At 55.0% G+C, this 230,686-nt stretch carries 206 protein-coding genes, 3 tRNA genes, 1 riboswitch and 1 other annotated feature (2 of these 211 running past the window's edge); of the genes, 118 read left to right on the forward strand and 91 right to left on the reverse strand.

All coding sequences use genetic code 11. The annotated features are described in order from the left end of the window. Together ACG0Z5_RS02205 and ACG0Z5_RS02210 are read right to left on the reverse strand one after the other, a co-directional pair. Positions 1-155, reverse strand: the 5' end (the start) of a protein-coding gene (locus ACG0Z5_RS02205) for a threonine/serine exporter (RefSeq protein ID WP_319628306.1). It extends 319 nt beyond the left edge of the window; 155 of the gene's 474 nt are visible here — the first part of the coding sequence; the start codon lies at positions 153-155; the stop codon falls past the left edge of the window. After that, entirely contained in the window at positions 146-922 is a 777-nt protein-coding gene (locus tag ACG0Z5_RS02210) for a threonine/serine exporter ThrE family protein (protein ID WP_394445115.1), read from the reverse strand. Before ACG0Z5_RS02210 ends, ACG0Z5_RS02205 begins: the two co-directional genes overlap by 10 nt. Positions 923-1,195: 273 nt before the next feature. On the opposite strand from ACG0Z5_RS02210, the gene pobA reads away from it, so the two are divergent. The 4 genes from pobA to bglJ all read left to right on the forward strand — a co-directional run bounded on the left by pobA (position 1,196) and on the right by bglJ (position 4,892). Further along, on the forward strand, positions 1,196-2,380 hold the full coding sequence (gene pobA / locus ACG0Z5_RS02215; RefSeq protein WP_394445116.1) for a 4-hydroxybenzoate 3-monooxygenase: 1,185 nt from the start codon (positions 1,196-1,198) through the stop codon (positions 2,378-2,380). 22 nt (positions 2,381-2,402) lie between these two features. Further along, the gene (locus ACG0Z5_RS02220) at positions 2,403-3,287 is read left to right on the forward strand and encodes a helix-turn-helix domain-containing protein (RefSeq protein WP_394445117.1); all 885 of its coding nucleotides are present in this window, start codon (positions 2,403-2,405) and stop codon (positions 3,285-3,287) included. Positions 3,288-3,540: 253 nt separating this feature from the next. After that, positions 3,541-4,275, forward strand: coding sequence for a LuxR C-terminal-related transcriptional regulator (locus ACG0Z5_RS02225; RefSeq protein ID WP_394445118.1), 735 nt, complete (start codon positions 3,541-3,543; stop codon positions 4,273-4,275). Next, positions 4,275-4,892: a DNA-binding transcriptional activator BglJ gene (bglJ, locus tag ACG0Z5_RS02230; protein ID WP_394445119.1), complete on the forward strand. Its 618-nt coding sequence runs from the start codon at positions 4,275-4,277 to the stop codon at positions 4,890-4,892. The genes ACG0Z5_RS02225 and bglJ overlap by 1 nt, the downstream gene beginning before the upstream one ends. A gap of 20 nt (positions 4,893-4,912) precedes the next feature. Here bglJ and ACG0Z5_RS02235 read toward each other — a convergent pair whose 3' ends face one another. Next, positions 4,913-5,371: a YbaK/EbsC family protein gene (locus tag ACG0Z5_RS02235; RefSeq protein WP_394445120.1), complete on the reverse strand. Its 459-nt coding sequence runs from the start codon at positions 5,369-5,371 to the stop codon at positions 4,913-4,915. A gap of 341 nt (positions 5,372-5,712) precedes the next feature. Here ACG0Z5_RS02235 and ACG0Z5_RS02240 point away from each other — a divergent pair, with 341 nt between their 5' ends. Next, entirely contained in the window at positions 5,713-7,056 is a 1,344-nt protein-coding gene (locus ACG0Z5_RS02240) for a PTS sugar transporter subunit IIC (protein ID WP_394445121.1), read from the forward strand. 81 nt (positions 7,057-7,137) lie between these two features. Here ACG0Z5_RS02240 and fhuF read toward each other — a convergent pair whose 3' ends face one another. Both fhuF and ACG0Z5_RS02250 read right to left on the reverse strand, forming a co-directional pair. Beyond that, on the reverse strand, positions 7,138-7,926 hold the full coding sequence (gene fhuF / locus ACG0Z5_RS02245) for a siderophore-iron reductase FhuF (RefSeq protein WP_394445122.1): 789 nt from the start codon (positions 7,924-7,926) through the stop codon (positions 7,138-7,140). Between the two features lie 105 nt (positions 7,927-8,031). Beyond that, complete coding sequence (locus tag ACG0Z5_RS02250; protein ID WP_394445123.1) at positions 8,032-9,096, reverse strand: GGDEF domain-containing protein; 1,065 nt, start codon at positions 9,094-9,096, stop codon at positions 8,032-8,034. 253 nt (positions 9,097-9,349) lie between these two features. On the opposite strand from ACG0Z5_RS02250, the gene ACG0Z5_RS02255 reads away from it, so the two are divergent. Beyond that, positions 9,350-9,589, forward strand: coding sequence for a DUF1435 domain-containing protein (locus tag ACG0Z5_RS02255; protein ID WP_394445124.1), 240 nt, complete (start codon positions 9,350-9,352; stop codon positions 9,587-9,589). A gap of 37 nt (positions 9,590-9,626) precedes the next feature. On the opposite strand, the gene ACG0Z5_RS02260 is transcribed toward ACG0Z5_RS02255, so the two are convergent. From ACG0Z5_RS02260 to rsmC, 4 genes are all read right to left on the reverse strand, one after another. Next, positions 9,627-9,713: transfer RNA gene (locus tag ACG0Z5_RS02260), tRNA-Leu, on the reverse strand. Between the two features lie 28 nt (positions 9,714-9,741). Beyond that, positions 9,742-9,828: transfer RNA gene (locus ACG0Z5_RS02265), tRNA-Leu, on the reverse strand. Between the two features lie 29 nt (positions 9,829-9,857). Continuing rightward, positions 9,858-9,944 (reverse strand) — tRNA-Leu (locus ACG0Z5_RS02270). Positions 9,945-10,124: 180 nt separating this feature from the next. After that, complete coding sequence (gene rsmC / locus ACG0Z5_RS02275; protein ID WP_394445125.1) at positions 10,125-11,153, reverse strand: 16S rRNA (guanine(1207)-N(2))-methyltransferase RsmC; 1,029 nt, start codon at positions 11,151-11,153, stop codon at positions 10,125-10,127. Positions 11,154-11,292: 139 nt separating this feature from the next. Between rsmC and ACG0Z5_RS02280 the strand changes: the two genes are divergently transcribed. The 9 genes from ACG0Z5_RS02280 to ACG0Z5_RS02320 all read left to right on the forward strand — a co-directional run bounded on the left by ACG0Z5_RS02280 (position 11,293) and on the right by ACG0Z5_RS02320 (position 19,142). Beyond that, positions 11,293-11,706 (forward strand): DNA polymerase III subunit psi, encoded by a 414-nt coding sequence (locus ACG0Z5_RS02280; RefSeq protein ID WP_394445126.1) that lies wholly within the window; start codon positions 11,293-11,295, stop codon positions 11,704-11,706. Then, positions 11,675-12,121 carry a ribosomal protein S18-alanine N-acetyltransferase gene (rimI, locus tag ACG0Z5_RS02285; protein WP_319628293.1) on the forward strand — a complete coding sequence of 149 codons (447 nt, stop codon included), beginning with the start codon at positions 11,675-11,677 and terminating at the stop codon, positions 12,119-12,121. Before ACG0Z5_RS02280 ends, rimI begins: the two co-directional genes overlap by 32 nt. Positions 12,122-12,141: 20 nt before the next feature. Then, complete coding sequence (gene yjjG / locus ACG0Z5_RS02290) at positions 12,142-12,816, forward strand: pyrimidine 5'-nucleotidase (RefSeq protein ID WP_394445321.1); 675 nt, start codon at positions 12,142-12,144, stop codon at positions 12,814-12,816. 91 nt (positions 12,817-12,907) lie between these two features. Further along, on the forward strand, positions 12,908-14,497 hold the full coding sequence (gene prfC, locus ACG0Z5_RS02295; protein WP_319628291.1) for a peptide chain release factor 3: 1,590 nt from the start codon (positions 12,908-12,910) through the stop codon (positions 14,495-14,497). 335 nt (positions 14,498-14,832) lie between these two features. Further along, positions 14,833-15,444, forward strand: coding sequence for a molecular chaperone OsmY (osmY, locus tag ACG0Z5_RS02300; RefSeq protein WP_394445127.1), 612 nt, complete (start codon positions 14,833-14,835; stop codon positions 15,442-15,444). A gap of 109 nt (positions 15,445-15,553) precedes the next feature. Beyond that, positions 15,554-15,715: a DUF1328 domain-containing protein gene (locus ACG0Z5_RS02305; RefSeq protein ID WP_394445128.1), complete on the forward strand. Its 162-nt coding sequence runs from the start codon at positions 15,554-15,556 to the stop codon at positions 15,713-15,715. A 129-nt stretch (positions 15,716-15,844) separates the two neighbouring features. After that, positions 15,845-16,918, forward strand: a complete 1,074-nt coding sequence (locus ACG0Z5_RS02310) for a patatin family protein (protein ID WP_394445129.1) — start codon at positions 15,845-15,847, stop codon at positions 16,916-16,918. Further along, positions 16,915-17,694 carry a TatD family hydrolase gene (locus tag ACG0Z5_RS02315; protein WP_394445130.1) on the forward strand — a complete coding sequence of 260 codons (780 nt, stop codon included), beginning with the start codon at positions 16,915-16,917 and terminating at the stop codon, positions 17,692-17,694. The genes ACG0Z5_RS02310 and ACG0Z5_RS02315 overlap by 4 nt, the downstream gene beginning before the upstream one ends. 170 nt (positions 17,695-17,864) lie before the next feature. Continuing rightward, entirely contained in the window at positions 17,865-19,142 is a 1,278-nt protein-coding gene (locus ACG0Z5_RS02320) for a NupC/NupG family nucleoside CNT transporter (protein WP_394445131.1), read from the forward strand. Between the two features lies 1 nt (position 19,143). On the opposite strand, the gene ACG0Z5_RS02325 is transcribed toward ACG0Z5_RS02320, so the two are convergent. Both ACG0Z5_RS02325 and ACG0Z5_RS02330 read right to left on the reverse strand, forming a co-directional pair. After that, entirely contained in the window at positions 19,144-20,007 is an 864-nt protein-coding gene (locus tag ACG0Z5_RS02325; protein WP_394445132.1) for a YjjW family glycine radical enzyme activase, read from the reverse strand. Further along, positions 19,979-21,517: a YjjI family glycine radical enzyme gene (locus ACG0Z5_RS02330; protein WP_394445133.1), complete on the reverse strand. Its 1,539-nt coding sequence runs from the start codon at positions 21,515-21,517 to the stop codon at positions 19,979-19,981. The genes ACG0Z5_RS02325 and ACG0Z5_RS02330 overlap by 29 nt, the downstream gene beginning before the upstream one ends. A gap of 228 nt (positions 21,518-21,745) precedes the next feature. Between ACG0Z5_RS02330 and deoC the strand changes: the two genes are divergently transcribed. The 4 genes from deoC (at position 21,746) to deoD (ending at position 26,046) form a co-directional block, all read left to right on the forward strand. Continuing rightward, positions 21,746-22,525 (forward strand): deoxyribose-phosphate aldolase, encoded by a 780-nt coding sequence (gene deoC, locus ACG0Z5_RS02335; protein WP_394445134.1) that lies wholly within the window; start codon positions 21,746-21,748, stop codon positions 22,523-22,525. 107 nt (positions 22,526-22,632) lie between these two features. Next, a complete protein-coding gene (gene deoA / locus ACG0Z5_RS02340) occupies positions 22,633-23,955 on the forward strand; it encodes a thymidine phosphorylase (protein ID WP_394445135.1) in 1,323 nt (440 codons plus the stop codon). Positions 23,956-24,006: 51 nt separating this feature from the next. Further along, complete coding sequence (gene deoB / locus ACG0Z5_RS02345) at positions 24,007-25,230, forward strand: phosphopentomutase (protein ID WP_394445136.1); 1,224 nt, start codon at positions 24,007-24,009, stop codon at positions 25,228-25,230. Between the two features lie 93 nt (positions 25,231-25,323). Continuing rightward, positions 25,324-26,046, forward strand: a complete 723-nt coding sequence (gene deoD / locus ACG0Z5_RS02350; RefSeq protein ID WP_095280675.1) for a purine-nucleoside phosphorylase — start codon at positions 25,324-25,326, stop codon at positions 26,044-26,046. A 49-nt stretch (positions 26,047-26,095) separates the two neighbouring features. Here the strand turns inward: deoD and lplA are convergent, their stop codons facing one another. Continuing rightward, positions 26,096-27,112: a lipoate--protein ligase LplA gene (gene lplA, locus ACG0Z5_RS02355; protein ID WP_394445137.1), complete on the reverse strand. Its 1,017-nt coding sequence runs from the start codon at positions 27,110-27,112 to the stop codon at positions 26,096-26,098. A 16-nt stretch (positions 27,113-27,128) separates the two neighbouring features. Then, a complete protein-coding gene (locus ACG0Z5_RS02360; protein ID WP_319628280.1) occupies positions 27,129-27,779 on the reverse strand; it encodes a YtjB family periplasmic protein in 651 nt (216 codons plus the stop codon). 104 nt (positions 27,780-27,883) lie between these two features. On the opposite strand from ACG0Z5_RS02360, the gene serB reads away from it, so the two are divergent. From serB to nadR, 3 genes are read left to right on the forward strand one after another with little or no spacing between them, the layout of a single operon-like run. After that, positions 27,884-28,855 carry a phosphoserine phosphatase gene (serB, locus tag ACG0Z5_RS02365; protein ID WP_394445138.1) on the forward strand — a complete coding sequence of 324 codons (972 nt, stop codon included), beginning with the start codon at positions 27,884-27,886 and terminating at the stop codon, positions 28,853-28,855. Positions 28,856-28,864: 9 nt separating this feature from the next. Beyond that, positions 28,865-30,247, forward strand: coding sequence for a DNA repair protein RadA (radA, locus tag ACG0Z5_RS02370; protein WP_394445139.1), 1,383 nt, complete (start codon positions 28,865-28,867; stop codon positions 30,245-30,247). A gap of 32 nt (positions 30,248-30,279) precedes the next feature. Next, entirely contained in the window at positions 30,280-31,512 is a 1,233-nt protein-coding gene (gene nadR / locus ACG0Z5_RS02375) for a multifunctional transcriptional regulator/nicotinamide-nucleotide adenylyltransferase/ribosylnicotinamide kinase NadR (RefSeq protein WP_394445140.1), read from the forward strand. Positions 31,513-31,580: 68 nt separating this feature from the next. Here nadR and ettA read toward each other — a convergent pair whose 3' ends face one another. After that, positions 31,581-33,248: an energy-dependent translational throttle protein EttA gene (gene ettA / locus ACG0Z5_RS02380; RefSeq protein WP_394445141.1), complete on the reverse strand. Its 1,668-nt coding sequence runs from the start codon at positions 33,246-33,248 to the stop codon at positions 31,581-31,583. A gap of 200 nt (positions 33,249-33,448) precedes the next feature. On the opposite strand from ettA, the gene sltY reads away from it, so the two are divergent. Together sltY and trpR are read left to right on the forward strand one after the other, a co-directional pair. Continuing rightward, positions 33,449-35,386 carry a murein transglycosylase gene (sltY, locus tag ACG0Z5_RS02385; RefSeq protein WP_394445142.1) on the forward strand — a complete coding sequence of 646 codons (1,938 nt, stop codon included), beginning with the start codon at positions 33,449-33,451 and terminating at the stop codon, positions 35,384-35,386. 88 nt (positions 35,387-35,474) lie between these two features. Further along, complete coding sequence (gene trpR, locus ACG0Z5_RS02390; protein WP_319628274.1) at positions 35,475-35,804, forward strand: trp operon repressor; 330 nt, start codon at positions 35,475-35,477, stop codon at positions 35,802-35,804. On the opposite strand, the gene yjjX is transcribed toward trpR, so the two are convergent. Beyond that, the gene (yjjX, locus tag ACG0Z5_RS02395) at positions 35,795-36,310 is read right to left on the reverse strand and encodes an inosine/xanthosine triphosphatase (RefSeq protein WP_394445143.1); all 516 of its coding nucleotides are present in this window, start codon (positions 36,308-36,310) and stop codon (positions 35,795-35,797) included. The two genes, trpR and yjjX, sit on opposite strands and share 10 nt — an antisense overlap. Before the next feature lie 52 nt (positions 36,311-36,362). On the opposite strand from yjjX, the gene gpmB reads away from it, so the two are divergent. Continuing rightward, entirely contained in the window at positions 36,363-37,010 is a 648-nt protein-coding gene (gene gpmB / locus ACG0Z5_RS02400) for a 2,3-diphosphoglycerate-dependent phosphoglycerate mutase GpmB (protein WP_394445144.1), read from the forward strand. Here the strand turns inward: gpmB and robA are convergent. Next, complete coding sequence (robA, locus tag ACG0Z5_RS02405; RefSeq protein WP_394445145.1) at positions 37,007-37,876, reverse strand: MDR efflux pump AcrAB transcriptional activator RobA; 870 nt, start codon at positions 37,874-37,876, stop codon at positions 37,007-37,009. The two genes, gpmB and robA, sit on opposite strands and share 4 nt — an antisense overlap. Positions 37,877-38,083: 207 nt before the next feature. Between robA and creA the strand changes: the two genes are divergently transcribed. Next, positions 38,084-38,557, forward strand: coding sequence for a protein CreA (gene creA / locus ACG0Z5_RS02410; protein WP_394445146.1), 474 nt, complete (start codon positions 38,084-38,086; stop codon positions 38,555-38,557). Between the two features lie 53 nt (positions 38,558-38,610). On the opposite strand, the gene arcA is transcribed toward creA, so the two are convergent. Continuing rightward, on the reverse strand, positions 38,611-39,327 hold the full coding sequence (arcA, locus tag ACG0Z5_RS02415) for a two-component system response regulator ArcA (RefSeq protein ID WP_097162790.1): 717 nt from the start codon (positions 39,325-39,327) through the stop codon (positions 38,611-38,613). Positions 39,328-39,423: 96 nt separating this feature from the next. Here arcA and yjjY point away from each other — a divergent pair, with 96 nt between their 5' ends. The 7 genes from yjjY to ACG0Z5_RS02450 all read left to right on the forward strand — a co-directional run bounded on the left by yjjY (position 39,424) and on the right by ACG0Z5_RS02450 (position 46,237). Beyond that, the gene (yjjY, locus tag ACG0Z5_RS02420; RefSeq protein ID WP_001541509.1) at positions 39,424-39,564 is read left to right on the forward strand and encodes a protein YjjY; all 141 of its coding nucleotides are present in this window, start codon (positions 39,424-39,426) and stop codon (positions 39,562-39,564) included. A gap of 399 nt (positions 39,565-39,963) precedes the next feature. Continuing rightward, positions 39,964-40,650, forward strand: coding sequence for a tRNA/rRNA methyltransferase (locus ACG0Z5_RS02425; RefSeq protein WP_394445147.1), 687 nt, complete (start codon positions 39,964-39,966; stop codon positions 40,648-40,650). Positions 40,651-40,859: 209 nt separating this feature from the next. Beyond that, a complete protein-coding gene (locus ACG0Z5_RS02430) occupies positions 40,860-40,928 on the forward strand; it encodes a thr operon leader peptide (protein WP_110510873.1) in 69 nt (22 codons plus the stop codon). After that, positions 40,867-40,984 (forward strand) — a sequence feature (Thr leader region). It overlaps the preceding gene by 62 nt. 25 nt (positions 40,985-41,009) lie before the next feature. Continuing rightward, a complete protein-coding gene (gene thrA / locus ACG0Z5_RS02435) occupies positions 41,010-43,472 on the forward strand; it encodes a bifunctional aspartate kinase/homoserine dehydrogenase I (protein ID WP_394445148.1) in 2,463 nt (820 codons plus the stop codon). A 1-nt stretch (position 43,473) separates the two neighbouring features. Continuing rightward, positions 43,474-44,403 (forward strand): homoserine kinase, encoded by a 930-nt coding sequence (thrB, locus tag ACG0Z5_RS02440; RefSeq protein ID WP_394445149.1) that lies wholly within the window; start codon positions 43,474-43,476, stop codon positions 44,401-44,403. A gap of 3 nt (positions 44,404-44,406) precedes the next feature. After that, positions 44,407-45,693 carry a threonine synthase gene (gene thrC, locus ACG0Z5_RS02445; protein WP_394445150.1) on the forward strand — a complete coding sequence of 429 codons (1,287 nt, stop codon included), beginning with the start codon at positions 44,407-44,409 and terminating at the stop codon, positions 45,691-45,693. Positions 45,694-45,916: 223 nt separating this feature from the next. Beyond that, a complete protein-coding gene (locus ACG0Z5_RS02450; protein WP_394445151.1) occupies positions 45,917-46,237 on the forward strand; it encodes a DUF2502 domain-containing protein in 321 nt (106 codons plus the stop codon). A gap of 32 nt (positions 46,238-46,269) precedes the next feature. Here the strand turns inward: ACG0Z5_RS02450 and yaaA are convergent, their stop codons facing one another. Continuing rightward, positions 46,270-47,043: a peroxide stress protein YaaA gene (gene yaaA, locus ACG0Z5_RS02455; protein WP_394445152.1), complete on the reverse strand. Its 774-nt coding sequence runs from the start codon at positions 47,041-47,043 to the stop codon at positions 46,270-46,272. A 66-nt stretch (positions 47,044-47,109) separates the two neighbouring features. Further along, complete coding sequence (locus ACG0Z5_RS02460; protein ID WP_394445153.1) at positions 47,110-48,540, reverse strand: alanine/glycine:cation symporter family protein; 1,431 nt, start codon at positions 48,538-48,540, stop codon at positions 47,110-47,112. A 202-nt stretch (positions 48,541-48,742) separates the two neighbouring features. Here ACG0Z5_RS02460 and tal point away from each other — a divergent pair, with 202 nt between their 5' ends. The 3 genes from tal (at position 48,743) to ACG0Z5_RS02475 (ending at position 51,803) form a co-directional block, all read left to right on the forward strand. Then, positions 48,743-49,696 carry a transaldolase gene (gene tal / locus ACG0Z5_RS02465; protein WP_319628262.1) on the forward strand — a complete coding sequence of 318 codons (954 nt, stop codon included), beginning with the start codon at positions 48,743-48,745 and terminating at the stop codon, positions 49,694-49,696. Positions 49,697-49,804: 108 nt separating this feature from the next. Next, the gene (gene mog / locus ACG0Z5_RS02470) at positions 49,805-50,392 is read left to right on the forward strand and encodes a molybdopterin adenylyltransferase (RefSeq protein WP_394445155.1); all 588 of its coding nucleotides are present in this window, start codon (positions 49,805-49,807) and stop codon (positions 50,390-50,392) included. Positions 50,393-50,504: 112 nt separating this feature from the next. Further along, complete coding sequence (locus ACG0Z5_RS02475; protein ID WP_394445156.1) at positions 50,505-51,803, forward strand: MFS transporter; 1,299 nt, start codon at positions 50,505-50,507, stop codon at positions 51,801-51,803. Between the two features lie 43 nt (positions 51,804-51,846). Here ACG0Z5_RS02475 and satP read toward each other — a convergent pair whose 3' ends face one another. After that, positions 51,847-52,413 carry an acetate uptake transporter gene (gene satP / locus ACG0Z5_RS02480; RefSeq protein ID WP_394445157.1) on the reverse strand — a complete coding sequence of 189 codons (567 nt, stop codon included), beginning with the start codon at positions 52,411-52,413 and terminating at the stop codon, positions 51,847-51,849. A gap of 295 nt (positions 52,414-52,708) precedes the next feature. Here satP and dnaK point away from each other — a divergent pair, with 295 nt between their 5' ends. The 3 genes from dnaK (at position 52,709) to ACG0Z5_RS02495 (ending at position 57,045) form a co-directional block, all read left to right on the forward strand. Further along, a complete protein-coding gene (gene dnaK / locus ACG0Z5_RS02485) occupies positions 52,709-54,625 on the forward strand; it encodes a molecular chaperone DnaK (protein ID WP_319628258.1) in 1,917 nt (638 codons plus the stop codon). 87 nt (positions 54,626-54,712) lie between these two features. Beyond that, a complete protein-coding gene (gene dnaJ, locus ACG0Z5_RS02490; RefSeq protein WP_394445158.1) occupies positions 54,713-55,852 on the forward strand; it encodes a molecular chaperone DnaJ in 1,140 nt (379 codons plus the stop codon). 254 nt (positions 55,853-56,106) lie between these two features. Next, entirely contained in the window at positions 56,107-57,045 is a 939-nt protein-coding gene (locus ACG0Z5_RS02495; RefSeq protein ID WP_394445159.1) for a LysR family transcriptional regulator, read from the forward strand. Positions 57,046-57,169: 124 nt separating this feature from the next. Here ACG0Z5_RS02495 and ACG0Z5_RS02500 read toward each other — a convergent pair whose 3' ends face one another. Together ACG0Z5_RS02500 and ACG0Z5_RS02505 are read right to left on the reverse strand one after the other, a co-directional pair. Next, positions 57,170-57,709, reverse strand: a complete 540-nt coding sequence (locus ACG0Z5_RS02500; protein ID WP_394445160.1) for a glycoside hydrolase family 108 protein — start codon at positions 57,707-57,709, stop codon at positions 57,170-57,172. A 20-nt stretch (positions 57,710-57,729) separates the two neighbouring features. Further along, a complete protein-coding gene (locus ACG0Z5_RS02505) occupies positions 57,730-58,185 on the reverse strand; it encodes a transcriptional regulator (RefSeq protein WP_394445161.1) in 456 nt (151 codons plus the stop codon). Positions 58,186-58,546: 361 nt separating this feature from the next. Here ACG0Z5_RS02505 and ACG0Z5_RS02510 point away from each other — a divergent pair, with 361 nt between their 5' ends. The 3 genes from ACG0Z5_RS02510 (at position 58,547) to nhaR (ending at position 62,949) form a co-directional block, all read left to right on the forward strand. Next, positions 58,547-60,619 carry a glycosyl hydrolase family 18 protein gene (locus ACG0Z5_RS02510; protein WP_394445162.1) on the forward strand — a complete coding sequence of 691 codons (2,073 nt, stop codon included), beginning with the start codon at positions 58,547-58,549 and terminating at the stop codon, positions 60,617-60,619. 196 nt (positions 60,620-60,815) lie between these two features. Continuing rightward, positions 60,816-61,994 (forward strand): Na+/H+ antiporter NhaA, encoded by a 1,179-nt coding sequence (gene nhaA / locus ACG0Z5_RS02515; protein ID WP_394445163.1) that lies wholly within the window; start codon positions 60,816-60,818, stop codon positions 61,992-61,994. A 58-nt stretch (positions 61,995-62,052) separates the two neighbouring features. After that, positions 62,053-62,949 carry a transcriptional activator NhaR gene (gene nhaR, locus ACG0Z5_RS02520; RefSeq protein WP_258987425.1) on the forward strand — a complete coding sequence of 299 codons (897 nt, stop codon included), beginning with the start codon at positions 62,053-62,055 and terminating at the stop codon, positions 62,947-62,949. A gap of 75 nt (positions 62,950-63,024) precedes the next feature. On the opposite strand, the gene rpsT is transcribed toward nhaR, so the two are convergent. Then, positions 63,025-63,288, reverse strand: coding sequence for a 30S ribosomal protein S20 (gene rpsT / locus ACG0Z5_RS02525; protein WP_110510708.1), 264 nt, complete (start codon positions 63,286-63,288; stop codon positions 63,025-63,027). Positions 63,289-63,616: 328 nt separating this feature from the next. On the opposite strand from rpsT, the gene ribF reads away from it, so the two are divergent. The 6 genes from ribF (at position 63,617) to rihC (ending at position 70,382) form a co-directional block, all read left to right on the forward strand. Next, positions 63,617-64,555 (forward strand): bifunctional riboflavin kinase/FAD synthetase, encoded by a 939-nt coding sequence (gene ribF, locus ACG0Z5_RS02530; protein WP_394445165.1) that lies wholly within the window; start codon positions 63,617-63,619, stop codon positions 64,553-64,555. 32 nt (positions 64,556-64,587) lie between these two features. After that, positions 64,588-67,404: an isoleucine--tRNA ligase gene (gene ileS / locus ACG0Z5_RS02535; RefSeq protein ID WP_394445166.1), complete on the forward strand. Its 2,817-nt coding sequence runs from the start codon at positions 64,588-64,590 to the stop codon at positions 67,402-67,404. Next, positions 67,404-67,904: a signal peptidase II gene (lspA, locus tag ACG0Z5_RS02540; RefSeq protein ID WP_319628249.1), complete on the forward strand. Its 501-nt coding sequence runs from the start codon at positions 67,404-67,406 to the stop codon at positions 67,902-67,904. Before ileS ends, lspA begins: the two co-directional genes overlap by 1 nt. A 96-nt stretch (positions 67,905-68,000) precedes the next feature. Continuing rightward, on the forward strand, positions 68,001-68,450 hold the full coding sequence (fkpB, locus tag ACG0Z5_RS02545) for an FKBP-type peptidyl-prolyl cis-trans isomerase (RefSeq protein ID WP_319628248.1): 450 nt from the start codon (positions 68,001-68,003) through the stop codon (positions 68,448-68,450). Between the two features lies 1 nt (position 68,451). Beyond that, on the forward strand, positions 68,452-69,402 hold the full coding sequence (gene ispH, locus ACG0Z5_RS02550) for a 4-hydroxy-3-methylbut-2-enyl diphosphate reductase (RefSeq protein WP_394445167.1): 951 nt from the start codon (positions 68,452-68,454) through the stop codon (positions 69,400-69,402). 65 nt (positions 69,403-69,467) lie between these two features. Further along, positions 69,468-70,382: a ribonucleoside hydrolase RihC gene (gene rihC / locus ACG0Z5_RS02555; protein WP_394445168.1), complete on the forward strand. Its 915-nt coding sequence runs from the start codon at positions 69,468-69,470 to the stop codon at positions 70,380-70,382. A 6-nt stretch (positions 70,383-70,388) separates the two neighbouring features. Here rihC and ACG0Z5_RS02560 read toward each other — a convergent pair whose 3' ends face one another. Further along, the gene (locus ACG0Z5_RS02560; protein WP_394445169.1) at positions 70,389-71,282 is read right to left on the reverse strand and encodes a LysR family transcriptional regulator; all 894 of its coding nucleotides are present in this window, start codon (positions 71,280-71,282) and stop codon (positions 70,389-70,391) included. Positions 71,283-71,374: 92 nt separating this feature from the next. Here ACG0Z5_RS02560 and ACG0Z5_RS02565 point away from each other — a divergent pair, with 92 nt between their 5' ends. The 3 genes from ACG0Z5_RS02565 (at position 71,375) to ACG0Z5_RS02575 (ending at position 73,431) form a co-directional block, all read left to right on the forward strand. Next, positions 71,375-72,004, forward strand: a complete 630-nt coding sequence (locus ACG0Z5_RS02565; protein WP_394445170.1) for an alanyl-tRNA editing protein — start codon at positions 71,375-71,377, stop codon at positions 72,002-72,004. An 88-nt stretch (positions 72,005-72,092) separates the two neighbouring features. Next, the gene (locus ACG0Z5_RS02570) at positions 72,093-72,656 is read left to right on the forward strand and encodes a glucose-6-phosphate isomerase family protein (RefSeq protein WP_394445171.1); all 564 of its coding nucleotides are present in this window, start codon (positions 72,093-72,095) and stop codon (positions 72,654-72,656) included. Further along, a complete protein-coding gene (locus ACG0Z5_RS02575) occupies positions 72,649-73,431 on the forward strand; it encodes a glucose-6-phosphate isomerase family protein (RefSeq protein WP_394445172.1) in 783 nt (260 codons plus the stop codon). The genes ACG0Z5_RS02570 and ACG0Z5_RS02575 overlap by 8 nt, the downstream gene beginning before the upstream one ends. Before the next feature lie 65 nt (positions 73,432-73,496). On the opposite strand, the gene ACG0Z5_RS02580 is transcribed toward ACG0Z5_RS02575, so the two are convergent. From ACG0Z5_RS02580 to ACG0Z5_RS02600, 5 genes are read right to left on the reverse strand one after another with little or no spacing between them, the layout of a single operon-like run. Then, the gene (locus ACG0Z5_RS02580) at positions 73,497-74,312 is read right to left on the reverse strand and encodes a PTS system mannose/fructose/sorbose family transporter subunit IID (protein ID WP_394445173.1); all 816 of its coding nucleotides are present in this window, start codon (positions 74,310-74,312) and stop codon (positions 73,497-73,499) included. Then, the gene (locus tag ACG0Z5_RS02585) at positions 74,312-75,109 is read right to left on the reverse strand and encodes a PTS mannose/fructose/sorbose/N-acetylgalactosamine transporter subunit IIC (RefSeq protein WP_394445174.1); all 798 of its coding nucleotides are present in this window, start codon (positions 75,107-75,109) and stop codon (positions 74,312-74,314) included. Before ACG0Z5_RS02585 ends, ACG0Z5_RS02580 begins: the two co-directional genes overlap by 1 nt. A 10-nt stretch (positions 75,110-75,119) precedes the next feature. Continuing rightward, positions 75,120-75,614, reverse strand: coding sequence for a PTS system mannose/fructose/N-acetylgalactosamine-transporter subunit IIB (locus tag ACG0Z5_RS02590; RefSeq protein ID WP_319628239.1), 495 nt, complete (start codon positions 75,612-75,614; stop codon positions 75,120-75,122). 11 nt (positions 75,615-75,625) lie between these two features. After that, positions 75,626-76,054 carry a PTS sugar transporter subunit IIA gene (locus ACG0Z5_RS02595; RefSeq protein ID WP_394445175.1) on the reverse strand — a complete coding sequence of 143 codons (429 nt, stop codon included), beginning with the start codon at positions 76,052-76,054 and terminating at the stop codon, positions 75,626-75,628. 2 nt (positions 76,055-76,056) lie between these two features. Continuing rightward, positions 76,057-77,802 carry a class I mannose-6-phosphate isomerase gene (locus ACG0Z5_RS02600; protein WP_394445176.1) on the reverse strand — a complete coding sequence of 582 codons (1,746 nt, stop codon included), beginning with the start codon at positions 77,800-77,802 and terminating at the stop codon, positions 76,057-76,059. A 188-nt stretch (positions 77,803-77,990) separates the two neighbouring features. Between ACG0Z5_RS02600 and ACG0Z5_RS02605 the strand changes: the two genes are divergently transcribed. The 13 genes from ACG0Z5_RS02605 to ACG0Z5_RS02665 all read left to right on the forward strand — a co-directional run bounded on the left by ACG0Z5_RS02605 (position 77,991) and on the right by ACG0Z5_RS02665 (position 94,255). Beyond that, complete coding sequence (locus ACG0Z5_RS02605) at positions 77,991-78,998, forward strand: LacI family DNA-binding transcriptional regulator (RefSeq protein WP_394445177.1); 1,008 nt, start codon at positions 77,991-77,993, stop codon at positions 78,996-78,998. A gap of 128 nt (positions 78,999-79,126) precedes the next feature. Beyond that, a complete protein-coding gene (dapB, locus tag ACG0Z5_RS02610; protein ID WP_394445178.1) occupies positions 79,127-79,948 on the forward strand; it encodes a 4-hydroxy-tetrahydrodipicolinate reductase in 822 nt (273 codons plus the stop codon). Positions 79,949-80,403: 455 nt separating this feature from the next. After that, positions 80,404-81,564 (forward strand): glutamine-hydrolyzing carbamoyl-phosphate synthase small subunit, encoded by a 1,161-nt coding sequence (gene carA, locus ACG0Z5_RS02615; protein ID WP_394445180.1) that lies wholly within the window; start codon positions 80,404-80,406, stop codon positions 81,562-81,564. A gap of 21 nt (positions 81,565-81,585) precedes the next feature. Then, positions 81,586-84,810 (forward strand): carbamoyl-phosphate synthase large subunit, encoded by a 3,225-nt coding sequence (gene carB, locus ACG0Z5_RS02620; RefSeq protein ID WP_394445181.1) that lies wholly within the window; start codon positions 81,586-81,588, stop codon positions 84,808-84,810. A gap of 190 nt (positions 84,811-85,000) precedes the next feature. Further along, positions 85,001-85,234, forward strand: a complete 234-nt coding sequence (locus tag ACG0Z5_RS02625; RefSeq protein ID WP_394445183.1) for a YgdI/YgdR family lipoprotein — start codon at positions 85,001-85,003, stop codon at positions 85,232-85,234. Between the two features lie 128 nt (positions 85,235-85,362). Continuing rightward, the gene (locus ACG0Z5_RS02630; protein ID WP_394445185.1) at positions 85,363-87,756 is read left to right on the forward strand and encodes a DMSO/selenate family reductase complex A subunit; all 2,394 of its coding nucleotides are present in this window, start codon (positions 85,363-85,365) and stop codon (positions 87,754-87,756) included. Next, positions 87,743-88,372: a DMSO/selenate family reductase complex B subunit gene (locus ACG0Z5_RS02635; protein WP_394445187.1), complete on the forward strand. Its 630-nt coding sequence runs from the start codon at positions 87,743-87,745 to the stop codon at positions 88,370-88,372. The genes ACG0Z5_RS02630 and ACG0Z5_RS02635 overlap by 14 nt, the downstream gene beginning before the upstream one ends. Then, on the forward strand, positions 88,365-89,177 hold the full coding sequence (locus ACG0Z5_RS02640) for a dimethyl sulfoxide reductase anchor subunit family protein (RefSeq protein ID WP_394445189.1): 813 nt from the start codon (positions 88,365-88,367) through the stop codon (positions 89,175-89,177). Before ACG0Z5_RS02635 ends, ACG0Z5_RS02640 begins: the two co-directional genes overlap by 8 nt. Next, positions 89,177-90,037 (forward strand): ATP-binding protein, encoded by an 861-nt coding sequence (locus tag ACG0Z5_RS02645; RefSeq protein ID WP_394445190.1) that lies wholly within the window; start codon positions 89,177-89,179, stop codon positions 90,035-90,037. The genes ACG0Z5_RS02640 and ACG0Z5_RS02645 overlap by 1 nt, the downstream gene beginning before the upstream one ends. 96 nt (positions 90,038-90,133) lie before the next feature. Further along, positions 90,134-90,664, forward strand: coding sequence for a glutathione-regulated potassium-efflux system oxidoreductase KefF (gene kefF, locus ACG0Z5_RS02650; RefSeq protein ID WP_394445192.1), 531 nt, complete (start codon positions 90,134-90,136; stop codon positions 90,662-90,664). Continuing rightward, positions 90,657-92,522, forward strand: a complete 1,866-nt coding sequence (gene kefC, locus ACG0Z5_RS02655) for a glutathione-regulated potassium-efflux system protein KefC (RefSeq protein WP_394445194.1) — start codon at positions 90,657-90,659, stop codon at positions 92,520-92,522. Before kefF ends, kefC begins: the two co-directional genes overlap by 8 nt. A gap of 113 nt (positions 92,523-92,635) precedes the next feature. Then, on the forward strand, positions 92,636-93,115 hold the full coding sequence (gene folA / locus ACG0Z5_RS02660; RefSeq protein ID WP_319628225.1) for a type 3 dihydrofolate reductase: 480 nt from the start codon (positions 92,636-92,638) through the stop codon (positions 93,113-93,115). Positions 93,116-93,319: 204 nt separating this feature from the next. Then, a complete protein-coding gene (locus ACG0Z5_RS02665) occupies positions 93,320-94,255 on the forward strand; it encodes a LysR substrate-binding domain-containing protein (RefSeq protein WP_394445196.1) in 936 nt (311 codons plus the stop codon). A gap of 67 nt (positions 94,256-94,322) precedes the next feature. Here ACG0Z5_RS02665 and ACG0Z5_RS02670 read toward each other — a convergent pair whose 3' ends face one another. The 5 genes from ACG0Z5_RS02670 to ACG0Z5_RS02690 form a co-directional block, all read right to left on the reverse strand. Continuing rightward, a complete protein-coding gene (locus ACG0Z5_RS02670; protein ID WP_394445198.1) occupies positions 94,323-95,291 on the reverse strand; it encodes a fimbrial protein in 969 nt (322 codons plus the stop codon). Between the two features lie 16 nt (positions 95,292-95,307). Continuing rightward, the gene (locus tag ACG0Z5_RS02675) at positions 95,308-97,962 is read right to left on the reverse strand and encodes a fimbria/pilus outer membrane usher protein (RefSeq protein ID WP_394445200.1); all 2,655 of its coding nucleotides are present in this window, start codon (positions 97,960-97,962) and stop codon (positions 95,308-95,310) included. A gap of 36 nt (positions 97,963-97,998) precedes the next feature. Further along, positions 97,999-98,673 carry a molecular chaperone gene (locus ACG0Z5_RS02680; RefSeq protein WP_394445202.1) on the reverse strand — a complete coding sequence of 225 codons (675 nt, stop codon included), beginning with the start codon at positions 98,671-98,673 and terminating at the stop codon, positions 97,999-98,001. A gap of 114 nt (positions 98,674-98,787) precedes the next feature. Beyond that, positions 98,788-99,324, reverse strand: a complete 537-nt coding sequence (locus ACG0Z5_RS02685) for a fimbrial protein (RefSeq protein WP_394445203.1) — start codon at positions 99,322-99,324, stop codon at positions 98,788-98,790. A 73-nt stretch (positions 99,325-99,397) separates the two neighbouring features. Then, entirely contained in the window at positions 99,398-99,925 is a 528-nt protein-coding gene (locus tag ACG0Z5_RS02690; protein ID WP_394445204.1) for a fimbrial protein, read from the reverse strand. A gap of 525 nt (positions 99,926-100,450) precedes the next feature. Between ACG0Z5_RS02690 and ACG0Z5_RS02695 the strand changes: the two genes are divergently transcribed. Beyond that, a complete protein-coding gene (locus ACG0Z5_RS02695) occupies positions 100,451-101,482 on the forward strand; it encodes a LysR family transcriptional regulator (protein ID WP_394445206.1) in 1,032 nt (343 codons plus the stop codon). A gap of 82 nt (positions 101,483-101,564) precedes the next feature. Here ACG0Z5_RS02695 and apaH read toward each other — a convergent pair whose 3' ends face one another. From apaH to lptD, 6 genes are read right to left on the reverse strand one after another with little or no spacing between them, the layout of a single operon-like run. Beyond that, positions 101,565-102,416 (reverse strand): bis(5'-nucleosyl)-tetraphosphatase (symmetrical) ApaH, encoded by an 852-nt coding sequence (gene apaH / locus ACG0Z5_RS02700; protein ID WP_319628217.1) that lies wholly within the window; start codon positions 102,414-102,416, stop codon positions 101,565-101,567. A 4-nt stretch (positions 102,417-102,420) separates the two neighbouring features. After that, a complete protein-coding gene (apaG, locus tag ACG0Z5_RS02705; protein ID WP_394445208.1) occupies positions 102,421-102,798 on the reverse strand; it encodes a Co2+/Mg2+ efflux protein ApaG in 378 nt (125 codons plus the stop codon). Positions 102,799-102,801: 3 nt separating this feature from the next. Then, positions 102,802-103,623 (reverse strand): 16S rRNA (adenine(1518)-N(6)/adenine(1519)-N(6))-dimethyltransferase RsmA, encoded by an 822-nt coding sequence (gene rsmA / locus ACG0Z5_RS02710; RefSeq protein WP_394445210.1) that lies wholly within the window; start codon positions 103,621-103,623, stop codon positions 102,802-102,804. After that, positions 103,620-104,609: a 4-hydroxythreonine-4-phosphate dehydrogenase PdxA gene (gene pdxA, locus ACG0Z5_RS02715; protein WP_394445211.1), complete on the reverse strand. Its 990-nt coding sequence runs from the start codon at positions 104,607-104,609 to the stop codon at positions 103,620-103,622. Before pdxA ends, rsmA begins: the two co-directional genes overlap by 4 nt. After that, entirely contained in the window at positions 104,609-105,895 is a 1,287-nt protein-coding gene (gene surA, locus ACG0Z5_RS02720) for a peptidylprolyl isomerase SurA (protein WP_394445212.1), read from the reverse strand. The genes pdxA and surA overlap by 1 nt, the downstream gene beginning before the upstream one ends. Before the next feature lie 54 nt (positions 105,896-105,949). After that, the gene (gene lptD / locus ACG0Z5_RS02725) at positions 105,950-108,298 is read right to left on the reverse strand and encodes an LPS assembly protein LptD (protein WP_394445322.1); all 2,349 of its coding nucleotides are present in this window, start codon (positions 108,296-108,298) and stop codon (positions 105,950-105,952) included. Positions 108,299-108,558: 260 nt separating this feature from the next. Here lptD and djlA point away from each other — a divergent pair, with 260 nt between their 5' ends. Next, positions 108,559-109,377 carry a co-chaperone DjlA gene (gene djlA, locus ACG0Z5_RS02730; protein ID WP_394445213.1) on the forward strand — a complete coding sequence of 273 codons (819 nt, stop codon included), beginning with the start codon at positions 108,559-108,561 and terminating at the stop codon, positions 109,375-109,377. Positions 109,378-109,415: 38 nt separating this feature from the next. Here djlA and rluA read toward each other — a convergent pair whose 3' ends face one another. The 6 genes from rluA to araB form a co-directional block, all read right to left on the reverse strand. After that, positions 109,416-110,075, reverse strand: coding sequence for a bifunctional tRNA pseudouridine(32) synthase/23S rRNA pseudouridine(746) synthase RluA (gene rluA / locus ACG0Z5_RS02735; protein ID WP_394445214.1), 660 nt, complete (start codon positions 110,073-110,075; stop codon positions 109,416-109,418). A gap of 10 nt (positions 110,076-110,085) precedes the next feature. Further along, complete coding sequence (gene rapA / locus ACG0Z5_RS02740; protein ID WP_394445215.1) at positions 110,086-112,992, reverse strand: RNA polymerase-associated protein RapA; 2,907 nt, start codon at positions 112,990-112,992, stop codon at positions 110,086-110,088. 131 nt (positions 112,993-113,123) lie between these two features. Next, entirely contained in the window at positions 113,124-115,481 is a 2,358-nt protein-coding gene (gene polB / locus ACG0Z5_RS02745) for a DNA polymerase II (protein ID WP_394445216.1), read from the reverse strand. A 75-nt stretch (positions 115,482-115,556) separates the two neighbouring features. Continuing rightward, positions 115,557-116,252, reverse strand: a complete 696-nt coding sequence (gene araD, locus ACG0Z5_RS02750; protein ID WP_394445217.1) for an L-ribulose-5-phosphate 4-epimerase — start codon at positions 116,250-116,252, stop codon at positions 115,557-115,559. Positions 116,253-116,336: 84 nt separating this feature from the next. Then, a complete protein-coding gene (araA, locus tag ACG0Z5_RS02755) occupies positions 116,337-117,839 on the reverse strand; it encodes an L-arabinose isomerase (protein ID WP_394445218.1) in 1,503 nt (500 codons plus the stop codon). 10 nt (positions 117,840-117,849) lie between these two features. After that, complete coding sequence (araB, locus tag ACG0Z5_RS02760) at positions 117,850-119,556, reverse strand: ribulokinase (protein ID WP_394445220.1); 1,707 nt, start codon at positions 119,554-119,556, stop codon at positions 117,850-117,852. A 216-nt stretch (positions 119,557-119,772) separates the two neighbouring features. Here araB and araC point away from each other — a divergent pair, with 216 nt between their 5' ends. Then, positions 119,773-120,624 (forward strand): arabinose operon transcriptional regulator AraC, encoded by an 852-nt coding sequence (gene araC, locus ACG0Z5_RS02765; protein ID WP_394445221.1) that lies wholly within the window; start codon positions 119,773-119,775, stop codon positions 120,622-120,624. A gap of 121 nt (positions 120,625-120,745) precedes the next feature. After that, positions 120,746-121,513, forward strand: a complete 768-nt coding sequence (locus ACG0Z5_RS02770) for a DedA family protein (protein ID WP_394445222.1) — start codon at positions 120,746-120,748, stop codon at positions 121,511-121,513. Here the strand turns inward: ACG0Z5_RS02770 and thiQ are convergent. The 4 genes from thiQ to sgrR all read right to left on the reverse strand — a co-directional run bounded on the left by thiQ (position 121,455) and on the right by sgrR (position 126,623). After that, positions 121,455-122,201: a thiamine ABC transporter ATP-binding protein ThiQ gene (gene thiQ / locus ACG0Z5_RS02775; protein WP_394445223.1), complete on the reverse strand. Its 747-nt coding sequence runs from the start codon at positions 122,199-122,201 to the stop codon at positions 121,455-121,457. The genes ACG0Z5_RS02770 and thiQ overlap by 59 nt on opposite strands. Further along, positions 122,185-123,795, reverse strand: coding sequence for a thiamine/thiamine pyrophosphate ABC transporter permease ThiP (gene thiP, locus ACG0Z5_RS02780; protein WP_394445224.1), 1,611 nt, complete (start codon positions 123,793-123,795; stop codon positions 122,185-122,187). The genes thiQ and thiP overlap by 17 nt, the downstream gene beginning before the upstream one ends. Next, complete coding sequence (gene thiB / locus ACG0Z5_RS02785; protein WP_394445225.1) at positions 123,771-124,754, reverse strand: thiamine ABC transporter substrate binding subunit; 984 nt, start codon at positions 124,752-124,754, stop codon at positions 123,771-123,773. Before thiB ends, thiP begins: the two co-directional genes overlap by 25 nt. A gap of 30 nt (positions 124,755-124,784) precedes the next feature. Beyond that, a riboswitch (TPP riboswitch) is annotated at positions 124,785-124,931 on the reverse strand. A 36-nt stretch (positions 124,932-124,967) separates the two neighbouring features. Beyond that, complete coding sequence (sgrR, locus tag ACG0Z5_RS02790; RefSeq protein ID WP_394445227.1) at positions 124,968-126,623, reverse strand: HTH-type transcriptional regulator SgrR; 1,656 nt, start codon at positions 126,621-126,623, stop codon at positions 124,968-124,970. Between the two features lie 87 nt (positions 126,624-126,710). On the opposite strand from sgrR, the gene sgrT reads away from it, so the two are divergent. Continuing rightward, entirely contained in the window at positions 126,711-126,866 is a 156-nt protein-coding gene (gene sgrT / locus ACG0Z5_RS02795) for a glucose uptake inhibitor SgrT (protein WP_319628199.1), read from the forward strand. Positions 126,867-126,983: 117 nt separating this feature from the next. Continuing rightward, on the forward strand, positions 126,984-128,162 hold the full coding sequence (locus ACG0Z5_RS02800) for a sugar efflux transporter (protein ID WP_394445228.1): 1,179 nt from the start codon (positions 126,984-126,986) through the stop codon (positions 128,160-128,162). Between the two features lie 54 nt (positions 128,163-128,216). Here ACG0Z5_RS02800 and leuD read toward each other — a convergent pair whose 3' ends face one another. The 5 genes from leuD to leuL all read right to left on the reverse strand — a co-directional run bounded on the left by leuD (position 128,217) and on the right by leuL (position 133,078). After that, on the reverse strand, positions 128,217-128,822 hold the full coding sequence (gene leuD / locus ACG0Z5_RS02805) for a 3-isopropylmalate dehydratase small subunit (protein WP_394445229.1): 606 nt from the start codon (positions 128,820-128,822) through the stop codon (positions 128,217-128,219). A 10-nt stretch (positions 128,823-128,832) separates the two neighbouring features. Further along, positions 128,833-130,233, reverse strand: coding sequence for a 3-isopropylmalate dehydratase large subunit (gene leuC / locus ACG0Z5_RS02810; RefSeq protein WP_394445230.1), 1,401 nt, complete (start codon positions 130,231-130,233; stop codon positions 128,833-128,835). 2 nt (positions 130,234-130,235) lie between these two features. Next, a complete protein-coding gene (gene leuB, locus ACG0Z5_RS02815) occupies positions 130,236-131,327 on the reverse strand; it encodes a 3-isopropylmalate dehydrogenase (RefSeq protein WP_394445231.1) in 1,092 nt (363 codons plus the stop codon). Then, the gene (gene leuA / locus ACG0Z5_RS02820; protein ID WP_394445232.1) at positions 131,327-132,898 is read right to left on the reverse strand and encodes a 2-isopropylmalate synthase; all 1,572 of its coding nucleotides are present in this window, start codon (positions 132,896-132,898) and stop codon (positions 131,327-131,329) included. Before leuA ends, leuB begins: the two co-directional genes overlap by 1 nt. 93 nt (positions 132,899-132,991) lie before the next feature. Next, positions 132,992-133,078 (reverse strand): leu operon leader peptide, encoded by an 87-nt coding sequence (gene leuL, locus ACG0Z5_RS02825; RefSeq protein ID WP_110510754.1) that lies wholly within the window; start codon positions 133,076-133,078, stop codon positions 132,992-132,994. Positions 133,079-133,718: 640 nt separating this feature from the next. On the opposite strand from leuL, the gene leuO reads away from it, so the two are divergent. From leuO to mutT, 23 genes are all read left to right on the forward strand, one after another. Further along, the gene (gene leuO, locus ACG0Z5_RS02830; protein ID WP_394445233.1) at positions 133,719-134,669 is read left to right on the forward strand and encodes a transcriptional regulator LeuO; all 951 of its coding nucleotides are present in this window, start codon (positions 133,719-133,721) and stop codon (positions 134,667-134,669) included. 386 nt (positions 134,670-135,055) lie between these two features. Beyond that, on the forward strand, positions 135,056-136,780 hold the full coding sequence (gene ilvI, locus ACG0Z5_RS02835; RefSeq protein WP_394445234.1) for an acetolactate synthase 3 large subunit: 1,725 nt from the start codon (positions 135,056-135,058) through the stop codon (positions 136,778-136,780). Positions 136,781-136,782: 2 nt separating this feature from the next. Then, entirely contained in the window at positions 136,783-137,274 is a 492-nt protein-coding gene (ilvN, locus tag ACG0Z5_RS02840; protein WP_097162857.1) for an acetolactate synthase small subunit, read from the forward strand. 180 nt (positions 137,275-137,454) lie between these two features. Next, complete coding sequence (cra, locus tag ACG0Z5_RS02845) at positions 137,455-138,459, forward strand: catabolite repressor/activator (RefSeq protein WP_319628191.1); 1,005 nt, start codon at positions 137,455-137,457, stop codon at positions 138,457-138,459. A 604-nt stretch (positions 138,460-139,063) separates the two neighbouring features. Beyond that, complete coding sequence (gene mraZ / locus ACG0Z5_RS02850; RefSeq protein ID WP_394445235.1) at positions 139,064-139,522, forward strand: division/cell wall cluster transcriptional repressor MraZ; 459 nt, start codon at positions 139,064-139,066, stop codon at positions 139,520-139,522. Position 139,523: 1 nt separating this feature from the next. Continuing rightward, positions 139,524-140,465 (forward strand): 16S rRNA (cytosine(1402)-N(4))-methyltransferase RsmH, encoded by a 942-nt coding sequence (gene rsmH / locus ACG0Z5_RS02855; protein ID WP_394445236.1) that lies wholly within the window; start codon positions 139,524-139,526, stop codon positions 140,463-140,465. Next, a complete protein-coding gene (gene ftsL, locus ACG0Z5_RS02860; RefSeq protein ID WP_110510760.1) occupies positions 140,462-140,827 on the forward strand; it encodes a cell division protein FtsL in 366 nt (121 codons plus the stop codon). The genes rsmH and ftsL overlap by 4 nt, the downstream gene beginning before the upstream one ends. Positions 140,828-140,842: 15 nt before the next feature. Beyond that, a complete protein-coding gene (locus ACG0Z5_RS02865) occupies positions 140,843-142,609 on the forward strand; it encodes a peptidoglycan glycosyltransferase FtsI (RefSeq protein ID WP_394445237.1) in 1,767 nt (588 codons plus the stop codon). Then, a complete protein-coding gene (gene murE, locus ACG0Z5_RS02870; protein WP_394445238.1) occupies positions 142,596-144,083 on the forward strand; it encodes a UDP-N-acetylmuramoyl-L-alanyl-D-glutamate--2,6-diaminopimelate ligase in 1,488 nt (495 codons plus the stop codon). The genes ACG0Z5_RS02865 and murE overlap by 14 nt, the downstream gene beginning before the upstream one ends. Then, positions 144,080-145,438, forward strand: coding sequence for a UDP-N-acetylmuramoyl-tripeptide--D-alanyl-D-alanine ligase (murF, locus tag ACG0Z5_RS02875; RefSeq protein WP_394445239.1), 1,359 nt, complete (start codon positions 144,080-144,082; stop codon positions 145,436-145,438). The genes murE and murF overlap by 4 nt, the downstream gene beginning before the upstream one ends. Next, the gene (mraY, locus tag ACG0Z5_RS02880; RefSeq protein ID WP_319628185.1) at positions 145,432-146,514 is read left to right on the forward strand and encodes a phospho-N-acetylmuramoyl-pentapeptide-transferase; all 1,083 of its coding nucleotides are present in this window, start codon (positions 145,432-145,434) and stop codon (positions 146,512-146,514) included. The genes murF and mraY overlap by 7 nt, the downstream gene beginning before the upstream one ends. A gap of 2 nt (positions 146,515-146,516) precedes the next feature. Continuing rightward, positions 146,517-147,833, forward strand: a complete 1,317-nt coding sequence (gene murD, locus ACG0Z5_RS02885; RefSeq protein WP_394445323.1) for a UDP-N-acetylmuramoyl-L-alanine--D-glutamate ligase — start codon at positions 146,517-146,519, stop codon at positions 147,831-147,833. Beyond that, positions 147,833-149,077 carry a cell division protein FtsW gene (gene ftsW / locus ACG0Z5_RS02890; protein ID WP_319628184.1) on the forward strand — a complete coding sequence of 415 codons (1,245 nt, stop codon included), beginning with the start codon at positions 147,833-147,835 and terminating at the stop codon, positions 149,075-149,077. Before murD ends, ftsW begins: the two co-directional genes overlap by 1 nt. After that, positions 149,074-150,141 carry an undecaprenyldiphospho-muramoylpentapeptide beta-N-acetylglucosaminyltransferase gene (murG, locus tag ACG0Z5_RS02895; protein WP_394445240.1) on the forward strand — a complete coding sequence of 356 codons (1,068 nt, stop codon included), beginning with the start codon at positions 149,074-149,076 and terminating at the stop codon, positions 150,139-150,141. The genes ftsW and murG overlap by 4 nt, the downstream gene beginning before the upstream one ends. Positions 150,142-150,199: 58 nt before the next feature. Beyond that, positions 150,200-151,675: a UDP-N-acetylmuramate--L-alanine ligase gene (gene murC / locus ACG0Z5_RS02900; protein WP_319628182.1), complete on the forward strand. Its 1,476-nt coding sequence runs from the start codon at positions 150,200-150,202 to the stop codon at positions 151,673-151,675. Continuing rightward, complete coding sequence (locus tag ACG0Z5_RS02905; RefSeq protein WP_394445241.1) at positions 151,668-152,588, forward strand: D-alanine--D-alanine ligase; 921 nt, start codon at positions 151,668-151,670, stop codon at positions 152,586-152,588. Before murC ends, ACG0Z5_RS02905 begins: the two co-directional genes overlap by 8 nt. A 1-nt stretch (position 152,589) precedes the next feature. Then, complete coding sequence (gene ftsQ / locus ACG0Z5_RS02910) at positions 152,590-153,426, forward strand: cell division protein FtsQ (RefSeq protein ID WP_394445242.1); 837 nt, start codon at positions 152,590-152,592, stop codon at positions 153,424-153,426. Then, a complete protein-coding gene (ftsA, locus tag ACG0Z5_RS02915) occupies positions 153,423-154,679 on the forward strand; it encodes a cell division protein FtsA (RefSeq protein WP_097162871.1) in 1,257 nt (418 codons plus the stop codon). Before ftsQ ends, ftsA begins: the two co-directional genes overlap by 4 nt. A 62-nt stretch (positions 154,680-154,741) precedes the next feature. Continuing rightward, positions 154,742-155,893, forward strand: a complete 1,152-nt coding sequence (gene ftsZ, locus ACG0Z5_RS02920) for a cell division protein FtsZ (RefSeq protein WP_319628179.1) — start codon at positions 154,742-154,744, stop codon at positions 155,891-155,893. A gap of 100 nt (positions 155,894-155,993) precedes the next feature. Continuing rightward, positions 155,994-156,911, forward strand: a complete 918-nt coding sequence (lpxC, locus tag ACG0Z5_RS02925; protein ID WP_394445244.1) for a UDP-3-O-acyl-N-acetylglucosamine deacetylase — start codon at positions 155,994-155,996, stop codon at positions 156,909-156,911. 262 nt (positions 156,912-157,173) lie between these two features. Further along, positions 157,174-157,677 (forward strand): secA translation cis-regulator SecM, encoded by a 504-nt coding sequence (gene secM, locus ACG0Z5_RS02930; RefSeq protein WP_394445245.1) that lies wholly within the window; start codon positions 157,174-157,176, stop codon positions 157,675-157,677. A gap of 59 nt (positions 157,678-157,736) precedes the next feature. After that, on the forward strand, positions 157,737-160,442 hold the full coding sequence (gene secA / locus ACG0Z5_RS02935; RefSeq protein WP_394445324.1) for a preprotein translocase subunit SecA: 2,706 nt from the start codon (positions 157,737-157,739) through the stop codon (positions 160,440-160,442). A 71-nt stretch (positions 160,443-160,513) separates the two neighbouring features. Further along, positions 160,514-160,906, forward strand: coding sequence for an 8-oxo-dGTP diphosphatase MutT (gene mutT, locus ACG0Z5_RS02940; RefSeq protein WP_394445246.1), 393 nt, complete (start codon positions 160,514-160,516; stop codon positions 160,904-160,906). Here mutT and yacG read toward each other — a convergent pair. From yacG to coaE, 3 genes are read right to left on the reverse strand one after another with little or no spacing between them, the layout of a single operon-like run. Beyond that, positions 160,903-161,100 (reverse strand): DNA gyrase inhibitor YacG, encoded by a 198-nt coding sequence (gene yacG / locus ACG0Z5_RS02945; protein WP_319785236.1) that lies wholly within the window; start codon positions 161,098-161,100, stop codon positions 160,903-160,905. The genes mutT and yacG overlap by 4 nt on opposite strands. A 9-nt stretch (positions 161,101-161,109) precedes the next feature. Then, complete coding sequence (zapD, locus tag ACG0Z5_RS02950; RefSeq protein WP_394445247.1) at positions 161,110-161,853, reverse strand: cell division protein ZapD; 744 nt, start codon at positions 161,851-161,853, stop codon at positions 161,110-161,112. Next, positions 161,853-162,473, reverse strand: a complete 621-nt coding sequence (gene coaE / locus ACG0Z5_RS02955; protein WP_394445248.1) for a dephospho-CoA kinase — start codon at positions 162,471-162,473, stop codon at positions 161,853-161,855. Before coaE ends, zapD begins: the two co-directional genes overlap by 1 nt. 228 nt (positions 162,474-162,701) lie before the next feature. Between coaE and ACG0Z5_RS02960 the strand changes: the two genes are divergently transcribed. After that, entirely contained in the window at positions 162,702-163,745 is a 1,044-nt protein-coding gene (locus tag ACG0Z5_RS02960) for a GMP reductase (protein WP_319628172.1), read from the forward strand. A 36-nt stretch (positions 163,746-163,781) separates the two neighbouring features. On the opposite strand, the gene hofC is transcribed toward ACG0Z5_RS02960, so the two are convergent. The 4 genes from hofC to nadC all read right to left on the reverse strand — a co-directional run bounded on the left by hofC (position 163,782) and on the right by nadC (position 167,857). After that, positions 163,782-164,981, reverse strand: coding sequence for a protein transport protein HofC (gene hofC / locus ACG0Z5_RS02965; protein ID WP_394445249.1), 1,200 nt, complete (start codon positions 164,979-164,981; stop codon positions 163,782-163,784). After that, positions 164,971-166,356, reverse strand: a complete 1,386-nt coding sequence (gene gspE / locus ACG0Z5_RS02970) for a type II secretion system protein GspE (RefSeq protein ID WP_394445325.1) — start codon at positions 166,354-166,356, stop codon at positions 164,971-164,973. Before gspE ends, hofC begins: the two co-directional genes overlap by 11 nt. Before the next feature lie 10 nt (positions 166,357-166,366). After that, on the reverse strand, positions 166,367-166,804 hold the full coding sequence (gene ppdD, locus ACG0Z5_RS02975; protein WP_319628170.1) for a prepilin peptidase-dependent pilin: 438 nt from the start codon (positions 166,802-166,804) through the stop codon (positions 166,367-166,369). Between the two features lie 159 nt (positions 166,805-166,963). Then, positions 166,964-167,857, reverse strand: a complete 894-nt coding sequence (gene nadC, locus ACG0Z5_RS02980; RefSeq protein WP_394445251.1) for a carboxylating nicotinate-nucleotide diphosphorylase — start codon at positions 167,855-167,857, stop codon at positions 166,964-166,966. Between the two features lie 92 nt (positions 167,858-167,949). Between nadC and ampD the strand changes: the two genes are divergently transcribed. Together ampD and ampE are read left to right on the forward strand one after the other, a co-directional pair. After that, complete coding sequence (gene ampD, locus ACG0Z5_RS02985) at positions 167,950-168,513, forward strand: 1,6-anhydro-N-acetylmuramyl-L-alanine amidase AmpD (RefSeq protein ID WP_319628168.1); 564 nt, start codon at positions 167,950-167,952, stop codon at positions 168,511-168,513. Beyond that, positions 168,510-169,364 (forward strand): beta-lactamase regulator AmpE, encoded by an 855-nt coding sequence (ampE, locus tag ACG0Z5_RS02990; protein ID WP_394445253.1) that lies wholly within the window; start codon positions 168,510-168,512, stop codon positions 169,362-169,364. Before ampD ends, ampE begins: the two co-directional genes overlap by 4 nt. A 74-nt stretch (positions 169,365-169,438) precedes the next feature. On the opposite strand, the gene ACG0Z5_RS02995 is transcribed toward ampE, so the two are convergent. The 6 genes from ACG0Z5_RS02995 to aroP form a co-directional block, all read right to left on the reverse strand. Then, positions 169,439-170,701 (reverse strand): hypothetical protein, encoded by a 1,263-nt coding sequence (locus ACG0Z5_RS02995; protein WP_394445254.1) that lies wholly within the window; start codon positions 170,699-170,701, stop codon positions 169,439-169,441. Positions 170,702-170,981: 280 nt separating this feature from the next. After that, entirely contained in the window at positions 170,982-172,529 is a 1,548-nt protein-coding gene (locus tag ACG0Z5_RS03000; RefSeq protein ID WP_394445255.1) for a glycoside hydrolase 43 family protein, read from the reverse strand. Beyond that, the gene (locus tag ACG0Z5_RS03005) at positions 172,522-173,979 is read right to left on the reverse strand and encodes a glycoside-pentoside-hexuronide (GPH):cation symporter (protein WP_394445256.1); all 1,458 of its coding nucleotides are present in this window, start codon (positions 173,977-173,979) and stop codon (positions 172,522-172,524) included. The genes ACG0Z5_RS03000 and ACG0Z5_RS03005 overlap by 8 nt, the downstream gene beginning before the upstream one ends. 199 nt (positions 173,980-174,178) lie before the next feature. After that, complete coding sequence (locus ACG0Z5_RS03010; protein WP_394445257.1) at positions 174,179-175,129, reverse strand: family 43 glycosylhydrolase; 951 nt, start codon at positions 175,127-175,129, stop codon at positions 174,179-174,181. Then, entirely contained in the window at positions 175,126-176,529 is a 1,404-nt protein-coding gene (locus ACG0Z5_RS03015) for a glycoside-pentoside-hexuronide (GPH):cation symporter (RefSeq protein WP_394445258.1), read from the reverse strand. The genes ACG0Z5_RS03010 and ACG0Z5_RS03015 overlap by 4 nt, the downstream gene beginning before the upstream one ends. Positions 176,530-176,718: 189 nt before the next feature. Then, complete coding sequence (aroP, locus tag ACG0Z5_RS03020) at positions 176,719-178,086, reverse strand: aromatic amino acid transporter AroP (protein ID WP_394445259.1); 1,368 nt, start codon at positions 178,084-178,086, stop codon at positions 176,719-176,721. A gap of 474 nt (positions 178,087-178,560) precedes the next feature. Here aroP and pdhR point away from each other — a divergent pair, with 474 nt between their 5' ends. From pdhR to ACG0Z5_RS03045, 5 genes are all read left to right on the forward strand, one after another. Then, complete coding sequence (gene pdhR / locus ACG0Z5_RS03025; RefSeq protein ID WP_319628160.1) at positions 178,561-179,325, forward strand: pyruvate dehydrogenase complex transcriptional repressor PdhR; 765 nt, start codon at positions 178,561-178,563, stop codon at positions 179,323-179,325. A 253-nt stretch (positions 179,326-179,578) separates the two neighbouring features. After that, positions 179,579-182,242, forward strand: coding sequence for a pyruvate dehydrogenase (acetyl-transferring), homodimeric type (gene aceE, locus ACG0Z5_RS03030; protein WP_394445260.1), 2,664 nt, complete (start codon positions 179,579-179,581; stop codon positions 182,240-182,242). Positions 182,243-182,256: 14 nt separating this feature from the next. Beyond that, the gene (aceF, locus tag ACG0Z5_RS03035) at positions 182,257-184,122 is read left to right on the forward strand and encodes a pyruvate dehydrogenase complex dihydrolipoyllysine-residue acetyltransferase (protein WP_394445261.1); all 1,866 of its coding nucleotides are present in this window, start codon (positions 182,257-182,259) and stop codon (positions 184,120-184,122) included. A gap of 201 nt (positions 184,123-184,323) precedes the next feature. Then, a complete protein-coding gene (lpdA, locus tag ACG0Z5_RS03040) occupies positions 184,324-185,748 on the forward strand; it encodes a dihydrolipoyl dehydrogenase (protein ID WP_110510792.1) in 1,425 nt (474 codons plus the stop codon). Positions 185,749-185,939: 191 nt separating this feature from the next. Beyond that, a complete protein-coding gene (locus tag ACG0Z5_RS03045; RefSeq protein WP_394445262.1) occupies positions 185,940-186,224 on the forward strand; it encodes a hypothetical protein in 285 nt (94 codons plus the stop codon). 85 nt (positions 186,225-186,309) lie between these two features. Here ACG0Z5_RS03045 and ACG0Z5_RS03050 read toward each other — a convergent pair whose 3' ends face one another. The 3 genes from ACG0Z5_RS03050 to ACG0Z5_RS03060 form a co-directional block, all read right to left on the reverse strand. Continuing rightward, complete coding sequence (locus tag ACG0Z5_RS03050) at positions 186,310-186,789, reverse strand: GlcG/HbpS family heme-binding protein (RefSeq protein WP_394445263.1); 480 nt, start codon at positions 186,787-186,789, stop codon at positions 186,310-186,312. Positions 186,790-186,876: 87 nt separating this feature from the next. After that, positions 186,877-187,488 (reverse strand): response regulator transcription factor, encoded by a 612-nt coding sequence (locus ACG0Z5_RS03055; RefSeq protein WP_394445264.1) that lies wholly within the window; start codon positions 187,486-187,488, stop codon positions 186,877-186,879. Between the two features lie 6 nt (positions 187,489-187,494). Then, positions 187,495-188,805, reverse strand: a complete 1,311-nt coding sequence (locus ACG0Z5_RS03060; protein ID WP_394445266.1) for a sensor histidine kinase — start codon at positions 188,803-188,805, stop codon at positions 187,495-187,497. Between the two features lie 340 nt (positions 188,806-189,145). On the opposite strand from ACG0Z5_RS03060, the gene ACG0Z5_RS03065 reads away from it, so the two are divergent. Then, entirely contained in the window at positions 189,146-189,676 is a 531-nt protein-coding gene (locus ACG0Z5_RS03065) for a hypothetical protein (RefSeq protein ID WP_394445267.1), read from the forward strand. Positions 189,677-189,884: 208 nt separating this feature from the next. Here the strand turns inward: ACG0Z5_RS03065 and ACG0Z5_RS03070 are convergent, their stop codons facing one another. Continuing rightward, positions 189,885-190,676: a DUF2950 family protein gene (locus ACG0Z5_RS03070; RefSeq protein WP_394445269.1), complete on the reverse strand. Its 792-nt coding sequence runs from the start codon at positions 190,674-190,676 to the stop codon at positions 189,885-189,887. 9 nt (positions 190,677-190,685) lie between these two features. Further along, a complete protein-coding gene (locus tag ACG0Z5_RS03075; protein WP_394445270.1) occupies positions 190,686-192,359 on the reverse strand; it encodes a DUF3300 domain-containing protein in 1,674 nt (557 codons plus the stop codon). A gap of 382 nt (positions 192,360-192,741) precedes the next feature. Between ACG0Z5_RS03075 and acnB the strand changes: the two genes are divergently transcribed. Both acnB and yacL read left to right on the forward strand, forming a co-directional pair. Beyond that, on the forward strand, positions 192,742-195,339 hold the full coding sequence (acnB, locus tag ACG0Z5_RS03080) for a bifunctional aconitate hydratase 2/2-methylisocitrate dehydratase (RefSeq protein WP_394445271.1): 2,598 nt from the start codon (positions 192,742-192,744) through the stop codon (positions 195,337-195,339). Positions 195,340-195,478: 139 nt separating this feature from the next. After that, positions 195,479-195,841: a protein YacL gene (yacL, locus tag ACG0Z5_RS03085; RefSeq protein WP_319628149.1), complete on the forward strand. Its 363-nt coding sequence runs from the start codon at positions 195,479-195,481 to the stop codon at positions 195,839-195,841. 39 nt (positions 195,842-195,880) lie between these two features. On the opposite strand, the gene speD is transcribed toward yacL, so the two are convergent. From speD to ACG0Z5_RS03100, 3 genes are read right to left on the reverse strand one after another with little or no spacing between them, the layout of a single operon-like run. Further along, the gene (speD, locus tag ACG0Z5_RS03090) at positions 195,881-196,675 is read right to left on the reverse strand and encodes an adenosylmethionine decarboxylase (protein ID WP_319628148.1); all 795 of its coding nucleotides are present in this window, start codon (positions 196,673-196,675) and stop codon (positions 195,881-195,883) included. After that, on the reverse strand, positions 196,662-197,549 hold the full coding sequence (gene speE / locus ACG0Z5_RS03095; protein WP_394445272.1) for a polyamine aminopropyltransferase: 888 nt from the start codon (positions 197,547-197,549) through the stop codon (positions 196,662-196,664). Before speE ends, speD begins: the two co-directional genes overlap by 14 nt. 57 nt (positions 197,550-197,606) lie before the next feature. After that, positions 197,607-197,954, reverse strand: a complete 348-nt coding sequence (locus tag ACG0Z5_RS03100) for a YacC family pilotin-like protein (RefSeq protein WP_394445273.1) — start codon at positions 197,952-197,954, stop codon at positions 197,607-197,609. A 145-nt stretch (positions 197,955-198,099) separates the two neighbouring features. Here ACG0Z5_RS03100 and cueO point away from each other — a divergent pair, with 145 nt between their 5' ends. Then, positions 198,100-199,686 (forward strand): multicopper oxidase CueO, encoded by a 1,587-nt coding sequence (gene cueO, locus ACG0Z5_RS03105; protein ID WP_394445274.1) that lies wholly within the window; start codon positions 198,100-198,102, stop codon positions 199,684-199,686. Between the two features lie 92 nt (positions 199,687-199,778). Here cueO and ACG0Z5_RS03110 read toward each other — a convergent pair whose 3' ends face one another. After that, complete coding sequence (locus ACG0Z5_RS03110) at positions 199,779-202,169, reverse strand: glucose/quinate/shikimate family membrane-bound PQQ-dependent dehydrogenase (RefSeq protein WP_394445275.1); 2,391 nt, start codon at positions 202,167-202,169, stop codon at positions 199,779-199,781. A 205-nt stretch (positions 202,170-202,374) separates the two neighbouring features. Between ACG0Z5_RS03110 and hpt the strand changes: the two genes are divergently transcribed. Further along, entirely contained in the window at positions 202,375-202,911 is a 537-nt protein-coding gene (gene hpt / locus ACG0Z5_RS03115) for a hypoxanthine phosphoribosyltransferase (RefSeq protein ID WP_394445276.1), read from the forward strand. A 36-nt stretch (positions 202,912-202,947) separates the two neighbouring features. Here the strand turns inward: hpt and can are convergent, their stop codons facing one another. Continuing rightward, positions 202,948-203,610, reverse strand: coding sequence for a carbonate dehydratase (gene can / locus ACG0Z5_RS03120; protein ID WP_394445277.1), 663 nt, complete (start codon positions 203,608-203,610; stop codon positions 202,948-202,950). 105 nt (positions 203,611-203,715) lie between these two features. Between can and ACG0Z5_RS03125 the strand changes: the two genes are divergently transcribed. The 4 genes from ACG0Z5_RS03125 (at position 203,716) to ACG0Z5_RS03140 (ending at position 207,272) form a co-directional block, all read left to right on the forward strand. After that, positions 203,716-204,642, forward strand: coding sequence for an ABC transporter ATP-binding protein (locus tag ACG0Z5_RS03125; RefSeq protein WP_394445278.1), 927 nt, complete (start codon positions 203,716-203,718; stop codon positions 204,640-204,642). Next, positions 204,639-205,409 (forward strand): ABC transporter permease, encoded by a 771-nt coding sequence (locus ACG0Z5_RS03130; RefSeq protein WP_394445280.1) that lies wholly within the window; start codon positions 204,639-204,641, stop codon positions 205,407-205,409. Before ACG0Z5_RS03125 ends, ACG0Z5_RS03130 begins: the two co-directional genes overlap by 4 nt. A 112-nt stretch (positions 205,410-205,521) precedes the next feature. After that, positions 205,522-205,962, forward strand: coding sequence for a PTS sugar transporter subunit IIA (locus ACG0Z5_RS03135; RefSeq protein ID WP_394445281.1), 441 nt, complete (start codon positions 205,522-205,524; stop codon positions 205,960-205,962). A 62-nt stretch (positions 205,963-206,024) separates the two neighbouring features. Continuing rightward, positions 206,025-207,272 (forward strand): polysaccharide deacetylase family protein, encoded by a 1,248-nt coding sequence (locus ACG0Z5_RS03140; protein ID WP_394445282.1) that lies wholly within the window; start codon positions 206,025-206,027, stop codon positions 207,270-207,272. Positions 207,273-207,275: 3 nt separating this feature from the next. Here ACG0Z5_RS03140 and panD read toward each other — a convergent pair whose 3' ends face one another. The 9 genes from panD to thpR all read right to left on the reverse strand — a co-directional run bounded on the left by panD (position 207,276) and on the right by thpR (position 214,259). Then, on the reverse strand, positions 207,276-207,656 hold the full coding sequence (panD, locus tag ACG0Z5_RS03145; RefSeq protein ID WP_159770969.1) for an aspartate 1-decarboxylase: 381 nt from the start codon (positions 207,654-207,656) through the stop codon (positions 207,276-207,278). Positions 207,657-207,764: 108 nt separating this feature from the next. After that, positions 207,765-208,619, reverse strand: a complete 855-nt coding sequence (panC, locus tag ACG0Z5_RS03150) for a pantoate--beta-alanine ligase (RefSeq protein ID WP_394445284.1) — start codon at positions 208,617-208,619, stop codon at positions 207,765-207,767. 10 nt (positions 208,620-208,629) lie between these two features. After that, complete coding sequence (gene panB, locus ACG0Z5_RS03155; protein ID WP_394445286.1) at positions 208,630-209,421, reverse strand: 3-methyl-2-oxobutanoate hydroxymethyltransferase; 792 nt, start codon at positions 209,419-209,421, stop codon at positions 208,630-208,632. Positions 209,422-209,496: 75 nt separating this feature from the next. Beyond that, on the reverse strand, positions 209,497-209,976 hold the full coding sequence (gene folK, locus ACG0Z5_RS03160; RefSeq protein ID WP_394445288.1) for a 2-amino-4-hydroxy-6-hydroxymethyldihydropteridine diphosphokinase: 480 nt from the start codon (positions 209,974-209,976) through the stop codon (positions 209,497-209,499). Next, entirely contained in the window at positions 209,973-211,370 is a 1,398-nt protein-coding gene (gene pcnB, locus ACG0Z5_RS03165; RefSeq protein ID WP_319785287.1) for a polynucleotide adenylyltransferase PcnB, read from the reverse strand. Before pcnB ends, folK begins: the two co-directional genes overlap by 4 nt. Positions 211,371-211,427: 57 nt before the next feature. Then, entirely contained in the window at positions 211,428-212,318 is an 891-nt protein-coding gene (gluQRS, locus tag ACG0Z5_RS03170; RefSeq protein ID WP_394445290.1) for a tRNA glutamyl-Q(34) synthetase GluQRS, read from the reverse strand. A 64-nt stretch (positions 212,319-212,382) separates the two neighbouring features. Further along, on the reverse strand, positions 212,383-212,838 hold the full coding sequence (dksA, locus tag ACG0Z5_RS03175; RefSeq protein WP_097162920.1) for an RNA polymerase-binding protein DksA: 456 nt from the start codon (positions 212,836-212,838) through the stop codon (positions 212,383-212,385). A gap of 155 nt (positions 212,839-212,993) precedes the next feature. After that, the gene (gene sfsA, locus ACG0Z5_RS03180; RefSeq protein WP_394445293.1) at positions 212,994-213,719 is read right to left on the reverse strand and encodes a DNA/RNA nuclease SfsA; all 726 of its coding nucleotides are present in this window, start codon (positions 213,717-213,719) and stop codon (positions 212,994-212,996) included. Between the two features lie 9 nt (positions 213,720-213,728). After that, positions 213,729-214,259 (reverse strand): RNA 2',3'-cyclic phosphodiesterase, encoded by a 531-nt coding sequence (gene thpR / locus ACG0Z5_RS03185; RefSeq protein ID WP_394445295.1) that lies wholly within the window; start codon positions 214,257-214,259, stop codon positions 213,729-213,731. 73 nt (positions 214,260-214,332) lie between these two features. Between thpR and hrpB the strand changes: the two genes are divergently transcribed. From hrpB to fhuB, 6 genes are all read left to right on the forward strand, one after another. Next, positions 214,333-216,762, forward strand: coding sequence for an ATP-dependent helicase HrpB (gene hrpB, locus ACG0Z5_RS03190; RefSeq protein ID WP_394445297.1), 2,430 nt, complete (start codon positions 214,333-214,335; stop codon positions 216,760-216,762). Between the two features lie 114 nt (positions 216,763-216,876). Then, entirely contained in the window at positions 216,877-219,417 is a 2,541-nt protein-coding gene (gene mrcB / locus ACG0Z5_RS03195; RefSeq protein ID WP_394445299.1) for a bifunctional glycosyl transferase/transpeptidase, read from the forward strand. A gap of 432 nt (positions 219,418-219,849) precedes the next feature. Then, entirely contained in the window at positions 219,850-222,057 is a 2,208-nt protein-coding gene (gene fhuA / locus ACG0Z5_RS03200; RefSeq protein WP_394445300.1) for a ferrichrome porin FhuA, read from the forward strand. Between the two features lie 47 nt (positions 222,058-222,104). Next, positions 222,105-222,902, forward strand: coding sequence for a Fe3+-hydroxamate ABC transporter ATP-binding protein FhuC (gene fhuC / locus ACG0Z5_RS03205; RefSeq protein WP_394445301.1), 798 nt, complete (start codon positions 222,105-222,107; stop codon positions 222,900-222,902). Further along, positions 222,902-223,792, forward strand: a complete 891-nt coding sequence (gene fhuD, locus ACG0Z5_RS03210) for a Fe(3+)-hydroxamate ABC transporter substrate-binding protein FhuD (protein ID WP_394445302.1) — start codon at positions 222,902-222,904, stop codon at positions 223,790-223,792. Before fhuC ends, fhuD begins: the two co-directional genes overlap by 1 nt. After that, positions 223,789-225,771 carry a Fe(3+)-hydroxamate ABC transporter permease FhuB gene (gene fhuB / locus ACG0Z5_RS03215; RefSeq protein ID WP_394445303.1) on the forward strand — a complete coding sequence of 661 codons (1,983 nt, stop codon included), beginning with the start codon at positions 223,789-223,791 and terminating at the stop codon, positions 225,769-225,771. The genes fhuD and fhuB overlap by 4 nt, the downstream gene beginning before the upstream one ends. A 75-nt stretch (positions 225,772-225,846) precedes the next feature. On the opposite strand, the gene hemL is transcribed toward fhuB, so the two are convergent. Then, the gene (gene hemL, locus ACG0Z5_RS03220) at positions 225,847-227,127 is read right to left on the reverse strand and encodes a glutamate-1-semialdehyde 2,1-aminomutase (protein ID WP_394445304.1); all 1,281 of its coding nucleotides are present in this window, start codon (positions 227,125-227,127) and stop codon (positions 225,847-225,849) included. A 179-nt stretch (positions 227,128-227,306) separates the two neighbouring features. On the opposite strand from hemL, the gene clcA reads away from it, so the two are divergent. Both clcA and erpA read left to right on the forward strand, forming a co-directional pair. After that, on the forward strand, positions 227,307-228,725 hold the full coding sequence (gene clcA, locus ACG0Z5_RS03225; protein WP_394445305.1) for a H(+)/Cl(-) exchange transporter ClcA: 1,419 nt from the start codon (positions 227,307-227,309) through the stop codon (positions 228,723-228,725). A gap of 77 nt (positions 228,726-228,802) precedes the next feature. Further along, a complete protein-coding gene (gene erpA, locus ACG0Z5_RS03230; RefSeq protein WP_097162931.1) occupies positions 228,803-229,147 on the forward strand; it encodes an iron-sulfur cluster insertion protein ErpA in 345 nt (114 codons plus the stop codon). A gap of 47 nt (positions 229,148-229,194) precedes the next feature. Here the strand turns inward: erpA and ACG0Z5_RS03235 are convergent, their stop codons facing one another. The 3 genes in view from ACG0Z5_RS03235 to mtnN are tightly spaced (at most 14 nt apart) and all read right to left on the reverse strand, a layout consistent with a single transcriptional unit that may run on beyond the window. After that, complete coding sequence (locus ACG0Z5_RS03235; protein ID WP_394445307.1) at positions 229,195-229,818, reverse strand: TRIC cation channel family protein; 624 nt, start codon at positions 229,816-229,818, stop codon at positions 229,195-229,197. Between the two features lie 14 nt (positions 229,819-229,832). After that, a complete protein-coding gene (btuF, locus tag ACG0Z5_RS03240; protein ID WP_394445308.1) occupies positions 229,833-230,633 on the reverse strand; it encodes a vitamin B12 ABC transporter substrate-binding protein BtuF in 801 nt (266 codons plus the stop codon). Then, positions 230,626-230,686: the final stretch of a 5'-methylthioadenosine/S-adenosylhomocysteine nucleosidase gene (mtnN, locus tag ACG0Z5_RS03245; protein ID WP_394445310.1), read on the reverse strand. It continues 638 nt past the right edge of the window; 61 of the gene's 699 nt are visible here — the last part of the coding sequence; its start codon lies off the right edge, out of view — the gene reads right to left on this strand; the stop codon is at positions 230,626-230,628. Before mtnN ends, btuF begins: the two co-directional genes overlap by 8 nt.

Here is a 230,686-nt window from a genome sequence, read left to right on the forward strand (position 1 = left end):
ATCACCATCCGCGAGCTGTGGCCGACGGCCCCGAGCAGCGCACACCAGCGAAGCGCCCGTTGCGGGACATTAAACACCATGGCAAAGCCGACGGCGGGGATTGCCGACAGTATAAGGTCCTGGAGCAACGCCTGCAGGAAATCGATTATGCCCATCCGCGCAGCCCCCATAACGTCATCGCCATTACCACACCAATGCAGGTCGCCAGGGTTAACAGGCTGGCGATGGCCCAGCGGGCGAGCCCGGTATTGATATGACCTTTGAACATATCGGCGACGGCGTTAATCAGCGGAAAGCCCGGCACCAGCAGCAGGACGCTGGCGGCCATCGCGACCGTTGAGGTTTGTTGGAAGGCGGGCAGGCGCAGCATCAGCCCGGAGACGGTGGTGGCGACAAAGGCGGTGATGCAGAAATTGATTTGTGGGTGCAGCGAACGATGGGTGAGTAACTGGCGAATGTACATGGCAATCGTACTGGCGCACAGCGTCACAAATGCGCCATCCCACCCGCCTTTATTGAGCTTACAAAAACAGGCGCAGGAGAGCCCCACCATGGTCACCACCAGCCAGCGCGGATAGCGCAGCGGTTTTATTTGCGTAAAACGTTTCTCGGCGTCTTTCGCATCCAGCAATTTGTGTTCAGCCATGATGACGATGTGCTGCACCTCGGTCACCACGTGCATGTTGATCCCGCGATCGTTGTTCTTGCGGGTCGTGGTCAGGCATTGACCCTCTTTTAGGGTGGTTAACACAATGGCGTTGGAGGAAATGGCGCTCTCCACGCCGTCCATCCCAAGCGCTAAGCCCAGACGGGTGGAGAGCTCGTCCACCAGCGCGCTTTCGGCTCCGTGTTGCAGCAGCAGCAGGGCGCACTGAATGCATAACCGCGTGACGGTTCGTTGCTCTGCTTGATTTGCGTCCATATCCATCCGGTCTTCACACATCAATACCCTTACCCATGCCCTGTTTTACCTGAAGCCCTTGCCTGGCATGGCCTGACGAGATCAAACATTGCGCACAAGGTGGCCTGACAACGTGCATTTTTTGAACTGTGCCACAGTTTTGCAAGATCGTTCAAAAGTGCAGGTTTTGCACGATTTATGCCCTTCTTTTTCCGCGCCGGGTTATCAAAAATGCAATAAGACACTTTATAGATACAAAAAATAAACAAATAATTAACCATCGGGAGCGAAACCATGAAAACGCAGGTCGCTATTATTGGCGCAGGGCCGTCAGGGCTGTTGCTGGGTCAGCTGTTACACAACGCCGGAATCGCCACGGTAGTTCTCGAGCGCCAGACGCCGGAATACGTTCTGGGCCGTATTCGGGCGGGGATCCTGGAAAGCGGCACCGTCAGCCTGCTGCGCGAGGCGGGCGTCTCCCGGCGTATGGATGCCGAAGGCCTGGTGCATCACGGGGTGGAGTTTCTGTTTGATGGGGTGCGTATTCCGGTTCCGCTCAGCGAACTGACGGAAGGTAAAAGCGTGATGGTATACGGCCAGACCGAAGTGACCCGGGACCTGATGGAAGCCCGTGCCAGCAGCGGGGCAACGATTATCTACGGCGTGAGCAACGTGCAGCTCCATGACATGAAGACGGATAAACCCGCGGTGACCTTTGAGAAAGACGGAGAAGCATGTCGGCTTCAGTGCGATTTCATTGCCGGGTGCGATGGTTTTCACGGGGTTTCGCGTCAGGCCATCCCGAAATCGGTCCTGCGGGAATATGAAAGCGTCTGGCCTTTTGGCTGGCTGGGGCTGTTGGCCGATACCCCGCCGGTCAATCCGGAGCTTATCTACGCGCATCATGAACGCGGATTTGTTTTGTGTAGTCAGCGCTCACTAACCAGAAGCCGCTACTATTTGCAGGTGCCGCTTACCGATAACGTTGAGGCGTGGAGCGACGAACGCTTCTGGCAGGAGCTGAAATGCCGCCTACCGTCAGAATTGGCGAATAAGTTAGTGACTGGTCACTCACTGGAAAAGAGCATCGCCCCACTGCGCAGTTATGTGGTCGAGCCGATGCAGTATGGCAGGCTGTTTTTAGTCGGGGACGCGGCGCATATCGTTCCCCCTACCGGGGCCAAAGGGCTCAATCTTGCCGCCTCCGATGTGAACTATCTCTGGAAGGTACTCTGTCAGTTTTACCACCACGGGCGTGAAGACTTGCTTGCCAGCTACTCGTCGTTTGCCCTGAATCGGGTGTGGAAGGGCGAACGTTTTAGCTGGTTTATGACCCATCTGCTGCACGATTTTCAGGATAAGAGCCCGTTCGACCGGAAAATGCAGGAGGCCGATCGCCGCTACTATTTAGGTTCACGGGCAGGGCTTACGACCATCGCCGAAAACTACGTGGGCCTGCCCTACGAAACCGTCCGTTAATTTACCCTTTGCAGGAGAGGTTATGGTGCAGCACAGTTCAATTCCCGTGTTTAAACTGTACGGCGAGCAGCGCGACTGGCCGACGCCGGAGCTGCTGCACTGTGAGTCCATTCATCAGCGCAGCAGCCTGTATGAGTGGCATATTCGTGTGCATCAGCATGTGGAATTGGTGCAGCTGTTGTATCTGCACAAAGGGGAGGCCTGGATCGAAATCGAAGGTGAAACGCGGGTGGTGAAAGAGGCCTCTATTCAGGTGGTGCCCTCGCTGTGCGTACACGGCTTTCGGTTTTCACCCGGTACTCAGGGGTATGTGTTGTCGCTCGCACTCCCGCTGCTCAGCCGCTTCGAAAATCAGTTTGGTCGTCAGCTTGCGGTACTCAACCAACCGCATTGCGTCAGCGTCAAGGGGTCCCGGGCGCATATCCGTACCTTGTTTTCCACGCTGCTGGAGGAGTACCAGCAGAACAATGATGCCCGAGAATTGATGCTGCATGCCATGCTCAGCGCATTGTTGGTATGGATCAATCGTCAATGTCAGTACGTGACGCCAGCAGAAGGCCGGACTGAGCGACGCCGGGCGGTGATGCAGCAGTTTGCCAGACTGATCGAAAGCCACTATCGTGAGCATCTTCAGATGTCCGAATATGCACACGCCGTAGGGCTGTCGGTGACGCATTTAAATTATTTATGCCGGGAGTTTCACAACTGTAGTGCGCTGAATGTGTTACATCAACGCTTAATGCTTGAGGCAAAACGCAGCCTGCAATACACCAGTATATCGATAACACAACTCTCTGATTATTTAGGTTTTAGCGATGCGACCTATTTTTCGCGTTTTTTTCGTCGCTACGCTGGCCTTCCGCCAAAATTATTCAGACAAAAAATGAATGATATTAAACATATCTAACTTATATATTAAGCTGTATTAATTAACAAGGATATATCCCGACGAGCACTTGGCGTATTTATTTTGATTATGTTATTCTGAAAAGGTTATTTTATGCGTTAATTGCCCCTCATCGATAATTGCGAACACTCCTCTCGCGGTTTAAATGAAAGGAAAAGGGCTCGGAATAATTCAAATCATGAATTGTTAAATGATATATATAACATACATGAATGATTCTGCAATATAATCTGCATCATAAAAGGGACGTGTTATGCTCGCGGGATTAAAAAAGTGTGGCGTGATAATCAGTAGTATCCCCATTGTTCGCGCTGGTCTGATGGCTGTCATGACGGATAATTTTCCAGACTATGAGATAAGCTGTCATCAAAGTGTCGATGAACTCACGCTTCTGGAGTTGCGCCGTGCCAATCTGATTGTTTGCGATCTCTTTGGCGAGCGTTCGCACGGTAAAGCGCTTTGTGAGCAATATTATTCATTAATGACGCAGCATAAAGAGGTGCGTTGGATATTTATGGTCAGCCAGGCGAATTACGCGCTGGCCGTTGAGTATTTATTACGCCCGGAAAGCACATTACTTTCCGATGCAGAACCTCTCCCTCAGGTTATTGCCGCTATTCGCGATCAGGGTAAAGAGGCGAACCGCATCAGCGCGTCGCTTACCACGCCCGAAACCGATGCATTCCTTTTGCCGCCAGGCATTAAAACCTCTTTATCTCTCTCTGAACGTCAGGTATTGCGATTGCTGGCCAAAGGCTGGGGCGTAAACCAAATTGCCATGCTGCTGCGCAAAAGTAATAAGACTATTAGTGCACAGAAAAATAGTGCCATGCGCCGTCTGATGCTACGGGGTAATGCGGAGCTGTACGCCTGGCTCAATAGCGCTCAGGGAATGAAGGAGTTGAATCTCCAACCTGTATGGGGAGAGCCGATACAATGGAAAAGTGCACCGCAAATAGACACGTTGCAGTCGTTGAAAACTGTCTAATGACGAAGCTGGGCCTGCGCCAGCTCTTTTCCTGCTGTAGCGGTACGCCGTATCAGCTCGATGCCTTTAAGGACAGTGGGGATTGGTTTTCCCGGCGTGCGCATCGCCGCCCTTACGACATTGTGATTTACTCTGTGGCGGTGACCCGACAATCTCGTCAGCACAGTATTTATTTCCTGACCCATCTCGCGCGAAAACAGCCTGATGCCGTTAGGGTGTTGCTTGCTGATGATGAAGGGCAGGGTAAACTAATTCATCATTTACTGCCGATTCCGTTGCACGCGGTGTTATGTAAATCGTCTTCGGTTGAGAAGCTCCGCCTGCAATTAAACGCGTTAATGCAACAGAAAGAGTCGTTAAGCAGACCCTATAAGACTCTCAGCTGTCGTTCCGGCTCCGGAGGGCTGAGTCCAACCGAGCGTGCCATTCTCGATTATATGGGCAAAGGGTTGTCTATTCCTGAGATTGCCGTTCAGATGGCTCGCAACGCGAAAACGATTCGCACGCATAAGTTTAATGCGATGAATAAGTTGGGCGTGAGAACGGACACTGGCCTGCTCTGTGCAGCAGATGTCTTGCGCTATCTGCCGCCAGAGTCTATGGGCGCGGGATGTTGAGGCGAACGTCCGGCTGAACTTCAGAGGCAGACGTCAATCCAGGTGGCGTCTGTCAGTTCGGCTAAACGTTCCGGGGAGATGCGCACCGCGCTGTGAGTTGCTCCGGCTGCCGGTAACACTTCGTCAAAGCCCCTCAACGAAACGTCGCAATACACGGTTAGCGGGTTTTCAAGGCCAAACGGGCAGACGCCACCGACCGGATGGCCCGTCCAGGTCACCACTTCATCACAGCTCAGCATTCTGGCTTTAGCACCGAAAGCCGATTTCAGCTTTTTGTTATCCAGACGTGCATCGCCTTTTGCCACGACCAGAATGACTTCATCTTTTACCTTCAAGGACAGCGTTTTGGCTATCTGTCCCGGCGCAACATTGTGTGCCGCAGCGGCCAGTGCCACCGTCGCAGTGCTCTGATTTAGTTCTATAATTTCGATATCGGGGGCACGGTCAGCGAAAAATTGCCGCACGGTTTGCAAACTCATAGTTCTCTCCTGATATAAACGAAATTAATCTGTCACAAGCGATTGATGCTGTAAATAAGAGGATGAGAATTCCCGGCATTTCATGGATTTCTCGATCCCCTTCACATTCACTGCAACCGGTTACAGTAACCGGTTGCAGAAGTCCGTCGTGGCGATTAATACTGAATGCGTAACTTCCTCTGTATCGCTAAAAAAATAAGAGCCGTGTATGAAATGTATCTTTATCTGCTGTAGTACGGGCCAATCCCCCGGCGTGGTAGTCAACACACAGTTCGAGATTGCACATCGCGGCACACTAACCGTTGCTGTGCTTACGTCTATAGCCCGTCAGGAGAGCTGCTATGTCTGCTAACCATGCTGCGTTTAATTTGATATTCCGATTCGTAGAAAACTATGTCAGTCCTGTCGCCGGGCGTATTTCCTCCCAGCGTCACGTGATGGCAATTCGTGATGGTTTTATCTCTGCCATGCCGTTCATGATTGTCGGTTCGTTCCTGCTGGTATTTGCCTACCCGCCATTCTCTCCGGATACCACCTGGGGTTTTGCCCGCGCGTGGCTGGACATGGCCAAACAATTTGAAGGCCGTATTCTTACGCCGTTCGATATGACCATGGGCATTATGTCCATTTATATCTGTGCAGCGATTGCCTATAACCTGGGCAGACATTACGAAAAGAGCGTGCAGCTTGACCCGTTCATGGCCGCAATGCTCTCGATCATGGCATTTCTGCTGGTCGCAGCCCCAAAAACTGACGGCACGCTGCCAATGCACAGCCTGGGCGGGACCGGTATTTTCACCGCCATTTTGGTCGCCGTGTACTGTGTGGAAATGATGCGTTTCCTGAAGGCCCATAACATCGGTATTCGCCTGCCCGATCAGGTGCCACCGATGATCAAAAACTCGTTTGACCTGCTCATTCCGGTGCTGGTGGTGGTACTGACGCTGTATCCGTTGAGCCTGTTCATCCAGAGCCAGTTCGACATGCTGATCCCGCAGGCCATCATGTCCATCTTCAAGCCACTGGTATCGGCGGCGGATTCCCTGCCGGCTATCTTACTGGCGGTGTTGATTGGTCACCTGCTGTGGTTCGCAGGCATTCACGGGGCGGCGATTGTCTCCGGGATGCTGCAAATGTTCTGGCTGACCAACCTGGGTCTGAACCAGACGGCGCTGGCGCAGAGTGCTCCCCTGCCGCACATCTTTATGGAAGCGTTCTGGACTTTCTTTATCGTCATCGGCGGTTCCGGGGCGACGATGGGGCTGGTGTTCTGCTATCTGCGCAGTAAATCCGCGCACCTGCGTTCAATCGGACGTCTGGGTGTGGTGCCAAGTATCTTTAACATCAACGAACCGGTTATTTTCGGTACGCCGATTGTGATGAACCCGGTGTTCTTCATTCCGTTCCTGCTGGCACCGATGGTTAATGCCACGCTGGCCTGGGGGGCTATGAAGCTGGATCTTATCGGACGCGTTATCTCCGTCGTACCCTGGACCGCTCCGGCACCGGTCGGTGCTGCATGGGCATTAGGCTGGGATTTCCGGGCAGTTATCCTCGTTGTTCTGCTGGCCTGCGTGTCCGCTATCATCTATTACCCGTTCTTCAAGGTGTATGAGAAGCAACTGCTGGAGCAAGAAGCGGAAGAAGCACAGCGCACTGAACAAGAATCGCAACAGGTGGCGTAACCTCTGCGTTTAGCCAAACAAAAGACCCGGTAGCATGACGTTACCGGGTCTTTTTTATTCAGGGATATTCAGGGGAAGTCATTACTTCAGCGTACAGTCACCGCACTGTTGCACCTCTGGCAGGCGATAGCGCTGACAGCAGGTACGTCGCACCAATACGCCATCACGCATCACCACGGTGCGCCACAAAGGGTTATCCCGTCCGTCAGAGAAGCGTTGGGCAAAGAAGAGATGCTGGCGGAGCACGTTCACCTGTTCATCACCCAGCAACGTTCGCATTTCGCCCAGATACCAGTTGATCAGATACCCGGTGTTGCTCCAGATGAGTTTACCGTTGATCTCGCCGGTCGCTTCCAGCGCCTCGACGACGGGCACCAGGGTCTGGATAACCAGTTGTTCCATGCGCTCAAGCGAGGACTGGCGCGTCAAGTCTGCGTCCTGATGTACATCGATCCAGAATTTTGCGGCACGTCCGGTTTCATGGAATTCAACGTGAAAATGCTGCGGAGAAAGGCTGAGGGCGCGTGTTTCGGTCAGCAACGCCAGCATCAGCGGTGGCACCTGCAGGCCGATATACCACTGAGCCCAGAGAGAAAGCAGCGGTTTATTCTCACGTTCCTGAGCGGGATTGTTGCGGTAGATATGGTCGGAATACTGTGCCAGCAGGGACGTCAATTCGCTGCTGCGGCTCCAGGCGGCGAGCGTCATGGCCTGGTGCGGATGCGGTTCATCGAGACCGATGAAATCCAACAGGTGAGGGCGCTGCTCTGCAATGGTGTGGCGTAACGCGTCCGCAAGCCCGGGCTCGCGCTCATAGAGCGGAGTACGCCAGATAAGATCCTCAGTAATCGGTGCAGAGCGATAGGCCATGAGCGTAGATTGGATACAAATCTAAATGATAATGATTGCCAATCCTAACTATAGAGAAAAGCAATCGCAACCCTTTTCATGCTTTTCCCTGCTCAAATTTTTTCTTCAGGCCTTTTGCAGCGCCTCGCTGGTCAGAATATTGTTGCGGCCCAGATGCTTGGCCTCGTACAGCGCTTTGTCCGCTTGCTCCAGAGCGCCTTCCATATCTTCGCCGAGCAAGGGCGCTAACCCGATGCTTACCGTCACGTTGGTGGCGACACTGTGATTAAACATATGGGAAATTTTCAGGTCGTAAACGCGCTGGCGAATGCGTTCTGCCGTTTCCAGCGCCATCTCCGGCGTGGTGGACGTCAGCACCACCATGAATTCTTCACCGCCATAGCGCGTGACGATATCTCTTGATCGCACGGCATTGCGTATCGCCGCAGAAACCTGAATCAGCGCCTGGTCGCCCATCATATGGCCGTAGTGATCGTTATAAGCTTTGAAGTAGTCGATATCGAGCAGTAACACGTAATGTCCGCTGGCATCCAGCGACAGTAATGTCTCAAGGCGATTTTGCAAGCCGCGGCGGTTATACAGGCCGGTAAGGGGGTCCAGCATGCTCAGATCGTTCAGCGTCTGCCGCTCTTCGAGCAGTTTGTACATCAGCCCGTGGGCGAAGTTATCGTAGCGTTTTTGGATCACACTCTGAATGGTTATCCCGATAACCGGCAGCGCAAAGCAGTAGATCATCCGCAGCCACTGATCGCCGTCACTCAGTAACAGACAGGTTACCAGCACCGGAAAAGAGTGAAGGGTAAAAGCGATGATATTATTAGAAAAAGCAATCGCACCGACAAACAGCACGCTTAATAAGGCAATCACCAGATAGCTAAAATTAGGCTGCTGCATTAACGGTGTTTTGGTGGCGACATGCCAGGCCCAAAGGCAACCAAACAATATGGAGATCGTCGGAATATTAATTTTTCTCTCTGCCCACGCCCAGTGACCAAGCAGCAATCCCGCGCTGATGACGGTTATCATCACCAGCGGGACGGTAATCGCCAAAATGTGGTGCATTGGACTCAGCATCGAAAAAAGCGATGAGGCTAAATTAAGGAATAAAAAGAGACGCAGTGAGAATTGATATTTTTTAACGCGCAGGGCACGCCAGGATTGTGATGTCATGTCAGGAAGTCGTTATTAATTATGAGATTACAGAAACACTAACCATCAGGAATGACAAAATTCACGCGGGAACGAGTCGCGAGAAAATATCAGCAACATTAATCATTTCGTTTAATCCGCACAATTTATCACCTTACTGCAACACTGTCATCAGCATGACCGTAAAGAGCGCGCGGGGGACAGGTATGATCTTGCAAATGATAAAAATTATCATATGATATTGGTTATCATTATCGCTTTGAGAGCTATAACCATGTTGCAACGGGCGTTAGGCAGTGGATGGGGCGTGTTAATCCCGGGGGTGCTTTTAGTCGGATTAGGTTTTGTCGGGCTATCGGTTGACGTCTGGCGCAGTTTAATTGCGCTGGGCCTGCTGCTGACGGGCGTAATGATCTGGCATCGCCAGTTGCGTCACTTTGTGCTGTTGCCATCGGCGTTTGCATTGATAAGCGGGATGATGCTGGTATTGATGAGTTTGAAGCAAATGGGATGAGATAAAACAGGGAGAGAAAAGAGAGAGATAAGAATGCTGGTGCGAGGGGGGGGACTTGAACCCCCACGTCCTTACGAACACTAACACCTGAAGCTAGCGCGTCTACCAATTCCGCCACCTTCGCACAGAAATCTTATCTTGATATTACTCGTTGGTGCGAGGGGGGGGACTTGAACCCCCACGTCCTTACGAACACTAACACCTGAAGCTAGCGCGTCTACCAATTCCGCCACCTTCGCCCAGTGCGAGCAACATCTTACGTGGTATATGGTGCGAGGGGGGGGACTTGAACCCCCACGTCCGTTAGGACACTAACACCTGAAGCTAGCGCGTCTACCAATTCCGCCACCGTCGCATACCATCGACTCTTAAAAAGAATCGTTACCACGGAGGCGCATTCTAGTGGTTTTCGGATTTTCGTCAACAGTTAATTGCAGCAGAATTTTCCGATCGCTGTAAAAGTGGGCGCTTTAGCAACGTGGGAGAGCGGGAAGGGAGAACGCCCGCAGGGTAAAGCCTGCGGGCGGGAGAGCATTTACTTTTTCGCCTGACGGGTCAGCACCGTGCGATAGACTTTAAAACGGCCGGTCTGGGCAAGCACCTCGTGGAAACCAAAGATTTCATCCAGCACTTTCGGATACGGCAGGAAGGCGTTGGCCACAATACGCAGTTCACCACCGGTACCCAGATGGCGCACTGCGCCACGGATAAGCTGTTGCGTGGCTTCGAGGCTGGTTTGCAGTCCGTCGTGGAACGGCGGATTGGAGATAATCATGTCAAAGCGACCGGTCACCTCGGAGAAAACGTTGCTGGCAAAGACTTCACCTTCCAGGCCGTTAGCCGCCAGGGTGGCGCGGCTGGCTTCTACCGCCGCGGCGTTGACGTCACACAGGGTCAGACGCACTTTCGGCGAGTGACTCGCCAGGACGGTGGCCAGCACGCCAGCGCCGCAGCCGACGTCCAACACTTTACCTTTAGTGTGCGGAGTCAGGGTGGAGAGCAGCAACTTGCTGCCAACATCCAGGCCATCGCGGCTGAAGACGCCCGGCAGCGTTTTAATGGTCAGGCCATCCAACTGATATTCGGACCAGTTATCTTCTGCGCTGAACGAAGGCTGTTTTTCCAGGCGACCATGGTACAGGCCACAGCGACGCGCGCTGTCGACTTTGTTCAGCGGCGCGAATTCCGCCAGCATCTGCTCGGCGCTGCGCACGCCGCTGCGGTTCTCACCGACCACAAAAATATCGGTGCCAATCGGCATCATCGATAAAATATTGGTCAGTTGATACAGCGCTTCAGGCTTGTTCTTCGGCCAGTAGTAAATCAGCGTATCGCAGTCAGCCACATCGGCTGCTTCTGCGGTCAGGCTGAAGCGAACGTTCTCACCCATCTGGGCATTCAGAACCTGCCAGTGGTGAAATTGTTGAGTGTGGGCACGGCTAAATGCGGTGTCCAGACGAGCGGGCAGGTCATCCTGCAGATCACCGGCAAACAGAATGCGGCTTTGTTCGAAATCATCACTGTGGCGCAGCAAGACTTCACTTGCCGGGGTCAATGCAGACATAGATATGGGATCCTCAATTAACGACGGGCGCGATTATACACATTATCTGTACGAACCGCGCGTACGGCTCCTTGCTTTATTGGCGCACGTTCGTCGAATTTGCTATATTTGCGCGCCTGACAGACAGGAGAAACCCGCGATGACATCCCGACGAGACTGGCAACTACAGCAACTGGGCATTACCCAGTGGGCTTTGCGCCGCCCCTCGGTTTTGCAGGGCGAAATCGCCATCTCGCTGCCTGAACATATTCGTCTGGTAATGGTGGCGCAAACGCTGCCACCGCTGACCGATCCGCTGGTCAACGACATCCTGCGCGCGCTTGCCGTGACGCCGGATCAGGTCTTACAGCTGACGCCGGAGCGCGTTGCGATGCTGCCCGAGGGTGGCCGCTGTAACAGCTGGCGTCTTGGCGATGCTGAACCGGTCGCGCTGGAAGGCGCTCAGGTCGCCAGCCCGACATTCGAACAACTGCAGTCCAGCGCGGCGGCCCGGGCTGAACTCTGGCGACAAATTTGCGCTCATGAACACGATTTCTTCCCTAAGCCAGACTGATTTACCCCGCGCGCTGCAGATTGAGCAGCGCGCCCACGCCTTCCCGTGGAGCGAGCAGACGCTCGCCAGCAATCAGGGTGAGCGCTATCTCAACCTGCAGCTGACGGTGGACGGCGAGATGGCGGCCTTCGCCATTACGCAAATCGTGCTCGATGAAGCCACGCTGTTTAATATCGCTGTCGATCCGGCGTATCAGCGTCGGGGCCTCGGCCGCGAATTGCTCGAACAGGTTATCGACGAAGTGGAAAAACGCGGCGTCGTCACGCTATGGCTGGAAGTCCGCGCCTCGAACGCCGCCGCCATCGCACTGTATGAAAGCCTGGGCTTCAACGAGGCGACGATTCGACGCAACTACTATCCGACCGCGGACGGGCGTGAGGACGCAATCATAATGGCACTGCCAATCAGTATGTAAGACAAGGGTTTACGATGAAGATGTGGGACTGGATTTTCTTTGATGCCGACGAAACGCTATTTACCTTCGATTCGTTCAGTGGCTTACAGCGGATGTTTCTTGATTATAGCGTGACCTTCACCGCTGAAGATTTCCAGGACTATCAGTCGGTTAACAAGCCGCTGTGGGTCGATTATCAGAACGGGGCAATCTCCTCGTTACAGCTTCAGCATCAGCGTTTCGAAAGCTGGGCGGCACGCCTGAACGTTAACCCCGGCGAGTTGAACAATGCCTTTATCAATGCGATGGCAGAGATTTGCGCCCCATTGCCGGGGGCAGTTTCACTGCTCAATTCGCTGCAGGGCAAGGTAAAGATGGGGATTATCACCAATGGCTTTACCTCCCTACAACAGATTCGTCTTGAGCGCACTGGCCTGCGTGAACACTTTGATTTAGTGATAATTTCTGAAGAAGTCGGCGTCGCCAAACCGGATCCGCGTATTTTCGATTATGCGCTGGAGCAGGCGGGTAATCCGAGTCGCTCGCGGGTGCTGATGGTTGGCGATACCGCCGAGTCGGACATTCGCGGCGGCGTCAACGCCGGGCTCTCGACCTGCTGGTTGAATGCGCACCAGCAAACGCTGCCTGCGGATCTTACGCCGACCTGGACTGTGACATCACTTGCCGAGCTGGAGCAACTCCTGTGTAAACATTGATTGTCAGTCCCCGCCTTACGGGTAAAATAGCCGCATTTTTCGTATTCAACATGCGCGGCCTGCGGTCGCGTTTACTTAAGAAGAACTGACTATGACGTTGTCTCCTTATCTGCAAGAGGTGGCGAAACGCCGCACTTTTGCCATCATCTCGCACCCGGATGCCGGTAAAACGACCATCACTGAAAAGGTGTTGTTGTTCGGGCAGGCTATCCAGACCGCCGGTACCGTTAAGGGCCGTGGCTCAAGCCAGCATGCAAAATCTGACTGGATGGAGATGGAAAAACAGCGTGGGATTTCCATTACGACCTCGGTAATGCAGTTCCCGTATCACGACTGCCTGGTGAACCTGCTGGACACCCCGGGTCACGAAGACTTCTCTGAAGATACCTATCGTACCCTGACCGCCGTCGACTGCTGTCTGATGGTTATCGATGCCGCGAAAGGCGTCGAGGACCGGACGCGCAAGCTGATGGAAGTCACCCGTCTGCGCGACACGCCGATCCTGACCTTCATGAACAAACTCGACCGTGACATCCGCGATCCGATGGAAGTGCTGGATGAAGTCGAGAGCGAGCTGAAAATTGCCTGTGCGCCAATCACCTGGCCTATCGGCTGCGGTAAGCTGTTCAAAGGCGTTTATCATCTTTATAAAGATGAAACCTATCTGTATCAGACGGGTAAAGGCCACACCATTCAGGATGTCCGCATCGTGAAGGGGCTGAACAACCCGGAACTGGATACCGCCGTGGGTGAAGATCTCGCGGCCCAGCTGCGTGATGAGCTGGAACTGGTGCAGGGCGCATCGCACGAGTTTGATCAGGAGCTGTTCCTCGCCGGTGAAATCACCCCGGTATTCTTCGGGACCGCGCTGGGTAACTTCGGCGTCGACCACATGCTCGACGGTCTGGTGGAATGGGCGCCAGCGCCGATGCCGCGTAAAACCGACACCCGCGAAGTGGAAGCTAAAGAAGAGAAGTTCAGCGGTTTCGTGTTTAAAATTCAGGCCAACATGGACCCGAAACACCGTGACCGCGTGGCATTCATGCGTGTGGTGTCCGGTAAATATGAAAAAGGTATGAAGCTGCGCCAGGTGCGTACCGGTAAAGACGTGGTGATTTCCGACGCGCTGACCTTCATGGCGGGCGACCGTTCGCACGTTGAAGAAGCGTTCCCGGGTGACATCATCGGTTTGCATAACCACGGCACTATCCAGATTGGCGACACCTTTACCCAGGGTGAAATGATGAAGTTCACCGGCATTCCTAACTTTGCCCCTGAGCTGTTCCGTCGTATTCGCCTCAAGGATCCGTTGAAGCAGAAGCAGTTGCTCAAAGGGCTGGTTCAGCTGTCGGAAGAGGGCGCGGTGCAGGTCTTCCGTCCGATTGCCAACAACGACCTGATTGTCGGCGCGGTGGGTGTGCTGCAGTTCGACGTGGTGGTTGCGCGTCTGAAGAGTGAATACAACGTCGAAGCGATTTACGAATCGGTGAACGTTGCGACCGCTCGTTGGGTCGAAAGTAACGACGTGAAGAAATTCGAAGAGTTCAAGCGTAAGAACGAAGTTCAGCTGGCGCTGGATGGCGGCGATAACCTGACGTATATCGCCCCAACCATGGTTAACCTTAACCTGACCCAGGAACGTTACCCTGACGTTCAGTTCCGCAAGACCCGCGAACACTAATCCTCTCCAGAGCACGGCCCGCGCCGTGCTCTGTCATTTTCCCTCCCTGTTGATTCCCTTGCAGAAAGTTCTTAATTGAAGCCATTTACGCTGCAAAAGGCTACTTTTTAGCCGTTTGGCCGAGCGCGTTCAAAATTGTTGGCTATATTTAACAAAGTGATGACAAGTTTGCTGGCTTTAACCGCTAATCAATGCGTGTTTACCGGCGTAATAAACCAGTAGATTTGTCGTTCGCGATATTAATAACTGTGAGATTGTGGTGATGTTCACCCCTACAGCAATGCGATCATGAAGATCGCCTGAGCTCAAATTCTGAGCAAACTACAGGAATCGAGATGATGACAACCCAAAAGATGTCCAAAACGCTGCTGGCGATGATGCTGGGTACTGCCCTGATGAGTGGTTCTGCTCTGGCAGAAACGACCATGGATAAAACACAATCCGCTGCCGACAGCGCCGGACAGAAAGTCGACAGCTCCATGAACAAAGTCGGCAACTTTATGGATGACAGCAGCATCACGGCAAAAGTGAAAGCGGCGCTGGTCGATCATGATTCAATTAAGAGCACCGATATCTCAGTAAAAACCGATGACAAAGTGGTCACCCTGAGCGGCTTCGTTGAAAGCCAGGAACAGGCTGAAGCCGCCGTTAAAGTCGCGAAAAGCGTAGAAGGTGTGTCCTCGGTTAGCGATAAGCTCCATGTACGCGACAGCAAGTCGCAGGACATGAAGGGCTACGCGGGTGATACCGCAACCACCAGCGAGATTAAAGCCAAACTACTGGCTGACGACATCGTCCCATCACGTAATGTGAAGGTCGAAACCACCGACGGTGTGGTGCAGCTCTCCGGGACAGTTGAGTCCCAGGCACAGAGCGATCGTGCTGAGAGCATCACCAAAGCAGTTGATGGCGTAAAAAGTGTGAAGAACGACCTTAAAGTTAAATAAAGCAGTTTTGACATTTTTCCCCGGCATTGCCGGGGAGACCAGTCTGTCGTTTTGAGTGCCTGAGCGTTCATCAAAGCGGTCGACATTCACTATGGTAAAGGAGAATCGTATGTTTCGTTGGGGCCTTATATTTCTGGTAATTGCGTTAATTGCCGCCGCTCTGGGCTTCGGTGGTCTGGCCGGTACGGCAGCGGGCGCAGCAAAAATTGTCTTTATCGTCGGTATCATCCTGTTCCTGGTGAGTCTGTTCATGGGACGCAGGCGTCCGTAGCGACGTCGACCGAAGACGTTAAATTTTCGTAACAAAAGCCAGTCTTCGGACTGGCTTTATCAGTTTAAGAGAATCCTTATCTGCGCTATGGTGGACTAACAGAAGGATCATAAAAAACGGGAAAGCAGTGTGGGACAGCGAATTCCGGTAACGCTTGGCAATATAGCGCCACTCGCGGCCAACCCTTTTCAGCCAGGCAAGCTTGCGCTGGTGTGCGAAGGCGGTGGTCAACGCGGTATTTTCACAGCGGGTGTGCTGGACGAATTTATGCGCGCGCGATTTAATCCGTTCGATCTCTATTTCGGCACCTCTGCCGGGGCGCAAAACCTCTCCGCCTACGTCTGTAATCAGCCGGGCTACGCCCGAAAAGTCATTACCCGCTACACCACTTCTCGCGAATTTTTTGATCCGATGCGCTTCGTGCGCGGCGGAAACCTTATCGATCTGGACTGGCTGGTGGAGTCGACGGCGAGCCAAATGCCGCTGGCGATGGACATTGCGGCCCGTGAGTTTGACGTCGGCAAAGCGTTCTATATGTGTGCCTCTCGTGCGGACGACTACTCCCCGGGCTATTTCTCACCGACGCGTGAAACCTGGATGGATCAGATCCGTGCCTCCAGCGCGATCCCGGGTTTTTATCGTCCGGGCGTGACGCTCGATGGATTTAACTGGCTGGACGGCGGCGTGAGTGACGCCATTCCGGTTCAGGAAGCGGTCAAACGTGGCGGCAACACCATCGTAGTGATCCGCACCGTACCGTCGCAGATGTATTACACCCCACAGTGGTTTAAGCGTATGGAGCGCTGGCTGGGGGAAAGCAGTCTGCAACCGTTTGTGAATCTGGTTCAGCATCATGAGAAGACCTACCACGCCATTCAGCAATACATCGAAAAACCGCCGGGCAAAGTGCGGATCATTGAAATTTATCCGCCTAAGCCGTTGAAAAGCATGGCACTGGGTAGCCGCCTGCCTGCGTTGCTGGATGATTACAACGTCGGCCGCCAGTGTGGACGTTACTTCCTGGCGACGATGGGTAAAATGCTGGCAGAGAAACCGCCGCTGCACCGCTACAAAGCCCGGGTGGCGGTGCCTGCCCCGCTGGTCGTGCCGCCTGCGGTGGTCGCCAACGATGTGCATAGTGCAACGCTGGTCGATGCGCCTCAGGCCAATGATGCCAACTTTGATAACGAGGGACTGGCGTGAGTTACCGCTTCACCGACACCCACTGCCATTTTGATTTTCCGCCGTTTGTGGATGACGTTGAAAACAGTCTGACGCGCGCGGCTCAGGCGGGGGTGACCAGGATAATTATTCCGGCGACCGAAGCTTCCCGCTTTGAGCTCGTGCTGGCGTTGGCGGAGGCACACACCCCGCTGTATGCCGCCCTGGGCCTGCATCCGATAGTGATTGAAAAGCATAATGAACACAGCCTGGCACAGCTTGCGGCACGGTTGGCGCAAAAGCCGGAGAAGCTGGTGGCGGTAGGGGAGATAGGGCTCGATCTCTATCGAGACGATCCGCAGTTCGACAAACAACAGGCGTTGCTCGATGAACAGCTCAGACTCGCCAAACGTTACGATCTGCCGGTGATCCTGCATTCACGTCGCACCCATGACACGTTGGCGATGCACCTCAAACGGCATAATCTGCCGCGCACTGGCGTGGTTCACGGTTTTGCCGGGAGCCTGCAACAGGCGGAGCGATTCATTCAGCTCGGATATAAAATTGGCGTCGGCGGGACCATTACCTACCCACGGGCGAGTAAAACCCGCGATGTCATGGCACGGTTACCGCTATCGGCCTTACTGCTGGAAACAGATGCGCCCGATATGCCGCTGAACGGTTTTCAGGGACAGCCCAACCGTCCTGAACAGGCGGCTCGTGTTTTCGAATCCCTGTGCGAACTGCGTTCCGAATCGCCTGCTGAAATTGCCGAAACGCTGGCTGATAACAGCAAAAAATTATTCTCAACCTTATAATTAGCCTCCCTGTAAGTGATGCAGATCTCATTTTTCAGCATTCGATTCATATAATTGCCAGAATTGTGTGAACCGGACGCACAGAATAGTCACGGGTCGTTATAATCGGCCCGCTTGAATGGGATTTATCCCACTTTCACCTTTTGACTTTCATTACACAGGGAATCTGTATGCAAATCCTCATGGGACTGATCGGCATGGTGGTACTGATTGCCATCGCCGTGCTGCTTTCCAGTAACCGTCGTGCCATCAACCTGCGTACCGTTCTCGGCGCATGGATGATTCAGGTCGCCATTGGGGCGCTGATCCTTTATGTTCCTGCTGGCCGCAAAGTGCTGCTGGCGATGTCCGAGGGCGTCGCAAACGTTATCGCCTATGGCAACGAAGGGATCGGCTTTCTGTTCGGTGGCCTGGTTTCCGATAAAATGTTCGAACTCTTTGGCGGCGGTGGCTTTATCTTTGCCCTGCGCGTGCTGCCGGTCATCGTCTTCTTCTCCTCGCTGATTGCGGTGCTCTATTACCTCGGCATCATGCAGTTCGTGATCCGTATTCTGGGCGGCGGTCTGCGTGCCTTGCTGAAAACCTCTCGTACCGAATCACTGTCGGCCACCGCGAATATTTTCGTCGGTCAAACCGAAGCTCCGCTGGTGGTGCGTCCTTACATTGCGACTATGACCCGCTCTGAGTTGTTTGCGGTGATGTGTGGTGGCCTGGCGTCGGTGGCCGGTTCTGTACTGGCGGGTTATGCGCAGATGGGCGTTCCGCTGGAATACCTGATTGCCGCGTCCTTCATGGCCGCACCGGGTGGTCTGCTGTTCGCGAAAATTATGCTGCCGGAAACCGAAACCCCGAATGATTCACCGGAGCTGGAAGCTCAGATGCCGGATGCCGACCGTCCGTCTAACGTGCTGGATGCTGCCGCATCGGGTGCGGCGTCCGGGATGCAGCTGGCGCTGAACGTCGGGGCAATGTTGCTGGCCTTCGTGGCGCTGATTGCACTGCTGAACGGCATTCTCTCCGGGATTGGTGGCTGGTTTGACTATCCGCAGCTGTCGATGCAGCTGATCCTCGGCTGGGTGTTCTCCCCGCTGGCGTGGGTGATTGGTGTGCCGTGGAGTGAAGCGACGGTCGCCGGGTCATTCATCGGTCAGAAGCTGATCATCAATGAGTTCGTGGCCTACATGAACTTCGGTGAATATTTGAAGGACGATGCAGTGGTAGCGGCGGCTGGCTTACAAGTGATTTCTGACCACACCAAAGCCATTATCTCGTTTGCCCTGTGCGGTTTTGCCAACCTGTCGTCGATTGCGATCCTGATTGGCGGTCTGGGCAGCCTGGCACCAAGCCGTCGCCAGGATATCGCCCAGTTGGGCCTGAAAGCCGTGGCGGCCGGGACGCTCTCGAACCTGATGAGCGCCACCATTGCCGGGGTATTCCTCGCACTCTAATCTACAAATAAAGCACCGGGAGAATAATCTCTGTTATTCCCCGGTCATTCAGCGCCTGTGCCAGTGGCTCAACGTCCTGCGCACCGGCGCTGCGCCAGGTCTTCGCTTCCCCGTATACGCCGTGCGCATGAAAGGCGTTCAGCCTCAGCGGCACCTCCTCTAACGAACGAATAAATTCACTCAGCGGCTCAATGGCCTGCAGATAATCCGTTTGCCCTGGAATAACCAGCAGGCGTAACTCCGCCAGCATTCGTTGTTCCGCCAGCCAGCGAATACTCGCTTTTATTCGCGCGTTGCTTCGTCCGGTGAGCGCCAGATGCACATCCTCATCCCACGCTTTCAAATCCACCATCACCCCATCACAGACGGGCCGTAACCTCTCCCAGCCGTTTATACCCAGCTCGCCGTTACTGTCGACCAGACAGGTCAAATGCTTCAGGGCAGGCGTAGCGTTAAGCTGACTGAACAATTCAACGATAAACGGCAACTGGGTGGTAGCTTCCCCGCCGCTGACGGTAATGCCTTCGATAAACGGCGCGGCGCGCGTCACCTGCTTTAGCACCTCATCGACCGTGAGCGTCCGCGCCATCGGCGTGGCCTGCTGAGGGCACTGTTTCAGGCAGGTGTCGCACTGCTGGCAATCCGCTTCCTGCCAAACGACGTGGCCGTTCTGTAGCGAAAGCGCGCCGTGCGGGCAGGGCGCAACGCATTCACCGCAGTCGTTACAGCGTCCGATGGTCCACGGATTGTGGCAGCTTTTACAGCGTAGATTGCAGCCCTGTAAAAACAGCGTCAGACGGCTGCCGGGGCCGTCGACGCAGGAGAACGGAATGATATTACTGACTAAAGCGCATCTGCTGCTCATGGCTGATGACTCTCGGCTGTCGTTCCAGAATACGGGTGTTGCGTGCGGCTTCTTCGCCCAGCCATGTGGTATTGGTGCGCGAACCTTCCGCGCGGAATTTTTCCAGCTCGGACAAGCGCACCATATAGCCGGTGACACGAACTAAATCGTTACCGCTGACGTTGGCCGAAAACTCACGCATTCCAGCGTTAAACGCGCCCAGGCACAGCTGCATGACCGCCTGCGGATTGCGTTTGATGGTTTCGTCCAGGGTCAGAATGTCGCTGATCCCGGCCGGGTAAAAGGCATGATGCGGGGCGACGGTCAGCAGGTGGTTGACCGGATCCGGCTCGCTGCCATATGGAATGCGCGCCCCCGGCGAGGTGCCGCTATCAGAGCTGATACCCGACTGCGCATGCAACAGTGCGCGCTGGTTCCAGCCATACTTCACTGGCGTATTTTCCACAAACGCTGCTAACTGCGCGCTGATGCGCCAGCCAAGCTCATTGGCTTCATCATGCTGGCCATAGCGTGCCGGGCTGCCCACTTTTTCACACAGCACATTCACGGCCTCGGCAAGGCCGTACATGCCAAACATCGGCGTAAATCGCTGCGGGTCAATCAACCCTTCGGCCACCAGGAAGCTATTCTCAAAGAAGTGCGATTGTTCATAGAGGAACGCGCAGCGGGCATCGATGATGCTGATCTGCTGCTGGCAATAGTGCGGCAGGACATGGGCAAAGAAGTCATCCGTCGATGCACTGCGCAGCGCGATTTCTTTCAGATTGAGGCGAACAAGGGTGCTGCCGCCGCCCGCCAGCGGCAGTGAGTTGTAACAACTGACCACCCCATACTGTCCTTTTGTGAAAATTTTATCATTCACAGGGCCGTTGGCGATGTGCGGTTTACTGCATTCGCAGATGTTTTTGCTCACCTCAAGCAGTAAATCATCCGGGGTAATTTCCGGGTCGTAGATAAAGGTCAGGTTCGGCGCAACCTGCTTTAACTCGGCATCAGCCCGTAAAATGGCGCGCGTAACCGGTGTGTCTTCCGGGCCAATATTGACATGGGTAAACGCATCCGGCAGGGTGCGGTCGAGATAGCGCCAGAAACGTTTTATGCGGATATCGATTTCTTCTTGTGTTAGAATTTTAACATGAGGTGAAAGGATCGTATCCAGGTGCCCAAGGTAAACCGGCATCGAGGTCACCGAAGGCACGTGATGATAGAGAATAGTGAGTAACGACAGCGCCTCATCCAGGTCTTTCGCCCCTTCAAGCTCAAGCCATTGCGATCCGTTGGCGAGGAAGCGGGCGTAGTCCGGCAGCACGTAACGCGGTTTGAACGGCGCATGGCCTTCAAACATGTCGCAGATAACGCCGTCATTCAGCGCCGCCTGGGCATCTGCTGGCAGGTCGGGATAGGGTAAAGCGTTTTCTGCTTCAAGGGCCAGGAAGTGACGTTTTTGCTCGGGGCTTAGCGTTTTACTTGTCACAATATTCTGGCAACGTTGCTCAAAAGAGTCAGACATAGAAGTTCCTCAGACGCGTTGACGATGAGGACAGTGTAGAGAAAAGCGCCAGCGGGACTTTTGATCCAACCTCCCACACTGGCGCTTTAAAGAGTGATAAAGCTCTCATTACAGTTATGCAAATTTGCACATGCGTTTCATTAACTGTGATGAGGATCGAAGTGTAACCGTGGGTCGGTGTTAAAATAGTCACAGACCCGCAAGGTAAAATTAAACACCGGAGATAACATGACCGATTTAACTGCAAGCAGCCTGCGCGCGTTAAAACTGATGGACCTGACCACCCTGAACGATGATGACACCGATGCGAAAGTGATCGCTCTGTGCCATCAGGCGAAAACCCCGGTGGGCAATACCGCGGCAATCTGTATTTATCCACGCTTCATCCCTATCGCGCGTAAAACCCTGAATGCACAGGGCACGCCGGATGTGCGTATCGCAACCGTTACCAACTTCCCGCACGGCAACGATGACATCGATATCGCGCTGGCGGAAACCCGGGCGGCTATCGCTTACGGTGCAGATGAAGTGGACGTAGTCTTCCCGTACCGCGCGCTGATCGCCGGTAACGAGCAGGTCGGTTTTGATCTGGTGAAAGCCTGTAAAGATGCCTGCGCCGCTGCGAACGTGCTGCTGAAAGTGATCATCGAAACCGGCGAACTGAAAGAAGAAGCGCTGATTCGTAAAGCGTCTGAAATCTCTATCAAAGCCGGGGCCGATTTCATCAAAACCTCTACCGGTAAAGTGCCAGTGAACGCCACCCCGGAAAGCGCACGCATCATGATGGAAGTTATCCGTGATATGGGCGTTGAAAAAACCGTCGGCTTTAAGCCTGCGGGCGGCGTGCGTACTGCGGAAGACGCGCAGCAATTCCTGGCGATTGCCGATGATCTGTTTGGTGCCGATTGGGCCGACGCGCGTCATTACCGTTTCGGTGCATCCAGCCTGCTCGCGAGCCTGCTGAAAGCTCTGGGACATGGCGATGGCAAGAGCGCCAGCAGCTACTAAGTCAACAATTGCCGGATGACGCGTTGCTTATCCGGCCTACTGGATCGTAGGGCGGGTAAGCATCGCGCCACCCGCCACCTTTCACCCGATTCCTCATGGGGGTTACCGTGTTTCTCGCACAAGAAATTATTCGTAAAAAACGCGATGGTCACGCGCTGAGTGACGAAGAGATCCGTTTCTTCATCAATGGTATTCGTGATAACACCGTGTCGGAAGGGCAGATTGCCGCCCTGGCGATGACCATTTTCTTCCACGATATGTCTATGCCGGAGCGTGTCTCGCTGACCATGGCGATGCGGGATTCAGGCACGGTGCTCGACTGGAAAAGCCTTAATCTGAATGGCCCGATTGTCGATAAGCACTCCACCGGCGGCGTGGGTGATGTGACCTCGCTGATGCTGGGCCCAATGGTGGCGGCCTGCGGCGGCTACGTGCCAATGATCTCCGGGCGTGGCCTGGGGCATACCGGCGGGACCCTCGACAAACTGGAAGCGATCCCGGGGTTCGATATCTTCCCGGACGACAACCGTTTCCGCGAAATTATTAAAGACGTTGGCGTGGCGATCATTGGGCAGACCAGTTCCCTCGCGCCAGCGGACAAACGTTTTTACGCCACGCGCGACATCACTGCCACCGTCGATTCTATTCCGCTGATCACCGCCTCGATTCTGGCGAAGAAACTGGCCGAAGGGCTGGACGCGCTGGTCATGGACGTGAAAGTGGGCAGCGGCGCATTTATGCCGACCTATGAACTCTCTGCGGCACTGGCCGAAGCCATCGTTGGCGTGTCTAACGGCGCAGGCGTGCGGACCACCGCCCTGCTGACCGACATGAACCAGGTGCTGGCGTCCAGCGCCGGGAACGCGGTTGAAGTCCGCGAAGCGGTGCAGTTCCTGACCGGTGAATACCGTAACCCGCGTCTGTTCGACGTGACCATGGCGCTGTGCGTGGAAATGCTCATTTCCGGCCGTCTGGCGAAAGACGAAGCCGATGCTCGCGCCAAACTGCAGGCGGGGCTGGACAGCGGTAAAGCGGCGGAAATCTTCGGCCGCATGGTTGCGGCGCAAAAAGGCCCGACCGATTTCGTTGAGCACTACGCGAAATACCTGCCAACGGCGATGCTCAGCAAAGCGGTATATGCCGATACCGAAGGCTTTGTCTCCGCGATGGATACCCGCGCGTTAGGCATGGCGGTGGTGTCGATGGGCGGTGGCCGTCGTCAGGCTTCTGATGCGCTGGATTACAGCGTCGGTTTCACCGACATGGCCCGTCTGGGCGACAGCATTGACGGACAGCGTCCACTGGCCATCATCCACGCGAAAGACGAAGCGAGCTGGCAAGAAGCCGCGAAAGCGGTGAAAGCGGCAATTAAACTGGACGATGTCGCACCGAAAGAAACACCAACGGTCTATCGTCGAATCACGCAATAGCGGTATACTGATCTGATCGCTTTTTTGCAGCGCAAAACGTACGGAGAAGATATGAAACGTGCATTTATTATGGTGCTGGACTCTTTTGGGATCGGCGCCACCGAAGACGCAGAACGTTTTGGTGATGTCGGTGCCGACACCATGGGCCACATCGCAGAGGCCTGTGCGAAAGGTGAAGCAGATAAAGGCCGTAAGGGCCCGCTGAACCTGCCGAACCTGACCCGTCTGGGTCTGGTTAAAGCCCACGAAGGCTCCACCGGTAAGGTTGCCGCAGGTATGGACGGCAACGCTGAAGTGACTGGCGCATACGGCTGGGCGCATGAGCTTTCCTCCGGGAAAGATACCCCGTCTGGCCACTGGGAAATCGCCGGTGTGCCTGTGCTGTTTGACTGGGGTTACTTCCCTGAACATCACAACAGCTTCCCGCAGGAGCTGCTCGACAAACTGGTGAAACGTGCCAATCTGCCGGGCTACCTGGGTAACTGCCACTCTTCCGGGACCGTGATTCTGGATGAGTTGGGCGAAGAGCACATGAAAACCGGTAAGCCGATTTTCTACACCTCCGCGGATTCAGTGTTCCAGATTGCCTGCCACGAAGAAACCTACGGCCTCGATAAGCTGTATGAGCTGTGCGAAATTGCGCGTGTTGAGCTGACCGAAGGCGGCTACAACATTGGTCGCGTGATTGCGCGTCCGTTCGTGGGCGATAAAGCGGGTCACTTCGAACGTACCGGCAACCGTCACGATCTGGCCGTTGAACCGCCAGCGGCGACCGTATTGCAGAAGCTGGTTGATGAAAAAGACGGCCACGTCGTGTCCGTCGGTAAAATCGCGGATATCTACGCCAACTGCGGCATCACCAAGAAAGTGAAAGCCACCGGTCTGGACGCGCTGTTTGATGCCACCATCAAAGAGATGAAAGAAGCGGGCGATAAGACCATTGTCTTCACGAACTTCGTTGATTTCGACTCCTCCTGGGGCCACCGTCGCGATGTCGCCGGTTATGCTGCGGGTCTGGAACTGTTTGACCGCCGTCTGCCGGAGCTGCTTGAGCTGGTGGGTGAAGATGACATCATCATCCTCACCGCTGACCACGGCTGCGACCCGACCTGGACCGGGACCGATCACACCCGGGAACACATCCCGGTGCTGGTGTACGGTCCGAAAGTGAAAGCGGGCTCGCTTGGTCATCGCGAAACCTTCGCGGACATCGGTCAGACCCTGGCGACCTATTTCGGGACGTCACCAATGGAATACGGCAAAAACATGCTGTAATGGGATTGCCCGGCGGCGCACTGCTTGCCGGGCCTACGGTTTTGTATACCGGGTTTTCGCTACCCGGCGAATAAACATAAAAAGGATAGAAAGATGGCAACTCCACACATTAACGCCGAGATGGGTGATTTCGCAGACGTTGTACTGATGCCGGGCGATCCCCTGCGTGCGAAGCATATCGCTGAAACGTTCCTCGAAGATGTGCGCGAAGTGAACAACGTGCGCGGCATGCTGGGTTTTACCGGGACCTACAAGGGCCGTAAAATTTCCGTCATGGGCCACGGCATGGGCATCCCGTCCTGCTCCATCTACACCAAAGAGCTGATCACCGATTTCGGCGTGAAGAAAATCATTCGTGTAGGCTCCTGCGGCGCGGTGCGCATGGATGTCAAACTGCGAGACGTGGTTATCGGCATGGGTGCCTGCACCGATTCCAAAGTAAACCGTATGCGTTTCAAAGATCACGACTTTGCGGCGATCGCTGACTTCGGCATGGTGCGTAACGCAGTAGATGCGGCGAAAGCGCTCGGCGTTGATGCGCGCGTCGGCAACATCTTCTCTGCTGACCTGTTCTATTCTCCAGACGGCGGCGAAATGTTCGACGTGATGGAAAAATACGGCATTCTGGGTGTCGAAATGGAAGCCGCCGGTATCTACGGCGTTGCGGCGGAGTTCGGTGCGAAAGCCCTGACCATCTGCACCGTGTCTGACCATATCCGTACTCACGAGCAGACCACCGCCGCTGAGCGTCAGACCACGTTTAACGACATGATTAAAATCGCGCTGGAATCCGTTCTGCTGGGCGATAAAGAGTAATATCGTTTGTGCCGGGTGGCGGCTTCGCCTTGCCCGGCCTACCTTTTCGTTATCTCAGCGCCTTTGCAATCCACTCCGATAACTCTCGCAGCTCTTTTTCCTGTTCCGGGAAATCCACTACCAGCGCATCACACGCCTGTTGCAGTACATCGGCGCGATACAGGCAGCCCTGTAAACGTGCGGCCAGCGCTTCAAGCGGCGCGGGATTGAGGCTGTCGGTGAAGACCTGCGTGCGGGTAATTCGCCCTTTTTCGACGTCAAAATGCAGCTCAACGCCGCCCCAGGTAAAGCGCTCATCCAGCAGGTGTGAGAAGGCCGGAGCCTGACCAAAATTCCACTCCCAACTGCTTTGCCGGGCAAAGGTTTCGGCGAAGTTAGGCAGATCGGGGGTCTTATCCGGAGAGATGATTTCCGCCGCCACCCGCTCGCCATAATGGGCGAAAAAGGCTTCTGTTACCGCGTCGCAAATCTGTTGATGGGTGATCCCTGGCAGCAGCTCTGTCAGGTTTGCCACCCGACCCCGCACGGAGGTAATACCTTTCGCCTGGAGCTTTTTCTTGTCGGGATTCAGGTAGTTGGCCAGGCGGCTGAGGTCGGCATTCAGCAGCAACGTACCATGGTGAAAGCCGCGATCCATGGTTTCACGATAGGCTGAGCCGGAGACTTTGCGATCGCCGTCGGGGGTTTTCACTACCAGGTCGTTGCGCCCGGAGGCGTCGGCGTTAATGCCTAACGCACTCAGCGCATTGAGCACGATAGCGGTAGAGATAGTTTTGTCGTACTCCGGCTTCCCGGCCATAAAGGTAAAACAGGTATTACCGAGGTCATGGAACACCGCGCCACCGCCGCTGCTGCGGCGTGCCAAACGAACGTTGTCCTCTTCCATGCGCCGGGTGTTGCACTCTTTCCACGGGTTTTGTGCCCGGCCAATTACCACCGTGTCGGCGTTACGCCACAGGAAAAGCACCCGCTGGGTGGCGGGCATTTGGCGGAAAATACACTCTTCAACCGCCAGGTTAAACCATGGATCGTATGAATCAGAGATAAGCAGACGCAGGGTCGACATGGCAGATTTCCTTTCTTTAATTATTATCGTTCTTTTCGCCGTCATCTTCTTCCGGCACGGATTTGCTGGCGGTGAGTAAGAACGGTGACTGCTGCCAACGGGTGCGTTTTCCCTGCAGCAGTGTTCGGGTCAATACCACGCCGATCGCCAGCGAAAGCAGGAGCATCAGGCGCAAAATATTGGTGGTGTTATCAACCTGTTTGGCTTCGGTCGGCAGAGTATGGGTATCGAGCGTCAGACGCAGGTAGCCGAGCGGTTCATTCTTGCCCTGAATAGGTTCGACGATCTGCTGATTAAAATAACCCCCGGCTTTTTTACCGTCGAGCGCCAAACGGTCGCGAACGTTAACGCGTTCACCGGCGTGGGTCACCAGGTCACCCTGTTCGTCATACACGCTGGCATCCAGCAGGCGGCTGTTGGTGGTCAACTGAACCAGCAACTGATTAATTTTTTTCTCATCCGGCGTCTCTGAGCGCATTAATGGCGCAAGGTTCAGCGTAACCTGATGGGCCAGCGAGCGTGCCAGTTCCTCCATCTGCGGATCCCGCAGTCGCTGGTGGCTTTGACTGAACCACGACGCCCCTTGCATCAGGGCGACCAGCAGGGCGAGACAGATAAGAACGATCACGGCGCGATGCAGCCGAAATTTGATTTTTGCGCGAACCATATTCCACCTTTGAAAATTTGCAGCTTAATGTTGCCAGAAGCGGCGGATACAGGGTAGCCTCATGAGTTATTTTCCCTGGCTGAATCTTAATGAGTGGAGCCGTAATGCCGAACAGTTTGACCTGGTGCGACCTGCCCGATGATGTCTCTTTGTGGCCTGGACTGCCGCTGTCCTTAAGCGGTGATGAGGTCATGCCTCTGGACTATCACGCCGGGCGCAGCGGCTGGCTGCTGTACGGTCGTCGTCTCGACAAGCAGCGCCTGACCGATTACCAGCATAAACTGGGTGCGGCGATGGTGATCGTCGCCGCCTGGTGTGTTGAAGATTACCAGGTCATTCGCCTGGCAGGTTCCCTCACCCCGCGCGCGACGCGTCTGGCACATGATGACGGGCTGGACGTGGCGCCGTTGGGGAAAATCCCGCATCTGCGCACCCCGGGACTGCTGGTGATGGATATGGATTCGACCGCGATTCAGATTGAATGCATCGATGAAATCGCCAAACTGGCGGGCACCGGCGAACAGGTATCCGAAGTCACCGAGCGTGCGATGCGCGGCGAGCTTGATTTCACCGCCAGCCTGCGCCAGCGTGTCGGCACCCTGAAAGGGGCGGATGCCGATATTCTTCGTCAGGTACGCGACACGCTGCCGTTAATGCCGGGCCTGGCGTCGCTGGTGCTGAAGCTGGAAACGCTCGGCTGGAAAGTGGCGATTGCCTCCGGTGGCTTCACCTTCTTTGCCGATTATTTGCGGGACAAACTTCGCCTGACGGCGGCGGTCGCCAACGAACTGGAAATCCGCGACGGCGTGCTGACCGGTAATGTGCTGGGCGATATCGTCGATGCACAATACAAAGCCAACACCCTGAAAAGTCTGGCAGAAACCTACGAAATCCCGGCGTCACAAACCGTCGCGATTGGCGATGGTGCCAACGACCTGCCGATGATCAAGGCGGCGGGCCTGGGCATCGCCTATCATGCCAAACCGAAAGTTAACGAGCAGACGGAAATCACGATCCGTCACGCTGACCTGATGGGAGTGTTCTGCATTCTCTCCGGCAGCCTGAATCAAAAGTAAGAGGTCAACGTGGCGAAAGCACCCAAACGCGCATTTGTCTGTAACGAGTGTGGCGCGGATTATCCGCGCTGGCAGGGACAGTGCAGCGCCTGTCATGCCTGGAACACGATTACTGAGATGCGCATTGCCGCTTCGCCCACCGTTGCGCGTAACGAACGCCTGAGCGGTTATGCGGGCAGCTCTGGCGGGTCGAAAGTCCAGAAGCTGTCTGACATCAGCCTGGAAGAGCTGCCGCGTTTCTCCACCGGATTTAAAGAGTTTGACCGTGTCCTCGGCGGCGGTGTGGTGCCGGGCAGCGCCATCCTGATTGGCGGCAACCCGGGGGCAGGGAAGTCCACGCTGCTGCTGCAAACGCTGTGCAAGCTTAGCGAGCAGATGAAAACCCTGTACGTGACCGGCGAAGAGTCCTTACAACAGGTGGCGATGCGCGCGCACCGCCTCGGTTTGCCCGCCTCGAATCTCAACATGCTGTCAGAAACCAGCATCGAGCAGATTTGCCAGATTGCCGATGAAGAGCAGCCGAAGTTGATGGTGATTGACTCCATCCAGGTGATGCACATGGCTGACGTTCAGTCGTCGCCGGGCAGCGTGGCGCAGGTGCGCGAGAGCGCGGCCTATCTGACGCGCTTTGCCAAAACGCGCGGTGTGGCGATCATCATGGTCGGTCACGTCACCAAAGATGGCTCGCTGGCCGGTCCAAAAGTGCTGGAGCACTGTATCGACTGTTCGGTACTGCTGGACGGCGATGCGGATTCCCGTTTCCGCACCCTGCGCAGCCATAAAAACCGCTTCGGTGCGGTAAATGAACTCGGCGTTTTCGCCATGACCGAACAGGGACTGCGTGAAGTCAGCAACCCGTCGGCGATTTTCTTAAGCCGTGGCGATGAAGTGACGTCCGGCAGTTCGGTGATGGTGGTCTGGGAAGGGACGCGTCCGCTGCTGGTGGAGATCCAGGCGCTGGTCGATCAGTCGATGATGGGCAATCCGCGTCGTGTCGCGGTGGGGCTGGAACAAAACCGTCTGTCAATTCTGCTGGCGGTATTGCATCGCCACGGCGGGTTGCAGATGTTCGACCAGGATGTGTTCGTCAACGTGGTTGGCGGGGTAAAAGTCACCGAAACCAGCGCCGACCTGGCGCTGCTGATGGCGATGGTCTCCAGCCTGCGCGACAGGCCGTTACCGCAGGATCTGGTGGTGTTTGGTGAGGTTGGCCTGTCCGGGGAAATTCGCCCGGTGCCAAGCGGTCAGGAACGGATATCCGAAGCGGCGAAACACGGTTTCCGTCGCGCCATCGTGCCTGCGGCCAACGTCCCCAAAAAAATCCCGGAAGGAATGAAAGTCTTTGGCGTTAAGAAGCTTTCTGACGCTCTAAATGTCTTTGACGACTTATAATACAAAGCATTACTCAATTGCAGGAGGCATTCATGTCGTCATTCGACTACATCAAAACCGCTATTCGCCAGAAGGGTTGCACTTTGCAGCAGGTGGCGGACGCCAGCGGGATGACCAAGGGCTATCTTAGCCAGTTGCTGAATGCCAAAATCAAAAGCCCCAGTGCGCAGAAGCTGGAAGCGCTGCACCGTTTTCTGGGGCTTGAGTTTCCGCGCCAACAGAAGAACATCGGCGTGGTGTTTGGTAAGTTCTATCCGTTGCACACCGGGCATATTTATCTGATTCAGCGTGCCGTAAGCCAGGTTGACGAGCTGCACATCATCATGGGTTACGACGAAACGCGCGACCGCGCCCTGTTCGAAGATAGCGCCATGTCGCAACAGCCGACGGTGTCTGACCGTCTGCGCTGGCTGCTGCAAACCTTTAAATACCAAAAAAACATTCGTATTCATGCCTTTAACGAAGAGGGTATGGAGCCGTATCCGCACGGCTGGGACGTGTGGAGCAATGGCGTGAAGGCGTTTATGGAAGAGAAGGGCATTCAGCCCAACACCATTTACACCTCCGAAGAAGCCGACGCCCCGCAGTTCCGCGAGCACTTAGGCACCGAGACGGTGCTTATCGATCCGCAGCGGACGTTTATGAACATCAGCGGGTCGCAAATCCGTGAAAACCCGTCCCGCTACTGGGAATACATCCCGACGGAAGTTAAGCCATTCTTCGTGCGGACGGTGGCGATTTTAGGCGGGGAATCGAGCGGCAAATCGACGCTGGTTAATAAGCTTGCCAACATCTTCAACACCACCAGCGCCTGGGAATATGGCCGCGATTATGTCTTCTCCCATCTCGGTGGGGATGAAATGGCGCTGCAATATTCTGACTATGACAAAATCGCACTCGGCCATGCGCAATACATTGATTTTGCGGTCAAGTACGCCAATAAAGTGGCGTTCATCGACACCGATTTTGTCACCACCCAGGCATTCTGTAAGAAGTACGAAGGCCGCGAGCATCCATTCGTGCAGGCGCTGATCGACGAATACCGTTTTGATCTGGTTATCCTGCTGGAAAACAACACCCCGTGGGTGGCCGATGGCCTGCGCAGCCTCGGCAGTTCGGTGGACAGAAAAGAGTTCCAGACCATGCTGGAAGAGATGCTGCGTGAGAACAACATTGAGTACGTTCACGTGGAAGAACCGGATTACGACGCGCGCTTCCTGCGCTGTGTTGAACTGGTGAAGCAGATGATGGGTGAGCAGGGCTAAATAAAAAAGCCGGGCACGTTGAACGCTGCCCGGCTTTGTCATCTGCCCCGTTTCCGGGGCAACAAACATTACTTCGAAATACGCTTGTACTTGATACGCTTTGGCTCCAGCGCGTCGGCGCCGAGGGTGCGTTTCTTGTACTCTTCGTATTCGGTGAAGTTACCTTCGAAGAACTCTACTTTACCTTCATCCTGGTAATCCAGAATGTGGGTGGCGATACGGTCGAGGAACCAACGGTCGTGCGAGATAACCATCGCACAGCCCGGGAACTCCAGCAGGGCGTTTTCCAGCGCGCGCAGGGTTTCGATATCCAGGTCGTTGGTCGGTTCATCGAGCAGCAGCATGTTGCCGCCAACCTGCAGCAGTTTCGCCAGATGCAGACGACCACGCTCACCGCCGGACAGTTCGCCCACGCGTTTGCCCTGATCGGTGCCTTTGAAGTTAAAGCGACCGACGTAAGCACGGCTTGGCATTTCGGTGTTGCCGACCTTCATGATATCCAGCCCGCCAGAAACTTCTTCCCACACGGTTTTGCTGTTATCCATCGCGTCACGGAACTGGTCAACGGAGGCCAGCTTGACGGTTTCGCCGAGCTCAATGGTGCCGCCGTCCGCTTGTTCCTGACCGGAAAGCATACGGAACAGGGTCGATTTACCCGCGCCGTTCGGGCCGATGATGCCGACAATCGCGCCTTTCGGCACCGAGAAGCTCAGGTTGTCGATCAGCTGGCGGTCGCCGTAGGACTTGCTGAGGTTGGTAACTTCAACGACTTTATCGCCCAGACGTGGTCCAGGTGGAATGAACAGTTCGTTGGTTTCGTTACGTTTCTGGTATTCGGTGCTGTTGAGTTCTTCAAAGCGTGCCAGACGGGCTTTGCCCTTAGACTGACGGCCTTTCGCGCCCTGACGGACCCACTCCAGCTCTTTCTCGATAGACTTACGACGGGCGGCTTCCTGAGAGGCTTCCTGCGCCAGACGCTGGTCTTTCTGCTCCAGCCACGAGGAGTAGTTGCCTTCCCACGGAATACCTTCGCCGCGGTCCAGTTCGAGGATCCAGCCTGCCACGTTGTCGAGGAAGTAACGGTCGTGGGTAATCGCGACGACGGTGCCTTCGAAGTCGTGCAGGAAACGTTCCAGCCAGGCCACGGACTCGGCGTCCAGGTGGTTGGTCGGTTCGTCGAGCAGCAGCATGTCTGGTTTTTCCAGCAGCAGGCGGCACAGGGCCACACGGCGGCGTTCACCCCCGGACAGCGTACCAATTTTGGCATCCCAGTCCGGCAGGCGCAGCGCATCAGCGGCGCGCTCCAGCTGCACGTTCAGGTTGTGACCGTCGTGCGCCTGGATAATCTCTTCATACTTGCCCTGCTGGGCCGCCAGTTTGTCGAAGTCGGCGTCTGGCTCAGCGTACAGGGCGTACACTTCTTCCAGGCCTTTCAGGGCGTTAACCACTTCGGATACGGCTTCTTCAACGGATTCGCGAACGGTATGTTCCGGGTTGAGCTTTGGTTCCTGTGGCAGGTAGCCAATTTTGGTGCCTGGCTGCGGGCGGGCTTCGCCTTCGATGTCGGTGTCGATACCGGCCATGATACGCAACAGGGTAGATTTACCGGCACCGTTCAGGCCCAGTACACCGATTTTTGCGCCAGGGAAGAAGCTCAGAGAGATGTTTTTAAGAATATGTCGCTTCGGCGGGACCACTTTGCCGACGCGATGCATGGTATAAACGAATTGAGCCACGTTGGACTTCGCCTCTTTTATTTTGATGAAAAGGAGTCAAAGGCGAAGTGTAGCCTTTTTCACACGCTAATCCCAGCCAGGCGCAAGCGATAAGCGTAAAGGTAAAAAAGTGTCCGTAACGTGGCGTAAATCCGGTTGTCTGATTAGCATAAAGAGACGCGGCATGATGCTGCATTGACCCAATTTTCAAAGGAGCGCATGTGCAAAATGCTAAACCCATGACGTGGCGACTTCTGGCCGCGGGCGTCTGTCTGTTGACGGTCAGCAGTGCGGTTCACGCCGACTCACTGGATGAACAACGCAGTCGTTATAGCCAGATTAAACAGGCGTGGGATAAACGTCAGATGGACGTCGTCGACCAACTGATGCCGACGCTGAAAGACTATCCGCTCTATCCCTATCTGCAATACCGTCAGCTTACCGACGACCTGATGAATGCGCCTGCGCTAAGCGTGACGCAGTTTGTGCAGACGTACCCGACGCTGCCCGCCGCTCGCACGCTGAAGAACCGCTTTGTGAACGAACTGGCGCGTCGTGAAGACTGGCGCGGCCTGCTGGCATTCAGCCCGGACAAGCCCGGCACCACCGAAGCGCAATGTAATTACTACTACGCGAAATACAATGTCGGAGAGACCCAGGCAGCCTGGGACGGCGCGAAGGATTTATGGCTGACGGGTAAAAGCCAGCCTAACGCCTGTGACCCGTTGTTTAGCGCCTGGCGGGCTTCCGGCACGCAGGATCCGCTGGCGTATCTGGAACGTATTCGCCTGGCGATGCAGGCGGGTAATACTCGCCTGGCTACCACGCTGGCCAACCAGATGCCGGGGGATTATCAAACCATCGCCTCGGCGGTGGTCAGTCTGGCGAACAATCCCAACAGCGTCCTGACTTTCGCGCAAAGCACGGGAGCGACCGATTTCACGCGTCAGATGGCGGCGATAGCGTTTTCCAGCGTGGCGCGTCAGGATGTGGAAAATGCGCGTCTGCTGATCCCGCAGCTGGTTCAGGCGCAGAAACTCAATGAGAGCCAGACCCAGGATCTGCGCGATATCGTCGCCTGGCGTCTGATGGGCAACGACGTCACCGCTGAGCAGGCGCAGTGGCGCGATGACGCCATCATGCGTTCCGGGTCGACCTCGCTGGTAGAGCGTCGTGTCCGTATGGCGATTGGCTACGGCGACCGCCGTGGGCTCAACACCTGGCTGGCACGTCTGCCGATGGAAGCCAAAGACAAAGATGAGTGGCGCTACTGGCAGGCCGATTTGCTGATGGAGCGCGGGCGCGAACAGGAAGCGAAAGATATCCTGCATTCGCTGATGCAGCAGCGCGGGTTCTACCCGATGGTGGCGGCGCAGCGTTTGGCGGAGGATTATTCCATCCGCGTCGAAAAACCGGAAGGCACGGTGGCTCCGTTGCTGGTCAATGGCCCGGAGATGTCTCGCGTGCGCGAGCTGATGTACTGGAACCAGGACAACACCGCGCGCGGTGAGTGGGCTAATCTGGTCAGCAGCCGTAGCCGTAATGAGCAGGGCCAGCTGGCGAAGTATGCATTCGACCAGGACTGGTGGGATCTCAGCGTGCAGGCGACGATTGCGGGCAAGCTGTGGGATAACCTCGAGGAGCGTTTCCCGCTGGCCTACAAAGACCTGTTCGTGCGCTACACCAGCGACAAAGACATCAGCAAAAGCTATGCAATGGCGATTGCGCGTCAGGAAAGCGCCTGGAACCCGAAAGTGCGCTCCCCGGTTGGCGCGACCGGGCTGATGCAAATCATGCCGGGCACCGCCACGCATACCGTGAAGATGTTCTCTATTCCGGGCTACAGCGGCCCGAATCAGTTGCTCGATCCTGAGACTAACATCAATATCGGCACCCATTACCTGCAATACGTTTATCAGCAGTTTGGTAACAACCGCATCTATGCCTCAGCGGCGTATAACGCCGGGCCGGGCAGAGTCCGAACCTGGCGGGGTAACAGCGCCGGGCGCATCGACGCGGCGGCGTTTGTTGAGAGCATTCCGTTCTCGGAAACGCGCGGCTATGTGAAGAACGTGCTGGCCTACGATGCGTACTATCGCTACTTCATGGGCGATAAGACGCAACTCCTGACCGACGACGAGTGGAAGCAACGTTACTGATCCGCTGAGAGTATGTTATGCTTGTACTCGCTAAAGAGTACGTTCGGCGGATGGCTCTGTGCCATCCGCCCCAACCAGGTGGCGTAACATGACTCAACAATCCCCTTATTCAGCCGCAAATGCGGAACAGCGCCACCAGGAGTGGCTTCGCTTCGTGGAGCTGATGCGTCAGGCCTTTGCTGCCGATTTGCATCTGCCGCTTCTGAATCTGATGATGACGCCCGATGAGCGTGAGGCGTTGGGTACGCGGGTGCGTATTATCGAAGAGTTGCTGCGCGGTGAAATGAGCCAGCGTGAGCTGAAAAGCGAGCTTGGCGCGGGTATTGCCACGATTACCCGCGGATCAAACAGTCTGAAATCAGCCCCGCCCGAACTGCGTCAGTGGCTGGAGCAGACCCTGCCAGACACTCACCGATAAACGGCGTTGTGGAACGGACTGAGTGCCAGAATCACCGCCTGATGATAGACGCTGCTGCGGGTCAGTTTGCCCGCAGTGAACACGCCAATCGCCCCTTCTTTACGACCAATCTCATCAATGCCGGTGTAGTGCGACATTACCGGGCCGAGGGCGTCACCCGCCTGAACGCGTTCAAGGATAACCTTCGGCAGCGGCAAGGTGGCTGAACGGGCTTCTCCGCGCTGTTCGCGTGTCTCGATGACCACCCAACTGAAGGTGCTACCTTCGTCAATGCCTGCTTCAATGGCGACCCAAAAGTCGGCATCCGGTCTGGCAACACGGGCATTTTCCACACGATTTCGTGCGCCAGCGCGCGTTTCCTCACTTCCGAAGGGCTGTTCCGGCACGCCACTCTCGACGGAAACGGCGTCAATATGGCAGGATCCTTCGCCGAAGATCTCGTTAAAAGCCTGCAGAATAGCCTGAATTTTGGCGGGATTGGTGGTAGCTGAGACAACCTTATGCATAATCAGTACACTTACGAAAAAAATTATCATCGCAGTATAACGGAAAAATCGCATGTTACAGGTATACCTTGTTCGCCACGGTGAGACGCAGTGGAACGCCGAGCGACGTCTTCAGGGCCAGTCCGATAGTCCGCTGACCGATAAAGGTGAGCAGCAGGCCTGGCAAGTCGGGGAGCGTGTTAAAACCCTCGGTATCACGCACATTATCTCCAGCGATTTGGGCCGTACGCGTCGTACCGCTGAAATCATTGCTGAAGCCTGTGGGTGCAGCGTGACCTACGACCCGCGTCTTCGGGAGCTCGATATGGGCGTGCTTGAACGCCGTCTGATCGATACCCTGACCGACGAGGAAGAAGGCTGGCGTCGCACGCTGGTCAATGGCACCGCCAACGGACGCATTCCGGAAGGGGAGTCGATGCAGGAGCTGGCCGATCGCATGAACGCCGCGCTGCAAGATTGTCTGGAACTGCCGCAGGGGAGTCGCCCGCTGCTGGTCAGTCACGGGATGGCGCTGGGTTGTCTGGTGAGTACTATTCTGGGCTTACCGGCTTACGCAGAACGCCGTCTGCGCTTGCGCAACTGCTCAATTTCGCGGGTGGATTATCAGCAAAGCCCGTGGCTGGCGCCCGGCTGGATTGTCGAGACCGCAGGCGACGTCACGCATCTGGACGCCCCTGCGTTGGATGAACTGCAGCGCTAACGACGAATCGGGATCAGGTACTCGCAGCGCAACTGGATAGGCGGTTCCTGATTCATGGCTTCTTTCTGCGGGAAGAAGCGCTCGATGTCCTGGCCCTTACGACGGGTCAGGCCGAGCATCGGCATGCAGGTGCCATACACGGTCAGGACAAATTCCTGTAACCCCGTGCCTAGCCCTTCGTAGGTGAACATTACGTATTCACCCCCTTCCAGTTTCACCGGATGCGCATCCTGAAGATGACCATTGACCATCTCCGGCGTCAGCGCGGTGGTGTACAGCACTTCCTGCTCATCGTCTCGCTCAAGACTTGGGCGTGGTTCATGCAGACCATACAGCATCGGCGGGAGCGACGGTGAATTGCCGAGGAATTCACGCCAGAACTGACCACGCATTTGCTGACGGAACTCAGAAATTTCTTCCAGTTTGCAGGTATAGCTCTGGGTCACACCCACCAGGTGCGTGTCTGGCATGGTAATGAATTCATACTTCGGCATCGTGAATTCACCCAGGCGCAGCGGCGGACGCATACCGAATGAACTCCAGTCCGGCGAGCGGCGATAAAGCGCTGGGGTCAGGCTAAACTGCTTCTTGAACGCACGGGTAAAGGTCTGCTGAGAGTCAAAACGGTATTGCAGGGCAATATCCAGAATCGGGCGCGCGGTCAGGCGCAGGGCCACAGCAGATTTTGACAGGCGACGAGCACGAATGTAGGCACCAATAGCGTGGCCGGTGACGTCCTTGAACATCCTTTGCAGATGCCACTTGGAATAGCCCGCTTTTGCCGCCACGTTATCCAGTGATAAAGGTTGATCGAGATGCCCTTCAAGCCAGCTAAGAAGATCGCGAATTATCCCAGCCTGATCCATATAATGTCCTCATCCTTTCGCAAGTGCCTGTAACTAGGGTAGCGGATAATAGCATTTTTTGATGTTTTAGCATTCAGTGTTTTTTTTGCGCTAAAGTGCGATTTTAAATACTAAGTCAGTATGAATTTTGTAAAGCTGTGATCTTTAAACATTTTCTTCTACGTTATTGAATAATCGCGTAGTGTCATTTTCAAGAATGGTAACAATATGAAATACAAGAAGTTAATTGCGGGTCTTTTGCTGACCCTGGCCGGCAGCGCGGCGCACGCAGAACAAATCGGCTCCGTAGACACCGTGTTCAAGATGTTTGGCCCGGACCATAAAATCGTGGTTGAAGCCTTTGATGATCCGGATGTGAAGAATGTCACCTGCTATATCAGCCGTGCCAAAACCGGCGGGATTAAAGGCGGCCTGGGGCTGGCGGAAGATACCTCTGATGCCGCGATTTCCTGTCAGCAGGTTGGGCCGATCGAGGTAAGCGATAAGATCAAAAAGGGTAAATCGGAAGGCGAAGTGGTGTTCCAGAAACGAACCTCACTGGTGTTCAAAAAGCTGCAGGTGGTGCGTTTTTACGATGCGAAACGTAATGCCCTGGTCTACCTGACCTATTCCGATAAAGTGGTCGACGGCTCGCCTAAGAATGCGATTAGTGCGGTGCCTATCATGCCGTGGAAGGAATAACAGGCGAAAAAAAACGGCGCTTAGCGCCGTTTTTTATGACTGTTGCAGAAGGATTATTCCTGCAGTTCGCCGCAGAAACGGTAACCTTCGCCGTGAATGGTGGCGATGATTTCCGGGGTATCCGGCGTAGATTCAAAGTGCTTACGGATGCGACGGATTGTCACGTCAACCGTACGGTCGTGCGGCTTAAGCTCACGGCCGGTCATTTTCTTCAGCAGTTCTGCACGGGATTGGATCTTGCCCGGGTTTTCGCAGAAGTGCAGCATCGCGCGGAATTCACTGCGCGGCAGCTTGTACTGTTCGCCGTTCGGGCTAACCAGTGAGCGGCTGTTGATGTCCAGTTCCCAACCGTTGAACTTGTAGCTTTCCACGCTGCGACGCTCTTCACTCACGGTACCCAGATTCATGGTACGGGAGAGCAGGTTACGCGCACGGATAGTCAGTTCACGAGGGTTGAATGGCTTAGTGATATAATCGTCAGCGCCGATTTCCAGGCCAAGGATTTTATCCACTTCGTTATCACGACCGGTCAGGAACATCAGAGCGACGTTGGCTTGCTCACGCAGTTCACGCGCCAGCAGCAGGCCATTTTTGCCCGGAAGGTTGATATCCATGATGACCAGATTGACATCATTTTCAGAAAGGATCTGATGCATTTCCGCGCCATCGGTGGCTTCGAACACATCATAACCTTCTGCTTCAAAAATACTTTTTAACGTGTTGCGTGTTACCAACTCGTCTTCAACGATAAGAATGTGCGGGGTCTGCATGTTTGCTACCTAAATTGCCAACTAAAATCGAAACAGGAAGTACAAAAGTCCCTGACCCGCCTGCTGAATATCGTAAATTAACATAACAGGCATAACATGACTAAAGTACGTAATTGCGTTCTTGATGCACTTTCCATCAACGTCAACAACATCATTAGCTTGGTCGTGGGTACTTTCCCTCTGGACCCGACAGTGTCAAAAACGGCTGTCATCCTAACCATTTTAACAGCAACATAACAGGCTCAGAGAGGGATGACACCCAATAAAACTACGCTTCGTTGACATATATCAAGTTCAATTGTAGCACGTTAACAGTCTTGTGAAATCCTTGCATCCAAATGGTAGCTTTTGTCACAAATTTTCAACAACTCAAATGATTGCGAGATTGAACTGATTAGCAAAACGAATCCAAAAGATGAGAGTTAATCTTATTTGAAATGTCCCACTAGAACATAGGGATATGCAGGTTCTGTTAACATACTCACCAGGACGATTCTTGGGTAATAGTTTAGTCTTATTGATATGTTAAGAAACGTCCTTTCTGCGTTTTTTGTTGCAATAAAGTAAATTCGCGCCGCGCAATATGATGATGAGCATCACATTGTGACGGGCGCAGAGTAAAAAAGAGAAGATGACATGCGCTTATCAATAGTGCTGGTTTCACCAGCAAGAGCCGAAAACATCGGCGCTGCGGCCCGGGCGATGAAGACCATGGGATTCACGGAGATGCGAATTGTCGACAGTCAGGCGCATCGTGAGCCTGCCGCACAGTGGGTGGCACACGGCTCCGGCGATATTCTGGAGAATATCAAAACGTTTCCTACGCTGGCTGACGCATTGCAGGATGTCGATTTCACCATCGCGACCACCGCCCGCAGTCGTGCCCGTTTTCACTATTACGCCACGCCTCAGGAGCTGGTGCCCATTTTGCAGGAGAAATCACAGTGGATGGGCCACGCGGCGCTGGTCTTCGGGCGCGAGGATTCTGGGCTTACCAACGATGAACTGGCGCTGGCCGATATCCTCACCGGTGTGCCAATGGTGGCCGATTACCCTTCGCTGAATTTGGGTCAGGCGGTGATGGTGTTTTGCTATCAGCTCTCTGCGCTGACGCAGACCGCGACGGCCGTTTTGGCGGAGAATAACGACAACCAGCTTCAGGCATTGCGATCCAGGGCGATGGCGCTGCTGGCGAAATTACAGGTCGCCGATGATGTAAAACTGGCCGATTGGCTACAACAGCGATTGGGGCTCCTCGGGCAACGTGACACCGCAATGTTGCATCGATTACTGCATGATATCGAAAAAAATATCGCCGACTAATCTGCTGTCGTAAGTTTTTGTTATGGATGAATGCTCTGTGATAGGGATTAACCATAGGGGATGCGGGACGGATACACGGGCTTCACTGGCGCAGCCGCCCGGTGTTCCAAACCGGGCCAAAAAGAGAAATTCATTGACTTAGCCTGGCAGATACTTTAACCAATATAGGCAGACGACAGACAATTAAAATGACAGAGCACACAACATCCATGATTCGCATCAGCCGCATGACAACAATTATTACCACCACCATTACCACAGGTATCGGTGCGGGCTGACGCGTACAGGAAAAACTGAAAAAAGCCCGCACCTGAACAGTGCGGGCTTTTTTTTCGACCAAAGATCACGAGGTAACAACCATGCGAGTCTTGAAGTTCGGCGGTACATCAGTGGCAAATGCAGAACGTTTTCTGCGTGTTGCCGATATTCTGGAAAGCAATGCCAGGCAGGGGCAGGTAGCAACCGTGCTCTCTGCCCCGGCCAAAATCACCAACCATCTGGTCGCGATGATTGAAAAAACCATTGGCGGTCAGGATGCACTTCCTAATATCGCTGATGCCGAACGTATTTTTGCCGAACTCCTTCAGGGTCTGGCTGCTCTCCAGCCGGGTTTCCCGCTCGCACAGCTCAACGCTTTTGTTGCTCAGGAATTTGCCCAAATTAAACATGTCCTGCACGGCGTAAGCCTGCTGGGCCAGTGTCCGGATGGCGTTAACGCGGCGCTGATCTGCCGGGGTGAAAAGCTGTCGATTGCTATCATGGCGGGCCTGCTTGAAGCGCGTGGCCACAAGGTGACCGTGATCAATCCGGTCGAAAAACTACTGGCCGTTGGCCACTATCTCGAATCGACCGTCGATATCGCTGAATCCACCCGTCGCATTGCCGCAAGCCAAATCCCGGCCGATCACATGGTGCTGATGGCGGGCTTTACCGCCGGAAACGACAAAGGCGAATTGGTGGTGCTGGGGCGTAACGGCTCCGATTACTCCGCCGCAGTGCTGGCGGCGTGCCTGCGCGCCGACTGTTGTGAAATCTGGACTGACGTCGATGGGGTCTATACCTGCGACCCACGTCAGGTGCCCGATGCGCGTCTGCTGAAGTCGATGTCCTATCAGGAAGCGATGGAGCTGTCCTATTTTGGCGCCAAAGTGCTGCACCCGCGCACCATCGCGCCGATTGCCCAATTCCAGATCCCGTGCCTGATTAAAAATACCGGTAATCCACAGGCACCGGGGACCTTAATCGGTGCCAGCCACAACGAAGACGGCCTGGCGGTGAAGGGCATTTCCAACCTGAATAATATGGCGATGTTCAACGTCTCCGGTCCGGGGATGAAGGGCATGGTCGGCATGGCGGCCCGCGTCTTCGCCACCATGTCTCGCGCCGGAATTTCGGTGGTGCTGATAACGCAATCCTCTTCCGAATACAGCATCAGCTTCTGTGTGCCGCAGAGTGACTGCGCCCGGGCGAAGCGGGCGATGGAAGATGAGTTTTACCTTGAACTGAAAGAAGGGCTGCTGGAACCGCTGGCCATCATGGAGCGCCTGGCGATCATCTCCGTCGTCGGCGACGGAATGCGCACCCAGCGTGGAACCTCAGCGAAGTTCTTTGCCGCATTGGCCCGCGCTAACATCAACATCGTGGCGATTGCCCAGGGCTCGTCCGAACGTTCTATTTCAGTGGTGGTGAACAATGACGACGCTACCACTGGCGTGCGTGTCACCCATCAGATGCTGTTCAACACCGACCAGGTGATTGAAGTGTTTGTGATTGGCGTCGGCGGCGTCGGCGGGGCGTTGCTGGAGCAGCTCAAACGCCAGCAGACCTGGCTCAAAAGTAAACACATTGACCTGCGTGTGTGCGGCCTGGCGAACTCGCGTGCGCTGCTGACCAACGTGCATGGCCTCAATCTGGAAGACTGGCAGGGCGAGCTGGCGGAAGCCAATGAGCCGTTTAATCTTGGCCGTCTGATTCGTCTGGTGAAAGAGTATCACCTGCTGAACCCGGTGATTGTCGACTGTACTTCCAACCAGGCGGTGGCGGATCAATACGCCGATTTCCTGCGCGAAGGCTTCCACGTGGTGACGCCAAATAAAAAGGCCAATACCTCGTCGATGAACTACTATCACGAGCTGCGTCAGGCGGCGGCGGGTTCGCGGCGTAAATTCCTGTACGACACCAACGTCGGTGCGGGTTTGCCGGTTATCGAGAACCTGCAAAACCTGCTGAACGCGGGCGATGAGCTGCAAAAATTCTCTGGCATTCTTTCCGGTTCACTGTCGTTCATTTTCGGTAAGCTGGACGAGGGCATGAGCCTGTCGCAGGCCACGTCTATCGCGCGTGAAATGGGCTACACCGAACCGGATCCTCGCGACGATCTTTCCGGGATGGACGTGGCGCGTAAGCTGCTGATCCTCGCCCGTGAAACCGGTCGTCATCTGGAGCTGAGCGATATCGTGGTTGAGTCTGTGCTGCCGGATCACTTTGACGATAGCGGCGATGTGGACAGCTTTATGGCACGTCTGCCGCAGCTCGATGACGAGTTTGCGGCACGTATTGCGAAAGCGCGTGATGAAGGCAAAGTGCTGCGCTACGTTGGCAACATTGAAGACGATGGCGTATGCCGGGTAAAAATTGCCGAAGTTGATGGCAACGATCCGCTGTTCAAAGTGAAAAACGGCGAAAACGCGCTGGCGTTCTACAGCCACTATTATCAGCCGCTGCCGCTGGTGTTACGCGGCTACGGCGCGGGTAACGACGTGACGGCGGCCGGGGTATTTGCCGACCTGCTGCGTACCCTGTCCTGGAAGTTAGGAGTTTAAGATGGTTAAAGTCTATGCCCCGGCCTCCAGCGCCAATATGAGCGTTGGGTTTGATGTGCTGGGCGCGGCGGTGACGCCGGTCAACGGTACGCTGCTGGGCGATAACGTGGAAGTGGTCGCGGCGGAATCCTTCAGTCTGAAGAACATCGGCCATTTTGCCAGTAAGCTGCCGGTGGAACCGCGTGAAAATATCGTTTATCAATGCTGGGAGCGCTTCTGTCAGGAAATTGGCAAAACCGTACCCGTCGCGATGACGCTTGAAAAGAACATGCCGATCGGTTCGGGCCTCGGCTCCAGCGCCTGTTCGGTGGTTGCCGCGCTGGTGGCGATGAATGAATACTGCGGCAAACCGTTAAACGACAGCAAAATGTTGGCGCTGATGGGCGAGCTGGAAGGGCGCATCTCCGGGAGCGTACATTACGATAACGTCGCCCCGTGCTTCCTCGGCGGGATTCAGCTGATGCTGGAAGAGAACGGCATTATCAGCCAGCAAATCCCGGCCTTCGACGAATGGCTGTGGGTACTGGCCTACCCGGGCATTAAGGTGTCGACCGCAGAAGCGCGTGCCATTTTACCCGCGCAGTATCGCCGCCAGGATTGTATCGCTCATGGTCGCCATCTTGCGGGCTTTATTCACGCCTGCTACAGCCGCCAGCCAGAGCTTGCGGCAAAATTGATGAAGGATGTGATTGCCGAGCCGTATCGCACCAAACTGCTGCCGGGCTTTGGCGAAGCACGCCAGGCGGTGGCAGAAATTGGCGCGCTGGCCAGCGGTATTTCGGGCTCCGGCCCGACGATGTTCGCCTTATGCGACACCCCGGAAACCGCACAACGAGTCGCAGACTGGCTCAGTAAACACTATCTGCAAAATCAGGAAGGCTTCGTTCATATTTGCCGGCTGGACAAGGCGGGCGCTCGCGTAGTGGGATAACCGATGAAACTGTATAACTTAAAAGATCATAATGAGCAGGTCAGCTTCGCGCAGGCCGTGACCCAAGGCTTGGGCAAAAATCAGGGGCTGTTCTTCCCGCACGACCTGCCGGAATTCAGCCTGAGCGACATCGACCCGTTGCTGAAGCTGGATTTCGTCACCCGCAGCGCCAAAATTCTGTCGGCGTTTATTGGCGATGAAATCGCCCCGCAGGAGCTTGAGTCCCGCATTCGTGCGGCGTTTGCGTTCCCGGCCCCGGTGAAAGAAGTGCAGGCCGACGTCGGTTGTCTGGAGCTGTTCCACGGCCCGACCCTGGCGTTTAAAGATTTCGGTGGTCGCTTTATGGCTCAGATGCTGACCCATATCAGCGGTGACAAACCGGTGACCATTCTGACCGCGACCTCCGGTGATACCGGTGCCGCGGTAGCACATGCGTTTTACGGCCTGAAAAATGTGCGCGTGGTTATCCTCTATCCGAACGGCAAAATCAGCCCGCTGCAGGAAAAGCTGTTCTGTACCCTCGGCGGCAACATTGAAACCGTGGCGATTGACGGTGATTTCGATGCCTGTCAGGCGCTGGTGAAGCAGGCGTTCGATGACGAAGAGCTGAAAGTGGCGTTGGGTCTGAACTCTGCCAACTCTATCAACATCAGCCGTCTGCTGGCGCAGATTTGCTACTACTTCGAAGCGGTGGCGCAGTTACCTCAGGAAGCGCGGAATCAGCTGGTGGTCTCCGTGCCGAGCGGTAACTTTGGTGATTTGACCGCCGGTCTGCTGGCGAAATCACTGGGGCTGCCGGTGAAACGCTTTATCGCCGCCACCAACGTCAACGACACCGTGCCCCGTTTCCTGCAGGAAGGCAGCTGGAAACCGAAGTCGACTCAGGCCACGCTCTCTAACGCCATGGACGTCAGCCAGCCGAATAACTGGCCGCGCGTGGAAGAGCTGTTCCGTCGTAAAGAGTGGCGCTTGAATGACCTCGGCTATGCGGCGGTGGACGATGAGACCACGAAAGCCACCATGCGCGAGCTGCAGGACATCGGCTATACCTCTGAGCCTCATGCCGCGGTGGCGTATCGTGCGCTGCGTGACCAGCTGAACCCAGGCGAGTACGGCCTGTTCCTCGGCACGGCACATCCGGCAAAATTCAAAGAGAGCGTTGAGGCTATTCTCGAGACTACGCTGCCGCTGCCAAAAGAGTTGGCGGACCGGGCCGACCTGCCGCTGCTGTCTCATCACCTGCCTGCCGATTTTGCGGCACTGCGTAAGCTGATGATGGAAAAGGCGTAACCTCTCTTTTCCCCCACAACAAGCCGGGACAGCATTACTGAGCCCGGTTTTTTTATGCCTGAAATGTGGAGAAAAAAGGGAGGAAATTAGCAGGAATTAAGGACGAATTCCCAATAAATGCGGGCACTTAGAGATTAGGATTGCGGAGAATAACAACTCTGCTTTCCACAGCGTAACCTTCTTCCATCGACCCAAATTGGGCAAAGATGAGAATGGAGTAACTATGTCAAACTTGAAACCTGTCTTCCTTGCGCTTGCTATGATGCTGGTCGCTCCGGCGGCGGTTCACGCCTCAGAAATTACGCTGGTTCCGGCGGTCAAACTGCAGATTGGCGACCAGGATGATCGGGGTCACTATTGGGATGGCGGCAACTGGCGTGACCACGACTGGTGGAACCATCACTACGAACGCTACAACAATCACTGGCGGGCACGTGGGGATCATCATGACCATCATGATGATCGCCACGATAACCATCACGATAACCATCACGATAATCATCACGATAACGGCAATCACTATGGTCAATACAAACACCACTAAGCAAAACGCCAGCATTGCGCTGGCGTTTTCTTTTACTGCTCGTGACGTTTAAACACTAACTCGCCGTCTACCGAACTGGCTTCATCAAAGAAATACCCTTCGCTATCAAATTCTTTCAATTGCTCAGGCGTCGTCAGGCGATTTTCAATAATGTAGCGGCTCATCAGGCCACGTGCCTTTTTGGCATAGAAGCTGATGACTTTGAATTTGCCGTTCTTCTCATCGAGGAACACCGGCTTAATAATCTGCCCTTTCAACACTTTTGACTTCACCGCGCGGAAGTATTCATCTGACGCGAGGTTGATGACGATGTCATCGCCCTGAGCGTGGAGCGCTTCGTTGAGCTTATTGGTGATGATATCGCCCCAGAAGTGATACAGGTCTTTGCCTTTGGCGTTTTCCAGGCGGATCCCCATTTCGAGGCGATACGGCTGCATTAAATCCAGAGGACGCAGTACGCCGTACAGGCCTGAAAGCATACGCAGATGCTGCTGGGCGAAATCAAAATCGGCTTCGCTAAATTCTTCGGCCTGCAGCCCCGTGTAAACATCGCCTTTAAACGCGAGGAGCGCCGGGCGTGCGTTTTGCGGGGTGAAATCCGGGTGCCAGTCGTGAAAACGCGTGGCGTTGAGATCTGCGAGCTTGTCGCTGATGCTCATCAGTTTGCCAATCTGCGGGGCAGACAGCTTGCGTGCGACGCTGATCAGCTGCTGGGAATAGTCCAGCAGTTCAGGTTGGGTATAGCGTGCCGTCGGCAGGTCGCTTTGGTAATCGAGCGTTTTAGCAGGTGAAATCAGAATCAGCATAATCAGTCCTTGCGGCCATTTTCCCGTGACTTTAGCAAAAAATGGCCGTGAAAGGATCGATAGCTGCTATTGGCGCGGGACATCATCCCAGGTTCCTGGGGCGAGCTGCTGTTCAATTTCCGGATAGCGTGCCGGGTCGAACACCGGTTTTACCCCGAGCTTTCTCTGGCGCAGGTAATCACTGGCGATGATACGCACTACCGGCGACAGCAGCAGGATCGCCGTCAGGTTGGTGATGGCCATCAGCGCCATAATGATATCCGCGAGCTGCCACACCACCGGTAAACTCAGCAGGGTGCCCAGCATCACCATCCCGAGGGTCACAATTCGCAGTAGCCAAACATTACGCGGGCTGTTCAGCTTCAGGTAAATCAGATTATTTTCGGCATAAATGTAGTTCGCGACGATCGAGCTGAAGGCAAACAGCAGCACCATTGCCGCGACAAATTCTGCCCCCCAGTGTCCGGCAAAGTAGGACATCGCTTTTTGCACCAGCTGAATGCCGTCGACAGACGTTTGAGCGGTGTCGTACCCGGCCAGCAGCAGAACCATTGCGGTAGCGGTACAAATGATCAGCGTATCGACCAGCACGCCAATCATCTGCACGATGCCCTGCGCGGCAGGATGCGGTGGCCATGATGCGGCGGCGGCGGCAGCGTTTGGCGTGGAACCCATGCCCGCTTCGTTGGAGAACATCCCGCGTTGAAAGCCGCTGGTCAGCGCTTGACTGATGGTATACCCGACGGCACCTGCCGCCGCTTCCTGCCAGCCGAAGGCGCTGCGAATAATGGTTTCGATAACCATCGGAATTTGATTCAGGTGCCACAGGCTGATGAGCACGCTGGCGGTGACCCACAGGCCAGCCATCACCGGTACTATCCATTGCATCAGTTTGGCTACGCCTCGCAGGCCGCGAACGATAACCAGCAGAATGAGTATCATCAGCCCGACGCCGCATACCACTTTCGGCAGGTCGAAGGCGAAATGCATGGCATTCGAGACCGAGTTGGCCTGCACGGTATTGAAGATAAGCCCATAGGCCAGCAGCAGGAACACTGAGAACATCACCCCCATCCAGCGCATTCCGAGACCGCGGGACATATACCATGCCGGGCCGCCGCGGAACTGGCCGCTGGCATCGCGTTCTTTGTAAAGCTGGGCCAGAGAACATTCGGCGAAGCTGCTCGCCATGCCGATGATTGCCGAGACCCACATCCAGAATACGGCACCCGGGCCACCGGCGGTGATCGCAATGGCGACCCCAGCCATATTACCGCTCCCGACGCGCGCGGCGAGACTGGTGCACAGCGCCTGAAATGCGGTCAGGCCGCCCGACTGTGGGTTGAGGCTGCGTTTGAGGCTCTTGGAGAAATGACGAAGATAGCGAAACTGGATGTAGCCCGTTCGCCAGGTAAACCACGCTCCGGCACCGAGCAACAGGTAAATCATTACCGAGCCCCAGAGGATTTCGTTCATAAAAGAGAGAAATTCAGGCATTTAACGTCCTTTCATCGATGCCGGAGACCATTGTAAGCGCTACCATTTTGTGACAATCCATTATCGGGCAGGCGAGGAATAATCTGAGTTTATCATACTCTGCGCTGTTGAGCCGTCTGCGGTTGCGCTGACACCGGGGCGTGATATTATCGGAGCAGACCGGTTACATCCCCCTAACAGCTGTTTAAAGAGAAAGACTATCATGACGGATAAATTGACCTCCCTGCGTCAGTACACAACCGTAGTGGCTGACACTGGAGACATCGCGGCAATGAAGCTGTATCAGCCTCAGGATGCGACAACCAACCCTTCTCTGATCCTCGGCGCAGCCCAGATCCCTGAATACCGTAAGCTGATTGACGAAGCGATTGCCTGGGCAAAAAGCCAGAGCAGCAACCGTGAGCAGCAGATTGTTGACGCAACTGACAAACTGGCGGTAAACATCGGTCTGGAGATCCTGAAACTGATCCCGGGTCGTATCTCTACCGAAGTTGACGCACGTCTGTCCTACGACACCGAAGGCTCCATCGCCAAAGCGAAACACCTGATCAAGCTGTACAACGATGCGGGCATCAGCAACGACCGTATCCTGATCAAACTGGCTTCCACCTGGCAGGGCATCCGTGCCGCTGAGCAGCTGGAAAAAGAAGGCATCAACTGTAACCTGACTCTGCTGTTCTCCTTTGCCCAGGCGCGTGCCTGTGCCGAAGCGGGCGTGTTCCTGATTTCTCCATTCGTAGGCCGTATCCTCGACTGGTACAAATCCAACACCGACAAGAAAGAGTATGCCCCGGCAGAAGATCCAGGCGTGGTATCTGTGTCTGAAATCTACAGCTACTACAAACAGCACGGCTACGAAACTGTCGTGATGGGCGCAAGCTTCCGTAACGTGGGCGAAATCCTGGAACTGGCTGGCTGTGACCGCCTGACCATCGCACCTGCGCTGCTGAAAGAGCTGGCTGAGTCTGAAGGCGCTATCGAACGTAAACTGGTTTACACCGGTGAAGTGAAAGCCCGCCCAGAGCGCATCACTGAATCTCAGTTCCTGTGGCAGCACAACCAGGATCCGATGGCGGTAGATAAACTGGCGGACGGTATCCGTAAGTTTGCTATCGACCAGGAAAAACTGGAAAAAATGATCGGCGACCTGCTGTAATCATTCGGGTGTGACCGGGTCTCCGGTCACACCTTCCTCGCGGTATTTGTCTCTGTTTCCCCTCAGCGTGTATCATTCCGCCTAACCGCATTTTTGAACGGAATAGATATGAACACACTTCGCATTGGCCTTGTTTCCATCTCCGATCGTGCCTCCAGTGGCGTATACCAGGACAAAGGGATCCCCGCACTCGAAGCCTGGCTGGCCCGCGCGTTAACCACGCCTTTTGAACTGCAAACTCGCCTGATCCCTGACGAACAGGTGATCATCGAACAGACCCTGTGCGAGCTGGTGGATGAAATGAGCTGCCATCTGGTATTAACCACCGGCGGAACCGGCCCGGCGCGTCGGGATGTGACCCCGGATGCCACTCTGGCGATTGCCGACAGGGAAATGCCGGGCTTCGGGGAGCAAATGCGCCAGATAAGCCTGCACTTTGTGCCGACGGCCATTCTGTCGCGTCAGGTGGGCGTCATCCGCAAACAGGCGCTGATCCTCAACCTGCCGGGGCAGCCGAAATCGATTCAGGAGACGCTGGAAGGCGTGAAAGACGAGGCCGGGAAGGTGCTGGTTCATGGTATTTTTGCCAGTGTACCGTATTGTGTACAGTTGCTGGAGGGGCCGTATGTTGAAACTGACCCGCAGGTGGTCGCCGCTTTTCGCCCGAAAAGCGCCCGTCGTGAAACCGATTCCTGAATTAAAGGTTGTTATAAGATACGCGTGACGGGCCAATGATTGACCGTTGATTTACAGTGTAGTAATTTTTTCTTTACGACACCTGTAAATCAATCAAAACAAATGGCCCGCTATGTCACAACATGCACGACCTCTGAACCGACAGGATTATAAAACCCTGACGCTGGCCGCTCTCGGCGGCGCGCTGGAGTTTTATGATTTCATCATCTTCGTCTTTTTTGCCGCGGTAGTCGGCGAACTCTTCTTCCCGCCGGATATTCCTGAATGGCTACGCCAGGTGCAGACCTTCGGCATTTTTGCCGCAGGCTATCTGGCACGTCCGCTTGGCGGCATCATCATGGCGCACTTTGGCGATCTGGTCGGACGTAAAAAGATGTTCACACTCAGCATTTTGCTGATGGCGGTGCCAACGCTGTTGATTGGCCTGCTGCCGACCTACGCGTCGGTGGGGATTATCGCGCCGTTACTTTTGCTGCTGATGCGCGTCCTGCAAGGTGCGGCCATTGGCGGGGAAGTGCCGGGGGCGTGGGTGTTTGTGGCCGAGCACGTGCCCGCCCAGCGCATCGGCATTGCCTGCGGAACGCTCACGGCGGGGCTGACGATCGGGATTTTGCTCGGCTCGGTGGTGGCAACGCTTATTAATACCAGCCTGACGCAGCAGGCGATTCACGACGGTGGCTGGCGGATCCCCTTCCTGCTCGGTGGGGCGTTTGGTCTGGTGGCGATGTATCTGCGTCGCTGGCTACAGGAGACGCCTGTCTTCCTCGAAATGCAAAAACGTAAGCAGCTGGCGCAGGAACTGCCGGTGAAATCGGTGGTGATGAAGCATCAGAAAGCCGTGGTTATCTCGATGCTGCTGACCTGGCTCCTGTCGGCGGGGATCGTGGTGGTTATCCTGATGTCGCCGGTATGGTTGCAAAAGCATTACGGTTTTGCCCCTGCGCTGACCTTACAGGCCAACAGCATTGCCACCATTATGCTCTGCGTCGGCTGTCTGCTGGCGGGCCTGGCGGTCGATAAATTCGGTGCCAGCCGCACCTTTATTATTGGCAGCCTATTGTTAGCGGCATCGAGCTGGGCGTTCTATCACCTGGCGGGCACGTCGGCGTCACATCTGTTTATGCTCTACGGGCTGGTGGGATTGTGCGTCGGGGTCGTTGGCGCGGTGCCGTATGTGATGGTTCGGGCGTTTCCGGCGGAAGTGCGTTTCACCGGCATCTCATTCTCTTACAACGTCTCCTACGCCATTTTCGGTGGGCTGACGCCGATTGCGGTTACGCTGTTGATGGGGGTCTCACCAATGGCTCCGGCCTGGTATGTGCTGGCGCTGTCGCTGGTGGGATTGGGGTTAGGACTCTGGCTGCGGCAAACGTATATTGCGCCAGAAAAGGCGGCTTTAGTGACGCATTAAAAAAGAAGCCGGGCAGTGCCCGGCTTTTTAATCCCGATGAAAATTAACGCTTTTCACCGATTGGCAGCACGGTGCGACCGAATTTTTCATTCAGCACTTCACCCATCGCCAGCCAGATAGCGCTCGCGCCACACACCAGACCAATCCAGCCTGCAATGCGTACGATGCCTTCGTTGTCCGCCAGGTGGCCGATGGCCAGCAGAGCAAACAGCACGGTCAGGCTCAGGAACACGAACTGCTGCATACGTGGGCCGTTCAGGGTGCCGAAGAACATGAACAGAGTGAATACACCCCACAGGCCCAGGTACATCCCCATGAAGTGCGCGTTAGCCGGTTCGGCCAGGCCCATTTTCGGCATGATCAGAATGGCGACCAGGGTCAGCCAGAAAGAACCATAAGAGGTGAATGCAGTCAGACCGAAAGTATTCCCTTTTTTAAACTCCAGCAGGCCTGCAAAAATTTGCGCCAGTCCGCCGTAAAAAATACCCATCGCCAAAATGGCAGTATCAAACTGGAAAAGACCGCTGTTTGCCAGGTTCAGCAGGATGGTGGTCATGCCGAAGCCCATCAGGCCCAGCGGTGCTGGGTTAGCCAACTTAGTGTTAACCATATTTCCTCAAAAACTCATTAATAAAGGGGGAAAAGTTGTAAACCCCTGCCAATCCTCTGGCAGCGGGGCGCGGCATAATAATCAGAGCCGTGTCCGCCGTCTATGATCTGAGCAGGGTGAAATTAAAAAATTTTTTATGCTTCCCCCTTGATGCCCGATGTTACGACCCCATCTTGTATGCAACCGCAGTGGTGAGCCTGGAAAAAAAAGCATTAGGGCGCTTGAAACAACACGTTTCGCCCTTATTACAGGTTCACAACCACATGTTGATCGAATTTTTAGTGGAGACGTTTAGATGGGTAAAATTATTGGTATCGACCTGGGTACTACCAACTCTTGTGTAGCGATTATGGATGGCAACACCCCGCGTGTGCTGGAAAACGCTGAGGGCGATCGCACCACGCCTTCTATCATTGCTTATACCCAGGACGGTGAAACTCTGGTTGGTCAGCCGGCTAAACGTCAGGCAGTGACAAACCCGCAAAACACCCTGTTTGCGATCAAGCGCCTGATTGGTCGTCGTTTCCAGGACGAAGAAGTGCAGCGTGATGAAGCCATCATGCCGTACAAAATCGTTGCTGCTGATAACGGCGATGCGTGGCTGGACGTAAAAGGCACCAAAACTGCACCACCGCAGATCTCTGCTGAAGTGCTGAAAAAAATGAAGAAAACCGCGGAAGATTACCTGGGTGAACCGGTAACTGAAGCTGTTATCACCGTACCGGCTTACTTCAACGATGCTCAGCGTCAGGCAACGAAAGATGCTGGCCGTATCGCCGGTCTGGAAGTGAAACGTATCATCAACGAACCAACCGCAGCCGCACTGGCCTATGGTCTGGATAAAGAAGTCGGCAACCGCACCATCGCGGTGTATGACCTGGGTGGTGGTACTTTCGATATCTCTATTATCGAAATCGACGAAGTTGATGGCGAAAAAACCTTCGAAGTTCTGGCGACCAATGGTGACACTCACCTCGGTGGTGAAGACTTCGACAGCCGTCTGATCAACTACCTCGTTGAAGAGTTCAAGAAAGATCAGGGCATTGACCTGCGTAACGACCCGCTGGCTATGCAGCGTCTGAAAGAAGCAGCAGAAAAAGCGAAAATCGAGCTGTCTTCTGCTCAGCAGACCGACGTCAACCTGCCGTACATCACTGCAGATGCGACCGGTCCGAAACACATGAACATCAAAGTGACGCGTGCGAAACTGGAAAGCCTGGTCGAAGACCTGGTGAACCGTTCTATCGAGCCGCTGAAAGTTGCTCTGCAGGATGCTGGCCTGTCCGTTTCCGATATCCAGGACGTTATCCTGGTCGGCGGTCAGACTCGTATGCCAATGGTTCAGAAGAAAGTTGCTGAATTCTTCGGTAAAGAGCCGCGTAAAGACGTTAACCCGGATGAAGCTGTGGCTATCGGTGCAGCGGTTCAGGGCGGCGTTCTGACCGGTGAAGTAAAAGACGTTCTGCTGCTGGACGTTACCCCGCTGTCGCTGGGTATCGAAACCATGGGCGGTGTGATGACTGCGCTCATCAACAAAAACACCACCATCCCGACTAAGCACAGCCAGGTGTTCTCTACTGCGGAAGACAACCAGTCTGCGGTAACCATCCATGTGCTGCAGGGTGAGCGTAAACGTTCCAGCGATAACAAATCTCTGGGTCAGTTCAACCTGGATGGTATCAGCCCAGCACCGCGCGGTATGCCGCAGATCGAAGTCACCTTCGATATCGATGCTGACGGTATCCTGCACGTTTCCGCGAAAGACAAAAACAGCGGTAAAGAGCAGAAGATCACCATCAAAGCGTCTTCTGGTCTGAATGAAGAAGAAATCCAGAAAATGGTGCGTGAAGCTGAAGCTAACGCCGAGTCTGACCGTAAGTTCGAAGAACTGGTTCAGACCCGCAACCAGGGCGACCATCTGCTGCACAGCACGCGTAAGCAGGTTGAAGAAGCCGGCGAACAGCTGCCAGCAGAAGACAAAACCGCTATCGAGTCTGCACTGACTGCGCTGGAATCTTCTCTGAAAGGTGAAGACAAAGCGGATATCGAAGCGAAAATGCAGGCGCTGGCTCAGGCTTCTCAGAAGCTGATGGAAATTGCTCAGCAGCAGCACGCTCAGCAGCAGGCAGGTTCTGCTGACGCTTCCCAGAACAACGCGAAAGATGACGACGTTGTCGACGCTGAGTTCGAAGAAGTGAAAGATAAAAAATAATCGCCCTTATGCAGGGTAATTAACTGGCACGGGCGTAGGAGTTTACTCTTACGCCCGTGCTCGCATGTTAAGGGTAGAAAAACAGAAATGGCGAAGAGAGACTATTACGAGGTTTTAGGCGTTTCCAAATCAGCGGAAGAGCGTGAAATCAAAAAGGCTTACAAACGCCTGGCGATGAAGTTTCACCCGGACCGTAATCAGGGTGACAAAGAAGCCGAAGCCAAATTTAAAGAGATCAAGGAAGCCTACGAGATCCTGACCGATGCGCAAAAGCGTGCGGCCTACGATCAGTACGGTCATGCAGCCTTTGAACAGGGCGGCGGTGGATTCGGTGGCGGCGGCTTTGGCGGCGGCGGTGCTGATTTCGGCGATATCTTTGGCGACGTGTTTGGCGATATCTTTGGCGGCGGTCGTGGCCGTCAACGCGCCTCCCGCGGTTCAGATTTACGTTACAACCTGGATCTGACGCTGGAAGAAGCCGTTCGCGGCGTCACCAAAGAGATCCGTATCCCGACGCTTGAAGAGTGTGAAGTGTGCCACGGTAGCGGCGCGAAAGCCGGCAGCAAACCGCAGACCTGTCCGACCTGTCATGGTCAGGGCCAGGTGCAGATGCGCCAGGGCTTCTTTGCAGTTCAGCAGACCTGTCCACACTGTCAGGGTCGTGGCACGCTGATTAAAGATCCGTGCAATACCTGTCACGGTCATGGTCGCGTTGAGAAAACTAAAACCCTGTCGGTCAAAATCCCGGCGGGTGTCGATACCGGCGACCGTATTCGTCTGGCTGGCGAAGGTGAAGCGGGCGAGCACGGGGCACCGGCAGGCGATCTGTACGTTCAGGTGCAGGTGAAACAGCACCCGATCTTCGAACGTGAAGGCAATAACCTGTACTGCGAAGTGCCAATCAACTTTGCGATGGCAGCGCTTGGCGGCGAAATCGAAGTCCCGACCCTCGACGGTCGCGTGAATCTGAAAGTGCCAGGCGAAACCCAGACCGGCAAACTGTTCCGTATGCGTGGGAAAGGGGTTAAATCCGTTCGCGGTGGCGCACAGGGCGATCTGTTGTGTCGCGTAGTGGTGGAAACCCCGGTTAGCCTGAACGACAAACAGAAGCAGCTGCTAAAAGACCTGCAGGAAAGCTTTGGCGGGCCAACGGGTGAGAAAAATAGCCCGCGCTCCAAAAGCTTCTTCGACGGGGTAAAAAAATTCTTTGATGATTTGACCCGTTAATTATTTATATTCTAAGTAAAAACCGAAATGTTAATTCATTTCGGTTTTTTTTTGCCCCCGCCCTGAAAATGATGCTTTATTAGGAATAATCTTGTTTTATGATGGGGTTTTGGGCCGCAAGTGATGGTTAATGTTATTTATAATTTTTTAACCTATTGATTTGTTTGGGGTAAGTGAGTTGTTTTGATATCTGAATACATTCATTGCATGTATAGTTTCGGGTCAATTAATTGATTTGAAAGGGGCTATCTTGTATGGAAACATCGTCTGCAGCCAGGAAGTTTGATTTAAATTTGATCAGAGTGCTGGACGCTGTGGTAAATGCAGGAAATGCCAGTAAAGCATCCAGGCGCCTTAATCTGACACCCGCCGCCGTTTCATTAGCGTTGCGACGTCTTCAGCATACGTATAATGAAGTCCTTTTTATTCGGACTAAAGAGGGATTAGTGCCGACCATGCGGGCGAGGGAGATTCATCATACCTTTAATCAGATCCTCGAACTGGTCGATACTACCTTTGATTCAACGGCGTGGAGAAAGCTCAATAAAGAAATTGTGATTTGTGGGAGTGACATCATTGAACAATGTTTCCTATCAGAGCTTATTGAATTTGATGCCTTCGAACAGTTCCTGATTAACCATCGAACCAACTGGAGTCGGGATGCTAAAACCTGTCGTGAATTACTCCTGTCGGGAGAGGCTGATTTGGCTATCACCTTCGATCCGCCGTCGGGTAATGAATTTACCCAAGTGCCGATAGAAAACTTTAGCCACTATTCAGTGGTATGCAGCGAACACAATCCCTTATCGGAACTGGAAAAACTCTCGCTGCACCATTTTTATTCATTCCCTCATGCCGTTATTCATAACGGAGCCTCGTCACCTGCACTTATTGAAGAGGAAAATCGACAACTCTTTACCGGTCCTTATTCAGGACGACGGTTGATCGGCTATCGCGGAGAATCAATCAATGGATTGCTGAGCATTGTTGAGCGCTCATCAATGATTGCGGTGATCCCTCAGCGACTGGCCCATTTTTTTCAATTGCAAAGGAATTATGCCATTTCACTCATCCCCCTTCCGGATGAAATCATTATCAAGCCATTAGTATTGTGCGCGGTCTGGTCACAACAAAACAAATTTAAGAAAGATATCCCATCAATTATTTCAATGTTACAAAGCGTGGCGCATTAAGTGCAATGGTTTTGATTATCAAGCCATGCCGTCATTTATCATCCTTGTTTTCCAATGAAATGATAAGTGTAGCTCTCGATTATGGTAGAGTTAAATGCACGGCATGGGCTAGACGTAGAAAAATTTACTCAATGATGACTCTGTTTTTCATCCAACCATAAATAAACTCTTCGTTCTTTTCCCGATTCTCGGTTATCACCAGGTAGTATTCTCCCTGGGAACAGTTAAGCGCATTAATGAGTACCTGCTCGCCTTCTTTTCCTCGCCATGACAGAAAAGTATTCAGCGCTTCGATGGTCTTTGTGCCAATATTGCCATCGACTTTAAGTTCTGAATATTTGTTGCTGTGGAGATTAAATATGTTCAGCCAGCGCTGTAGCCAGCGGGAGGGCCAGCTGGGGCCGACGTTGACCCCGGCATCGCACAGTTCAAAGGCCAGATGTAAGGAAAGCTGAGCCACTTTATCGAAGCCGGGAGCGCTCCAGTAGCTTTTCTCCAGAATGGTATAGGCTTCATCCCGGGTCATCTCCTGCATATCGCCTTGATAGCCATGGGCACGAGCGGTCACTTCGGTTATTCCCCAATTTGTGGCACCCCCTTTATCTGCCGGGTTATTTGTATATCCACCTTCTTTTTCGATAATACCATCTAATACAGGGTTCATCGTTTCGTCCTCTGTGCTCATCAGTTGTGGGAGAGTAACTTAATCATATCCAGTACGGCATACAGTGAAATGATTGAGATAATAAAAGCCATCACGATTGCTGTTTTCCATATTTTATATCGGCGCTTTAATCTTTCTTCCGGTAGCGTTTCAATCGTAATGTTGTTGTTAATTCTGATCCCGACGCGGGGGATGGTCATGAAAAAATCGTTAATGCCGAGGGTGCGCAAGTCTTTGCGAATTAAATACAAGAGTTGCGTGAGATTAGCATCACTGATGAATTGTCCACGTTCTCCCCATAGCCCGTAGGTCAGCTGTTGTTTATCAATGACTCCTGATTCTGAATTCTCAATGATAAAGCTTAGGCAGCGGGCTCGCATCGCCGTCATTTTTATAATCACAGCGTTATCGGTGTTTCTTATTTCATTTTTCTCCTCATTGTAAATACAGTTATGGTTAAGAAGATAGCGCTTCATAGTACACCTGTTAGTCGTGGTGAGTTGATTTGTGTTAATTGATAGTAGAAGGCAATCCTCCTTTTACCATTAGTTTGAGTAAGAAATTTCTTAAGCAGTAATAGGAGTGTGGAGTGGCTTGCAAATAACGGAGTAAATTAAGTTTGATTTATAAGTGATGTAAATCCGGTTTACATTGCTAAAGATTAGACATGATTTTCCTTATTGATGGGCAGTGTTTCCGGTAAATGGCGGGATGGTCTTTTGTTGTGTATCAATAAAGCTCACGTGATGCTTTGTGTTTTGAGAATTCAGTGGGGGACGTATGAAATAGATGGTGTAGCGCTTGGCTACCTTTTCAAAACACTCTAAGGAATTCGCAATGCCAACAAGTATTTTAATTCAAAACGATAGTCTGACAGAAACCACTAAGGCAGCAGACGTCTTTAAACCTGAAAGCGAAGTGCAGAACTATAGCTATACCTCTGCCCGAGTCGCCAAGCCGGTTTATAACAAATACAAAGCGGCAACCGCCAAACCGAAGGTATTTGGCTATTATACCGACTGGTCACAGTACGATGGGCGTCTCCAGGGCCTGACGACTCATGATAAGTTTGGCCGTGGTTATGACCTCGCGAATGTTGAACCGACGGCATATGACAAAATTATCTTTGGTTTTGTGGGTATCGTCGGTGATAAGGGTGAGAAACAGCTCACCATTGAAGCGGCGGCGGGTCTCACCGGTAAAAAAACCAATGAGCCCACTTTCCTCGATCCATGGGGCGATTTTCAGTCCTTCGTAAACTGCAATCTATCCAGCAGCGGCTGGGACGTCGATCCAATGACGGTGACGCAGTCCAATACCCATGGTCTGCTTGGCGGCTTACGTGATTTACAGGCTAAAGCCAAACAGCAGGGACATACCCTGGCCCTGTCGATGAGTATCGGCGGCTGGACCATGAGTAATGCCTTCCACGAAGTCGCTAAAACTGACTCGGCGCGTAAAACCTTTGCTGGCGGTGTCGTCAAACTGTTCCAGCAGTTCCCAATGTTCAGTGAAGTAGATATTGACTGGGAATACCCGAACGCTGATGGCAATGGCAACCCGCACGGCCCGGAAGACGGTGCCAACTACGCGCTGCTGATTAAGGAGCTGAAAAGCCAGCTGACCGCAGCAGGTCGTGGCGACGTGAAGATTTCTATCGCCAGTTCTGCGGTAGTCGACGTCCTGGGGTATTCCAATGTGAAAGCGCTGATGGATGCGGGTCTGTATGCCATCAACGTGATGACCTATGACTTCTTCGGGACCCCGTGGGCGGAAACGCTGACGCACCACACCAATCTGTCGCCGTTAACGGCGGGTGGCTGGAGCATTGAGGCCGTCGTGGATTACCTGGTTGCCGAAGGTTTCCCTTCCGATCGCATCAATATCGGTTATGCCGGATACAGCCGTAATGGTCGCAATGCCGTTATTGAAAGTTTCTCTCCGCTGAAAGGCTCTTACGATCCAGGCCAGGGAACGACCACCGGGTCATTCGAATCGGGTTGTACCGAATGGTATGACACTATCTACAACTATCTGGATCTCGAAAATCAGGAAGGTCGTAACGGCTTCAACGTGTATACCGATAAAATCGCCAATGCGGATTACCTGTACAACCCGGAGAGCAAGCTGTTTATGTCTCTGGATACGCCGCGTACGGTGAAAGCCAAAGGTGAGTACGCCGCGAAACATAACCTGGGTGGCCTCTTTACCTGGACCATCGATCAGGATAACGGCGTGCTGCTGAATGCCGCCCGTGAAGGCCTGGGCTATGAACTGCAGACTCAAAAAGTGGATATGAAGCCGTTCTACTTTGAAGGTATCAACATCAGCGGTTCAGAGAAGGATGAAGAAGGGGATGAACCTGTTCAACCGGTCGTTAACCATGCGCCAAAAGCCGCAGTGGAGTTGCTGGTTGTCAGCGGTTCACGCGTCCAGCTTTCTGGTGAAGGTTCGAGTGATGAAGATGGTGATGTGCTGAGCTATAGCTGGGGCGTTCCTACTTTGCTGACCGTGGCAGACAAGAGCGCGTCAGTGATTGAGTTCTCTGCACCAACGGTAACCCAAAAAACAGAACTTCAATTCACATTGTTTGTTCGTGATAGCCATAATGAGCCGTCATCTCAGCAGCGTTTTGTGGTGAATGTGGTTCCTGCCCAATCCGGTCAGAGCGATATTCCAGTACCTACTCCTGAGCCAGAGCCAACGCCAGAACCGACCCCGGATGTTCCGGCTGGCGACACCCCATATCCAGTATGGAACGCCAGCACCGTCTACGGCGGCAACTGGGGGACTTTCGAAACCGTAAGCTGGAAAGGCCATAACTACAAGGTTAACTGGTACTCCATTGGTGAGCAGCCGGATAAAAACAGCGGTCCGTACGCAGTATGGAGCGATCTCGGCGCGTATTAATGTGATCCGATAGCTATAATTTTTTGTGCAAGCTTCCCCGGCGGATGGACCGCCGGGGTTTTTTTGCATTCTTAACCGCGTAATTGTGTTTGCTCGAAAAAGGCGAGCTTTCATTGCTATATAATCTGCTTTTAACGAATCATCGTGGCGGTTACTATGGTTTTATCGATGTATTAACGGAAAAGAGAGAATAAAAGTGAAACATCTACAGCGTTTTTTTAGCAATGAGGCTTCCGGGGGCATCATCTTGATCATCGCCGCCGCGCTGGCGATGCTGTTGGCGAACATGGGTTCGACCAGCGGTCTGTATCATTCTTTTCTGGAAACCCCGGTACAGCTCAAGGTGGGTGCGCTCGAAATTAATAAGAACATGCTGCTGTGGATCAACGATGCGTTGATGGCGGTGTTCTTCCTGTTGATTGGCCTTGAGGTCAAACGTGAACTGATTGTGGGATCGCTGGCCAGCCGTCGGCAGGCGATTTTCCCGGTGATTGCCGCCCTGGGCGGGATGGTGGTGCCCGCGCTGGTCTATCTGGCGTTCAATTTCCAGGATCCGATTACCCGTGAAGGCTGGGCGATTCCGGCGGCCACCGACATTGCGTTTGCACTGGGCGTGCTGGCGCTGCTCGGTAGCCGTGTCCCGGCCTCTCTGAAGATTTTCCTGATGGCGCTGGCGATTATTGATGACCTCGGTGCCATCGTTATTATCGCGCTGTTCTACACCAGTGATTTGTCTCTACTGTCGCTCGGCGTAGCCGCAGCGGCGATTGCGGTACTGGCTATCCTGAACCTGACCGGGGTACGTCGGACCGGGATTTACATTCTGGTGGGCGTTATTCTGTGGACCGCGGTACTGAAATCAGGCGTGCATGCCACGCTTGCCGGGGTGGTTGTCGGTTTCTTCATTCCGCTCAAAGAGCAGAACGGTAAATCGCCGGCGGCACAGCTTGAGCACGTACTGCATCCGTGGGTGGCGTATCTGATCCTGCCGCTGTTCGCCTTCGCTAATGCGGGCGTGTCACTGCAAGGCGTCACCCTGGAAGGGCTGACCTCATTGCTGCCGTTGGGCATTATGGCGGGCTTGTTCATCGGTAAACCGCTGGGTATTGGCCTGTTCTGCTGGCTCGCGCTGAAAATGAAATGGGCCACGCTGCCAGCGGGCACGACCTGGAAGCAGATTATGGCGGTTGGGGTGCTGTGCGGGATCGGCTTTACCATGTCGATTTTCATTGCCTCGCTGGCCTTCGGTAACGTGGATCCCGCTCTCATCAACTGGGCGAAGCTGGGCATCCTGATTGGCTCAGTGCTGTCAGCGGTGGTCGGTTACACCCTGCTGCGGATGCGCACCTCCAGCGAGCAGGTACAAACGGTCTAAACCTTCACAGAGAGCCCTGAGTGGCTCTCTTTTGACATTCATCAGGGAGCGAAAAACTATGTCGCATATTAACTACAACCATCTCTACTACTTCTGGCATGTCTATAAAGAAGGCTCAGTGGTGGGCGCCGCAGAGGCGCTGTACCTGACGCCGCAGACCATAACCGGGCAAATTAAAGCGCTGGAAGAGCGGCTGCAGGGCAAACTGTTTAAGCGTAAGGGCAGGGGGCTGGAGCCGAGTGAACTGGGCGAGCTGGTTTTTCGCTATGCCGATAAAATGTTTACCCTGAGCCAGGAGATGCTCGACATCATTAACTATCGTAAAGAGTCGAACCTGCTGTTCGATGTCGGCGTGGCGGATGCCTTGTCGAAACGGTTGGTCAGCGGAGTGCTCGATGCCGCGGTGGTTGAAGATGAACAAATCCATCTGCGCTGCTACGAATCGACCCATGAAATGCTGCTCGAGCAGCTCAGCCAGCACAAGCTGGATATGATAATTTCCGATTGCCCGATTGACTCCACTCAGCAGGAAGGGCTGTTCTCGGTCAAGATTGGCGAATGCAGCGTCAGCTTCTGGTGCATGAACCCGTTACCGGAAAAACCGTTCCCGGCGTGTCTGGAAGAGCGTCGATTGCTGATCCCAGGGCGACGCTCCATGCTCGGGCGCAAGCTGCTGAACTGGATTAATACCCAAGGGCTGAAGGTGGAAGTGCTGGGGGAGTTTGATGATGCGGCGCTAATGAAGGCCTTTGGCGCGGCGCATAACGCGATTTTTGTTGCGCCAACGCTCTATGCTCACGACCTGTATGCGGACGATAACATCGTTGAGATTGGGCGAGTGGAGAACGTGATGGAGGAGTATCACGCCATTTTTGCCGAGCGCATGATCCAGCATCCGGCGGTGCAGCGTATCTGTAACCGTGATTACTCCGCGCTGTTTGCCCTGCCGCGCTGACCTGGCGCTAAACGCCAGACATAAAAAAACCCGCCGAGGCGGGTTTTTTTCTACAAAGACTCAGCGAGCAGGCGATTAAGCCAGTTTGCTGATCTGCGCAGCCAGGTTGGCTTTATGACGCGCAGCTTTGTTTTTGTGGATCAGACCTTTAGCAGCCTGACGGTCCACGATCGGTTGCATTTCATTAAATGCTTTCTGTGCAGCAGCTTTGTCGCCTGCTTCTACAGCTGCGTATACTTTCTTAATGAAAGTACGCATCATAGAACGACGGCTAGCGTTGTGCTTGCGTGCCTTTTCAGACTGAACGGCGCGCTTCTTAGCTGATTTGATATTAGCCAAGGTCCAACTCCCAAATATGATCTATATGGACAATTCAAAGGCCGAGGAATATGCCCTCTTAGCCTTCTTTTGTCAATGGATTTGTGCAAATAAGCGCCGTTAGTAGGACAACGCTTGGTTACGTATTGATGGCGCAGGATTCTACCAGCTTGCGTCCTCCGAATACAGCCTTTCTACGACAAAAATCACCGTGGAGGCGAGTTTCTATTGGCATTTCTGCCAAGGTGGATGAAATCGTTGCATCTTTCGTAAGCCAGGTGCAATCGGCGGTTAACGTTGCCTGCTGTACAAGGTATACTTTCACGATTTTCACTGTTTTGAGCCAGACATGAAGCTGATACGCGGCATACATAATCCAGGTCAGGCACCACACGGGTGCGTCCTGACTATTGGCAATTTCGACGGCGTGCATCGTGGGCATCAGGCATTGCTACAGCGTCTATGTGCTGAAGGACGCGAACGTGGTTTGCCTGTGGTGGTGATGATTTTCGAACCGCAGCCACTTGAGCTTTTCGCGTCGGATAAAGCCCCGGCCCGTCTGACGCGGCTACGCGATAAAGTACGTTATCTGGCCGAAAGCGGCGTTGACTACCTGCTTTGTGTCCGTTTCGACCGCCGTTTTGCGGCGCTGACGGCACAAGAGTTTATCAGCGATCTGCTGGTGAAACGCCTTGGCGTCCAGTATCTGGCCGTCGGGGATGATTTCCGCTTTGGCGCTGGTCGCGAAGGGGATTTCTTGTTATTACAGAAGGCCGGTGCCGAGTTTGGCTTTGACGTCACCAGCACCCAGACCTTCTGTGAAGGCGGTCTGCGCATCAGCAGCACCGCGGTGCGCCGGGCGCTGGCCGAGGATGACCTCGAACTGGCGCAAACGCTGTTGGGGCATCCGTTCAGTATTTCCGGACGCGTGGTTCACGGGGATGAGCTGGGGCGAACCATTGGTTTCCCAACAGCGAATCTGCCGCTGCGTCGTCAGGTTTCCCCGGTTAAAGGGGTGTATGCGGTAGAAGTGGCGGGGCTGGGCGATAAGCTATTACCCGGCGTTGCGAATATCGGCACCCGTCCCACGGTGGCTGGCGTGCGCCAGCAGCTGGAAGTACATCTGTTAGACGTTGTAATGGACCTCTATGGTCGCCATATCGATGTCATACTGCGTAAAAAAATACGCAACGAGCAGCGATTTGCATCGCTGGACGAATTAAAAGCGCAAATCGCGCGTGATGAATTAACGGCTCGCGAGTTGTTCGGGCTATCAAACCCGGCGTAATGCCAACGTAAAAATACGGAAACGAGAATCTGATGAGTGACTATAAATCAACCCTGAATTTGCCGGAAACAGGGTTCCCGATGCGTGGCGACCTCGCCAAACGCGAACCGGGAATGCTGGCCCGTTGGACCGATGATGACCTTTACGGCGTCATCCGTGCAGCGAAAAAAGGCAAGAAGACGTTCATTCTGCATGATGGCCCTCCTTATGCGAATGGCAGCATTCATATTGGTCACTCCGTCAACAAGATTCTGAAAGACATTATCGTTAAGTCCAAAGGCCTGACGGGCTTTGACTCGCCGTATGTGCCGGGTTGGGACTGCCACGGTCTGCCTATCGAACTCAAAGTTGAGCAGGAATTTGGCAAGCCGGGTGAGAAATTCACCGCAGCAGAATTCCGCGCCAAGTGCCGCGAGTACGCCGCCACTCAGGTGAATGGGCAGCGTGAAGACTTTATCCGCCTGGGCGTACTGGGCGACTGGTCTCGTCCGTACCTGACCATGGACTTCAACACCGAAGCCAACATCATCCGTGCGCTGGGCAAAATCATCGGCAATGGTCACCTGCATAAAGGGGCTAAGCCGGTACACTGGTGCGTGGACTGCCGTTCTGCTCTGGCAGAAGCGGAAGTTGAGTACTACGACAAAACCTCCCCGTCCATCGACGTGGCGTTCCACGCCGTTGACCAGGACGCGGTGAAAGCGAAGTTTGGCGTGGCTAACGTCAATGGCCCTGTCTCTTTGGTTATCTGGACCACCACCCCGTGGACCCTGCCAGCGAACCGCGCTATCTCCCTGTCGCCAGAGTTTGAATATGCGCTGGTGCAGGTTGAAGGCCAGGCGCTGATCCTTGCCAAAGACCTGGTAGAAAGCGTTACCCAACGTGCGGGCATCACCGATTACACCGTATTGGGCACCGTAAAAGGTGACGAGCTGGAGCTGATGCGCTTTAAGCATCCGTTCCTCGATTTCGATGTTCCGGCAATCCTTGGCGATCACGTGACTCTGGATGCGGGTACCGGTGCGGTGCATACCGCCGGTGGTCACGGTCCGGACGACTACACCATCAGCCAGAAATACGGTCTGGAAATCGCTAACCCGGTAGGCCCGGACGGCGCGTATCTGCCAGGCACTTACCCTGCGCTTGACGGCGTGAACGTCTTCAAAGCCAACGACGTTATCGTCAATATCCTGCGTGACAGCGGGGCGCTGCTGCACGTTGAGAAACTGGTTCACAGCTATCCGTGCTGCTGGCGTCACAAAACGCCGATCATCTTCCGCGCCACGCCACAATGGTTCATCAGCATGGATCAGAAAGGCCTGCGTGAGCAGTCGCTGAAAGAGATCAAAGGCGTACAGTGGATCCCGGACTGGGGCCAGGCACGTATCGAATCAATGGTCGCCAACCGTCCTGACTGGTGTATTTCCCGTCAGCGTACGTGGGGCGTACCGATGTCACTGTTCGTCCATAAAGAAACGCAGGAGCTGCATCCGCGCACGCTTGAGCTGATGGAAGAAGTGGCAAAACGCGTTGAGCAGGACGGCATTCAGGCGTGGTGGGATCTCGACCCGCGCGAGATCATGGGTGACGACGCTGACACCTATGAGAAAGTGCCGGATACCCTCGACGTCTGGTTCGATTCCGGTTCGACGCACTCGTCCGTGGTTGACGTGCGCCCTGAATTCAGCGGCCACGCGGCAGATATGTATCTGGAAGGTTCTGACCAGCATCGCGGCTGGTTCATGTCTTCCCTGATGATCTCCACGGCGATGAAAGGCAAAGCGCCTTACCGCCAGGTACTGACTCACGGCTTCACCGTGGATGGTCAGGGCCGCAAAATGTCCAAGTCGATCGGTAACACCGTATCGCCGCAGGACGTCATGAACAAACTGGGCGCCGACATTCTGCGTCTGTGGGTCGCCTCTACCGACTACACCGGCGAAATGGCGGTCTCCGACGAGATCCTCAAACGTGCCGCCGACAGCTACCGTCGTATCCGTAACACCGCGCGCTTCCTGCTGGCGAACCTGAACGGTTTCGATCCGGTAAAAGACATGGTGAAACCGGAAGAGATGGTGACCCTGGATCGCTGGGCGGTGGGCTGTGCACAAGCCGCACAGGAAGACATCCTGAAAGCGTATGAGTCTTACGATTTCCACGAAGTGGTGCAGCGCCTGATGCGTTTCTGCTCCATCGAAATGGGCTCGTTCTATCTCGATATCATCAAAGACCGTCAGTACACCGCCAAAGCGGACAGCGTGGCGCGTCGCAGCTGTCAGACCGCGCTGTATCACATCGCGGAAGCGCTGGTTCGCTGGATGGCGCCAATCATGTCCTTCACCGCGGACGAAATCTGGGGCTACCTGCCAGGCTCCCGCGAGAAGTACGTCTTTACCGGCGAGTGGTACACCGGCCTGTTTGGGCTGGATAATACCGAAGCGATGAACGATGCCTTCTGGGACGAGCTGCTGAAAGTGCGTAGCGAAGTGAACAAAGTCATCGAGCAGGCGCGTGCCGATAAGAAAGTTGGTGGTTCTCTGGAAGCAGCGGTCACGCTGTATGCCGAGCCTGAACTGGCGGCTAAACTGACGGCGCTGGGCGATGAATTGCGATTTGTCCTGTTGACCTCCGGGGCCTCTGTTGCGGATTATGCCGCAGCAACCGCCGAGGCACAGCAGAGCGAACTGCTCAAAGGCCTGAAAGTGGCGTTGCAGAAAGCCGAAGGTGATAAGTGTCCGCGCTGCTGGCATTACACCAAAGATGTCGGCCAGGTGGCGGAACACGCAGAAATCTGCGGCCGCTGTGTCAGCAACGTCGCCGGTGCCGGCGAAAAACGTAAGTTTGCCTGATGAGCCAATCAATCTGTAAAAGTGGCCTGCGCTGGCTGTGGCTGGTCGTGGTGGTGCTGATTATCGATCTCGGCAGCAAATTCCTGATCCTCCAGCATTTCGAGCTGGGGGAGACGGTGTCGCTGTTCCCGTCGCTGAATCTGCACTATGCGCGTAACTATGGCGCGGCGTTCAGCTTCCTCGCCGACAGCGGTGGCTGGCAGCGCTGGTTCTTCGCCGGGATTGCGATCGGTATTTGTGTGATTTTGGCGGTGCTGATGTATCGCTCAAAAGCGACGCAAAAGCTGAATAACATCGCCTATGCGCTGATCATCGGTGGCGCACTGGGTAACCTGTTTGATCGCTTGTGGCACGGTTTCGTGGTCGATATGATCGACTTCTACGTCGGCAACTGGCACTTCGCGACCTTCAATCTCGCCGACTCCGCTATCTGTATCGGTGCGGCGTTGGTGGTGCTGGAAGGCTTCTTGCCGAACGCCGCGGCGAAGAAACAGGCGTAAAAAAATCGCCGGGCGGCGCGACGCGTGCCCCGGCCTACGTACCCCGTAGGCCCGGTCCGCGCAGCGCCACCGGGCAACATTAGCGAGCAATCCTGCATGTCTAAATCTGTTCAGAGCAATAGCGCGGTCCTGGTTCATTTCACATTGAAACTTGACGATGGTTCCACCGCCGAATCCACCCGCAATAACGGCAAACCTGCGCTGTTCCGTCTTGGCGATGCGTCGCTGTCCGAAGGTCTGGAACAACATCTGCTAGGCTTGAAAGAGGGCGATAAAACCACGTTCTCGCTGGAGCCTGATGCCGCGTTTGGCGTACCGAGCCCGGATCTCATCCAATACTTTTCACGCCGTGAGTTTATGGATGCTGGCGAGCCGGATATAGGCGCGATCATGCTCTTTACCGCAATGGATGGCAGCGAAATGCCGGGGGTTATTCGTGAGGTTAACGGCGATTCGATCACCGTCGATTTCAATCACCCGCTGGCGGGGCGTACCGTTCATTTTGATATTGAAGTGCTGGAGATAGACCCGGCACTGGAGGCATAAAATGCAGATCCTGTTGGCCAACCCGCGCGGTTTCTGCGCCGGTGTAGACCGCGCTATCAGCATTGTTGAAAACGCGCTGCAGATTTTCGGTGCGCCGATATACGTCCGTCACGAAGTGGTACACAACCGCTACGTGGTTGACAGCCTGCGTCAGCGCGGCGCGATTTTCATCGAGCAAATCAGCGAAGTGCCAGACGGCGCGATCCTGATTTTCTCCGCGCATGGTGTTTCTCAGGCCGTGCGTAATGAAGCCAAAAGCCGTGACCTGACCGTCTTTGATGCCACCTGTCCGCTGGTGACCAAAGTGCATATGGAAGTCGCCCGCGCCAGCCGTCGTGGTGAAGAGTCGATTCTTATCGGCCACGCGGGACACCCGGAAGTGGAAGGCACAATGGGCCAGTACAGCAACCCGGAAGGGGGCATGTATCTGGTCGAGTCGCCGGAAGACGTTTGGAAGCTGAATGTCAAAAACGAAGCACGCCTCTCGTTCATGACCCAGACAACGCTCTCGGTGGACGATACGTCGGACGTTATTGATGCCCTGCGCAGCCGTTTCCCGAAAATTGTCGGGCCGCGCAAGGACGACATCTGCTATGCCACCACCAACCGTCAGGAAGCGGTGCGTGACTTAGCGCAGCGTGCCGATGTGGTGCTGGTTGTCGGGTCAAAAAACTCCTCCAACTCCAACCGACTGGCGGAACTGGCTCAGCGTATGGGCAAGGCGGCATTCCTGATTGATGACTCAACTGACATCCAGGAAGAGTGGGTCAAAACCGCGGCCTGCGTCGGCGTCACCGCAGGCGCTTCCGCCCCGGATATTCTGGTGCAGAATGTGATTGCGCGCTTGCAGGAGCTGGGCGGTGGGGAGGCTATCCCACTCGAAGGCCGTGAAGAGAACATCGTCTTTGAAGTGCCGAAAGAGCTGAGACTCGATATCCGCGAAGTGGAATAAGTTTTTTATTCGCAACGTATGTAAAAATGCCAGGCTAATAACCTGGCTTTTTTTATGGAGGAATCATGCCGTTACCCTTTATTCTCGACACCGATCCCGGTATCGATGATGCCGCCGCCCTTGCTGCGGCACTGTTTGCGCCTGAACTCGACCTCCAGCTGGTTACCACCGTGGCGGGAAACGTATCGGTGGAGAAAACAACGCGTAACGCCCTGCAATTACTGCATTTCTGGCAGGCAGATATCCCGGTCGCACAAGGTGCCGCCACCCCGATGTTGCGTCCGCTGCGTGATGCCGCCTACGTGCATGGTGAATCTGGCATGGAAGGCTACGACTTCGTCGATCATCAGCGTCAGCCGCTGGCGAAACCGGCGTTTATGGCCATTCGCGATAAGCTGATGAGTGCCCCGGAGCCAATGACGCTGGTGGCGATCGGCCCGCTGACCAACATCGCGCTGCTGCTGACACAGTATCCGGAATGCACGTTCAATATTCGTCGGCTGGTTATCATGGGCGGTTCGTCCGGGCGCGGTAACTTCACACCAAACGCCGAATTTAACATTGCCATCGATCCGGAAGCCGCCGAGCGGGTGTTCCAGAGTGGGATTGAAATCGTGATGTGCGGCCTGGACGTTACCAATCAGGCGCTGCTCACGCCGGAGTATCTGGCCCAGCTGCCCGCGCTGAATCACACTGGCAAAATGTTGCATTCGCTGTTCAGCCACTATCGCAGCGGCAGCATGAGCAGCGGCCTGCGGATGCATGACCTGTGTGCGATTGCCTGGCTGGTTCGCCCGGAACTGTTCACCCTGAAATCATGCTTCGTGGCGGTGGAAACGCAGGGAACGTACACAGCAGGCACCACGGTGGTGGATATCGAAAACCGTCTTGGGCATCCGGCGAACGCACAGGTGGCGCTGGATCTGGACGTCGACGGTTTCCGCCAGTGGGTAGCCGAGGTGCTGGCGCTGGCACCGTAAGCCGGGCTAAATCTTGTCGCTGAGATAATCAATCATCGCCCGCATCCTGGCGGGCAGATGTTTGTTACCCGACCACAGCAGCCACAGCTGTCCGGAATAACGGCTGATAAATTCCCATTCCGGCAAGACCTGAACAATCTCGCCGCTCTCCAGTGCCTCTCGGGCGGTAAACAGTGGCAGGCTGCCGATCCCCAGATGCTGTTTGACCGCGTCGAGGCGTACCGCCGTGTGGTTGGCGGCATAGCGTCCCTGGGTTTGAACGGTTTCCATTTTCCCCTCGCGACGGAATTTCCAGCGTGCGTCGGCGGGCATTTCGCCCAAGCTGATGCAGCTATGTGCCATCAACTCCTGCGGCGTTTGCGGCGTGCCGTGCTGCTGCAAATAGTCAGGCGTGGCGCAAATGACATGCGTCACCGGCATCAGCGGTTTGCCATGCAGACCGGGTGAGGGCGAGTGGGTAATGCGCAGCGCCAGATCGATCCCGTCATCAATGAAATCCAGAACCCTGTCCTCCAGCCGCAAACAAACATCCACCTGCGGGAAACGTGCCAGAAATTCGATCATCAGCGGATGCACCACAAAGCGCCCGATGGCTTTCGGTACGCTGATCGTCAGCTTTCCCTGGGCTATCGCCTGCTCACGATTGCCGCCGTCCATCGCCAGACGCGCGGCCTCCAGCATTTCTTGCGCATGACGATAGACCGTCTTGCCGCTGTCGCTCAGGCGCAGTTTTCGGGTCGTTCGGTGCAGCAGTTTGCTGCCCATTTCCTGCTCGAGACGGGACACGCTGCGGCTGATGGCGGAGGGCGTCGCCCCGGATTTACGGGCCACGGCGGAAAAGCTGCCCTGGTCAACGACCTGGACAAACAGCGCGAGATCGGGAAGTAAGTTCAGATTCATTTGTGCCTGTCACGCAAAGGTGCATTGAAGGTGGAGGGGATTATCGCCATTGACGATATCAATATACTGTCCAGAACAAGAGGAGAACAAGCATGACAGAACGCCTTTACTACACCAGTGATGCCACCGAAGGGCAGGCGCAGGTCTTACGCTGTGAAACCGAGGCGGATGGACGCTACGCCGTGATACTCGACCGCACGCTGTTTCACCCACAGGGCGGCGGTCAACCGGCTGACAGCGGTTGGATTGCCGGTGTTGCGGTAGAAAACGTGCTGACGCGCGATGACCATGTGGTACATCTGCTGTCGCAACCGCTGCCGCCTGGTGAGGTGTCGATGCAGGTGGATGCTGCGGCCAGACAGTTGCATACCCGATTACACTCTGCCGGACATCTGATTGGCCTGGCGGGCGAACTGCTTGGCTGGCAGCCCGTCAAAGCTCACCACTGGCCGGGAGAAGGGCGCATCACGTTTGTGGCGATCGATAACGCCGAGTTGCCAGACGTCAGCGCGTTTCAGACAAAAATCGACGGCTGGATAGATGAGGATCTGCCGCGTAATCATTTTATGGAACAGGGCATTCGCCAGGTTGGATATGGCGCCCAGCGGACTTACCCGTGCGGCGGGACGCACGTCGCCAGCTTGTCCGAGTTAGGCAAGGTCGACATTACCCATCTCAAGTTCAAAAAGGGCCAGCTGGTGGTCAGCTATTCCCTGGCGTGACTCGTCGGCAAAGTGAACCAACGCACAGACGGTTAATCGATTAATCTGCTACGCTCAGTCTGTTGTTCTCCTCGGGCCGGAGAAACAGATGAATCCTTCAATAAAGATGCCGCCGCAGGTGGCATGGGACAGTGGTGCTCTGTCTGGCGCACCGCTGATGCAAAAACCCACTCACCTCGGTGATCTAAACGGCGTTTTTGCCGACGATGAGGCATGGCGTGGCGGTGACCCCGCGCTCGTCGTCTATCGCGTTGAAATGCTTGATACCCCATCAGGAGACGGCGAGCTGTATACCGGCGTGACCCATCTCAACCCGGGTCGCGTCGGCAATGAGTTCTTCATGACCCGGGGGCATTTCCATGCTCGCCGTGAGCAGGGCGAAGTGTATTTTGGTCTGCGCGGCGAAGGGTTATTGTTGCTCCAGTCTGAAAATGGACAAACCCGACTGGAGCGGGTGCAGCCAGGTTCAGTACATATTATTCCCGGCTTGACGGCACATCGGCTGATAAACACCGGGCGCGATATCCTGTCGGCGCTGGCCGTCTGGCCGAGCATCGCCGGCCATGATTATGCTGCGCTCAGCGGCGGTTTTGCCCTGCGGGTCACCACTGACACCCTGAAGCTAATGGCAAAAGAGGTGCAGAATGGCTGACAATGCGGCACGTTTTGGCCTCGATATGACCATTCAGCGCCAGCCGATGGGCTTTGGCTACGGGGAAGATGTTACCGGCCCAATGCCGGAGATCCGCACCCTCGATCAAATCCGTTTTTCACTCCGCGACCCTTTGTGCGACGGGCCGGAAGAGGTGTATGCCATAGCCATGGACGTCGCCCGGCTTCAGGACAGAGAAGAACTGAAAAAGCGGATGCTGTTATTTGGCGTTGTCACCTATGCTGCCGGAACGCTGGGAGCGGAACCCATCCGCAGCCAGGGGCATATTCATCGTATCAGCCAGCACAGCGGCTGGTCGCCGCCGGAGCTGTATGAAATCTGGCAGGGCAAAGCCATTATTTATATGCAGGAATACGTCGCCGACGACCCGGGACGCTGCTTTGCGGTCATTGCCGGGCCAGGTGAAAAAGTGCTGGTGCCGCCGGGCTGGGGACATGCCACGATTTCGGCGGATGCCGAGCAGCCGCTGACCTTTGGCGCATGGTGTGACCGGGAATATGGCTTTGAGTACGACGCCGTGCGGGCGCATAAAGGGCTGGCGTGGTATCCGCTGATGCAGGACCGACAAATTATCTGGCAGCATAATACGCACTATTCACCCGCGCGATTGCAGGTGATTACCCCTCGTGCGTATCGGGAGTTTGGCCTTACCGACGCGCCGATTTATCAACAGTTCATCGATGACCCGGCGCGTTTCCAGTTCATTTCACGCCCGGACAAAACCGCCACGCTGTGGCAGAATTTTCACCCATAAGCACTGCCCGGCGGCACGGTATTTACCGTCATCCATGCACGGCAAACGCCGTGCCGCCGGGCGTGTCAGGCAAACAGCCCGGTAGCGACACCGACCGCTGCCAGCACCAGTAGCAGGAGCATGGCTTTCACCGGTGAAACGCCGCGCTTGGCCATCAGATACCAGGTGCCGAGCACCACAATCAGCGGCAGCAACTGCGGGAAAATCCCATCGAGCATTTGCTGCAGGTGAATGTTCACCCCATCTTTAGTCACGAATTCCAGGCCCGAGCCAAGCTTCACATAGCTTGCCGCCACGCCGCCCATCACAAACACCCCGAGCAGCGACAGCGCTTCACGCAGACGCGTCGATTTGCTGCTGACCAGCATTTCCACCGAACCGGATCCCATCCGATAGCCCTTCAAAAACAGGAACCATGAGCCGGGTAAGATGATGGCCAGCCAGGCGATGGTGTAAAACAGCGGGCCGAGAATATTTTCCCCGGCGGCAAGTGCCATGCCGATACTCAGCAAAATCGGGATCAGCATACCGGGGATCATCGAATCGCCGATCCCGGCGATCGGCCCCATCAGCCCGACCTTCAGGGTGTTAATGGTTTCCCCATCAATCGGCTCGCCGTTGGCTTTTTTCTCCTCAAGCCCCAGCGCCATGCCGTTGACGATCGCGCCTATCTGCGGCTCGGTGTTGTAGAACGAGGCATGACGACGCAGCATTTCCTTCCGCTGTGTTGCGTCGGGATACAGTTTCTTCGCCACCGGCAGCATACTCAGGCAGAAGCCGAACGATTCCAGACGTTCGAAGCTCATCGACGATAAATTATGCATCATCCACGCGCGCCAACAGCGGCGCAGATCGGTGCGGGTCAGTTTACGTTCTTCCATCAGAATTCATCCTCATCATCGACAGTCGGCTTCACGCCCGCGGTCTGCGGTGCTTCCGGCTTGTAGTTGTAATGGATAAGCGCCAGCAGCGCGCCAACGATAACCAGCGCCACCATGTTCAGTTTCAGGAATACGATGCAGATAAAGCCGACGAGGAAATAAATCAGCATGGTGTAATTTTTAATGATTTGTTTCAGCAGGATAGCTATCCCGACCGCCGGTAAAATACCGCCCAGTACGCTCATCGTGGAAATCACGATGGCGGGCAGGCTGTCCATAAAGCCGCTGATGTACTGCGCGCCAAAATAAACGGCGATAAACGTCGGCACGAAACGCAGCACAAAGTTGGTCGCCTGCGGCCAGATGGCGCTATTGAGATAAATGCCGCGTTCGTCGCCACGTTCAAGGGCGGTATCGGCCCGGTGGTTCCAGAAGGAGTTCAGCACCATCATGGTGTTAAACAGAATGGTTCCCGCAATGCCGATGGTCGCGGCCAATGCGACGGCGACCTCCGGGCCTTTGCCGGAGAGGATCCCCAGTGCAATGGCGGGCCAGGCGACAAAGTTGAGATCCGCAGGCATCGAACCGCCCGGGGTGACCATCGCGATATACACCGCCTGGACCGCGACGCCTATCATGATCCCGGTTTTTACATCACCGAGGATCAGACCGACCAGCATCCCGGACACTAATGGGCGGGACAGGAGATACCAGCCGCCGGTCAGGCCGAACAGCCAGGGGCTGCTGAGCGCACCAAGGTAACAGAGCAGGCCAATCAGTGTGGCTTCGAAAATCATCTTCAGCTCCTTATTTCAGTTTTTGGCGTGCGTCCTGCCAGCTGTAGCAACTGGCATCTGGCACCAGACGAAACTCGACCAGATGGCCCTGGGCGGTGAGCCATTCAAAGGCGGCAATTTCTTCTGCCGTTACCGATTGGTTCGGGCCGATGGTGGTACTGCTGGCGCGGGCGCTCATCGGTCCGACGTTGATTTTGCCGTTGCTGTTTTTCAGGCTGATCCCCGCCTGCTCAATGCGTTGCAGGGTGACCGGGGATTTGCCAATCACGAAATACCGCTTCTCACTGGCGATAACTTTGGGCAGCTTTTCGATGGCGGTGGCAGTATCAAACAGCCAGACCTTCGTGTCTGATACCGCGCCTTTCATCACCGACGAGAGCAGTGGGTCGGCCGCAACGGCATCGTCGATAGCGATGATGCCATCACAGGGCAGCTCTTTGGCCCAGCGTGTGACGAGCTGCCCATGAATGACGCGGTCATCGATACGTACAAAAGAAAGACTCATAAAACACCTCTTTAAAAATCATCAGATTGCGTGAGCGAGACGGGAGCGGCGATGACCAGTGTGGGCTGCGTTAACGCCAGGAGCTGTGCCGCTGCGGCGTGGACATCGGTCAGAGCATGGATATCGTCGGTTTGCAGCAGCATTGGCAAATTCACCCCCGCCAGGACCGCCATCGGCGGCATCGTTGTGGGAGAAAACGCGTGATGGCTGGCGACGTTCCACGGCGTGCCGCTTTGCATGTCGCACAGCACCAGCACGCCATCCGCATTGCACTGAGCCTTCACCAGCGTGCTGGCAAAATCGTTTCTAAAGCCATCAATCCCGGCGGTTTCCCCGAGCGTGACGGGGAAAACATACGGCAGCTCGCCATATACCAGCGTGGCGCTGTCCAGCAGGGCGCTCGCGAGCGGACCATGAGAAGCGACAATCACGTTGATCATTTTTACCCCCTGACCCAGGCTTTGACGGTGGCCAACTGCTGGCCGACGCCTTTGCCCCACGGCGTGATGCGGTATTCACCTACGCTTGCAGGCACAATAAAGGTCTCGGCGTAGTGGACCACGAAAGGCGCAAAGGCCCCGGTTGGGCTCTCCACGCGGGCTTCGTCCCCGGCGACCAGATTCAGGACGTTCACGCCGCCCCCGGTATGGTGGGTGACGGGTTTTGTGAACCAGTGCCGACGGGTTTCAATAAATTCTCGTTCGTGCAGCCCGGTACGCTCCTCGCGCCAGCCATCGCCCTCACCGATTGGCTCGATGCGGTTGACCAGATGTTCATGTACCCAGGACGTGTCGCGCTGCCAGTCGATAACCTTGGCACCGTGCTCGAGGTGTACCGGGCGCGGCAGGCCGTCCATTCCCAGTCGTCCCCAATCCCACAGCTTGAAGGTGAAAATGTACGGCGTGGCGCTGATTTCCAGCACCATCGTGCCCGAGCCGGAACAGTGAACGGTGCCTGCCGGGATCAGGAAGTGATCGTGCTTGCGGGCAGGGATCTGATTGACGAAGCGGGTGTCATCAAAGGCGCATTGGCCCTGTGCGGCCTGATGCAGATTGTCCAGCATCGCCTGCGGCTCAGTGCCGGTTTGGGTGCCGAGATACACCACCGCGCCCGGCTCGGCCTCCAGAATGTAGTAACTCTCATCCTGGGTGTAGTGCATCCCAAACTGCTGCTGGATGTATTCGGTCAGCGGATGGACCTGGAAACTGAGGTTCTGTCCCCCGATGGTGTCGAGAAAATCGAAGCGAATGGGAAACTCTGCGCCAAAGCGCGCATGCACTTTTTCGCCCAGCAGTTCTCGCGGGTGCAGCAGGACCGCATTTAAAGAAGGGATCTCGATCCGCACGTCGCCGAACCTTAGCAACAGGCTGTTTTCCTCGGGCACGCAGTCAAAACACCAGGCGTAGTTAGGCTTCGAGGGATCGAGATCGAACTGGTTTTTCATCCACTGGCCGCCCCACACGCCGGGATCGAAAAACGGCACTACCCGAAACGGGCGCTGGACCGTTTGTGCCAGACCGGCGCGCAGCGCGTCACCGCTGACCATTTTTGGGTTATCCGCAAGGGTGGTATCCAGAAGGAAATCGGCGCGCTGTAATAATGGGGTTTTGTGGCGGTCAAACACCCGCCATTCGACAAAAAAGGCCCGTTTGTAGCGACGCAGAATATCTTCATCGTGATTGTCCACACCCCAGTTACCCAGCTCGCCGCTGCGCATCCGCTGTTGAATTTCCCAGCGTGGCAAATCGGCGTACACCAGCACATCGCCGTCGTGGACCAGCGCGGCACCAGGACCATACACAATCACCAGGCCACTGGCCTCCGTGACCTGCTGGCGCAAAGCGGCCAGCTTCTGTGGGTCAAAAAATTCAGCGAGTTGATGGCAAGAAAGCACGCCAAATACGCGATCGTCAGTCAGGTTCCGGGCCAGCAATCGGTGCAGCGCTTCCTCGTTTTTACGTGCCGCTTCGATGTTAATCAGACAGCTGCCAGTGAACTGCGTGTGCAACGCCTGCTCAAGTTCGTCGAGACGCACGCCGGGATAGCAGTCAATCACCAGCACGGTTTTTCTGGCGTCAGAAAGGCGGGTATTCAGCACGGGCCATAGCGTTTTCCAGCCCTGCCAGGCCTGTTTGTCGTAACCCTCAACCGGGACTTCAGGGTGTTTATCGTAGTTCGTCGATTTCATTCTTTTCTCCCAAGGTTCATGGCTTAAGATTAATCGATTAACCCTAAGAAGAAAGGCTGGTTAATGGGATTAACCCGGCAAAAATAAGCGATAGGGGATTTTTAACCGTCAGGTTGTGAAGCGTCTCACAGGGAATAATGCAAAATTGAGGTTATTCGATTAATCTGTGGGAAACACGAGGAGGAATCATGACCACTGTTACGCTGGCGCAGGTTGCCGCGAAGGCCGGCGTCTCGACCGCCACGGTCTCAATGGTGCTGCGCAATCGGGGGCGTATCTCGCAGGCCACCCGCGAAAGAGTCCTGCTGGCGCTGGATGAATCCGGGTATGTCTATAACCAGACCGCGGCGAATCTGCGCAACCGCAGCAGCAATCAGGTAGGGCTACTGTTGCACGATATTACCAACCCGTTTTACGGTGAGATGACCGCCGGACTGAGCCATGAAATGGAGCGTCACGAGATGCTGCTGTTTCTGGCAAACAGCGAAGAATCGGAAGAGCGACAGCAGAAATTTGTCGATTCACTGATGCGTAACAGCGCCTGTGGGATGGTGCTGTGCGCAGCCAGGGGCACGCCGCAGGCCTTTTTCGACGGTTTGAAGCGACGCAATATCCCGGCCATTATGGTGGTGCGCCCGTTGGACGATCCGGATTTCGATTTTGTCGGTACCGACAATTTTCTCGGTTCGCAGATGGCGACCGCGCATTTACTGAAGCTGGGTCATCGTAACATTGCCTTTATTGGCGGGAGCCTCAATTCGGGGACCCGGGCCCAGCGTATCGGCGGATTTACCAGCAAGCTGCTGGAATATGGTGTTGCACCAAAGCCGGAGTGGATTGTCGCCTCGCAGGCCAGCCAAAGCGACGGGGCGCGGGTGGCGGAAGCTCTGTTTAAGCAGTATCCGCAGATCACCGCCGCCGTCTGCTATCAGGACATTGTGGCGCTGGGGGTAATGCAGACGCTGCGCAAAGCAGGCCGTGAGCCGGGGCGTGATTTTGCGCTGGTCGGTTTCGACGATATCACCGAAGCGGCGCTGGTCCAGCCCGCGCTGACCACGGTTTCCGTTGCCGCGAAAGAGATAGGGCGTAAGGCCGGAGAGCTGTTATTCAGCCGGATTCAGGGCAACAGTGAACCACCGAAAAGGATAATTCTGCCCCCTGCGCTGGTGGTCAGAGAATCCTGTGGGTTTCGCTGATCATGCCTTTTACTGATATTTGCTGCAGTTTCACGTTAAATTCTAATTATCGCCGTTTTTAGTGGCAGCCTTTTCAGGCGCTGGTTACTCTGAAAACGATTTACATTGTATTAACGAAGAGAATAGATATGCATGATGGAGACATCCGCGTCGCGATTGCGGGCGCGGGCGGCCGTATGGGACGGCAACTGATTCAGGCGGCAACGCAGCTGGCGGGCGTGAAGCTCGGTGCCGCGCTTGAGCGCGAAGGCTCTTCCTTACTCGGCGCAGATGCCGGAGAGCTGGCAGGCATTGGCGCCACGGGCGTGAAGGTTCAGAGCAGCCTGGATGCGGTGAAAGATGATTTTGACGTCTTTATCGATTTCACTCGCCCGGAAGGCACGCTGACGCACCTGGCTTTTTGCCGCACGCACGGCAAAGGCATGGTAATTGGCACCACCGGTTTTGACGATGCGGGCAAGCAGGCCATCCGTGACGCGGCTGACAGCATCGCTATCGTCTTCGCGGCTAACTTCAGCGTCGGCGTGAACGTGATGCTGAAGCTGCTGGAAAAGGCAGCGAAAGTGATGGGCGATTACACCGACATCGAAATCATCGAAGCGCATCATCGGCATAAAGTAGATGCACCCTCCGGCACCGCGCTGGCGATGGGTGAAGCGATTGCTCATGCCATGGACAAAGATTTGAACGCGTGCGCGGTGTACAGCCGGGAAGGTTATACCGGCGAGCGCGTGCCGGGCACCATTGGTTTTGCCACCGTACGTGCAGGCGATATCGTCGGGGAACATACGGCGATGTTCGCCGATATCGGTGAACGTGTCGAAATTACGCATAAAGCCTCCAGCCGGATGACCTTCGCCAATGGCGCAGTGCGTTCCGCGTTGTGGCTTAAAGAAAAGCGTAACGGTCTTTTTGATATGCGTGATGTGCTTGATCTCAACAGTTTGTAACGATTTTACCCCCATCGTGATGTGGTTGTAGCAATCGTAATGTGTTGATTGCAGAGGGCAATAATTTATTGCCCTTTAATTTTCTCTCGATTTTTGTTTTTTGACTTTGTAATGCGTAAAAAAACACATCTTCTATTCAATTACTGTTGAGTAATTGTAAATTTTGACCATCTGGTCCACTTTTTCACTTCCCCGCACTGCCTTTCACATTTATCCTGGTGCGCAAGCGTTTCCCGGAACCTTGTTTGCTGATCTTTTTGCCTGTTTTACAGCTCCATACCCATCAGTGGCGTAAAATGATATAAAAAATACCGGCTTTACGTTGACTTTCTCAGCGTAAATATCCAGAATGCCGCCGTTTGCACGAATTTCGCGGGCAGCAGATTTGCATTGATTCGTCATATTGAGTGAATTAATATGCAGATAAACTGAGTGAATATTCTCTGGAGGATGTTTTGATTAAGTCAGCGCTTTTGGTTCTGGAAGACGGAACCCAGTTTCACGGTCGGGCCATAGGGGCAACGGGCACGGCGGTTGGGGAAGTCGTTTTCAATACTTCAATGACCGGTTATCAAGAAATCCTCACTGATCCTTCCTATTCTCGCCAAATCGTCACTCTCACTTATCCCCATATCGGTAATGTCGGCACCAATGCCGCTGACGAAGAATCTTCCCAGGTACATGCCCAAGGCCTCATCATTCGCGACCTGCCACTGATTGCCAGCAACTACCGTAATACTGAAGACCTCTCGTCCTACCTGAAACGTCACAACATCGTGGCGATTGCCGATATCGATACCCGTAAGCTGACCCGCCTGCTGCGTGAGAAAGGTGCTCAGAACGGCTGTATCATCGCCGGTGATAACCTGGATGCGGCGCTGGCGCTGGAAAAAGCCAAAGCCTTCCCGGGCCTGAACGGCATGGATTTAGCGAAAGAAGTGACCACAGCAGAAAGCTACAGCTGGACCCAAGGCAGCTGGACGCTGGCAGGTGAACTGCCAGAAGCGAAAAAAGAAGAAGAGCTGCCGTTCCACGTGGTGGCGTACGACTACGGCGCAAAACGCAATATCCTGCGCATGCTGGTGGATCGCGGCTGCCGCCTGACGGTGGTCCCGGCGCAAACCCCAGCCGAAGACGTGCTGAAGATGAATCCGGACGGTATTTTCCTGTCTAACGGCCCTGGTGACCCGGCGCCGTGTGATTACGCGATTACCGCGATTGAGAAATTCCTCGAAACCGATATCCCGGTCTTCGGCATCTGCCTTGGCCATCAGCTGCTGGCGCTGGCGAGCGGCGCGAAAACCGTTAAGATGAAGTTCGGCCACCACGGCGGCAACCATCCGGTGAAAGATATCGACAACAATACGGTGATGATCACCGCGCAGAACCACGGTTTTGCGGTTGATGAAGCCTCGATGCCTGCCAACCTGCGCGTAACGCATAAGTCGCTGTTCGACGGCACCCTGCAGGGCATTCATCGCACCGACAAACCGGCATTCAGCTTCCAGGGACACCCGGAAGCCAGCCCTGGCCCGCACGATGCCGCGCCGTTGTTCGATCACTTCATCGAACTTATCGAGCACTACCGTTCTACCGCCACTCTTAATAGCAAATAAGTATCAGGAGCTGAGAAAACCATGCCAAAACGTACAGACATAAAAAGCATCCTGATCCTTGGCGCTGGCCCGATTGTTATCGGTCAGGCCTGTGAGTTTGACTACTCCGGTGCCCAGGCGTGTAAAGCGCTGCGTGAAGAGGGCTACCGTGTCATTCTGGTGAACTCCAACCCGGCAACCATCATGACCGACCCGGAAATGGCCGATGCGACCTACATCGAGCCGATTCACTGGGAAGTGGTACGTAAAATCATTGAAAAAGAGCGCCCGGATGCGGTTCTGCCGACCATGGGCGGCCAGACGGCGCTGAACTGTGCGCTGGAGCTGGAACGTCAGGGCGTGCTGGCCGAATTCGGTGTGACCATGATTGGCGCTACCGCCGACGCCATCGATAAAGCCGAAGACCGTCGTCGTTTCGACGTGGCGATGAAGAAAATTGGCCTCGATACCGCGCGTTCCGGTATCGCGCACAATATGGAAGAAGCGCTGGCGGTTGCCGCTGACGTCGGTTATCCGTGCATCATTCGTCCGTCCTTCACCATGGGCGGCACCGGCGGCGGGATCGCTTACAACCGCGAAGAGTTCGAAGAAATCTGTGCCCGCGGCCTGGATCTCTCTCCCACCAACGAGCTGCTGATTGATGAATCGCTGATCGGCTGGAAAGAGTACGAGATGGAAGTGGTGCGTGATAAAAACGACAACTGCATCATCGTCTGCTCTATCGAAAACTTCGATGCGATGGGCATCCATACCGGGGACTCTATCACCGTCGCCCCGGCGCAGACCCTGACCGACAAAGAATACCAAATCATGCGTAACGCCTCGATGGCGGTGCTGCGTGAAATCGGCGTGGAAACCGGCGGCTCTAACGTCCAGTTCTCCGTTAACCCGAAAAACGGTCGCCTGATTGTTATCGAGATGAACCCACGTGTGTCGCGTTCTTCGGCGCTGGCATCGAAAGCCACCGGTTTCCCGATTGCCAAAGTGGCGGCGAAACTGGCAGTGGGTTACACCCTCGACGAACTGATGAACGACATCACCGGCGGGCGCACTCCGGCCTCGTTTGAACCGTCTATCGACTACGTTGTTACCAAAATTCCTCGCTTCAACTTCGAGAAGTTTGTTGGTGCCAACGACCGCCTGACCACCCAGATGAAATCCGTGGGTGAAGTGATGGCGATTGGTCGCACGCAGCAAGAATCAATGCAGAAAGCGCTGCGCGGCCTGGAAGTGGGGGCCACCGGTTTCGACCCGAAAGTCAGTCTCGACGATCCGGAAGCGCTGACCAAAATTCGCCGTGAACTGAAAGACGCAGGCGCAGAGCGTATCTGGTACATCGCTGACGCTTTCCGTGCGGGTCTGTCCGTCGACGGCGTGTTCAACCTGACCAATATCGACCGCTGGTTCCTGGTGCAGATTGAAGAGCTGGTTCGCCTCGAAGAGCAAGTGGCTGAGGTTGGGATCACCGGCCTGGATGCGGACTTCCTGCGCACCCTGAAACGTAAAGGCTTCGCCGATGCGCGTCTGGCAAAACTGGCTGGCGTGCGCGAGTCCGAAATCCGCAAACTGCGTGAACAGTACAACCTGCACCCGGTCTACAAGCGGGTGGACACCTGCGCGGCGGAGTTCTCTACCGATACCGCTTACATGTACTCCACTTATGAAGATGAGTGTGAAGCCAACCCGTCCGTAGACCGCGATAAAATCATGGTTCTCGGCGGCGGCCCGAACCGTATCGGCCAGGGTATCGAATTCGACTACTGCTGCGTTCACGCCTCGCTGGCGCTGCGTGAAGACGGGTACGAAACCATCATGGTTAACTGTAACCCGGAAACCGTATCGACCGACTACGACACCTCCGACCGTCTGTACTTCGAGCCGGTGACCTTCGAAGACGTGCTGGAAATCGTGCGCATCGAGAAGCCTAAGGGCGTTATCGTGCAGTACGGCGGCCAGACTCCGCTGAAGCTGGCGCGTGCGCTGGAAGCCGCTGGCGTGCCAATTATCGGCACCAGCCCGGATGCTATCGACCGTGCAGAGGACCGTGAGCGTTTCCAGCAGGCGGTTGACCGTCTGAAGCTGAAACAGCCTGCCAACGCCACCGTGACCGCGATTGAAATGGCAGTTGAGAAAGCGAAAGAGATTGGCTACCCGCTGGTGGTGCGCCCGTCCTACGTGCTCGGCGGCCGCGCGATGGAAATCGTGTATGACGAAGCCGACCTGCGTCGCTACTTCCAGACGGCGGTCAGCGTCTCTAACGATGCGCCAGTGCTGCTGGATCGCTTCCTCGACGATGCCGTTGAAGTGGACGTGGATGCCATCTGTGACGGCGAAAATGTGCTGATTGGCGGCATCATGGAACACATCGAGCAGGCAGGCGTTCACTCCGGCGACTCCGCGTGTTCTCTGCCAGCGTATACCCTGAGCCAGGAAATCCAGGACGTGATGCGCCAGCAGGTGCAGAAGCTGGCCTTCGAGCTGCAGGTGCGCGGTCTGATGAACGTGCAGTTTGCGGTGAAAGACAACGAAGTGTACCTGATTGAAGTCAACCCACGCGCCGCGCGTACCGTACCATTCGTCTCTAAAGCCACCGGCCTGCCGCTGGCGAAAGTGGCGGCACGCGTGATGGTCGGCCAGACTCTGGCGCAGCAGGGCCACCTGGAAGAAATCATCCCGCCGTACTACTCGGTGAAAGAAGTGGTGCTGCCGTTCAACAAATTCCCGGGCGTTGACCCGCTGTTAGGGCCAGAAATGCGCTCTACCGGGGAAGTGATGGGCGTGGGCCGCACCTTCGCAGAAGCGTTCGCCAAAGCACAGCTCGGCAGCAACTCCACCATGAAGAAGCAGGGCCGGGCGCTGCTCTCCGTGCGTGAAGGTGACAAAGAGCGGGTAGTAGACCTGGCGGCAAAACTGCTGAAACAGGGCTTCGAGCTGGATGCGACCCACGGCACCGCGGTGGTGCTGGGCGAAGCGGGTATTAACCCACGTCTGGTGAACAAGGTGCATGAAGGCCGACCGCACATTCAGGACCGTATCAAGAATGGCGAATACACCTACATCATCAACACCACCGAAGGGCGTCAGGCGATTGAAGACTCCAAGCTGATTCGCCGCAGCGCGCTGCAGTACAAAGTGCATTACGACACCACCCTGAACGGCGGGTTCGCGACAGCCATGGCGCTGAATGCCGATGCCACCGAGAAGGTAATTTCGGTGCAGGAAATGCACGCGCAGATCGGTAAGTAATCGTTACTCTCTATGCCCGGCGGCGCTCGCGCCTGCCGGGCGTATACGCCTCACACAGTAGGCCGGGCGTTAGCCGATACCCTCATTTCTCCCTCTCAGAGTGTTCTGGTTTTCCATCTGCGTTCAATCAGTTAGCCTAAAATCGTTAGACAGATAATGATTCTTTAACTGAAGTGCACGGGAGAACACCATGCGTCACAATCTACTGATCACCTCTATTTTCGCCGCCGCAGCTCTGTTTACCGTCGCGGGTTGTTCCTCAAACCAGGCGCTGAAAACCACCGATGGTAAAACGATCGTCACCGACGGCAAACCTGAGGTAGATAGCGATACCGGCCTGGTGTCCTATAAAAATGCGGAAACCGGCAAGACTGAACAGATCAACCGCGATCAGGTTCAATCGATGGGCGAATTAGATAATTAATTCCTTTTAGTGATTCGCACTGTTCGTTTATTCCTATTGTTGTTCCTGGCTCGCAGGATGTTGACCCTTATCAAAGGTTACTCTTTGTGAGTAGATGAAAATCACTCTCCAAATACTGGAGAGTGATTATGGAAGAACACAATAAATCTGAAGATGAACATCGTTTATCTCTTTCACGGCGAAACGTTTTAAAGTCAGGCTCATTACTCCTGACCCTACCTTTTGTTTCTCTTAAACTGCGAGCTGCCCCAGAGGCTGAAAAAACGGCGTCACTGCCGACGGACGCAGGGGAAAAGGTGGTTGCTACCTGCAGCACCTTTGACTGTGGGGGAAAATGCGATATTCGCGCCCATGTGACCGATGGCGTCGTCACTCGAATTTCTACCCGCCCGGATAACGAACTCGACCCCGAAATGCCTATTATGCGCGCCTGCGTACGGGGGCGTGGGTATCGGAAATTCGTATATCATCCTGACCGGCTTAAGTACCCCATGAAACGCGTGGGTAAGCGTGGGGAAGGGAAGTTTGTACGAATATCCTGGGATGAAGCCACCACGCTGATTGCTGATAATCTTCAGCGCATCACGGCCAAATACGGCCCGGAATCGCGGTTTATGCATAACAATACCGCGACCAGCGGCGGGGCGTTTTCCGGCGACGGTATGATGAAGCGCTTGCTAAATCTGACCGGCGGCTACCTCTCTTATTATCACTCGGTGAGTCTTGGCAACACGGTTGCCGCCACGCCTTATACCTACGGTGTGGCAGCCAGCGGTAACTCGCTGGATACCCTGAAAGACACCCCCTTGGTTATTCTTTGGGGGCATAACCCAACCGAAACCATTTTCGGCCATACCAACCATTATTTTCAGCAGATGAAGCAAAACGGAACACGTTTTGTGGTCGTCGATCCGCGCTATTCCGACACCACTTCTTCGCTGGCCGATGAATGGATCCCCTTACTGCCGACCACTGATAACGCGATGATGGACGCGATGATGTACGTCATTATCAGCGAAGGGCTGCACGATAAAGCCTTCATCGCCCGTTACACCCTCGGCTTTGATGAAGCATCGATGCCGGAGGGCGTGCCGGCGAACGAATCGCTGGTGGCATATCTGATGGGGCAAAAAGATGGCGTGGTGAAAACGCCGGAATGGGCCGAAAGCATCACCCATGTTCCGGCCCAGACCATTCGCCAGCTAGCGCGCGACTACGCGACAACCAAACCTGCCGCGCTGATTCAGGGCTGGGGACCACAGCGGCATAACTGCGGCGAGCGTACCGCACGCGGATCCACGCTGTTGGCAACGATCACCGGGAATGTTGGCGTAAAAGGCGGCTGGGCTGCGGGCTACGGCGGCTGCGGCAATCGTAAATTCACCACCGGCGTCGAAACGCTGGATAATCCGGTGAAAGAAAATATCTCCATCATGAACTGGGTCCAGGCGGCAGATGATGCCAGCAAAGTGACGCCGGAGGATGGTCTGAAGGGAGGCGAAAAACTCAAAAGCAATATTCGTATTTTGTTCTCACTGGCGGGCAACTATCTGGCCAATCAAAATCCCGATGTTAATCAAGCAGTCAAGGTTCTCGAAGATGAATCGAAGATTGAATTTATCGTCGTGAGCGATTTGTATATGAGCCCCAGCGCGAAATATGCCGATGTGCTGTTACCCGAAACCAGTTTTATGGAACGCTGGAACATCGGCGAAACCTGGGGGACCGCGAATTACCTGGTACTGTCTGAAAAGTTGATCGAGCCGGAGTTTGAACGCCGAAGTGATTACGACTGGCAGCGCGAGGTCGCCAGAAAACTCGGCGTAGAAGCTGAGTTTAGCCAGGGACGCGATGAGAAACAGTGGATTGAACATATTTGGCAACAGACATGCCTGGCGATGCCAGATGAAAAGCTGCCCACCTTTGAAGAACTGCAAATCACCCGTCGGCATCTTTTCAAAAGCGCGCCGTGGGTTGCGTTCGAAGAGAATATTCGCGATCCGCAGAATCACCCGTTTCCAACCCCATCAGGAAAAATTGAGATCTTCTCTCAACGGCTCTATGACATGCACCACCCGGAAATCCCGGCGTTATCCCATTACGTTCCGGCCCATGAGGGGCCAGAAGATCCGTTGACCACGCGCTTCCCTTTACAGTTGATAACCTGGAAAGGCAAAAACCGGGCGAACTCCACGCAGTATGCCAACCCCTGGCTGCAAGAGGTGCAAGCGCAAAAACTGTGGATTAACCCCCTTGATGCCGAGTCGCGCGCGATAAAGCAGGGCGATAAGGTGCGAATACATAACGAGCGGGGAGTGAGTCTGGTGGAAGCGGAAGTCACTCAGCGCATTATTCCCGGCGTGGTGGCGATGCAGGCAGGCGCATGGTGGCAACCGGATAGTCAGGGGGTCGATCATGGCGGATGCGCCAACGTTTTAAGCTCGTCGCGTATTACCGCCCTGGCGAAAGGGAATTCACATCAAACCATGCTGGTGGAGGTAGCAAAGCATGAGTCAGTTTAAGGAATATGCGCCAGTCAGCGACAAACAGTTGGGCTTTTTTATCGATTCATCACGTTGTTCGGGCTGCAAAGCCTGTCAGGTGGCGTGCAAAGATAAAAATAATCTGGAGGTCGGGCGGCGCTTTCGTCGGGTGTATGAAGTGAAAGGGGGCGGTTTTATGCCGACGGGCCAGGGCGGGGTGCAAAACACGGTGTTTGCTTACACCCTGTCTATCTCATGTAACCATTGCGCTGACCCTATCTGCACCAAAAACTGTCCTACCACGGCGATGCACAAAAGGCCTGGCGATGGGATAGTGAGAGTCGACACCGACAAGTGTGTGGGCTGCGGATATTGCGCATGGTCTTGTCCTTACGGCGCGCCTCAGATGAATGAACAGACAGGTCAAATGTCCAAGTGTGATTTTTGTGTCGACCTTCAGGCGCAGGGGGAACAACCCGTCTGCGTTGCAACCTGCCCGCTTGGCGCGATTCAGTTTGGCCCTATCGATGAACTGCGGAAAAAGTTTGGCGTGCTCTGCGATGTGAATGGATTGCCAGATTCGGCACTGACGCATCCCAACCTGGTGATAAAAGCGCATCAGGATGCTGAGAAAAAGGAGAAGCGTAATGCATGAGTGGCCGCTGTTAATTTTTACTCTCTTGCTGCAAGGCGCAGTGGGACTGACCCTGTTTCTCTCCCTGGCATGTGGCGGTGAAAAATTTGCACCCTGTACGGCGCGGCGAATGTGGGTGCCGGTGTTTAGCGCCTGCGTACTGGCGGGTGTCGGGTTGCTGGCATCGGTGTTTCACCTGGGCTATCCGTTGAATGCCTTTAATGCCCTGCGCCACATCAGTAGCTCATGGCTGAGCCGTGAAATCCTGTTCGCTAGCCTGTTTCTGGCCTGTCTTGGCGTGATCTTTTTGGCACTGCTGTTCAAGCTGAAGGTCGTGAAAGGGTTATTACCGATTGCGGTGTTGCTGGGCCTGATTGATGTGTTTTGCATGAGTGAAATCTATATGCGCACCTCGGTGGTGACCTGGACGCACTTCAATACGCTCGTCATGTTCTATGGCTCGGTGGCGATTGTCGGGGGCGTGATGTTCAGCGTGGTTGGCGGGGCGCACAATAGCAGCCTTTTACGTTGGGCCGCAGGGGCGATTGTGGTAGCGGTGCTGGTTCGGCTGCTGACACAAATTCCTTATATGACGTGGCTGGCGGATGTCGGACTCAATGATGCGCTAACCTTCCCACATCAGCCTTTGACGGCATTCCGGGCATTAGCTGACTGCCGTCTGGCTGGCTGGATCCTCTCCGTTATCGGCGTCGTTATCTTTGTCTGCGGCGCTGTCCGTGCGCAGCGAGGATGGCTCTTTATCGGCGGCGTAATGCTGTTGGTGGCGGAAGTGCTGCTGCGCTTTGTTTTCTTTAGCATCCATTGATGCTGCGTTTTTCATTGCCTGACTCCCCACCGCCTGCGGTGGGAGAGTCGTGTGTGAATCATCAGTTTCGGCGTGCGTCTTGCCGGACGTGTGTGCGGGCATGTCCTGTGGAGGCGCTGGCGATTACGCCACAGGGGGTGTCACTCGCCGCGGAGAAATGCCTTGGCTGTGGGAACTGTTTATACGTCTGCCCAACCGGGGCTATCGTGAATCTGCTTCCCCCTCAGCGCTATTTTCGCGACCATCGCCTGATCGCGCCCTTAAGCGTGACGCCTCCGACCCTTAACGAACTGCTGCTATGGCACGCCCAGTATCATATTCGCGGGGTTGAGATGGCGCTTGATGAACATCCTCGCTGGGGATTGGCTATTGCCGCCCTGAACCTGACCTTGCGGCAGCTAGATGAGCCGTGCTGGCAGATTTTTCCTTCCAGTGAAGCATTCATCAACGCTTCTCGTCGTCGTCTTCTTTCCGTGCGCAGCGATCCGAAAAGCGCCGGGAGGGTTCAACCTGCACCTCTGGCGGCGGCGTTCCCGGGATTTACAACCTTTACCCCGCGCCTGGATCCTGCTCGCTGTATTTTATGCGGGGCGTGTAGCCGGGTGTGTCGACAGCAGGCCCTGATTCAGAGTGAGGACGCTTTTCACATCGACTCTCAGGTGTGCAATGGATGCGAAGCCTGTCATGCCGTCTGCCCGACTGATGCTATCAACGTTATCTGCGCCGTTGTAAAGGCAGAGGAAATATCGCACCCGTTGCAACAGGCTGAATGTCAGTCGTGTCAGCGCGGGTTTTCATCATGGGATGAAGATACGTTGCAGTGTCCAATTTGCCGTCAGCATCATTATGGAATGCGGTAATAAAGATCAGTATGGCGGAGGATTGCGGAAGTCATTATTTGTTTTTTCGACAATGGGATATGCTTGAAAAGATGTTTCCTCTGTTAAGAGACGCTAATGATTTTGATTATTTATGCGCATCCTTATCCGCAGCGTTCGCATGCGAATAAGCGGATGCTTGAGCAGGCAAGGGAAATCGACGGCGTAGAAATCCGTTCGCTTTACCACCTCTATCCCGATTTCAATATCGACATTGCCGCTGAGCAGGAAGCGCTTTCCCGCGCCGACCTGGTCATCTGGCAACATCCTATGCAGTGGTACAGCGTGCCGCCGCTTCTCAAATTGTGGATGGATAAAGTCCTGTCACACGGCTGGGCCTACGGGCACGGTGGCCGCGCGCTGCACGGCAAAAGTCTCATGTGGGCGGTGACTACCGGCGGCGGGGACGATCACTTTGCCATTGGCAATTTCCCCGGCTTTGAGGTGCTGGCCCAACCGCTCCAGGCCACCGCCCTGTATTGCGGCCTGAAATGGTTACCGCCTTTTGCCATGCATTGCACCTTTGTTTGTGACGATGAAACCCTGGCCGCGCAGGCGCGGCATTACAAACAACGTCTGCTGGAATGGCAGGAGGTGCATCATGGATAGTCATACGCTCATTCAGGCGCTGATTTACCTCGGCTCGGCGGCGTTGATTGTGCCGATTGCGGTTCGACTCGGGCTCGGGTCGGTACTCGGTTATCTGATTGCGGGCTGCATCATCGGGCCGTGGGGGTTACGGCTGGTGACCGATGCCGAGGCGATTCTGCACTTCGCTGAAATCGGCGTGGTGTTGATGCTGTTTGTCATCGGTCTTGAACTCGATCCACAGCGTTTATGGAAACTGCGTGCCTCGGTGTTTGGCGGCGGTGCGCTACAAATGGTGGCCTGTGGGGCATTGATCGGCGGCTTCTGTATGCTGTTGGGTCTGCAATGGCAGGTCGCGGTGCTGATTGGCCTGACGCTGGCGCTCTCCTCCACCGCTATCGCCATGCAGGCGATGAATGAACGCAACCTGACGGTCTCGCAGCTTGGGCGCAGCGCCTTTGCGGTGCTGCTGTTCCAGGATATTGCCGCCATTCCTCTGGTGGCAATGATCCCGCTGCTGGCGGCGAGCGGAGCCTCAACCACGCTGGCAGCGTTTGGACTTTCCGCACTTAAAGTGGCGGGTGCGCTGGCGCTGGTCATTCTGCTTGGGCGATACGTCACGCGTCCGGTGCTGCGTTTTGTGGCCCGCTCCGGCCTGCGAGAAGTGTTCAGTGCCGTGGCCCTGTTTTTAGTCTTCGGCTTCGGACTGATGCTGGAAGAGGTCGGTCTGTCGATGGCGATGGGGGCATTTCTGGCAGGGGTGTTGCTGGCAAGCTCCGAGTATCGTCATGCGCTGGAAAGCGATATCGAGCCGTTCAAGGGGCTGCTGCTGGGGCTGTTCTTTATCGGCGTCGGCATGTCTATCGACTTTGGCACTCTGGTTACCCATCCGTTACGGATTCTCATCCTGCTGGCGGGCTTCCTGATTATCAAAGCCGTGACGCTGTGGCTGATTGCGCGCCCGCTTGGGGTGCCGAAAGCGCAACGACGTTGGTTTGCGGCGCTATTAGGGCAGGGCAGTGAGTTTGCGTTTGTGGTTTTTGGCACCGCGCGGATGGCCGACGTGCTCGACCCGGAATGGGCGAAGGCGTTAACCCTGGCGGTGGCGCTGTCGATGGCGGCTACGCCGATTCTGCTGGTGCTGCTGTCACGGCTGGAAAAAGCGGGCAGCGGGCAGGAACGTGAAGCCGATGAAATTGACGAGGAACAGCCACGGGTGATCATCGCCGGATTTGGCCGTTTCGGTCAGATTGCCGGGCGCTTGCTGCTTTCGAGCGGCGTTAAAATGGTCATCCTCGATCACGATCCAGACCATGTCGATACGCTGCGTAAATTTGATATGAAGGTCTTTTACGGCGATGCGACGCGGGTCGATATGCTGGAGTCTGCCGGGGCGGCCCGGGCGGAAGTATTGATCAATTCGATTGACGATCCGAAAGCGAACCTGGCGCTAACGGAACTGGCGAAGGAACATTTCCCGCACCTGAGAATTATCGCTCGCGCCCGTGACATCGACCACTACATTCAACTACGCCAGGCGGGAATTGATGCGCCGGAGCGTGAAACGTTCGAAGGGGCGTTGAAGTCTGGGCGCATGGCGCTCGAAGCATTGGGGCTCGGGGCGTATGAAGCGCGAGAACGTGCTGACATGTTCCGCCGATTCAACGTCCGGATGGTAGAAGAAATGGTGGATATGGCGGATGAGGATGATGCCTCCTTCGCGGCAGTCTTTAAACGGACCAGCGCGATGCTGACCGATATTATTAACGAAGACCGCAGCAATATGTCACTCATCCAGCGTCACGGTTGGCAGGGAACCGAAGAAGGTAAACACACCGGGAACCCGGCTGACGAACCTGAAACGAAACCTTCGGCATAACGGGGACTTAGAAAGAAGGCGAAAAAATTTCGCCTTCTTTACTCTTGCCCATGTCGACGAAAGATTAAGCTTTCCGTATAGTGGCGGCAATTTTTGCATCCGGGATATTATCAATGATCAGTCTGATTGCGGCGTTAGCGGTGGATCGCGTTATCGGCATGGAAAACGCCATGCCCTGGAACCTGCCAGCCGATCTCGCCTGGTTTAAACGTACAACCTTAAACAAGCCGGTAGTGATGGGGCGTCTGACCTGGGAATCCATTGGTCGTCCGCTGCCGGGGCGTAAAAACATTGTCATCAGTAGCCAGCCGGGCACTGATTCTCGCGTTGAGTGGGTGAAATCGGTCGATGAAGCGATTGCCGCCTGCGGCGATGCGGAAGAAATTATGGTGATTGGCGGCGGGCGCGTTTACGAGCAGTTCCTGCCGAAAGCGCAGCGCCTGTATCTGACGCACATTGATGCGGAAGTGGAAGGGGATACACATTTCCCTGACTACGATCCGGACCACTGGGAATCCACGTTCAGTGAGTTTCATGATGCCGACGAGCAGAACTCGCACAGCTACTGTTTCGAGATTCTGGAACGTCGTTAAATTTCATCACCTAAATGCACAACGTATGGAAGTCTTACAGAAGTAGATTTCCGTACGTTATTAGCTAGTATTCTGTTTTTTTTGACAAAAATTTATGCCAGAAAAAGGTATGGCGTAGTTTAAGTACTAACAATTAGTCATACCCTGGACTACAGTGGATAAGTAATCCAGTCATATCACTCGAATGTACTTAGGGAGCAAGGAATGAGCGATAATAAAAAAAATATCGATAATCAATTAATTCATGGTTTCGATTTGAACCTGTTAGAGGTTTTTGAACTCGTCTATGTGTATGAGAGCGTTCGGGAAGCCTCGTTGCGTTTGGGGCGCAGTAGTTCAGCCATTAGTCAGTCTCTGAATAAATTACGTGAAATGTTTTCAGATCCCCTCTTTGTCCGCAGTGGAACCCGATTAATAAAAACAGCGACTGCGGTGAATATTCATTCTGCAATTAATGAAAACTATCTTGGCTTACTCAATAATTTACAAGAACTGGTCAGTAATAATGTCCGAAATAGTGTGAATGTATTTTGCTCTCCGTACTGTGGGGTGCGAGTTCTGCCGGTTATCATGAACTATGTGACCCAGGAAAATATTGAATGTAATATTATTCACCAGACGCTGGAGTTGGATGAGATGAATCTTGACGATCAGCTCTCATTGCGCCAGGTCGATCTCATTTTTGATATTAATCCGATCTTCCGTACCGATATTGTCAATACCCCCGTTTCCCTTGAACCTCTTATTTGGGTATGTAGTAAAAATCACCCGCGTATCAAGGATACACTGACCGCTGAGATGATGAAGAATGAGAAGTTTGTCACTTTCAATTCGCAGGGGATGTCAGTCAAACAAGGGCAAGAAGATATTAAAGACAAATATGGCCAACGAAACATTGTGTTCAGTAGCGCATCCGTTTTTGCAACCGTCGCGGTAGTTGAACAATCTGACCTAATATCCCCGATGCCTGAGTGGCTGTATAAAAAGTACGGTTCGAGTTATATGCTGAAGCAAATAAAATCTGAACTGCCGTTACCCGACCTTCATATTTATATGATTAGCAGAAAGAGTACGCTGAGAAATGATGTGGTGCGACGTATTTCCGAAGGGGTTGTGGCGGGGCTTTACGCAGGTCAATAGAGATGAAGGGTTTTTATCCGCAAAAAGTCTGACAGATTCGGTTCAGGAATCTGTCAGACGATAATGCTTACTCGTAAGTCACGGTAAAGTTTGCCACCGCATTCGCCGGGCCAGGCTTGATGATATCGGCAGTTTGTATATAGGCCGCCGTCAGGGGAATGTTGAACGCACCTTCTGCGGTTGTTTTGGTAACAAAGGTCTTTTTGTCGAATTCAACCGTCTTTCCGCTGAGTTTTAATTGTATTCCTACACCCTCTGCGCCACCTTTGGCCAAATCAATGATGCCATTTCCCAAAGTCGAGGTGGCATCAAAGCTGATATTTACCGACGTATCAGCGAAGCATTGGAGAGGGATTTCTACATTCACTGGCGTAAGGGTTGAATCCTTACCCGTAAAATCTTCCTTTTTAGCTTCACCCATCGGAACCGGGATCGCGCTTGACCCGGTGATTTCACATGAGCGTTGCGTAACAACCACATTACCTATGTTGATTTTTAAACGAGGCGATGTGTTTACACTATCCTCGATTTGCACAGTGGCTAATTGACCTGTTGTCATTGTGCCGGGCGCCGTCTCCCCTGTTTTGACGAAATCAACTTTTACCGTTTGAACATATATTGGGGTAGTACCATCGCCGGTAAAAGTTTGTAAAACATGGTGATCCAATACAGGGCTATTATCAATGGTAACGCGGATACCTACGCCCGGGACACCGCTCGCAGTCGTTGAACTGTCAAGTCTCGGGAAAAGACCGTTATAGGTCATGGCGTATTTTATGTAATCCCCTGAGCAATTATTAGCCAGCAGATATTGCTGGTTATAGCTATAGGTAGCAAGAATGGTGCCTACAGGCTGGCTTTTCAGCACACTAAAATCCTGATTTATCGTCACCTGCGGGATAGTGGATGGAACATCACACACACCAAGCGCCATGGCGTTCTGCGCACCACAGGCCAATAACAGCACCGCCAGCAGCGACCGCAGGCCATTTTTTGCGGAGCTTATTTTCTTTAAAATACCGATAAAATTCGTCATGTTACTTCCTCATGCCTTAATGGCATTGCGCCGTAATTTGTTTAACCAGCGCAGTCGGGTCGCTGGCATTGCTGCCGGCCAGCGTGTAAGTGCCTTTGCACTGCTCGTTGCTGCCATTGCCCCATTTCGCCTGAATATTGCCGCTTTCCGGCAGGCCGGTCAGGTAGACTTCGCCGTTATCGCTGACAATACCGGTGACGGTGCTGTTGTTATCTAACAGGCTGACCGTGGCACCAAACGGCACCGGTTTGCCCATAAACAGCATCTGTACGAGGGCTCGCTGGCCGACACGGGTGTCGAAATCGGCAACCACTACGGCACCGCGGGTTGGAATGACCGTCTTGCTCGTCATATCCATATCGACATCATCCCCAAAACTTTCCGTTTTCAGCGTCACGTTGTTTTTGCGGTACGGTTGGGCATAAGGCACGACGGCATAACCACGCCAGTCGGTATGTACGCCGCTGTTGTTTTCTACCTCAACGTCGTCTGCGCCCGGGGCTTTCACCAGCGCGATGGTATCGCCCAGCGGTTGTGACAGCGTGATGCCGTTTTCATGGATCAGCACGCCACCTTGCAGGCCGTAGCTCCACTGACGGGTATCCTGGTCATAGCTGTAACCCAGGTTGGCTTCACCGGAGCCGCCTTTATAGTCCAGGCTGGCGTTACCGGACGCACCGTTGCCCTGATTTTCATAACCTTGCTGCACGGCATAACTCAGATTGTGGTCTTCAAGCAATGTGCCGCTGACGCCCGCCTGCTGAATGGTTGAGCCATGACGCTTGGTGCTCATGTTGTAGGTCGCCCAAGAACCGGTAGGCCCCATAAATTTGTCGAGTGGGATGGACATATTGAACGCGAAGACCTGATCCGCCTCGGTCATACCCGGGTTTTTCGAGTAGTTGTAGTTAAAGCCGTAAGAGATGCCATACAGGCTGGTGTTGTACCCCAGCTGCAACAGTTTCTCTTTGCCGTCGCCACCCCAGTAATCCTGCTGGCTGCCGCTGATATAGATTGACCCGTAGTCACCGATCGTCTGGTTAATAGACATCTGCATTTTGCTGCGCTGGTTGTGAGAACGGTTGTAATCGTCAAAATCGTTCTCCGAGTCGTGTTGATAGTCCTGCACATCACTAAAGGCGTAATAGCCTTTGGTCGAATAGCGGTAACCTGCGATCTGCAGGTTGGTATCGGTCGCCTCGAAGTTCTTGGCATACATCGCCCGATAGGATTGACCTTTTTGGGTGCCCAGCGATCCGTCGAACTCACTGGTTGCCTGTGTGGCGTCAAATGACACCGCGCCCAGGGAGCCTAAGTCGAAGCCCACGCCCACGCTACCGGCACGGTAGTTTTCGGCGTACTGAACCCCACCATAGATAGTGGTGCGGGAGGTCAGGCCATAAATATTAGAGAGCTGAACGAATTTAGGGGTTTCAGTATCATCGTTGCCGGTACGGTACTGGCCCATTGCCAGGTTATATTTGAAGCGGCCTTCACGTTGCAAAATAGGCACTGAGCTGCTGGCAACGGTGAATTTGGTGGTAGAACCATCCGACTCCGTCACCGTCACTTCCATATCACCGCCGTTACCCGACGGATATAAATCGGTAATCGCAAACGGTCCTGGGGATACGTTGGTTTGATAAATCACGTAGCCGTTCTGTTTAATGCTCACCTGTGCATTCGATTTGGCGATGCCGCGTACCGTCGGTGCAAACTGGTTCATCGAGTCAGGCAGCATCTGATCATCGGAAGCAAGTTGAATACCGGTGAACTGCATGCTGTCAAAGACGTCTGCCGGGGTGGAGTATTCCCCGATGGTTAGCTGACCGCCCTGCAGGAAATGCACGTCGCGCTGCAGGTAGGTGTTAATTGACTCAAATTTACTGCTATTTTGGTCGCTTCCGCCGTGTGAGCCATCGGTATGTTGCTGGCTGTAGGTGGAGTAATTACGCAAACGCCATGCAGCCAGATTCGCGCCGACCCGCAGGTTGACGAAGTTGCTTTGTGACTGGCCGCTGTTGTCATGCTCAGTGGTTGAACCTGAATAGCTGTAGTTGACCATAAAGGCCGCAATGCCGTTATCCCAGCGTTTTTGGTCAACCGAATTGCGTGGGCGCATATTCACCCCGATTTGCGGCACGGTGATGTCGTAACGCTTGCGGCTCAAATCGAGGTTTTCTGTCGCCTGTGGAACATAGGCACTCAGCGGTTTAGTAAGCTTCGCATCCTGTGGCGCGGCTTTCAGCTCGGGAAAGCTGTCAAGCTTAACCCCATACTCCGCCATTTCAGCTGGCGTAATCGCACCATAGAGCTTGCCCGGAGCGTCCGGCAGACTGACAAACTCGATGTTGCGTGAGTCTACCTGCTGGTTATTGAGATAAATATCGACCTGATAAGTACCGGGCATCTGCCCGCCTTTTTCGGCGAAATAGTCAAGGTTAACGCCATCCATATCCCCGCCATCACCGATAGCTTTGAGCATTTCAGGGTTAAAAGTTTCGGCAGAAAAAGCAAACCCGGGAAGAGATAACAATATGAAAAATGATAAGGGTTTTAATAAAAAAGAGTAAGTGGTACGGCTACCTTTTCCTGTACCACTCTTTTTTTTATTACATTTTCCTCTGGCGCTGTCTTTTTCCTGAATATTTTTAATATTGTTACTTTCCATAATTAATAGACATTCTCGTTTTAATTTTCGACTTGATTACATCGATGCTTTGGCTTTCTCTGTCAATCCACCGAAGTCATTAATAGCCTGCCAGTTGATGCTGTTTCCTGTAGGAGTATCATCAATTTTCAAAGAAGATTTTGGTGGGACCATATAACCTTCTTTCATTTCTTTTCCACCAATATTGACTTTTGTCATATTGATATAATAAGGCGTTGGGTTATTGGCTGTGACGGTTTTACCAGACCGCGAAAACGTGAGCTGCTTCCAGGCTTTACTAATGGCATCTCTGTTATTCAATTCAGTCGGACGGTAAAACAATTTGATGCGCGTGTTAACAGAAAACTGCAGTGAATTTTTTTCTTTTGAGGCAGGAGGGATCGCCAGAGTGTTAATCCAGTAGACTGATTCTTTATCCTGCGGCAAAGCCGATGAGGTCTGGGTGATTCGTACCGCATTGTCCTGGCCCGGTTCGATGCGGAACAGTGGAGGGGTGATAATAAAGGGAACTTTATCACCTTCTTTGTCAGCGCTAACCCAGGAACGAATCAGGTAGATATTAGAGTCTTCGGTGTTTTTAACTGAAAGCGAAGCTTCTTTCTGGTTCCCGTTATAAATCACGCGGGTTGCACCTACGGAAAAACCGGCAAACGATGGGGTGGATACGGCGATCAATACTAACGGGAGAAGGGCTTTTTTAAAAAATTTCATAGTTAACCTTGAAAGTTAAAGGCAATAATCTCACTGTAATATCGAGGTGATTAGATGAAATGGCTGAGTATTAACTCAGCCATTTTATTAAAAAACACACTTAATACAGAGTAATTACTCGTAAGACATGGTGAAGGTTACTGGTACGTCAACAGTACCGGCAACAGCTGCACTTTCATTGGTGGTTTTGGTTAAACCAACTAAATAGTTCAGGGTGTTTTCTGCACCTGGAACAATTGTTTGATCACCACCAAAAACTTTTGGTGTAATGATAGTGTTGGTATTAGCATCGGAAATAACGATACCAACATAACGTGCAGTTGATGCACCTACAAATGCGTTTGGCACAATACCGGAAGTTTTGCCATCCAGTTTAATTTTAGCGACGGACAGACCTTCTGGGCAGCCCACGAGCTGGATGCTGAAAGGTTTCTGAAGTGCACTAGTAGTAGTACCTGGAGCAACGCCATCTAAAGTTGCAGCAGAGTAACCATCAAAAGTCACAGGGACCTCAGTGGAGCTTGTAGCAACGGAGCAAGAGCTTGCGCTCACTTCACCGGTGAAATTCAGGGAGCCATCATCTGCCTGTGCAGCAGAAACACCCAGACCCAACATAACAACTACTGCGGCACTTAATTTTTTCATATTCATGAGCGGTTTAATCCTTTTTACCAAATTTTATTAACGTGTTGTTTTGATCCACAGGTCAATAAATCGGGAAATATTAGTTGTAAGACAGAACAAAAGTAGTCGTTGCGTTGAATGAACCACCGGTAACTGACTGAGCGGTAGACATGGCAGCCGCTTCCAGATTAATGGTTGCAACACCTGTTTCAGCATCAATTGGAGCAGCAGCAGAAGCAGAGTGCATTGGGATCAGTTCGCCACCTTTGTTATAAAGAGCAATACCCAGGCCGGTTGCCAGTGAATCAGAGGACAGGGCCAGCAGCTGATTGTTGGTGGCATCAGATGCGCCGTTCGCGGTGAACATTACACCGGTCTGAGAAACTGGGCAGCCAGTCAGATTCAGAGTGATGTCTTGCTTCTCAGAGATAGCACCCACATCGGCGAAGCTTTCTGCAGCCAGAGTACCCATTGGCACGACAGTGGTGCTGCTTGAATCAACCGCACATGAGGTTGCAATGATGCTACCAGTCACATTCAGAGTACCGGTATCACCAGCATTTGCGCCCATTGCTGCAACCAAGCCGGCTGCCAGCACGCTCATTTTGAAAAATGAATCCATTTTCATTGGTATTCCTTTATTGAAAAATTTTAACAAAACACTCTTTTAACAGTAACAAGAGTCAGTGGGGGATGATAAAGAGAGCATATAAGCCGGCACCCCTTATCGTTGGGATGCATTATTCATATCCGGATGAGAAATCGCCATACTCTTAACTTAATGTACTATTCAGTAAAATTAATAATGCGTGTATCTTGATGAATAGTGATGGTTTTATATGTTTTTTTTATTTCTTTGAGAAATGAAAGGATTTAATTTTCAGCGGTTTGAGGCAGAATGTCAGCGGTTCAACTAATTAATTTTATTGTATGTTATTGTATTATGGGAATGTAATACAATTCGCATTATATTCTGATGCTTGTTTATATGCTGAGTTTAAATGTTTACTCAGGGCGGCGTTATTGCAATAGGAAGATGAGTTTAATATTCCAATTGATTTGCGCCGACGTTCATTGTGATTGTTGTTTTAAATCATCATTAAGTTGTTTCTCAATGAAATGTATAAATAAATCACCCTCAAGGAGCCCCAAATTGAGTATCTCGACTATGATTGATGTTGAGAATACGAATCATCGTATTTCACCCGAAATCAGAAGGCTGGAGCGCATGAAAGAAAATAGACTCACCGATCGCTTTAAGACGGTGAAGACCTTTGATCTGAATCTTTTAACGACATTTGAGGCTGTATTTATTCATCGGAGTGGGACCAAAGCAGCGGATGCTCTCGGCATTACCCCTTCTGCGGTGAGTCAGGCCTTGGGGCGTTTACGCGTTCACTTCAATGATGCCTTGTTTCTCAGAGACGGTAAGGCACTGGCACCGACCACGGTGGCGATAGGGATCCATGAAGGCCTGGAAGATGCGTATGACAACCTGATCGCTAAGCTACAGAATATTTCATTTGATACGGTACCTACGCGCTTAGTAGTACATTGCGCGGCGTATATCTCAATGTTTACGTTGAACGTGATGCGCAGGGTGTTGGATGAGATAGCCCCAGAGTGTGAAATTGTTCACACCATCAGCCATAACACGATTACGGAAATTGAAGAGTCGCTCATTTTTCGTAAAGCAGATATCATTTTTGATATGCATTCTCATGTCAGCCATTCTCGCGTTAGCCAACAGATTTCCAGTGAAACGCCGGTGGTCATTTGTCGTCGCCAACATCCGCGCATCCATGGCAAAATGACACTGGAACAGATACCTGATGAGACGTTTATCTATGTTGATTCGGAGAGTGCGATTCTGTTGTCTAACCGGATCAAAGTGAATTCGATGATGCGGGAAAACAGAGTCTGTCGGTTTATTAGCCCGTCTTTGCTGACCAACATCTCGATGGTTGAGTCATCTGACATGCTGGCGCTGGTCCCTGAACGCTTCTATGAAAAAATGAAAAATGCGTTTGATGTTCAGGCAGTAGCGGTTGATTTCACGATGCCTACGCAACCTGTGTATATGGTCTACAACAAGTCAGCCCTGAATAATCAATTTTTCGCCACGCTGGTGAAAAAAATGACGGATATTTTCCAGCAGGAACTACAGAACGAGCCTGTGCTGTAAATTTGCAGAGTGGATAAACAGAAAGACGCATTTCCCTCATGTTATTAAATGAATACGATGAGGAAAGAGCGTCTTTTCTTGGTTAAGAGGCGATTGCCGCGTCGCCTTCATCTAACTGAGGTTTACGATTAGACGGCTGCACAAAGTATTGCTTATCTTCCCAACGTAAACAGGTTAACTCCCCGCCCCAGCAGCATCCAGTGTCCAGCGCGTAAATCCCTTCCGGTGTGCCTTTACCTTCCAGGGACGCCCAGTGGCCGAAAATAACGCTGTATTCATCCGTAACTGGGCCTGGAATAGCAAACCACGGCTTGAGCGGCGCAGGTGCGTTTTCCGGGGCTTCCTTGGTATACATGTCGAGCTGCCCATTCGGGAAGCAGTAGCGCATGCGGGTAAAGGCATTGGTGATAAAACGCAGACGTGCCAGGCCGGACAGCTCTGGCGACCAGTGATTTGGCAAATCGCCATACATCGCATCGAGAAAGAACGGATAGGAATCGCTGCACAGCACGGCTTCGACATCGCGGGCGCAGAGTTCCGCGGTGTCCAGATCCCATTGCGGGGTTATCCCGGCATGAGCCATCACCAGCTTCTTATCTTGATCCACCTGCAACAGCGGCTGGCGACGTAGCCAGTTCAGCAATTCGTCAGCGTCAGATGCTTCGAGCAGCGGGGTAAGTCGATCCTTAGGTTTATTACGGCTGATCCCGGCGAACACCGCCAGCAGATGCAGGTCGTGATTACCGAGTACCATCCGCACGCTGTCTCCGAGGGATTTCACGTAACGCAGCACGTCAAGCGATGCCGGACCACGCGCGACAAGATCGCCGGTCAGCCAAAGCGTGTCCTGCCCTGGCTGAAAATTCACCTGCTCTAATAACGCGATCAGTTCATCGTAGCAGCCGTGAACGTCGCCAATAAGGTATGTGCTCATTTTATCAATGGATGAGAGCTGGCACGGCCAGACGGAAAACGGGAATATCGATGCTGAACGGTTTACCGTCAGCGTCGATCATTTCATAGTGACCCTGCATGGTGCCGAGTGGCGTTTCCAGCACGGCACCGCTGGTGTACTGATATTCGTTACCTGGCTCAATATGCGGCTGTACGCCAACCACACCTTCACCCTGAACCTCGGTTTCACGACCATGGCCGTTGGTTATCAACCAGTAGCGCCCAAGTAGCTGTACCGATCCTCGCCCCAGATTACGAATGGTGACCGTATAGGAAAAAACATAGCGTTCATCTTCCGGTGAGGACTGTGCCTCAATGTAGACGCTTTGTACCTGAATACAGACGCGGGGCGAATTGATCATGGTTTAGCTCTCCTTCGGGGGCGCATTTTCTGACAGCCAGTTAGCCAGACGGCAGTACTGGGCCACAGAGATATTTTCTGCACGCATCGCCGGGTCAACGCCAAGCTCGGTTAACACGTCGATTGAGAAGATATTGCCGAGGCTGTTACGGATAGTCTTACGACGCTGGTTAAACGCTTCGGTAGTGATTCGGCTTAATACCCGAACCTCTTTCACCGGATGCGGCAGCGTGGTGTAAGGCACCAGTCGAACCACGGCAGAATCCACTTTAGGCGGTGGCGTAAAGGCGGTTGGCGGCACTTCCAGCACAGGGATAATCTGGCAGTAGTACTGCGCCATGACGCTTAAACGACCATACGCCTTACTGTTTGGCCCTGCAACCAGACGATTGACCACTTCTTTTTGCAACATAAAGTGCATATCGGCAATGGCATCAGTATAGCTAAACAGGTGGAACATCAGCGGGGTAGAGATGTTATACGGCAGGTTACCAAACACGCGCAGCGGCTGGCCCATTTCCTTCGACAGTTCGCCGAAGTTCATGGTCATCGCATCCTGCTGGAAAATGGTCAGCTTTGGCCCGAGGAACGGGTGCGTTTGCAGACGTGCAGCCAGGTCGCGGTCAAGCTCGATAACGGTCAGTTTATCCAGACGTTCGCCTACCGGCTCGGTCAGGGCGGCCAGGCCGGGGCCGATTTCAACAATCGCCTGGCCTTTCTGTGGGTTGATAGCCGAAACGATGCTGTCGATCACAAACTGATCGTTGAGAAAGTTTTGCCCGAAGCGTTTACGGGCTAAGTGGCCCTGATGGACTCGATTATTCATTTAGAGTTAACAATCATTTTGATGGCGAGATTAAGCGCCGTAATAAAACTGCCGACGTTCGCTTTCCCCTGGCCCGCAAGTTCAAGTGCGGTGCCGTGGTCAACGGAGGTGCGGATAAAAGGTAGACCGAGCGTAATGTTCACTGCTCGGCCGAAGCCCTGGTATTTTAGCACGGGCAGACCCTGATCGTGGTACATTGCCAGCACCGCATCAGCATGATCGAGATATTTCGGCTGGAACAGCGTATCCGCTGGCAGCGGCCCGCTCAGATTCATGCCCTTCGCACGCATCTCATCCAGCACCGGGATAATGGTGTCAATCTCTTCCATCCCCATATGCCCGCCTTCTCCGGCGTGCGGATTCAGCCCACAGACCAGAATATGCGGTTCGGCAATGCCAAATTTGTGGCGCAGGTCGTTATCGAGGATGGTAATTACGTCCCGCAATAGATCGGCGGTGATGGCATCACTAATCGCTTTTAACGGCAGATGGGTGGTCGCCAGCGCGACGCGCAACTCTTCTGTCGCCAGCATCATCACCACTTTATCGGTGTGCGAACGCTCTTCGAAGAATTCGGTATGCCCGGTAAAGGCAATGCCCGCATCGTTGATGATGCTCTTTTGCACCGGCCCGGTTATCAATGCCGCGAACTCGCCTTGGGTGCTGCCGTCACAGGCACGCGCCAGGGTGTCCACCACGTAGGGACCATTCTGGACATTGAGAACGCCGGGAACCGCCGGAGCATGAAGCGCAACAGGAAGGAGAGTCAGGGAGCCGGCTTTTTGCGGCACTGGCGCCTGAGAGGCATCGTAGGGCAGGAGCGTTAACGGCAAACCGAGCATTGCTGCCCGGTCTGTCAGAAGCGTTCCATCGGCACAGACCACCAGTTCAACAGGCCAGTCAAGCTGGGCCAGTTGAACCACCAGGTCTGGACCAATCCCGGCAGGTTCGCCGGGAGTGATAACAACACGTTGGGGTTGCGTCATTAGTTGCTCAGAATTTTGACGTACGCGGTGGCACGCTGTTCCTGCATCCAGGTCGCTGCTTCTTCAGCAAACTTACGGTTCATCAGCATACGATAAGCACGGTCTTTCTGTGCGGCATCGGTACGGTCAACGTTACGGGTATCCAGCAACTGAATCAGGTGCCAGCCGAACGAGGAGTGAACCGGTGCGCTGAGTTCGCCTTTGCTGAGCTTCATCAGAGCATCGCGGAATGCCGGATCGTACATGTCTGGCGTACCCCAGCCCAGATCGCCGCCCTGGTTGGCAGAGCCTGGATCCTGAGACAGTTCTTTGGCTGCTTTATCAAAGGTGGTCTTGCCACTCTTAATGTCAGCCGCAACCTGTTCCAGTTTCGCCCGTGCCTGGTCGTCGGTCATAATTGGAGACGGCTTCAGCAGGATGTGGCGGGAATGCACTTCCGTGACAGAGATGCTCTGGCTCTGGCCACGCAGGTCGTTGACTTTGAGGACGTGGAAGCCGACGCCGGAACGGATCGGACCAACGATGTCACCTTTTTTGGCGGTGCTCAGCGCCTGCGCGAAGATAGACGGCAGTTCCTGAATACGACCCCAACCCATCTGGCCGCCTTTCAGCGCCTGCTGATCAGCAGAGAAAGTGATCGCCAGCTTACCGAAATCAGCACCTTTGTTCGCCTGCTCGACGATAGAACGCGCCTGCTTCTCCGCTTCGTTAACCTGATCGGAGGTCGGGTTTTCCGGCAGTGGGATCAGGATGTGGCTCAGGTTCAGCTCGGTGCTGGCATCGTTCTGATTGCCCATCTGAGACGCCAGAGAATCCACTTCCTGCGGCAGAACGGTAATGCGACGACGCACCTCGTTATTGCGCACCTCTGAGATAATCATCTCTTTGCGGATCTGGCTGCGGTAGGTGTTGTAGTTCATGCCATCGTAGGCCAGACGGCTGCGCATCTGATCCATCGACATGTTGTTCTGCTTGGCGATGTTGGCAATGGCGGCATCAAGCTGCTCATCCGACACTTTGACGCCCATTTTCTGGCCCATCTGCAGGACAATCTGATCCATGATCAGACGCTCCAGAATCTGGTGACGCAGGGTAGCGTCATCCGGCAGTTGTTGCCCGGCCTGAGTTGCGTTGCCTTTGACGGACTGCATCAAACTATCGACGTCGCTTTCCAGTACTACGCCGTTATTCACGACGGCTGCTACTTTATCGACAACCTGCGGGGCAGCGAAACTGGTATTCGCAACCATGGCGATACCGAGAAGCAGCGTTTTCCAGTTCTTCATACTCTTTCCATTTCAATTAACCGCAAAGGCGGATTACGTTTTTAAACTGTGGCGTTACAAAGAGCTCTGATACGGCATGATGGTCGAGCGCAACATCTGTTGAGTGCCCAGGCCATAGTTAGAGCTCAGGCCGCGCAGTTCAATATTGAAGCCGATCACGTTGTCGTATACACCCTGGGCATTGTTCGCATCCCAACCGTTGAGCTTACGCTCATAGCCAACGCGGAGCGCGTAACAGCAGGAGTTATACTGTACGGCTATCATCTGATCCGCGGGTTTATTGGCGTTGGTATCATAGTAATACGCGCCTACCACAGACCATCTGTCCACTACCGGCCAGCTTGCGGTCATGCCCACCTGCGAGATCCCGTCTTTATACTGCTGTGCCGTGGAGTAAGAAGGCAGCGTGGCCTGAATGTACTCCGGGCTTGCGTAACGGTAATTCAACTGCACTAAACGATCTTCATCGCGGCGATATTCAACGGTGCCGTTGCCGGTCGCCACGTTGTCCAGACGGGTGTCATACTGTACGCCACCACGCAGTCCCCATTGGTCGGTCATGCGCCAATAGGTATCACCGGCCCATACCAGGGAGCCTTTCTGATCGCTCTGCGACCAGTTATCGTCTTCGTCGCCGGTACGAGACGGCGTGAAGTAGTAGATTTGACCCACGGAAACGTTAAAACGTTCAACCGCGTTTTGATCATAGACGCGAGACGTAATACCGGTGGTCACCTGGTTAGCCGACGCGATACGGTCAAGACCGCTGTAGCTACGATCGCGGAACAGACCGCTGTAATCCGACTGCAGCAACGTGGAGTCATACGACATGATGTCGCTTTGATCTTTATACGGTACATACAGGTACTGCACGCGCGGCTCGAGGGTCTGAGTGTAGCCTTGTGACCAGTCCATATCCCGCTCGAAGACCATCTTGCCGTCTACTTTGAACTGCGGCAGCACACGACTCACGTTTTCTTTCAGTTTGGTACCGTACCTGTTGTTGTACCACTCAACGTCTTCCTGCTGATAATGAGTGGCCAGAAGTTTGGCTTCGGTATCCAGACTTCCCCAACCGTTAGACAGCGGCAGATCGATGGTCGGTTCAAGATGGACACGCGTGGCTTCTGGCATGTTGTCGTTGGTGTTTTTGAAATGCACCACCTGGCCATAGATATGCGTATCAAACGGACCGACATCATTCTGGTAGTAGTTAACGTCGAGCTGCGGCTGGGCCGCATAGGAGTTTGAGTTCTCGGTGTCGAACACCTGGAACTGCTTGCTCGATACGGTAGCGTTGAAGTTCTCAATGGCATAGCCAACGCTGAATTTCTGCGTAGCGTAACCGTCGGTACTGGAACCGTATTTGGAATCAAAATCGTTGAAGTATTTCGGATCGCTGACTTTGGTGTAGTCGGCATTGAAGCGCCACACCTGATCCATTACGCCAGCATGGCGCCAGTAGAAGAGCCAGCGACGGCTGTTGTCTTCGTTTGGATTCTCGTCTTCGTAGACTTTATCTTTATTCAGGTAATCAAATTCGAGCAGGCCTGCGCCCGCTTTGGTCAGATAGCGGAATTCGTTTTCCCACATGATGCCGCCACGCTTTTCCATATAGTGCGGCGTGATGGTGGCATCGAAGTTCGGCGCGATGTTCCAGTAGTACGGCAGAAGGATTTCCGTGCCGTTGTTGCTACTGTATTTGGCGTTAGGGATCAGGAAACCTGAACGACGCTTGTCGCCCACCGGTAACTGCAGATACGGGCTGTAGAAGACCGGTACCGGGCCAATTTTAAAGCGGGCGTTCCAGATTTCCGCGACCTGTTCTTCACGGTCATGGATAACCTCACTCCCCACCACGCTCCAGGTATTTGACCCCGGTAAGCAAGAGGTAAAGGTGCCATTATCAAGAATGGTGTAACGGTTTTCGCCACGCTGTTTCATGACGTCAGCGGTACCGCGACCCTGACGGTCGACCATCTGGTAGTCGCCTTTCCAGACGTTGGTATCTTTGGTATTCAGATTCGACCAGGCTTTAGGACCTTTCAGGATAACCTGGTTATCGTCATAGTGTACATTGCCCAAAGCATCGACGGTGCGAATCGGATCAGCCTGACCCGGTGCCTGCTTCTGGTGCAACTGCACTTCATCCGCCTGTAATCGGCTATTGGCCTGATTAATATCGACATTGCCGGTAAATACGGCATTATCTGGGTAATTGCCCTTGGCGTGATCGGCATTGATGGTGACAGGCAGGCTATTAGTATCCCCCTGAACCAGCGGACGGTTATAGCTTGGTACCCCCAGCATACACTGTGTTGCGAGGTCAGCTGCCGCACTCTGTTGAGAGTACAGGGCGCTGGCGATCAGGGTAGCCAGAAGGGTGGGAATACGTTTTTTCATACGTTTTATTTGTTGTTCCGTCATCTGTGGCTTCGCGGCTTGCAAACGGTCAGAGACTAACGTACTCATCGTTAACGCGCCAGTGTTTATCCTGCCGCTTCGAACCAGTGGCGTTAGGCACCGTGTAGAATGGCGAGTATGATAAAGCAAATTATAGGTTATGTCCTGCACTGACCATAAGGTCATCGTAGGGAAAATCGCCTTTTATCAAGGTGAATGCATCACCTGTGGCATGATGATTATGACTATCCGGGGAGTCTATGCAGTATTGGGGTAAAGTGATTGGTGTGGCAGTCGCGCTGATGATGGGCGGCGGGTTTTGGGGCGCGCTGCTTGGGCTGCTGATTGGCCACATGTTTGATAAGGCGCGTAGCCGCAGACTCAATTTTTTTGCGAACCAGCAGGAGCGTCAGTCTCTGTTCTTCGCCACCACCTTTGAGGTGATGGGGCATCTGACCAAATCCAAAGGGCGTGTCACCGAGGCGGACATTCATGTCGCCAGCATTTTTATGGATCGCATGAATCTGCACGGCGAGTCTCGGACTGCCGCGCAGCAGGCTTTCCGCGTCGGTAAAGCGGATAATTACCCGCTGCGTGAGAAGATGCGTCAGTTCCGTGGCGTCTGTTTTGGTCGCTTTGATTTGATTAGGATGTTTCTGGAAATTCAGATCCAGGCGGCGTTTGCCGATGGCTCTTTACATCCTAACGAGCGAGAAGTGTTGTTTGTGATAGCCGACGAGTTAGGGATTTCCCGTGCCCAGTTCGATCAGTTCCTGCGTATGATGCAGGGCGGCGCGCAATTTGGCGGCGGTTATCAGCAGCAGTCACAGTCCGGTGGCGGCTGGCAGCAGGCGCAGCGGGGCCCAACTCTGGAAGATGCGTGTAATGTTCTCGGGGTGAAAACCACCGACGATGCCACCACCATCAAGCGCGCGTATCGTAAGCTGATGAGCGAACATCACCCGGATAAGCTGGTGGCAAAAGGTTTACCACCAGAAATGATGGAAATGGCGAAGCAGAAAGCTCAGGAAATTCAACGGGCCTACGAGCTCGTAAAGGAACAGAAGGGATTTAAGTAACCTGTTCTGAATGCCCTCTCCGCCCGGAGAGGGTCATCTCAAAAATCTACCGGTGCCTTAAAGGTCATGCTCGTGCCAAACTGCGGATGGGTAATGGTCAGCATTGCCGCGTGCAGCAGCAGGCGCGGCGCCATTGCCAGCGCTTCCGGCGTGGCGTAGAAACGATCCCCGAGAATCGGATGCCCCAAGGCCTGCATGTGGACCCGCAGCTGATGCGAACGGCCGGTTATTGGTTTAAGCAGCACCCGCGCCGTATTGTCATCGGCATAGTCCAGCACTTCATACTCGGTTTGCGCCGACTTCCCGGTCTCGAAACACACCTTTTGCTTTGGGCGGTTCGGCCAGTCACAGATCAACGGTAAATCGACCAGACCTTCCGCTTTTTCCGGATGTCCCCAGACGCGCGCCAGATACTGTTTCTTCGGTTCACGCTCGCGGAACTGGCGCTTAAGCTCCCGTTCCGCGGGCTTGGTCAGAGCCACCACAATCACGCCACTGGTCGCCATATCGAGGCGATGCACCGATTCGGCCTGTGGAAAATCACGCTGAACGCGCGTCATCACGCTGTCTTTGTGGTCGTCCAGGCGGCCTGGCACGGACAACAGGCCGCTTGGCTTGTTGACCACCATGATGTGCTCATCCTGGTAGAGCACCACCAGCCACGGATCCTGAGGCGGATTGTAGGACTCCAGTACCATAACCTTTTCCTTATTGATGCGTGACGACGATCAGTCGCAGCGCATCGAGACGCCAACCGGCCTGCGCCAGGGCTTCCATCACCTGCTGACGATTGCTTTCAATCGCTTCCAGCTCGTCATCACGAATGTTCGGGTTGACGGCTTTCAGCGCTTCCAGACGTGCCAGCTCGGCGCTCAGTTTGTCGTCGGCTTCTCTGCGCGCCGCTTCGATCAACGCCTTCGCCGCTTTTTCAATCTGCGCTTCGCCCTGCTGCAAAATCGCGTGAACGTCTTGCTGTACGGCGTTTACCAGTTTGCTGCCGGTATGACGATTGACCGCGCTCAGCTGACGGTTGAAGGTTTCAAACTCGACCTGTGCCGCGAGGTTGTTGCCGTTTTTATCCACCAGCATGCGCACCGGCGTTGGAGGCAGGAAACGGTTCAACTGCAGCTGTTTCGGAGCCTGGGCTTCTACTACGTAAATCAGCTCCAGCAGCAGCGTACCCACCGGCAATGCTTTGTTTTTCAGCAGAGATATAGTGCTGCTGCCAGTGTCACCTGAAAGGATCAAATCCAGACCGTTGCGAATCAGCGGGTGTTCCCAGGTCAGGAACTGGGCATCTTCACGCGACAGGGCGATATCACGCTCGAAGGTCACGGTACAGCCGTCTTCCGGCAGACCCGGGAAGTCCGGGACCAGCATGTGATCGGACGGCGTGAGGACGATCAGGTTCTCACCGCGATCGTCCTGATTGATGCCGATGATATCGAACAGGTTCATCGTGAAGCTGATCAACCCGGTGTCATCGTCCTGCTCTTCAATACTTTCGGCCAGCGCCTGCGCTTTTTCGCCGCCGTTGGAGTTGATCTCCAGCAGACGGTCACGGCCCTGCTCAAGCTGGGCTTTCAGCGCATCGTGCTGTTCGCGACAGGTTTTGATCAGATCGTCAAAACCGTCGGTGTTTTCTGGGGCTGCCAGATACTCAATCAGCTGGGTATAGACGCTGTCGTAAATGGTACGACCGGTCGGGCAGGTGTGTTCGAACGCATCCAGGCCTTCGTGGAACCAACGAACCAGCACGGATTGCGCCGTTTTTTCCAGATACGGAACGTGAATTTGAATATCGTGCGCCTGACCGATACGGTCCAGACGACCGATACGCTGCTCCAGCAGATCCGGGTTGAACGGCAGATCGAACATCACCAGGTTGCTGGCGAACTGGAAGTTACGGCCTTCGGAGCCAATTTCAGAACACAGCAGCACCTGCGCGCCGGTGTCTTCTTCGCCGAACCAGGCGGCGGCGCGGTCACGTTCAATGATCGACATCCCTTCATGGAACACGGCGGCACGAATGCCTTCGCGCTCGCGCAGGACCTGCTCCAGCTGCAGCGCAGTGGCGGCTTTGGCACAAATCACCAGCACTTTCTGCGAGCGATGGCTGGTCAGATAGCCCATCAGCCACTCAACGCGCGGGTCGAAGTTCCACCAGGTTCCGGTGTCGCCTTCAAACTCCTGATAAATCTGCTCGGGATAGAGCATATCGCGGGCACGTTCTTCGGAAGATTTGCGTGCGCCCATAATGCCGGAGACTTTGATTGCCGTTTGATACTGGGTCGGCAGCGGCAGCTTGATGGTGTGTAGCTCGCGTTTCGGGAAACCTTTCACGCCGTGACGCGTGTTACGGAACAGCACGCGGCTGGTCCCGTGACGGTCCATCAGCATGGCAATCAGTTCCTGGCGTGCGCTTTGTGCATCGTCGCTGGCACTGTTAGCGGCCTGCAGCAGTGGCTCGATATCCTGCTCACCGATCAGATCGCTCAGAGCATTCATCTGTTCATCTTTCAGCTTCTCGCCGCCCAGCAGCAGAGAAACGGCGTCGGCCACCGGACGGAAGTTCTGCTGTTCTTCGACGAACTGCTCGAAATCGTGAAAACGATTTGGGTCAAGCAGACGCAGGCGCGCGAAGTGGCTTTCCAGGCCCAGCTGTTCTGGGGTCGCGGTCAGCAGCAGGACACCGGGCACACGTTCTGCCAGCTGTTCAATGGCCTGATATTCGCGGCTCGGCGCCTCTTCGCTCCACACCAGGTGATGAGCTTCGTCCACCACCATAATGTCCCACTCGGCGTCGCACAGATGTTCCAGACGCTGCTTACTGCGGCGCACGAAATCCAGCGAACAAATCACCAGCTGTTCGGTTTCAAACGGGTTATCGGCATCGTGCTGTGCTTCGGCATAACGCTCATCATCAAACAGCGCAAAACGCAGGTTGAAGCGGCGCAGCATTTCGACCAGCCACTGGTGTTGCAGCGTTTCCGGCACGATAACCAGCACGCGCTCGGCGGCGCCGGACAGCAGCTGTTGGTGCAAAATCATCCCGGCTTCAATGGTTTTACCCAGACCCACTTCATCCGCCAGCAGAACGCGCGGCGCATGACGACGACCCACGTCGTGGGCGATGTGCAACTGATGCGGGATCAGGCTGGTGCGCTGGCCACGCAGGCCGCTCCACGGCATACGGTACTCTTCGCTCTGATATTTCCGCGCACGATAGCGCAGCGCAAAGCGATCCATGCGGTCAATTTGTCCGGCAAACAGACGGTCCTGCGGCTTGCTGAAAATCAGCTTGCTGTCGAGCAGCACTTCACGCAGCACCACGCCTTCTTCTTCGGTGTCCAGACGTGTACCGACGTACGCCAGCAGGCCGTTTTCTTCTTTTACTTCGTCAACGCGTAGCTGCCAGCCGTCGTGGCTGGTAATGGTATCGCCTGGATTAAACATCACACGGGTGATGGGGGAGTCGTTACGGGCGTACAGTCGGTTTTCACCCGTTGCCGGATAGAGGAGAGTGACCATTCGCGCGTCAATCGCAACGACGGTTCCTAATCCCAGTTCGCTTTCTGTATCGCTGATCCAGCGTTGACCAAGTGTAAAAGGCATATATTTTGGGCTCTATATCTACAATTGCAGGCAATAATTGTCCTCCGCAGAAATTACCACGGAGAGTCAAAATTGGGGGCCAGGAATGGAAAGGGCGCTATGGTACTGGAAGCCAGAGTGTTAGTCACCTGTCAAAATAGCCCCAGCTGTCCTGTCAGTAGTGTAGCAAAATCATCCTGCACGAAGGGCAAAATTCCATCGGCAACGGGTTCCAGCTGTTTGGTGAGGTAATGCTCGTAATCCAGGGGAGACTGCTGATACGCCAGCGGTTCAGGCCCGCTGGTGGTCCAGACGTACTTAATGCTGCCCCGTGATTGATATTGTAAAGGTCGCCCGAGCCGGGCGTTGTGCTCATCAGCAAGGCGTGCCGCGCGAACGTGCGGTGGAACGTTACGCTGGTACTCTGCCAGCGGGCGACGCAGCTGCTTGCGATACACCAGCCTGTCGTCGAGTTGACCGGCCATCAGTTGGTCGATTGTTTCCAGAATGAAATCCTTATACGGCTCGTTACGGAAGATGCGCAGATACAGCGCCTGCTGAAACTGCTGCGCCAGCGGCGTCCAGTCGGTTCGTACCGTCTCCAGCCCTTTAAAGACCATCCGCTGCTCGTCACCGGTCTGGATCATTCCGGCGTAGCGCTTCTTACTCCCGGTTTCGGTGCCGCGGATCGTGGGCATCAGGAAGCGGCAGAAATGGGTTTCAAACTCCAGCTCCATCGCGCTGGTCAGCCCCTGCTTTTGTAGCTCAGCGGTCCACCAGTCGTTCACAAACGTCACCAGATTGCGGCCAATTTGGGTGGCCTCTTCTTCGCTGTGCGCCCGTTTCAGCCACACAAAGGTGGAGTCGGTATCGCCGTAGATGACGTCATAGCCCTGCGACTCAACCAGCGCTTTGGTCTGGCGCATGATCGTGTGGCCGCGCATGGTGATCGACGATGCCAGGCGAGGATCGAAGAAGCGACAGGCGCTGGTGCCGAGTACGCCATAGAAGGCGTTCATGATGATTTTCAGCGCCTGGGAAAGTGGCTTGTTGCCCTGAATTTTGGCTTCGTCACGCCCATGCCAGATTTGCCCGACGATCTCCGGCAGGCAGTTTTGACTCCGGGAAAACCACGCCCCAAGAAAACCTTCGATGCTGCGTTCGGCGTCTGGTTGGGCCATGCCTTCTACCAGACCCACTGGGTCTATCAGGAAGGTACGAATGATCGACGGGTACAGGCTTTTGTAATCCAGCACTAACACCGAATCGTACAGGCCGGGGCGGGAATCCATCACATAGCCACCGGGGCTGGCCTGCGGCGGTACTTCGCCCAGGTTCGGCGCTACATAGCCCAGACGGTGCATCCGCGGGATGTAGAGATGCCCAAACGCTGCTACCGACCCGCCGTGACGATCGGCGGGCAGGCCGTTCACCGTGGCGCGTTCCAGTAAGAACGGCATAATTTCCGTTTTATGGAAAATGCGCGTGACCAGCTCGCAGTCTTTAAGGTTGTACTTGGCCAGGGCGGGCTTATCTTCGGCGAAACGGCGTTCAATTTCGTCCATCCTGTCCCACGGGTTATCGATGGATTTTCCTTCGCCGAGCAGCGCCTGTGACACGGCCTCCAGCGAGAATGACGGGAAGTTCCAGAAGGCGGATTTCAGGGCTTCGATGCCGTCGATAATTAAGCGGCCATTGGCCTGGGCGAAGAACACGCCGTTCTTAAAGCCGTGCTCGCGCCAGTCGATCTCGACGTTACCTCGCCCAAGCATCAGCGGAATTCGATACCGCTCGGCGTGTTTTTGCAGGACTTTGAGGTCAAATTGCACCACATTCCAGCCGATTAACACATCGGGATCGTGCTCGGCAAACCAGGCGTTAAGCTTTTCGAGTAACTGCGGGCGGCTGGAGACATATTCCAGCTGAAAATCGAGCTGTGACGAGTCACCGTTTTCCGGCCCGAGCATATACACAATGCGCTGACCGCAACCTTCGAGGCCGATGCAGTAGAGTTCGCCATGACGGGTGGTTTCGATATCCAGCGAGACCCATTTCAATGGGGGACGATAGTTCGGGCTTGGCTTCAGGCGCGCGTTGACGAGGGCATTGCCCTGACGTTCACCTTCGACCCAAACCGGGGCGGTTATAAAGCGCTCCATCAGATAACGCTCCGGCGGGCGAATATCCGCTTCATACACGGTAATGCCTTCGGCACGCAGTAATTTTTCCAGCCGCATCAGCTGCCGGTGAGAGCGGCAGTAAAGGCCAAACACCGGCTGGCGGTGAAAGTCTTTCAGGGATAAGGGCGCCAGACGCACATCGTTTTCACCGCGCAGCAGACGCTCGGTTTGCAGACGGTGGAGCTCGGGGATAAACGCCACTGAGTCCTGCGGCGCAAGGGTAACCTGCAGCGGACCGTTGTCGGTCGCCAGCCAAAATGATACTTCCGTACCCTGCGGGGTATCCCGCCAGTGACGGGTCAATAAAAAACCTTCTCGCGCCTGGGCCACGCACTCTACTCACAAAGCAAACCAGGCCTGAGTATAGCCTGGTTTGCTTTGTATTGCTGTGGTTTTATACAGGTGTCACTGCCCGTAATACGCCTTCGCGCCGTGTTTGCGCAGGTAGTGTTTATCCAGCAGCGTTGGCTGCATCTCGGGCAGCTGCGGGGCAAGCTGGCGGCAGAAGATCCCCATGTAGGCCACTTCTTCGAGCACGATGGCGTTATGCACGGCATCTTCGGCGTTTTTGCCCCAGGCGAAAGGACCGTGAGAATGCACCAGCACGCCAGGCATTTGTGCGGCGTTGATGCCCTGTTTTTCGAAGGTTTCGACGATCACGTTCCCGGTTTCCCATTCGTACTGCCCGTTAATCTCGGCGTCGGTCATTTTGCGGGTGCAGGGTATTGCGCCGTAGAAATAGTCCGCGTGGGTGGTGCCGGTGGCTGGAATCGACTGCCCGGCCTGCGCCCAGATAGTGGCATGGCGTGAGTGGGTGTGAACGATGCCGCCAATGGTCGGGAATGCCTGATACAGCAGGCGATGGGTTGGGGTGTCGGATGAGGGCTTTTTATTGCCTTCCACCACTTCCCCGGTAGCGAGGCTGACCACCACCATATCGTCGGCGGTCATCAGGTCATAATCAACGCCGGAGGGTTTGATGACCAACACGCCTTGCTCCCGGTCCACCGCGCTGACGTTGCCCCAGGTCAGGGTCACCAGATGGTGCTTTGGCAGCGCAAGATTGGCTTCCAGTACCTGCTGTTTTAACTGTTCTAACATGGTGTACTCCTTGCCCGATGGCGCTTTGCTTATCGGGCCTACGAAACCGTAGGCCCGGCAAACGCAGTGCCGCCGGGCATTGTCTCAGCGTTTTGAACCGTAATAGACTTCATTCCAGCGCAGCGCGTCTTTGAACGCAGGCAGGCGGGTGTCGGTATCAATCACCGTCAGCTCAATGTCGTGCAGCTCGGCGAACTGGCGCATATCTTCCAGGGTTAGCGCATGACTGAAGACGGTGTGGTGCGCGCCCCCGGCGATGATCCACGCTTCGGACGCGGTTTGCAGATCCGGATGCGCCTTCCACAGCGCGTTGGCGACCGGGAGTTTCGGCAGGTTGTGCGGGGTCTGGACGGTTTCAATGGTGTTGACCAGCAGGCGGAAGCGATCGCCCAGATCGACCAGGCTTGCCACCACCGCCGGGCCGGTTTGGGTATCGAAGATCAGACGTGCCGGATCGGCTTTGCCGCCGATGCCGAGGTACTGTACGTCGAGAACCGGTTTTTCCGCGGTGGCGATAGTCGGACACACTTCCAGCATGTGCGAGCCGAGCACCAAATCGTTGCCGTTGTCGAAGTGATAGGTGTAGTCCTCCATAAAGGAGGTGCCGCCCTCAAGGCCGGTGGACATCACTTTCATGATTCGTAGCAGCGCGGCGGTTTTCCAGTCGCCTTCACCCGCAAAGCCATAGCCCTGCTGCATCAGACGTTGCACCGCCAGGCCCGGCAGCTGTTTCAGACCGTGCAAATCTTCAAAGGTGGTGGTGAATGCATGGAAACCCCCCTGTTCAAGGAAGCGTTTCATCCCCAGCTCGATACGCGCAGCATCAAGCACGTTCTGGCGCTTGTCGCCGTGAACCTGCGCCGCCGCCGTCAGACGGTAACTGCTCTCGTACTCATCGACCAGCGCGCTGACGTCTCCGTCGCTGATTTCATTCACTACCTGCACTAAATCGCCAACCGCCCAGGTGTTGACTGAGAAACCGAACTTAATCTGCGCCGCGACTTTATCGCCATCGGTGACCGCCACTTCACGCATGTTGTCGCCGAAACGCACCACTTTCAGATGGCGGGTATCCTGTTTGGAGACCGCCTGACGCATCCACGCCCCGATACGCTGGTGGGCCTGCGTGTCCTGCCAGTGGCCGGTTACCACGCTGTGCTGCTGACGCATGCGCGCCCCGATAAACCCGAACTCGCGACCACCGTGCGCGGTCTGGTTCAGGTTCATAAAGTCCATGTCGATGCTGTCCCACGGCAGGGCGGCATTGAACTGGGTGTGGAACTGCAGCAGCGGTTTATTGAGGATGGTCAGGCCGTTAATCCACATCTTGGCCGGAGAGAAGGTGTGCAGCCAGACGACCAGTCCGGCACATTTGTCGTCATAGTTCGCGTCGCGGCAAATAGAGGTAATTTCATCCGGCGTGGTGCCGAGCGGTTTGAGTACCAGCTTGCACGGCAGTTTGGCTTCGGCATTCAGCGCATTGACCACGTGTTCAGCATGTTGCGTCACCTGACGCAGCGTCTCGGCACCGTACAGATGCTGACTGCCAATCACAAACCACACTTCATAATTGTTAAAAATCGTCATCTTCATTTCCTTAATGAGTCAGTGCTGCCTGAACCACCGGCTTGTTTTCGGTCGGGGCCGCAGAAGGGAGATAGTGTTGCTCGGCGCTTTTCGCCCATTGCTGGTAGCGCTGATAAAGCTGTTCAAAGCGTTGTGCCTGAGCAGGGCGCGGCTCGAGGGTGTGTTCCACGCGGCTCGCCATCTTGTGCTGCGCGGCCGGAATATCGGAGTAAACACCCGCCGCGACGGCGGCAAAAATAGCGGCACCCAGGGCGCAGCACTGATCGGAGGCAACGATTTGCAGCGGACGGTTAAGCACATCGCAGCAGGCCTGCATGATCTCGACGTTTTTACGGGCGATGCCGCCGAGCGCCATTACGTTGTCGACCGGGATCCCCTGCGAGGTGAAACACTCCATAATGGCGCGCGCGCCGAAGGCGGTCGCGGCGACCAGCCCGCCAAACAGCGCTGGCGCATCGGTGGCCAGATTCAGGTCGGTAATGACCCCTTTCAGACGCTGGTTGGCATTCGGGGTGCGGCGACCGTTAAACCAGTCGAGCACGACCGGGAGATGTTCGAGAGACGGTTTCTGCGCCCAGGCGGCGGTCAGGGCGGGCAGAAGCTGTTTTTGGTGGGCGTTGATCTGCTCTTTCAGTTCGGGATGCTGGGCCGCCAGCTGATCCAGTGGCCAGCCAAGCAGGCGGCCAAACCAGGCGTAGATATCACCGAAAGCGGATTGCCCAGCCTCCATGCCGATAAAGTCTGGCGTGACGCTGCCGTCGACCTGACCGCAAATGCCCTGTACCGCGCGGTCGCCGACGCTGGCTTTGTCGGCAATCAGGATGTCGCAGGTGGAGGTGCCAATCACTTTCACCAGCGTGTTGGGCTGTGCCCCGGCGCCGACCGCGCCCATATGGCAGTCGAACGCCCCGCCGGAAATCACCACGCTTTCAGACAGGCCCAGACGCTGCGCCCATTCGGCGTTCAGCGTGCCGACCGGAATATCGGCGGTCCAGGTGTCGGTAAACATTGGGTAATCGAGATGCTGATTCAGCAGGGGATCGAGTTGATCGAAGAAGCTCGCGGGCGGCAGGCCGTTCCAGCTTTCATGCCACAGGGATTTGTGCCCGGCGCTACAGCGTCCACGGCGAATATCCTGCGGACGGGTGGTGCCGGACAGCAGAGCAGGCACCCAGTCACACAGTTCAATCCATGACACGGCGGCTTCTGCCACGCTGCGGTCTTCGCGCGTTACGTGCAGGATTTTGGCCCAGAACCACTCGCTGGAATAAATACCGCCGATAAAGCGGGAGTAATCCACGTTGCCAGGCTGGTGACACAGGCGGGTGATGGCTTCGGCTTCTTCGACGGCGGTGTGGTCTTTCCACAGCACAAACATCGCGTTCGGGTTGTCGGCGAATTCCGGGCGTAGGGCCAGCACGTTGCCGTCGGCATCAATGGGGGCAGGGGTCGAACCGGTGCTGTCGACGCCGATGCCGACAACTTCATTCCGGCGCGGGCCGAGTTGGTGCAGCACATTTTTCAGCGCCGTTTCCATTGATTCGATGTAGTCACGCGGATGATGGCGAAACCGGTTGTTGGGCGCATCGCAGTAGCGACCTTCCTGCCAGCGCGGATACCATTCCACGCTGGTGGCGATTTCCTTCCCGGTGGTGCATTCCACCGCCAGGGCTCGCACTGAATCACTACCAAAATCGAGGCCAATTGCTATTGCCATCGTGTTGCTCCATGAAGAGTATCAGACATGGTGAAACAGTAGATATCCGCGAAAAAAAGCGTCAGGCGTGAACCGCTAATCTTATGGATAATAATGCTGTGTAAACGCAAAGTGTGACGGCGTGCAAATATTCTCGTAGGCCATTTCGCCCTTTTTCGCTTCGCTGGCAATATGGACAATTGATTTCCTGATGAGCCTGTTGAGTGAGCGTTTTTTATGCCTGAACTCCAGAATGACCCGCTGTTACCCGGCTACTCTTTTAACGCCCATCTGGTGGCGGGATTGACGCCGATTGAGGCCGATAGCTATCTCGATTTCTTTGTCGACCGACCGCTCGGCATGAAGGGCTACATCCTCAATCTGACGGTGCGCGGAGAGGGGGTGATTAACAATCAGGGGCATCAGTTTGTCTGCCGACCGGGGGACATCGTGCTGTTCCCGCCGGGGGAAATTCATCACTATGGCCGCCATCCCGATGCCAGCGAGTGGTATCACCAGTGGGTTTACTTCCGGCCGCGCGCCTACTGGCATGAATGGCTGGCGTGGCCGACGCTGTTTGCCCAGACGGGTTTTTACCGCCCCGATGATGCGCATCAGGCGCAGTTCGCCGACCTGTTCGGGCAGATCATTGATGCCGGGCAGGGCGTGGGGCGTTATTCGGAACTGCTGGCGATTAACCTGCTGGAGCAGCTGCTCCTCCGGCGGATGGAAGTCATCAACGAATCACTCCTGCCGCCGATGGATAACCGGGTGCGCGATGCCTGCCAGTACATCAGCGATCACCTGGCAGACAGCCAGTTTGATATCGCCAGCGTCGCCCAGCATGTGTGCCTGTCGCCGTCGCGGCTATCGCATCTGTTCCGCCAACAGTTGGGCGTCAGCGTGCTGAGCTGGCGGGAAGATCAGCGCATCAGTCAGGCCAAGCTGCTGCTCAGCACCACCCGAATGCCCATTGCCAGCGTTGGGCGCAACGTCGGCTTTGAAGATCAGCTCTATTTTTCACGTGTCTTTAAGAAATGCACCGGAGCCAGCCCCAGCGAGTTTCGGGCCGGTGTAAACAATGTGTGAAAAAAATGAACCCCGGCGCGCGATTTCGGGTCATAACCTGTAACTATTCAGATAATTGTCGGCTTGACGAAGCCGCAGCCCCTCAGCAGAATCGCTGCTTCGTCTTTCTGTCGGGTACCCTATGCAAGCGTTGCTGGAACATTTCATTACCCAATCGGTAATGTATTCACTGATTGCCGTCGCGCTTGTCGCGTTCCTTGAATCCTTGGCACTGGTCGGGCTTATCCTGCCTGGCACCATTATGATGTCGGCCCTCGGGGCGCTAATTGGTAGCGGCGAAGTGAATTTCTGGCAGGCCTGGCTGGCGGGGATTATTGGCTGTTTGCTGGGGGACTGGATCTCATTTTGGCTCGGCTGGCGTTTCAAAAAACCGCTGCACCGCTGGTCATTCATGAAGAAGAATAAAGCGCTGCTCGACAAGACAGAACATGCGCTGCACCAGCACAGCATGGTAACCGTGCTGGTAGGCCGCTTTGTCGGCCCTACGCGTCCGCTGGTGCCGATGGTGGCCGGGATGCTCGACCTGCCGGTGTCCAAATTTATCCTTCCGAACCTCATTGGCTGCCTGTTCTGGCCGCCGGTCTATTTCCTGCCAGGTATTCTTGCCGGAGCCGCGATTGATATTCCGTCTGATGTTCAGAGCGGCAGCTTTAAATGGCTCCTGCTGCTGGCGGCAGGTGTAGTGTGGCTGACGGCGTGGCTTGGCTGGCGCTTATGGCGCAGCGGCAAATCGGGCACCGATCGCCTGACGCGCTTTCTGCCGCGGACGCGTCTGCTGTGGCTGACGCCGCTGATGACTATTCTGAGCGTGGTTTCACTCTATTTTCTGTTCAAACATCCGCTGATGCCGGTGTATCTGGATATTCTTGGCAAGGTCGTGAGTCGCTAATCCCCAACAGGTGCGAGGCGCTGGCTTTACCGCTGAGTAATTCATCGGTCGGGCCATCCCAGGCGATGCGTCCGTCGGCAATCACCAGCGAACGCGGCGCAATCTTCAGGGCGTCTTCCACGCTGTGCGATACCATCAACAGCGTCAACTGCTGGCGCTGACACACGTCGCTGACCAGCTGCAGCATCTCCTGGCGTAGCGCAGGGTCGAGCGCTGAAAACGGTTCATCCAGCAACAGGATCGGCTGCTCGCGTACCAGACAGCGCGCCAGGGCCGCACGCTGACGCTGTCCACCGGACAGCTCACCGGGCAGCCGTTCCAGCAGCGATTCAATCCCCATTTGGTTCGCAATCACCCCGAGTTTATGCTGCTGGGCGGCATTCAGCTTGAGCCCCGGATGCATCCCGAGGCCAATGTTTTGTCGCACCGTCAGATGGCTGAACAGATTGTTCTCCTGAAACAGCATCGATACCGGGCGTTTGGCCGGGGGGGTGAAGGTATGCGGCTGATCGCCTATCAACAGCGTCCCGCTCTCCGGCGTTAAAAACCCGGCAATCAGGTTCAGTAAGGTACTTTTCCCCGCGCCGCTCGGGCCAAGGACGGCTATCTGCTCCCCCGGTCTGACGGACAAGGTAAAGCGCATCGGCAGATGCTCATACAGCCAGGTGACATCATTCAGTTTTAGCATCACGCCCCGGAAGTTTTTCAATCACGGTAAATAACAGGAAACAGAGCATCAGCAGAATAAAGGCGGTGACCGCCCCGTCCTGGCTGCGATAGGCGCCAATCTGCTGATAAAGATAGAACGGCAGGGTGCGGAAATCCTCGTTGCCAAACAGTGCCACCACGCCGAAATCGCCAATTGACAGCACGCAGGCGAAGGCCAGCGCCTGGGCGATAGGCCGCTTCAGGGCACGCAGTTCGACTACCAGAAAACGGGTGAATCCCTGCATGCCAAGCGACTGGCACAACAGGCTGTAACGCGCGGTGGCGTCACGCATCGGGGTTTCCAGCACCTTTAGCGCATACGGGATGGCCATCAGCGCATTGGTAAAAATCACAATTCCGTCAGCGGATGTAGGCAGGCCAACGCTGTTATTGAGCAGTAAAAAGAAGCCGGTGGCCAGCACGATGCCCGGCATGGCGAGGATCAGCATCCCGCTCAACTCCAGCGCTTGACCGGCGAAATTTAGCTGTCTGGCGCGCAGTTCCCGGCTGCTCCACAGCAGCATCAGCGTCAAGGTTACGCACAGCAATCCGGCGACCACGGCGATACGCAGCGAGGTCCACGCCGCCTGCCATAGCACGGGCTGCATCAGCACCTGCGGTAAATTACGGTTCAGGCCATCGATTCCCACCGCCAGCAGTGGCGGGAGCAACAGCAGCAGCGCCAGCCCGATCAGCACGCAGTCGGTTACCCGGCTGTGCAGGCGATCGTCCGGATCGCGCCAGCCGGTGTGCTGCGTATTCCCCGGTGCGAGGGATTTGCTCAGACGCTGGCTCATCAACATCAGGCCCAGGCAGCAGAGCATCTGCACGAGAGCCAGCATCGCCGCGCGTCCGGGATCGTAATCAAAGTTGAGCGCCTGATAGATGGCGAGCTCGATAGTCGTAGCCTGTGGCCCGCCGCCGAGCGACAGGACGGTGGCGAAGCTTGCGAAGCACAGCATGAAAATCAGCGCGGCGGTGGCCGGAATTTGTCGCCGCATCCACGGCCATTCGACAAAGCGGAAGAAGCTAAAACCGCGCATTCCCAACTGCGCCGCCAGCTGACGCTGTTCACCGGGGATCTGCTCCAGCGCCTGGAGCAGCAGCCGCGTTGCCATTGGCATATTAAAGAACACGTGCGCCAGCAGAATGCCTTGCAGGCCATAAGGTGAAAACGACCATTCCCAACCGAGCCAATGGCACAACTGGGCCAGCCAGCCCTGGCGGCCGTACACGCTGAGAATGCCAAACACCGCCACCAGAACCGGCAGAATTAAGGTCATGGCGCACAGTCGGAGCAGGATTTGACGGCCGGCAAAGCGGCGGCGGTACAGGGCGCGGGCGAGGAAAATGGCGGGCACGACCGACAACAGGGCGGACAGAAACGCCTGCCAGAAGGAAAACCGCACCACGTGCCAGAGATAGCTGTCATGCAGGAAAGCCCCCCAGCTGGCGGCCGGGGCGTTAAACCACAGTGCCATAAACGCCGCCAGCGCAACAGCGACCATCACGATGGCCACCGTTGCGCCGGGCATCAGCCAGCCGGCGATTACTGGCTGACGGCGCGTTGCCATGCAGCAATCCAGTTCTGGCGTTCGGTAGCAACCTGTTGCGGGGTATATTCCAGCGTGGTTTTCGGTTTCACCAGGCCGTTAAAACCGTCTGGCAGCGCCACGTTGGTGACCGGATACATCCAGTTCCCGGTCGGGATCGCTTTCTGGAACGCCGGGCTGACCATAAATTTCAGGAACTGTTCAGCCAGCTGTGGCTGTTTGCTGGCGGCGGTACGCGCGGCGACTTCGACCTGCAGATAGTGGCCTTCGGCGAAATCAGCGGCGGCGAAGTTGTCTTTCTTCTCTTCAATGATGTGATAAGCCGGGGAGGTGGTGTAGCTCAACACCAGGTCACTTTCCCCTTTCAGGAACAGGCCGTAAGCTTCGCTCCAGCCTTTGGTGACGGTGACGGTTTTGGCCGCCAGCTTCTGCCACGCTTGCGGGGATTTATCGCCATACACTTTCTGCATCCACAGCAGCAGACCAAGACCTGGAGTGCTGGTGCGCGGATCTTGATAGATAACGCGCCATTTCTGCGGGCTCTCCACAAGGTCTTTCAGGCTTTTCGGCGGGTTCTTCAGCTTGTTTTTGTCATACACGAACGCAAAGTAACCGTAGTCGAATGGCACAAAGGTCTCGTTACTCCAGCCGCCAGGCACCTTGATACCGGCGGTTGGCACGCCGCTTTTGGCGAACAGCCCGGTTTGAGTAGCGGCCTCAAGCAGGTTGTTATCCAGCCCCAGCACCACGTCGGCTTTGCTGTTTTTGCCTTCCATCCTTAAGCGGTTGAGCAGCGAAACCCCGTCTTCCAGCGCCACGTATTTCAGCTCGCAGTTGCAGTCTGCCTCGAAGGCTTTTTTGACCACAGGCCCCGGGCCCCAGTCGGCGGAGAAAGAGTCGTAGGTATAAACGGTGAGCACGGGTTTCGCGAAAGCAGGGACGCTTACCAGAAACAGGAACGGCAGGAGTTTTTTTAGCACTTTGCACCTCAAATTAAGGGGTGGCAAAGGATTTTGAGAAGCCTCAAATCCCTTCGCCGGCGTTATCCGGATCAGGTTCGACGGGTATCATCTCAGCCCATACACGTCATCATTCAAGCCGCCTTGATGCATCTCGAATGATTTTGTGTCTGTTTATTAGCACCCCGTTGAGAACGACAGCATTGTAATGAGTTTGTGACTTTTCAGAAAGCCTTAAGAATCCGGAGGCGCAAACCATGCCGATTTAAAGTCAAACCAGCCGAGGGTGTTCATGCGCAGGCCACGCATACTGCGCTGGCCCTGGATCATCAGCCAGTGGTGGATCAGCGGCACCACTGAACGCTGGGCGATCAGCTGCTGACACCAGTTGGCGAGATGCATGTCGCCTGCCTGCCATTCGGCGGCGGCCTGCTGCCAGTCGAGCGGGATACAGTGCTGGATCAGCGGCACTTCAAACAGCTGGGCAAACAGCGAGAAATCCAGCGGCAGGGTAAAATTGGCGCTGTTCAGCCACATGTCGCTATGCGCTTCACCCCGGTGCCACTCGTCGTAGTCCAGTTCCTGAATCTCCAGCTTCACCTGATGTTCGGCCAGCAGGTCGCCCATGATCCGCGCGATGTTTTTGTGTTCCAGATGTTCCCGATAATAGGTCAGGGTCAGCGTTTCCAGCCCGGCGGGTTTTTCCCCTTTCCCCGGACGCGCATGATGCCAGCGCGGCAGCAGGCCGTAGGCCGGGAACCAATGCCCCTGATACTGTTCATCGGCGTGATACAGCAGATTGGCGGGGGAGAGTATTTTGCTCACCCATTCGCGCACTTCATCAGAGACCCCTTTCTGGCTGCGGGCGTCGAACAGCAGGTAATAGCAGCCTTCTTCGAGGCGACTTTCGACCGCTTTTTCGCCGTCGGTGGGGCCTTCCAGCGTCAGGCCGCAGGTGACTTCCTCGCCGATTTCCGGCAGCACCCAGACATTCACCTCATCAATCAGCGCCCGATAGCCAAAGAAGTCATCGAAGGCATGGATTTTTAGCTGGTTTTGATTGTTCCGTGCCACAGCGTAAGGCCCGGTGCCGACCGGCAGGCTGGAAAAGTGATTCATGCTTTCCCATTCACGCGGCAGGATCATCGCCGGAATGTGGCCGACCAGCCATGGCAGCCAGCGGTCAGGGTGGGCAAGATGAATATCCAACGTCCAGGCGGTTGGGGAATCGATGCGCTGGATATGGGCATACAGCGGCAGGGCATTGATACGCTGTAAGGAATGGATAACGTCCGCCATTTCCAGTTCACGGCCATGGTGGAAATGAATCCCTGGCCGGAGATAAAAGCGCCACTGTAAAGGGGAAATCTGCTGCCAGTGATGGGCAATGTCCGCTTCCAGTTCCCCGTTTTCCTCATTTATACGCGTCAGGGCGCTAAATATCTGTCGGGCAATGTGGGTTTCTGAGCGGCGTAACGGCGTGCCGGGGAGCAGATTGCGCATCGGACGATAGTAGAGCACCCGCAGGATGTGCCTCCCCTGGCGAAAACTACGGCCCAGATGCGAGACCAGCATCTGACGCACGGTAGCTTTGTCACCCACCAGCTGTACCAGTTGATCGATGCGGTCTTGTTCCAGTAAATCTTCCGCCCGCTGCTGCTGGAGCGCCAGCCCGGTATACAGGAACGTCAGCCGCGAACGCTTCCCGCGTCCGGCTTCCGCCTGCCAGGTCAGCCAACCTCTCTCTTCCATGGTGTTCAGCAGGGTGCGCATATGACGGCGCGAACAGCTGAGTAATTCGGCCAGCTCGTTGAGCGTGGTCTGCTGGGATTGACCGTCACAGCATTGCCATAACCGGATGAACTGTTGTTGCAGACGACCAGAGGACATAAAAGGGGAACTCCTGACGAAAACTCAGCAATTTATTTATCCTCATATTAAGCCAATAATCAATCCCGATGAAGTGAGGAGGTGAAGATGAAGAAGCCAACTGCCCGTCAGTTTTACCAACAGTACTTTTTGGCGACGCAGGGAGCGTCATGGCTGGCCCGCCTGGTCGCAGGAATGCGCCTGAAAATGCTGGAAGATTTGATGCAGTGGGACGTTACAAACCCGGTTTCGGATCTTCATTGACTTGACTTAATCATGTGTGACTGAGTATTGGTATCAGGCGAGAGCCTTGAAAGACCCGCCAGCAGAATGCTTCTGCTGGCTTTTTTCGTTTTCTTTTTTTGTGCGACGGGAATAAGCATGCATTGGTTAGCGACGATGGGACGACGACTGAACGGGGTGTATGCCGCCTTTATGCTGGTGGCGTTTATGGTCGGCGTGGCGGGGGCATTGCAGATGCCGACGCTAAGTCTGTTCCTCAGCCGCGAGGTGGGCGTACAGCCATTCTGGGTCGGCCTGTTTTATACCGTCAACGCCATCGCCGGGATCGTGGTCAGCCTCGGGCTGGCTAAACGTTCTGATAGTCAGGGCGATCGCCGCAAGCTGATTCTGTTCTGCTGCCTGATGGCGGTAGGCAATGCGCTGCTGTTTGCCTTTAATCGTCACTATCTGACGCTGCTTATCTGCGGTGTGATGCTGGCCTCGCTCGCCAATGCCCTGATGCCTCAGCTGTTTGCCCTGGCCCGGGAGTATGCCGACAGCTCCGCGCGTGAAGTGGTGATGTTCAGCTCGGTGATGCGTGCGCAGCTGTCGCTGGCGTGGGTGATTGGCCCGCCGCTGGCCTTTATGCTGGCGCTGAATTACGGCTTCACCACCATGTTCTCAATAGCGGCCGGGATATTTTTCCTGAGTCTGGTGCTGATTGCCTTTGCGCTGCCGTCGGTGTCGCGCGTCGAGACGCCCGCCGATGTGGCCGTCACCGAGGTTAGCGGCTGGGGCGATAAAAATGTGCGGATGCTGTTTGTGGCTTCGACCCTGATGTGGACCTGCAATACCATGTACATCATCGACATGCCGCTGTGGATAAGCAGCGATCTGGGGCTGCCTGACAATCTGGCGGGCATTCTGATGGGCACCGCCGCCGGGCTGGAGATCCCGGCCATGATCCTCGCGGGATATTATGTGAAACGCTTCGGGAAGCGGCCGATGATGATTACCGCTGTGGCGGCTGGGGTGCTGTTCTATATTGGGCTGATCCTGTTTCACACCCGCGAAGCGCTGCTTTTCCTGCAACTTTTTAACGCGGTGTTTATCGGGATTATCGCCGGGATAGGGATGTTATGGTTCCAGGATTTGATGCCGGGTAGGGCGGGTTCTGCGACCACGCTATTTACCAACAGCATTTCAACCGGGGTCATTATTGCCGGGGTGATTCAGGGGGCGGTCTCTCAGAGTTTTGGTCATCACGCGGTGTACTGGGTGATGGCGGCGGTGGCGGTGGTGACGTTGGGGCTAACCTGTCGGGTGAAGGACGTGTAGTTTTTATTGCCCGGCCAAGCCTACGATCCCCTGTAGGCCAGGCCGGGCAATAAATCAGTTCATAAACGCAGGCTGCTTGTTCTCATACTCCGAAATCGCGCCTTCGTGTTGCAGCGTCAGCCCGATGCTGTCCAGACCGTTCAACATGCAGTGGCGACGGAACGCATCGATGTTGAAGCTGTACGACTTGTCTCCGGCTTTCACCACCTGCGCTTCCAGATCCACTTCAAACGTCATGCCCGGATTCGCCTGTACCTGTTGGAACAAATCGTCGACCTGTTCATCGCTGAGCGTGACCGGCAGGAGCTGGTTGTTGAAGCTGTTGCCATAGAAGATATCGGCAAAGCTCGGGGCAATCACCACTTTGAAACCGTAATCGGTCAACGCCCACGGAGCGTGCTCGCGCGAAGAACCGCAGCCGAAGTTTTCACGCGCCAGCAGAATCGACGCGCCTTTAAATTCCGGGAAGTTGAGCACGAATTCCGGGTTTGGCTGCTCGCCTTTATCGTCGAGGAAACGCCAGTCGTTAAACAGGTGCGCGCCAAACCCCGTTCGGGTGACCTTCTGCAAAAACTGCTTAGGGATAATCGCATCGGTGTCCACGTTAGCCGCATCCAAAGGGACAACCAGGCCGGTGTGTTGGGTAAATTTCTCTGCCATGATGGTGTCCTTATTTCATGCTACGAATGTCGGCGAAATGGCCGGTAACGGCAGCCGCTGCGGCCATCGCCGGGCTAACCAGATGCGTGCGTCCGCCACGGCCCTGACGGCCTTCGAAGTTGCGGTTGCTGGTGGAAGCACAGCGCTCGCCCGGGTTCAGGCGATCGTTGTTCATCGCCAGGCACATCGAGCAGCCCGGTAAACGCCATTCAAAACCGGCTTCAATGAAAATCTTGTCCAGCCCTTCCGCTTCGGCCTGCGCCTTTACCGGGCCGGAGCCTGGGACCACTAACGCCTGAACGCCAGGAGCGACTTTGCGACCTTTGGCGATTTCTGCCGCCGCGCGCAAATCTTCAATGCGGGAGTTGGTGCAGGAGCCGATAAACACTTTGTCGATAGATACGTCGGTCAGCGGTACGCCAGGCTTCAGACCCATGTAGGCCAGCGCTTTTTCAGCACTTGCTCGCTCAACCGGATCGGCGAACGAGGCCGGATCGGGAATGCTGTCATTGACGGAAATCACCTGTCCCGGGTTGGTGCCCCAGGTCACCTGCGGGGCGATTTCTTCTGCCTGCAGGGTGACAACGGTATCGAATGTTGCACCATCGTCGGTTTTCAGGGTTTTCCAGTACGCCACGGCGGCGTCAAAGTTCTCCGCTTTCGGCGCGTGCAGACGGCCTTTCACGTAGTTGAAGGTGGTGTCATCCGGCGCGACCAGGCCCGCTTTGGCGCCCATTTCAATCGCCATGTTGCACAGGGTCATACGGCCTTCCATGGTCAGCGCCTGGATGGCATCGCCGCAGAATTCGACTACATGACCGGTGCCACCCGCGCTGCCGGTTTTACCGATGATCGCCAACACGATGTCTTTGGCGGTGATGCCTGGCGCAGCTTTCCCGTTTACTTCGATTTTCATGGTTTTGGCGCGGCCCTGTTTCAGGGTCTGCGTCGCCAGTACGTGTTCCACTTCGGAGGTGCCGATCCCGAAAGCCAGCGCACCAAACGCCCCGTGGGTCGCGGTATGGGAATCGCCGCAGACGATGGTCATGCCCGGCAGGGTGATGCCCTGTTCCGGCCCCATTACGTGCACGATGCCCTGATACGGGTGATTCAGGTCATACAGCTCCACCCCGAACTCATTACAGTTTTTGATAAGCTCCTGCATCTGAATGCGAGCCATCTCACCGGAGGCGTTAATGTCTTTGGTTTGGGTCGAGACGTTGTGATCCATCGTCGCGAAGGTTTTACCCGGCTGACGCACCGGGCGGTTGTGCGCGCGCAGGCCGTCAAATGCCTGCGGGGACGTCACTTCGTGAACCAAATGACGGTCGATATACAGCAGCGGGGTCTCGTTTGGTGCCTCGTGCACAATGTGCGCATCAAACAATTTCTCATATAACGTCTTCGCCATGATTACACCCCTTCAGCTACATAGCGGGCGATGATGTCGCCCATTTCATCGGTACTGACGGCGGCAGTGCCACGCGCCAAATCGCCGGTACGCACGCCTTGCTCTAATGCGCGGTTAATCGCGCTTTCAATAGCGGTGGCCGCCGCGTCGGCATCCAGGCTGTAGCGCAACAGCAGCGCCAGCGACAGGATTTGTGCAATCGGGTTGGCGATGTTTTTGCCCGCGATATCCGGGGCGGAACCGCCTGCCGGTTCGTACAGGCCAAAACCTTGTTCATTCAGGCTGGCAGACGGCAACATCCCCATTGAGCCGGTGATCATCGCGCATTCATCAGACAGAATATCGCCGAACAGGTTGGAACACAGCAGCACGTCGAACTGCGACGGATCTTTAATCAGCTGCATGGTGGCGTTGTCGATGTACATGTGCGCCAGTTCAACGTCCGGGTACTCTTTGGCGATTTCGTTGACGATTTCGCGCCATAAAATGGACGACTGCAGCACGTTGGCTTTATCAATCGACGTCACTTTGTGACGGCGTTTACGCGCCGATTCAAACGCGATGCGGGCAATGCGCTCAATCTCAAAACGGTGATACACCTCGGTGTCGAACGCCTTTTCGTGCTGACCGCTGCCTTCACGGCCTTTCGGCTGACCGAAGTAGATGCCGCCAGTCAGTTCACGCACGCACAGAATGTCGAAGCCGTTTGCAGCGATATCGGCGCGCAGCGGGCAGAACTCTTCCAGACCCTGATACAGTTTGGCTGGACGCAGGTTGGAGAACAGCTTGAAGTGCTTACGCAGCGGCAGCAGCGCCCCGCGTTCTGGCTGTTCAGCCGGGGGCAGATGTTCCCATTTCGGGCCACCCACGGAACCGAACAGGATCGCATCTGCTTGTTCACAGCCTTCGACGGTGGCCTGCGGCAGCGGTTTACCGTGCTTGTCGATGGCGATACCGCCTACGTCATAGTGGCTGGTGGTGATGCGGATATCAAAACGCTGACGAACGGCTTCCAGTACTTTCAGGGCCTGCGCCATCACTTCCGGGCCAATCCCGTCACCCGGCAAAACGGCAATATGGTAGTTCTTCGACATTACACGGTTTCCTTTTTGTTCTCGTTATTCTGCGCTTTGCGCTGCAACTCTTTTTCGACTTCATTGGCACGCCAGATGCTGTTCAGCACGTGAACCATCGCTTTGGCGGAGGATTCGACGATATCGGTAGCCAGGCCGACGCCGTGGAAGCGACGACCGTTGTAGTTGGCGACGATATCTACCTGACCGAGCGCATCTTTGCCGTGGCCTTTGGCGGTCAGACCGTATTTGACCAGTTCGATGTCGTACTGGGTGAGGCGGTTAATGGCCTGATACACCGCATCGACCGGGCCGTTACCGTTGGCGGCTTCGGCTTTCACTTCGTCGCCACAGGCCAGTTTGACCGAGGCGGTGGCGATATCATTCGAGCCAGACTGCACGCTGAAGTAATCCAGACGGAAATGCTCGGGCTCTTCCTGCTGCTTGTTAATGAAGGCTAGGGCTTCCAGATCGTAATCAAAGACCTGACCCTTTTTGTCTGCCAGTTTCAGGAACGCGTCGTACAGGTTATCGAGGCTGTAGTCGGCTTCTTTGTAGCCCATTTCATCCATGCGGTGCTTCACGGCGGCACGGCCAGAGCGTGAGGTCAGGTTCAACTGTACCTGGTTCAGGCCGATGGATTCCGGGGTCATGATTTCGTAGTTTTCGCGATTCTTCAGCACGCCATCCTGGTGGATACCGGAGGAGTGCGCGAAAGCGCCTGTGCCAACAATCGCTTTGTTCGCCGGGATCGGCATGTTGCAAATCTGGCTCACGGTCTGACTGGTGCGCCAGATTTCATTGTGATTGATCTGGGTCCGCACGTTCATGATGTCTTTGCGGACCTTGATGGCCATGATCACTTCTTCCAGCGAGCAGTTACCGGCACGTTCGCCGATCCCGTTCATGGCACCTTCAACCTGACGCGCGCCGGCATGGACGGCAGCGATGGCGTTACCGACCGCCAGACCCAAATCGTCGTGGGTGTGAACGGAGATGATGGCTTTATCGATGTTAGGCACGCGCTCATACAGGCCGGAGATGATATTGGCGAACTCGAATGGCATGGTGTAGCCCACAGTGTCCGGGATGTTAATCGTACGCGCCCCGGCATTGATGGCGGCTTCTACCACGCGAGACAAGTCGTCAATCGGCGTGCGGCCCGCATCTTCACAAGAGAACTCTACGTCGTCGGTATAGTTACGGGCACGTTTGATCATATAGATGGAGCGTTCGATAACCTCATCCAGCGTGCTGCGCAGCTTGGTAGCGATATGCATCGGCGAGGTCGCAATAAAGGTATGGATACGGAAGGCTTCAGCCACTTTCAGCGATTCAGCCGCGACATCAATATCTTTCTCAACGCAGCGGGCCAGGGCGCAGACGCGGCTATTTTTGATGGTGCGCGCAATGGTCTGAACAGATTCAAAATCGCCTGGGGAAGAGACAGGGAAGCCGACCTCCATCACGTCAACGCCCATACGCTCGAGGGCCAGCGCAATCTGCAGTTTCTCTTTCACGCTCAGACTTGCCTGTAATGCCTGTTCACCGTCACGTAAGGTGGTATCGAAGATAACGACTTGTTGGCTCATGGTATTGGGTCCTTGTCAGTCTTTGGTCGCCTTGCTACGAGCATAAAAAAACCCGCGCTAAGGCGCGGGTTTTTAGTCTTACTGGGAGATGACTTAACGTAAAACGTCGCCCACCAGTCTACCGCGCAGAATGAATGCGTTTAGTAGTAGTAGACCGGTGAAACGAGATGTACGGATCATTGCGTCATGCTCCAGATGAATGCGTTATGCTTTTAGTGGTACTGGATATGCTAGGCACTGTCAACCTTTTCCGAGGTAAGGAACGTATTCAACGGGGCGAAGTTCAGAAACTTCTTTAGCTAATTGTGCTGATTGCAGGATTGTTTCTCGCCGATTGTTTTAAACTGCGTTTACTGTTTTAATAAAATGAATCATCTCATCATAATTATTTGCATCCGGAAACGGATGTCCACGTTCAGCACTCGCCTGTAACGCAATGATATAGTGATGATTCATACGGAAGAGTGAGTGAATTTAGGAATTTCCACCGTTGAATGATAATAATTTGTTATGTTAATACTAATTTTTAAAAAAGTCCTTTAGTAAAACTAAATTATTCTTGTTCTAAAGTGCTGTTGTTTATTGCTCTGGTTTATGAGTAAAATTTGACTACAAAGCCGCAGTTATTGATTGGTGGGGAATTGAACGGCGCTCAACGTTGCGTTAACCCTTGTCTAACCGAGTTCTGCAGGTAAAACTTTATAAAATCCTAATTTTCTCTGTATCTCTTCTTTTGAATGTATATGCATGGTAAATCATATTTTCAGAATTTATTGCTGTATCCAGGCAAAGGGAGCTATGTGTGACAGTGGAGTCAAGTATGATCGTTGAAAAAGAAGTCCCCGCACCCGGTTCGGGTCAGGAGCATATCCGCCCTCAGCTCCGTTCGGTGGATCTCAATTTACTGACTGTTTTTGATGCAGTAATGCAGGAACAAAATATTACCCGCGCTGCACATATTCTGGGAATGTCGCAGCCCGCAGTCAGTAACGCCGTTTCTCGCCTGAAAGTGATGTTCAACGACGAACTGTTTGTGCGCTACGGACGCGGCATTCAGCCCACAGCCAGAGCCTCGCAGCTTTTTGGTTCCATCCGCCAGGCGTTGCAATTGGTACAAAACGAGTTGCCGGGTTCTGGCTTCGAACCCATTAGCAGTGAACGGGTGTTTAATCTTTGCGTCTGTAGTCCTCTTGATAATTACTTAACCTCATTAATTCTTAATAATGTGAATGATGTCGCACCGAATATCCACCTCGTGTTTAAGTCCTGCTTAAATCAAAATACCGAACACCAGTTACGCTATCAGGAACTTGAGTTTGTCATCGGTTATGAAGAATTCCGCCGTCCTGAGTTTGCCTGCGTGCCGTTATTTCACGATGAAATGGTGTTAGTGGCGAATGCCAACCATCCTCGGTTAGTGGGGCCGCTGAAAGAAAGCGATATTTATCAGGAGGAACATGCCACGGTTTCTCTCGAGCGTTATGCCTCATTCAGTCAACCCTGGTACGATACGCCAGAAAAACAAGCCTGTATTGCCTATCAGGGAATGGCATTAATCAGCGTGCTTAATGTGGTATCGCAAACTGAACTTATTGCTATTGCTCCCCGCTGGTTGGCAGAGGGCTTTAAACAAAAGCTCAACCTCCAGTTGTTACCGCTGCCGATGAAATTGAACAGTCGAACCTGTTTCCTCTCCTGGCATGAAGCGGCGGGCCGCGATAAAGGCCATCAGTGGATGGAAGAGTTACTGGTCTCCGTTTGTCGTCATTAAAATCGGTGTGAATAAGCCAGATGTGAGAGCATCTGGTTTATTCTTTAAATTTTCTGAATTTCGATATTTTCCACTAATTTAATTTCGCCTGACTAACTGCATTCAGATTAAAAATGCATGATCGCCTGTGATGTGCCTTATCCTTCGAGTTTTCCCCATCATCTTTTCTTATTCCTGAAGTATTCCACCATTAAATTTTCCTGCACCTTTCTTTTGTTCTGTAACCCGTGGTTGTGACCGCTGGGCGGCTGATTGCCTGCCCGGAAGCGAGCGGTTATGTTAAGGAAATGCTGTCATTCCAAAATCAACGGGGCGCGGTTAAACCCTGTTGTATGACGATGCGGAAATGAGTTCCGCCGTCATTACACTAAGCCTGGAGGCAAACCATGGAGATGTTGTCTGGCGCCGAGATGGTCGTCCGATCGTTAATCGATCAGGGCGTAAAGCAGGTATTCGGCTATCCTGGAGGCGCGGTTCTCGATATTTATGACGCGCTGCACACTGTCGGTGGGATCGATCACGTGCTGGTTCGTCATGAGCAGGCGGCCGTACATATGGCGGATGGCCTGGCGCGTGCGACGGGTGAGGTTGGCGTGGTGCTGGTGACGTCCGGTCCCGGTGCGACCAATGCCATCACCGGAATAGCGACCGCTTACATGGATTCCATTCCTTTAGTTATTCTTTCCGGGCAGGTTGCCACCTCGCTGATTGGCTATGATGCCTTCCAGGAGTGCGACATGGTGGGCGTTTCTCGCCCGGTGGTAAAACACAGCTTCCTGGTGAAGCAGACCGAAGATATCCCCGGCGTTCTGAAAAAGGCGTTTTGGCTGGCTGCGAGTGGCCGCCCTGGCCCGGTGGTGGTCGATTTACCTAAAGATATTCTGAGCCCGGCCAACAAACTGCCCTACAGCTGGCCGGATGCGGTCAGTATGCGTTCCTATAACCCGACCACCACCGGGCACAAAGGCCAAATTAAGCGTGCGTTGCAAACGTTGATTGCCGCTAAGAAGCCGGTGGTTTACGTCGGTGGCGGGGCGATTACGTCCTCCAGCGAAGCGGTGCTACGCACGCTTATTGAAAAGCTGAATTTGCCGGTTGCCTCTTCGTTAATGGGTCTCGGTGCATTTCCGGCGACCCATCGCCAGGCGCTGGGTATGTTGGGGATGCACGGGACATATGAAGCCAACATGACGATGCACAACTCCGACGTGATTTTTGCCGTCGGGGTGCGCTTCGACGATCGCACCACCAACAACCTTGCGAAATATTGTCCGAACGCTACCGTGCTGCACATTGATATCGACCCGACGTCAATTTCCAAAACGGTGTCTGCCGACGTGCCGATCGTGGGTGATGCGCGCCAGGTGCTGGAACAAATGTTGGAGATGCTTGAGCAAGAGAGTGGCTCGCAGCCGCTGGATGATATCCGCGACTGGTGGCAGCAAATCGACCAGTGGCGTAGTCGTCAGTGTCTGAAGTACGACACGCAGAGTGAACACATCAAGCCTCAAGCGGTTATCGAAACCCTCTGGAAACTGACCCACGGTGAAGCCTACGTCACGTCTGACGTGGGTCAGCATCAGATGTTTGCGGCACTGTATTATCCGTTTGATAAACCGCGTCACTGGATAAACTCCGGCGGCCTCGGCACGATGGGCTTCGGCCTGCCTGCAGCCCTGGGGGTGAAAATGGCGCTGCCTGCCGAAACGGTAGTCTGTGTGACCGGGGACGGCAGTATTCAGATGAACATCCAGGAGCTGTCCACCGCGTTGCAATATGAACTGCCGGTGCTGGTGTTGAATCTCAACAACGGTTATCTCGGGATGGTGAAGCAGTGGCAGGACATGATCTACTCCGGCCGTCACTCCCAATCTTATATGTCATCGCTGCCTGATTTCGTACGTTTGGCCGAAGCGTACGGCCATGTCGGAATGCGCATCAGTCATCCTGCCGAGCTGGAAGCCAAACTGGGCGAAGCGCTGGAACAGGTTCGCAATAATCGCCTGGTGTTTGTGGATGTCATCGTCGACGGCAGCGAGCACGTCTACCCGATGCACATTCGCGGCGGCGGTATGGATGAAATGTGGTTGAGCAAAACGGAGAGAACCTGATTATGCGCCGGATATTATCAGTCTTACTGGAGAATGAATCGGGTGCGTTATCGCGCGTGATTGGGCTTTTCTCCCAGCGTGGCTACAACATTGAAAGTCTGACCGTGGCCCCGACGGACGATCCTACGCTTTCACGCATGACTATCCAGACCGTTGGCGATGAAAAAGTGATCGAGCAGATCGAAAAGCAACTGCACAAACTGGTCGACGTATTACGCGTCAGCGAGCTGGGGCAGGGCGCGCACGTTGAACGTGAGATAATGCTGGTGAAAGTCCAGGCCAGCGGCTACGGACGCGAAGAGGTGAAGCGCAATACTGAGATTTTCCGCGGGCAAATTATCGACGTGACCCCGTCTATTTATACCGTGCAGCTGGCCGGGACCAGCGACAAACTCGATGCGTTTCTTGCTTCGCTGCGTGATGTGGCACGTATTGTCGAAGTGGCGCGATCTGGGGTTGTTGGCCTGTCGCGTGGCGACAAGATCATGCGATAAGCGTAGGTTTCATCTGAAAACGATAGCCCGACGCCATCCGTCGGGCTTTTTTTTGCGAAATCAGCGGTAAGTGTCAACAAAAGCGGTTGCCGCTATCCGCATTCTGCGCTTAGATGTTATGGAATTTATTCCATGATTTAACAATGGTTATGGATTGTACATTTTACGCAAGGGGCAATTGTGAAACTGGATGAAATCGCCAGGCTGGCGGGTGTGTCACGCACTACGGCGAGCTATGTGATCAATGGAAAAGCGAAACAGTATCGCGTCAGCGATAAAACTGTCGAAAAGGTCATGGCCGTTGTACGTGAGCATAACTATCATCCGAACGCTGTCGCCGCCGGTTTACGTGCGGGCCGTACGCGCTCGATTGGCCTGGTTATTCCCGATCTCGAAAACACCAGTTACACCCGGATTGCCAACTACCTCGAACGTCAGGCACGTCAGCGTGGCTATCAGCTGCTGATTGCCTGCTCCGAAGATCAGCCTGATAACGAAATGCGCTGCATCGAGCATCTGCTCCAGCGCCAGGTGGATGCGATTATTGTGTCGACCTCGCTGCCGCCTGAGCATCCGTTTTATCAACGCTGGGCCAACGATCCGTTCCCCATCGTCGCGCTGGACAGGGCCCTCGATCGTGAACATTTCACCAGCGTTGTCGGAGCCGATCAGGAAGATGCCGAGGCTCTGGCGGCTGAACTGCGCAAATTCCCGGCTGATACGGTGCTCTATCTTGGCGCGTTACCCGAACTTTCGGTGAGTTTCCTGCGCGAACAGGGTTTCCGCTCTGCATGGAAGGATGACCCGCGCGAAGTGAATTTCCTGTATGCCAACAGCTACGAGCGTGAAGCTGCCGGTCAGCTGTTTGAGAAGTGGCTGGAAACGCATCCGATGCCGCAGGCGCTGTTCACGACCTCATTTGCTTTGCTGCAGGGGGTGATGGACGTAACGCTTCGGCGCGAAGGGAAGCTGCCTTCGGAACTCGCTATCGCCACGTTTGGCGATCACGAACTGCTCGATTTCCTCCAGTGTCCGGTGTTGGCGGTCGCTCAGCGTCACCGTGATGTGGCTGAACGGGTGCTGGAAATCGTCCTCGCCAGCCTCGATGAACCACGTAAACCGAAACCGGGCCTGAGCCGAATTCGACGTAATCTGTATCGTCGTGGCAGTCTCAGCCGACGTTAAGTATAAAAGCGGAAAGGCAACGCTCGAAAATTGCCTTTCCGAATATCCCTACTGAAAGAGATGAAAAATCTTATTCAGAAAATTCCTTAAAACGCTTCCTTTCACTATTAACCGTTCCGTTTAACGGGTCTGAGCTAATTAATTTAGATTAATAAAAAGTAAAGAACGGTTGCGTTTGTATTGTTTTGTTACAACCTTGTTGCGTTTTGCAGAATTAACAGTCACTTCATTCATGCTCTCCACATTTCCTCACCCTTAAGGGCTGCGAGCGGGTAGAAACAGTTCCCGCAAGGGCTATCAACGCGGATAAGAATGTCCTAAAATGCCGCGCACGTCGCAAACTGACACTTTATATTTTCACCTTTGTGAAATTGAGTTGTTCAAAATCGTTACGAACCTGTTGGTTTTTTTCTTACCACTATTCATGACGTTATTTTGCCTCGTTCGCTGGACAGAAATTAATCAGAGCGAATATTGGTGCTTATTATTGAGTTTTCGGACTCCTATAGCACCAGTGCTGGCTTGACAAGCTTTTCCTCCGCTCCGTAAACTCCTTCAGGTGGGGATTTGTGGGTGAAAGTGGAGAAAAAGGGGTGAGGCTGGCATGTTCCGTGGAGCTACGTTAGTCAATCTCGACAGCAAAGGGCGCTTGGCCGTCCCAACCCGATACCGGGATTTGCTGCTTGAGAACGCTACTGGTCAATTGGTTTGCACCATTGACATCCATCACCCATGCCTGCTGCTTTATCCGCTGCCCGAATGGGAAATCATCGAGCAAAAATTATCGCGACTGTCGAGCATGAATCCCGCAGAGCGCCGCGTACAGCGTCTGTTGCTGGGACATGCCAGCGAATGTCAAATGGACAACGCCGGTCGTTTGCTGATTGCGCCGGTTTTACGGCAACACGCCGGACTGACCAAAGAAGTGATGCTGGTCGGACAGTTCAACAAGTTTGAGCTGTGGGATGAAACGACCTGGTATCAACGGGTCAAGGAAGATATCGACGCTGAGCAGTCCGCCTTCGGAGAGTTGTCGGAGCGGTTGCAGGACTTGTCATTATAAAATGATGGAAAATTTTAAACATACAACGGTACTGCTGGACGAGGCTGTAAACGGCCTGAATATTCGCCCTGACGGTATCTACATTGACGGCACTTTTGGTCGCGGTGGCCACTCACGCCTGATCCTTTCTCAACTGGGTGCGCAAGGGCAGCTGATCGCTATCGACCGCGATCCAGAAGCTATCGCTGTGGCGAACGCCATTGATGACCCCCGCTTTTCCATTGTGCATGGACCTTTTTCTGCGCTGGCTGACTACGTCGCCGAGCGCAATCTGATTGGCAAGATCGACGGCATTCTGCTCGATCTTGGTGTCTCTTCACCACAGCTTGATGATGCTGAACGCGGCTTCTCCTTCATGCGTGACGGACCGCTGGATATGCGTATGGACCCCACGCGCGGCCAGTCTGCAGCCCAGTGGCTGCTGAACGCAGAAGAAGCTGATATCGCCTGGGTGATTAAAACCTTTGGCGAAGAGCGGTTCGGCAAGCGCATTGCGCGCGCCATCGTTGAGCGCAACCGCATTGAACCGATGACCCGCACCAAAGAACTGGCGGAAGTCATCGCGGCGGCCATGCCGGTGAAAGACAAATTCAAACATCCTGCGACCCGTACTTTCCAGGCGGTGCGCATCTGGGTGAACAGTGAACTTGAGGAGATAGAGCAGGCGCTAAAAAGCTCGCTCGACGTGCTGGCCCCGGGTGGGCGGCTCTCCATCATCAGTTTTCACTCGCTGGAAGATCGTATTGTGAAACGCTTTATGCGTGAGCAAAGTCGCGGTCCGCAGGTTCCGGCAGGAATTCCGATGACTGAAGAGCAACTCAGGAAACTGGGTGGCCGTCATCTGCGAGCACTAGGCAAGTTGATGCCGGGCGAACAAGAAGTGGCAGAGAATCCACGCGCTCGTAGTTCAGTGCTGCGTATTGCAGAGAGGACGAACGCATGATCAGCAGAGTGTCAGAAGCCCTAAGCAAAGTTAAAGGGTCGTTAGGAAGCAACGAGCGCCATGCCTTGCCTGGCGTGATCGGCGACGATCTTTTGCGGTTTGGGAAGCTGCCACTCTGCCTGTTCATTTGCATTATTTTGTCGGCAATAACGGTAGTGACCACGGCGCACCATACGCGTCTGTTAACCGCCCAACGTGAACAATTGGTTCTGGAACGCGATGCGCTCGATATTGAGTGGCGCAACCTGATCCTCGAAGAGAATGCCCTCGGCGACCATAGCCGGGTTGAGCGGATCGCGACGGAGAAGCTGCAGATGCAGCATGTCGATCCTTCCCAGGAAAACATCGTTGTACAGAAATAAGGATTATCACGACGCATGAAAGCAGCGGCAAAGACGCTTAAACCAAAACGTCCGGAAGTACAGGCCAACTTTATCAGTTGGCGTTTTGCGTTGCTTTGCGGTTGCATTTTGCTGGCGATGACTTTCCTGCTGGGCCGCGTGGCCTGGCTACAGATTATTAACCCCGACATGCTGGTGCGTCAGGGTGATATGCGTTCCCTGCGTGTACAGGAAGTGACGACCTCACGCGGGATGATTACCGACCGTTCCGGTCGTCCGCTTGCCGTGAGTGTGCCGGTGAAGGCTATCTGGGCTGACCCGAAAGAACTGCATGATGCAGGCGGGGTTAGCATCGACAACCGCTGGAAAGCCTTAGCCGACGCCCTGAACATGCCCCTCGATCAGCTGGCGTCGCGCATCAATTCCAATCCGCGGATGCGCTTTATCTATCTGGCTCGTCAGGTCAATCCTGACATGGCCGACTACATCAAAAAGCTCAAGCTGCCGGGGATCCATCTACGGGAAGAATCCCGTCGTTACTATCCTTCGGGGGAAGTGACTGCTCACCTTATCGGTTTCACCAACGTTGACAGCCAGGGGATCGAAGGCGTTGAAAAGAGCTTTGATAAATGGCTCACCGGTCAACCGGGCGAACGTATCGTGCGTAAAGACCGCTACGGCCGCGTCATTGAAGATATCTCATCAACCGACAGCCAGGCCGCGCATAACCTGGCGTTGAGTATTGACGAACGCCTACAGGCGCTGGTTTACCGTGAGCTGAACAACGCCGTGGCGTTTAACAAAGCGGAATCCGGTAGCGCGGTGCTGGTGGATGTCAGCACTGGAGAAGTGTTGGCGATGGCTAACAGCCCCTCCTACAACCCGAACAACCTGACGGGTACGCAGAAAGACATTATGCGTAACCGCACCATTACGGACGTGTTCGAACCGGGCTCCACCGTAAAACCCATGGTGGTGATGACCGCGCTACAGCGCGGGATCGTCAATGAAAGCACCGTGCTGAACACTATTCCATACCGAATTAACGGCCACGAGATCAAAGACGTGGCGCGCTACAGCGAATTGACCCTGACCGGGGTACTACAGAAGTCGAGTAACGTCGGTGTTTCCAAACTGGCGTTAGCGATGCCGTCCTCAGCGTTAGTAGATACTTACTCTCGTTTTGGACTGGGAAAAGCGACCAATTTGGGGTTGGTCGGAGAACGCAGTGGCTTATATCCTCAAAAACAACGGTGGTCTGACATAGAGAGGGCCACCTTCTCTTTCGGCTATGGGCTAATGGTAACGCCGTTACAGTTAGCGCGAGTCTACGCCACGATTGGCAGCTATGGGGTCTATCGCCCGCTGTCGATCACCAAAGTTGATCCTCCGGTTCCCGGTGAGCGCATCTTCCCGGAACCTATCGTTCGTACCGTGGTGCACATGATGGAAAGCGTGGCGCTGCCCGGCGGCGGCGGCGTGAAAGCGGCCATCAAAGGTTATCGCATCGCGATTAAAACCGGTACGGCGAAGAAAGTGGGTCCAGACGGGAAGTACATCAACAAATACATTGCTTACACCGCGGGCGTTGCGCCAGCCAGCCAGCCGCGTTTTGCGCTGGTGGTGGTCATTAACGATCCGCAGGCAGGTAAATATTACGGCGGCGCCGTTTCCGCGCCGGTGTTCGGTGCCATCATGGGCGGCGTTCTGCGCACCATGAACATCGAACCGGATGCGCTGGCAACGGGCGATAAAAGTGAATTTGTGACGAATCAAGGCGAGGGAACAGGTGGCAGATCGTAATTTGCGCGACCTTCTTGCTCCGTGGGTGCCAGGCGCACCGGAGCGGGCACTGCGAGAGATGACACTCGACAGCCGTGTGGCGGCGTCGGGAGATCTCTTCGTGGCTGTTTTAGGTCATCAGGCGGACGGGCGTCGGTATATCCCGCAGGCGATAGCGCAAGGTGTAGCTGCCATTATTGCGGAAGCAAAAGATGAAGCCGCAGATGGCGAAATCCGCGAAATGCACGGCGTGCCGGTCATTTATCTCAGCCAACTTAATGAACGTTTGTCCGCACTGGCCGGGCGTTTCTATCACCAGCCCTCTGAACAACTGAGCCTGGTCGGCGTGACCGGAACCAACGGCAAAACCACCACCACCCAGCTTCTGGCGCAATGGGCACAGCTGCTCGGCGAAACCAGCGCGGTGATGGGCACGGTAGGTAATGGCCTGCTGGGGAAAGTCATTCCAACGGAAAATACCACCGGTTCTGCGGTTGACGTTCAGCACGTGCTGTCCGGTCTGGCAGAGCAGGGGGCGTCGTTTGCGGCAATGGAAGTCTCTTCACACGGGCTGGTTCAGCATCGTGTGGCGGCGCTGAAATTTGTTGCCTCGGTGTTCACCAATCTCAGCCGCGATCATCTCGACTATCACGGCGACATGGAACACTACGAAGCCGCGAAATGGATGCTCTATTCCACCCACCATTTTGGTCAGGCGATTATCAACGCCGATGACGAAGTGGGCCGTCGCTGGCTGGCAAAACTGCCAGACGCGGTGGCGGTGTCGATGGAAGATCACATCAATCCAAACTGTCATGGTCGCTGGTTGAAAGCGACGGCGGTGCGTTACCACGACAGCGGGGCGACGATTGTGTTTGACTCCAGCTGGGGTCAGGGCGAAATCGAAAGCCGTCTGATGGGCGCATTTAACGTCAGCAACCTGCTGCTGGCGCTGGCAACACTGCTGGCGCTGGGCTATCCGCTGGCGGATTTACTGAAAACCGCGGCGCGTTTACAGCCGGTTTGCGGACGAATGGAAGTGTTCACCGCGCCGGGTAAACCCACGGTGGTTGTGGATTATGCCCACACGCCGGACGCGCTGGAAAAAGCGCTGGAAGCGGCGCGTCTGCACTGCGCTGGCAAGCTGTGGTGCGTCTTTGGCTGCGGGGGCGATCGCGACAAAGGCAAACGTCCTCTGATGGGGGCCATTGCCGAGCAGTTCGCCGATATCGCCGTGGTCACCGATGACAATCCGCGTACCGAAGAGCCGCGCGCCATCATCGACGATATTCTTGCCGGTATGCTCGATGCAGGTCATGCGAAAGTGATGGAAGGCCGCGCCGAAGCGGTGACTGCTGCCATCATGCAGGCCAAAGAGAACGACGTTGTGCTGCTGGCCGGTAAGGGCCACGAAGATTATCAAATCGTCGGCAATCGCCGCCTCGACTATTCCGACCGCGTGACCGCGGCGCGTCTGCTGGGAGTTGTCGCATGATTAGCCTGACGCTGAGCCGCATCGCTGACATTCTGAACGGCGAACTGCTGGGGCAAGACGCCACCGTTGATGACGTCACGACGGATACCCGTAAAGTGACGCCGGGCTGCCTGTTTGTGGCCCTGAAAGGGGAGCGTTTCGACGCCCACGATTTTGCCGGGCAGGCCCAGGCTGCTGGCGCGGGTGCGCTGCTGGTGAGTCGTAAACTTGACTGTGATTTACCGCAGGTGGTGGTGAAAGACACCCGCCTGGCGTTTGGCGAGCTCGCGGCCTGGGTGCGCCAACAGGTGCCGACCCGCGTGGTGGCGCTAACCGGTTCTTCCGGCAAGACCTCCGTCAAAGAGATGGCGGCCTCTATTCTCAGCCAGTGCGGCAACACGCTGTACACCGCCGGGAATCTGAACAATGACATCGGCGTGCCGATGACCCTGCTGCGTTTGACCAAAGAACATCAGTACGCGGTGATTGAATTAGGTGCCAACCATCAGGGCGAAATTGCCTGGACCGTCAGCCTGACGCGTCCGGAAGCGGCTCTGGTGAACAATCTGGCCGCCGCTCATCTGGAAGGGTTTGGCTCGCTGGCGGGCGTGGCGAAAGCCAAAGGTGAGATTTTCACCGGGCTGCCGCTCGACGGTATTGCCATCCTCAACGCCGACAATAACGATTGGCTGAACTGGCAGAACGTCATTGGCTCACGCAAAGTGTGGCGCTTCTCGCCCAACGCGGCGAACAGCGACTTCACGGCCAATAACATTCACGTTACCAGCCATGGCACAGAGTTTACGCTGCAAACGCCTGTCGGCAGCGTCGACGTGCTGCTGCCGTTGCCGGGCCGTCACAATATCGCCAATGCGCTGGCTGCGGCGGCGTTGACCATGGCGGTCGGTGCCGATTTAGATGCAGTAAAAGCGGGGCTTGCCACGCTGAAAGCCGTGCCTGGTCGCCTGTTCCCGATCCCATTGGGCGAAAATCAGCTGCTGCTGGATGACTCCTATAACGCCAACGTCGGTTCAATGACCGCCGCCGCGCAGGTGTTGTCTGAAATGCCAGGCTACCGCGTGCTGGTGGTGGGCGATATGGCCGAACTCGGCGCAGAAAGCGAGGCGTGCCATCGCCAGGTCGGTGAAGCGGCGAAAGCGGCCGGTATCGACTGTGTGATTAGCGTGGGTTCGCTCAGTAAAACGATAAGTGATGCCAGCGGTGTGGGTGAACATTTTACCGATAAGCCTGTGGCGATTTCCCGCCTGAAAGCGCTGATCGCAGAACATCAGATTATTACCCTTTTAGTGAAAGGTTCACGTAGCGCTGCCATGGAAGAGGTGGTTTGCGCTCTACAGGAGAACGGTACATGTTAGTTTGGCTGGCCGAACATTTGGTCAAATATTATTCCGGCTTTAACGTCTTTTCCTATCTGACGTTTCGCGCCATCGTCAGCCTGCTGACCGCGCTGTTCATCTCGTTGTGGATGGGCCCGCGGATGATTGCTCGCCTGCAAAAAATGTCATTTGGTCAGGTCGTGCGTAACGATGGCCCTGAGTCGCATTTCAGTAAGCGCGGGACGCCAACGATGGGCGGGATCATGATCCTGACCGCCATTGTGGTGTCTGTTCTGCTGTGGGCTTATCCGTCTAACCCGTACGTCTGGTGCGTGCTGGTAGTACTGGTCGGTTACGGCATCATCGGTTTTGTCGACGATTACCGTAAAGTGGTGCGCAAAGATACCAAAGGCCTGATTGCTCGCTGGAAATATTTCTGGATGTCGGTGATTGCGCTCGGCGTGGCCTTCGCGCTGTACATGGCTGGGAAAGATACGCCGGCGACTGAGCTGGTGGTGCCGTTCTTTAAAGACGTGATGCCGCAGCTTGGCATTTTCTACATTCTGCTGGCCTATTTCGTGATTGTCGGCACCGGGAATGCGGTGAACCTGACGGACGGCCTCGACGGTCTGGCTATTATGCCAACGGTGTTTGTAGCGGCGGGCTTTGCGCTGGTGGCGTGGGCGACCGGTAACATGAACTTCGCCAATTATCTTCATATCCCTTACCTGCGTCATGCGGGCGAACTGGTGATTGTCTGCACCGCCATCGTCGGCGCAGGGTTAGGCTTCCTGTGGTTTAACACCTACCCGGCTCAGGTCTTCATGGGCGATGTCGGGTCGCTGGCTCTCGGGGGGGCGCTCGGCATTATCGCCGTGCTGCTGCGTCAGGAGTTCCTGCTGGTTATCATGGGCGGTGTATTTGTGGTGGAAACTCTGTCAGTTATCTTGCAGGTCGGATCGTTCAAGCTGCGCGGTCAGCGCATCTTCCGAATGGCACCTATCCACCACCACTATGAACTGAAAGGCTGGCCGGAGCCGCGCGTTATCGTGCGCTTTTGGATTATCTCGCTGATGCTGGTGCTGATTGGCCTGGCAACGCTGAAGGTACGTTAATGATGGCTGATTACCAGGATAAAAACGTTGTCATCATCGGTCTGGGAATGACCGGGCTGTCCTGCGTCGATTTCTTCCTCGCGCAGGGCGTTACGCCGCGGGTGATGGATACGCGCCAAACGCCACCGGGGCTGGATAAGCTGCCGGAAGAGGTTGAACGTTTTGTCGGTGGCCTGAATGACGAGTGGCTGCTGGCGGCGGATTTAATTGTCGCCAGTCCTGGTATTGCCCTGGCGCACCCTTCGCTCGCTGCCGCCGCGGATGCTGGCGTAGAGATTGTTGGTGATATCGAACTGTTTTGCCGTGAAGCGCAGGCACCCGTCATCGCGATCACCGGTTCAAACGGCAAAAGTACCGTTACTACGCTGGTCGGTGAAATGGCGAAAGCCGCGGGAATTAACGTCGGTGTGGGCGGCAATATCGGCCTGCCTGCATTGATGCTGCTGGACGTATCGCGTGAGCTGTATGTGCTCGAACTCTCCAGCTTCCAGCTCGAAACGACGACCAGCCTCGAAGCGGTCGCCGCTACGGTGCTGAACGTCACTGAAGATCACATGGACCGCTATCCGTTTGGCCTGCAGCAGTATCGTGCCGCCAAACTGCGCGTCTATGAGCAGGCCAAAACCTGCGTGGTAAACGCCGATGATGCGCTGACCATGCCGGTTCGCGGTGCCGATGCGCGCTGCATTAGCTTTGGCGTTAACATGGGTGACTATCACCTCAACCGTCAGCAGGGCGAAACCTGGCTGCGGGTGAAGGGCGAGAAAGTCCTTAACGTGCGTGAGATGAAGCTGACGGGTCAACATAACTACAGCAATGCGCTGGCGGCGCTGGCACTGGCGGATGCCGCCGGTATTCCGCGTGCCAGCAGCCTGAAAGCGCTGACCACCTTTGGTGGCCTGGCGCACCGTTTCCAGCTGGCATTGGAGCATAACGGGGTGCGCTGGATTAACGATTCGAAAGCCACCAACGTCGGGAGCACCGAAGCGGCACTGAACGGTCTGCGCGTCGATGGCACGCTGCATCTGCTGCTGGGTGGCGACGGAAAATCGGCTGACTTCACGCCGTTGAAGACCTGGCTCAAAGGCGACAACGTGCGCCTGTGGTGCTTTGGTCGCGATGGCGATGCTCTCGCGGCGCTGCGTCCTGACGTGGCGACCCGAACGGAAACGATGGAAGACGCGATGCGTCTGATTGCGCCTCAACTGCAACAGGGTGACATGGTGCTGCTTTCACCGGCGTGTGCCAGCCTGGATCAGTTTAAGAATTTTGAACAGCGCGGGGATGTATTTACCCGTCTGGCGAAGGAGCTCGGTTAATGCGTTTATCTCTCCCTCGCCTGAGAATGCCTCATATGCCGGGATCGGGTGTCCTGGTGTGGTTGTTTGCGGCATTAAAAGGTTGGGTGATGGGCTCCCGGCAGAAAGATACCGACAGCCTGGTCATGTACGATCGCACCCTGCTGTGGCTTACGCTCGGCCTGGCGGCAATCGGTTTTATTATGGTGACCTCGGCGTCAATGCCGGTGGGTCAGCGTCTGGCGAACGATCCGTTCCTGTTCGCCAAGCGTGACGGGCTGTACATCATTCTGGCGTTCTGTTTAGGCCTGGTGACGCTGCGTTTACCGATGGCGTTCTGGCAGCGACATAGCACCGCGATGCTGATCATGTCTATTGTGATGCTGCTGATTGTACTGGTTGTGGGGAGCTCGGTTAACGGGGCATCGCGCTGGATTGCCTTCGGCCCACTGCGTATTCAGCCGGCGGAATTTACCAAGCTGTCGTTGTTCTGTTACATCGCTAACTACCTGGTGCGTAAGGGCGATGAAGTCCGAAATAACCTGCGTGGCTTCTTAAAGCCGATGGGCGTGATATTCGTGCTGGCGATTTTACTGCTGGCGCAGCCTGACCTCGGGACGGTGGTGGTACTGTTCGTCACCACTCTGGCGATGCTGTTCCTCGCCGGGGCCAAGCTTTGGCAGTTCATTGCCATTATCGGCATGGGGATTTCAGCCGTTGTCCTGCTGATCCTCGCCGAACCGTACCGTATCCGCCGCGTGACCTCCTTCTGGAACCCGTGGGAAGACCCGTTCGGCAGCGGCTACCAGCTGACCCAATCACTGATGGCGTTTGGTCGCGGAGAAATGTGGGGGCAGGGCCTCGGCAACTCGGTACAGAAACTGGAGTATTTGCCGGAAGCGCACACTGACTTCATCTTCGCCATCATCGGTGAGGAGTTAGGCTATATCGGTGTGGTACTGGCACTTTTAATGGTATTCTTCGTCGCTTTCCGCGCCATGTCCATTGGCCGCAAGGCGCTGGAGATGGACCAGCGTTTCGCGGGTTTCCTGGCCTGTTCGATTGGCGTGTGGTTCAGTTTCCAGGCGTTGGTTAACGTTGGTGCCGCAGCCGGTATGCTGCCGACCAAAGGTCTGACGCTGCCGCTCATCAGTTACGGTGGTTCCAGTCTGATAATTATGTCGACAGCGATAATGTTCCTGTTACGTATTGATTATGAAACGCGTCTGGAAAAAGCGCAGGCGTTTACACGGGGTGTCCGATGAGTGGTCAGGCTAAGCGGTTGATGGTGATGGCGGGCGGTACCGGCGGACACGTGTTCCCGGGACTGGCCGTTGCACACCATCTGATGGAGCAGGGCTGGCAGGTTCGCTGGCTCGGTACCGCCGATCGTATGGAAGCGGACTTAGTACCGAAGCATGGGATCGACATTGATTTTATTCAGATCTCCGGGCTGCGTGGAAAAGGCCTCAAGGCCATGCTTTTTGCGCCGATACGTATCTTCAACGCGTGGCGTCAGGCGCGCGCGATTATGCAGCGTTTTCAGCCAGATGTGGTGCTGGGAATGGGCGGGTATGTCTCGGGTCCTGGTGGACTGGCGGCATGGTCGCTGGGTATTCCAGTGGTGCTGCATGAGCAGAACGGCATTGCCGGGCTGACCAATAAATGGCTGGCGAAAATTGCAACCACCGTCATGCAGGCCTTCCCGGGCGCGTTCCCGAAAGCCGAAGTGGTCGGTAACCCGGTGCGTACCGATGTGCTGGCGCTGCCGTTACCGGAACAGCGTCTGAGTGGTCGAGAAGGTGAAATTCGTGTGCTGGTGGTTGGCGGCTCTCAGGGTGCGCGTGTCCTGAACCAGACAATGCCGCAGGTAGCAGCGATTCTGGGCGACAGCGTGACCATTTGGCATCAGAGTGGCAAAGGTGGGCAACAGACCGTTGAGCAAGCGTATACCGCAGCCGGTCAGTCGCAGCACAAGGTCACTGAGTTTATCGACGATATGGCTGCCGCTTACGCGTGGGCGGATGTGGTGGTCTGCCGTTCGGGCGCACTGACGGTGAGCGAAATTGCCGCAGCCGGTCTGCCCGCGATTTTTGTGCCGTTCCAGCATAAAGACCGTCAGCAGTACTGGAATGCGCTGCCGCTGGAAAAAGCCGGTGCCGCGAAGATTTTTGAGCAGCCGCAGTTTAATGCGGATGCCGTTGCCAGCACGCTTGCGGGCTGGGACAGAAAGACATTGCTGGAGATGGCCGGGCGGGCACGTGCCGCCGCCATTCCGGATGCTACCGAGCGGGTAGCAAAAGAAGTGAGCCTGGCCGCAAAGGCTTAATCATCGCAGCGCCTTTTTGCGCTGCACGAATTTTTAAGTAGTCGATGGCGTTTAGAGAATGAATACACAACAACTGGCAAAACTGCGTTCCATTGTGCCCGAGATGCGTCGCGTCCGGCACATCCACTTTGTTGGCATCGGTGGTGCTGGCATGGGCGGTATTGCCGAAGTGTTGGCTAACGAAGGGTATCAGATTAGCGGTTCGGATCTTGCGCCGAATCCGGTGACTCAGCAGCTGACGGCGCTGGGTGCCACGATTTATTTCAACCATCGTCCGGAAAACGTGCGCGATGCGAGCGTGGTTGTTGTTTCCAGCGCGATTTCTGCTGACAACCCGGAGATTGTAGCCGCTCACGAAGCGCGTATCCCGGTTATCCGCCGCGCGGAAATGCTGGCCGAACTGATGCGTTTTCGTCACGGCATCGCCGTTGCCGGTACGCATGGCAAAACGACCACCACCGCGATGGTGTCGAGTATTTATGCTGAGGCAGGTCTGGATCCGACCTTCGTTAACGGTGGGCTGGTGAAAGCGGCGGGTGTCCATGCGCGTCTGGGCCACAGCCGTTACCTGATCGCGGAAGCGGACGAAAGCGATGCGTCGTTCCTGCATTTGCAGCCGATGGTAGCGATTGTGACCAATATCGAAGCCGACCATATGGATACCTACCAGGGTGACTTCGAAAACTTAAAGCAGACGTTCATTAATTTCCTGCACAATCTGCCGTTTTATGGTCGCGCAGTGATGTGCGTTGATGATCCGGTGATTCGTGAGCTGCTGCCACGCGTGGGTCGTCAGATTACGACCTACGGCTTCAGCGACGACGCTGACGTGCGCGTTGAAGACTACAAACAGATTGGCGCACAGGGTCACTTCACGCTGATTCGCCTTGATAACGCGCCGCTGAAAGTGACGCTGAACGCACCGGGCCGTCATAACGCCCTGAACGCCGCGGCGTCCGTCGCGGTTGCGACCGAAGAAGGCATTGACGACGACGCCATTCTGCGTGCGCTGGAAAGCTTCCAGGGCACCGGCCGTCGTTTCGACTTCCTCGGCGAATTCCCGCTGGAAGACGTAAACGGCAAAAGCGGCAGTGCCATGTTGGTCGATGATTATGGTCATCATCCGACGGAAGTGGATGCGACTATCAAAGCGGCACGCGCGGGTTGGCCGGACAAAAATCTGGTCATGCTGTTCCAGCCGCATCGTTACACCCGTACGCGCGATCTGTATGACGATTTTGCCAATGTGCTGACCGAAGTGGATGCGCTGCTGATGCTGGAAGTCTATCCGGCGGGTGAAGCACCTATTCCTGGCGCGGACAGCCGGTCTCTGTGCCGTACCATTCGTGGTCGCGGAAAAGTGGATCCGATCCTGGTGTCCGATCCGGCTAAAGTGGCTGAAATGCTGGCACCGGTGCTGACCGGGAATGATCTGATTTTGATTCAGGGCGCGGGAAATATCGGCAAAATCGCGCGTAACTTAGCTGAAATCAAACTCAAGCCGCAAACTCAGGAGGAAGAGCGCCATGGCTGATAAAATCGCGGTCCTCCTCGGCGGCACCTCCGCAGAGCGTGAAGTCTCCCTCAACTCCGGCGCCGCCGTAGTTGCAGGTCTGCGTGAAGCAGGCATTGATGCTCACGGTGTCGACCCGCGTGATACCGATATTACGCAGCTGAAAAATGACGGTTTTAAGAAAGCGTTTATTGCTCTGCACGGTCGCGGCGGGGAAGATGGCACGCTTCAGGGATTACTTGACCTTATCGGCCTGCCTTACACTGGCAGCGGCGTCATGGCTTCCGCGCTTTCGATGGATAAACTGCGCAGCAAATTACTGTGGCAGGGCGCGGGCTTACCCGTTGCGCCGTGGGTGGCTCTGACCCGCACCCAGTTTGCGCAAGGCCTGTCTCAGGACCAGCAGCAGCGCATTTCCGCACTCGGTTTACCGCTGATTGTTAAGCCGAGCCGCGAAGGGTCGAGCGTCGGAATGTCCAAAGTGACCGAAACTGGCGCACTGCTCGATGCCTTAACCTTGGCTTTTCAGCACGATGAAGAAGTACTGATCGAAAAATGGCTAAGCGGGCCAGAATTTACCGTCGCGGTACTCGGTGAAGAAATTTTACCGTCTGTTCGCATCCAACCGGCCGGAGTCTTCTATGATTATGAGGCGAAGTATCTCTCTGACGAGACGCAGTATTTCTGCCCTGGTTGTGAAGATTCGGCTCGTGAACAAGAAATGCAGTCCCTGGTACTCAAAGCGTGGAATATTCTTGGCTGTTCCGGCTGGGGGCGAATCGATGTCATGCAGGATAGCGATGGTCAGTTATATCTGCTGGAGGCCAATACGTCTCCGGGGATGACCAGCCACAGCCTGGTGCCAATGGCGGCACGTCAGGCCGGCATGAGCTTCTCGCAGTTGGTGGTACGTATTCTGGACCTGGCGGGTTGATATGTCGCAGGCAGCACTGAACACACGGAATCGTGAAGAAGAGGACGAACTCGCGTCTTCACGCAGAAATAATGGAACGCGTCTTGCAGGGATTGTGTTCCTGCTCGCGGTATTATTCACCGTGTTGATGAGCGGCTGGATGGTACTGAACTGGATGGAAGATGCGCAGCGTCTTCCCTTATCCAAACTGGTGGTGACCGGTGAGCGGCACTACACGCGTAACGATGATATTCGCCAGGCTATTCTGGCGCTCGGTCCGCCGGGCACCTTTATGACCCAGGACGTGAATATCATTCAGAGTCAGATTGAACGCCTGCCGTGGATCAAACAGGCAAGCGTCCGAAAGCAGTGGCCGGACGAATTGAAGATTCATCTGGTTGAATATGTGCCGATTGCACGTTGGAATGATCAGCATATGGTGGATACCGACGGCAACGCCTTTAGCGTGCCGACCGATCGCACCAGAAAGCAGAATTTGCCCATGTTGTATGGCCCGGAAGGTAGCGAGAACGAAGTGCTGCAAGGCTATCGCGATATGGGTCAGATGCTGGCGAAAGAGAAGTTTACGTTGAAAGTGGCGGCGATGACCGCACGTCGTTCCTGGCAGCTGACGTTGAATAATGACATCAAGCTGGATTTAGGGCGCGGCGATACGGTCAAACGGCTTGAGCGCTTTTTAGAACTCTATCCTGTTCTTCAGCAGCAGGCGCAGACCGATGGCAAACGGATTAGCTACGTTGATTTGCGTTATGACTCAGGCGCGGCAGTCGGTTGGCAACCCGCGCCCGTAGAGGATACACATCAACAACAAAATCAGGCACAGGCAGAGCAACAATGATCAAAGCGACGGACAGAAAACTGGTAGTAGGACTGGAAATTGGTACCGCGAAGGTAGCCGCTTTGGTAGGGGAAGTTCTGCCCGACGGAATGGTGAATATCATTGGTGTGGGCAGTTGCCCATCCCGGGGTATGGACAAAGGCGGCGTTAACGACCTGGAATCCGTGGTGAAATGCGTACAGCGCGCCATTGACCAGGCGGAACTGATGGCTGATTGCCAGATTTCTTCAGTGTATCTGGCGCTTTCAGGCAAACATATTAGCTGTCAGAATGAAATCGGGATGGTGCCGATTTCTGAAGAAGAAGTGACTCAGGAAGACGTTGAGAACGTAGTGCATACGGCGAAGTCAGTGCGTGTGCGCGATGAACACCGTGTTCTGCACGTGATTCCGCAGGAGTATGCCATTGACTACCAGGAAGGGATTAAAAACCCGGTTGGCCTGTCTGGCGTACGTATGCAGGCGAAAGTGCACCTGATCACCTGCCACAACGATATGGCGAAAAACATTGTTAAAGCCGTAGAGCGTTGTGGTCTGAAAGTGGATCAACTGATTTTCGCGGGCCTGGCATCGAGTTATTCCGTCCTGACGGAAGATGAACGTGAGCTGGGCGTCTGCGTGGTCGACGTCGGCGGTGGTACAATGGATATCGCCGTGTATACCGGCGGCGCGCTGCGTCATACCAAAGTAATCCCGTATGCCGGGAACGTGGTGACCAGCGATATCGCGTACGCCTTCGGGACACCGCCAAGCGATGCCGAAGCGATTAAAGTTCGTCATGGCTGTGCGTTGGGCTCCATCGTTGGTAAAGACGAAAGTGTGGAGGTCCCAAGCGTCGGTGGTCGTCCACCGCGTAGCCTGCAGCGTCAGACGCTGGCAGAGGTTATCGAGCCGCGTTATACCGAGCTGCTCAACCTGGTAAACGAAGAGATTTTGCAATTGCAGGAACAGCTGCGCCAACAAGGTGTCAAACACCACTTGGCCGCAGGTATTGTCCTGACCGGGGGGGCGGCGCAAATTGAAGGTCTGGCGGCCTGCGCTCAACGCGTGTTCCATACGCAGGTGCGCATCGGCGCGCCGCTGAACATCACCGGACTGACGGATTATGCCCAGGAGCCTTACTATTCAACGGCTGTGGGCCTGCTTCACTACGGAAAAGAGTCACATCTGAGTGGTGAAGCGGAAGTGGAAAAACGTGTCGCAGTGAGTTCGTGGATTAAGCGAATCAACACCTGGCTGCGAAAAGAGTTTTAATTTTTTAAGAGAGCGTCGAAAATTAGCGCTCTCAGGCGACAGGCACAAAACGGAGAGAAACTATGTTTGAACCTATGGAACTGACCAACGACGCGGTGATTAAAGTCATCGGCGTCGGTGGTGGCGGTGGTAACGCCGTCGAACACATGGTGCGCGAGCGCATCGAAGGTGTTGAATTCTTCGCAGTGAACACTGACGCTCAGGCGTTGCGTAAAACGGCTGTCGGCCAGACTATCCAGATCGGTAATGGGATTACCAAAGGTCTGGGTGCTGGCGCAAACCCGGAAGTCGGTCGTAATGCGGCAGACGAAGACCGTGAAGCACTGCGTGCAGCCCTTGAAGGCGCTGACATGGTGTTCATCGCAGCGGGTATGGGTGGCGGTACCGGTACGGGTGCAGCACCTGTTGTGGCTGAAGTAGCCAAAGATTTAGGTATTCTGACCGTTGCTGTCGTGACCAAGCCTTTCAACTTTGAAGGCAAGAAGCGTATGGCGTTTGCGGAGCAGGGTATCGCTGAGCTGTCCAAACATGTGGACTCTCTGATTACTATCCCTAACGACAAACTGCTGAAAGTGCTGGGCCGCGGCATCTCTCTGCTCGACGCTTTTGGTGCAGCGAATGACGTGCTGAAGGGCGCAGTTCAGGGTATCGCCGAACTGATTACCCGTCCGGGTCTGATGAACGTCGACTTTGCTGACGTGCGCACCGTGATGTCCGAAATGGGCTACGCGATGATGGGCTCTGGTCTGGCAAGCGGTGAAGACCGTGCGGAAGAAGCGGCTGAAATGGCTATCTCTTCTCCACTGCTGGAAGATATCGACCTGTCCGGCGCACGCGGCGTTCTGGTCAACATCACCGCTGGTTTCGACCTGCGTCTGGATGAGTTCGAAACCGTGGGTAACACCATCCGTGCGTTTGCATCGGATAATGCGACCGTGGTTATCGGTACTTCTCTGGATCCGGATATGAACGACGAGCTGCGTGTGACCGTTGTTGCTACTGGTATCGGTATGGACAAACGTCCAGAAATTACGCTGGTGACCAACAAGCAACAGCAGCAGCCAGTCATGGATCGCTACCAGCAGCACGGCATGGCGCCGCTGTCGCAGGAGCAGAAACCGGCCGCTAAAGTGGTTAACGACAATACGCCGCAAACCGCTAAAGAACCGGATTATTTGGATATCCCTGCATTCCTGCGCAAGCAAGCTGATTAAGAATTAGCTGGAATTTGGGAATCTGCGCTCTTTGTGCTAAACTGGCCTGCCGAATGTATAGTACACTTCGGTTGGATAGGTAATTTGGCGAGATTATACGATGATCAAACAAAGGACTCTTAAACGTATCGTTCAGTCGACTGGCGTCGGTTTACATACCGGCAAAAAGGTCACACTGACGTTACGCCCTGCGCCGGCAAATACCGGGGTCATCTATCGTCGCACCGACTTGAATCCACCGGTTGATTTTCCGGCAGATGCCAAATCTGTGCGTGATACCATGCTCTGTACTTGCCTTGTCAACGAGCATGACGTGCGGATTTCAACGGTAGAGCACCTGAACGCCGCCCTGGCCGGGCTGGGTATCGACAACATCATTGTTGAAGTCGATGCACCAGAAATCCCGATCATGGACGGTAGCGCTGCCCCGTTCGTTTATCTGCTGCTCGACGCAGGCATTGATGAACTGAACTGTGCGAAGAAATTTGTACGCATTAAAGAAACAGTTCGCGTAGAAGACGGCGACAAATGGGCTGAATTCAAGCCGTTCAATGGTTTCTCGTTGGATTTCACCATCGACTTTAACCATCCGGCGATTGATGGCAGCAACCAGCGTTATGCTATGAACTTCTCTGCGGATGCATTCATGCGTCAGATTAGCCGAGCGCGTACTTTTGGTTTCATGCGTGATATCGAATATCTGCAGTCCCGCGGTCTGTGCCTGGGCGGCAGCTTCGATTGTGCCATCGTTGTTGACGATTATCGCGTACTGAACGAAGACGGCCTTCGCTTTGAAGATGAGTTTGTGCGCCACAAAATGCTGGATGCTATCGGTGACCTCTTTATGTGTGGTCACAATATCATCGGTGCATTCACCGCGTACAAATCCGGTCACGCACTGAACAATAAACTGCTGCAAGCGGTCCTGGCAAAACAGGAAGCTTGGGAGTTTGTGACCTTCGAAGACGAAGCTGAACTGCCACTGGCATTCAAATCACCGTCAATGGTTCTGGCATAAGCCTGACCATTCTGTAAATTCGACTGGCAACCTGGTTCTCTCCGTCCAGGGAACCAGTCGTTTTTTCTTTTCAGCCTCCCCCTAAACGCTTCCTGCGCCACCCGTTATCAATTTCATGCCACAAATAGGTGCGATTGCTGCTTTGCTGAGCACTTTTCCGCGCGGTAAACCGTCATTCCTGCTGCTGGCGCGAGCCATTAATGGTACTATCATGACGCTAAATTTTTTGATGGGTTGCCTGGCAATCAAGGTGAAAAGGTAAGTGAACGGTATACTGACGCGTTGGCGACAGTTTGGCAGACGATACTTCTGGCCGCATCTCCTGTTGGGGATGGTCGCGGCAGGGTTCGGCTTGCCTGCGATTGCCACTGCCTCTGAATCTGTTCCACCGACCAAAACCGCCAGCAGCCATAACCCCGCAACGAAGGTTAACTTCACCCATCTGGCATTGCTCGATGGCAACCGTCGCCCTGCGTTTACCGTCGATTACTGGCATCAACACGCCATTCGCACGGTTATTCGTCATCTGTCCTTCGCGATGGCACCCCAGGCGCTGCCGGTCGCAGAAGCGTCTGCGCCGCTTGAAGTTCATCACCTTGCTCTGCTGGATACGCTCAGTGCCCTGCTGATGCGTGAAAGCCAGCCGCCCGCGATCGTTCGCTCGGTGGCATGGGGTGCAGAGCCTGCAGCACATCCTGCCTTTTCAGTCAGTTCCTGGGTAAGCCAGGTACAGGGTATTCGCGCCGGACCTCAACGCCTTAGCTGAAAAAAACAAAACTTCACCTAATGACTAAGACTCCGCATGGCGGGGCGATTGAGATTTTAATTATGCTTAATTTATTAACCAAAGTTTTCGGTAGCCGTAACGACCGTACACTGCGTCGTATGCGCAAAACCGTCGCACAAATCAATGCCATGGAACCGGAGATGGAAAAACTCTCCGATGATGAACTCAAAGCGAAAACTAACGAGTTCCGTGCGCGTCTGGAAAAAGGCGCCACTGTAGAAAGCCTGATCCCGGAAGCGTTTGCCGTGGTACGTGAAGCCAGTAAACGCGTATTTGGGATGCGTCACTTCGACGTGCAGCTGCTCGGCGGCATGGTTCTGAACGACCGCTGCATCGCAGAAATGCGTACCGGTGAAGGTAAAACCCTGACCGCAACGCTGCCAGCCTACGTTAACGCCCTGTCTGGTAAAGGCGTTCATGTGGTTACCGTCAACGACTATCTGGCACAGCGTGACGCCGAAAACAACCGTCCGCTGTTCGAGTTCCTCGGCATGAGCGTGGCCGTGAACATGTCCGGTATGCCAGCGCCCGCTAAGCGTGAAGCCTATGCCGCGGACATCACCTACGGCACCAACAACGAATACGGCTTTGACTACCTGCGCGACAACATGGCGTTCAGCCCGGAAGAGCGTGTCCAGCGTAAACTTCACTATGCGTTGGTGGATGAAGTGGACTCCATCCTTATCGATGAAGCCCGTACGCCGCTTATCATCTCTGGTCCGGCTGAAGACAGCTCCGAGATGTACAAGCAGGTTAACAAAATTATCCCGCATCTGATCCGTCAGGAAAAAGAAGACTCCGACACCTTCCAGGGTGAAGGTCACTTCTCCGTGGATGAGAAAGCACGCCAGGTGAACATCACCGAACGTGGTCTGGTGCTGGTTGAAGAATTGCTGGTGCGTGAAGGCATTATGGAAGAGGGTGAGTCCCTGTACTCACCGACCAACATCATGCTGATGCATCACGTCACCGCCGCGCTGCGTGCCCACGTTCTGTTTACCCGCGACGTGGACTACATCGTTAAAGATGGCGAAGTCATCATCGTTGATGAACACACCGGCCGTACCATGCAGGGACGTCGCTGGTCTGATGGTCTGCATCAGGCGGTGGAAGCTAAAGAAGGCGTCGACATCCAGAACGAGAACCAGACGCTGGCTTCTATCACTTTCCAGAACTACTTCCGTCTGTACGAGAAACTGGCCGGTATGACCGGTACTGCGGATACCGAAGCGTTCGAGTTCAGCTCCATCTACAAACTTGATACCGTGGTGGTGCCGACCAACCGTCCAATGATCCGTAAGGATATGCCGGACCTGGTCTACATGACCGAAGCCGAAAAAATCCAGGCTATCATCGAAGATATCCGCGATCGTACCGCGAAAGGCCAGCCGGTATTGGTAGGGACTATCTCAATCGAGAAATCCGAAGTGGTCTCCCACGAGCTGACAAAAGCCGGTATCAAGCACAACGTACTGAACGCCAAGTTCCACGCCAGTGAAGCGGATATCGTTGCTCAGGCGGGTTATCCGTCTACCGTTACCATCGCTACCAACATGGCGGGTCGTGGTACTGACATCATGCTGGGCGGCAGCTGGCAGGCAGAAGTCGCGCAGCTTGAAAACCCGACCGAAGAGCAAATCGCGAAGATTAAAGCTGACTGGCAGGTTCGTCACGACGCCGTTCTGGCGGCAGGTGGTCTGCATATCGTCGGTACAGAGCGTCACGAATCTCGCCGTATCGATAACCAGCTGCGTGGTCGTTCTGGTCGTCAGGGTGATGCCGGTTCTTCCCGCTTCTACCTGTCGATGGAAGATGCGCTGATGCGTATTTTCGCCTCCGATCGTGTTTCCGGCATGATGCGTAAATTGGGTATGAAACCGGGCGAAGCGATTGAGCACCCGTGGGTGACCAAAGCCATCGCCAACGCGCAGCGTAAGGTGGAAAGCCGTAACTTCGATATTCGTAAGCAGCTGCTGGAATATGATGATGTGGCCAACGATCAGCGTCGCGCGATCTACTCCCAGCGTAACGAACTGCTGGACGTGTCCGACGTGAGCGAAACTATCACCAGCATCCGTGAAGACGTGTTCAAAGCGACTATCGATGCACACATTCCGCCGCAGTCTCTCGAAGAAATGTGGGATATCGAAGGTCTGCAAGAGCGCCTGAAAAATGATTTTGACCTCGACCTGCCAATTAAAGAGTGGCTGGACAAAGAGCCAGAACTGCATGAAGAAACGCTGCGTGAGCGTATTCTGCAGAGCGGCATCGATGTTTATCAGCGTAAAGAAGAAGTAGTGGGCACCGAAATGATGCGCCACTTCGAGAAAGGCGTAATGCTGCAAACGCTGGATTCCCTGTGGAAAGAACACCTGGCCGCGATGGACTACCTGCGCCAGGGCATCCATCTGCGTGGCTATGCGCAGAAAGATCCTAAACAGGAATATAAGCGTGAATCGTTCTCCATGTTTGCCGCGATGCTGGAATCACTGAAATATGAAGTGATCAGCACCCTGTGCAAAGTTCAGGTACGTATGCCTGAAGAAGTCGAGGCCATGGAAGAGCAGCGCCGCGAGGAAGCTGAACGTCTGGCGCAGATGCAGCAACTGAGCCACGCTGACGACGACACCGCCGCCGCAGAATCACTGGCCGCCGAAACCGGCGATCGCAAAGTGGGCCGCAACGATCCGTGCCCATGCGGTTCCGGTAAAAAATATAAGCAGTGCCACGGTCGTATCAGCTAAGCTCTGACAGACACGAAGAACTGCGAAAACAAAGGCGCTGGTGACAGCGCCTTTTTTATGGAAAGAAGACAATGAAAATACTGCAAATCTCGACCGGTATCCTGCGTAACGCGGCAGGGGAAATCTTTATTACCCAGCGTGCTGCTGATGCACACATGGCTAACATGTGGGAGTTTCCGGGGGGAAAAATCGAAGAAGGCGAAAGCCCTGAGTTAGCGCTGGCGCGTGAACTGTACGAAGAAGTGGGGATCCTGCCGGAGTCAGCAATGCTGTTCGATAAACTGGAATACCAGTTTCCGGATCGTCATATCACGCTGTGGTTCTGGTTGGTAGACAGCTGGCAGGGCGAGCCGTGGGGCAAAGAAGGGCAGCCGGGACGCTGGGTTGCGCAGAAAGATTTGTTGGCAGACGAGTTTCCGCCTGCCAACGCACCGGTTATTGCGAAACTGATCGAGCAGGCTTAAGGCAGCTGCTCTTCGCTCCAGTCATCGCTTTCTGACAAATCGCCAGAGCTTGGGATCCGCTTCTCTTCAGCGGCCCACTCGCCTAAGTCAATGAGCTGGCAGCGTTTGCAGCAAAAGGGGCGGAACGGACTTTGTTCGCCCCAGACCAGGCTTTTGCCGCAGGTCGGGCAGTTTACGGTAATGATATCGCTCATAGTGTCTCCTTAGCAGCAGGCCAGTTCGAAATCCAGACGTTCTGGCACGGTGCCATTTTCGCTGTCGAGTGGCAGGAAGCGAATGGCGAAGCGGCTCTTGTGGCCGGAGATTTGCGGATAAAGCTGTTCATCGAGCACCAGTTGAAGGCGTAGCAAATCAGCGTCTTCGCCGTTATCCTGAAAGAAACCATTCAGGCTGGTGTGCTTGCGGAACTGCGCCGAGTTACGGATAAGGTCGAGGATCAAATCCAGGGCCTGGTTCAGCGGGGCCAGGCTTTCCAGCCAGTGAGTGACCAGCGCATCGCGCTTCGCCTGTGGGGCATGGAGCCACATGTGCAGCGTCGGTAAATCGAAGCTGCAGCAGCCGCCAGGAATACTCAGACGCTGGCGAACCAGACCAATCAGCTTATCTTCCCGCAGCACCTGACCCACACGTGGGGCGCTCATCAGAATGCTACTGCTGTTTTTCAGCTGTTGACGTAACGCTTCAATGCGATCTTTGTCGACGCCTGGCACTTCGTCCCACTGTTTCAGTTTGCGCTGCTGGCGTTCCAGTTCTTTCAATAAATCTGTACGAACTTCACCGCGTTCGAACACATCCAGTAAGTCCCCGATATTTCTAAAAAAATGCAATGCGCTGGCGTGATCGCGAACGGGCAGATTGCAATTCAACTGCTGAACAAGAAACTCGATACGCAGCCAGGTGCGCATTTTCTCATTCAGGGGATGTTCAAAGAGGATGTGGGTGTGCATTACGATTTTTCCTGTGAATCGGCCTGATGCGCCAGCTTCAGATAGCGGGCATGCAGGCGGGCTACATCCAATGCAATGGCATCTGGTGCGCCGTTGTTATCAATGACGTCATCCGCCACGGCAAGACGCTGTTCGCGCGTGACCTGGGCGGCTAGGATCTGTTTCGCATGTTGTTCTGACACATTGTCTCGCTGAATGGTTCGTGAGAGCTGTGTTTCCTCAGAAACATCCACGACCAACACGCGATCGGCTTTATGCCAGAGTTGATTCTCCACCAGTAACGGAACTACCCACAGAACATAAGGCGAAGTCGCCTGCTGCATTTGTCGCTGTGTTTCCTGCTGAATCAGAGGATGGAGAAGGGCATTAAGCCAGGATTTTTCTGCGGCATCGGTGAAAATGCGCTCACGTAACTGACGACGGTTAAGGCTGCCATCAGGCAAACACATCTTTGCGCCAAACCGACTGACGATAGCCTGCAATGCCGGGGTTCCGGGTTCAACAACCTGACGGGCGATGACATCGGCATCAATAACGTTAATTCCCAGGTCTGCAAAAGCATTTGCGACGGTACTTTTCCCGCTACCGATGCCACCTGTTAACGCCACTGTATACCCCATACCACCCTGTCCTGTGAAGAATTACCGCTACAAATCAAAAGGTTAAATTTAGCTCTGACGGCCACCAAAGTGACATACGTTAAAATCGCCGTTCACCAGGTAAATTTGTACGATTGTAGCGTAAAAAAAGTGAAAATCGCAGTCTTGCGACAGGATGATTAGTGCGTATGATAACGTCACTGGAGTTGTGCTTAGTCCATTTTTGCTTCTAACCCCAGGAATCCGTACATGCGTATCGAAGAAGATCTGAAGTTAGGTTTTAAAGACGTCCTTATCCGCCCTAAACGCTCTACCCTCAAAAGTCGTTCCGAAGTTGAGCTGGAACGCGAATACACCTTTAAGCATTCCGGTCAGAAATGGTCTGGCGTTCCTATCATTGCAGCGAACATGGACACCGTCGGCACTTTCGCGATGGCAAAAGCCCTGGCGTCCTTTGGTATTCTTACCGCTGTTCACAAACATTACTCTGTTGAAGACTGGAAAGCCTTTGCAGGGAGCGTTTCTGCCGATGTTCTGAAACATGTCATGGTTTCGACCGGTACTTCCGATGCGGATTTCGATAAAACCAAACAGATCCTGAACCTGAATCCGGCGCTGAACTTTGTCTGCATCGACGTGGCAAACGGCTATTCCGAGCACTTCGTCCAGTTCCTGTCCAAAGCACGTGAAGCCTGGCCGACCAAAACCATCTGCGCAGGCAACGTAGTGACCGGCGAGATGTGTGAAGAGCTGATCCTGGCCGGTGCGGATATCGTTAAAGTCGGCATTGGCCCAGGTTCCGTATGCACCACTCGTGTTAAGACCGGTGTGGGCTATCCGCAGCTTTCTGCCGTTATTGAATGTGCTGATGCGGCGCACGGCCTGGGCGGGCAGATCGTCAGTGATGGCGGCTGCACCATGCCAGGCGATGTGGCAAAAGCTTTCGGCGGCGGCGCAGATTTCGTGATGCTGGGCGGGATGTTGGCCGGGCATGAAGAAAGCGGCGGCACCGTCGTAGAAGAGAACGGTGAGAAATTCATGCTGTTCTACGGCATGAGCTCCGAGTCTGCAATGAACCGTCACGTTGGTGGTGTTGCGAAATACCGCGCAGCGGAAGGCAAAACCGTTAAGCTCAAGATGCGTGGCCCGGTCGAAAATACCGCGCGTGATATCCTGGGCGGCCTGCGTTCAGCATGTACCTATGTGGGTGCTTCACGCCTGAAAGAGTTGACCAAACGTACGACCTTCATCCGCGTTCAGGAACAAGAGAACCGCGTGTTCAACAGCCTGTAATGCCGTAAATCGCTGGCGTAATTCTTGCGCCAGCGTTTATCCCCCACTGATAGCATCCCCCAAATGAAAGATGGGCAGATACATTGCCACCACCAGCGTTCCGATAATCACCCCCGTCACCAGTAACATCACCGGTTCCAGAATCGTCGCCAGGTTATCCGCCTGCTGATGCGTCTGTTCACTGTGGTAATGCGCCAGATTCTCTAACATTTTATCCAGTGACCCAGACACTTCACCGGTTCTCACCAGTTGCTTACAGAGCGGTGTAAAAACCGTCTGCTGTGCCATTGCTTGCCAGATAGCGCTGCCTTGCGCGATGGATTCACCCATCTGATGAATCACGCTTCGCCACCACGGGCAGGTCAGCGTCTTTTCGACGCTCTCAAGCCCTTGCAGAAAAGGGATCCCGGCGTTCTGGGTTAAGGCCAGCACGGTATAAATTTGGCTTAGCATTCGTCCCCGAATCAGCCCTGATACCATCGGCAATGCCAGCCACAGCTGCGGGCGAAGCATCTGCCAGCGCGAGCTGCGTTGCAAAATGGGACGCAGGATAAACGGCATGATAGTCAGACAGACCAGCAGCGGTAGCCCTTGCTGCACCGTCGAGGACATCGCCATCACCCAACGGGTCAGCACCGGCAGCGGGGTATTAAAGGTGCGATAAATCGCGGCGAACTCAGGCAGCACAAAAACACTCATGCCAATTACCACCAACACTGCGAGCAGCAAGATCATCAGCGGGTAGCGCAGTGCTTTTTTGACTTTTTGACTCAGCCGCTGCTGTTGTTCCTGTTGCCGCGCCAGATGAGCGCAGCAGTAATCCAGCTTGCCGGTCATTTCTCCAGCCTGGAGCATTGCGTGATACAACGGCGGAAATGCCTCCGGCCAGTCTTGCATGGCGAGTGAAAGCGACTGCCCCTGAGCCAGTTGACGGGCGAGATCCTGCATCAGGGCTTGCCACTGTGGAATGGGATGCTGCTCGGCCAGAAGGTGTAAACTTTCCGACAGCGTTAGTCCCGCCTGCAGCAGCGTGGCCAGTTGCTGCATGAGCTCACTGCTGTACTGTGCCCGCCACTGTGAGGGGCGAATCGCCCGACGTTTGAGCATCAGCGGATGCACCCCGTCTTCCCGGGCACATTCCAGGGCTGCCAGCTTATCCTCGACCCAGACAAGGCCCTGCCGGGAATCCCCGTCTGCCGTGAGGCCGCGCCAGTACCAGAGCTGTTTACTCGCCATGCGGCACACCCAACACGCGCAGCAGTTCTTCCACGGTGGTCTGCCCTTGGGTTACGGCCTCACAGCCATGTTCGAACAGCGTTGTCATGCCGGATGCACGCGCCAACTGTTCGACCTCCTCAGGGCTGGCTCCGCTGACAATCGCCTGTTTCAATGCGGGCGTGATCGCGAGAACTTCAAACAGCGCAATGCGTCCGTGATAGCCGTGATAACAGCGGTCACAGCCTTTGGCCCGCCAGTGCGGCAAAACGCTGGGCCATAGGGTGACCGGGAGTGCATCATAATCTCCGTCCTGCGCCCGACAATAGGGACATAAGCGACGGACCAGTCGTTGGGCGATCACCAGCAGCAGGGCTGAAGAAATCATCCAGCGTGCGACGCCCATCTGCTGTAGCCGAATCAACGTTTCAGTGGTGGAGTTGGTATGCAGCGTTGAGAGGACCAGATGCCCGGTTTGTGCAGCCTTAATGGCAATTTCGGCGGTTTCGGCATCGCGAATTTCGCCCACCATGACGACGTCAGGATCCTGGCGCAGCATGGCGCGCAAAACGTTCTGAAACGTCAGCCCCGCGCGGGTATTGAACTGCGTCTGATTGATCCCATCGAGCGGGATCTCCACCGGATCTTCCACGCTGCATAAATTAATCTCCGGGCGGTTTCGTGCCTGAAGCGCGCTGTACAAGGTGACCGTTTTTCCGCTACCGGTAGGGCCGGTGACCAGCATTAGGCCCTGGGGTTGATTCAGCGCCTGGTGAAAGGTCTGCAGCTGCGACGCATTCATGCCTAGCGCCGTGACATCCAGCGCCTGTTTAACCTGATGTAGCAGGCGCAGCACCACCTTTTCACCCCCGCGGCAGGGGAGGGTGGCGATACGAAAAGAGACATTGCGCCCGGCAATGTCGACGCTAAATTGTCCATCCTGCGGCAGTCGTCGCTCGGCGATGTCCAGATTCCCCAACACTTTGAGCCGGGCTATCAACGGCCCGCTGAGCGTTGGCGAGAAATCGGGCAGCGGGTGCAGCACTCCGTCAACCCGCAGACGGACGCGCAGTACCGTGTCGCCTGGTTCAAAATGAATGTCGGAAGCACGCTGCTGTAATGCCTGCTGAAAGGTCTGATTGAGCAGTTCCACAACGTTGCCCGTGTCATCATGGGCAGCGGGCAGATGCGTATCCTGCGAGGTATGCCGATGCTGGTCCATTCGAGGCTGATCCCAGCATTCAATATCAATGCGTTTTTGTGTCATAAAACGCAGCGAGTCCATCAACTCTTTCGGCGGCGCCCCGACAATGGCGATACTCAAAATCTGCTCGTCGTTACTGAGCAGCACCGCATGGTGGCGTCGGCAGAGGGTGGTTAACCGGTGGTTAGTCATCATTGCGCCCTCAGGATGCATCAAAACGGAACACGTCTTCACAGGCCTGTTTTAGCGCACTGTCGTTGGCGATCGTGCAGGTGCGCTGCCAGCCGGTGATTCCGTTTTGTGTATCCCACGCCGGTTTCAGTGTGACGCTAAGCCCGGTGAGGCTTTCCTGGCCGGTCAGCGTCACGGAACCTTGTACGACCTCCATGCCTGACACATAGCGGCTGGTCGTCGGGGAAGGAATGCCATTACTGCCACCATCACACTCCGTCGTACCGCCATGATCGAGGGCGCACAGCTCAATCGCGGTACGATAGGGCATGAAGGTTTGCAGCATGTCGGTTAATGCCGCTTTACGCAGGTAGTTTTGATACGCCGGAACGCCGATGGCGCTGAGAATGGCAATTATGCCAATCACTACCATTAGCTCGATCAGGGTGAATCCGTATTGTTTATCCATAAGTCGCTCCTTGTTTGACGGGAGCACTTTGGCAGCAGGCGTGGCGGCTGGCGAAGGGGAAAAATGAAATTGGGAAGGGAGCTTCTGATCTTTCGCGCGATTTTCAGTCGCGTTGCAGCGGGTTGCGAAGGGGATCGTAAATCCCCCTCGCGTCTGGTGTTATTTAAAGCGCATCGACAGGTCGAGGGCCTGTACGTGCTTGGTGAGCGCCCCGACGGAAATGAAATCCACCCCGGTTTCGGCAAATTCACGAATAGTGTCGAAGGTCACATTGCCAGACACTTCCAGCCGCGCCTGACCCTGGGTAATTTTCACCGCCTCACGCATCAACGGTGTGTCGAAGTTGTCGAGCATGATGATGTCAGCTCCGGCTTTGAGGGCCGCCTGTAATTCCTCCAGGTTCTCGACCTCAACTTCAACCGGCACATCCGGGTGCATCCAGAAGGCTTTTTCTACCGCCTGGCGAACGGAGCCCGACGCGATGATGTGGTTTTCTTTAATCAAAAATGCGTCCGACAGGCCCAGGCGATGGTTCGCGCCGCCGCCGCACAGCACTGCATATTTCAGCGCGGTGCGCAGGCCGGGCAGGGTTTTGCGGGTGTCGAGCAACTGGGTTTTTGTGCCTTCAAGCAAATCGACGTATCGACGCACCACGCTTGCCACACCGGACAGCGTCTGGACGAAATTCAATGCGGTGCGTTCGCCAGTTAATAGCACGCGTGAGGGGCCGTGAAGTTCAAACAGCGGCTGATTCTCGGTCAGCAAATCGCCATCCGCCACATGCCAGGTGAGAGTGACGTCATCTCCGGCGAGCTGGATAAATACTTCTTCCACCCAGCGTTTACCGCAAAATACGCCCGCTTCACGGGTGATCACCACGGCGTGAGAATGTGAATCTTCAGGCAGTAACTGGGCGGTAATGTCGTTTCCGGCGTTCACTTCGCCGCCTAAATCTTCACGTAGCGCATGGGCTACAGCAGCAGGAATATCGAGGTTAATACGTTCCAGCAATGCGTCACGACGTTGCTCAGGATTGTAGCGGCGAGGCGGCATGATAAAACTCCAAATGGTAAGGAATCATAAGTTATAAACATGCTACTCTGAACCGGATTTTTGCACCATAGAATAGAATGAGGAGCGTCCGCATGCAGTTACACGGTGGCTGGCTGGATAATGCCCGACGGGTTCCGTCGCCGCATCACGATTGCCGCCCGGATGATGAAGCACCAACGTTGCTGGTGGTTCATAATATCAGTTTACCGCCCGGCGAATTTGGCGGCCCGTGGATCGATGCATTATTCACTGGAACAATCGATCCGGATGCTCATCCGTTTTTTGCTGAAATTGCACATTTGCGCGTGTCGGCCCACTGCCTGATCCGTCGTGATGGCGAAATTGTGCAGTACGTTCCATTCGATAAACGCGCCTGGCATGCGGGCGTGTCGCGCTATAAAGGGCGTGAAAAATGCAACGACTTCTCGATTGGTATTGAGCTGGAAGGCACCGATACGCTGGCCTATACCGATGCGCAATATCAACAGCTTGCGGCGTTGACCCGTCTGTTGATGACGGCCTACCCGGCGCTCGCCAACAACATGGCCGGTCATAACGATATCGCGCCCGAACGTAAAACCGATCCCGGCCCGGCGTTTGACTGGCCGCGCTTCCGTGCTCTGGTGAGCCACCCGTCAGATAAGGAGATAACATGACGCTGTTTACCACGTTACTGGTGCTGATTGCTGAGCGCTTGTTCAAGCTGGGCGAACACTGGCAACTTGATCACCGCCTGGAAGTCCTGTTCCGCCGTATCAAAAATTACTCCTTTTCTCTCACCCTGCTGATGACCCTCGTTGCGATGGTGATTGTGTATCTGATCCAACGGGTGTTGTTTGGCGTGCTGTTTAATGTGCCGCTGCTGGTGGTGTGGATCCTGATTGGCCTGTTGTGCATCGGGGCGGGTAAAGTGCGCTTGCACTATCATGCGTATTTGAAAGCCGCGTCGCGTAACGACGCCCATGCCCGTGATGCGATGGCCAGTGAGTTGACGTTAATCCACGGCGTGCCGCCCGGCTGCAACGAGCGCGAGTACCTGCGTGAACTGCAAAACGCGCTGCTGTGGATTAACTATCGTTACTATCTCGCACCGCTGTTCTGGTTCGTGGTCGGTGGTCCGTTTGGGCCTGCCACGCTGATGGGCTATGCGTTCCTGCGTGCATGGCAAAGCTGGCTGGCGCGTTATCAGACCCCGCGGGACCGTCAGCAGTCAGGTGTGGATGCCATTCTTCACGTGCTGGATTGGGTGCCGGTGCGTCTGGTTGGCGTAGTGTATGCGCTGATTGGTCACGGTGAAAAAGCGCTGCCCGCCTGGTTCGCCTCGCTTGGCGATCGTCATTCTTCGCAGTATCAGGTGCTGACTCAACTGGCTCAGTTCTCACTGGCCCGCGAGCCGCATGTAGATAAGGTTGAAACGCCGAAAGCAGCGGTGTCGATGGCGAAGAAAGCGTCGTACGCGGTGGTGGTGATCATGGCGTTGCTGACGATATACGGCGCGCTAGTTTAAGCCTGAGAATCTGTAGAGGGGATGCCGAAGTCAGGCATCCCCTTTTTATATAGACTTATCGTTAAACAGGGGGGTTAACGCTCGCCATCAGGATCATATTTAGGAGGCATCGAAGAAGTTACCGTATTTCCATCCGCACCACATATCGATAATCTCTCAGGTGCCGCCCCGCTGGGAAGTTTCTTCACGCTATGGTCATAAAAACAAACATAAGCATTCGAGCGGTAGAGTTCATGATGGTTGGTATCACCTTCGCCGTAGCAATACCTTCCGGCAGGGGTTGCTGCGCCTGAGTCATCCTCAGCAAGGCACGCCCAGTTAGTTGTGCGGCGTAATCCTGACAAGCGGGTATGAATCGCTTCAACATCCCGGATATCAAATTTTTCTGGCAAAAAAGTTCGTGAGGGGATAGTAAAAATATAAGGCTTGTCTGAATGAATCGCTCCCCATGATAATGAAGGTGAATAGTATGGGTAGACGGGGTCACGGACATCATCCTTGCGAAATAATGTGAAAATAGTATTTGTTGGACTGTATGTGTTACGGCGGTAGGTAAAGGTGACAATCCGTCGATCCATTTCATCATTCACTGCCTCGCCACCGCTTCTCAGGATCAGCGCTTCGACATGAATCAAATCGAGATGACGATGAGGGAAGTACATAATTCTTTCTTGTCTTTCACCATAGGCTGAATCGGCGGTCACATCTCGCCTGGGCTTGCCTAAAGTCGGCCTGCCGATCGCGGGAAAGAGTACGGTATCAACACGTAATCTGTTGCCATATTGGCGATAAAGATCTGCGTAGCGCGTGTAATCAGAATCATTAGCCCAGTAGCTACACGATGGTGTGTATTCTTCTACTGTTACTGATTCGTGGCAGGTTGTGACTGCTATATTATTTACGGGCTGGTCGGCTGCCTTCCCATAAATAAAGGGGTTTGTTTTGGCATCATTGAGTGAAAGTACATCTGCGCCATCATTGTCCTCACTAAGCGCATCTTCAGCTGGTTGTCGTGGGTTATATCCTTTTAGTGCGAAATCACTGTTATAATAATCTGCATAATTACTGTCTTCATAACCCTCAGAAACGACATACATAATATTCACAGCGATATTGGCACCATCCTCCACTTCCCATTCCCCGTCTTCCTTGCGGCCAAAAAAGTCAGAAATGGGCATTGCGAGTGGCATATCCATTGGATCGAGTGCATTTCCATTGTTATTGTTGCTTTGATTAAATTTAAATGTTCCTCCTTTGGGAGAACTAGCGGAAGCATCAACAATAAAAGAGAGTGAAATTGATGCCAATAATATATTAATTAATGCCTTAATATTCATGATGCCTCAGTAAGCAATGAAATCGGGATGCATTTAATATTTTGAGTGTGGCAGAAAGTATGTTTTCCCGTCATCGCCAAATCAAGTATGCAGAATGATTACGGATATTATTTTATTAATAAGTTGAATAATGGGATTCAGTGTGTTAGGCGGTATTAATACGGGGTTAAGTAAGGGGTTTCATTCAGGTAATTATAATAGATCTCATAAGATGTGATTTTAAGAAAAGGAGAGGCATTTCTGCCTCTCAATGAACGTCGGCTACCGGACGACAATCAATTTAGACATCTACCGCAAAACGCGAGAAAACGCCTGTGCCTGGGAGGGACGAATGTTGATTCGCGGCGGCAAAAACGCCTACTTTAGCCCCCACCCATTTGCCTTTTCCAGCAGCAAAATAGGGCGTGACGGCCTGCCAGTCCTTGGCATTCTCGCTGTAGCTGAAATAACACAGGCCGCCTGATTTAACCTCTACTCTAAGCCATAGCGGTGCGTTGGACGGCCAGTCGGCAATGTCACGCTGTTGCTGATGTAGCCTGCCGGTATCACTCATCCACGCAGCGATCAGCACGATTTTACGTTGTCCTTTGCACTGAGAAAGCGCAAGCGTTGCATAGCGTTCTCCATACACAATCAGTCCGCTGAGTTCACCCTCATGCTGAAAACCCGCGCTTAAAACGGTGGTGACGCAGAATTCACGCGCCGGGAATTTTTGCAACAGCAGGTTTGGCTGGCTATAGAGCGCCAGTTCGCCCTGATATTCGCGCATTGGCTGGCAGGTCAGCGCCAGGGCGTTGAGCGTCGGTTGTAGCCAATCTGCCTGTGGCTGGGCCTGCCACTGCCATTGTCGTCCGGGATATCCACGGGCGAAATCATCGCTGGTTTGTGGATTAAGATAGCCCTGAGGATGTTGCGCCACCGAGGGCAACGGGTATTCAATCACTGGTTGCCCGGGAGCATCTGTTGCTTGCTGCTTGCCGATAAACGGCCAGTCGTCCGTCTGCCAGTGCATCGGTTGTAGGTGGACAATGCGCCCGTAGAGGTCGGCATCCTGAAAATGTATGAACCAGCATTCGCCGTTTTCCAGTTCAACAAAGCCGCCTTGATGAGGGCCGTTAACATGGGTTTCGCCCTGTTGCAAAACGATGCGCGCCTCCCATGGCCCCTGCACGCTTCTGGCCCGCAGTACCGACTGCCAGCCGGTTTCCACCCCTCCTGCTGGTGCAAAGATGTAATACCAACCGTTGCGTTTGTAGAACTTCGGCCCTTCAAGGGTGGGGTTGTCCAGTGCACCATCGTAAATAATTTGCCCGTCATCAAGCAGAGAGCGGCCATCAGGCGACATTTCCATCAGCTGCAACTGATGTTTTCTGCCGGTGCGGCTATGGGCGAAAGCATGAACCAGCCAGGCGCGGCCATCGTCGTCCCACAGCGGACAAGGGTCTATCCAGCCTTTCGCCAATTTGACGCAGTGGGGGGCACTCCATTCTGCATGGGGGTCGGTCGTGCAGGACATAAAGATGCCTTCATCAGGCGTACTGAAAAAGACCCAAAATTTACCGTCGTGATGGCGAATCGACGGCGCCCAAACGCCTTTTCCAGGCTGCATGGTGTCGTAGGTCGCATCGTTAAAGGTGGAAAAGACGTGATTAATAATGGTCCAGTTGACTAAATCCCGTGAGTGCAAAATAGGCAGTGCGGGAAAATGATTAAAGCTGGAGGCCACCATATAGAAATCATCACCTGCACGCACAATGTCAGGGTCAGAATAATCGGCATGCAGAATCGGATTTTTATAGTATCCGGGGCGTGCAGTGTGATTAGGCATGATGATTCTCTCCGGTGGTGGTCATTGGCTCGGTGATATTTTTCACCATTACAGGGGATTCGCTAATCGGGCTGGTAGCATTTGCCTGCTGACGCAGCGCCAGTTCACGCTGTATTTTGCTCATCATCTGATCGTCAAGGGTATAAAAACGGCTTAACCAGTACAGGATGAAATAGGAAATGGACGGTCCAATGGTTAATAAGCTGATTATCCCAGTGGTGGCGAGTGTCGTTTGGGTTGGTACACCCGCCTGATAACCAAACCAGCCGAGAGAAAAACCGACAAATGCACCGGCTACGGCCATCCCCATTTTTAAAGCAAATAAGTTACCGGAAAAAGAGAGGCCAGTAATACGGCGCCCAAATTTCCATTCGCCGTAATCAGCGGCGTTGGCCATCATATTCCATTTAAAAGGCTGATACATTTGATGGAAAAAACCGACCAGGAAATAGAGTGGGAAGACAACTGCCAGCCAGGTGGGCGGGACAAAGAACATCACGACGCCGATGATGACCAGGAGTAAGTTAATATTTTTGAACAGTGACACCGCCCGATAGCGCTGTGCTAAATAACCCGCGGCGATACTGCCGATAATGGTCCCGATGACGCTGGTGGAAACAAACGCTGATTTCATTGCCGTTCCGGCTGCGCTTTCAACGCCTCCCAACATCAGATAGGTGGCATAGTACAGCGTCGCTGCGCTACGCATCACACCCGCCATGCTGGAAAAGAACGTGATGATCGCCACGATTCGCCACTGATCGTTGGCGAGTAAAATACGCAGATCGCCCATCATACTGTTGTTGCTTTCACTGGTCGGACGGACACGTTCTGACGTTGTGAAGAAGCAGAAAAATAACATGATCACGGCCAGGGTCCCCATAATCGCCATTGTGGCCTGGAAACCAAACTGTTTATTCTCTTTTCCAAGCCAGTCGACTAAGAATAAAGTCGCCACCGAGACCACAAGACCGGCAAGGGAAGAGATGGTGAAGCGATAGGATTGCGCGGATAAACGATCTTTTTCATCAGCTGTAATCACCCCGCCAAGTGCACAGTAAGGAATATTGATAAAGGTGTAGCACAGCATTAATAACGTATAGGTGATATAGGCATAGAGTAATTTACCCGATGCGCCAAAGTCTGGCGTTGTGAAGGTTAATACCGCCAATACCGCGTAAGGAATGGCGAACCAAATCAACCATGGCCGAAAATGGCCCCAGCGCGTACGTACCCGATCCGCGACCAATCCCGTTAACGGATCGGTAATGGCGTCGAGAATACGGGTCACCAGAAACATTACCCCGACGGCTGCTGCCGAGAGTCCATAAATATCGGTATAAAAATACGTTAAGAACATAGTAACCGAAGAATAAACGATGCCACATGCGGCATCGCCCATGCCGAAGCCAATTTTCTCGGCAACGGATAATTTCCTGAGTGTTGTCATTTTTCTCTCCAGGCATGAGTGTGTATTTTTTACTCTATGGACTGGGGGTTTATTTGACTATTGAGATATTTGCTCTGATGGTTATGTTTTTTGTCAATTGAGAAAGTTGTCACATAACAATAAATAATTGGTCTGACAAAAAAAGAGGGCTGTTACACCAAAAAACGCTCCTGAAGAGTCAGGAGCGTCGGTCACTGTTTTACAGCGAATCCGCATGCGGGACGCCGAAGTCAGGCATCCCGTTTTCATGCCAGTGGATGAGCTTCAACCGGGTATGGCGGTTAGGGTCATACAGCGGGTCGCCTTCGATTTCGGTGTAGTTTCTGGCGTGATAGACCAGCACATCCTGGCCGTCTGGCGTTTGGGTAAAGCTGTTATGGCCCGGGCCGTATTGCCGATTTTCATAGCTGGTGGTGAACACCGGCTGCGGTGATTTATGCCAGTTGCTGGCCTGCATCGGGTCGGCGTCGAGATCAATCCATAACAGGCCCATGCAGTAGTTCTCATCGGTGGCGCTGGCAGAATAGCTGACGAACAGGCGGTTGCCGTGGACAATCACCGCCGGGCCTTCGTTCACCAGAAAGCCCCGACACTCCCAGTCAAATTCGGGTTTACTGAGCATCACCGGCTGGCCTTTCAGCGTCCATGGATTTTCCAGCTCCGCCAGATACAGATTGGAATTTCCGGCAATATCCGGCGCCTTTTGCGCCCACAGATACCACTGCTTTCCCTGATGCATGAATGTGGTTGCGTCGAGCGCGAAGGTATCAAACGGCGTTTTCACCTGGCCTCTTTCTTGCCACGCACCGGTCAGCGGGTCGGCATCGTCACAGGTCAGCGCGAACATCCGATGCTGGAACATCCCCAATTCATCAAGGTCATGGGTGTGCGTGGCGGCAAAATAGATGACCCAGGTGCCGTCAATGCAGTGCAGTTCCGGCGCCCAAATTAGCTGGCTCATCGGGCCGCTATCGGGTTTACGCCAGACCACTACCGGTTCAGCAGTGCGTAAACCGGCGATGTCAGCGGCGCGGCGGATTTCCAGCCGGTCATATTCCGGTACTGAGGCGATGAAGTAATACGCCCCCTCGTGATGCAGAATAAATGGGTCCGCACGCTGCTCGATAAACGGGTTAGGCCAATTGTTCATTGTGGTTTCCTCACCAGCTCTGCCTGTTGTTGATATTCACTCAGTTCGCGATAGTTCTGACGACGTTTTTCCAGATCGGCCTGGATCTGTTTCATTAATTCCCGATCCACTTTCAGCAGGCGAACGACCCCGGCGGTAATCAGATAACCGACGCCAGGGATGACGCTGAACAGCAGCACGATCCCGTTGAGCGCATCCGGGCCTTGTGCTTTCGCGCCCGCATCATAACCATACCAGGAGAGCAGGAACCCGACCATCGCCCCGGCGACCGCCAGCCCGACTTTCAGGAAGAACAGGTTGCCGGAGAAGCTGATGCCGGTGATGCGTTTACCTGTTTTCCATTCGCCATAGTCGTCCACATCGGCCATCAGCGACCAGTGCAGCGGGGAAGGGATCTGATGCAGGATGTTGAGCAGGAAATAGAGCACCATGATCATCATCGTGGCGTGCGGATCGAAGAAGTAGAAGGCGCAGGAGAAAATCGCTAGCGCAATGTTGGTCCAGAAGAACACCTGCAGTTTGCACCAGCGGTCGGTCAATACCTTCGCTAACATACTGCCGATCATCATCCCGACCACGCCGAGGCTGATAAACAGCGTGGCGAAATGGGTGCTCTGTTGCATTACCCAGGTAACGTAGTACATGGTCGCCGCCATGCGGATAAAGCCCGGGCAGACATTGCACAGGGTCAGCAGCAGGATGCGCACCCACTGATCGTTTTTCCACACGTCTTTAAGATCACGCTTGAGTTCATCGTTGGTTTGCACCGCCGGACGCACGCGTTCACGCACGGTGGCAAAGCAGAACAGGAACATACACATGCCGATAAACGCCAGCACGGTCATCGCCATTTGATAGCCTTTGGCTTTGTTATCGCCGCCAAACCAGTCGACCATTGGCAGTAAGGTCAGCGACAGCAACAGGGTGGCAATGCCGACCATCACGAAGCGATAGGACTGACACGCCACGCGCTCTTTCGGATCGTTGGTGATAACGCTCCCGAGCGAACAATAAGGAATGTTGATCGCCGTATAGGTTATCGACAGCAGGAAGTAGGTCACGAAGGCATAGATAACCTTGCTGCTGTAACTCCATTCCGGGGTGGTGAACATCAGCACGCTGAACAGCGCGTAGGGGAAGGCAATCCACAGTAGCCACGGCCGAAAACGACCATATTTACTGCGGGTGCGGTCCGCCATTGCCCCCATAATCGGGTCCGTCACCGCGTCGATGACGCGAATTGAGAGCAGTAACACCCCGACCAGCGCCGGGGCTAAACCGAAAATATCCGTATAAAAATAGTTAACAAACAACATAATGGCGCCGAAGATGATGTTGCATCCCGCGTCGCCCATTCCGTAGCCGATCTTTTCTTTTACCGATAATTTGTTGTTGTCCATCGACACTTCTCCGCAATGAGATATGCAGATGATTATTCGCAGGCTTTCAAAAAAATGCGTAGCAGGAATGCGGTGATGATATGGATAAATCAGCTGTGGGGAGGAAAGTGTGAAGCGCGTAACATGCTGGTGTAGCGGTTTTCAGCCGCTACACCATGTGGATAATCAGCGTAGTAAGAGAGGATGGGATTACGCGCGAACGGCTTTCGCCCCTCTCTGTTTAACCAGATAGCCAATGCCCAGAATCACAATCCACACTGGGATCAGATATACGGATATGGCCATGCCCGGCGTCATCAGCATGATGACCAGCACTGCGGCAACGGTAAACAGGCAAATCCAGTTTCCCAGCGGATAGAACAGGGCAGGGAAGCGAGTGCTCAGGCCCTGCTGCTGCTTCGCCCGACGGAACTTCATGTGCGCCAGGCTAATCATCGCCCAGTTGATGACCAGCGCAGAAACCACCAGCGCCATCAGCAGACCGAAGGCCGATTCCGGTGCCAGGTAGTTGATCAGCACGCACAGTGCGGTGAACACCGCAGACACCAGAATCGTGTTTACCGGTACACCACGCTTGTCGACTTTGGTCAGCGCTTTCGGGGCATTGCCCTGCTGGGCCAGGCCGAACAGCATCCGGCTGTTGCAATAGACGCAGCTGTTGTAGACCGACAGCGCGGCAGTCAGTACCACCACGTTCAGGGCGTTCGCCACGAAGGTGTCCCCCAGCTCGTGGAAAATCAGCACGAACGGGCTGGTGTCAGAGGTGACGCGGGTCCACGGCAGCAGTGACAGCAGAACGGCCAGCGAGCCTACATAGAAAATCAGGATACGGTAGATAACCTGATTGGTGGCTTTCGGGATGCTCTTCTGCGGGTCATCGGCTTCGGCGGCGGTAATGCCGACCAGCTCAAGGCCGCCAAAGGAGAACATGATGATCGCCATCATCATCACCAGCCCCTGGATGCCATGCGGCAGGAAGCCGCCCTGTTCCCACAGGTTGCGCACGGTTGCCTGTGGGCCACCATTGCCGCTGAACAGTAGCCAGCCACCGAACAGGATCATCGCCACTACCGCGACAACTTTGATGATGGCAAACCAGAACTCCATCTCCCCGAACACTTTCACGTTGGTCAGGTTAATGAGGTTAATTGCCACAAAGAACACCGCTGCTGATGCCCAGGTCGGGATTTCAGGCCACCAGAACTGGATGTATTTCCCGACTGCCGTCAGTTCAGCCATCGCCACCAGGACATACAGCACCCAGTAGTTCCAGCCGGATGCGAAACCGGCAAAGTTGCCCCAGTATTTGTAGGCAAAGTGGCTAAAGGAACCTGCGACCGGCTCTTCAACGACCATTTCACCTAACTGACGCATAATCAGAAAGGCCACGAACCCTGCTATCGCGTAACCGAGAATGATCCCCGGCCCTGCGGATTGAATAACGGAGGCGCTGCCCAGAAACAGGCCCGTTCCGATAGCTCCACCCAGCGCAATCAGCTGAATGTGGCGGTTTTTCAGGCCGCGCTTCAGCTGTTCGCCTTGCTGTTGACCTTCCATTATGAAACCTCGTGAGTGATTAATTTTTCTACGCTTTTTAAGAACCCAATGGGTTCTCAGCGTGTGTCATTATGAACTTCCATATCCTGTACATTATTTTTTACATAGCGGATGGCTGAAAGTTGCGTGTGAGTCTTCCGCAGCTGGAAGAATAGTGGTAAGTGCGGCCGAATGCACCTGCTTTGTGCAGGGATGCTGACGAGTTGCATAAAAAGAAAGCAACTGTAAATGCAGAGAGGCGAAACTTTTTCGTTTCGCGCAGGTTAAATCTCCCTCTTTGTGGGTAAACGTAAAATATGTTCTAAGTTGCAGTTCTGAAACATGCCTTCTGTAAGGTTGTTAAAATGTGCCCGGTTTACTGATTTCAATCAAAACCTGTATGGACAGAAGGTGAATACTTTGTTACTTTACCGTCACGAACCATGAATTGGTAAGACCAATTGACTCCGGGTAAATGGCTTGAGACAGGGAACCATGGCCTACAGCAAAATCCGCCAACCAAAATTATCCGATGTGATTGAGCAGCAGCTGGAGTTTTTGATTCTTGAGGGGACGCTGCGCCCCGGTGAAAAACTTCCACCTGAACGCGAGCTGGCTAAACAGTTCGACGTTTCTCGTCCCTCTCTGCGTGAGGCGATTCAACGTCTCGAAGCGAAGGGCCTACTGCTTCGTCGCCAGGGCGGCGGTACCTTTGTGCAAAGTAGCCTTTGGCAGAGCTTCAGCGATCCGCTGGTAGAATTGCTCTCCGACCACCCTGAATCCCAGTTTGACCTGCTGGAAACACGCCACGCGCTGGAAGGCATTGCCGCGTACTATGCTGCATTACGCAGTAACGAAGAAGACCGTACGCGCATCCGCGAGCTGCACCGGGCGATTGAAATCGCACAGCAGTCTGGCGATCTTGATGCCGAATCCAGCGCTGTCGTCCAGTATCAAATTGCCGTCACCGAAGCTGCCCATAATGTGGTCTTACTCCATCTGCTACGCTGCATGGAACCCATGCTTGCACAGAACGTTCGACAGAACTTTGAATTGCTGTATGCCCGCCGGGAAATGCTTCCGCTGGTCAGCAGCCATCGCACCCGAGTTTTCGAGGCGATAATGGCCAGAGAGCCGGAGCAGGCGCGTGAAGCCTCGCACCGTCACCTGGCCTTCATTGAGGAAATCTTGCTGGACCGCAGCCGTGAGCAAAGTCGTCGAGACCGTTCGCTACGCCGCCTACAGCAACGAAAGGACTAGCAACACCTATTTTTAAGCGCCAGTTTTTAGAGCGCGGCAACTAAACGCAGAACCTGTCTTATTGCGCTTTTCGTCGCTCAAAATAGTTCGGGATGTATCGCGGCGGCAAGTGCGCGAATCCCCTGGAACATAGCAATCTATGTGACTGGGGTGAGGAAGCGCAGCCAACAAAGAGACAACCGAAATATGCAGGGCAGAAAGCGCAATGGGACAGGTTCCAGACTAATCAACGAATAGATAAGGAATACCCCCCATGTCAGACCGTTTACAAAATGACGTGGATCCGATCGAAACTCGCGACTGGCTACAGGCGATCGAATCGGTCATCCGTGAAGAAGGTGTTGAGCGTGCTCAGTATCTTATTGATCAACTGCTTTCCGAAGCCCGCAAAGGCGGTGTGAACGTGGCAGCTGGTGCCGGGGCAAGCAATTATGTGAACACGATTGCCGTTGAAGATGAACCGGAATACCCGGGTAATCTGGATCTGGAACGTCGCATTCGTTCTGCTATCCGCTGGAACGCGATCATGACCGTTCTGCGCGCGTCCAAGAAAGACCTGGAACTGGGTGGCCACATGTCCTCCTTCCAGTCTTCTGCAACCATTTATGAAGTGTGCTATAACCACTTCTTCCGTGCGCGCAACGACAAAGACGGCGGCGATCTGGTGTACTTCCAGGGCCACATCTCTCCGGGCGTTTACGCACGTGCTTTCCTTGAAGGTCGTCTGACCGAAGAGCAGATGAACAACTTCCGTCAGGAAGTTCACGGCAACGGTCTGTCTTCTTACCCACACCCGAAACTGATGCCAGAATTCTGGCAGTTCCCGACCGTTTCCATGGGTCTGGGCCCAATCGGTGCTATCTACCAGGCTAAATTCCTGAAATATCTGGAACACCGTGGCCTGAAAGATACTTCGCAGCAGACCGTTTACGCCTTCCTGGGCGACGGTGAGATGGATGAGCCAGAATCCAAAGGCGCAATCACCATCGCGACCCGCGACAAACTGGACAACCTGTGCTTCATCATCAACTGTAACCTGCAGCGCCTCGATGGCCCGGTCACCGGTAACGGCAAAATCGTTAACGAACTGGAAGGCATCTTCAGCGGCGCTGGCTGGAACGTGGTGAAAGTCATGTGGGGCGGTCGTTGGGATGAGCTGCTGCGTAAAGACACCAGCGGTAAGCTGATTCAGCTGATGAACGAAACCGTTGATGGCGATTATCAGACCTTCAAATCCAAAAACGGCGCCTACGTGCGTGAGCACTTCTTCGGTAAATATCCGGAGACCGCTGCCCTGGTTGCTGACTGGACTGACGAGCAGATCTGGGCCCTGAACCGTGGTGGTCACGATCCGAAGAAAGTCTACGCTGCACTGAAAAACGCGCAGGACACCAAAGGCAAAGCGACCGTTATCCTGGCTCATACCGTTAAAGGTTATGGCATGGGCGAAACTGCCGAAGGCAAAAACATCGCTCACCAGGTGAAGAAAATGAACATGGACGGCGTACGCTACGTCCGCGATCGTTTCAACGTGCCGGTATCCGATGCTGACATCGAAAAACTGCCGTACGTTACCTTCCCTGAAGGTTCTGAAGAACACACCTATCTGCACGCTCAGCGTCAGAAACTGCACGGCTACCTGCCGAGCCGCCAGGTGAACTTCACCGAGAAACTGGAAATGCCTGCGCTGGCTGATTTCTCTCAGCTGCTCGAAGAGCAGAACAAAGAGATCTCCACCACCATCGCTTTCGTGCGTGCCCTGAACGTGATGCTGAAGAACCCGTCTATCAAAGACCGTCTGGTTCCAATCCTCGCCGATGAAGCGCGTACCTTCGGTATGGAAGGTCTGTTCCGTCAGATTGGTATCTACAGCTCCAACGGCCAGCAGTACACCCCGCAGGACCGTGAGCAGGTAGCGTATTACAAAGAAGACGAGAAAGGTCAGATCCTGCAGGAAGGTATCAACGAACTGGGTGCTGGCGCATCCTGGCTGGCTGCTGCGACCTCTTACAGCACCAACAACCTGCCAATGATCCCGTTCTACATCTACTACTCAATGTTCGGCTTCCAGCGTATCGGCGATCTGTGCTGGCAGGCTGGCGATCAGCAGGCTCGTGGCTTCCTGGTCGGCGGTACCTCCGGTCGTACTACGCTGAACGGCGAAGGTTTGCAGCACGAAGATGGTCACAGCCATATTCAGTCTCTGACTATCCCGAACTGTATCTCTTACGACCCGTCTTACGCGTACGAAGTTGCTGTCATCATGCATGACGGTCTGGTTCGCATGTACGGTGAGAAACAAGAGAACGTGTTCTACTACATCACCACCCTGAACGAAAACTACCACATGCCGGCGATGCCGGAAGGTGCTGAGGAAGGTATCCGTAAAGGTATCTACAAACTCGAAACCGTTGAAGGTAGCAAAGGTAAAGTTCAGCTGCTGGGCTCCGGTTCTATCCTGCGTCACGTTCGTGAAGCAGCGCAGATCCTGGCGAAAGACTACGGCGTGGGCTCTGACGTGTACTCCGTCACCTCCTTCACCGAACTGGCCCGTGACGGTCAGGACTGTGAGCGCTGGAACATGCTGCACCCGATGGAAACACCACGCGTTCCGTACATCGCTCAGGTGATGAACGACGCGCCGGCAGTGGCATCGACTGACTATATGAAACTGTTTGCTGAACAGGTTCGTACTTACGTACCGGCTGATGATTACCGCGTACTGGGTACCGACGGCTTTGGTCGCTCTGACAGCCGTGAAAACCTGCGTCACCACTTCGAAGTTGATGCTTCTTATGTGGTGGTTGCAGCCCTGGGCGAACTGGCTAAACGTGGCGAAATCGACAAGAAAGTGGTGGCGGAAGCAATCACCAAGTTCAACATCGATGCAGATAAAGTTAACCCGCGTCTGGCGTAAGAGGTAAAAGAAGAATGGCTATCGAAATCAATGTGCCGGACATCGGGGCTGATGAAGTTGAAATCACCGAGATTCTGGTCAAAGTTGGCGACAAAGTTGAAGCAGAACAGTCGCTGATCACCGTAGAAGGCGACAAAGCCTCTATGGAAGTTCCGTCTCCACAGGCTGGCATCGTTAAAGAGATCAAAGTCTCTGTCGGTGACAAAACCGAGACCGGCAAACTTATCATGATTTTCGATTCCGCCGACGGTGCTGCTGCTGCAGCACCTGCTCAGGCAGAAGAGAAGAAAGAAGCGGCACCTGCTGCTGCCCCAGCTGCGGCTGCGGCGAAAGACGTTAACGTACCGGATATCGGCGGCGACGAAGTTGAAGTCACCGAAATCATGGTCAAAGTGGGCGATACCGTTGCCGCAGAACAGTCGCTGATCACCGTTGAAGGCGACAAAGCCTCAATGGAAGTCCCGGCTCCGTTCGCGGGCATCGTGAAAGAGATCAAAATCAATACCGGCGACAAAGTGTCTACCGGTTCCCTGATCATGGTCTTCGAAGTGGCGGGTGAAGCACCGGCTGCTGCGCCTGCTCAGGCCGCCGCTGCGGCTCCGGCTGCAACCGGCGCGAAAGACGTTAACGTACCGGACATCGGCGGTGACGAAGTTGAAGTGACCGAAGTGATGGTGAAAGTGGGCGACAAAGTTGCCGCTGAGCAGTCACTGATAACCGTTGAAGGTGACAAGGCTTCAATGGAAGTTCCGGCTCCGTTCGCAGGTACCGTAAAAGAAATCAAAATCAGCACCGGCGACAAAGTGTCTACGGGTTCTCTGATCATGGTCTTCGAAGTTGAAGGCGCAGCTCCGGCGGCTGCACCAGCTGCTGCGGCGCCGGCTCAGGCAAAAGCGGCTCCGGCTGCAGCACCTGCGGCGAAAGCAGAAGGCAAATCTGAGTTCGCTGAGAACGACGCTTACATCCACGCGACTCCGCTGATCCGCCGTCTGGCGCGCGAATTCGGCGTGAACCTGGCGAAAGTGAAAGGCACCGGTCGTAAAGGCCGTATCCTGCGCGAAGACGTTCAGGCCTACGTGAAAGACGCCGTCAAACGCGCTGAGTCTGCACCTGCCGCTGCCACCGGTGGTGGTCTGCCGGGCATGCTGCCATGGCCGAAGGTTGACTTCAGCAAGTTTGGTGAAATCGAAGAAGTGGAAATGGGCCGCATCCAGAAAATCTCTGGTGCGAACCTGAGCCGTAACTGGGTGATGATCCCGCACGTTACGCACTTCGACAAAACCGATATCACCGATCTGGAAGCGTTCCGCAAACAGCAGAACGAAGAAGCCGCTAAGCGCAAACTGGACGTGAAATTCACCCCAGTGGTCTTCATTATGAAAGCCGTTGCAACCGCGCTGGAGCAGATGCCTCGCTTCAACAGCTCCCTGTCCGAAGACGGTCAGAAGCTGACGCTGAAGAAATACATCAACATCGGTGTGGCGGTTGATACCCCGAATGGTCTGGTTGTTCCAGTCTTTAAAGATGTGAACAAGAAGAGCATCACCGAACTGTCTCGCGAGCTGATGGCTATCTCCAAGAAAGCCCGTGATGGCAAGCTGACCGCTGGCGAAATGCAGGGCGGCTGCTTCACCATCTCTAGCCTGGGCGGCATCGGGACAACTCACTTCGCGCCTATCGTTAACGCGCCGGAAGTGGCTATCCTCGGTGTGTCCAAGTCGGCGATGGAGCCGGTGTGGAATGGTAAAGAGTTCGTTCCGCGTCTGATGATGCCGATGTCTCTCTCCTTCGACCACCGCGTGATCGACGGGGCTGATGGTGCACGCTTCATTACCATCATCAACAACACCCTGGCTGACATTCGCCGCCTGGTGATGTAAGCGAAAAAGCCGGCCAATCGGCCGGCTTTTTTCTGGTAATCTCATTGCGCACCATGAGGTTATCGCTGCAAAAGACAAATCGTTTGCCGTTTGTTGTTTCAAAATTGTTAACAATTTTGTAAAATACGGGCGGATAGAACGTCCCGGTGGCAATGGGCGTTAAAGACCAGGGACCGCCGGAAATAAATTACAGAGGTCATGATGAGTACTGAAATCAAAACTCAGGTCGTGGTACTTGGGGCAGGCCCGGCAGGCTATTCCGCTGCCTTCCGTTGCGCTGATTTAGGTCTGGAAACCGTCATCGTCGAGCGTTACAGCACCCTCGGTGGTGTTTGTCTGAACGTCGGCTGTATCCCTTCTAAAGCACTGCTGCACGTTGCGAAAGTTATCGAAGAAGCCAAAGCGCTGGCTGAGCACGGTATCGTCTTCGGCGAGCCGAAAACCGATATCGACAAGATTCGTACCTGGAAAGAAAAAGTGATCACCCAGCTGACCGGCGGCCTCGCTGGTATGGCCAAAGGCCGTAAAGTGAAAGTGGTCAACGGTCTGGGTAAATTCACCGGTGCTAACACGCTGGAAGTGGAAGGCGAAAACGGCAAAACCGTGATCAACTTCGACAACGCGATCATCGCGGCGGGTTCCCGTCCGATCGAACTGCCGTTCATTCCGCATGAAGATCCGCGCGTATGGGATTCCACCGACGCTCTGGAACTGAAAACCGTACCGAAACGCCTGCTGGTCATGGGTGGCGGTATCATCGGTCTGGAAATGGGTACCGTGTACCATTCGCTGGGTTCAGAGATTGACGTGGTTGAAATGTTTGACCAGGTTATCCCGGCTGCCGACAAAGACGTAGTAAAAGTCTTCACCAAGCGCATCAGCAAGAAATTCAACCTGATGCTGGAAACCAAAGTGACTGCCGTTGAAGCGAAAGAAGACGGTATTTACGTTTCCATGGAAGGCAAAAAAGCCCCTGCTGAAGCGCAGCGTTACGACGCGGTGTTGGTGGCTATCGGTCGTGTGCCGAACGGTAAAAACCTCGACGCAGGCAAAGCAGGCGTGGAAGTCGACGACCGTGGCTTCATCCGCGTTGACAAGCAGCTGCGCACTAACGTGCCGCACATCTTTGCTATCGGCGATATCGTCGGTCAGCCAATGCTGGCACACAAAGGTGTTCACGAAGGTCACGTTGCCGCTGAAGTTATCGCCGGCATGAAGCACTACTTCGATCCGAAAGTGATCCCATCTATCGCCTACACTGAGCCAGAAGTTGCCTGGGTCGGTCTGACCGAGAAAGAAGCGAAAGAGAAAGGTATCAGCTACGAAACCGCCACCTTCCCGTGGGCTGCTTCTGGCCGTGCTATCGCTTCCGATTGCGCAGACGGTATGACCAAACTGATTTTCGACAAAGAAACTCACCGTGTTATCGGTGGTGCGATTGTCGGTACCAACGGCGGCGAGCTGCTGGGCGAAATCGGTCTGGCTATCGAAATGGGCTGTGATGCAGAAGACATCGCTCTGACCATCCATGCTCACCCGACTCTGCATGAGTCCGTGGGTCTGGCGGCAGAAGTGTTCGAAGGTAGCATCACCGACCTGCCGAACCCGAAAGCGAAAAAGAAATAAGTTTTCTGAATGTAAGAAGCGGCCTTAGGGCCGCTTTTTTTATGTCTGCAACAAACCAGTCAGGACAAGGTTTGGAGCTAAGTTGTTTATTTAAAAACATTTCTACGTAAACATCTGTGCACATCTATTGGTTACTATGATTATAATCACGAGGTAAACTTATAGGGTAAAAACTATAAATGAGGTGCAGCATGAAAACTTTTCTGACTACCGCAATCCTGGCAACGACGCTGTTTTCTGGCCTGGCATTGGCCGACGATCCGGTTATCCCGTGGGCGGATAACAGCGGTGGTACTGAAACCACGCATATCGCGGCCATGGGCGAGGACCTGAATGCGCAGCATCAGGCTATCTCTAAAACTCAGGAAGGCGTTTGGGCCGCCAACTCCGGCAGCATTAAAGCTGATGAAGGCGCACTGTCCAGCACTCGGCCTGCCGTTGTCGCACAGCCAGGCCTGATGCCGCATCAGGGCTAAGTTGTAGTCGGGTCAGCGCAGCGCTACCCGACACCAATAAAGCAGTGGGTCGGGTCAGCGTAGCGCCACCCGACACAAACAGATCTTAGAGTTTAACGTTATCCAGTGCCGCTTGCGCACAAGCTTCGTCCAGATTGCCACCCGGCGCACCGCCGATACCGATAGCCCCGATCACCTCATTCCCGTCTTTGACCGGTAATCCACCGGCCAGCAATAACAGGCCTGGGATATCACGTAAATTCTGCGCACCCGCGTTGCTCTGGGCTGCTTCCATCACTTTACCACTGGCATTCTTCATGCTCAGGGCTGTAAAGGCTTTCATTTCGCTGGCCTTCACGGTGTGCGGCCCGGCGTTATCGGTACGCTGAACGGCTTTGACCACACCCGCGCGGTCGACCACGGTTACCGTTACCTGATAGTTGTTCGCGGTGCAGGATTTGATGGCTTCCTGCGCCAGGCTATTGGCCTGGGCCAGAGAGATATTTTTCTGGCTCAGGGATTCGGCCTGCGCAGCAGTGGTAGCGAAACCGGCAAGCAATGCAGCGGTGATGATGAGTTTGTTCATGGCGTTGTTCCTCGTTGTTGTTGGTCATCATCCTAACAACGCAGAACAGGCTGCGTAATTCGGGGGAATACGCAGCGATCCTGGTAATTATACCTGGTGCAGCTTGTCGTATTCGCGGATCGCCTGCACCAGACTGCTGACGCCAAGTTTGTTAAAAATGGCCGCTCTGTGCGCCTCGACGGTTCGCGTCGACAGGGCCAGACGCACCGCCACCTCTTTGTTGCTGGCCCCGGTCATTAACTCGTGCAGCACATCCGTTTCGCGGGCGGTCAGTTGGGCGAAAAGCTGTTTGGCCTGGACGTGTTCCTGCCAGGCGTGCGAGCGGGTTTCGCTTTCGGCAAAGGCTAAATGTACCGTTTCGATCAGCCGATCGGCATCCAGCGGTTTGGTGAAAAATTCAAAAACGCCGTGATGAAATGCCCGACGGCAGGCGTCGATAGAGCCGTGACCGGTCATCATCACCACAGGCAGCAGCGGATGTGAGGCACTGTTCTGTTCAAGCCAGGTCAGGCCGCTACTGCCCGGCATTCGCATGTCCAGCAACAGACATCCCGTCAACATCCTGTCGGGCGCGCAGGCCGCACTAAAGGCATCAATCGAGTCGAAATTCTGCGTTGTCCAACCGAGGGTGGAGAACAGAAAAGAGAGCGACTCCCGAATTGAGGCATCGTCATCGACGACATAGATATGCTTTTCCATCGATAGTTATTTCTCTCTTATAAGCCACAAACTAATTTGTGCCCCGCCGCCCGGCGCGTTCGCCAGCTCAAGGCTGCCGTTCATGCGGGTCATGAGCGAATCGCTCAGCGTCAGACCAAGACCCAATCCGCCCTCGCGTTCGCTGAACAGCGGCATCAGGGCGAGCTTTAGGGCTTCGGAACTCAAGCCGGGGCCGCCATCGGTCAGCGTGACTTTCACCCGGTAGCCTGCCGCTTCACTGGTAATGTGTACCCAGCCCTGCGGATTGTTCGCCTGGGCCTGAATCGCGTTGTTTAACAAATTATGCAGCACCTGCTCCAGCCACAGCCTGTCGGCCTGTACGTACAGCGCGCTGAAATCGTGGGTAATATGAATCTGTTTTGAGCCGGGCTCGCGTTCCAGCAAATTGCCCACCCGCTGCCAGCTTTCGGCCAGATTGACGCGGGTCATCGTGACTTCCTCCTGAACCAGATGGGCACGAAAACGGGTCAACAGGTCGTTAATCCGCTGCGTCTGGGTCAGGGCCGAACGCATGGCGTGTTGTGCCTCGTCAATGCGTCCCTGATCCAACTGCCGCATCCCGCCCTGGATCCACATCTGCGTGGCGGTCAGCGGCTGGTTAATTTCATGTACCACGCCCGCCGCCATTTCCCCCAGGGTGTTTAATCGAGCGTGCTGATAATAGTCTGCCCGCTGCCGATCGCTGCGCTGCTGTTTACGCCCCCATAGCAGCAGCATCGTCATGCTGATGATCAAAGCCCATCCGGCGGCCAGCAGCGCATGAGGTAATAGTGCCACGCTAAGCCAGTGAGGCGTGGCGCTGGCCTGCAAAATAAACGGCTGAAAATGTTGTGGGAACTGTCGCATCCAGTGCCAGCGATATGGCCCGGGTGTCGGCTTTTGCGTCAGGCTCAGGCGAATATCAGCGAAGCGCGCATCCGGGTGAAGCTGAGGGGCCAGATTTACCTGCACCCGAATCTGGCGATAGGGGTTATACAGCCAGTAGCTCGTGGCAGAGAGCGGTTCGACGCGAGGCGCATCCAGCGCTCTGCCAGTGGTTTTTTCCAGAGACTCAATTTGCGGAAATTTTTGCCGCAGCAACGCCAGGTCTTCATCACCGTTGAGGATAGGGATGACCGATTCATTCTGGGTCAGAGCGGTACTGATGGTACTGAACAGCGCATTGAACGCCCGATCATACTGCCAGTATTGGCGACGAATCTGTTCCGCATACAGCAGGGCGCTGCACACCAGGCAGGCGGTCAGCCAGAGAAGCACGCCCCGGACGATATAAGCGCGTTGAGTTGTCATCTGCATCCAAAAGTCCCGCCGTTCAATGTGATGATAAGTACCACAGAGAGCAGGGGCTCGTCAGCAGGAAGTTGAAATGTGCGTGAGTTCACGCCATTGCCACACTGCACGCCCGAGGTTCTGGGACCAAGTTTCCCTCTTAGTAGTTTATTTGCGTTGTATTTGCTGTGTGTATGAAATGAATGTCCTGCATAGATATTTCAAACTTAACCCTTAATATAATCCGAAAATATACCCTGGTTACTGGGAGTTCATTCTGTATCTGGTAGTGTGAACGTGAAGTTCATATTTTTTTTGACAATTATAAGAAGGTTAGGGGACGTAATTATCTTATAGGGAGATGTATATGTTAAAGATAATCTCAATATTACTCCTGGTGATGATGCAACTCTTTTTATCCGTTGCGCACTCTGCCCAAAAAGAAGAGGTCAGTGAAGGTCAGCGGCATAAACTACCGATGCAGAGGTTTATGGTCTATGTTGAAAAGCCCGGCTATCATAGCCTGGATATTCTGGTGAAGCGTAAGTATCCCTATATCGAAAATATGAGTGTGGAGTACAGGGAATTACATCATAAAGAAAGCAGTAAAATTCTTATGTTTATAAAAAAGATATCGGGGGTGATTGTTGTTTATAACTTCAACACCAGGGAAAAAATATTAGAGTATAAACTTCCTTTCACAGTTGATAACCCTGACCGTTTTTGCTGTAGTCAATTTTATTGGGGCGTCAACGGAGACTTATGGGATGGGATGACTTTAACAGGTGGGGAATTAAAAAACATTGGGCGTCATATGATATATGCTGATTTATATACTGAAAGTGACGAATACGATGAGTATGTTTTAATGTTCAGGGCTGCGCGTGGCTTTAAATAATAATCTGGGACGAGTAGTGAATGATTCGTTTAGAAGGGATACTTACAGAGCCACTGAAGATAAAGACCAGGGACTTATCTATAAAGCCACCATTGAACTGTCGAAAAGGTATCTAATCATTGATGGGCGAGAAATGGCGTTCGAGTCAGGAATGCAGGTAACAGATGATCAAGCGGCCAGCGGGAAACCATCTGGCCGCTTAACTATTTTACTGCACGGGCTGCCAGGCTTTATCCGTCCTGAAGGCTTCCAGAGTTTGGGCTTTCTGCTGTGACTCAATTCCCAGGTCGGTCTGATAAACGGTGTCATTACCGTTTATCATAAAGCTCATAATCCCGGTCTCACCGTATTTCACCGGCCAGGAAATCAGGGCGAATCCCTGTTTGTCGCTGTCCGGAATAATGCGGAAACGATAGCCATGATACCCCGCGTCAGGCTCTGTCGGGCTGTAGGCCGGGCCCAGCGGGCTCGGTTCTTCACCCGGCTGCGTCGGCCAATACAGACCGTCTTTCTGACCTTCTGAACTTAACAGCTTTTGTGCATAAGTCTGGAAGCGCTGATAGTAATCCTGCTGGGCGTCAACATAGGCGTGCATCGCCTGAATGGCTGACAGCTCGTTGCGGCCGATTTCACGGGTCTGAATTTCATCCGCTGCCTGAGCCATATCGAAATGCCAGCCCTCTGTGGTTTTTATCATCGGGATAGGCAATTGCCACTCTTCACGCCCGACGTTCAGAAACGCGGTATCGCCTTCAGTTACGATTTTATGGCCAACTTTCCAGTCGCGCAGGAAACGCGCAACCGCCTGCGGGTCAGCCCCTTCCGGCGGCAGATATTGCTGCCAGTTATCGCCAAGCAGATCGTTGAGGACAGTTTCATTTTGCGTAGAAATCGCGTCGACCAGTGCCGTAGAGGCCTTTTCCGGCGTAGTAAAATTCTGTTGGGCAAAGGCGGGCAGGGCAAACAGCGCCAGCCAGCCGGTCATCATCAGTTTTTTCATAGCTGCTCCTTAGCGGTGACGCAGTTCGCGGTGTTGAGAGACATTACGCTGGACTGCCGCGCGCTGATTGCTGTCGAGATGCGCGGAATTGCGGCTTTGCGTTCCCCGCTGGCGCTGGGCTTCCCACGACGGCGAACGGCTGTCGTTGCCACTCAGGGCGTTGGAGCGTAATTTTTGCGCCTGCTGCTGGCGTTGCTGATGCTGTTGCGGCGTCACCGAGGCCCGATGCTGCTGTACCTGTGATTTCGCTGCTTCACGGTGTTGTTGCTGCTGCGCAGTAGGATTCTGCGCTCGGGATTTCACTTCCTGGCGGTGCTGTTGCTGTTGTGCCGTCGGATGCTGTACTCGGTTTTTCGCCGCCGCCCGGTGCTCTGGCGTGTCATAGCCCCGGTAGTTACTCCGCTGGGTAATTTTGTTGAGCTGCTGCGACGCGGCCTGGCGCTGGACGTCACGATTGCCCGCTTTGGCTGCCACACCGCCCGCAGTCAGACCTGCGGCCGCGCCGTTGTGGGTGCGCTGCTGGAACTGATCCAGCGCTGCCTGGCGCTGATCGGTCCGGTTGGCTGGCGCGTGCTGGGTGGCACTCAGACCGCCGGAAACGTTAGTCTGATGGAAACGCTGAGCCACGTTGTTGTTCGGGTACGGTACGTTGTTTCGGAACGTCGGGTTGTGCTGCCAGTTCAGGTTTTTACCGTCTAAATGCTGATTACTGAAGTGGTTATAGTTGTTGACGTCGATATCGATGTTGTTATTTCCGCCGCCGTGATAGCCCCCGCGATCCCAGTCATCGTCATGATGATGGTAGTCGTCGTCCCAGTCGATGCTGCTGAACAGCGCCCAGGTGGTCGCCACGCCCAGGCTGTATCCGAGGCCATTCATATAGCTGTTGGTGAACTGCTGGCCCGGTGTCGGCGGTAAATAGACTGGCGGGTAAGAGGTATTCGGCCAGGTGCCGTACACCGTGTTTGGGTTATAGGTCGGAACATACACCACGTTCGGGTCGGCGGATTCGATCTTGATAATTTGCGTAGTCGGGGCCGGTTCAACCACCGTAGTGGTGCTAGTGTTGTTGGTTGTGGCGGGTGGCGGCGCGATGGTGGTGGTGGTCACTTTCTGCTGCGGCGACGATTTCAGCGTCCCGGTTTGCTGCGCCACTGCCCGGAGCTTTTGCACTGAGTCCATCACGTCCTGCGGCTGGGCCAGAAACGCGTTGCCCAAGTCCTGCACCCACTGCGGATTTTCACCCATCAGCGACAGCAGCGCCGGGAAGGCGACCAGCGATTTCACGCTCGGATCCCACGGCTGGCTGGCGACGGCCTGCACGGCGGGATCGCCCTGCATGGTTGGATTATCTTGCGACCATTGTACCGCTTGCAGAACGTTGCTCGGGTAGGTTGAGGCCATCAGCACCTGCGACAATAAATTGTCCGGATAGAGCGCGACAGGCGCTACCCACTGATCGATTTGCGCGGCGGTATAGGTCGTGGCAACCGGTTGAGCACCGACGGGTGCAGGGACAGGTGTTGCTGGAGTCGCTGGTGCAGCGGCAACCGGTTGGGCGACAGGGGTGGGCGCGGGAGGCGTTTCGGCGGCCCGGCTTTTAACATACAAAGTACCCGAGGCGGCTAACAGCCCGGCGCTACAAATCAGCGCAAGGATATGGGGCTTGAAAGGCAACGTCATTTTGATCTCCTGGCGCAAAAAATTTTGGCCTGTGTCAGAGAGTATTGCCGAAAATGGCAACCATGCCGCGAGTATAGGCAGACTTATTTTTTGTTTTTGACTTATGTGGTGATTTCACACATTGGTACGATTCCGTAGGAAAGATTACCCCGTCAAAAAGCCTTTAAGACTGCATCATGCTGGCCTTAACGATTCAGCAAAATTTTAATGTTGCTTTTTTGTAAACAGATTAACACCCCCCCTAAATCCTGCTATGCTGCCCGACGCGGTATCGGGCAAAGTACCCTACTAACTGCTGTCTCACAGGAGCGTGAAGAGAACGCCGGCCGCATGCACATTGTGATCATGTGCATTACGATAATGAGAGCGAGGAGATACCGTCGTGCTAGAAGAATACCGTAAGCACGTAGCTGAGCGTGCCGCCGAGGGGATTGTTGCAAAACCTTTAGATGCAACCCAAATGGCCGCACTCGTCGAGCTGCTGAAAGCACCGCCCGCGGGCGAAGAAGAATTCCTGTTAGACCTGCTGATTAACCGTGTACCGCCAGGCGTTGATGAAGCCGCCTATGTTAAAGCCGGTTTCCTTGCCGCTGTCGCCAAAGGCGAAGCAACCTCCCCACTGGTGTCCCCTGAAAAAGCTATCGAACTGCTGGGCACCATGCAGGGCGGCTACAATATTCATCCGCTGATCGACGCGCTGGACAGCGCAACTCTGGCTCCAATTGCAGCCAAAGCCCTGTCTCATACCCTGCTGATGTTCGATAACTTCTACGACGTGGAAGAGAAAGCGAAAGCGGGCAACACCTACGCCAAACAGGTGATGCAATCCTGGGCCGATGCCGAATGGTTTACCAGCCGTCCGCAGCTGGCTGAAAAAATCACCGTCACCGTGTTCAAAGTCACCGGTGAAACCAACACCGATGACCTGTCCCCGGCACCGGATGCCTGGTCTCGTCCGGATATCCCCCTGCACGCCCTGGCGATGCTGAAAAACGCCCGTGAAGGCATTGAGCCGGATCAGCCGGGCAGCGTTGGCCCTATCAAACAAATCGAAGAGCTGAACAAAAAAGGCTTCCCGCTGGCCTACGTCGGTGACGTCGTCGGGACCGGTTCTTCGCGTAAATCCGCCACCAACTCCGTACTGTGGTTCATGGGCGACGACATTCCGCACGTGCCGAACAAGCGCGGCGGTGGTCTGGTTCTCGGCGGTAAAATCGCACCAATCTTCTTCAATACCATGGAAGATGCGGGCGCGCTGCCAATTGAAGTGGACGTGAACAACCTGAACATGGGCGACGTTATCGACGTTTACCCGTTCAAGGGCGAAGTGCGTAACCACGAAACCAACGAACTGCTGGCGAGCTTTGAGCTGAAAACCGACGTGCTGATCGACGAAGTGCGCGCCGGGGGCCGTATTCCGCTGATCATTGGCCGCGGTCTGACCACCAAAGCGCGTGAAGCGATGGGCCTGCCGCACAGCGACGTGTTCCGTCATGCGAAAGATGTGGCAGAAAGCACCCGCGGTTACTCTCTGGCGCAGAAAATGGTTGGTCGCGCCTGCGGCGTAGCCGGTGTGCGTCCAGGCGCTTACTGCGAACCGAAAATGACCTCTGTCGGTTCTCAGGATACCACCGGTCCAATGACCCGTGATGAACTGAAAGACCTGGCGTGCCTGGGCTTCTCGGCAGATTTGGTGATGCAGTCCTTCTGCCATACCGCCGCCTATCCGAAGCCGGTTGACGTGAGTACGCATCACACTCTGCCAGACTTCATCATGAACCGTGGCGGCGTGTCCCTGCGTCCGGGTGACGGCGTTATCCACTCGTGGCTGAACCGTATGCTGCTCCCGGATACCGTGGGCACCGGTGGTGACTCCCACACCCGTTTCCCGATTGGCATCTCCTTCCCGGCGGGCTCTGGCCTGGTGGCATTTGCCGCCGCGACCGGCGTAATGCCGCTCGACATGCCGGAATCCGTGCTGGTGCGCTTCAAAGGTAAAATGCAGCCGGGTATCACCCTGCGTGACCTCGTGCATGCCATTCCGCTGTACGCTATCAAGCAAGGTCTGCTGACCGTAGAGAAGAAAGGCAAGAAGAACATCTTCTCTGGCCGCATTCTTGAAATCGAAGGCCTGCCGGATCTGAAAGTCGAACAGGCGTTCGAACTGACCGATGCGTCGGCTGAACGTTCTGCGGCGGGCTGTACCATCAAGCTGAATCAGGCACCGATCGAAGAGTATCTCAACTCTAACATCGTCCTGCTGAAGTGGATGATTGCAGAAGGCTACGGCGACCGTCGTACCCTGGAGCGTCGTATTCAGGGGATGGAAAAATGGCTGGCGGATCCACAGCTGCTCGAAGCCGATGCTGACGCAGAATACGCGGCGGTGATCGACATCGATCTGGCCGATATCAAAGAGCCAATCCTGTGTGCACCGAACGATCCGGACGATGCGCGTCTGCTGTCCGACGTTCAGGGCGATAAGATTGACGAAGTGTTTATCGGTTCGTGCATGACCAACATCGGTCACTTCCGTGCGGCGGGTAAACTGCTGGATACCCATAAAGGCCAGTTGCCAACCCGTCTGTGGGTAGCCCCGCCGACCCGTATGGATGCCGCACAGCTGACGGAAGAGGGCTACTACAGCGTCTTCGGTAAGAGCGGCGCACGTATCGAGATCCCGGGTTGCTCCCTGTGCATGGGTAACCAGGCGCGTGTGGCGGACGGTTCAACGGTGGTTTCCACCTCGACCCGTAACTTCCCGAACCGTCTGGGTACGGGCGCTAACGTATACCTGGCATCTGCTGAACTGGCGGCCGTTGCGGCGCTGATTGGCAAACTGCCAACGCCGGATGAGTATCAGACCTTCATGGCGCAGGTCGATAAGACTGCGGTGGATACCTACCGTTATCTGAACTTCGATAAGCTTTCTCAGTACACCGAGAAAGCAGACGGCGTGATTTTCCAGACCGCAGTATAAAAGCTAACCCTCTCCCGCCCGGGAGAGGGTTTTATTTCCATTCTTCACCTCTACCACGCTTTTTTTCTCCTCCCTAACTGCGATAATTACCTCAGGTGCAATGCAGCGGTGACGCGTTGCCGTTTACGAGGAACACACTATGGATTACGAATTTCTGCGCGACATTACCGGAGGCGTAAAAGTGCGGATGTCGATGGGCCACGAGGCCGTCGGACACTGGTTCAATGAAGAGGTGAAAGACAACCTCGCGCTACTGGATGAGGTTGAACAAGCGGCTCAGACGGTGAAAGGCACTGAACGATCCTGGCAACGAACGGGCCATGAGTACACGGTCTGGATGGACGGTGAAGAAGTGATGGTGCGCGCCAATCAGCTGGAAATTTCCGGCGATGAAATGGAAGAAGGGATGAGCTACTACGACGAGGAAAGCCTGTCGATGTGTGGCGTAGAAGACTTTCTGCAGGTGGTGGCGGCTTACCGCGAGTTCATCAATCAAAAGTAAAGTGCATGACCGGGCGGAGCGTCCCTGCTCCGTGATGGCTTAAACGGCCGGCATATTACGGCCGGAGTAGATTTCGCGCATCTCTTTCCAGAGCAGGTCGGTAATGGCCTTCCGCTCTTCCTCACTCAAGTCTTCCGGTTGGGTATGGAACATGTAGTGTTTCAGGTCGAATTCCTTCAGCAACATCTTGGTATGGAAGATGTTCTCCTGATATACATTCACATCCAGCATGTCATACAGCGCCTTCATGTCATCAGACATAAAGTTCTGAATAGAGTTAATTTCGTGATCGATAAAGTGCTTCATGCCGTTCACGTCGCGGGTAAAACCACGCACGCGATAATCGATGGTTACGATATCTGACTCCAACTGGTGGATCAGGTAATTCAGCGCGTTCAGCGGAGAAATCACCCCGCAGGTCGAGACTTCGATATCGGCGCGGAAGGTACACAGGCCGCCTTCAGGATGACTTTCCGGATAGGTATGCACGCAGATATGGCTTTTATCGAGATGGGCGACCACGGCTTCCGGCAGCGGGCCCGGATGTTCAGTGGTGTCGATAAGTTTCGGGTCAACCGGTTCTTCGCTCACCAGAATGGTGACGCTGGCGCCCTGGGGCTCGTAATCCTGACGCGCGATATTGAGAATATTGGCGCCGATAATCGAGCAGGTCTCTGACAGGATTTCGGTCAGACGGTTGGCGTTATAGAGTTCATCGATATAGGCGATATAACCATCGCGCTCTTCTGCCGTTTTCACGTAGCAGATATCGTAAATACAAAAACTCAGGCTTTTGGTCAGGTTGTTAAAGCCATGCAGTTTAAGCTTTTTCAATTGGGGTCACCTCCTCGGTCGCAGACAGGGCGTTCTGCAGATATTGCGGTAAGGCAAAGGCCGCGGTATGGATAGCCGGATTATAGTAGCGGCAGGTCAAACTGGCCTGATGGAAACGGGCCTGGATAATCTCAGTTGAGAGATGACGCAACGCTTCGTTGTCCGTCGCCCAGGCGAAGGTCATGATGCCGCCATAATAGGTTGGGATAGCCGCCTGATAGAAGCTCACATCGCCAAAGTAGTGGCTAAGCTTGCGGTGACTGTCGAGCGCTTCGTCCTGTTGCAGGAAGCACACGCCGTTCTGCGCCACGAAAATCCCGCCCGGATTCAGGCAGCGTTTACAGCCTTCATAGAACGCCGAGGTAAACAGGCTTTCGCCCGGCCCGATCGGGTCGGTGCAGTCGGAGATAATCACGTCAAACGTTTGCGTCGTCTGGTTAACAAAATTGACGCCGTCGTCAATCACCAGCGTGAAGCGCGGATCGTCGTAGCTACCGGCATTATGATTCGGCAAATACTGACGACAGAAGGAGACCACGCCCGCATCGATTTCCACCATGGTAATGGTCTCGATGTTTTTGTGGCGGCTCACTTCGCGTAGCATCGCGCCGTCGCCGCCGCCGATAATCAGCACGTGTTTGGCATGACCGTGGGCTAGCAGGGGAACGTGAGTCATCATCTCGTGATAGATAAACTCATCGCGTTCGGTGGTTTGCACCACGCCGTCCAGCGCCATCACGCGCCCGAATGCGGCGTTCTCGAAGATAATCAAATCCTGATGATCGGTCTTCTCGTGATACAGCACCTTCTCAACGGCAAAGTATTGACCAAATTGGTCGTGCAGCGTTTCATGCCACAGGGTGTTGTCAGCCATGGGGGAATACCTCCTTCATGACCGCCGATGCACGGTCATTATTTCAACTGCAAGGGGTTACTTGACGTAGGCAAGCAGGCTCAGGGAATCGCGAGCCAGCGCTTTGCACTTTTTGGAAGTCGGGATGCTGATGCCGCTCAAATCGCGATAGCTGTCTTCGCCGAGCGCCTTCATGTTAAAGGTGTCGTAGTTGCTGAGATCCCACTGATTTTGCTGGGCAAAAAAGACCAAAGCACGACGAATTTGCTGGTTCGGCAGATTCTGGTAGCCACAGTCGTTTTTCAGGAACACAAATACCGCCGTCAGATCGGCCATATCTTCGGCCTCGGATTCGCTCAATGCGTAGCTGTTAGAGGAGATAGCAAGCAGCGTTCCGAGTACCACAGTTCTAAAAAACGTCTTCATTTTAGTTACCAATGCATCCACGAAATTCAACGTTAGCACACTTCTAAAAGGCGCGCAGGGCTTATTTAGAGGGATTATGCTTGACCTTCCGGTAAGGGAAAGGTTTAAGCTCAATAATTCGCCTGCAGACGCAAAGGGAGTGAAGATGCAACGTCGTGAATTTATCAAATTAGCCACCGCTGTTGGGGTTGCCAGCGCCTTACCGTTATGGAGTCGGAGTGTACTGGCGGCCGAGCGCCCCGCACTACCGATCCCGGGTTTACTCACCGCGGATTCCCGTGGCCGTATCGCCTTGACGGTACAAAGCGGTAAGAGCCAGTTTGGCCCGCACACGGCCACCACATGGGGTTACAACGGCAATCTGCTGGGTCCCGCGCTGCAGCTGCAGCAGGGCAAAGCGGTCACCGTGGATATCCACAACCAGCTCGCCGAAGAGACCACGGTTCACTGGCACGGGCTGGAGATCCCCGGCGATGTCGACGGTGGCCCACAGGGAATTATCAAGCCTGGGGCCAGCCGCTCCGTGACCTTTACCCCGACCCAGCAGGCCGCCACCTGTTGGTTCCATCCACACCAGCACGGTAAAACCGGCCATCAGGTGGCGATGGGGCTGGCGGGGTTGGTGCTCATCGAAGATCCGCACATTCATTCGCTGCTGCTGCCTAAGCAGTGGGGTATCGACGATGTGCCGGTCATCATTCAGGACAAGCGCTTCAGCGCCGACGGCCAGATTGATTATCAGTTGGATATCATGAGCGCGGCGGTTGGTTGGTTTGGCGACACGCTCCTGACCAACGGCGCGATTTATCCGCAGCATACTCCGCCGAGAGGCTGGCTGCGTCTGCGTCTGCTCAATGGCTGTAACGCCCGGTCGCTCAATCTGGCGACCAGCGATAACCGCCCGTTATATGTGATTGCCAGTGACGGCGGCCTGTTGGCCGAGCCGGTGAAGCTGTCTGAACTGCCGATGCTGATGGGCGAGCGCTTTGAGGTGCTGGTGGATACCCGCGATGGCAAACCGTTTGACCTGGTGATGCTGCCGGTGAACCAGATGGGCATGGCGGTTGCGCCGTTCGATAAAGCCTATCCGGTGATGCGCATTCAGCCGGTGCACATTCCGGCCTCTGCCACGCTGCCGGATACGCTTGCCACGCTGCCTGCGCTACCGTCTCTCGAGGGCCTGACGCAGCGTAAATTCCAGCTGTCGATGGACCCGATGCTCGACATGATGGGGATGCAGGCGCTGATGAAGAAATACGGCAAACAGGCGATGGGTGGCATGGACCATGGGCAGATGATGGGCCACGGCAATATGCAGATGGGCGGAGAAATGGGCGGCATGGATCACGGCAATATGGGCCATATGAATCATGGTGCTCAGGGCTTCGATTTCCACAATGCCAACCGGATCAACGGCCAGGCATTCGACATGAACAAGCCGATGTTCGCCGCCAGCCGGGGTCAGTTCGAGCGCTGGACGATTTCAGGCGAAGGCGACATGATGCTGCACCCGTTCCATATTCACGGCACCCAGTTCCGCATTCTGTCGGAAAATGGCAAACCGCCAGCGGCCCATCGGGCAGGCTGGAAGGATACGGTACGTGTGGAAGGCGCGGTCAGTGAAGTACTGGTGAAGTTTGATCATCAAGCGTCGAAGGACCATGCCTATATGGCACATTGCCATCTGTTAGAGCATGAGGATACGGGGATGATGCTTGGATTTACGGTGTAAATGACCCTCACCCCGGCCCTCTCCCTAAAAGTGAGAGGGCGAAAATAATCCCCTCGCCCCTTTGGGGAGAGGGTTAGGGTGAGGGGTTATTTTTACTTCGCGTCGTCCGGTAACGCGTAGGCCACAATGTAGTCGCCCATCTTCGTACCAAACGAACCGTGACCACCAGCGGAGATGACAACGTACTGCTTGCCATTCACTTCATAGGTCATCGGTGTCGCCTGTCCACCGGCTGGCAGACGCCCTTCCCACAGCTTATCGCCGTTGGTCATGTTGTAGGCACGCAGATAGTTATCCGCAGTGGCAGCAACAAACAGCACGTTACCGGCGGTGGAAATCGGGCCACCCAGCATTGGCATCCCCAGATTGAATGGCAGTTTAAACGGCATTGGGAAGCCCAGGCTGTCCTGCGGCGTACCGATACGTTTTTTCCATGCGATCTGGTTAGTTTTCAGGTCCAGGGCGGAGATATAACCCCAGCCTGGCTGTTTACACGGCAGGCCAAACGGTGACAGGAACGGGTTCAGCGTCACGCCATACGGCACGCCGTACTGTGGCTGAATGCCGGTTTCAGTACCGGAGCCTTTCGCATCAGTCGGTTGTTCCATCGGGTTACCCGGACCGCGCGGCATCAGACGGGAAACGAACGGCAGAGCGATCGGGTTAGCGATAGCCACCTGACGGTTCGGGTCAACGGAAATCCCACCCCATTCGAACATCCCCAGGTTACCCGGGAACACCAGCGTGCCCTGCTCAGACGGTGGCGTGAAGATGCCCTCGTAGCGCAGTTGATGGAACATCACACGGCACACCAGCTGGTCGAACATGGTGGCACCCCACATGTCCGCGCCGCTCATGTCTTTCTTCGGCCGGAAGGAGAGGTCAGAGAACGGCTGAGTTGGGCTCAGACGGTCGCCTTTTGCAGGGCCCTGTGGAACCGGTTTTTCTGGCGCTGGCACAACGAGTTCGCCGTTACGACGGTCGAGCACGAAGATGTTGCCAGTTTTCGCCGGGGCGTAAACCACCGGTACGGTTTTGCCGTCAACGGTGATATCCGCCAGCGTCGGCTGTGACGGATGGTCCATATCCCAGAGATCGTGATGAACGGTCTGGTAACTCCAGGCCAGCTTACCGGTGGTCGCATTCAGCGCCACGATAGAGTTGGCATAGCGTTCCTGCTCCGGCGTGCGATTGCCGCCCCAGATATCCGGAGTGGAGACGCCCATCGGCAGATACACCAGATCCAGCTTCGCGTCATAGGCGGCAGGCGCCCAGGAGTTCGGCGAGTTCAGGCTGAATTTGTGCTCGTCATTCGGGATAGCGTTAGGATCTTTCGCACCCGGATCAAAGGCCCACAGCAGTTTACCGGTGTTCACGTCGAAACCACGGATCACACCAGACGCTTCACGGGTCGAGAAGTTATCGGTCACGGAACCGGCGATGACGATGGTGGTATCGGTCACGATTGGCGGCGACGTCGGCTCGTACATGCCCGGCGTAGTGACCGGCTGGTTAGTCTGCAGATTCAGCACGCCTTTGTTGCCAAAGCTTTCACACAGCTTGCCGTTATCGGCATTCAGCGCGAACAGACGACCGTCGTTCACCGGCAGCAGGATACGGCGCGGGCAGTCTGCAACGACATTCGCCGGGGCGCTATCCGCTTTCGCTTCGTGATAAGACACACCGCGGCACGTTACGTGCTGGAAGAAGGTGTTGGTATTGAGCTGCGGGTCGAAGTGCCATTTCTCTTTCCCGGTGGCCGCATCCAGAGCAAACAGACGCTGGTGCGCGGAACAGAGATACAGCATGTCGCCGACTTTAATTGGCGTCACTTCGTTAGTGATTTCACCCGGATCGTTCGGCTGCTTCAGATCGCCAGTCCGGAAGACCCAGGCTTCTTTCAGCTGATGAACGTTGTCGGCGTTGATTTGCTTCAGTGGAGACCAGCGCTGGCCTTCCTGATTACGACCATACGCAGGCCAGTCCTGATCGGCAACCTGAGAAATCGGGGTTGCTGGCGTCACGTCGGTGCTCAGCGTGCCGTTGATTTCCTGCGGATCGTGGAAGCCCGCCCAGGTCAGAATGCCCCCAGAAATCAGCAACACCACCACCAGGGCGGCAACAGCCCCGCTGGATGGCACAATCAGGCGACGCCAGACAAATGGCAGGATAAGCCAGATGCCGAAGAACACCAGAATGTCGCTGCGCGGCGTCAGTGCCCAGAAGTCGAAGCCGACTTCCCAGACGCCCCAAATCATGGTCACCAGCAGCACCAGCGCATACAGCCACAGGGCGGAACGCTTACCGCGCCACAGCATGGCGGTGACGGCCAGCATCACGAGTCCGACGATAGGGTAGTACCATGACCCGCCTAAGGAGACGAGCCAGACCCCACCGATTAAGAGATACAGCCCGCAAAAGGCTGCAAACAGCGCCGTCAGCTTCACCAGAAGCCCGGTCTGTTGTGGTTTTGTTTCTGCCATAGAAAGCACACCTGTATGTTGTTAATTTTTTAGTAGCAATTAATTATAGGATTTAACAAGTGTGATCGGAATCACAAATTGAGCTTTCTTATCTCATACACCCCATAAATGCTTTTGCTGGTATACTGCATGGCTTGCCGATCAACCGCGCAGGCACTGACCCGCGTGGTTGAAAGATTTACCCTGAAATCATATGGTTAGTGTTATGAAACATACTGTTGAAGTGATGATCCCGGAAGCGGAGATCAAAGCACGTATCGCCGAATTGGGCCGTCAAATTACCGAACATTATCAGGACAGCGGCAGCGATATGGTGCTGGTTGGCCTGCTGCGTGGCTCATTTATGTTCATGGCAGACCTGTGCCGTGAAGTGCACGTCTCCCATGAAGTCGATTTTATGACGGCTTCCAGCTACGGCAGCGGTATGTCGACCACTCGTGATGTGAAAATCCTTAAAGATCTCGATGAAGATATCCGCGGTAAAGATGTGCTGATTGTCGAAGACATCATCGACTCCGGGAACACGCTCTCTAAAGTGCGTGAAATCCTCAGCCTGCGTGGCCCGAAATCGCTGGCGATTTGCACCCTGCTGGATAAACCAGAGCGTCGTGAAGTTGAGGTGCCGGTCGAGTTTGTGGGCTTCTCGATTCCTGATGAATTCGTGGTGGGGTATGGAATTGATTACGCACAGCGTTATCGCCATCTGCCGTATGTCGGGAAAGTGGTGCCGCTCGACGAATAAAAAATTGCCCGGTGAGACCGGGCATTTTTTACTGATTTATTTGTGATTGATGTGGCGGGTATGGAGGTTGGAAATCGCTTTGCGGTAACCCTGCTCCAGGCTTTCGCGGTTGGTCGCGGTGACGTCGAGGTCACGCAGCAGGCCGTCGTGAATGCCGTAGGCCCAGCCGTGAATATTCACTTTCTGCCCGCGTTTCCAGGCGGACTGCATGATAGTCGAGTGGCCGAGGTTATAAACCTGCTCCATTACGTTCAGTTCGCACAGGGTATCGAGGCGACGATCCTGCGGCATTTCGCCAAGCAGGGAGCTGTGTTTGTACCAGATGTCGCGAATGTGGAGTAGCCAGTTGTCGATAAGCCCCAACTCCGGATTCTCAACCGCAGCCTGCACACCGCCGCAGCCGTAGTGACCGCAGATGATGATATGCTCGACTTCCAGTACATCTACTGCATACTGAACCACGGACAGGCAGTTTAGGTCGGTGTGAATCACCAGGTTTGCCACGTTACGGTGAACGAACAGTTCACCCGGCTCAAGACCCGTCAGACGTTCAGCAGGAACGCGACTGTCGGAGCATCCAATCCATAGAAAGCGCGGTTTCTGCGCCTTTGCCAGTTTCTCAAAGAAACCAGGATCCTCTTCATTCAGCATCTTTGACCATAGTGCATTATTGCTGATGAGTGTATCTATGTCGTTCATGGAAGTTAATGACCTGTAACCAAGTTAGTGCGTTGAGCTAATATAGGTCAACTCGGCTTTATTTAAAACCATACAACGATTGCAAGATTTTAAAAGAGACATTGAATGACCATTGCACTTGAATTGAAACAGCTTAAAAAGACCTATCCAGGCGGCGTTCAGGCGCTGCGTGGCATCGACTTGACGGTCGAAGCCGGGGACTTTTATGCGCTGCTGGGCCCCAACGGTGCGGGAAAATCCACGACAATCGGGATTATCAGCTCGCTGGTGAACAAAACCTCCGGTCAGGTGAACGTCTTTGGCTACGATCTGGCGAAAGACGTGGTTAACGCCAAGCGTCAGCTCGGGCTGGTGCCGCAGGAGTTCAACTTCAACCCGTTTGAAACGGTGCAGCAGATTGTCGTCAACCAGGCCGGTTACTACGGCGTTGAACGCAAAGAAGCGGTTGCCCGCAGCGAAAAATACCTGAAGCAGCTCGATCTGTGGGAAAAACGCAACGAACGTGCGCGGATGTTATCCGGCGGTATGAAGCGTCGTCTGATGATTGCTCGCGCGCTGATGCATGAGCCAAAACTGCTGATCCTTGATGAGCCAACGGCGGGCGTAGACATCGAACTGCGTCGTTCGATGTGGAGCTTCCTCAAAGATCTCAACGATAAAGGCACCACCATTATTCTCACCACCCACTATCTGGAAGAAGCAGAAATGCTGTGCCGTAACATCGGCATTATCCAGCACGGCGAGCTGGTGGAAAACACGTCGATGAAAAACCTGTTGTCGAAGCTGAAATCGGAAACCTTCATCCTCGACCTCGCGGCGAAAAGCCCGCTGCCGAAGCTGGACGGGTATCAGTACCGTCTGGTCGATACCTCCACGCTGGAAGTGGAAGTGCTGCGCGAGCAGGGAATTAACAGCGTCTTCGCACAGCTGAGTGAGCAGGGCGTGCAGGTATTGAGTATGCGTAACAAGGCTAACCGTCTGGAAGAGCTGTTCGTCACGCTGGTTCACACTAAGTCAGGAGAACGGGCATGATGCAGCTGTATTGGGTGGCGCTGAAAAGTATCTGGGCCAAAGAAATTAACCGCTTTATGCGGATCTGGGTTCAGACCCTTGTGCCACCGGTCATTACCATGACCCTCTATTTCATCATCTTCGGTAACCTGATTGGTTCTCGGATTGGCGAAATGCATGGCTTCACCTACATGCAGTTCATCGTACCGGGCCTGATCATGATGGCGGTGATCACCAACGCCTACGCCAACGTCGCCTCTTCGTTCTTCAGCGCCAAGTTCCAGCGCAACATTGAAGAGCTGCTGGTGGCCCCGGTGCCGACGCACGTAGTGATCGCCGGTTATGTCGGCGGCGGCGTGGCGCGCGGGCTGTGCGTCGGGGTGCTGGTCACCGCCATTTCGCTGTTCTTCGTCCCGTTCCAGGTACACTCCTGGCTGTTCGTTGGGCTGACCCTGCTGCTGACGGCTATCCTGTTCTCACTGGCGGGCCTGCTGAATGCGGTGTTTGCCAAAACGTTTGATGATATCAGCCTGATCCCGACCTTCGTGCTGACGCCGCTGACCTACCTCGGCGGGGTGTTCTATTCCCTGACGCTGCTGCCGCCGTTCTGGCAGGCGCTGTCGCATCTGAACCCGATTGTGTACATGATAAGCGGCTTCCGCTTCGGTTTCCTCGGTATCTCCGACGTGCCGCTGTTCACTACCGTTGGCGTACTGGTGGTATTTATCGTCGCGTTTTATGCTACCTGCTGGTACCTCATCCAGCGCGGTCGCGGGCTGCGTAGCTAAGCCTCTCTTTTGGCCGGGCCGCACTCTGCGCCCGGCCAACCAAACCTTGATCGATCGCACCCCTCCTCAACTTTCACTCCGCTAAACTACTTGCCTGCTTAGGAGCTGGACTATGTTGGGTTGGGTAATTACCTGTCATGACGATCGGGCGCAGGCGCTGCTGGATCAACTCGAAAAGAAGTATGGAACACTGCCCCAATGTCGGGCGGTGAGCTTTTGGCGTGGGCTTAGCACCAATATGCTCAGCCGAATGATGTGTGACGCCCTGCATGAAACCGACACCGGCGACGGAGTTATTTTTCTGACCGACAGCGCCGGGGATGCACCCTATCGCGTTGCCGCGCTGATGAGCCATAAACATACTCACTGTGAAGTCATCTCGGGCATCAGCTATCCGCTGATCGAGAGTATGCTGCCGCTGCGTGACACGCTCAGCAGCGAGGCGTTTCGCAATACGATCGTCGAGCGGGGTTCACCTGATGTCAGCAGCCTCTGGCACCAGCAGCAAAAAAATCCCCCGTTTGTTCTGCTGCATGACCTGTACGCGAATTAACCATTGGTATTGACCCTACTTTTGTTAAACTACCGCCTGATTTATCGCATCGGTTAGAGTGCATGTTGATTCGCGTTATCTTCTCCTTTTTGCTTTTTCTCTCCGGCAGTGTCTTCGCCAGTCTGCTGAGCCAGCATGGACAGCCTGTCCGCTATATGCAAACCACCGAAAACGCCATTATTTGGGCACAGGTGGGCAATGACGTGGTTACCGTTGGCAATGTGCGCGCCGGACAAATCCTCGCCGTGGTGCCTACGGATGCTGATTACGACGAATTTAGCTTTGGTTTTGGCACCGGCTTTATTGATAAAGGGCACCTCGAACCGGTGCAGGGCAGTCAGCAGGTAAAAGACAGCCTCGGTGATCTGAATAAGCCGCTGAGCAATCAGAATCTCATCACCTGGCGGGATACGCCGATGTACACCGCCCCGAATGTCAGCAGCGCCCCGTTTGGCGTGCTGGCCGCCAATCTGCGTTATCCGATTAGCAGCAAACTCCAGGACGGCCTGCATCAGACCTGGTATCAAATCCGCATCGGCAACCGGCTGGCGTGGGTCAGCAGCCTTGATGCCCAGCAGGACGACGGTATTCCCCTCCTGACCTACCATCACATTCTGCGCGACGAAGAGAACACCCGCTTCCGTCACACCTCCACCACCACCTCGGTACGCGCGTTCAGTAACCAGATGACCTGGCTGCGCGACAGGGATTACACCACCCTGACGATGTATCAGTTGGAAGGGTATATTCGCAATAAAATGAATTTGCCCGCCCGCGCGGTGGTGATCACCTTCGATGACGGCCTGAAGTCGGTCAATCGCTATGCGTACCCGGTGCTGAAAGAGTACGGTTTCAAGGCAACGGCATTTGTTATCTCGTCGCGTATTAAGCGCCATCCACAGAAGTGGGATCCGAGATCGCTACAGTTTATGAGCGTTTCAGAACTGGAACAGATTCAGGACGTGTTTGATGTGCAGTCGCACACCCACTTTTTGCATCGCGTGGACGGTCATCGGCAGCCGATATTGCTCAGCCGCAGTTATCACAACCTTCTGTTTGATTTCGAGCGTTCCCGCCGTGCGCTGAGCCAGTTCAATCCGCATGTGTTGTATTTGTCCTACCCGTTTGGCGGCTATAACACCGCGGCGTTGCAGGCAGCGAATGACGCCGGTTTTCATATGGCGGTGACAACGGTGAAAGGGAAGGTGAAACCGGGGGATAATCCGTTCTTACTCAAACGTCTGTATATCTTAAGAACGGATTCGTTAGACACCATGTCGCGGCTGATCAGCAATCAGCCGCAGGGGTAAGATTTACGCGACCTGAACCGGGATGGCTTTCGCCGTACGCTTCATCTCGTTATCGCCTTCAAAATAGGCCACGTTTGGACGCCAGGTGCGTGCCTCGGCGTCAGACATGGTGACGAAGCTGGCGATAATCACGATGTCGCCCACGTCAGCATTGTGTGCCGCCGCGCCGTTCACCGAGATGATTTTCGAGCCACGTTCTGCGGCAATCGCATAGGTGGAGAAACGCTTGCCGTTGTTCACATTCCAGATATCAATGGCTTCGTTTTCAAGAATACCGGCGGCGTCGAGGAAATCCTGGTCGATGGCGCAAGAGCCTTCATAATGCAGATCCGCATGAGTGACTTTCACGCGGTGAAGCTTGCCCTGCAGCATAGTGCGAATCATAACGTTACCTTTGTTGCTGTTTTCTCCCTCTCCGCTTAGGGAGAGGGTCGGAGTGAGGGGATATATTCACCAGAATGATGGCAGTATTGCCCGTTTCTCTAGGTGTGTCTACTGGCTTAATTCTACTGTCTTATTGTCGATCAGGCGGGCCTGACCCAGCCATGCCGCCATCAGGATAACCGCGCGTTTACTGGTATCCGACAGTTCCAGCAGCGTGTCGGCATCGCGAATCTGAATGTCGTCTGCGCGGAAGCCTTTCTCATTAAGATCCTGTTCCGCCAGGGCGACTATTTCGTCCAGATTGCGATCGCCCGCCAGCAATTTTTCGGCCATAGAATTCATCACTTTGCTCAGGCCCGGCGCGATTTTGCGCTGGTCGTTGGTGAGATACCCGTTACGTGAGCTGAGCGCCAGACCGTCCTTCGCCCGTACCGTTGGCACGCCGATGATATCGATGTCATAGCCCATATCGGCTACCATCTTGCGGATCAACGCCAGCTGCTGGAAGTCTTTCTCACCGAAGCAGGCGACGTCAGGCTGCACCAGATTAAACAGCTTGCTGACGATGGTCGACACGCCACGGAAATGGCCCGGACGGCTGGCGCCTTCGAGCATCGTTGAAATGCCCGGCACGTCGACAAAGGTCTGGGTATCCGTGCCCTGCGGATAGATATCGGCCGGGGCAGGGGCGAACACAAAGTCCACTTTACGCTTGTTCAGCTTCTCGCTGTCTTCCTGCAAAGTGCGCGGATAGCGAGCCAGATCGTCAGCGCGGTCGAACTGCATCGGGTTCACGAAAATACTGACCACCACCACATCGGCGGCGGCTTTGGCTTCATCAACCAGCTTCATATGGCCATCGTGGAGGTTGCCCATGGTCGGCACCAGCGCGATGCGCTTACCTTCCTGACGCAGACGACGGATATGCTGGCGCAGCAGCGGCAGGGTTTCGATAATCAGCACAACAAACTCCTTAATGGAAACTGTGTTCTTCGCCCGGATAAACCCCGGATTCGACCTCGGCAATATACTGCCGCACTGCGGCGCGCATGTCGCCCGAATCGGTGAGGAAATTTTTCGCAAACTTAGGAATATGGCCCCCGGTAATGCCGAACGCGTCGTGCATCACCAGAATTTGTCCGTCGGTGACGTTGCCTGCCCCGATGCCAATAACCGGAATAGTCAGCGCTTCGGTGATGCGTTTGGCCAGCGCTACCGGGACGCATTCCAGCACCAGGAGCTGAATGCCCGCCGCTTCCAGCGCCAGCGCATCGTCAAACAGGGTTTGCGCGGCATCGCCACGGCCCTGAACTTTATAGCCACCGAAGACGTTCACTGATTGCGGCGTCAGGCCGAGATGACCACACACCGGCACGGCACGTTCTGCCAGCATTTTGACCGTTGGCGCAAGCCAGGCTCCGCCTTCGAGTTTCACCATATTAGCGCCCGCACGCATCACCACGGCGGAATTCTCAAACGCCTGCTCCGGCGTGGCATAGGCCATAAACGGCAGATCCGCGAGCAGCAGACAGTTAGGCGCACCCCGGCGAACGGCGCGGGTGTGATAGGCGATATCGTCTACCGTCACTGGCAGCGTGGAGTCGTGTCCCTGGACCGTCATACCCAATGAATCACCAACCAGCATGACGTCAATTCCGGCATCGGCGAACAGTTTCGCAAAGCTGAAATCATAGGCGGTGATGGTGGCGAAGCGTTTCTTTTCCTGTTTGCATTTCTGCAACAGAGAGATGGTGGTGGGTTTCATAGCGTTTCCTGATAACGAAAGCCGAATCTAGCGGCATTGTATCAGTCAGATAGAGCGGGGCAATGGTTTTGCCGTTTACCAGTGAGCAGGTTTTGAGCAGTCGAGGCGTTGCAGCAGCGTCGTCAGCGGGGTGCCGTCGGGGAAGGTGAGGTCGGGTGCGATTTCCGCCAGCGGCCACAGCATAAAGCCGCGGTTGTGCATGTCGTAATGCGGTACGGTCAGGCGGTCACTGTTCAGAGTGAGGTCACCAAACAGCATGATGTCGAGGTCCAGCGTGCGCGGGCCCCAGCGTTCGGCTTTGCGCACCCGGGCTTGCTGAAGTTCAATGCGCTGAGTGTTATCCAGCAAGGCAAGCGGGGCCAGTTCGGTCTCCAGCGCCACGGCGGCGTTGAGATAATCAGGCTGGTCCTGCGGGCCGAGCGGCGGGGTGCGGTAAAACGACGATACCGCCACCACCGTGGTGTGCGGGATCTCGCCGAGAGCAGCAAGGGCGGCATTCACCTGATTGAGCGGTGAGGCCAGATTGCTGCCGACGGCGATATAAACGCGTGTCACGCGGCGCCACCCTGACGTGGGGCGCGTTTGCGAGGGCGACGATGGCGACGACGTGCGGCAGGCTCTTCATCCAGCCCGTTGAGCATGTCTTTTTGCGCCGGTGGCGCTGCTACCTGGAACTCGCCCCACCACTGCGTCAGACGCTGCAGTTCGTGGTTGCCTTCGGCCTCTGCGCGCAGCGCCAGCAGATCGTAGGCTGCGCGGAATTTAGGATGCTCCATCAGCTTCCACGCGCGTTTGCCCTGACGACGCGACATGCGCAGCTGAAGCTGCCAGATGTCACGCACCAGGCTGGTAATACGTTTTGGGATCGCCAGTGAACGGCAGGCTTCGTCGAGCACGTCGTTCATCGCCAGCGCGAAGGCGTCGAAGTAGGCCAGTCCGCTTTCCTGGGCAATACGCTGAGCGGTTTCCAGCAGCGGATACCAGAACATCGCCGCAAACAGGAACGCCGGGTTAACGCGCATATCGTTATGAATGCGGTTATCGGTGTTTTTCAGCACCTGGCTGAGGATGCGTTCCATCGGGCTATCACCGTTTTCGGTGAAGTTGCGGGTGATGGTCGGGAACAGCGGCTGGAACAGGCTGTATTCACGCAGCAGCTTGTAGGTTTCAAACCCGTAGCCTGCCTGCAACAGCTTCAGTGATTCTTCAAACAGACGCGCCGGTGGCACGTCGTTGATGAGAGTGGCCAGGCGTGGGATGGGCTCGGCGGTATCCGGGCTGATGCGCATGTTCAGCTTGGCAGCAAAGCGCACCGCACGCAGCATACGTACCGGATCTTCGCGGTAGCGGGTTTCCGGATTGCCAATCAGGCGAATCACGCCGTCCTGCAAGTCACGCATCCCGCCGACGTAATCGCGGACGGTAAAGTCGGCCACGCTGTAGTAAAGGCTGTTAATGGTGAAGTCGCGACGCTGGGCATCTTCTTCGATTGAACCGAAGATGTTATCGCGCAGCAGCATGCCGTTTTGCCCACGCTGAGAGGTGGCGCGATCGTCCGGGGAACCATCGTGATGGCCGCGGAAAGTGGCGACTTCAATAATTTCCGGGCCAAACATCACGTGAGCCAGGCGGAAACGGCGACCAATCAGACGGCAGTTGCGGAACAGCTTACGCACCTGTTCCGGCGTGGCGCTGGTGGTCACGTCAAAATCTTTGGGTTTTTTGTCCAGCAGCAAATCGCGCACGCCACCACCGACGAGATAGGCCTCGTAGCCCGCTTTGTTCAGACGGTAGAGCACCTTGAGGGCATTTTCACTGATATCTTTGCGGGAAATAGCGTGCTGTTCACGCGGGATGACCGTCATTTCTGGTTTTGCATCAACGGTTTCAGCCCCGGTTTCTTCACGGGTAAGCACCTTACGGCAAAAATTAGCGACTCGGGTAAAAATGTTGCACCTCGGTTTTCGTGTCAGTCGGAAGTCGTGAGGACAAAAAATAGCGGCTAATCATAGCTCAGCAAGAGGCATTTGAGAATGCTGGATTTCGGCGACAGCCGAAAGGTTCCAGTTTGCCACCGCATTTTTCAGCAGATCCTCGAGCGTGATGTCCTGCCACTCATTAACAATAGTCTGATTAAGAAACTTTAATGCCCGGATTAATTCCGGACGCGGGTCGCCGGTCGATAATGCGGGGGCATGGTTTTGTTTTGACAGCTTGTTGCCGTCGCTATTCAGCGCCAGCGGCAGATGAATATAGTCCGGCACCGGCCAGCCGAAATGTTGGTACAGCGAAATTTGCCGTACCGTCGGCTCGATTAAATCTGCGCCGCGCACGATTTCCGTCACGCCCTGAAAATGGTCGTCGACCACGACAGCAAGATTGTAGGCAAACAATCCATCGCGACGATGAATAATAAAATCTTCCCGCGCCAGCGGTTCATTGGTCACAACCGTCCCGCGCAGCCTGTCGTTAAATTGCAGCACGGGCCGGGTTTGATGTAAACGCACCGCGGCATTGTGCGGGCCGAGATGCAAGGTTCGGCAATGACCATCGTACAGGCCGCCCACACGTTGAATACGGGCGCGAGTGCAGGTGCAGTAATAGCTCAGCCCTTGTTCATGTAGCCAGGCGAGACGTTCCCGATAGGCCTCATGGCGCTGCGATTGCCACAGTACGTCGCCATCCCAGTGCAAACCATAATGTTCCAGCTGACGCAGAATCGTGTGTGCGGCACCGGGAACTTCACGGGGGGGATCGATATCTTCAATACGCACTAACCACTTTCCCTGACGGGCACGGGCCTGCAAATAACTGCCCAGGGCAGCAATCAGTGAGCCGAAATGGAGTTCGCCAGACGGGGAGGGAGCAAAGCGTCCAATGTAATCAGAATTTGCCATATTGCTAAAAAGAATAAGGCGGGAGAGTGCTCCCGCCAGAATTGTATTATGCGAATCGGATGACTTAGCCTGCCATCTGCTTTTCGCGGATTTCCGCCAGCGTTTTGCAGTCGATACACAGGTCGGCTGTCGGACGCGCTTCCAGACGACGGATACCGATTTCAACACCGCAGGATTCGCAGTAGCCGAAATCTTCGTCTTCGACCTTCTTCAGCGTTTTTTCGATCTTCTTGATCAGCTTACGCTCGCGGTCACGGTTACGCAGTTCGAGGCTAAACTCTTCTTCCTGCGCGGCACGGTCCACCGGGTCCGGGAAGTTCGCTGCTTCATCCTGCATATGAGTCACTGTACGATCAACTTCATCCCTGAGTTGGTTACGCCACGCTTCAAGAATACGCTTGAAGTGAGACAGCTGGGCTTCGTTCATATACTCTTCACCCGGCTTCTCTTGGTATGGCTCCACCCCAGCGATGGCGAGAATACTCAGGGACGATGTTTTACGGATTTGCCCTTCTTGCATGTTGCTTCTCCTTAACACGCACTATCGATCCCCATGTGGGGGAAAAATCAGGCCGCTATAAATAGCAGATGCTTTTCAGGATAGCAATTGTCTAAACGTTACACTTGACAACCCTGTGAGGAAAAGCGTATTTGCGCACGCGACCAGCACATTTATTACTCAACCATTGATATCGGTGATAGCACCACGGGCAACGGCTCTTTCAGAGTGATATTATCGGCAGAAAGTTCCGCTTTATAAGCCAGAATTTCAACCCCCTTTTTTTGTGCCTCATTCAACAACTGCGCGTATTTTGGATCGATATGGCGCGCGGGTGAAAAACGGGTAATGGCAGAGTGAAGTACCGCAAATAACACCACGGCACGATCGCCTGAGGCCGCCACGCCCATCAACTCTCGCAAATGCTTCTGACCCCGCTCAGTGACTGCATCGGGGAAGTAACCATACTCTCTTTCCGCTAAGGTTACCGATTTCACTTCAATATAGCAGTTACGGCGATCGTCTGCCTGTAACATGAAATCAATTCGGCTACGCTCTTCACCGTATTTCACTTCACTTTTCAAGACGCTATAGCCTTTCAGTTCCGGAATAACCTCTGACTCGATAGCCTCTTTTACCAGCTGATTGGCCCGTAACGTGTTAACACAAATAAAGGCCCCGGTTTGGGTCTCAGTCACTTCCCAGGTATGCGGGTATTTGCGCGCCTTGCTGTCTGATGTGGAGTACCAGACGGTATCGCCCGGCGTGGCGCAGCCGGTCATCGCTCCGGTATTGGCGCAGTGCAGGGTAAATTCTTCCCCGTCGGCGGTCACGACATCGGCGAGAAAGCGCTTATAGCGTTTGATCAGACGGGCGGGTTTAAGCGGTGGTAAGAATTGCATAATTTCCCTTTATTCGTTGAGTGCCCAGCGCTCAAGGCGGGTATATCGGGTGCGTCCCCGGGCATATTCAGAGCTGAATAGCGCGAAGCTGCTGACGGGCACCTGCCAGCTGAACCCCGGCGCGGGGATCGGCACAGCATGGGCCGTATTGCGCAATAGCGTGATATGGGGATGAAACGGCTGTGGGCTTTGGTAACAGCCGCTGCGTGCGGCCTGCGATCGCAGCATATTGGCCAGCTGCAGTACACCGCGCGGCGGCTGGCGCGGGCCGAGCCACACCACCTGTGAACGCAGCCATTGCCCGGCATCGTTGAGATCCAGGGTAAAACCCGGCTGGCGGATGCGTCCAGCCATCGCCGCCAGCGCCCGCTGTTTTTCCGCACTGACCTCCCCGAGAAACGCCAGCGTCAGATGCAAATTCGCCGCGGCTATCGGGCGTCCGCAGTCGGGCGGGAAATTCGCGGCCCGCCAGTGGATGATCTGTTGCTGAACGTCGTCGGGGAGCTCAAGTGCGAAAAACAGTCTTTTGGGTTCGGGCATGCCAGGGTCTCGGTAATGATTTGGCGCAATGCTACAATGCCGGGCCATTTAAAGTCACCCACTGGAGTCCTTTGTGTCGTCATTGCCGGTCGCCGTTGTCCTTCCCGAACTTACTCAGGCGCTGAATGCCGCGCCGCAGGTGCTGTTGAACGCACCCACCGGTGCCGGTAAATCCACCTGGCTACCGTTGCAAATCCTGCACGCGGGGAGCATTGAAGGCAAAATTATTCTGCTGGAACCGCGCAGGCTGGCGGCGCGGAACGTTGCTCAGCGGCTGGCGGAACTGCTGAACGAAAAACCGGGCGAGACCGTCGGCTATCGGATGCGGGCCGAAACCTGCGTTGGTAAAAACACCCGCCTTGAGGTGGTGACCGAGGGCATCCTGGCCCGTACTCTCCAGCGCGATCCTGAACTGAGCGGCGTCGGGCTGGTTATCCTCGATGAATTTCATGAGCGCAGCCTGCAGGCGGATTTGGCGCTGGCGCTGCTGCTCGATGTTCAGCAGGGGCTACGCGACGATTTAAAACTATTAATTATGTCGGCGACGCTGGATAACGCACGCCTGCAAACCCTGCTGCCTGACGCGCCGGTGATTGCCTCCGAAGGCCGGGCCTATCCGGTTGAACGCCGCTATCAGGCGCTCCCGGCCCATCAGCGCTTTGACGAAGCGGTGGCGATGGCGACCGCCGAACTGCTGCGCAATGAACCCGGCTCACTGCTGCTGTTTTTACCCGGCGTGGGTGAAATCCAGCGCGTGCAGGAGCAGCTGGCCTCGCGCGTCGGCCCCGACGTGGTGCTCTGTCCGCTGTACGGGGCGTTATCGTTAAACGACCAGCGCAAAGCGATTCTTCCGGCGGAAAAGGGCACTCGAAAAGTGGTACTGGCGACCAATATTGCCGAGACCAGTCTGACCATCGAAGGCATCCGGCTGGTGGTCGACTGTGCCCAGGAGCGCGTGGCCCGTTTTGACCCGCGAACCGGCCTGACGCGTCTGATAACTCAGCGCGTGAGCCAGGCGTCGATGACCCAACGAGCGGGCCGCGCCGGGCGTCTGGAACCGGGGATTTGTTTGCATCTGCTGGGGAAAGAGCAGGCCGAACGCGCTGCGACGCAGGGCGAAGCGGAAATTCTGCAAAGCGACCTGGGCGGGCTGATGCTCGAACTGTTGCAGTGGGGATGTCAGGATCCGGCGCAGCTGAGCTGGCTGGATCAACCGCCCGCGATCCATCTGGCGGCCGCCCGTAGCTTGCTGATCCAGTTAGGTGCGTACGATGGCAAACAGCTCACGGTGCAGGGCCAGAAAATGGCGACGCTTGGTAACGATCCGCGTCTGGCGGCGATGCTGGTAGCCGCTAAAACACCGGACGACGTGGCGACGGCGGCGAAGCTGGCCGCCGTTCTGGAAGAACCTCCGCGCGGCGGTAATGCTGACCTGAACATGGCGTTTTCGCGTAATCAGCCCAACTGGCAGCAGCGCGCCAGGGCGCTTATCCAGCGGCTGGGCACGCCTGCTGGGACGCCGGATGCCGGGCGCATCAGTGTCTTACTGGCTCAGGGTTTTGCCGATCGCATTGCCCGCCGTCGCGGCCAGGAAGGACGCTATCAACTGGCGAACGGCATGGGCGCGATGCTGGATGCCGACGACGCGTTGGGGCGGCACGAATGGCTGATAGCGCCGCTGTTGTTACAGGGCAGCCAGTCGCCCGATGCCCGAATTTTGCAGGCGATGGCGTTGGACATCGACGCGCTGGTGGCAGAATGTCCCCAGCTTCTGACCCAGTCCGACACCATCGAATGGGATGAACAGCAGGGGACGTTGAAAGCCTGGCGGCGGAGCCGTATCGGCCAGTTGACGGTGAAGGTTCAGCCGCTGGCGAAACCGTCGGAAGACGAACTGCATCAGGCAATGCTGAACGGTATTCGGGACAAAGGTCTGAGCATTCTCAACTGGACGCCGGAGGCGGAGCAGCTACGCTTGCGTATTCAGTGCGCCGCGCGCTGGCTGCCGGAAGAGGCGTGGCCTGCGGTCGATGATGAGGCGCTGCTGGCCGGGCTGGAAAGCTGGCTGCTGCCGCACATGAGCGGCGTCCATTCGCTTAAAGCCTTGAAGGCGCTGAATGTCACCGACGCATTACAGGGGCTGTTGCCGTGGTCATTGCGACAACGTCTGGTGAGTTCGTTACCCACGCATTACACTGTGCCCACCGGAAGCCGGATTGCGCTGCGTTACGATGCGGATAATCCGCCGGTACTGTCGGTGCGAATGCAGGAAATGTTCGGCGAGGCGACTACGCCGACTATCGCTGAGGGCCGCGTGGCGCTGGTGCTGGAGCTGTTGTCCCCGGCACAAAGGCCGCTGCAAATCACACGCGATTTGAGCGCGTTTTGGGCAGGCGCGTACCGCGAAGTGCAAAAAGAGATGAAAGGGCGTTACCCGAAACATGTCTGGCCTGACGATCCGGCCAACACCGCGCCAACCCGACGCACGAAGAAGTATTCGTAAACTCTCCCGAAAAGGAGAGGGCACAAACAGTAAATTTGAGAGATTTCTTCTTTCAACATCGCGTGAAAGAAAAGAGAATCAGGCGCTTACGCCTGAATTTAGCGGAGAAAAAGTATGGCGGGGAATGACCGCGAGCCGATTGGACGTAAAGGCAAGCCTGCACGTCCGGCTAAGCAAAAGGTTAGCCGTCGTCGTCTCAGGGACGAAGAGTACGACGACGATGATTACGAAGATGAGGATGAAGAGCCGATGCCGCGTAATGGAAAAGGTAAGGGCAAGAAGCCGCGTCGCAAGTACGGCTGGTTCTGGCTGCTGGTAAAAATCGGTATCGTCTTTGCGGTACTGATGGCCATCTATGGCGTCTATCTGGACCAGAAAATCCGCGCCCGTATTGACGGTAAAGTGTGGCAACTGCCCGCGGCGGTCTACGGTCGGATGGTGAACCTCGAACCGGATATGCCGGTCAGCAAGAACGAGATGGTGCGCCTGCTGACGGCCACGCAGTACCGCCAGGTGACGGCGATGACCCGTCCAGGCGAGTTTACCGTGCAGGCCAATAGCATCGAGATGATTCGTCGTCCGTTTGATTTCCCGGACAGTAAAGAAGGGCAGGTGCGTGCGCGTCTGACCTTTGATGGCGATCATCTGGACTCCATCACGAATATGGAGAACAACCGCCAGTTCGGTTTCTTCCGTCTTGATCCGCGTCTGATAACCATGATGTCGTCGCCGAACGGTGAGCAGCGTTTGTTTGTGCCACGCAGCGGTTTCCCGGATCTGCTGATCGACACGCTGATTGCCACCGAAGACCGTCATTTCTACGAGCATGATGGGATCAGCTTCTACTCGATGGGTCGTGCTGTGCTGGCGAACCTGATGGCGGGCCGCACGGTGCAGGGCGCAAGTACCCTGACCCAGCAGCTGGTGAAAAACCTGTTCCTCTCCAGCGAACGCTCCTACTGGCGTAAAGCCAACGAAGCGTACATGGCGCTGATCATGGACGCCCGCTACAGCAAAGACAGGATTCTTGAGCTGTACATGAACGAGGTCTACCTCGGTCAGAGCGGTGACAACGAGATCCGCGGCTTCCCGCTGGCGAGCCTGTACTACTTTGGTCGTCCGGTGGAAGAACTGAGTCTCGACCAGCAGGCGTTGCTGGTGGGCATGGTGAAAGGCGCGTCTATCTATAACCCGTGGCGTAACCCGAAACTGGCGCTGGAGCGTCGTAACCTGGTCCTGCGTCTGCTGCAACAGCAGAATGTTATCGATCAGGAGCTGTACGACATGCTGAGCGCGCGCCCTCTGGGTGTGCAGCCGCGCGGCGGCGTCATTTCACCGCAGCCCGCGTTTATGCAGATGGTGCGTCAGGAGTTGCAGGCTAAGCTCGGCGATAAAGTGAAAGATCTTTCCGGTGTGAAAATCTTTACCACCTTCGATTCCGTTGCTCAGGATGCCGCCGAAAAAGCCGCAACTGAAGGCATTCCGGTGCTCAAGAAACAGCGCAAGCTGAACGATCTTGAAACCGCGATGGTCATTGTCGACCGCATGACCGGCGAAGTACGGGCCATGGTTGGTGGCGCTGAACCGCAATATGCGGGCTATAACCGCGCAATGCAGGCGCGTCGTTCGATTGGTTCTCTGGCAAAACCGGCGACCTATCTGACCGCGCTGAGTCAGGCGAATATTTACCGCCTGAACACCTGGATTGCCGATGCACCGGTCACCATTCATCTGTCGAACGGCCAGACATGGTCGCCGCAGAACGATGATAAGCGCTTTAGTGGTCAGGTAATGTTGGTGGACGCGTTGACCCGTTCGATGAACGTGCCGACGGTTAACCTCGGGATGGCGTTGGGCTTACCGGCGATCACCGATACCTGGCAGAAACTGGGGGTGCCGAAAGACCAGCTGCATCCGGTTCCGGCGATGATTCTGGGTGCGCTGAACCTGACGCCAATCGAAGTGGCGCAGGCGTTCCAGACTATCGCCAGCGGTGGTAACCGTGCGCCGCTGTCCGCGCTGCGTTCGGTGATTGCTGAAGATGGCACCGTGCTGTACCAGAGCTATCCGCAGGCTGAACGTGCTGTTCCGGCTCAGGCGGCGTACATGACGCTGTGGACCATGCAGCAGGTTGTGCAGCGTGGTACGGGTCGCCAACTGGGGGCCAAGTACCCGAACCTGCATCTGGCGGGGAAAACCGGGACCACTAACAACAACGTCGATACCTGGTTTGCCGGGGTTGACGGACGTGAAGTGGTAATCACCTGGGTCGGTCGCGATAACAATCAGCCGACCAAGCTGTACGGAGCCAGCGGTGCGATGTCCATTTACCAGCGCTATCTTGCTAACGAGTCGCCGATCCCACTGGATCTGACCCCGCCGGAAGATATCGTCAATATGGGCGTCGACGAAAACGGTAACTTTATTTGCGGCGGTGGCGGTATGCGCCAGCTTCCGGTCTGGACCACCGATCCGGATCAGCTCTGCCAGCAGAGCCAGGCGATGCAACAACAGCAGCAGGACGCGAATCCGTTCGGCGGCTCAACGCAGCAGCAGCCGCAACAACAGCAACCGCAACAGCAGCAGCAACCTGCGCAGCAGGAAAAAAGCGACGGTGTAGCGGGCTGGATTAAAGATATGTTTGGCGGTAACTAAGACCTTACCCCTCACCCTAACCCTCTCCCCACAGGGGAGAGGGGACTGTCCAGTTTTCTCCCTCGCCCGCTGAATGAGGGGGACTGTCCGGTTTTCTCCCTCGCCCGCTGAATGAGGGGGACTGTCCGGTTTTCTCCCTCGCCCGCTGAATGAGGGGGACTGTCCAGTTTTCTCCCTCGCTCCTTGAATGAGGGGGACCGTCAGGTTTTCTCCCTCGCCCCTTGGGGGAGAGGGCCGGGGTGAGGGGCATTCTCGATCCTCGTGTTAACCTTCTCTTAACTCCCTACTTACCATCAGGTTATTTTTTAAACCCTCAATTCTGGTAGGGGCGTATTCCGCTTGCTATGCCTTCCGCGTTTCGCCTATTATTCTGCGGCATAATAATAATTCTCGTTTACGTTATCATTCACTCAATATCATCAGAGAAGACTCATGGCGCGTCCTAACACTGCTCAGCCAATCAATACCTCCGTGCGCAAGCTCGCACTGGTAGTAGCCACAGCGGTCAGCGGCATGTCTGTCAGCGTACAGGCAGCAACCCCACCGAAAGAAGAAACCATCACCGTGACGGCCGCCCCGGTCGCACTGGAAAGCGCGTGGGGCCCGGCGGCAACCATCGCGGCGAAACATTCTGCGACAGCGACCAAAACTGACACGCCGATTGAAAAGACGCCGCAGTCTATTTCGGTGGTGACACGTGCCGAAATGGACATGAAGCAGCCCACGACGGTGAAAGAAGCGCTGGCCTATACACCGGGCGTATTCTCTACGCGTGGCAGCTCAACGACTTATGATGTGGTTTCCATTCGCGGTTTCACCACTTCTACAACGGTTAATACCAACCAGTACCTCGACGGCATGAAGCTGCAGGGTGATAACTACTCTGAAATGTCGATGGATCCGTATTTCCTGGAACGCGTAGAAGTGATGCGCGGTCCGGTTTCCGTGCTGTACGGAAAAAGTAACCCTGGCGGTATCGTCAGCATGGTCAGTAAGCGCCCGACCACTGAACCGCTGCGTGAAATCCAGTTCAAAATGGGCACCGACAATCTGTGGCAGACCGGGTTTGACTTCAGCGATGCGATTGACGATGACGGCGTGTGGTCTTATCGCCTGACCGGTCTGGGCCGCAGTCAAAACGCGCAGCAGGAAATGGTGAAATCAACCCGCTACGCCATTGCGCCGTCGTTCAGCTGGCGCCCGGATGATAAAACGGACTTCACCTTCCTGAGCAACTTCCAGAGCGATCCGGATGCAGGTTACTACGGCTGGCTGCCGCGTGAAGGGACGGTCGTGCCGTATTATGATGCCAATGGCAAAGCACATAAGCTGCCAACCGACTTCAACGAAGGCGACCCGGATAACAAGATGTCCCGCCGCCAGAAGATGGTGGGCTACAGCTTCGCCCACGAGTTTAATGACACCTTCACCGTGCGTCAGAACTTGCGCTATGCCGAAGTGAACACGCTGTACCGCTCAGTGTATGGCAATGGCTATATTGCGCCAGGGCAGATAAGCCGCGCCTATGTCCGTTCAGATGAGAACATGAATAGCTTCACCGTGGATAACCAGCTGCAATCCAAATTCGCCACTGGCGACGTGGATCACACGCTGTTGACCGGTGTGGACTATATGCGGATGCGCAATGACATTGATGCTGACTACGGTTCAGCCGATCCTATCAGCATGGATAATCCGCAGTACGGCGATCCGAATATCAACGTGACCTTCCCGTATGCGGTGCTGAACCGTCAGGAACAGACCGGTCTGTATGTGCAGGATCAGGCGGAATGGGATAAGTGGGTACTGACCCTGGGCGGGCGTTATGACTTCGCTAAAACGTCGACTCTGACCCGTTCGTCGAACACCACTGCTGAAGTTAACGACCATCAGTTCACCTGGCGCGGCGGCCTGAACTATCTGTTTGATAACGGGGTTTCTCCGTACTTCAGCTACAGTGAATCCTTCGAGCCGATTTCCGGTGCCACGATGAATGGCAAACCGTTCAATCCGTCTAACGGCAAGCAGTACGAAGCGGGCGTGAAGTACGTGCCGAAAGACATGCCAGTGGTGGTCACGGCGGCGGTGTATCAGTTGACCAAAGATGGCAACCTGACGGCAGATCCGAGTGCGCCAACCAGCGGCTTTAGCGTACAGGGGGGTGAGATTCGCTCCCGTGGCGTAGAGCTGGAAGCGAAGGCGGCGGTGAATGCCAACGTCAACGTGACGGCGTCTTACACCTTCACCGATGCGAAATACACCCAGGACACCTGGTATGAAGGCAAACGTCCGGCAGAGATCCCACGTAACATGGCGTCACTGTGGGCGGATTATACCTTCCACGAAACGGCGCTGAGTGGTCTGACGATCGGGGCGGGCGGACGCTATATTGGCAACACCGTCAGCTACTATTCAGCCAACTCGCCGAAAGCGTATCAATCGTTCAACGTGGCGGGCTATGCGCTGATGGATGCCACCGTGAAATACGATCTGGCACGTTTCGGTCTGCCGGGATCGTCGGTGGGGGTGAACGTCACCAATCTGTTCGATCGTGAATACGTTTCCAGCTGCTACAGCGAATATGCGTGCTACTGGGGATCCGAGCGTCAGGTTGTGGCCACTGCCACCTTCCGTTTCTAACTCTCTTTCAGGCGCGGTTTTCCGCGCCTTTTTACACGTTGGTCGCTATGCAGGAAAATACCGCCGTTTCCGACACCACGTTCGCCCTGAACGAGGTAACCTTCCGTGTGCCAGGCCGTACGCTGCTGCACCCGCTTTCGCTGACCTTTCCTCCGGGCAAAGTCACTGGCCTGATCGGCCATAACGGTTCGGGAAAATCCACGCTGCTAAAAATGTTGGGCCGTCACCAGCCGCCTTCGGAAGGCGATATTCTGCTGGATGGACAACCGCTGGACAGCTGGAACAGCAAGGCCTTCGCGCGTAAGGTGGCGTATCTGCCGCAGCAGTTGCCGCAGGCGGAAGGGATGACGGTGCGCGAACTGGTGGCGATAGGTCGCTATCCATGGCACGGTGCGCTGGGGCGTTTTGGCGCCGCAGACCGTGAGAAAGTGGAAGACGCGATTGCGCTGGTCGGCCTCAAACCATTGGCTCACCGCCTGGTGGACAGCCTCTCCGGTGGTGAACGTCAGCGCGCGTGGATCGCAATGCTGGTGGCGCAGGACAGCCGGTGTCTGCTGCTGGATGAACCGACCTCGGCGCTGGATATTGCGCATCAGGTTGACGTCCTGGCGCTGGTCCATCGCCTGAGCCAACAGCGTGGCCTGACGGTGATCGCCGTGCTGCACGACATCAACATGGCGGCACGCTACTGCGATTATCTGGTGGCGCTGCGTGGGGGCGAAATGATTGCCCAGGGCACGGCAGAAACGCTGATGCGCAGCGACACGCTGGAACACATTTACGGAATTCCGATGGGGATCCTGCCGCATCCTGCAGGCGCCGCGCCGGTAAGCTTTGTCTATTGATGAATGACTCTCTCCCGATCAGCCGTCGTCGTTTACTGACGGCGATGGCGTTGTCACCTCTGCTTTGGCAGATGAACAGCGCGCGTGCCGCGACGGTAGATTTGACCCGCATCGTGGCCCTCGAATGGCTGCCGGTCGAGCTGCTGCTGGCGCTGGGCATTACGCCTTATGGTGTCGCTGATATTCCCAACTACACGCTGTGGGTCAACGAGCCCGCACTGCCTGCGTCGGTGATTGATGTTGGCCTGCGCACCGAACCGAACCTCGAACTGCTGACCGAAATGAAGCCGTCGTACATGGTGTGGTCGGCAGGCTACGGTCCGTCGGCGGATAAGCTGGCGCGTATCGCCCCGGGGCGCGGTTTTAATTTCAGCGACGGCAAAAATCCGCTGGCTAATGCGCGCCAGTCACTGGTGGAAATGGGCCAATTGCTGGGTCGTGAACAGCAGGCGCAGGCGCATCTCAATCATTTTGATGAGTTCGTGGCGCAGCATAAACCGCGTTTTGCCGCCCGTGGCGCTCGGCCGCTGCTGATGATTACGCTGCTCGACGCGCGGCATGTGCTGGTCTTCGGCCCGAACTGCCTGTTCCAGCAAATCCTTGATGACTACGGCATCGTCAACGCCTGGCAGGGTGATACCAACTTCTGGGGTAGTCAGGTGGTCGGCATCGACCGACTCGGCGAGTTTAAAGACGTGGACGTTATCTGCTTCGATCACGGCAATGAGACTGAGATGCGGAAACTGATCGCCACGCCGCTGTGGCAGGCAATGCCGTTTGTGCGTCAGAAGCGATTCCAGCGCGTGCCGGCGGTGTGGTTCTACGGCGCGACGCTATCGGTGATGAATTTTATCCGCATTCTGGATAATGCGCTGGGAGGCAAGGCATGAGTCAGCGTTTGGCCCGTTTCCCGGCAGTACTGCTTTTGCTGTTGTTTATCGCCTCGGCGTGGCTGAGCTGGCACAACTTCAACGTGGCGCTGCCGCGTGCCCAGTGGCAGGAAGCGCTCTGGCAGCCGAACGTCGACAGCATTCGCCAGATGCTGTTTCACTACAGCTTGCTGCCCCGGCTGGTGGTTTCGCTGCTGGTGGGCGCCGGTCTTGGGCTGGTCGGGGTACTGTTCCAGCAGGTGTTGCGCAATCCGTTGGCCGAACCGACCACGCTGGGCGTAGCGACCGGGGCGCAGCTCGGGATTACCATCACCACCCTGTGGGCGTTGCCCGGCGTATTTACCACGCAGTTTGCCGCGCTGGTCGGCGCATGCGTGGTGGGTGCGCTGGTGTTTGGCGTCTCGTGGGGCAAACGTCTCTCTCCGGTGACGCTGATCCTCGCCGGGCTGGTGGTGAGCATGTACTGCGGCGCGGTGAATCAGCTACTGGTCATCTTCCATCACGATCAGCTGCAAAGCATGTTCCTGTGGAGCACCGGGACGCTGACGCAAACCGACTGGAGCGTGGTGCAAAAGCTGTGGCCGCAGCTGCTCGGCGGCGTGATGTTAACGCTGTTGTTGCTGCGTCCGTTAACCCTGATGGGGCTGGACGACGGCGTGGCGCGTAACCTTGGCCTGGCGCTGTCGCTGGCCCGTCTCGGGGCGCTGACGCTGGCGATTGTGATAAGCGCGCTGCTGGTCAATGCGGTGGGGATTATCGGCTTTATCGGCCTGTTCGCGCCGCTGCTGGCGAAAATGCTCGGCGCGCGTCGTCTGCTCTCCCGTCTGATGCTGGCCCCACTGATTGGGGCGCTGATCCTTTGGCTATCTGACCAGCTGATTGTGTGGCTGTCTCAGGTGTGGATGGAAGTCTCCACCGGCTCCATGACCGCACTGATTGGTGCGCCGCTGCTGCTGTGGCTGCTGCCGCGTCTGCGCAGTATCAGCGCCCCGGCGATGGATGCGGGCGATCGCGTGGCGGTTGAACGTCAGCGGGTGCTGGCGTGGTCACTCGGCGGTCTGGCGCTGCTGCTGTTGGGGATGCTGGTCGCGCTTTCGCTGGGGCGCGATGCGCACGGCTGGCACTGGGCGAGTGGCGATTTACTCAGTGCGCTGATGGAATGGCGTGCGCCCCGCATTCTGGCGGCGTTGGTCGCCGGGATGATGCTGGCGGTGGCGGGGTGTATTATTCAGCGCCTGACCGGCAACCCGATGGCGAGCCCGGAAGTGCTGGGGATTTCGTCCGGGGCGGCATTCGGCGTGGTGCTGATGCTGTTCTTCGTACCGGGCAATGCCTTTGGCTGGCTATTGCCTGCGGGCAGTCTGGGGGCGGCCGCGACCCTGATGATCATTCTGATTGCCTCCGGACGCGGGGGATTCTCCCCGCACCGGATGCTGTTAGCCGGGATGGCGCTCAGTACCGCCTTCACCATGCTGCTGACCATGTTACAGGCCAGCGGCGATCCGCGCATGGCGCAGATCCTGACCTGGATATCTGGCTCGACCTATAACGCGTCATATCAGCAGGTGCTGTACACCGGGCTGGTGATGGGGGTCCTGTTTGCGCTGACCCCGTTGTGCCGTCGCTGGCTGACTATTCTGCCGCTGGGCGGTGATACCGCGCGTGCGGTCGGTCTGGCGCTCACGCCGACGCGCGTGGCATTGTTGCTGCTGGCCGCCAGCCTGACGGCAACGGCGACGATGACCATTGGTCCGTTGAGCTTTGTCGGCCTGATGGCCCCGCATATTGCGCGAATGATGGGCTTCCGCCGGACAATGCCGCACATGATCCTGTCTGCACTGGTGGGGGGGATTTTGCTGGTGTTCGCCGACTGGTGTGGAAGGATGATTCTGTTCCCGTACCAGATCCCGGCCGGGTTGCTGTCGACGTTTATCGGTGCGCCGTACTTTATCTATCTGCTGAGAAAACAGAGTCGGTAATCTTCCCTGGAGGCGCTTTGCTTATCGGGGCGACGATAGTTGGCCGGGCAAGCGTAGCGCCGCCCGGCATCGACTTTACAGTTTTGCAAACACCTTACGCGCGGCATCAATGGTGTTGTTGATGTCCTGCTCGGTATGCGCCACGGACATGAAGCCCGCTTCGAACGCCGACGGAGCCAGATAAACGCCTTCTTCCAGCATCAAATGGAAGAATTTCTTGAAGCGTTCCACGTCGCATTTCACCACGTCCTGATAGCAGGTCACGGTTTTGGCGTCGGTGAAGAAAATCCCGAACATCCCGCCCACGTTATTCACTACCAGCGGCACGCCGGTTTCACGCGCAGCACGCAGCAGGCCATCAGCCAGCTGGTTGGTCAGGCTGGTCAGGGTCTCATGCACCCCAGGCTGAGCGACTTCGGTCAGACAGGCAAATCCGGCTGCCATCGCAATCGGGTTCCCGGACAGTGTGCCGGCCTGATACACCGGGCCGGTCGGGGCTAGCGCGTCCATTACCTCGCGACGACCACCGAATGCGCCCACCGGCATACCGCCGCCGATGATTTTGCCCAGGCAGGTCAGGTCAGGCACCACGTTGTAGTAATCCTGTGCGCCCGCCAGCGCCACGCGGAAGCCGGTCATCACTTCGTCAATGATAAACAGCGCACCAAATTCGTCGCACAGCGCGCGCAGGCCCGGCAGGAAGTCCGGCTGCGGTGGAATGCAGTTCATGTTGCCTGCCACCGGTTCGACGATGATACAGGCGATATCCTGCGGGTATTGCTCGAAGGCCGCACGCACGGAGGCCAGATCGTTATAGGTGCAGGTCAGGGTGTGTTTAGCGAAATCTGCCGGAACGCCTGGGGAGTTCGGCTGGCCGAGGGTCAGCGCCCCGGAACCGGCTTTCACCAGCAGGCAGTCGGCGTGGCCGTGATAACAGCCTTCGAATTTGATAATTTTGTCACGGCCAGTGAAGCCGCGCGCCAGGCGAATGGCGCTCATGGTGGCTTCGGTGCCGGAGTTCACCATTCGTACCATGTCCATGGTTGGAACCAGTTCAGTGACCAGTTCCGCCATTTTGACTTCCATTTCGGTCGGTGCGCCGAAGCTCAGACCGCGAGACGCCGCTTCAATCACCGCGTTACGAATCGCAGGATGGTTGTGCCCCAGTACCATCGGGCCCCAGGAACCGACGTAATCAATGTAGGCCTTACCGTCTACATCGTACAGATACGCGCCGTCGGCACGTTCAACAAACAGCGGGGTCCCGCCGACGCCGGTAAAGGCGCGTACCGGGGAGTTAACGCCGCCGGGGATCAGTTCGCGGGCCGCGCTGTACAGATTCTCAGATTTACTCATTGCCAGGTTCCTGGTTCGTTGAAAGCATGTTAGCGGACTATTCTAAGTTATTCCCCGAAGGTTATGAAAGTTTTGCCCAATTGAAACAATGTAATAATGCAGGAATTTTTAGGCGACGGGTCGCCAGCAGGTGGCTACAATGCAGTCTGCAATTCATCCTGACAACAAATGATAATGTCATGAAAGCAGAAACGCCCTCTTTTGAATCACAGCAATTTGTTCGTTTGCGCCGCGGGGAAGCGGTGCGTCGTTTAGTTCGCAGGGATAAAACACCGTTACTCATTCTCTTGATGGCCGCCGTGGTCGGTACGCTGGCCGGGCTGGTGGGTGTCGCGTTCGAGAAAGCCGTCAACTGGGTGCAGCATGTGCGTATTGGCTCCCTGGCACAGGTGGCGGATCACTGGTTTTTAGTCTGGCCGCTGGCCTTTATCTTCTCGGGATTGCTGGCGATGGTCGGCTATTATCTGGTGCGCCGTTTCGCGCCGGAAGCGGGAGGATCGGGCATTCCTGAAATCGAAGGCGCGCTGGAAGAGCTGCGTCCGGTTCGCTGGTGGCGCGTTATCCCGGTGAAATTCATCGGCGGGATGGGCACCCTGGGGGCGGGTATGGTGTTAGGGCGTGAAGGCCCGACCGTTCAGCTCGGCGGCAATATCGGGCGCATGGTGCTCGACATCTTCCGTCTGCGCACCGCCGAAGCACGTCACTCACTGCTGGCGACCGGTGCGGCGGCGGGTCTGGCGGCGGCCTTTAATGCGCCGCTGGCGGGTATCCTGTTTATCATCGAAGAGATGCGCCCGCAGTTCAGATACAACCTGATTTCAATTAAGGCCGTGTTCATCGGCGTTATTATGTCCAGCGTGGTGTTCCGCATTTTCAACGGCGAAACGGCGGTGATTGAGGTGGGCAAACTCGCCAATGCCCCGGTCAATACGCTGTGGCTGTACCTGGTGTTGGGCATGATCTTCGGCTGCGTCGGGCCACTGTTCAACAACCTGGTGCTGCGTACCCAGGATATGTTCCAGCGTTTTCACGGCGGTGATCTTAAAAAGTGGGTGCTGATTGGCGGTTTGCTCGGCGGGATTTGCGGCATTCTTGGGCTTATCGAGCCGGAAGCAGCGGGCGGCGGGTTTAACCTGATCCCTATCGCGGCGGCGGGGAATTACACCGTCGGCCTGCTGATGTTTATCTTTATTGCCCGGGTGGTGACGACGCTGTTGTGCTTTGGCTCTGGCGCACCGGGCGGGATTTTTGCCCCAATGCTGGCGCTCGGTACGCTGCTCGGCACCGCCTTCGGGATGGCCGCTGTGGCGTGGTTCCCGAATTACCATCTGGAACCGGGCACCTTTGCGATTGCCGGGATGGGCGCGCTGTTTGCGGCGTCAGTCCGTGCGCCACTCACGGGGATCGTGTTGGTTCTGGAAATGACCGATAATTATCAGCTCATTTTGCCAATGATTATTACCTGTCTTGGCGCAACACTATTAGCTCAGTTCCTGGGCGGCAAGCCGTTGTATTCCTCCATTTTGACCCGCACCCTGGCGAAACAGGAAGCCGAAATGGCCGAGAAAGAGAAGCAGCCCGCCGGGGAGAATACTTGAACGATTTAGTCAGGTATTGGATAATGTTTAAAAGACCCGGAGAGACTTTTAGCCGGGCGACATAACTGGAGTATGAAATGAGTGATGACGTAGCGCTGCCCCTGCAGTTTACTGACGCGGCCGCCAGCAAAGTAAAAAACCTGATTGCGGATGAAGACAATCCGAACCTGAAACTGCGCGTCTATATCACCGGTGGTGGTTGCAGCGGTTTCCAGTACGGCTTCACCTTTGACGATCAGATTAACGATGGCGATATGACTATCGAGAAGCAGGGAGTCGGCCTGGTCGTTGATCCGATGAGTCTGCAATATCTGGTTGGCGGTTCGGTGGACTACACCGAAGGTCTGGAAGGATCTCGCTTTATTGTGACCAACCCGAATGCCAAGAGCACCTGCGGGTGTGGTTCTTCCTTTAGCGTTTAAGCGTTGAGGTTGAAACAAAAAAGCCGTGTCATCGACACGGCTTTTTGCTATCTGCTACTCTCGTCCAGCGCAAAGGTTGGCAATTTTAAGTGCCAACGAATGGCCGCCAGGCGGATAACCAGCGTCACCAGCATCCCCAGCATCGCCGAGTTCTCCAGCGACATACCGAAATTGTAGTGCGCGTTGGTATGCACAATGCCGCCAACAATACAGGCGGTGGCGTAAATCTCGGTACGCAGGATCATCGGCACTTCCCGCGCCAGTACGTCACGAATAATACCCCCGCCGACTCCGGTCACAACGCCCATACACACCGCCACCAGCGGGCCGCTACCGGCAATGAACGCTTTGTTGACGCCGATACCGACAAATACCGCCAGACCGACCGCATCCAGCACCGGTAAAATCCATTTCGGTAGCCGACGCGGCTGGCGGACCAGCACAATGGTCAACATGCTGGTGACCATCGCCACCACCAGGTCGGTGGGATCTTTAACCCAAAAAACCGGGCCATTGGCCAGTGCCATATCGCGGATAGTCCCGCCCCCGACCGCTGTTACCACGCCGAGAACCAGCACGCCAAAAGGGTCCATGCGCAATTTTCCCGCCAGCAAGACTCCGGAAATGGCAAAGACGGCGGTGCCGACAATATCCAGCCAATAGACAAGCATTGATGCGTTTCCCGTTAATTGACCTGCGCCATGGCGGTGCAGAGTTGTTTCGCGGCGAGGATAATACGCGGGGAGGCGCGTTCAAACCAGTCGCTGTTGACGGGAATCACCGGAATTTTGAGCTGGCCCCGCCAGTATTGCTCAATTTTGGATACCTCGGCCTGGCTTCCGGCGGTGACAATGGCCTGAGGTTGGCGGGCGAGCACCTGTTCGCGGCTAACCTGCGGCCAGGGTACGCGACTGTCGGCGAAGACGTTGGTGCCGCCACAGGCCTCAATGATTTCGTTCTGAATGGAGTCTTTATTGCTGGTAAACAGCGGGTGAGTGCCAAACTGCAGGAATACGGTTTTTTTACGGCTGTGGGCATACTGTTGTTTAAGCTGGGCGAAACTCTCTCGCAGCGATTGTGCGGCCTGTTTAGCCTGTTGTGGATGTGGACTCCAGGCCGCCAGCTGTTGCAGGGTGCTGGCGATGTGCTCCACGCTGCCCGTCTCCACCCACATCACCTTGATCCCCAATGCGCTCAGTTGGTTCACCTGCCGCTCGGCGTTTCCACCCCGCCATGCCAGAACGATATCCGGCTTCAGGGCCACGATGCGCTCCAGGTTCATCCCTTGCCAGCTGGCAATTTGTTCGATGCCAGCGGCTTCGGGGGGATAATCGGAAAAGCTGCTCACGCCGACTGGCGTAATGCCTGCGGCAAACGCGAGTTCGGTGTTGGCGGGGGAAAGGGTGATAACCCTCGGCGCAGCCAGAAGCCACGCCGGAAGGGACAACAGCAGGGCGAAAAGGCCCGATGTCAGACGCTTATGCATTCGCCAGGTTCTGAACCAGGGTTTCTACCATCAGGCTGGACTGTTTGGCCGCC

Source organism: Scandinavium sp. M-37, from assembly GCF_043558715.1.
GTDB classification, from domain to species: domain Bacteria; phylum Pseudomonadota; class Gammaproteobacteria; order Enterobacterales; family Enterobacteriaceae; genus Scandinavium; species Scandinavium vulneris_A.

What these genes read in the sequence shown, in the direction of transcription:
- ACG0Z5_RS03045 (WP_394445262.1), top strand. Translation starts at nt 185,940, where the DNA reads ATGAAAACTTTTCTGACTACCGCAATCCTGGCAACGACGCTGTTTTCT.
- osmY (WP_394445127.1), top strand. Translation starts at nt 14,833, where the DNA reads ATGATGACAACCCAAAAGATGTCCAAAACGCTGCTGGCGATGATGCTG.
- fkpB (WP_319628248.1), top strand. Translation starts at nt 68,001, where the DNA reads ATGTCTAAATCTGTTCAGAGCAATAGCGCGGTCCTGGTTCATTTCACA.
- ACG0Z5_RS03140 (WP_394445282.1), top strand. Translation starts at nt 206,025, where the DNA reads ATGTTGATTCGCGTTATCTTCTCCTTTTTGCTTTTTCTCTCCGGCAGT.
- ACG0Z5_RS02500 (WP_394445160.1), bottom strand. Translation starts at nt 57,709, where the DNA reads ATGAACCCTGTATTAGATGGTATTATCGAAAAAGAAGGTGGATATACA.
- cueO (WP_394445274.1), top strand. Translation starts at nt 198,100, where the DNA reads ATGCAACGTCGTGAATTTATCAAATTAGCCACCGCTGTTGGGGTTGCC.
- leuC (WP_394445230.1), bottom strand. Translation starts at nt 130,233, where the DNA reads ATGGCGAAGACGTTATATGAGAAATTGTTTGATGCGCACATTGTGCAC.
- ACG0Z5_RS02210 (WP_394445115.1), bottom strand. Translation starts at nt 922, where the DNA reads ATGGACGCAAATCAAGCAGAGCAACGAACCGTCACGCGGTTATGCATT.
- sgrT (WP_319628199.1), top strand. Translation starts at nt 126,711, where the DNA reads ATGAAGAAGCCAACTGCCCGTCAGTTTTACCAACAGTACTTTTTGGCG.
- ftsQ (WP_394445242.1), top strand. Translation starts at nt 152,590, where the DNA reads ATGTCGCAGGCAGCACTGAACACACGGAATCGTGAAGAAGAGGACGAA.
- ACG0Z5_RS02325 (WP_394445132.1), bottom strand. Translation starts at nt 20,007, where the DNA reads ATGAGCAGCAGATGCGCTTTAGTCAGTAATATCATTCCGTTCTCCTGC.
- ACG0Z5_RS03015 (WP_394445258.1), bottom strand. Translation starts at nt 176,529, where the DNA reads ATGGACAACAACAAATTATCGGTAAAAGAAAAGATCGGCTACGGAATG.
- ACG0Z5_RS02220 (WP_394445117.1), top strand. Translation starts at nt 2,403, where the DNA reads ATGGTGCAGCACAGTTCAATTCCCGTGTTTAAACTGTACGGCGAGCAG.
- ACG0Z5_RS02495 (WP_394445159.1), top strand. Translation starts at nt 56,107, where the DNA reads ATGGAAACATCGTCTGCAGCCAGGAAGTTTGATTTAAATTTGATCAGA.
- rapA (WP_394445215.1), bottom strand. Translation starts at nt 112,992, where the DNA reads ATGCCTTTTACACTTGGTCAACGCTGGATCAGCGATACAGAAAGCGAA.
- thrA (WP_394445148.1), top strand. Translation starts at nt 41,010, where the DNA reads ATGCGAGTCTTGAAGTTCGGCGGTACATCAGTGGCAAATGCAGAACGT.
- lspA (WP_319628249.1), top strand. Translation starts at nt 67,404, where the DNA reads ATGAGCCAATCAATCTGTAAAAGTGGCCTGCGCTGGCTGTGGCTGGTC.
- fhuC (WP_394445301.1), top strand. Translation starts at nt 222,105, where the DNA reads ATGCAGGAAAATACCGCCGTTTCCGACACCACGTTCGCCCTGAACGAG.
- araB (WP_394445220.1), bottom strand. Translation starts at nt 119,556, where the DNA reads ATGGCAATAGCAATTGGCCTCGATTTTGGTAGTGATTCAGTGCGAGCC.
- ACG0Z5_RS02450 (WP_394445151.1), top strand. Translation starts at nt 45,917, where the DNA reads ATGTCAAACTTGAAACCTGTCTTCCTTGCGCTTGCTATGATGCTGGTC.
- ACG0Z5_RS02305 (WP_394445128.1), top strand. Translation starts at nt 15,554, where the DNA reads ATGTTTCGTTGGGGCCTTATATTTCTGGTAATTGCGTTAATTGCCGCC.
- ACG0Z5_RS02590 (WP_319628239.1), bottom strand. Translation starts at nt 75,614, where the DNA reads ATGAGTCTTTCTTTTGTACGTATCGATGACCGCGTCATTCATGGGCAG.
- creA (WP_394445146.1), top strand. Translation starts at nt 38,084, where the DNA reads ATGAAATACAAGAAGTTAATTGCGGGTCTTTTGCTGACCCTGGCCGGC.
- ACG0Z5_RS02670 (WP_394445198.1), bottom strand. Translation starts at nt 95,291, where the DNA reads ATGACGAATTTTATCGGTATTTTAAAGAAAATAAGCTCCGCAAAAAAT.
- ACG0Z5_RS02360 (WP_319628280.1), bottom strand. Translation starts at nt 27,779, where the DNA reads ATGGTTCGCGCAAAAATCAAATTTCGGCTGCATCGCGCCGTGATCGTT.
- mraZ (WP_394445235.1), top strand. Translation starts at nt 139,064, where the DNA reads ATGTTCCGTGGAGCTACGTTAGTCAATCTCGACAGCAAAGGGCGCTTG.
- ACG0Z5_RS02510 (WP_394445162.1), top strand. Translation starts at nt 58,547, where the DNA reads ATGCCAACAAGTATTTTAATTCAAAACGATAGTCTGACAGAAACCACT.
- dksA (WP_097162920.1), bottom strand. Translation starts at nt 212,838, where the DNA reads ATGCAAGAAGGGCAAATCCGTAAAACATCGTCCCTGAGTATTCTCGCC.
- ACG0Z5_RS03070 (WP_394445269.1), bottom strand. Translation starts at nt 190,676, where the DNA reads ATGAAAAAACTGATGATGACCGGCTGGCTGGCGCTGTTTGCCCTGCCC.
- ACG0Z5_RS02865 (WP_394445237.1), top strand. Translation starts at nt 140,843, where the DNA reads ATGAAAGCAGCGGCAAAGACGCTTAAACCAAAACGTCCGGAAGTACAG.
- ACG0Z5_RS03000 (WP_394445255.1), bottom strand. Translation starts at nt 172,529, where the DNA reads ATGCCTAATCACACTGCACGCCCCGGATACTATAAAAATCCGATTCTG.
- ACG0Z5_RS02235 (WP_394445120.1), bottom strand. Translation starts at nt 5,371, where the DNA reads ATGAGTTTGCAAACCGTGCGGCAATTTTTCGCTGACCGTGCCCCCGAT.
- ACG0Z5_RS02630 (WP_394445185.1), top strand. Translation starts at nt 85,363, where the DNA reads ATGGAAGAACACAATAAATCTGAAGATGAACATCGTTTATCTCTTTCA.
- murF (WP_394445239.1), top strand. Translation starts at nt 144,080, where the DNA reads ATGATTAGCCTGACGCTGAGCCGCATCGCTGACATTCTGAACGGCGAA.
- gpmB (WP_394445144.1), top strand. Translation starts at nt 36,363, where the DNA reads ATGTTACAGGTATACCTTGTTCGCCACGGTGAGACGCAGTGGAACGCC.
- ampE (WP_394445253.1), top strand. Translation starts at nt 168,510, where the DNA reads ATGACGCTGTTTACCACGTTACTGGTGCTGATTGCTGAGCGCTTGTTC.
- leuA (WP_394445232.1), bottom strand. Translation starts at nt 132,898, where the DNA reads ATGAGCCAACAAGTCGTTATCTTCGATACCACCTTACGTGACGGTGAA.
- ftsW (WP_319628184.1), top strand. Translation starts at nt 147,833, where the DNA reads ATGCGTTTATCTCTCCCTCGCCTGAGAATGCCTCATATGCCGGGATCG.
- djlA (WP_394445213.1), top strand. Translation starts at nt 108,559, where the DNA reads ATGCAGTATTGGGGTAAAGTGATTGGTGTGGCAGTCGCGCTGATGATG.
- thrC (WP_394445150.1), top strand. Translation starts at nt 44,407, where the DNA reads ATGAAACTGTATAACTTAAAAGATCATAATGAGCAGGTCAGCTTCGCG.
- erpA (WP_097162931.1), top strand. Translation starts at nt 228,803, where the DNA reads ATGAGTGATGACGTAGCGCTGCCCCTGCAGTTTACTGACGCGGCCGCC.
- mog (WP_394445155.1), top strand. Translation starts at nt 49,805, where the DNA reads ATGAACACACTTCGCATTGGCCTTGTTTCCATCTCCGATCGTGCCTCC.
- dapB (WP_394445178.1), top strand. Translation starts at nt 79,127, where the DNA reads ATGCATGATGGAGACATCCGCGTCGCGATTGCGGGCGCGGGCGGCCGT.
- ACG0Z5_RS02995 (WP_394445254.1), bottom strand. Translation starts at nt 170,701, where the DNA reads ATGAATATTAAGGCATTAATTAATATATTATTGGCATCAATTTCACTC.
- murD (WP_394445323.1), top strand. Translation starts at nt 146,517, where the DNA reads ATGGCTGATTACCAGGATAAAAACGTTGTCATCATCGGTCTGGGAATG.
- ACG0Z5_RS02770 (WP_394445222.1), top strand. Translation starts at nt 120,746, where the DNA reads ATGCAAGCGTTGCTGGAACATTTCATTACCCAATCGGTAATGTATTCA.
- murG (WP_394445240.1), top strand. Translation starts at nt 149,074, where the DNA reads ATGAGTGGTCAGGCTAAGCGGTTGATGGTGATGGCGGGCGGTACCGGC.
- ACG0Z5_RS02320 (WP_394445131.1), top strand. Translation starts at nt 17,865, where the DNA reads ATGCAAATCCTCATGGGACTGATCGGCATGGTGGTACTGATTGCCATC.
- arcA (WP_097162790.1), bottom strand. Translation starts at nt 39,327, where the DNA reads ATGCAGACCCCGCACATTCTTATCGTTGAAGACGAGTTGGTAACACGC.
- ACG0Z5_RS02575 (WP_394445172.1), top strand. Translation starts at nt 72,649, where the DNA reads ATGGCTGACAATGCGGCACGTTTTGGCCTCGATATGACCATTCAGCGC.
- ACG0Z5_RS03100 (WP_394445273.1), bottom strand. Translation starts at nt 197,954, where the DNA reads ATGAAGACGTTTTTTAGAACTGTGGTACTCGGAACGCTGCTTGCTATC.
- thiP (WP_394445224.1), bottom strand. Translation starts at nt 123,795, where the DNA reads ATGGCAACGCGCCGTCAGCCAGTAATCGCCGGCTGGCTGATGCCCGGC.
- pdhR (WP_319628160.1), top strand. Translation starts at nt 178,561, where the DNA reads ATGGCCTACAGCAAAATCCGCCAACCAAAATTATCCGATGTGATTGAG.
- hemL (WP_394445304.1), bottom strand. Translation starts at nt 227,127, where the DNA reads ATGAGTAAATCTGAGAATCTGTACAGCGCGGCCCGCGAACTGATCCCC.
- rihC (WP_394445168.1), top strand. Translation starts at nt 69,468, where the DNA reads ATGCCGTTACCCTTTATTCTCGACACCGATCCCGGTATCGATGATGCC.
- yjjX (WP_394445143.1), bottom strand. Translation starts at nt 36,310, where the DNA reads ATGCATAAGGTTGTCTCAGCTACCACCAATCCCGCCAAAATTCAGGCT.
- trpR (WP_319628274.1), top strand. Translation starts at nt 35,475, where the DNA reads ATGACTCAACAATCCCCTTATTCAGCCGCAAATGCGGAACAGCGCCAC.
- ACG0Z5_RS02330 (WP_394445133.1), bottom strand. Translation starts at nt 21,517, where the DNA reads ATGTCTGACTCTTTTGAGCAACGTTGCCAGAATATTGTGACAAGTAAA.
- ACG0Z5_RS02605 (WP_394445177.1), top strand. Translation starts at nt 77,991, where the DNA reads ATGACCACTGTTACGCTGGCGCAGGTTGCCGCGAAGGCCGGCGTCTCG.
- leuL (WP_110510754.1), bottom strand. Translation starts at nt 133,078, where the DNA reads ATGATCCGTACATCTCGTTTCACCGGTCTACTACTACTAAACGCATTC.
- araD (WP_394445217.1), bottom strand. Translation starts at nt 116,252, where the DNA reads ATGTTAGAACAGTTAAAACAGCAGGTACTGGAAGCCAATCTTGCGCTG.
- robA (WP_394445145.1), bottom strand. Translation starts at nt 37,876, where the DNA reads ATGGATCAGGCTGGGATAATTCGCGATCTTCTTAGCTGGCTTGAAGGG.
- pobA (WP_394445116.1), top strand. Translation starts at nt 1,196, where the DNA reads ATGAAAACGCAGGTCGCTATTATTGGCGCAGGGCCGTCAGGGCTGTTG.
- satP (WP_394445157.1), bottom strand. Translation starts at nt 52,413, where the DNA reads ATGGTTAACACTAAGTTGGCTAACCCAGCACCGCTGGGCCTGATGGGC.
- deoC (WP_394445134.1), top strand. Translation starts at nt 21,746, where the DNA reads ATGACCGATTTAACTGCAAGCAGCCTGCGCGCGTTAAAACTGATGGAC.
- rsmC (WP_394445125.1), bottom strand. Translation starts at nt 11,153, where the DNA reads ATGTCTGCATTGACCCCGGCAAGTGAAGTCTTGCTGCGCCACAGTGAT.
- ACG0Z5_RS02460 (WP_394445153.1), bottom strand. Translation starts at nt 48,540, where the DNA reads ATGCCTGAATTTCTCTCTTTTATGAACGAAATCCTCTGGGGCTCGGTA.
- lptD (WP_394445322.1), bottom strand. Translation starts at nt 108,298, where the DNA reads ATGAAAAAACGTATTCCCACCCTTCTGGCTACCCTGATCGCCAGCGCC.
- ftsL (WP_110510760.1), top strand. Translation starts at nt 140,462, where the DNA reads ATGATCAGCAGAGTGTCAGAAGCCCTAAGCAAAGTTAAAGGGTCGTTA.
- ACG0Z5_RS03060 (WP_394445266.1), bottom strand. Translation starts at nt 188,805, where the DNA reads ATGCAGATGACAACTCAACGCGCTTATATCGTCCGGGGCGTGCTTCTC.
- ACG0Z5_RS02475 (WP_394445156.1), top strand. Translation starts at nt 50,505, where the DNA reads ATGTCACAACATGCACGACCTCTGAACCGACAGGATTATAAAACCCTG.
- ACG0Z5_RS02250 (WP_394445123.1), bottom strand. Translation starts at nt 9,096, where the DNA reads ATGACATCACAATCCTGGCGTGCCCTGCGCGTTAAAAAATATCAATTC.
- ACG0Z5_RS02600 (WP_394445176.1), bottom strand. Translation starts at nt 77,802, where the DNA reads ATGAAATCGACGAACTACGATAAACACCCTGAAGTCCCGGTTGAGGGT.
- ribF (WP_394445165.1), top strand. Translation starts at nt 63,617, where the DNA reads ATGAAGCTGATACGCGGCATACATAATCCAGGTCAGGCACCACACGGG.
- ACG0Z5_RS02645 (WP_394445190.1), top strand. Translation starts at nt 89,177, where the DNA reads ATGCTGCGTTTTTCATTGCCTGACTCCCCACCGCCTGCGGTGGGAGAG.
- can (WP_394445277.1), bottom strand. Translation starts at nt 203,610, where the DNA reads ATGAACGACATAGATACACTCATCAGCAATAATGCACTATGGTCAAAG.
- prfC (WP_319628291.1), top strand. Translation starts at nt 12,908, where the DNA reads ATGACGTTGTCTCCTTATCTGCAAGAGGTGGCGAAACGCCGCACTTTT.
- ACG0Z5_RS03050 (WP_394445263.1), bottom strand. Translation starts at nt 186,789, where the DNA reads ATGAACAAACTCATCATCACCGCTGCATTGCTTGCCGGTTTCGCTACC.
- speE (WP_394445272.1), bottom strand. Translation starts at nt 197,549, where the DNA reads ATGGCTGACAACACCCTGTGGCATGAAACGCTGCACGACCAATTTGGT.
- zapD (WP_394445247.1), bottom strand. Translation starts at nt 161,853, where the DNA reads ATGCACACCCACATCCTCTTTGAACATCCCCTGAATGAGAAAATGCGC.
- clcA (WP_394445305.1), top strand. Translation starts at nt 227,307, where the DNA reads ATGAAAGCAGAAACGCCCTCTTTTGAATCACAGCAATTTGTTCGTTTG.
- thrB (WP_394445149.1), top strand. Translation starts at nt 43,474, where the DNA reads ATGGTTAAAGTCTATGCCCCGGCCTCCAGCGCCAATATGAGCGTTGGG.
- yaaA (WP_394445152.1), bottom strand. Translation starts at nt 47,043, where the DNA reads ATGCTGATTCTGATTTCACCTGCTAAAACGCTCGATTACCAAAGCGAC.
- ACG0Z5_RS02280 (WP_394445126.1), top strand. Translation starts at nt 11,293, where the DNA reads ATGACATCCCGACGAGACTGGCAACTACAGCAACTGGGCATTACCCAG.
- yjjG (WP_394445321.1), top strand. Translation starts at nt 12,142, where the DNA reads ATGTGGGACTGGATTTTCTTTGATGCCGACGAAACGCTATTTACCTTC.
- pdxA (WP_394445211.1), bottom strand. Translation starts at nt 104,609, where the DNA reads ATGACGCAACCCCAACGTGTTGTTATCACTCCCGGCGAACCTGCCGGG.
- apaG (WP_394445208.1), bottom strand. Translation starts at nt 102,798, where the DNA reads ATGATCAATTCGCCCCGCGTCTGTATTCAGGTACAAAGCGTCTACATT.
- dnaJ (WP_394445158.1), top strand. Translation starts at nt 54,713, where the DNA reads ATGGCGAAGAGAGACTATTACGAGGTTTTAGGCGTTTCCAAATCAGCG.
- leuO (WP_394445233.1), top strand. Translation starts at nt 133,719, where the DNA reads ATGATCGTTGAAAAAGAAGTCCCCGCACCCGGTTCGGGTCAGGAGCAT.
- lplA (WP_394445137.1), bottom strand. Translation starts at nt 27,112, where the DNA reads ATGTCGACCCTGCGTCTGCTTATCTCTGATTCATACGATCCATGGTTT.
- rsmA (WP_394445210.1), bottom strand. Translation starts at nt 103,623, where the DNA reads ATGAATAATCGAGTCCATCAGGGCCACTTAGCCCGTAAACGCTTCGGG.
- ampD (WP_319628168.1), top strand. Translation starts at nt 167,950, where the DNA reads ATGCAGTTACACGGTGGCTGGCTGGATAATGCCCGACGGGTTCCGTCG.
- ACG0Z5_RS02565 (WP_394445170.1), top strand. Translation starts at nt 71,375, where the DNA reads ATGACAGAACGCCTTTACTACACCAGTGATGCCACCGAAGGGCAGGCG.
- ispH (WP_394445167.1), top strand. Translation starts at nt 68,452, where the DNA reads ATGCAGATCCTGTTGGCCAACCCGCGCGGTTTCTGCGCCGGTGTAGAC.
- yacG (WP_319785236.1), bottom strand. Translation starts at nt 161,100, where the DNA reads ATGAGCGATATCATTACCGTAAACTGCCCGACCTGCGGCAAAAGCCTG.
- hofC (WP_394445249.1), bottom strand. Translation starts at nt 164,981, where the DNA reads ATGGCGAGTAAACAGCTCTGGTACTGGCGCGGCCTCACGGCAGACGGG.
- deoD (WP_095280675.1), top strand. Translation starts at nt 25,324, where the DNA reads ATGGCAACTCCACACATTAACGCCGAGATGGGTGATTTCGCAGACGTT.
- mrcB (WP_394445299.1), top strand. Translation starts at nt 216,877, where the DNA reads ATGGCGGGGAATGACCGCGAGCCGATTGGACGTAAAGGCAAGCCTGCA.
- kefC (WP_394445194.1), top strand. Translation starts at nt 90,657, where the DNA reads ATGGATAGTCATACGCTCATTCAGGCGCTGATTTACCTCGGCTCGGCG.
- aceE (WP_394445260.1), top strand. Translation starts at nt 179,579, where the DNA reads ATGTCAGACCGTTTACAAAATGACGTGGATCCGATCGAAACTCGCGAC.
- gluQRS (WP_394445290.1), bottom strand. Translation starts at nt 212,318, where the DNA reads ATGGCAAATTCTGATTACATTGGACGCTTTGCTCCCTCCCCGTCTGGC.
- aceF (WP_394445261.1), top strand. Translation starts at nt 182,257, where the DNA reads ATGGCTATCGAAATCAATGTGCCGGACATCGGGGCTGATGAAGTTGAA.
- apaH (WP_319628217.1), bottom strand. Translation starts at nt 102,416, where the DNA reads ATGAGCACATACCTTATTGGCGACGTTCACGGCTGCTACGATGAACTG.
- ACG0Z5_RS03005 (WP_394445256.1), bottom strand. Translation starts at nt 173,979, where the DNA reads ATGACAACACTCAGGAAATTATCCGTTGCCGAGAAAATTGGCTTCGGC.
- ACG0Z5_RS02665 (WP_394445196.1), top strand. Translation starts at nt 93,320, where the DNA reads ATGAGCGATAATAAAAAAAATATCGATAATCAATTAATTCATGGTTTC.
- leuB (WP_394445231.1), bottom strand. Translation starts at nt 131,327, where the DNA reads ATGTCGAAGAACTACCATATTGCCGTTTTGCCGGGTGACGGGATTGGC.
- ileS (WP_394445166.1), top strand. Translation starts at nt 64,588, where the DNA reads ATGAGTGACTATAAATCAACCCTGAATTTGCCGGAAACAGGGTTCCCG.
- ACG0Z5_RS02570 (WP_394445171.1), top strand. Translation starts at nt 72,093, where the DNA reads ATGAATCCTTCAATAAAGATGCCGCCGCAGGTGGCATGGGACAGTGGT.
- ACG0Z5_RS02905 (WP_394445241.1), top strand. Translation starts at nt 151,668, where the DNA reads ATGGCTGATAAAATCGCGGTCCTCCTCGGCGGCACCTCCGCAGAGCGT.
- ACG0Z5_RS02595 (WP_394445175.1), bottom strand. Translation starts at nt 76,054, where the DNA reads ATGATCAACGTGATTGTCGCTTCTCATGGTCCGCTCGCGAGCGCCCTG.
- rsmH (WP_394445236.1), top strand. Translation starts at nt 139,524, where the DNA reads ATGATGGAAAATTTTAAACATACAACGGTACTGCTGGACGAGGCTGTA.
- ACG0Z5_RS02635 (WP_394445187.1), top strand. Translation starts at nt 87,743, where the DNA reads ATGAGTCAGTTTAAGGAATATGCGCCAGTCAGCGACAAACAGTTGGGC.
- btuF (WP_394445308.1), bottom strand. Translation starts at nt 230,633, where the DNA reads ATGCATAAGCGTCTGACATCGGGCCTTTTCGCCCTGCTGTTGTCCCTT.
- araA (WP_394445218.1), bottom strand. Translation starts at nt 117,839, where the DNA reads ATGACGATTTTTAACAATTATGAAGTGTGGTTTGTGATTGGCAGTCAG.
- nhaR (WP_258987425.1), top strand. Translation starts at nt 62,053, where the DNA reads ATGTCGCATATTAACTACAACCATCTCTACTACTTCTGGCATGTCTAT.
- folA (WP_319628225.1), top strand. Translation starts at nt 92,636, where the DNA reads ATGATCAGTCTGATTGCGGCGTTAGCGGTGGATCGCGTTATCGGCATG.
- mraY (WP_319628185.1), top strand. Translation starts at nt 145,432, where the DNA reads ATGTTAGTTTGGCTGGCCGAACATTTGGTCAAATATTATTCCGGCTTT.
- leuD (WP_394445229.1), bottom strand. Translation starts at nt 128,822, where the DNA reads ATGGCAGAGAAATTTACCCAACACACCGGCCTGGTTGTCCCTTTGGAT.
- ACG0Z5_RS02960 (WP_319628172.1), top strand. Translation starts at nt 162,702, where the DNA reads ATGCGTATCGAAGAAGATCTGAAGTTAGGTTTTAAAGACGTCCTTATC.
- ACG0Z5_RS03055 (WP_394445264.1), bottom strand. Translation starts at nt 187,488, where the DNA reads ATGGAAAAGCATATCTATGTCGTCGATGACGATGCCTCAATTCGGGAG.
- sgrR (WP_394445227.1), bottom strand. Translation starts at nt 126,623, where the DNA reads ATGTCCTCTGGTCGTCTGCAACAACAGTTCATCCGGTTATGGCAATGC.
- hpt (WP_394445276.1), top strand. Translation starts at nt 202,375, where the DNA reads ATGAAACATACTGTTGAAGTGATGATCCCGGAAGCGGAGATCAAAGCA.
- tal (WP_319628262.1), top strand. Translation starts at nt 48,743, where the DNA reads ATGACGGATAAATTGACCTCCCTGCGTCAGTACACAACCGTAGTGGCT.
- nadR (WP_394445140.1), top strand. Translation starts at nt 30,280, where the DNA reads ATGTCGTCATTCGACTACATCAAAACCGCTATTCGCCAGAAGGGTTGC.
- ACG0Z5_RS02425 (WP_394445147.1), top strand. Translation starts at nt 39,964, where the DNA reads ATGCGCTTATCAATAGTGCTGGTTTCACCAGCAAGAGCCGAAAACATC.
- carB (WP_394445181.1), top strand. Translation starts at nt 81,586, where the DNA reads ATGCCAAAACGTACAGACATAAAAAGCATCCTGATCCTTGGCGCTGGC.
- ACG0Z5_RS02690 (WP_394445204.1), bottom strand. Translation starts at nt 99,925, where the DNA reads ATGAAAATGGATTCATTTTTCAAAATGAGCGTGCTGGCAGCCGGCTTG.
- kefF (WP_394445192.1), top strand. Translation starts at nt 90,134, where the DNA reads ATGATTTTGATTATTTATGCGCATCCTTATCCGCAGCGTTCGCATGCG.
- dnaK (WP_319628258.1), top strand. Translation starts at nt 52,709, where the DNA reads ATGGGTAAAATTATTGGTATCGACCTGGGTACTACCAACTCTTGTGTA.
- aroP (WP_394445259.1), bottom strand. Translation starts at nt 178,086, where the DNA reads ATGGAAGGTCAACAGCAAGGCGAACAGCTGAAGCGCGGCCTGAAAAAC.
- murC (WP_319628182.1), top strand. Translation starts at nt 150,200, where the DNA reads ATGAATACACAACAACTGGCAAAACTGCGTTCCATTGTGCCCGAGATG.
- thiQ (WP_394445223.1), bottom strand. Translation starts at nt 122,201, where the DNA reads ATGCTAAAACTGAATGATGTCACCTGGCTGTATGAGCATCTGCCGATG.
- ACG0Z5_RS02640 (WP_394445189.1), top strand. Translation starts at nt 88,365, where the DNA reads ATGCATGAGTGGCCGCTGTTAATTTTTACTCTCTTGCTGCAAGGCGCA.
- yacL (WP_319628149.1), top strand. Translation starts at nt 195,479, where the DNA reads ATGGATTACGAATTTCTGCGCGACATTACCGGAGGCGTAAAAGTGCGG.
- ACG0Z5_RS03075 (WP_394445270.1), bottom strand. Translation starts at nt 192,359, where the DNA reads ATGACGTTGCCTTTCAAGCCCCATATCCTTGCGCTGATTTGTAGCGCC.
- ACG0Z5_RS02585 (WP_394445174.1), bottom strand. Translation starts at nt 75,109, where the DNA reads ATGATTTTCGAAGCCACACTGATTGGCCTGCTCTGTTACCTTGGTGCG.
- fhuF (WP_394445122.1), bottom strand. Translation starts at nt 7,926, where the DNA reads ATGGCCTATCGCTCTGCACCGATTACTGAGGATCTTATCTGGCGTACT.
- rluA (WP_394445214.1), bottom strand. Translation starts at nt 110,075, where the DNA reads ATGGTACTGGAGTCCTACAATCCGCCTCAGGATCCGTGGCTGGTGGTG.
- ACG0Z5_RS03235 (WP_394445307.1), bottom strand. Translation starts at nt 229,818, where the DNA reads ATGCTTGTCTATTGGCTGGATATTGTCGGCACCGCCGTCTTTGCCATT.
- rimI (WP_319628293.1), top strand. Translation starts at nt 11,675, where the DNA reads ATGAACACGATTTCTTCCCTAAGCCAGACTGATTTACCCCGCGCGCTG.
- ftsZ (WP_319628179.1), top strand. Translation starts at nt 154,742, where the DNA reads ATGTTTGAACCTATGGAACTGACCAACGACGCGGTGATTAAAGTCATC.
- ACG0Z5_RS02675 (WP_394445200.1), bottom strand. Translation starts at nt 97,962, where the DNA reads ATGGAAAGTAACAATATTAAAAATATTCAGGAAAAAGACAGCGCCAGA.
- ACG0Z5_RS03065 (WP_394445267.1), top strand. Translation starts at nt 189,146, where the DNA reads ATGTTAAAGATAATCTCAATATTACTCCTGGTGATGATGCAACTCTTT.
- serB (WP_394445138.1), top strand. Translation starts at nt 27,884, where the DNA reads ATGCCGAACAGTTTGACCTGGTGCGACCTGCCCGATGATGTCTCTTTG.
- ACG0Z5_RS02255 (WP_394445124.1), top strand. Translation starts at nt 9,350, where the DNA reads ATGTTGCAACGGGCGTTAGGCAGTGGATGGGGCGTGTTAATCCCGGGG.
- ACG0Z5_RS03110 (WP_394445275.1), bottom strand. Translation starts at nt 202,169, where the DNA reads ATGGCAGAAACAAAACCACAACAGACCGGGCTTCTGGTGAAGCTGACG.
- ilvN (WP_097162857.1), top strand. Translation starts at nt 136,783, where the DNA reads ATGCGCCGGATATTATCAGTCTTACTGGAGAATGAATCGGGTGCGTTA.
- bglJ (WP_394445119.1), top strand. Translation starts at nt 4,275, where the DNA reads ATGACGAAGCTGGGCCTGCGCCAGCTCTTTTCCTGCTGTAGCGGTACG.
- ACG0Z5_RS02560 (WP_394445169.1), bottom strand. Translation starts at nt 71,282, where the DNA reads ATGAATCTGAACTTACTTCCCGATCTCGCGCTGTTTGTCCAGGTCGTT.
- deoB (WP_394445136.1), top strand. Translation starts at nt 24,007, where the DNA reads ATGAAACGTGCATTTATTATGGTGCTGGACTCTTTTGGGATCGGCGCC.
- ACG0Z5_RS02800 (WP_394445228.1), top strand. Translation starts at nt 126,984, where the DNA reads ATGCATTGGTTAGCGACGATGGGACGACGACTGAACGGGGTGTATGCC.
- ACG0Z5_RS03010 (WP_394445257.1), bottom strand. Translation starts at nt 175,129, where the DNA reads ATGAACAATTGGCCTAACCCGTTTATCGAGCAGCGTGCGGACCCATTT.
- nadC (WP_394445251.1), bottom strand. Translation starts at nt 167,857, where the DNA reads ATGCCGCCTCGCCGCTACAATCCTGAGCAACGTCGTGACGCATTGCTG.
- ACG0Z5_RS02685 (WP_394445203.1), bottom strand. Translation starts at nt 99,324, where the DNA reads ATGAATATGAAAAAATTAAGTGCCGCAGTAGTTGTTATGTTGGGTCTG.
- ilvI (WP_394445234.1), top strand. Translation starts at nt 135,056, where the DNA reads ATGGAGATGTTGTCTGGCGCCGAGATGGTCGTCCGATCGTTAATCGAT.
- ACG0Z5_RS02225 (WP_394445118.1), top strand. Translation starts at nt 3,541, where the DNA reads ATGCTCGCGGGATTAAAAAAGTGTGGCGTGATAATCAGTAGTATCCCC.
- yjjY (WP_001541509.1), top strand. Translation starts at nt 39,424, where the DNA reads ATGACTAAAGTACGTAATTGCGTTCTTGATGCACTTTCCATCAACGTC.
- ppdD (WP_319628170.1), bottom strand. Translation starts at nt 166,804, where the DNA reads ATGGATAAACAATACGGATTCACCCTGATCGAGCTAATGGTAGTGATT.
- panD (WP_159770969.1), bottom strand. Translation starts at nt 207,656, where the DNA reads ATGATTCGCACTATGCTGCAGGGCAAGCTTCACCGCGTGAAAGTCACT.
- coaE (WP_394445248.1), bottom strand. Translation starts at nt 162,473, where the DNA reads ATGGGGTATACAGTGGCGTTAACAGGTGGCATCGGTAGCGGGAAAAGT.
- panB (WP_394445286.1), bottom strand. Translation starts at nt 209,421, where the DNA reads ATGAAACCCACCACCATCTCTCTGTTGCAGAAATGCAAACAGGAAAAG.
- sfsA (WP_394445293.1), bottom strand. Translation starts at nt 213,719, where the DNA reads ATGCAATTCTTACCACCGCTTAAACCCGCCCGTCTGATCAAACGCTAT.
- ACG0Z5_RS02580 (WP_394445173.1), bottom strand. Translation starts at nt 74,312, where the DNA reads ATGGAAGAACGTAAACTGACCCGCACCGATCTGCGCCGCTGTTGGCGC.
- lpxC (WP_394445244.1), top strand. Translation starts at nt 155,994, where the DNA reads ATGATCAAACAAAGGACTCTTAAACGTATCGTTCAGTCGACTGGCGTC.
- ACG0Z5_RS02625 (WP_394445183.1), top strand. Translation starts at nt 85,001, where the DNA reads ATGCGTCACAATCTACTGATCACCTCTATTTTCGCCGCCGCAGCTCTG.
- ACG0Z5_RS02505 (WP_394445161.1), bottom strand. Translation starts at nt 58,185, where the DNA reads ATGAAGCGCTATCTTCTTAACCATAACTGTATTTACAATGAGGAGAAA.
- araC (WP_394445221.1), top strand. Translation starts at nt 119,773, where the DNA reads ATGCCTGAACTCCAGAATGACCCGCTGTTACCCGGCTACTCTTTTAAC.
- fhuD (WP_394445302.1), top strand. Translation starts at nt 222,902, where the DNA reads ATGAATGACTCTCTCCCGATCAGCCGTCGTCGTTTACTGACGGCGATG.
- fhuA (WP_394445300.1), top strand. Translation starts at nt 219,850, where the DNA reads ATGGCGCGTCCTAACACTGCTCAGCCAATCAATACCTCCGTGCGCAAG.
- lpdA (WP_110510792.1), top strand. Translation starts at nt 184,324, where the DNA reads ATGAGTACTGAAATCAAAACTCAGGTCGTGGTACTTGGGGCAGGCCCG.
- gspE (WP_394445325.1), bottom strand. Translation starts at nt 166,356, where the DNA reads ATGACTAACCACCGGTTAACCACCCTCTGCCGACGCCACCATGCGGTG.
- mutT (WP_394445246.1), top strand. Translation starts at nt 160,514, where the DNA reads ATGAAAATACTGCAAATCTCGACCGGTATCCTGCGTAACGCGGCAGGG.
- ACG0Z5_RS03125 (WP_394445278.1), top strand. Translation starts at nt 203,716, where the DNA reads ATGACCATTGCACTTGAATTGAAACAGCTTAAAAAGACCTATCCAGGC.
- fhuB (WP_394445303.1), top strand. Translation starts at nt 223,789, where the DNA reads ATGAGTCAGCGTTTGGCCCGTTTCCCGGCAGTACTGCTTTTGCTGTTG.
- ACG0Z5_RS03130 (WP_394445280.1), top strand. Translation starts at nt 204,639, where the DNA reads ATGATGCAGCTGTATTGGGTGGCGCTGAAAAGTATCTGGGCCAAAGAA.
- ACG0Z5_RS03135 (WP_394445281.1), top strand. Translation starts at nt 205,522, where the DNA reads ATGTTGGGTTGGGTAATTACCTGTCATGACGATCGGGCGCAGGCGCTG.
- ACG0Z5_RS02680 (WP_394445202.1), bottom strand. Translation starts at nt 98,673, where the DNA reads ATGAAATTTTTTAAAAAAGCCCTTCTCCCGTTAGTATTGATCGCCGTA.
- ACG0Z5_RS02240 (WP_394445121.1), top strand. Translation starts at nt 5,713, where the DNA reads ATGTCTGCTAACCATGCTGCGTTTAATTTGATATTCCGATTCGTAGAA.
- thpR (WP_394445295.1), bottom strand. Translation starts at nt 214,259, where the DNA reads ATGCCCGAACCCAAAAGACTGTTTTTCGCACTTGAGCTCCCCGACGAC.
- ftsA (WP_097162871.1), top strand. Translation starts at nt 153,423, where the DNA reads ATGATCAAAGCGACGGACAGAAAACTGGTAGTAGGACTGGAAATTGGT.
- surA (WP_394445212.1), bottom strand. Translation starts at nt 105,895, where the DNA reads ATGAAGAACTGGAAAACGCTGCTTCTCGGTATCGCCATGGTTGCGAAT.